This is a genomic window from Pseudomonas sp. BT-42-2, assembly GCF_025847435.2.
GTDB classification, from domain to species: domain Bacteria; phylum Pseudomonadota; class Gammaproteobacteria; order Pseudomonadales; family Pseudomonadaceae; genus Aquipseudomonas; species Aquipseudomonas urmiensis.
The window spans coordinates 170,405-391,321 of the sequence record NZ_JAOYTM010000008.1 but is presented as its reverse complement, the minus strand read 5'-3'; the positions used below and the strand labels follow the sequence as shown (position 1 = coordinate 391,321).

The following is a 220,917-nucleotide window of genomic DNA, read 5'->3' as shown; positions in this document are numbered from 1 at the left end:
ACCAAAGGGTGCCAGCAGCAACGAAGCAAAACCGGTCGCCGAGATCAGCGGCGAGGCCGGCCTGTGGGAGCGGGCTTGCCCGCGAAGAGGCCGGAACAAACAACACAAAATAGAAAAATCAAAATTTGGCTTTGGCTTTGGCTTTGGCTTTGGCTTTGCTTCTGCGAGAGCGTAGCGATTCGCCTGCTCTTGATCTTCCTGCGCGCAAGTTCAGGCGACGCCGATTCGCGACTTCAGGAGGCTGAGCAGAGGTGCCTGGAGGGCCAGGTGCGCAGCACCCTTCGGCGCAGCCGAAGGCGCGAGATGTAGATTTGCGCAGCAAATCGTAGGCCGCGCGGGCCCGGAAGGCGCCGGCGCGAAGGGACCCGAAGCGCAGCGTAGGGCCGGATGGTGGAGCGCACGGCTTTTGGTTACTTTTGGCCACGACCAAAAGTGACCCGCCGTAAGGGCGGAAAGGTGATTCAGCGTCTCCATCGCAAATGGATATACACACCAACCCCAAAACCGACCAAACCAAACACCAAACCCCAAACCCCAAACACCAAACACCAAACACCAAAATTATTTTTACGCGATCCCCCCTCAACGCCCGTCTCGTTATAGCCAATGCAACTGATTCTTGTTTTTACCAAGAACCAGCCAGCACCTATAACAGCCCGCGCGTCAGGGAGCGCCTCCGATGTCCACAGGTCCAACTCGCCCATCTCCATCTTCCCGCCGCATGGGGCAACTGTCCCTGCTCAGCTTGGCCCTCCTCGCCAGCGGCACCTGCAGCCTGCCAGCCCTGGCCGCAGAACCCACCCAGGCCAGCACCCCACGCATGGGCGACTACCGCTTCGCCATCACCCAGCAACCGCTGGTCGCCGCGATCAATGCCTTCAGCGAAGTCACCGGCTGGCAGGTCGGCTTCACCGCCGAAGTCGCCGAGGGCGTATCCTCGCCTGGCGTTCAGGGCTCGCTGCCACCCGAAGCCGCCCTCAAGCGCCTGCTGCACGGCACCGGTCTGAGCTATCGCAAAATCAGCAACGGCAATGTGGTGCTCGAACGCCAGTCGACCGGTAACGCTATCGCCCTGCAGCAGCTGACCGTCAGTGCCACCCGCAGCGCCCAGGACGTTAGCCAGGTGCCAAGCACCGTCAGCGTGCAGACCCGCGAGCAACTGGACCGGCAGAACGTCAATGACATCCAGCAACTGGTCCGCTACGAGCCCGGCGTTTCCGTCGGTGGCACCGGTCAACGCAGTGGCCTGAACGGCTACAACATTCGCGGTATCGATGGCGAACGCGTCCTGACCCAGGTCGACGGCGTGTCGATCCCCGACAGCTTCTTCTACGGGCCCTACGCCCAGACCCAACGCAACTATGTCGACCCGGAGATCGTCAAACGCGTCGAGATCCTGCGCGGTCCGGCCTCGGTGCTGTACGGCAGCAATGCCATCGGCGGTGCAGTCAGCTACTTCACCCTCGACCCACAAGACATCATCAAGCCCGGCAAGGACGTCGGCGCTCGCCTCAAGACCGGCTACAGCTCGGCCGACGAGAGCTGGCTGACCTCCGCCACCGTCGCTGGCCGGCACGGCGACTTCGATGGCCTGCTGCACCTGAGCCAGCGCAATGGCCACGAGACCGAATCCTACGGCGGGCATGGCGGCAGCGGCCTGTCGCGTACCGAGGCCAACCCTGAAGACGTACGTACCACCAACGTGCTGGCCAAGCTCGGCTGGAATTACGCCGACGATGCCCGGCTGGGGTTCACCTACGAGCGCTACAAGGATGATCGCGACCAGAATGTCCTCAGCGCAGTCGGCGGCCCCTTCGGCAACGGCGTTGGCATCGGCATGTACGAGAGCCGCCTGGGCAATGACACCGTCACCCGTGAACGTTTCGGCATCAACCACGAGTTCGCCCTGGATTCGCTGCTGGCCGATCACGTGAAGTGGAGCCTCAACTACCAGATCGCCAAGACCGACCAGCAGACCGAAGAAATCTATGCACCATTCGTGCGGCGCGTGCTGCGTACTCGCGAGACCACCTACAAAGATCGCCAATGGGTAGTCGATGCCCAACTGGACAAAGCCTTCAGCATCGGCGCCACTGAGCATCTGCTGACCTACGGCGCCACCTTCAAGCGCGAGCAAGTCACCGGCATGCGCACAGGCTACGGCACTTGCCTGGCATTTGGCCGCAACTGCGCCGGCGCCGGCGCAGACAGCCCGGACGATCGACTGAACGTCAGCGACTTCCCCGACCCGACCGTCAAGACCTACAGCGTGTTCGCCCAGGACGAGATCCGTTGGAACAACTGGACCTTCCTGCCCGGCGCCCGTTACGACTACACGCGCATGGAGCCGAAGATCACCCAAGCGTTCCTCGCCGGGCTGGACAGCGACAACTCGGGTGCGCCCGCCAGCATCGACGACTCGCCGAAGAAATGGCACCGCGTATCGCCCAAGTTGGGGGTGACCTATGCCTTCAACGACCACTACACCTGGTACGGCCAATACGCCGAAGGCTTCCGCACACCGACCGCCAAGTCGATGTACGGCCGCTTCGACAACCCGACCCTGGGTTATCGCGTAGAAGGCAACCCCAACCTTGAGCCCGAAAAAAGCAAAAGCTACGAGACTGGCCTGCGGGGCAACTTCGATGCCGGCAACTTCGACGTGGCGGTGTTCTACAACAAGTACCGCGATTTCATCGACGAGGATGCGGTGCAGGCCGCCGACCTCGGCCCGACCTTCAGCGCTGGCAACATCAAGCACGCGACCATCAAGGGCGCCGAGTTCAAAGGCCGCCTGAACCTCGATCACTTTGGCGCGCCGCAAGGTCTCTATACCCAGACCTCGATCGCTTACGCCCACGGTCGCAACGATGACAACGGCCAGCCGCTGAACAGTGTCAACCCGCTGACCGGTGTGTTCGGCCTGGGTTATGAGCAAGCCAACTATGGCGGCCTGCTGAGCTGGACGCTGGTCAAGCGCAAGAGCCGGGTCGACGACAGTGCCTTCTTCGCACCCGACGGCACCAGCAAGCAGTTCCGCACTCCCGGCTATGGCGTGCTGGACCTGAGCGGTTTCTACAAAGTGACCGACGACATTACCGTCAATGCCGGGCTGTACAACCTGACCGACAAGAAATACTGGCAGTGGGATTCGGTACGCGGCTATGACGGCCAGGGTGAAGCCGGCGCGACCCAGCCAGCCAATCTGGACCGCCTGACCATGCCTGGGCGCAACTTCGCCATCAACGTGGTCTGGGATATCTGACCCAATCCAGCAGCGACTTATCACGCGATACACCCGCCCCCACCTTCTTCGCGCTTCTGGTGGGCGCGGGGTCGCCCCACGCTGAGGCCACTACCGGCACAACGCAGGTGAGGTTTTTTTACTGTTCTGCGTCTTCTTGTTCGTCTTGTCATTAGACACCCTATTTCCCAAGGATCGACCATGACCACCGCCACCACCGCCGAGCGCCCGAGCCTGCGCTCGCAACGCCTGAACCAGATCACCCACGCGCCCCACAGCGAGCTGGACGTGCTGGTCAAATCCCACGCGCCGTTCGACAGCCGAGAGAGCTTTGCGCGCTTCGTGGTCGCCCAGTACCTGTTCCAATCCGAACTGCAGGCGCTGTACACCGACCCGCAGCTGATCGCCATCGTCCCTGACCTGGCCGAGCGCTGCCGCGCCGAGCAAGCCCGCCTGGACCTGGCTGACCTCGACACCGAAGTCCCAGCGCCGGTAGCCGGTGCCCTGAGCAAACCGAGCCTGGGCGAGGCGATGGGCTGGATCTTCGTCTCTGAAGGCTCCAAACTGGGCGCCGCGTTCCTGATCAAACGCGCGGTGGCCCTGGAGCTGTCGGACAGCTTTGGCGCGCGGCACCTGGGCGAGCCGGCCGGCGGTCGCGCCGAGGGCTGGAAGCAGTTCACCCGCATCCTCGATGGCCTGGAGCTGTCGGCCGAAGAAGAAGCTGCTGCCGAGCGTGGCGCAGTCGCCGCCTTCGAGCGCTTCACTCAGCTGCTCAAGCACGCCTACGCTGCAGACGCGGCGCTGGCCTGATACGCTTTACCCGGCCACAGATCTTGTGGCCGGCCGTTTTTGCAGTGAGACCATGACCCGACCTGCCCGCTCGAAACTTGCCCGCCTGCTGTATGGAATCCTGGCCTACGTGAGCCTGGGGATCGGCCTGGTCGCTATCGTCATTCCTGGCCTGCCGACCACCGAGTTCATTCTCCTCGCCGCCTGGGCGGCAACTCGCAGCTCGCCGCGCTTGAGTGCTTGGCTGGAAAATCACCGGCTGTTCGGGCCGATCCTGTACAACTGGCGCAACGGCAAGGTCATCCAGCGTCGGGCCAAGATCAGCGCGACGATCAGCATGCTGCTCTGCGCCGGGGTGATGCTGACCTTCCTTGAACACCATTGGCCGGTGTTCCTGGCGATCGCCGGCATGACCCTGGGCAATCTGTGGATCTGGTCGCGGCCTGAGCGAGCAACGCCACCTGCAACGAGCTGCAACGCCCGCTGAGATTTGCGTCTGGGCGCCGGATGTACTGCAATGGGATCGATCAAGGAGGATCCTGCATGCAGCCGTTGCTCGACACCATCAGCCAAGCACTGACCCTTAACCCCGCCACTTTGCGCTGGCAGGGCGTCGGCAGTTTGCCCTCGACCTACGCTGTCAGCGAGCTTGCCGCCGCCAGCATTGGCGCCGCCGGCCTGGCCTTGGCGCGCTTGCTTGAACAACAAACCGACAATTATTGCCCATTGGTGCGCGTCGACCGACGCCTAGCCTCGTTCTGGTTCGCCACCAGCCTGCGTCCACGAGGCTGGCAGCCGCCAGGGCTGTGGGATGCGATCGCCGGTGACTACGCCTGCGGCGACGGCTGGATCCGCCTGCATACCAATGCCCCTCATCACCGCGCCGCCGTCGAGCGGGTACTGGGCAGCTGCGCCAATCGCAACGAGGTAGCCAGCAAGGTAGCGAGCTGGAGCGCCGACCAGCTGGAGTCTGCGCTGGTCGCTGCTGGCGGTTGCGCGGCGCGGATGCGCAGTTGGCTCGACTGGTGCGCGCATCCTCAAGGCCAGGCGGTCAATGCGCAGCCGCTGATCCTGCGCGAAACCTTCGCCAGCGATACCCCGCTGAAATGGCGTGGCACTACCCAGCGGCCATTGGCGGGGATCAAGGTACTCGACCTTACGCGCATCCTCGCCGGCCCCATCGCCACCCGCCTGCTGGCCGGCTTTGGCGCCCAGGTACTGCGAATCGATCCCCCGGGCTGGGAAGAGCCGGCAGTGGTTGCCGAAGTCACCCTGGGCAAGCGCTGCGCGCGCCTGGATCTGCGCGATCGAGCCGATCGCCTGGTGTTCGAGCGGCTGTTGGGCGATGCCGACATCCTCGTTCACGGCTATCGCGCAGATGCACTCGAGCGACTGGGCCTTGGTCATGAACGACGGCGCCAGCTCAACCCCGGGCTGATCGATGTCAGCCTCAACGCCTATGGCTGGAGTGGCCCCTGGAAAGAGCGGCGCGGCTTCGACAGCCTGGTGCAGATGAGCACTGGGATTGCCCGCGAAGGCATGCGCTGGCAGCAGGCGAACCAGCCTGTGCCGCTGCCGGTACAGGCGCTGGACCATGCCACTGGCTACCTGATGGCGGCCGAGGCGATTCGCGCCCTGGGCGATCGCCTGCAGACTGCAGCAGGGAGCCGCGCACGTTTGTCACTGGCGCGTACGGCGAAACTGCTGGTCGAGCATGGGACAGTGGGGGATGACCTGCCATTGGCGGCGCAGACAGTGGATGACCTGGATCGGCATCTGGAGCAAACGCCGTGGGGACTGGCGCAGCGGCTCAAGGGGCCGTTGGCGGTGGGCGATGCCGTTTTGCGTTGGGATATCGGCGCCTGCGAACTGGGATCGGCAGCACCACACTGGTGACCTCTACAGCGCATCACGGGCCAAGCCCGCTACAGGGTCAGCGCGGCAATTGACGATTGCATTGTTCCTGAGCGGGCTTGCCCTGCGATGCGATAACAGCAGCACCCAATGGAGTCAAAGACTCAGCAACCCCGAATACAGCGCATAGGCCGCCAACCCCGCGCCCACCAGTACCGCTGCAAAAATCAATTTCTCCCAGCGGGTAAACAGGGCCTGCCCCTGCTCATGCTTGGCCCGGGCGAACAGAATCACCCCCGGCGCATAGAGCAAGGCCGACAACAGCAGGTACTTCAGCCCCCCGGCATACAGCAGCCAGATGGCGTAAATCAGCGCCACCCCCGCAATCAACAAATCCTTGCGCCGCAGATTGGCCTGGCCTTCATAGCCCTCCCCGCGCACCGCCAGCAGCACCGCATAGGCCGCCGACCACAGGTACGGCACCAGGATCATCGACGAGGCCAGGTAAATCAGGCTGGTGTAAGTTCCTGCTGAAAACAGCGTGATCAGCAGGAACCCCTGGATCATGCAGTTGGTCAGCCACAAGGCATTGGCCGGTACCTGGTTGGCATTCTCCCGGGTCAGAAAGCGTGGCATAGTCTTGTCGCGGGCGGTGGCGAAGAGGATCTCCGCGCACAGCAGCGCCCACGACAGCAGCGCACCGAGCAGCGACACCGCCAGGCCGATGCTGATCAGCAAGGCCCCCCATGGGCCGACGATGTGTTCGAGCACCGAGGCCAACGATGGATTCTGCAACCCCGCCAGCTCAGGCTGGGTCATGACCCCCAGCGACAGCACGTTGACCAGCACCAGCAAGGCCAACACCCCAAGAAAACCGATCACCGTCGCCTTGCCCACGTCCGAGCGGCGCTGCGCTCGCCCCGAATAAACGCTGGCGCCCTCGATGCCGATGAACACGAACACCGTCACCAGCATCATGTTGCGCACCTGCTCCATCACGCTGCCGAACTGGGGGTTGCTCAGGCCCCAGATATCGCGGGTGAAGATATCGGCGCGAAAGGCAAAGGCAGCAATCACGATGAACACCAGCAGCGGCAACACCTTGGCCACCGTGGTCACCTGGTTGATGAACGCCGCTTCCTTGATCCCGCGCAGTACCAAAAAGTGCACCGCCCACAGCAGCAACGAGGCGCAAGCGATGGCGATCGGCGTATTGCCCTCGCCGAACACCGGAAAGTAAAAACCCAAGGTACTGAACAGCAGGACGAAGTAACCGACGTTGCCCAACCACGCGCTGATCCAGTAGCCCCACGCTGAGGAAAAGCCCATGTACTCGCCAAACCCCGCCTTGGCGTAGGCATACACCCCCGAATCCAGCTCCGGCTTGCGATTGGCCAGCGTTTGGAACACGAAGGCCAAGGCCAGCATGCCCACGGCGGTAATGCCCCAGCCGATCAGCACGGCGCCGACATCGGCGCGCGCTGCCATGTTCTGCGGCAACGAGAAAATCCCACCGCCGATCATCGAGCCGACCACCAAGGCGATCAACGCGCCGAGCCGCAGTTTTTGTCCCGGCTCGCTCATGGCGCCTCCCGATCAGTACCCAGAAAAAGGCGCGCCCAGCGGCCCCGGCGGCGCAGTGTCATACCCATGTAACACTCCTTGCATTCATATATAGCGGCGGCGCTTTTATAGTAGACCACGTGATGAAATCTGCCGGGCTCATAACTAGCCCGTCTATGCAGCAGGCAACTAACCCTGCGGGATATGTGGATATACCCATGCCGTTAAGGATACCACCGTCTTTTTCCTGAAAAATTTGCTTCTTACTCAAAAGCGGCTAGCTTCAAAGTTCGCAGGCGAAACAGAGCGTTTGCTCTAGATGTACATGGAGGTGCCAGCGCATAAGGCCTGCGGCAGAGCTGTCGGCACTCTCCAGGAGACGCGTGAAGGATTTTTCTCACTTTACGTCGTCATGAACTGATCTACATCAGCGAATGACCCCGGCGTCAGTTTTATTCTGTCGTCAACTTTCTCCTGGTACGGAGTTGTTAAATGTCTGATTCTCCCGGAAAACTAAAACTCGGTGCACTTGTTGCACTTGTCGTCGGCTCCATGATTGGCGGCGGGATCTTCTCCTTGCCGCAAAACATGGCTGCCAGTGCCGGTGTTGGTGCCGTGCTGATCGGCTGGGCCATCACCGCGGTGGGCATGCTCACCTTGGCCTTCGTGTTCCAGACGCTGGCCAACCGTAAACCGGACCTCGATGGCGGGGTGTACGCCTACGCCAAGGCCGGGTTTGGCGACTACATGGGCTTCTCTTCGGCATGGGGTTACTGGATCAGCGCCTGGTTGGGCAACGTCGGTTACTTCGTCTTGCTGTTCAGTACCCTGGGTTACTTCTTCCCGATCTTCGGTGAGGGCAATACCCCGGCGGCGGTGATCGGCGCGTCGATCCTGCTCTGGGCCGTGCACTTTCTGGTACTGCGCGGGATCAAGGAAGCGGCGTTCATCAACCTGGTCACCACCGTGGCCAAGGTCGTGCCGCTGGCGCTGTTCGCCCTGATCTGCCTGTTCGCCTTCAAGCTCGACGTGTTCACCGCCGACATCTGGGGCCTGGGCTCGCCAGATCTGGGCAGCGTGATGAACCAGGTGCGCAACATGATGCTGGTCACCGTCTGGGTGTTCATTGGCATCGAGGGTGCGAGCATCTTCTCCTCACGGGCAGAAAAACGCTCGGACGTGGGTAAAGCCACGGTCATCGGCTTCATCACCGTGCTGCTGTTCCTGGTGCTGGTCAACGTGCTGTCGATGGGCGTGATGACTCAACCTGAGCTGGCCAAGCTGCAGAACCCGTCGATGGCGGCCGTGCTTGAGCACGTGGTCGGCCACTGGGGTGCGGTGCTGATCAGCGTCGGCCTGATCATCTCGCTGCTGGGTGCCCTGCTGTCGTGGGTACTGCTGTGTGCGGAGATCATGTTCGCCGCCGCCAAGGACCACACCATGCCGGAGTTCCTGCGCCGCGAGAACACCAACCATGTGCCGGCCAATGCCCTGTGGCTGACCAACGCCATGGTGCAGATCTTCCTGGTCATTACGCTGTTCTCGGCCAGTACCTATCTGTCGCTGATCTACCTCGCCACCTCGATGATCCTGGTGCCTTACCTGTGGTCGGCGGCCTATGGCTTCCTCATGGCCCTGCGCGGCGAGACCTATGAACAAGCCCCCGGCGAGCGCAACAAAGACCTGATCATCGGCGCCATCGCCCTGCTCTACGCGATCTGGCTGCTGTATGCCGGCGGGGTCAAGTACCTGCTGCTGTCGGCCCTGCTGTATGCCCCTGGCGCGATCCTGTTCGCCAAGGCCAAGCGCGAACTGGGCCAACCGATTTTTACCAACGTGGAGAAGCTGATCTTCGCCGCCGTAGTCGTGGGCGCGCTGGTTGCGGCCTATGGCCTGTACGACGGATTCCTGACTCTGTAATCACTGAATTTGCATGATGGAGGCAATGAACCATGTCCACCGATAAAGTTAAGTACGGCGTCCATTCCGAAGCCGGCAAACTGCGCAAAGTGATGGTTTGCTCCCCGGGCCTTGCCCACCAGCGCCTGACCCCGAGCAACTGCGACGACCTGTTGTTCGATGACGTCATCTGGGTCAACCAGGCCAAGCGCGACCACTTCGACTTCGTCACCAAAATGCGTGAGCGCGGTATCGAAGTGCTGGAAATGCACAACCTGCTGACCGAGACCATCCAGAATCCTGAAGCGCTGAAATGGATCCTCGATCGCAAGATCACCCCAGACACCGTTGGCGTTGGCCTGACCAACGAGGTGCGCAGCTGGCTCGAAGGGCTGGAGCCACGCAAGCTGGCCGAGTTCCTGATCGGCGGCGTGGCCGGTGAAGACCTGCCCGACAGCGAAGGCGCCAGCGTGATCAAGATGTACCGCGACTACCTGGGCCACTCCAGCTTCCTCCTCGACCCGCTGCCCAACACCCAGTTCACCCGTGACACCACCTGCTGGATCTACGGTGGCGTGACCCTGAACCCGATGTACTGGCCAGCGCGCCGTCAGGAAACCCTGCTGACCAGCGCGATCTACAAGTTCCACCCCGAGTTCACCGGCGCCGACTTCGAAGTCTGGTACGGCGACCCGGACAAAGACCACGGCAAGGCCACCCTGGAAGGCGGCGACGTCATGCCGATCGGCAATGGCGTGGTGTTGATCGGCATGGGCGAGCGCACCTCGCGCCAAGCCATCGGCCAACTGGCTCAATCGCTGTTCGCCAAGGGCGCGGTGGAAAAAGTGGTGGTCGCCGGCCTGCCGAAATCTCGTGCTGCGATGCACCTGGATACGGTGTTCAGCTTCTGCGACCGCGACCTGGTCACGGTCTTCCCGGAAGTGGTCAAAGAGATCGTGCCGTTCGTCATCCGCCCAGACAGCAGCAAGCCGTATGGCATGGATGTACGTCGCGAGAACAAGTCGTTCATCGAGGTGGTGGCCGAGTCGCTCAACCTTAAGCAACTGCGCGTAGTCGAAACCGGCGGCAACAGCTTCGCCGCCGAACGCGAACAGTGGGATGACGGTAACAACGTAGTGGCCGTGGAGCCTGGCGTTGTCATCGGCTACGACCGCAACACCTACACCAACACCCTGCTGCGCAAGGCCGGAGTGGAAGTCATCACCATCAGCGCCGGTGAGCTGGGCCGCGGCCGTGGCGGTGGCCACTGCATGACCTGCCCAATCATTCGCGACCCAATCGACTACTAAACGACCATCAACCCGGCGGCGCTTACAAAGCGCCGGCCGGGCCGATTACCGAACTCAAGGAGAATCATCATGGCGTTCAACATTCATAACCGTAACTTGCTCAGCCTGGAACACCACACCACGCGCGAGTTGCGTTACCTGCTCGACCTGTCCCGCGATCTGAAACGCGCCAAGTACACCGGTACCGAGCAGCAACACCTGAAGGGCAACAACATCGCCCTGATCTTCGAAAAGACCTCGACCCGCACCCGCTGTGCATTCGAAGTCGCCGCTTACGACCAGGGCGCCAACGTTACCTACATCGACCCCAACTCCTCGCAGATTGGCCACAAAGAGAGCATGAAGGACACCGCCCGCGTGCTCGGGCGCATGTACGACGCGATCGAGTACCGTGGCTTCAAGCAGGAAATCGTCGAGGAGCTGGCCAAGTTCGCTGGCGTACCGGTATTCAACGGCCTGACCGATGAATATCACCCGACCCAAATGATCGCCGACGTGCTGACCATGCGCGAACACAGTGACAAGCCGATCCACGACATCAGCTACGCCTACCTGGGCGACGCCCGTAACAACATGGGCAACTCGCTGCTGCTGATCGGCGCCAAGCTCGGCATGGACGTACGTATCGCCGCGCCCAAGGCACTGTGGCCACATGATGACCTGGTCGAGCGCTGCAAGAAGTACGCAGAAGAAAGCGGTGCGCGCATCACCCTCACCGAAGACCCGAAAGCAGCGGTCAAAGGCGTGGACTTCGTGCATACCGACGTTTGGGTATCGATGGGTGAGCCGGTCGAAGCCTGGGGCGAACGTATCCAGCAACTGCTGCCCTACCAGGTCAATGCCGAGTTGATGAAAGCCACCGGCAACCCACGGGCCAAGTTCATGCACTGCCTGCCGGCGTTTCACAACTCCGACACCAAGGTCGGCAAACAGATCGCCGAGCAGTATCCGAACCTGAAGAACGGCATCGAAGTGACCGAGGACGTGTTCGAGTCGCCAGCGTGCATCGCCTTCGAGCAGGCGGAAAACCGCATGCATACGATCAAAGCGATTCTGGTCTCGACCCTGGCTGACCTGTAACCCCCGAGCAGGGGGCTTTTGTGGGAGCGGGCTGGCCCCGCGATTGCGCCAGCCGCAACGACGCCATCGCGGGGCAAGCCCGCTCCCACGGGCCCGTCCCATATTCTCTCTGAAGGACACTTCATCATGCGTATCGTTGTTGCATTGGGCGGCAACGCCCTGCTACGCCGCGGCGAGCCGATGACCGCTGACAACCAGCGCGCCAATATCCGCACCGCCACCGAGCAAATCGCCAAGATCCACCCTGGTAACGAACTGGTCATCGCTCACGGTAACGGCCCGCAGGTCGGCCTGCTGTCGCTTCAGGCGCTGTCCTACAAACCCGACGAAGCCTACCCGCTGGATGTGCTCGGCGCTGAAACCGAAGGCATGATCGGCTACATGATCGAACAGGAGCTGGGCAACCTGCTGGACTTCGAAGTGCCGTTCGCCACCCTGCTGACCCAGGTCGAAGTCGACGCCAATGACCCGGCCTTCAAAGACCCGACCAAGTTCATTGGTCCGGTCTACTCCAAGGAAGACGCCGAGCGCCTGGCCAAGGAAAAAGGCTGGGTGGTCAAGGCCGACGGCGACAAGTACCGGCGAGTGGTTGCCAGCCCCAAGCCCAAGCGCATTTTCGAAATCCGCCCGATCAAGTGGCTGCTGGAAAAAAGCAGCATTGTCATCTGTGCCGGCGGCGGCGGCATTCCGACCATGTACGACGAAAATCGCAAGCTCAAGGGCATCGAAGCGGTGATCGACAAAGACCTGTGTTCGGCGCTGCTCGCCGAACAGCTGGAGGCCGACCTTCTGATCATCGCCACCGACGTGGATGCGGCCTATATTGATTGGGGCAAGCCGACGCAGAAAGCCATTGCCCAGGCGCACCCCGACGAACTCGAGCGCCTAGGCTTCGCCGCCGGTTCCATGGGGCCGAAGGTGCAGGCCGCCAGTGACTTTGCCCGTAACACCGGCAAGGTCGCGGTGATCAGCTCGCTGGAAAACATCGAGGACATCGTCAAAGGCACTGCCGGCACCCGTGTTTCCACGGCCCAGCCAGGTATCAGCTACCGTTGAATGCAGTTGGCGGGTGCTCGGCACCCGCCGTTTCAACCTTCCGGAGGATTGCACTGTGGCTCAGTTCCAACCTGGTCATGTACACATCGAACGTACCGCGCTCAACACCAATGATCACAGCTACGATCTGAACATCAACTACGAGGTAGCCCAGGACCCCAGGGAAGGCCGCGGTATCCAGTTCCACATGCATGGCAGCATCGAGGGCAAGCCGGTGGACGAGAAGTTCTTTCTCGCCAAGGACCAGGTCTTGCCGAGTTTTCTCAGCCTGGCCACGCGCAAGGCCCAGAGCTACCTGCCAGCGCCGAAGAAATTCGAGTCGCTAGGATCGACGCACAAGATCTACGACCTGATGTTCGAAGACATCCGCGTCCAACTGGATGTGAAGTCTGGCGATCCGATCAAGCCTGAGCATCTGGAGTAACCCGCATCAGGGCTGCTGCGCAGCCCATCCAGGCTCTGCCACCTGGTACCCCTGCTCCTCCCGCAGGACCAAACACATCCCTTGAAGACACAAGCTGACGCAGCCTGCGATGGGCCGCGAAGCGGCCCCAGATAAGGCATACTTGCGCATCTGCTCGCCCAAAGCCCGAAACTCCCATGCGCATCCACGTCAGCTTCATCGACCGCGTCGGCATCACCCAGGAAGTCCTGGCCCTGCTCGGTGCCCGCAACCTCAACCTGGACGCCGTGGAAATGGTCCCGCCGAACGTCTACATCGACGCCCCGACCCTCAGCCCCGCAGTGCTCGAAGAGCTCCACGACGCCCTGTTCGAAGTGCACGGCGTGCAGTCGGTGGAAGTGGTCGACATCCTCCCCGGCCAGCGTCGCCATTTGCAGCTCGATGCCCTGCTCGCGGCCATGAGCGACCCAGTGCTGGCGGTGGACAGCGCCGGCAAGGTGCTGCTGGCCAACCCGGCCCTGATCGCCCTGTGCGGGCGGGAGTCGGCTGGGCGTTCGGTCGGTGAATTGTTCAAAGACCCCGACCTGCTCCAGGCGCTGCTGGACAACAACTTCCACCTGCCGATGCGCGAGATGCAGCTCGACGGCCAGAGCCTGCTGCTCGATGCCACGCCCATTACCAACGCCGGTGGCCTGCTCACCTTGTATCCGCCCAACCGCATGGGCGAACGCTTGTCAGCGCTGCACCACGATCACGCCGAAGGCTTTGACGCACTGCTCGGCGACTCCCCGGCCATCCGCACCCTCAAGGCTCGCGCCCTGCGCGTAGCGGTGCTCGATGCGCCGTTGCTGGTGCACGGCGAAACCGGCACCGGCAAGGAGCTGGTAGCCCGCGCCAGCCATGCCCTGAGCAGCCGCCATGCCGCGCCCTTCCTGGCACTGAACTGCGCGGCACTGCCCGAGAGCCTGGCCGAGAGCGAGCTATTTGGCTACGCCCCCGGCGCGTTTACCGGCGCCCAGCGTGGTGGCAAGCCAGGGCTGATGGAACTGGCCAACCAAGGCACGGTGTTTCTCGACGAGATTGGCGAGATGTCGCCCTATCTGCAGGCCAAGCTGTTGCGTTTTCTCAGCGATGGTAGCTTCCGCCGGGTAGGTGGCGATCGCGAGGTCAAGGTCGACGTGCGCATCATCAGCGCCACCCATCGCGACCTGGAACGGATGGTCGCCGAGGGCAGCTTTCGCGAAGACCTGTTCTACCGCCTCAATGTACTCAACCTGCAAGTGCCGCCGCTGCGTGAACGCGGTCAGGACATCCTGCTGCTGGCGCACTACTTCATGCAGCAAGCCTGCACCCAGATCCAGCGCCCGCCTTGCAGGCTGACACCGGGCACCCATGCTGCCCTGCTGGCCAACCCTTGGCCGGGCAATGTGCGCCAGTTGCAGAACGTGATTTTCCGCGCGGCGGCGATTTGCGAAAGCGATCTGGTGGATATTGGCGATCTGGATATCGCCGGCACTTCAGTGGCGCGCGGGCAAGAGGCCGAGGTGGGCAGCCTGGAGCAGGCGGTGGGGGAATTTGAGCGCGAGCTGTTGCAGCGCCTGTATGCCAGCTACCCCTCGACCCGGCAACTGGCTGGGCGCTTGCAGACTTCGCATACCGCGATTGCCCAGCGGCTGCGCAAGTATGGGATTCCCGGCAAGGCCTGAATCGATTGTACTGGGCTGCTTCGCAGCCCTTCGCGGGCAACCCCGCTCCCACAGGTACGGCGCCGCTCTGAAGATAAGCGCTGTACCTGTGGGAGCGGGCTTGCCCGCGAAGGGCCGCAAAGCGGCCCCATGCTTACCCATTCGTATCGATTTCGAAACATTGTATTGATTTCATTACAGGCACGCTGCATCCACCTCTACCAAGGGTTTGATCCTAAATATCATTTGCCCAAATAAAGCTTCGTAACGATTTCATTCCAAAAAGTGCCCACACCCCTTCTTTTTTATTTATAAACAATTGATTTTTAACAACTTTTATTAGATGGCCACAATATTGCTTAGGGAATTCCCACCCAAGAGCGCGGCCCACCGCGCCTACGCCCCAGCTTCCCTGAGGAATTCCCATGAGCGAGTTGCGTTTCACCGAAGATCACGAATGGCTGCGTACTGAAGCCGATGGCAGCGTCACCGTAGGCATCACCGCCTTCGCCCAGAACGCCCTGGGTGACGTGGTCTATGTGCAACTGCCGGAGCTGCAAAGCTACGAGCAAGGTGCAGAAGCCTCTACCGTCGAATCGGTCAAAGCCGCCAGCGGCGTGTACATGCCACTGACCGGTGAAGTAGTCGCGGTCAACCAGCAGCTTGCCGATAAGCCCGAACTGGTCAACGAAGATCCGCTGGGCGAAGGCTGGTTCTTCCGCTTCATCCCCGCCGATGCCAACGCCGTGGCTGCCCTGCTCGACCAGGACGCCTACGACCGCCTGATCAAAGCCAATGCCGACGCCTGAGGAACTGCCATGACCATCAACCTCGGCACCGCCAACGAATTCATCGCCCGCCATATCGGCCCACGCAGCGCTGACGAGCACGCCATGCTCGCCACCCTGGGCTTCGACTCGCTCGAGGCGATGAGCGCCGCCGTCATCCCCGACAGCATCAAGGGCACCAGCGTCCTGGGCAGCAGCGACGGCCAGAGCGAAGCTGATGCGCTCGCCGCGCTTAAAGCCATCGCCGGCAAGAACCAACTGTTCAAGAGCCTGATCGGCCAGGGTTACTACAACACCCACACCCCGGCACCGATCCTGCGCAACCTGCTGGAAAATCCGGCCTGGTACACCGCCTACACCCCGTACCAGCCAGAAATCTCTCAAGGTCGCCTGGAAGCGCTACTCAACTTCCAGACCCTGATCAGCGACCTGACCGGCCTGCCGATCGCCAACGCCTCCCTGCTCGACGAAGCCACCGCGGCTGCCGAGGCCATGACCTTCTGCAAACGCCTGTCGAAGAACAAGGGCAGCCATGCCTTCTTCGCTTCGGCCCATTGCCACCCGCAAACCCTCGACGTACTGCGCACCCGCGCCGAACCGCTGGGCATCGACGTGGTGGTTGGCGATGAGCGTGAACTGACCGACGTCAGCGCCTTCTTCGGCGCGCTGCTGCAATACCCGGCGAGCAATGGCGACGTGTTCGATTACCGCGAACTGGTGCAGCGTTTCCATGCGGCCAACGCCCTGGTCGCAGTCGCTGCCGACCTGCTGGCCCTGACCCTGTTGACCCCACCGGGTGAGTTCGAAGCCGACGTGGCCATCGGCAGCGCCCAGCGTTTCGGCGTGCCGCTAGGCTTCGGTGGCCCGCACGCGGCCTACTTCGCCACCCGCGACGCGTTCAAGCGCGACATGCCGGGGCGTCTGGTCGGCGTGTCGATCGACCGCTTCGGCAAGACCGCCCTGCGCCTGGCCATGCAGACCCGCGAGCAACATATCCGCCGCGAGAAGGCCACCAGCAACATCTGCACCGCGCAGGTCCTGCTGGCCAACATCGCCAGCATGTTCGCCGTGTACCACGGCCCGGCCGGCCTCAAGCGCATCGCCGAACGCACTCATGCACTGACCGCGATCCTGGCCGCAGGCCTTGAGCAACTAGGCGCCAAGGTCGTCACCCAAGCCTATTTCGATACCCTGACCCTGGCCACCGGCCAAGCGACCGCCGCCCTGCACGACAAGGCGCGCGCCCAGCGCATCAACCTGCGCCAGATCGACGCCGAGCATCTGGGCCTTTCGCTCGACGAAACCAGCACCCAGGCCGATGTCGAAACCCTCTGGCAGCTGTTCGCAGGCAACCAGCCTGTGCCTGAGTTCGCCGCCGTTGCCGCGGCCAGCGCCTCGCGCCTGCCAGCCGCGCTGCTGCGCCAATCGGCAATTCTCGAACACCCGGTATTCAACCGCTATCACAGCGAAACCGAGCTGATGCGCTACCTGCGCCGCCTGGCCGACAAGGACCTGGCGCTGGATCGCAGCATGATCCCGCTGGGCTCGTGCACCATGAAGCTCAACGCCGCCAGCGAAATGATCCCTGTGACCTGGGCCGAGTTCGGCAATCTGCACCCGTTCGCGCCTGCCGAACAGAGCCAGGGCTACCTGCAGATGACCACTGAGCTGGAAGCCATGCTCTGCGCCGCCACCGGCTACGACGCCGTGTCGCTGCAACCCAACGCCGGCTCCCAGGGCGAATACGCAGGCCTGTTGGCGATCCGTGCCTACCACCGCAGCCGCGGCGAGGCGCATCGCAATATCTGCCTGATTCCCTCCTCGGCCCACGGCACCAACCCCGCTACCGCGCACATGGCCGGTATGCGCGTGGTGGTCACCGCGTGTGACGCGCGTGGCAACGTCGACATCGACGATCTGCGCGCCAAGGCCCTCGAGCACCGCGAGCAGCTCGCGGCGATCATGATCACCTACCCATCGACCCATGGCGTGTTCGAAGAAGCAATCGGCGAGATCTGCGCGATCATCCACGACAACGGCGGCCAGGTGTACATCGATGGCGCCAACATGAACGCCATGGTCGGCCTGTGTGCCCCCGGCAAGTTCGGTGGCGACGTGTCGCATCTGAACCTGCACAAAACCTTCTGCATCCCCCACGGGGGTGGTGGCCCGGGCGTCGGCCCGATCGGCGTCAAATCGCACCTGGCGCCGTTCCTGCCAGGCCACGCCGCACTGGAAAACACTAGCGGCGCCGTTTGCGCAGCACCGTTCGGCAGCGCCAGCATTCTGCCGATCACCTGGATGTACATTCGAATGATGGGTGGTGCGGGGCTTACCCGGGCTTCGCAGATGGCCATCCTCAACGCCAACTACATCGCCCGTCGCCTGGAAGAGCACTATCCTGTGTTGTACACCGGCGGCAATGGCCTGGTAGCGCACGAATGCATCCTCGACCTGCGCCCGCTCAAGGACACCAGCGGCATCAGCGTCGATGACGTGGCCAAGCGCCTGATCGACTTCGGCTTCCACGCCCCGACCATGTCCTTCCCGGTCGCCGGCACACTGATGATCGAACCGACCGAAAGTGAGTCCAAGGAAGAACTGGACCGTTTCTGCGAGGCGATGATCAAGATTCGTGAAGAGATTCGCGCAGTCGAGACCGGCAGCCTGGACAAGGACGACAACCCGCTGAAGAACGCGCCGCACACCGCCGCTGAGCTGGTCGGCGAGTGGAACCATGGCTATAGCCGTGAGCAGGCGGTGTACCCGCTGGCGAGCCTGATCGAAGCCAAGTACTGGCCACCGGTGGGCCGCGTCGACAACGTGTTTGGTGATCGCAACCTGGTGTGCGCTTGCCCGTCGATCGAGAGCTATCAGGACGTCTGAGCCCAGGCCCATGCGGGGGCTGCGCTGCAGCCCATCGCAGGCTCCGCCAGCTCCCACACCAGCAACACTCATAGCCCTGTAGGAGCGGACGTTGCCTGCGAGTGGCCGCCAAGCGGTCCTGCTGCTGCGCCAAGCCCACCGAACCGAGGAGCAAGCTAATGTCACTGAGCGTCTTTGACCTGTTCAAGATCGGCATCGGCCCCTCCAGTTCTCACACCGTTGGCCCGATGCGCGCCGCTGCGCGCTTCGCCGAAGGGCTGCGGCGCGATCACCTGTTGAGCCTAACCGTCAGTGTCAAAGCCGAGCTGTACGGTTCGCTGGGCGCCACCGGCAAAGGCCACGGCAGTGACAAGGCGGTGTTGCTCGGCCTGGAAGGCGAGCAGCCCGACACGGTCGACACCGAATCCATCCCCGCCCGCCTGCAGACAATCCGCGAAAGCGGCCAGTTGCGCCTGCTCGGCGAACAGCCGATTGGCTTCGTCGAAAAGCAGCATCTGGCGATGATCCGCAAACCGCTGGACTACCACCCCAACGGCATGATCTTTCGCGCTTTCGACGCAGCCGGATTACAAATCCGCAGCCGCGAGTACTACTCGGTCGGTGGCGGTTTCGTGGTCGACGAAGAGGCGGCTGGGCACGATCGCATCGTCGAGGACCGCACGCCACTGACCTACCCCTTCACCACCGGCAAGGAACTGCTCGCCCATTGCAGCGCCCAGCAACTGTCGTTCAGCCAGGTGATGCTGGCCAACGAAGCCGCCTGGCGCCCGGAAAGCGAGACCCGTGCTGGCCTGCTGCGAATCTGGCAAGTGATGCAGGACTGTGTCGCGGCCGGCTGTCGCCATGAGGGCATCTTGCCGGGCGGGCTGAAGGTCAAGCGCCGGGCGCCGGCGTTGTACCGGCAACTCAGCCAGCACCCGGAGGCGAGCCTGCGCGACGCCTTGTCGGTGCTCGACTGGGTCAACCTCTATGCCCTGGCGGTCAACGAAGAAAATGCCAACGGCGGGCGCGTAGTCACCGCACCGACCAATGGCGCGGCCGGGATCATCCCGGCGGTTCTGCACTACTACATGCGCTTCGTGCCCGGTGCCAGCGACGATGGCGTAGTGCGTTTTCTGCTGACCGCCGCGGCTATCGGCATCCTGTACAAAGAAAACGCCTCGATCTCCGGCGCCGAAGTGGGCTGCCAGGGCGAGGTCGGCGTAGCGTGCTCAATGGCCGCTGGGGCGCTGTGCGAAGTGATGGGCGGCACCCCGCAGCAAGTCGAGAACGCTGCCGAAATCGGCATGGAACACAACCTGGGCCTGACCTGCGATCCCATCGGCGGCTTGGTTCAGGTGCCCTGCATCGAGCGCAACGCCATGGGCTCGGTGAAGGCGATCAACGCCGTGCGCATGGCCTTGCGCGGTGACGGCCAGCACTTCGTCTCGCTCGACAAGGTGATCCGCACCATGCGCCAGACCGGCGCCGACATGAAAAGCAAATACAAGGAGACCGCCCGCGGCGGTCTTGCCGTCAACATCATCGAATGTTGAGCCAACAACAAATCAAGGAGTAGCTGATGTCCGAAACACTGCACAAGACCCCACTGCACGCCCTGCACGTGGAACTGGGCGCACGCATGGTGCCGTTCGCCGGCTTTGAAATGCCCGTGCAGTATCCGCTCGGGGTGATGAAGGAACACCTGCACACCCGCGAACAGGCCGGCCTGTTCGATGTTTCGCACATGGGTCAGATCCGCCTGCTCGGCGCCGACGCCGCCCGTGCCCTGGAAACCTTGGTGCCGGTGGATATCGTCGACCTGCCGGTGGGTATGCAGCGCTATGCCATGTTCACCAATGCAAGCGGCGGCATCCTCGATGACCTGATGGTCGCCAACCTGGGTAACGATGAGCTGTTCCTGGTGGCCAACGCCGCCTGCAAAGAGCAGGACCTGGCCCACCTGCAACAGCACATCGGCAACCGCTGCGACGTCCAGCCGCTGTTCGAAGAGCGCGCCCTGCTCGCCCTGCAAGGCCCAGCGGCGGTCACGGTGCTGGAGCGCCTGGCACCCGAAGTGGCTGGGATGACCTTCATGCAGTTCCGTCCCATCACATTGCTCGGCCAGGACTGCTACATCAGCCGCTCGGGCTACACCGGCGAAGACGGCTACGAGATTTCCGTGCCTGCGGCCGGTGCCGAGGCCCTGGCCCGTCGCCTGCTGGCTGAACCTGAAGTCCAGGCCATCGGCCTGGGCGCGCGCGACTCGCTGCGCCTGGAGGCCGGGCTGTGCTTGTATGGCCACGATATGAACAGCGCCACCACACCGAACGAGGCCAGCTTGCTCTGGGCCATTTCCAAAGTGCGTCGGGCCGATGGTGCGCGCGCAGGTGGCTTCCCCGGCGCCGCTGCGATCTTCGCCCAGCAGCAGCAAGGCGTGGCCCGCAAGCGTGTCGGCCTGTTGCCGCAAGAACGGACTCCGGTGCGTGAGGGCGCCGAAATTGTCGACGAGGCCGGCAACATTGTGGGCGCAGTGTGCAGCGGCGGCTTTGGCCCGACACTCGGTGCACCGCTGGCAATGGGTTATGTCGATAGCGAACATGCCGCACTCGATACCTCGCTGTATGCCCTGGTCAGGGGCAAACGAGTTGCCTTGAAAGTCAGCAAAATGCCTTTTGTCGCGCAACGTTACTATCGCGGTTGAAAGTCGTTTCGAGCAGGTGGGCAATATTCGTTTTCGAACCTGCCCAATAACTTTTGAACATGGCGCCAGCCCAGGCGCCATGCCGCCTGCAGACAAACGGGGCGGTTATCGGAAAAAGGCCGAAATCGGCGAATCGGCAGGGCTTGTTTTTGTCTTGGGAGTTGGCGTACATTCAGCTCACTGTGTTTGCATGGGTCGCAACAGTTCGTGACCTGGGCCAGTAGCTGCAATCTGCTACAACCCGTTCGACGTCTCTTACTTTCCTGCAACCCAGCCCAGTACGCTTTCGTCTATTCGATACGAAAGAAACTGTTATTACTCTCTAAAGATTCATAGGAAATAAGACAATGGCTGAGCGTCAGAACGGTACCGTCAAGTGGTTCAATGACGAAAAAGGTTACGGTTTCATCACCCCAGAGAGCGGTGCTGACCTGTTCGTTCACTTCCGTGCCATTCAAGGCAACGGTTTCAAGAGCCTGAAAGAAGGCCAGAAGGTGACTTTCGTTGCCGTCCAGGGCCAGAAAGGCATGCAGGCTGACGAAGTTCAAGCCGAAGGCTGATCTGCGTTAAAAAAGCCCCTGCATTGATCCGCAGGGGCTTTTTTATGCCTGCAATTCCATAGAATGGGCCTTTGCCATCTGGAGTTGCCCTGCATGCCCAAGCATTCCCTTTCTCCCCAGGGTGATTTCCCGCCTGTTGGCCTGGGCCGTCGCCTGGCGGCGATGTTCTATGACTTCCTGCTGTGCACCGCCCTGCTGATCGTCACTGCCGGGGTGTACAAGATGATCCAGATGGCGATCATCGGCGAGGCGCGCATGCGCGAGCTGACCGATGCCGGTGCGTTGGATGGTGATCCGCTGCTATCGACGATCCTAGTGTTTGCGTTGTTTGGTTTTTTTGCCAAGTTCTGGACCCATGGCGGCCAGACCCTGGGCATGCAGGTGTGGGGCGTGCGCGTGCAGAACGCCGATGGCAGCGCGATCAGCCTGTGGCAGGCGCTGCTGCGTTTTGTGGTATCGATCGCTTCGTGGCTGTGCTTGGGGATGGGGTTTGTCTGGTCGTTGATCGACAAGCGCAAGCGCAGCTGGCATGACATCTACTCCGAGACCCAACTGGTGCGGGTTCCGAAACAGAAGAAATAACCTGCCCAGTGGATCAGCCCCTGTAGGAGCTGGCTTGCCTGCGATGGGCTGCGAAGCAGCCCCAATAAATCTGGATAAGACACCAAGTCTGCGCGAGGCCTGTAATTTTTGGGGCTGCCTTGCAGCCCATCGCAGGCAAGCCAGCTCCTACAGAAAATTGGCCATGAAAAAGCCGACCCTAAGGTCGGCTTTTTTACATCGCCCAGGCCATCAGCCCGCTCGACGCAACAACCACACCCCAGCCAGCGCACAAACGCCTGCCGGTATCACCACCGCCAACAGCGGCGGGAAGCCAAACACCTGGCTGGATGGGCCAAGCAGGTCTTGGGCAATCCGGAACACAAAGCCCACCAATACACCAGTGAACACACGTTGCCCCAGGGTCACCGAACGCAGGGGGCCGAAGATGAACGAAATCGCCATCAACACCAACGCCGCGGTCACCGCCGGCTGCAGCACCTTGGTCCAGAACGCCAGCCAGTAGCGGGCATTGTTCAGGCCTTGGTCAGACAGGTAATGGATGTAGTCCCACAGCCCGGTAATCGACAGCGACTCAGGCGCCAGCACTACGGTATTGAGCAACTGCGGGGTTACCGATACATCCCAGCGCTCTTGCGGGGCCTTGACCACTTCGGTGTGGTCGCCACGGAAGTGGGTGGTGGTGACATCGTTGAGCACCCAGTGGTCTTCGTTGTACTTGGCCCGGCGGGCAAAGCTGGAGGTGACGATCTTGCGCTCATCGTCGAAGCGATAGCGGGTCACCCCCAACAGCAGGCCGTTAGGCTGCACCGAGTTGATGTGCACGAACTCTTCGCCCTGGCGGTGCCACATGCCGCGCTTGGAGCTCTGCGCCTCGCCACCACCCTGTGCCAGCGAGCGCTCGGCCTGACCCTTGTTTTCGGTAACCGGGGCGACGTACTCGCCGATCAGCAGACCGACCAGCATCAGCACCAGCATCGGTTTCATGACCGCCCAGACGATCCGCCCGATCGACACGCCGGCAGCCCGCATGATGGTCAGTTCGCTGCTGCTGGCCAGGCTACCCAGGCCGATCAGGCAGCCGATCAAGGCCGCCATCGGCAGCATCTCGTAGAGCCGGCGAGGCGCGGTCATCAAGACGAAGTAACCGGCGTCGAGCACGGTGTAGGTATCGCTCAGGTCGCCCATCTCATCGATGAAGGCGAATAGCGAGGCCAGGCCAAGAATGATGCCGAGCACAGCCAGGATGGCCAGCAGCACGCTCATGCCGATATAGCGATCCAGCTTAACCATGAGCCACCCCCGCACGCCGCGCAGCACGTTTGAGGCGCATTGGCTCCCAGTACATCAGGCCCAGGCCGATCAGCAGGAACAGCCCGTGCACCCACCACATGCCCAGGGCGATCGGGAGCTTGCCCTTCTCCAGGGCGCCGCGTACGGAAATCAGCATTGTCAGGTAAGCCATGTAGAGGAGGATCGCCGGCAGCAGCTTGAGGAAGCGGCCCTGGCGAGGATTGACCCGTGACAGCGGGACTGCCAGCAAGGTCACGACAAACACCAGCAACGGCAGCGACAGCCGCCATTGCAGCTCGGCACGCTCACGCAGGCCTTTATGGCCGATTAGCTCGGACGTGGGGATCGCTTCACGCTCGGTGACTTCTTCACTGACTTCAGGCTTGGGCAGCAGCACGCCGTAGGTGTCGTACTTGATCGCCCGGTAGTCGGCCTGGCCAGGGTTGCCGTCGTAGCGGTAGCCGTTTTCCAGGATCAGGTAACGGTTGCCGTCGGCCTGCACTTCCTGGTGGCCTTTTTCGGCAACCAGTACCGAAGGCGCGCGGTCCTTGGTCTTGTCGGCGTTAAAGCGCTTCTCGGAAATGAACACGCCAGCCAGATTGACCCGGTCATCGGACAGCTGCTCGGTGTAGGTCACCCGTGAGCCATCGCGCAGGGTCTGGAAACGCCCAGGCACCAGGGTGTCGAACTCGGTCAGGGCATCTTGCTGATTGATGATCTGCTGTACCTGCGACACACCTTGTGGCGCCAGGCTCAAGCTCAGCCAAGCGACCAGCAGGGCGACCAGGGCCGCTGGGGCCATGGTCATCGCCAGCAGGCGTTGCTGGCTCATGCCGGTGGCCGAGAGCACGGTCATCTCGCTCTCCAGGTACAACCGGCCATAAGCCAGCAGAATGCCCAGGAACAAGCCCAACGGCAGGATCAACTGCAAGAAACCCGGCAGCCGGAAGCCCATGATCAGGAACAGCACGCTCGGGTCGAGCACGCCCTGGGCGGCCTGTGCCAGGTATTTGATGAAACGCCCGCTCATGATGATCACCAGCAGCACAGCGCTGACGGCGCTCAAGGTCAGCAGGACCTCGCGGGACAGATAACGAAAGACGATCAAACCAGACACTCCTGGGTTGTCAGGGGCGAACAGCCAATTAATGGCTTCGGACAGCCAAGACCTATGCCGGTTCGCCAACGGCGAACCTCCATGTAAAGTGCGCGCATTATCCTGTGATTGACCTCGCCTGTCACTTGGCCGCGCATGACAGTACATATCGGGGTTGTCAGCGGCCTTGCCCCAGGCTCAAACTGGCAGCTTTTCCGCTGGCACGCGACCACGCGGCCAAGCCCGCTTCGAGCGCGCACCCATTGCGCCAACTCACAGATCTACGGGGTCCTGACATGGAACTGGTTGTAAAAAGCGTAGCTGCTGCATCGTTGAAAACCGCCACGCTGGTAGTGGCCGTCGGCGAGGGGCGCAAGCTCGGCAACATCGCCAAGGCCGTCGATGAAGCGTCCAATGGCGCCATCTCCGCCGTGCTCAAGCGTGGCGACCTGGCTGGCAAGCCTGGCCAGACCCTGCTGCTGCACAGCCTGCCGGGCCTGAAGGCCGAGCGCGTGCTGCTGGTTGGCAGCGGCAAGGACGCCCTGGGCGATCGCAGCTGGCGCAAACTGGCCGTGAGCGTGGCCAGCGTGCTGAAGAGCCTGGGTGGCAGCGACGCGGTACTGGCCCTGGACGATATCGCCGTCACTGGCCGCGACGCGCATTACGGCAAATACCGCCTGCTGGCCGAAACCCTGCTTGACGGTGACTACCTGTTCGACCGCTTCAAGAGCCAGAAGGCCGAGCCGCGCGTACTCAAGAAAATCACCCTGCTGGCCGACAAGGCCGGCCTGGCCGAGGTCGAGCGTGCCGTCAAGCACGCCAGCGCGATCGCCAGCGGCATGTCCTTGACCCGCGACCTGGGCAACCTGCCGCCGAACATCTGCCACCCAAGCTACCTGGCCGAACAAGCCAAGGAACTGGGCAAGGCCAACAAAGGCCTGAAGGTCGAAGTGTTCGACGAGAAGAAGATCAAAGACCTGGGCATGGGCGCGTTCTACGCCGTTGGCCAAGGCAGCGAACAGCCACCACGCTTGATCGTCATGCAATACCAGGGCGGCAAGAAGAGCGAAAAACCGTTCGTACTGGTGGGTAAAGGCATCACCTTCGACACCGGCGGCATCAGCCTCAAGCCAGGCGCCGGCATGGATGAAATGAAGTACGACATGTGCGGCGCGGCCAGCGTGTTCGGCACCCTGCGTGCGGTGCTCGAGCTCAAGCTGCCGATCAACCTGGTGTGCATCCTGGCCTGCGCCGAGAACATGCCAAGTGGCAACGCCACCCGTCCTGGCGACATCGTCACTACCATGAGCGGGCAAACCGTGGAAATCCTCAACACTGACGCCGAAGGCCGTCTGGTGCTGTGCGATGCCCTGACCTACGCCGAACGCTTCAAGCCGCAGGCGGTGATCGACATCGCCACCCTGACCGGCGCCTGCATCGTCGCCCTGGGCAGCCACACCACCGGCCTGCTGGGCAACAACGACGATCTGCTCGAGCAACTGCTCAGCGCTGGCAAGCGGGCCGACGACCGCGCCTGGCAGCTGCCGCTGTTCGACGAGTACCAGGAGCAGCTGGACAGCCCGTTCGCCGACATCGCCAACATCGGCGGGCCGAAGGCCGGCACCATCACCGCGGCATGCTTCCTGTCGCGCTTTGCCAAGGCCTACAACTGGGCGCACCTGGACATCGCCGGCACCGCCTGGATCAGCGGCGGCAAGGATAAAGGCGCCACTGGCCGCCCCGTGCCCCTGCTGACCCAATACCTGCTCGACCGCGCCAACGCTTGACCCCGCACGGCGGGTGCGCCGCTCGCGGCCACCCGCCAACGGACTGAACCATGAGCCAAGTAGATTTCTATATCCTGCCCACCGACTCGCTGTCGGCGCGGCTGGATTTCGCCTGCAAGCTGTGTGAGAAAGCCTGGCGCCTCGGCCACCGGGTCTACCTGCATTGCCAGGACGGCGAACAGCGTGAACAACTCAACCAACGCCTGTGGCACTTCAAGGGCGAGGCCTTCATCCCCCACGACCTGGCCGAGGCCCACGCCGACGCTGCAGTGGTCCTGGGTTTGGGGAGTGACGCCGGTGACCATCGCGACTTGCTGATCAACCTGGGCGGCGACGTTCCGGGGTTTGTCGAGCAGTTCGCCCGGGTGGCCGAGATCGTCGTCGAGGAGCCCAGCATCCGCCTTGCCGCACGAGAGCGGTTCCGTTTCTACCGTGAACGGGGCTATGCTCTGCAAGATCACCGCCTACAGCGACTTTAACGACGATGGACAAGCACTCTCCCCTGCCCGATTCTGCCCATCTGCTCGACGACCTGGAGTCGATCCGCGAGCTGTTGGGTGATGCCGACCTGCAACCACCGCTGCTGACCGATACGGTCGAACAGATTCCCCTGCTGCTGGACGAACCCGCCGGCAATGCACCGGCTGTAGCGCAGCCGGTAGCCCCTCCCACTGCCGAAGAAGAAGACCCGCAGACTCGCCGCCAGGACACCCTGCTGCGCCTGGACGCCGAACTGCGTGCCGCTGCCCAGTTGATCATGCAAGACGTGATCAACGACTTCACCCCGCATATCGAAACCGAGATCAAGCGCCGCCTCGATGCGCGTATGGAGCGCCTGCTCAAGCGCCCCGAGTAAGCCTCGAACCTGAATGTGTCCGTTGTGACCCTATCGCGGGGCAAGCCCGCTCCCACGCCTTGTCAAAGCCAAGCCTGCGTGGGAGGAGCATCTGCTCACGCGCCTTGTCAAAGCCAAGCCTGCGTGGGAGGAGCACCTCACGCGCCTTGTCAATGGGCAAGCCTGCGTGGGAGCGGGCTTGCCCCGCGATAGGGCCAGACCTGCATAACAACACCCCAGCAGCTTGTCGCTTGAAACCTACGGCTCCGTTATACTTCTCGGCTTTCCCGAATTAATGCCTAAGGGTCCCGCCGCGCATGGATAAGACCTACCAGCCGCACGCCATCGAAACTTCCTGGTACAACACCTGGGAGTCCGAGAACTATTTCGCCCCACAAGGTGCAGGCGAGTCCTACACCATCATGATCCCGCCGCCGAACGTGACCGGCAGCCTGCACATGGGCCACGGTTTCAACAACGCGATCATGGACGCCCTGATCCGCTTCCGCCGCATGCAGGGTCGCGACACCCTGTGGCAGCCCGGCACCGACCACGCCGGTATCGCCACCCAGATGCTGGTCGAGCGCCAGCTCGAGGCCAAGGGCCAGAACCGTCATGACCTGGGCCGCGAGCAGTTCCTGGAGAAGGTCTGGGAGTGGAAGGAGCAGTCCGGTGGCAACATCAGCCGGCAGATCCGCCGCCTGGGTTCGTCGGTCGACTGGAGCCGCGAGCGTTTCACCATGGACGACGGCCTGTCCGACGCGGTCAAGGAAGCCTTCGTCCGCCTGCACGAAGACGGCCTGATCTACCGCGGCAAGCGCCTGGTCAACTGGGACACCAAGCTGCACACCGCCATCTCTGACCTGGAAGTGGAAAACCACGACGAGAAAGGTCACCTGTGGAACCTGCGCTACCCGCTGGCCGACGGCGCCAAGACCGCCGATGGCAAGGACTACCTGGTCGTCGCCACCACCCGTCCGGAAACCCTGCTGGGTGACGCTGCGGTCGCGGTCAACCCGAATGACGAGCGCTACCAGGCCCTGATCGGCAAGTTCGTCAAGCTGCCGCTGGTCGGCCGCCTGATCCCGATCATCGGCGACGATTACTGCGACCCGGAATTCGGCACCGGCTGCGTGAAGATCACCCCAGCCCACGACTTCAACGACTACGAAGTCGGCAAGCGCCATAACCTGCCGCTGCTGAACATCTTCGACAAGAACGCCCTGGTACTGGCCAGTGCCCAGGCCTTCAACCTCGACGGCAGCGTCAACGAGCAGATCGACACCAGCCTGCCGGCGCAATACGCCGGCCTCGACCGCTTCGTTGCCCGCAAGCAGATCGTTGCCGATCTCGATGCCCAGGGCCTGCTGGTCAGCGTCGATGACCACGCGCTGAAAGTGCCGAAAGGCGATCGCTCCGGCACCGTCATCGAGCCGTGGCTGACCGACCAATGGTATGTCTCCACCAAGCCGCTGGCAGAACCTGCCATCGCCGCTGTGGAAGACGGTCGCATCCAGTTCGTGCCCAAGCAGTACGAAAACATGTACTTCTCGTGGATGCGTGACATCCAGGACTGGTGCATCAGCCGTCAGCTGTGGTGGGGCCACCGGATCCCGGCGTGGTACGACGAGGCCGGCCAGGTCTACGTTGGCCGCAACGAGGAAGAAGTGCGCGCCAAGCACAACCTGGGCAGCGACGTAGTCCTGCGCCAGGACGACGACGTGCTCGACACCTGGTTCAGTTCCGGCCTGTGGACCTTCTCCACCCTCGGCTGGCCAGAGCAGACCGAGTTCCTGAAGAAATTCCACTCCACCGACGTGCTGGTCACCGGTTTCGACATCATCTTCTTCTGGGTCGCCCGGATGATCATGCTGACCATGCACCTGGTGAAGAACGAAGACGGCACCCCGCAGGTTCCGTTCAAGACCGTCTACGTCCACGGCCTGGTGCGCGACGGCCAAGGCCAGAAGATGTCCAAGTCCAAGGGCAACGTGCTTGACCCGCTGGACATCGTCGATGGCATCACCCTCGAGGCCCTACTGGAAAAACGCACCAGCGGCATGATGCAGCCCAAGCTTGCCGAGAAGATCGCCAAGCAGACCAAGGCCGAGTTCCCCGAAGGCATCGCCAGCTACGGCACCGACGCCCTGCGCTTCACCTTCTGCTCGCTGGCGTCCACCGGTCGCGACATCAAGTTCGACATGGGCCGCGTCGAAGGCTACCGCAACTTCTGCAACAAGATCTGGAACGCCGCCCGCTACGTGCTGGACAAAGGCGAAGACTGCGGGCAGAACGGCGAGGCCTACGAGCTGTCGCTGGCCGACCGCTGGATCATCTCGCAGTTGCAGCGCACTGAAGCCGAAGTCACCCGGCAGCTCGAGCAGTTCCGCTTCGACCTGGCCAGCCAGGCGCTGTACGAGTTCATCTGGAACCAGTACTGCGACTGGTACCTGGAGCTGTCCAAGCCGGTACTATGGGACGAAAACGCTCCGGTCGAGCGCGCCCGCGGCACCCGTCGCACCCTGGTACGCGTGCTTGAAGTGGCCCTGCGCCTGGCACACCCGTTCATGCCGTTCATCACCGAAGAGATCTGGCAGCGCATCGCGCCGCTGGCAGGCATCGACGGCAAGACCATCATGCTGCAACCGTGGCCCGTGGCCAATGACAGCCGCATCGACGTAGCGGCCGAAGGTGACATCGAGTGGCTGCAACAGCTGATGGTCGGTCTGCGTAACATTCGCGCCGAGATGAACATTGGCCCAGGCAAACCGCTGCCGCTGTTCCTCAAGAACGCCAATGCCGACGACCAGCGTCGCTTGCAAGAAAACGAAGCGCTGCTCAAGAAGCTGGCCAAGGTCGAGTCGTTCACCGTGCTCGGCGAACAGGACGAAGCGCCACTGTCGGCCACCGCACTGGTTGGCGATCTGCAGGTGCTGGTGCCAATGGCCGGGCTGATCGACAAGGACGCCGAGCTGGCTCGCCTGAACAAGGAAATCCAGCGTCTGCAAGGTGAAGTGCAACGGGTTGGCGGCAAGCTGTCCAACGCCGCCTTCGTCGACAAGGCACCGCCTGCGGTAATCGACAAGGAACGCGCCAAGCTGGCTGAAGCCGAGCAGGCGCTGGCCAACTTCACCGAGCAGCATGCGCGGATTGCCGCGCTCTAAACCTCAGTGAAGCCATCGCGGGGCAAGCCTGCCCCCACGCCCCCGCTCCGGTATTGGAGTGCAGGCGTGGGTGCGGGCTTGCCCCGCGATGCTTTACACAGGACACCCCTATGACCGACAAACCCACCCTGCACCCGCGCAACCGCCACCAGGGCCGCTATGACTTCCCCAGCCTGATCAAGGCACACCCGGACCTGGCCCGCTTCACCATCACCAACCCCTACGGCAAGCCCAGCATCGACTTCGCCAACCCTGAAGCGGTACGGGTGTTCAACCGCGCCCTGCTCAAGGCCCAGTACGGCATCCAGCACTGGGACATCCCGGCCGACTACCTGTGCCCACCGATTCCAGGCCGCGCCGACTACATCCACGTATTGGCCGACCTGCTTGCCGAAGACAATGCCGGCGAGATCCCGCGTGGCGCCCAGGTACGTGCCCTGGACGTTGGCGTAGGTGCCAACTGCATCTACCCGCTGCTCGGCCACAGCGACTACCGCTGGCGCTTCCTCGGCTCGGACATCGACCCCAAAGCCCTGGCCTCGGCCAAAGCCATTGTCCAGGCCAACGGTCTCAATAAAGCCATCAGCCTGCGCCAGCAGAGCAACAGCAAGTACATTCTCAGCGGCTTGCTGCAGGCCGACGAACGCTTCGATATCACCCTGAGCAACCCACCCTTCCACAGCTCGCGCGACGAAGCCACCCGCGGCAGTCAACGCAAGTGGAAAAACCTCGGCAAGCAGGACCCCAAGCGCAAGTTGCCGGTGCTCAATTTTGGTGGGCAGAACAATGAGCTATGGTGCGAAGGCGGCGAGATTCGCTTCGTCACGCAGTTGATCGCCGAGAGCGCTGCCTGCGGCCAACAAGTGCTGTGGTTCACCAGCCTGGTGTCCAAGGCGAGCAATCTGCCAGGCATCGAAGTGGCCCTGAAGAAAGCTGCCGCCAAAGCGGTGCGGGTCATCGACATGGGCCAAGGCCAGAAGCAGAGCCGCATGGTGGCCTGGAGCTTTCACGACGATGCCGCGCGCCAGGCCTGGCATGCCCAGCGCCAGGGTAAAACGCAGGCGTAAAAAAACCGCGTCCGGGCAAGCCGGGCGCGGTTTTACGCAAGCGTCGACAATTACTTGTTGACGGCGTCGGTCAGGACCTTGGCAGGTACGAACTTGACGACTTTCTTGGCAGCGATTTCGATGGCAGCGCCAGTCGAAGGGTTGCGGCCGGTACGGGCAGGACGCTCGGTGACTTTCAGCTTGCCGATGCCTGGCAGGGTGATCTCAGCGCCGTTTTCCAGCTGGTCAGCAACGATCTGGCCCAGTTGCTCCAGAGCATTGCGAGCGGTGGTTTTTGGCGCGTCGATTGCTTCGGCGATGTCGGCAATCAGTTGGTCTTTGGTCAGTGCCATTGTGGTGTTCCTTCCCTAAAAATTCAGAGGTTATGCAGCGTGCTACGTCGTTATCGGGCCAGCCCGAAACTGTCCGGCGGGCCGCGCCAATCGCGTATGTAGATACGAAAATCGGCGTTTGGTTCGACACGACGCAAGCGATCTGCCAGCAATGCGCCATTCAAGGGGCGCAAGACCGCGCAAAGCTACCACAGGAATAGATAAATATCCGCTGCCAGCTTGGTTTTTATGCAGGTTTTTCGGGGGTTTACCCCGAAAACGCAAAAAATCGAACAAAAAACGCACAACCGCCATTTACGCCAACTTCTGGCCACTGCATCACCCAATCTCTGGGTTAAACTGATCGACTTTGCACAGCGCACCCTTGGCCATCGCCACGCGTGCTCCAACCTCCGAGATTTCCATGCCAATCCGTCATTGCATCGTTCACCTGATCGACAAGAAGCCTGATGGCAGCCCCGCCGTGCTGCATGCACGGGATAACGAGCTGGGCGCATCGGACGCCATCGAAAACCTGCTGGCCGACCTCAACGACAGCTACAACGCCAAGCAAGGCAAGGCGTGGGGCTTGTTCCACGGCGAATCCGGCGCCTACCCGTTCAGTGGCTGGCTCAAGCAGTACCTGAGTGAAGAAAAAGACTTTACCGCCTTCAGCCGGATCGCGGTCGAGCACCTGCAAAAACTGATGGAAGAGTCCAACCTCTCCACCGGTGGCCATGTGCTGTTCGCGCACTACCAGCAAGGCATGACCGAGTACCTGGCCATCGCCCTGCTGCACCACAGCGACGGCGTGGCGGTCAACGCCGAGCTCGACGTGACCCCCTCTCGCCATCTGGACCTGGGCCAACTGCACCTGGCGGCGCGGATCAACCTGTCCGAATGGCAGAACAACCAGGCTTCCAAACAGTACATCTCGTTCATCAAGGGCAAGAACGGCAAGAAGGTCTCGGAATACTTCCGCGACTTCATCGGCTGCCAGGAGGGCGTCGATGGCCCCGGCGAGACCCGCACCCTGCTCAAGGCATTCAGCGACTTCGTCGAAAGCGAAGACCTGCCTGAGGAGTCGGCGCGCGAGAAGACCCAGACCCTGGTCGACTACGCCACCAGCCAGACCAAAATGGGCGAGCCGGTCACCCTGGAAGAGCTTTCCAGCCTGATCGACGAAGACCGCCCCAAGGCGTTCTACGATCACATCCGCAACAAGGACTACGGCCTGTCGCCGGAAATTCCAGCCGATAAACGCACGCTCAACCAATTCCGCCGCTTCACCGGGCGCGCCGAGGGTCTGTCGATCAGCTTCGAGGCTCACCTGCTGGGTTCGAAAGTGGAATATGACGAAGAAGCGGGCACGCTGATCATCAAGGGCCTGCCGACCCAGCTGATCGATCAGCTCAAGCGTCGCACCGACTAAGACCTGGCCAGGAGGCCACCAGGGCCTCCTTGGCAGATTTGCGCAGCTTCTTCACCAGGCGCTCCTGGCGCAGTGCTTCGGCCTTGTCTGGCCATTGCTCGACATACACCAGCGCCTGCGCCGGGCTGGTCTTGAAGTAGCGCGCGCCCTGGCCTTTCTGGTGCTTGAGAAAACGTCGCTGTGGATCATCGCTGATACCGCAGTACAGCGAACCATTGGCGGCGCGCACCAGGTAGACGTACCAGGGCTTGGCGGACGGGGGGATGCCGGGCTGGGGGATAGCAGTCTCGCTCACGGTTGTATTCAAGCCAACGGGAAGGCGTCAAGCTTACCCGCTCAACGCGCCTGCTGAAACGCCCGCAAACCCTTGAACGCCTGTTGGCGAACCTTGTTCTGCAACATCGGCGACCAGCCCAGCAGCACCCCTGGCATGCCCAGGGCCTGGCGCGACCAACGCCACAGGTCGAAGCTGTCGTGGTGCTGGCTGATCAAGCCGTCGCGAATGACGAAGCGGGCCTGGATATCGTTGATCACCACCCGGCCGGTCTGGCTGAACAGGTAGGTAGCCACCCAATGCGCGCAGCCGCTGTCCTGGTTGGCACGCACGTGATCGAAGGTCAGGCTGAAATCCTTGGCGCGCGTGGTGAGCAGACGCCACATGTCGCCGGCATCCTGGCCGCGCAAGGTGCCGAAGACCGGGTCGCTGAACTCGACATCAGCGCTGTAGCAGGCCACCATCGCTTCGGCATCGAGGCGCTGGAAGGCCTGGTAGAAGCGGGTGATCAGGGCTTGGTTGGCGTCGCTCATGGGTGTGTCCGTCCTGGGGCTCAAGAGCTGAACGATAATCTGCGTTGCGGCGCAATGCCATGCCCATTTGTGTCATGAATGGATGCTGCGTCGAGCGATCGCCGGACAAGCACGCCCTACGTGGGAGCGGGCTTGTCCCGCGATAAAGCCGGTACCGACAACCGCTAAACCCGCTCGCTGACCACTTGCACATGCTGCGCACGCCCGGCTTTCAGGCCAAATACAATCGCCCCGGTACCCAGTACGGCAAAGATCCACCCCACCGCCGCCCAGCCGCCGGTCAGATCATGCACCAGGCCCACCGCGAACGGCCCCATCGAGGCCAAGGTGTAACCCACGCCTTGGGCCATGCTCGACAGGTTGGCGGCAACGTGCGCATCTTTCGAGCGCAGCACGATCAGCGTCAGCGCCAAGGCAAAAGTACCGCCCTGCCCCAGGCCCAGCAGCACCGCCCAGCCCCACAGCCCTGACAGCGGCGCATACAGGCAGCCGAACAGGCCCGCCAAGGTCACCAACATGACGATCACGATGGCCAGCCGCTGATCCTTGCCACGCGTTGCCAGCCACGGCGCACTCAGTGAACTGATCAGCTGCACGATCACCGATCCCGACAGCACCAACCCGGCCTCGGTAGGGCTCAGGCCACGACCGATCAGGATCGATGGCAACCAACCGAAGACGATGTACGCCAGCGACGATTGCAGGCCCATGTACAGCGTGACCTGCCAGGCCAGCGGGTCGCGCCACAGGCCGCGCACCTTGTAGGCCACCTTGTGGGCGCCATGGCCCTGGCGTGCCTGCGGTAACCAGACCAGCATGGCCAACAACGCCGGGACCATCCAGAAGCCCAGGCCCATTGCCCAGCTCCCGGAAAAATGCTGGCTCAACGGCACCGTGGCACCGGCGGCCATGGCCGCGCCCAGGCACAGCGCCATGGTGTAGACGCCGGTCAGTGTCCCGGCCTGCTGAGGGAAATCGCGCTTGACGATGCCAGGCAGCAATACCCCGATAATGCCGATGCTGGCGCCGGCCATCAGGCTGCCGAGGAACACCCCGATCGCGCCAAAAGCGCTGCGTACTACAATCCCCAACGCCAAGGTCAGGAGAATGCCAAGGATCACCCGCTCGCTGCCAAAGCGGCGTGCCAGCACAGGTGCCAGCGGCGCGAACAGGCCCAGGCACAGCACCGGTAAGGTGGTCAGCAAACCTGCTGCCGAAGCACTCAGACCGAGCCCCTCGGACACCTGCCCTAGCACCGGCGCCATGCTCGACAAGGCCGGGCGCAGGTTCAGGGCCACCAGGACCAGGCCCAACAGCAGGAGCCAGGGGCGCCGCAGCACCACCGGTTGCTGTTGAACCTGCTCATCATCGGCCTCGGCGTCGATCAGCAGTTCATCGAGTTCCGGCTCATGGGCAGGGGAAGTGCGCGTCAGTTGTTCGGCCATGGGGCTTCTCGTTTTCAGGATTCGATAAGGGTCCGGCTCAGGCGCTTGGCCCGCTCCGGATCACGTTGCTCGATGGCGTCGAGGATCTGCTCATGCAGGTCGAACACCGACTGGCAGCGGGGGACGGCGCTCATGTTGCGCTGCAACGCTGCCGCGACCACGCCAGAGAAATAGCGGTACAGCTCACTCAGCGCTGGGTTGTGCGCAGCGTCGACCAGCCGCTGGTGGAACACCAGGTCACAGGCGATGTAGGCGTCGAGGTCGGCATGAAAATGCGCCTCGCTGCCCTTGAGCGCCTCGCGCAGACCTTGCAAATCCGCTTCGCTGCGGCGCAGGGCCGCCAGGCCAATGGCTTCGGCCTCCAGAATATGCCGCGTCTCACGGGCCTGCTCCGGCGTGCAGCGGGACATCGCCTGCACGGCCTGCAATGGGTCTTGGGCGGTGCGCAGGTAGCTGCCATCGCCCTGGCGAATTTCCACCAAGCCACTGAATGCCAACACCCGCATCGCCTCGCGCACGGTATTGCGGCTGATGCCCAGCTCGGCGGCCAACTCAGGTTCGGTCGGCAGACGTTGACCCACCGTCCATACGCCGTCGAGGATGCGTTCACGCAGCTGCTCCACGGCCATTTCCACCAAGGAGCGACGGACTAATTCAGTTGCCATGCCCACTCACCCAATCATCCTACGAATTTTTACAGTCTACTCCAGCACGCTAACCACTGAAAACCACCTGGTAATTTTGCTAGTTGCGCGACCGGAAGGGCTTTGTGACGCTTCGCCTACCGTTCGTCAGCGAGAAATGAGTGATGCGTGACCACAGAGGCCTGGCCATAGTGATTGCTTTGGTGGCCGTGACCGCGCTGGTGTTCAGCGTGGTGATCCAAGGCCAACCCGCACAGACAAGGTCGCCGAAAACGCTATTCATCGGCATGGATGGCGCTGAGCTTGAGCGATGAAAAGAAGGCGGGACATAGGCAGTAACAACCCTACCGGCCGTTAACAGGCCGGTAGGTAGAGCGGGCGCGCGATCAGCTCAAGGCATCGATCAGCGCCTGGTTCATTTCCGGCGTGCCGATGGTGATCCGCAGGAACTGGGCGATGCGCGCTTGCTTGAAGTGCCGCACGATCACGCCTTGCTCGCGCAAACGTGCCGCAAGTTCTGCTGCGTCCTGCTGCGGATGACGGGCGAAAATGAAGTTGGCCGCCGATGGCAACACTTCGAAGCCTTTGCCCTGCAATTGCTCGACCAGCTGTTCGCGGCTGTCGATCACCTTGCGGCAGGTTTGTTCGAAATAAGCACGGTCTTCGAACGCTGCCGCCGCACCGACAATCGCCATGCGATCGAGCGGATAGGAGTTGAAGCTGTTCTTGATCCGCTCCAGCGCATCGATCAGGTCCGGGTGGCCAACCGCCAGGCCAACCCGCAGGCCTGCCAGCGAACGCGACTTGGACAGGGTCTGGGTGACCAGCAGGTTGTCGTAGCGGTCGACCAGGCTAATGGCAGTCTCGCCGCCAAAATCGATGTAGGCCTCATCGACCACCACTACCGAGTCGGGATTGGCCTGCAGCAGCTGCTCAACCACTGCCAGCGGCATCAAGCAGCCGGTTGGCGCGTTGGGGTTGGGGAAGATGATTCCGGCGTTGGGCTTTTTGTAGTCCTCAATGCGGATCTGGAACTGCTCATCCAGTGGCACCTGCTCGAAGGGGATGCCATACAAGCCGCAGTAAACTGGATAGAAGCTATAGCTGACATCGGGGAACAACAGCGGCGCGCCGTGCTGGAACAGGCCGTGGAAGATGTGCGCGAGCACCTCGTCCGAACCGTTACCGACGAACACCTGCTGCGGCTTGACCCCATAGTACTCGGCGACCGCCTGCTTGAGCCGGTCGCCATTAGGGTCCGGGTACAGGCGCAGGTTGTCGTTCAACTCACCACGCATGGCCTCCAGCGCCTTGGGCGATGGGCCGTACGGATTCTCGTTGGTGTTGAGCTTGACCAGCTTGGTCAGCTTCGGCTGCTCGCCCGGCACGTAAGGCACCAGGTCCTTGACGAAGGGGCTCCAGAATTTACTCATGCTCAGTTCCCCTTCTTGTCGGCAAGGATGCGGTATTCGGCGCTACGGGCGTGGGCAGTCAGCGACTCGCCACGGGCCAGCACCGAAGCCGTCTGGCCAAGCTCGGATGCGCCCTGCTCGGAGCAGAAGATGATCGATGAACGCTTCTGGAAGTCATACACCCCCAGCGGCGAGGAAAAGCGCGCAGTGCCGGAAGTTGGCAGGACGTGGTTGGGGCCTGCGCAGTAGTCGCCCAGGGCTTCGCTGGTGTGACGGCCCATGAAGATCGCGCCGGCATGGCGGATCTGCGGCAGCCAGGCCTGCGGGTCGGCCACCGACAGCTCCAGGTGCTCAGGCGCGATGCGGTTGGCCACTTCAATCGCCTGCTGCATGTCGCGCACTTGAATCAGCGCGCCACGGCCGTTGATCGATTTCTCGATGATCTCGGCGCGCTCCATGGTCGGCATCAGTTTGTCGATGCTCGCCGCCACGCGGTCAAGGAACTCGCCATCGGGGCTAACCAGAATGGCCTGGGCGTCTTCATCGTGCTCGGCCTGGGAGAACAGGTCCATGGCGATCCAGTCCGGATCGGTCTGGCCATCGCAGACCACGAGAATTTCCGACGGGCCGGCAATCATGTCGATACCGACCTGGCCGAACACATGCCGTTTGGCGGTGGCGACATAGATGTTACCGGGGCCAACGATCTTGTCGACCTGCGGCACGCTCTCGGTGCCATAGGCCAGCGCCGCTACCGCTTGGGCGCCGCCCACGGTGAACACTCTGTCGACGCCGGCGATGCAGGCCGCAGCCAGCACCAGCTCATTGAGCTCACCGCGCGGGGTCGGCACCACCATCACCACTTCGGCAACGCCTGCAACCTTGGCCGGGATGGCGTTCATCAGCACCGACGAGGGGTACGAAGCCTTGCCACCTGGCACGTACAAGCCTGCGCGGTCCAGCGGCGTGACTTTCTGGCCGAGCACAGTGCCGTCAGCTTCGGTGTACTGCCAGGAGTCCTGCTTCTGCCGCTCGTGGTACATACGCACGCGATCGGCGGCCTTTTCCAGCGCTTGGCGCTGGGCCGGGGTAATGCGGGTCAGGGCCAGCTCCAGGCGCTCACGGCCAAGGATCAGGTCATCGATGGAGGAGGCATCGACCCCGTCGAAACGCTGGGTGAACTCCACCAGCGCGGCGTCACCGCGTTCGCGCACCGCCTTGATGATGTCGAGCACACGCTGGTTGACCGCGTCATCGGACACACTCTCCCAGCTCAGCAGATGATCCAGATGTCGGGCGAAATCCGGATCAGCGGCGTTGAGACGGGCAATAGCAGTGGACACGGTCATGGCGAGGGCCTCGATTATTAGCGAATGCTCAGGCGCCCTAGGCTACCAGTCGATCCGCGCGGGCACCTGAGAAAAATTGGCTATGACGCGGATAGACGGGCGCGACAGCGAAGGTCGCGCGCAGGAATCAGCCGCGGTGTCGCGATTCGACCGCTTTGCGCAGCGTGTCGATCAGTGCCTGGATGCGTGCGTGCTGCATCTTCATGGAGGCTTTGTTGACGACCAGGCGCGAGCTTACCGTGGCGATCAGGTCCTGGGGCTCCAGGCCGTTGGCACGCAGGGTATTACCGGTGTCGACCACGTCGATGATCTTGTCGGCGAGGTTGATCAGCGGGGCCAGCTCCATCGAACCGTACAGCTTGATGATATCGACCTGCCGGCCCTGCTCGGCGTAGTAGCGCTTGGCTACGTTGACGAACTTGGTGGCCACACGCAGACGGCCCTTGGGCTCGGGCGCACCGACCACGCCAGCGGTCATCAGCTTGCAGCGGGCGATTTGCAGGTCCAGCGGCTCGTACAGACCCTGGCCACCGTACTCCATGAGCACGTCCTTACCGGCCACCCCGAGGTCGGCGGCACCATGCTCGACATAGGTCGGCACGTCGGTGGCGCGCACGATCAGCAGGCGCACGTCGTCCTGGGTCGTGGGGATGATCAGCTTGCGGCTCTTGTCCGGATTCTCGGTCGGCACGATACCGGCCTCAGCCAGCAATGGCAGGGTATCGTCGAGGATTCGGCCTTTGGATAGCGCGATGGTCAACATGGAAAACGTCGGTCCTTAAGCGGCTATAGCCAGCCAGGTCGGTGACCTGGCTGCTTGAAATTCGGTAGGCGCATCCCTGCGCCTGTCACAGATTAACCCGGAACGCGGCGGATCTTGGCGCCGAGCATCTGCAGTTTTTCCTCGATGCACTCATAACCACGGTCGATGTGGTAGATGCGATCGATCAGGGTATCGCCTTCGGCGACCAGGGCCGACAGTACCAGGCTGGCAGAAGCGCGCAGGTCGGTAGCCATCACCGGTGCACCCTTGAGCGCTGGCACGCCAGTGACGATGGCGGTGTTGCCCTCGACCTGGATGTGGGCGCCCATGCGGTGCATTTCATAGACGTGCATGAAGCGGTTTTCGAAGATCGTCTCGATCACTGCGCCCGTGCCTTCGGCAATGGCGTTGAGCGAGATGAACTGCGCCTGCATGTCGGTTGGGAACGCAGGGTACGGCGCGGTGCGCAGGTTGACGGCTTTCGGCCGCTTGCCGTGCATGTTCAGCTCGATCCAGTCTTCACCGGTGGTGATGTCGGCGCCAGCTTCCTTGAGTTTCTCAAGGACCGCTTCGAGGATGGTCGGATCGGTGTCCTTGACCTTGACCCGGCCGCCAGTGACCGCAGCGGCTACCAGGTAGGTGCCGGTTTCAATACGGTCAGGCATGACCCGGTAGGTGGCCGGGTGCAGGCGCTCGACGCCATCGATGGTGATGGTGTCGGTGCCAGCGCCCTGGACGTTGGCGCCCATGGCGATCAGGAAGTTGGCCAGGTCGACCACTTCCGGCTCGCGCGCGGCGTTCTGCAGCACGCTGCGCCCCTTGGCCAGGGCGGCGGCCATCATGATGTTCTCGGTACCGGTGACGCTGACAGTATCGAAGAAGAAGTGCGCGCCACGCAGGCCGCCTTCAGGCGCCTTGGCCTTGATATAGCCGCCTTCGACTTCGATCTTCGCGCCCATGGCTTCCAGGCCGCGGATGTGCAGGTCGACCGGACGCGAGCCAATCGCGCAACCGCCAGGCAGGGCCACTTCGGCCTCGCCGAAACGGGCGACCATCGGGCCCAGCACCAGGATCGAGGCGCGCATGGTCTTCACCAGTTCATACGGTGCGACCAGGGTCTTGATGGTGCGTGGATCGATTTCCACCGCCAGCTTCTCGTCGATCACCGGCTCAATGCCCATGCGACCGAACAGCTCGATCATGGTGGTGATGTCGTGCAGGTGCGGCAGGTTGGCGACGGTGACCGGGCCATCGGCCAGCAGAGTCGCTGCAAGAATCGGCAGGGCGGCGTTCTTCGCCCCGGAAATACGGATCTCGCCATCAAGACGAGCGCCGCCAGTAATAATCAGTTTGTCCATAGGAATCTCGCCGCCAAGTAGGCTCAGGTGCGCTCAGCCCAGGCTGCGCTGCTGAAAAATTTCATGGTTACCGCGTGGATACTGCCATCGGCAATCCACGGATTCAGGTGAGCATAGATCGCCTGCTGACGCTTTACCGGGCTCTGGCCGGCCAGCTCGTCGCTGATCACGTTCAACTGGAAGTTGCAGCCTTCACCCTCAACTTCGACTCGGGTTCCCGGCAATTTCTCTTCAAGAAAACTCTTAACTTCTACGGCCTGCATGCTCAACCTCAATCGGCGCCCTGTGCGCGCGGGTCGGCCATCATACAAAAAAGCCCCTCGCCTGCGAAGCCCATGAACGGACACGCTGACCGAGGGGCCTTTCACCTTGTCGGGCAATCAGCCCGCCAATACTTCATCCAGGTCATAGACCTCGGCGATTTCGCGCATGTCATCGGGCATGCCGCGCAGCTCCCAGGACTTGCCAGCCGCCTGGGCGTCACGCATGAACGCCAGTAGCAGGGACAAGCCAACGCTGCTGGACTTGACCACTTGCGAGCAGTCCAGGACCAGGCGTTGCTCGCCACTGGCGACGATCAGCGCCTTGCCTTCCTTGCGCAGGGCCGGGCCGCTGCGATAGTCCAGCACCCCGGCCAGGCGCAGAACGCCTGGTTCGGTCATGCTCACGCCGGCTTCACTCATTTGACCGTCTTCTCCGGCGAGCTGTCGGCAGTTTCCTTGGCCTTGGCGACTTCGCCGGCCCAGCCGTCGATGGTCTTGTCCAGATTGTTGCCGTTGCGCGACATGGCATCGGCGAACTGGTCACGGAACAGCTTGCCAATGTTGATGCCATTGACGATGACGTTACGCACTTTCCATTCGCCGCCCAGTTTGACCATGGTGTACTGCACGGGATAGACCGCGCCATTGTTGCCAGTGACCTTCATGCCAACGCTGGTGCGGTCACCCTCTTCACTCTTGGCCGGGTCGACGGTGATGCCCTGGTTGTTGTATTCGAGCAAGGCGTTGCCATAGAACTGCATCAGGCTGCGCTTGAAGTTTTCCTGGAAGCGCTGCATCTGCTCAGGCGTGGCCTTGCGCGAGTACTTGACGGTCATGATGCTCTTGGAGATGCCGTCAGCATCGACTACCGGGCCAAGGTTGCTGTTGAGCGCATCGTAGAAGGCCTGGGGGCTGGCCTTGTACTGCTCCTTGTTGGCCTTCAGATCGCTCAGCAGTTGATTGGTGGTGGTCTGGATCACCTCACGGGCAGACTGCCCGGGGGCAGCCAGGGCCAGCAGGGGGAAGGCCGCCAGCAGGACCAACAGGCCGCGTCGCAGGATCGAGATCATGGAAACTCCTTAATTAGCTGGATTAGCTGGGGTGGCTTCTTTCGGTTCTTTGCCAACCGTATTGAGCAGGAACTTGCCAATCAGATCTTCCAGGACCAGCGCCGACTGGGTGTCATGGATAGTGCTGTCGTCTTTGAGCACCTCTTCTTCACCGCCCACGCTGATACCGATGTACTTCTCACCGAGCAAACCTGCGGTCAGGATCGAGGCAGTGGAGTCGACTGGCAGGTTGTCGACATTCTTGTCCAGCTGCAGGGTCACCCGACCGGTATAGGAATCACGGTCCAGATCGATGGCCGTGACCTTGCCGATGGTCACACCGGCCATGGTCACTTTAGCTCTGACCGTCAAACCGGCGATATTGTCGAAGTAGGCATAAACTTTATAGGTATCGCTGCTCGGGCTGGCGGACAGCCCGCTGACACGCAGGGCCAGCAGCAGCAACGCCAGGATCCCGGCCAGGAGGAACAGGCCGACACCGATTTCCAGGGTGCGGTTTTGCATCAGAAATCTCCAAACATCAAGGCGGTCAGAATAAAGTCCAGACCCAGGACTGCCAACGAGGCATAGACCACGGTCTTGGTGGTGGCACGGCTGATCCCTTCTGAGGTGGGCTCGCAGTCATACCCCTGGAATACGGCAATCCAGGTCACGACGAAGGCGAACACCAGGCTTTTCACCAGGCCGTTGAGCACGTCGTCGGTAAAGGAAACGCTGTTTTGCATGTTGGCCCAGAACGAACCCTCGTAGACGCCCAGCCAGTCGACCGCGACCCACGAACCACCCCAGATGCCGACCACGCTGAACAGCAGCGCCAGCAACGGCAGCGAGATGAAGCCAGCCCACAGGCGTGGCGCAACGATGTACTTGAGCGGGTCGACGCCAATCATTTCAAGGCTCGACAGCTGCTCGGTGGACTTCATGTTGCCGATTTCGGCAGTCAGCGCAGAACCAGCACGCCCGGCGAACAGCAAGGCGGTGACCACCGGCCCCAGCTCGCGCAGCAAGGTCAGCGCAACCATCTGCCCTACCGCTTGCTCGGAGCCGTACTTGGTCAGGATGCTGTAGCCCTGCAGCGCCAGCACCATGCCGATGAACACGCCGGATACGACGATGATCGCCAGCGACAGCACGCCCACCGAATACAGCTGCTTGACCAGCAGTTGGAAGCCGCCGCCAATGCCGCCACGACCAATCAGCGAATGAAACAGGAACAGGCAAGAGCGCCCCAGCACCGCCACCACATCGATGGCCGAGCGCCCGAGCAGGCGGATTCGTTCGAGTAAGGATCTTCTGCGCATCAACGCGTCCCCAGCAGATCGGCGCGGTAGTCAGGCGCAGGAAAGTGGAAAGGTACCGGCCCGTCAGGGTCGCCCTTCATGAATTGACGGATGCGCGGATTGTCCGAGCCCATCAGTTCGTCCGGCGTGCCCTGCCCCAGCACCTGGCCATCACCGACCACGTAGATATAGTCGGCAATGCTCGCGGTCTCGGCCAAGTCATGGGAAACGACGATGCTGGTGATGCCCAGGGCATCGTTGAGCAGGCGGATCAGGCGCACCAATACGCCCATGGCGATCGGGTCCTGGCCGACGAACGGCTCGTCGTACATGAGAATCTGCGGATCCAGGGCAATGGCCCGGGCCAGGGCCACCCGGCGCTTCATGCCACCGGACAGTTCATCGGGCATCAGGTCGATGGCGCCGCGCAAGCCCACGGCCTGCAGCTTCATCAGGACGATATCGCGGATCATCTCTTCCGACAGCTGGGTATGCACCCGCAGCGGGAAGGCGACGTTCTCGAACACATCGAGGTCAGTGAACAGCGCACCGCTCTGGAACAGCACGCCCATCTGCTTGCGCGCATCGAACAGATCGCCGCGCGACAGGCTCGGCAGGTTCTGCCCGGCCACCCAGACTTCGCCACTCGAAGGCCGCAGCTGCGCGCCCATCAGGCGCAACAGGGTGGTCTTGCCGCACCCCGATGGCCCCATGATGCCAGTGACCTTGCCGCGCGGGATGCGGATGTCGACATTGCTGAAAATGCTGCGCGAACCGCGCTTGAAGGTAAGGCCCTTCAACTCGACCGCGTAGGCGCTATCCACACTCATCTAGACTCCTTGCAAAACAGCCTCGTCTTAATGGACGCCTGCCTTCATCGTGAAGGCACACGCGCCCCCCGCGGGCCGAATAGCGGCGAACTATAGCACCGCAGACAGGCCCGCCCCAAGGCCATCCACGCAGTGGTTCAGGCCAGCGACAGGCTTGTGCAACATCCGTATGACAATCGAAGGATGAGCCTTTCGCACATTACCGCTATAATCGCCGCCTTTTCATCAGGCATTGCTTCCCGAACATGAGCCAATCCAGCGAGCTGATCCAATCCGCCCAGCGCACCTTGCGCCTGGAACTCGAGGCCGTCGAGGGCCTGCTGGCCCGCATCGACGCCAATTTCGTCAAGGCCTGCGAGCTGATCCTGGCCAGCAAAGGCCGGGTCGTGGTGGTCGGCATGGGCAAGTCCGGGCATATCGGCAACAAAATTGCTGCCACCCTTGCCAGTACCGGCACGCCGTCGTTCTTCGTCCACCCGGCCGAAGCCAGCCATGGCGACATGGGCATGATCACCCGCGACGATGTCATCTTGGCCCTGTCCAATTCCGGCAGCACTGCTGAAATCGTCACCCTGCTGCCGTTGATCAAGCGCCTGGGCATCCAGCTGATCAGCCTCACCGGCAATCCTGACTCGCCGCTGGCCCAGGCCGCCGAGGTCAACCTCGACGCCCGAGTCGAGCAGGAAGCCTGCCCGTTGAACCTGGCGCCAACCTCATCGACCACCGCTGCCCTGGTGCTGGGCGATGCGCTGGCGATCGCCCTGCTTGAGGCGCGTGGCTTCTCCGCCGAGGACTTCGCCTTCTCGCACCCTGGTGGCGCGCTTGGCCGGCGCCTGCTGCTGAAGGTCGAGAACGTCATGCACTCGGGCGACGAACTGCCCCAGGTGCAACGCGGCACCCTGCTCAAGGAAGCGCTCCTCGAAATGTCCCGCAAAGGTTTGGGCATGACCGTGGTCGTCGAAAGTGACGGCACACTGGCCGGGGTCTTCACTGACGGTGACCTGCGCCGCAGCCTGGACCGCAACATTGACGTGCACACCACGCTGATCGACGACGTCATGACCGTGCACGGCAAGACCGCCCGTGCCGAGATGCTCGCCGCCGAGGCCTTGAAAATCATGGAAGACCACAAGATCGGCGCGCTGGTCGTGGTCGATCAGGATGACCGCCCAACCGGTGCCCTGAACATGCACGACCTGCTGCGCGCTGGAGTAATGTGAATGAGCCAAGATCTACTGCAACGCGGCAAAACCATCAAGCTGGCGGTGTTTGACGTCGATGGCGTATTGACCGACGGGCGCCTGTACTTCCTCGAAGACGGCAGCGAATTCAAGACTTTCAACACCCTCGACGGCCAGGGCATCAAGATGCTCATGAACTCGGGCGTGACCACCGCGATCATCAGTGGCCGCAAGACCCCAGTGGTCGAGCGCCGCGCCAAGAACCTGGGTATCCCCCACCTGTATCAGGGCCGAGAAGATAAACTGGTGGTTCTCGACGGCCTTCTGGCGGAACTGGGCCTAAGCTATGAACAGGTCGCGTATTTGGGCGATGACCTGCCTGACCTGCCGGTGATCCGTCGGGTAGCCTTGGGCATGGCCGTGGCCAACGCCGCACCGTTCGTTCGCCAGCACGCCCATGGCGTGACCCAGGCGCGCGGTGGCGAAGGCGCCGCCCGCGAGTTCTGTGAACTGATCATGCAGGCCCAGGGCACCCTGGACGCTGCCAACGCCAATTACCTGTAAGGCCGCACATGTTCAGCAAGAAAGCCAAAAACATCGCACTGTTCAGCGTGATCGCCGCGCTGCTGGTGGCGGTCGGCTACTGGAACATCAGCCCCGAGAGCTTTCTCGACAAGCCGGTGACCCAGGTCGATGAAAACGCCATCGACTATTACGCGATCAACGCCCATAGCGTGCAGTTCCTGCCTGACGGCAAGATGCAGTACGAAATGACTGCCGACAAGGTCGAGCACCTCAAGGCCAGCGAAGTCACCTTGGTGACCACGCCAGACCTGCACATGTACCGTGGCACCGCCTACCCGTGGCACGTGCAGAGCGTGCGCGCCGAGGTCAATCCAGATGGCAGCGAGGTCGAACTGATCGACCAGGTTCGAGTGGCCCGCACTGACGAAAAGCAGCGCGAGACCATCATCACCACCACCCGCATGACGGTGTTCCCGCAGAAGCAATATGCGCAGACCGAGCAAGCCGTTAGAATCGACGGCGCCGGTGGCACAACTACGGGCAAAGGAATGAAAGCGTATTTGAAAGACGGCAGGATGGACCTGCTGTCCAACGTAAGAGGACAGTATGAGGCTCGTTAAAACCCTCCCCTTTTTGCTCAGCCTGAGCGCAGCACTGGGAAGCGCGAGCGCCTTGGCCCTGCCGAACGATCGTGACCAGCCAATTCGTATCCAGGCCGACGACGCTCACCTGGATGACAAGCAAGGCGTAGCTACCTACAAGGGCGATGTGATCATCACCCAAGGCTCGATGATGATCAAAGGCAACACCGTGACCATGACCCGTGCCGCCAATGGCGACATCGACGTGGTGACCTCGGTGGGCAACCTGGCCTACTTCGAACAGCAGCAGAGCGCCGCCAAGCCCGACAAGATGAAAGGCTGGGCTGTGACCATCCAGTACCAGGCGCAGAAAGACACGGTGATCCTCACCGACCGCGCCAAGGTCGAGAACGAAGGCAACACCACCGAAGGCGAGAAGATCGTCTACAACACCAAGTCCCAGGTGGCGACCGCTGGCCGTGGCGGCAACGTGTCCACGCCACGTCAGCGTATCGACATGGTGATCCAGCCGAAGAAGAAGGCCGAGTAAATGGCAACCCTCAAAGCCCAGCACCTGGCCAAGAGCTACAAGGGCCGCCAGGTGGTTCGCGATGTCAGTCTGTCGATCGACAGCGGCCAGATCGTCGGTCTGCTGGGGCCTAACGGCGCCGGCAAGACCACCTGCTTCTACATGATCGTCGGCCTGGTCCAGGCCGACCAGGGCCGCGTGCTGATCGACAGCAACGATGTCAGCCATCAACCCATGCACGGTCGCGCACGCGCCGGCATTGGCTACCTGCCGCAGGAAGCCTCGATCTTCCGCAAGCTGTCGGTGGCCGACAACATCATGGCCATTCTCGAGACCCGTAAGGAACTCGACCGTGATGGCCGGCGCAAGGAGCTGGAAAGCCTGCTGCAGGAATTCCACATCAGCCACATCCGCGACAACCTCGGCATGAGCCTTTCCGGTGGCGAACGTCGCCGGGTCGAGATTGCTCGCGCCTTGGCCACCGCGCCGAAGTTCATCCTGCTCGATGAACCCTTCGCCGGTGTCGACCCGATTTCCGTGGGCGACATCAAGCAGATCATCCACCACCTCAAGGCTAAGGGTATCGGTGTACTGATCACCGACCACAACGTCCGCGAGACCTTGGATATCTGTGAAACCGCGTACATCGTCAACGATGGCCAACTGATCGCCGAAGGCGATGCCGAGACCATCCTGGCCAACGATCTGGTCAAGGAAGTTTACCTGGGTCACGAGTTCCGACTCTGACGCCCAGGCTTGCCTGAGCACTGTCAGACGGCCAGTAAAACGGCCTCTGCCCGGCTTAAGTGCTACAGTGCTCTAGGCAAACGCTACAAATTAAGGCATATAACTTGCTTGAAATTGGCGCCGCGGCGCCCTTCGTGTAGTGGATGGCGCATGCGCGCCGGCGAACAAGGTATTAAGCCCCAGCCATGAAACCATCGCTCGTCCTAAAAATGGGCCAGCAACTGACGATGACCCCTCAGTTGCAACAGGCCATTCGTCTGCTTCAGCTCTCCACCCTGGACCTTCAACAGGAAATCCAGGAGGCGCTGGAATCCAACCCGATGCTCGAACGTCAGGAAGACGGCGAGGACTTCGACAACAGCGACCCGATGGCCGATAACGCCGAGAGCAAGCCGGCTGCCGAAGCTCAGGACAACAGTTTCCAGGAAAGCACCGTCTCCACTGAAAATCTCGAGGACGGCGAATGGAGCGAGCGCATCCCCAACGAATTACCGGTCGACACCGCCTGGGAAGATATCTACCAGACCAGTGCCAGCAGCCTGCCCAGCAACGATGACGACGAGTGGGATTTCACCACCCGTACCTCTGCTGGCGAAAGCTTGCAAAGCCACCTGCTGTGGCAACTGAACCTGGCGCCGATGTCCGACACCGACCGCCTGATCGCGGTCACCCTGATCGACAGCATCAACCAGCAGGGCTACCTGGAAGACACCCTCGAGGAAATTTGCGCAGGGTTCGACCCGGAGCTGGATATCGAGCTCGATGAGGTCGAGGCAGTTCTGCACCGCATCCAACAGTTCGAGCCAGCCGGCGTCGCCGCGCGCACCCTGGGCGAATGTCTGCTGCTGCAACTGCGCCAACTGCCCGGCAACACGCCGTGGATGGCCGAGGCCCAGCGCCTGGTCAGCGACTTCATCGACCTGCTCGGCAGCCGCGACTACAGCCAGCTGATGCGCCGCATGAAGCTCAAGGAAGACGAGCTGCGCCAGGTCATCGAACTGGTACAGACCCTCAACCCACGCCCAGGCTCGCAGATCGAATCCAGCGAACCTGAGTACGTGGTGCCCGACGTGATCGTGCGCAAGGACAGCGAGCGCTGGCTGGTCGAACTGAACCAGGAAGCCATCCCACGCCTGCGGGTCAACCCGCAGTACGCAGGCTTTGTGCGCCGCGCCGACACCAGCGCCGACAACACCTTCATGCGCAATCAGCTGCAGGAAGCGCGCTGGTTCATCAAGAGCCTGCAAAGCCGCAACGAGACCCTGATGAAGGTCGCCACGCAGATCGTCGAGCACCAGCGCGGTTTCCTCGACCATGGCGACGAGGCAATGAAGCCGTTGGTTCTGCATGACATCGCCGAAGCGGTGGGCATGCACGAATCGACGATTTCCCGGGTTACCACGCAGAAATACATGCACACCCCGCGTGGCATCTACGAACTGAAATACTTTTTCTCAAGCCACGTGAGCACCGCCGAAGGCGGCGAATGCTCGTCTACGGCGATCCGCGCGATCATCAAGAAATTGGTTGCGGCGGAAAATCAGAAAAAGCCATTGAGTGACAGCAAGATCGCTGGTTTACTGGAGGCACAAGGCATCCAGGTAGCCCGTCGCACCGTCGCCAAGTACCGCGAGTCGCTCGGCATCGCACCGTCGAGTGAACGCAAGCGACTGATGTAGCCCCGGGATGTGCCACAGCGTTTGTGTGGCAGGTGCAATACCTGCCTCTTTATGCACGGGCAACAAAGGAGAAGCTGTATGCAAGTCAACATCAGTGGACAGCATGTAGAAGTTACCCAACCTCTTCGCGAGTATGTGCTTGAAAAGCTCGCCCGCGTGGAGGGTCACTTCGACAAGATCACCAACGTGACGGTGATCATGAAGGTTGAAAAGCTTCAGCAGAAAATTGAAGCGACCCTGCAGATTCCCGGCGGCGAAGTGGTTGCCAATGCCGAACACCAAGACATGTATGCAGCGATCGATGCTCTGGCTGACAAGCTCGACCGCCAATTGAAAAAACATAAGGAAAAACAGCAAAGCCTGCTGCAAGGTGCAGCCGCCCGCTGATCCCCCTCATCCATGATCCGACTTGAAACCATCCTGACCCCCGGCCGTTCCCTCGTGAACGTGCCGGGCGGCAGTAAAAAGCGCGCCCTGGAAAAGGTCGCCAACGTGATTGCCGAGCAAATCCCCGAGCTGGAGATGCAGGACGTCTTCGAGAAGCTTATCGCCCGCGAAAAGCTTGGCTCCACCGGATTTGGCAATGGCATCGCCATTCCTCACTGCCGCCTCGAAGGCTGCACGGCGCCGGTCAGTGCGCTGCTGCACCTGGATGCTCCTATCGACTACGATGCCATCGATGGTGCGCCAGTGGACTTGCTGTTCGTCCTGCTGGTACCCGAAGCTGCCACCGATGCCCACCTTGAGCTGCTGCGCCAGATTGCCAGCATGCTTGATCGCGAGGACGTTCGTAAGCGCCTGCGTGCTGCTAAGAGCAACGAGGCCCTCTACCAGGTCGTCCTGGACGTACAAAACGGGAGCTGAACATGCGCCTGATCATCGTCAGCGGCCGTTCCGGTTCCGGCAAGAGCACTGCCCTTGCCGTGCTGGAAGACAACGGCTATTACTGCATCGACAACCTCCCCGCCGGGTTGCTGCCGCAGCTGGCGGAAAATGCGCTGATCAATACCGAACTGATGCAACCCAAGGTTGCCGTGTCGATCGACGCGCGTAACCTGCCTAGCCATCTGTCGCGCTTCCCAGAATTGCTCGAAGAGGCGCGCGCGCGGCACATCCAGTGCGACGTACTGTATCTGGATGCCGACGAAGACACGCTGCTCAAGCGCTTCTCCGAGACCCGCAGACGCCACCCGCTGACCAACGCCGATCGCTCCCTGGCTGAAGCGATCCGGGTTGAAAGCGAACTGCTCGGGCCGATCGCCGACCTGGCCGACCTGAAGATCGACACCACCAATCTCAACCTTTACCAACTGCGTGACTCGATCAAGCTGCGCCTGCTCAACCAACCCGAGCCTGGCACGGCTTTTTTGGTTGAATCCTTTGGCTTCAAGCGGGGCATGCCGGTCGATGCCGACCTGGTATTCGATGTGCGCTGCCTGCCTAATCCCTACTGGAAGCCAGAGCTGCGTGAGCATTCCGGTCTTGAACAGCCGGTGATCGATTATCTGGCCGCGCAGCCCGATGTCGAGGAGATGTACCAGGATATCTCCAGCTACTTGCTCAAATGGCTGCCACGCTTCGCCGCCAGCAACCGCGCCTATGTCACTATCGCTATCGGCTGCACGGGTGGTCATCACCGCTCGGTGTACCTGACCGAACGCCTCGGCCAGTCGCTGCAGCAAACCCTGAAAAACGTCCAGGTCCGCCACCGCGACCTCTAGCCCACAGGATCCACCCAACGATGCCCGCCCGCGAAATCACCATCATCAACAAGCTGGGGCTCCATGCCCGGGCGGCGGCAAAGTTCGTCGGCGTGGCCGGGCGCTACCCGTGCCAGGTGAGGGTTGGCCGCGCGCCAGACAAACTGGTCGATGGCAAAAGCATCATGGCCGTGATGATGCTCGCCGCAGGTAAAGGCACCCAGGTGCACCTGCACACCGAGGGTGAGCAAGACCACGATGCCCTGGAAGCGCTGGTGGCGCTGATCAACAACTATTTCGACGAAGGTGAGTAGTCGCTGAAGAACCTCGGGGCCGCAAAGCGGCCCCGAAAACCAAATCACGCCATCGCCGTATCCATCACCATCATCAGGCAGAAGCCAATACACAGCCCCAAACTGGCCAGACGATGATGGCCATTGCTGCGCGATTCCGGAATGATCTCCTGGGTCACCACCAGCAACATCGCCCCCGCCGCGCAGGCCAGCCCCAACGGCAACAGCAGTTCAGCGACATTGACCAGCCAGGCGCAAATCACTGCGGCCAATGGCTCGACCAGCCCAGAAGCGGCGCCGATCAAGAACGCCTTGAACCGCGACATCCCCGCCCCCGCCAAGACCAAGGCGATCACCAACCCTTCAGGCACATCCTGCAAGGCGATGCCCATGGCCAGGCTGTCGGCATCGGCCATACCGCCGCCCGCCGACACACCAATGGCCATGCCTTCGGGAATGTTGTGGGCAATGATGGCGATGACGAACAGCCAGATCCGCGCGGCGATCACCGGTTGATTGTCGCTGCCGACCAAGGCTTCCGGCGACGCGCCGGAGACTTTCAGGTCGACCAGAAACAGGCACAAGGCACCGAACAACAGGCCAAAACTGATCACGCCACCGGCGCCCCAAGGGCTGAAACCGATGGCCTGGGCCGCATCCAGGCCGGGGATGATCAGCGAGAATGCAGTGGCCGCCAGCATCACCCCGGCGCCAAAACCAAGCAATGTGTCAGCCAGGGCAACCGGCATGTTGCGGATGACCAACACCGGTACTGCGCCCAGCGCCGTGCCCAATGCACACAATGCGCCGCCCTCCAGGGCCCGCAGCATGCGCGGCTCCAGGTCCAGCCAGTCGATGCCACGCGCAACCAGCAGCGCGGTGCCGACCAGCAACAGCAAAGTCCCTAGCGCCAGTCGAAACAGACGCACACTGCTGACAGACATCACCTCCGAGCGCATACCGGGTCAACTCACTTCAAGGCTTCAAGGTAACGGCGTTCCACTTCAACCCAATCGACGACGTTGTAAAACGCACCGATGTATTCCGGGCGGCGGTTCTGGTACTTGAGGTAGTAAGCGTGCTCCCAGACGTCCAGGCCCAGAATCGGCGTGTTGCCGTACATCAGCGGGCTGTCCTGGTTGCCACTGCTTTCCACTACCAGCGTGTTCTCTGGGGTCACGCTCAACCAGGCCCAGCCGCTGCCGAAGCGGGTCAGGGCAGCCTTGGTGAAGGCGTCTTTGAATGCCTCGAAGCCACCCAGCTGCTCATCGATGGCCTTGGCCACCTGACCCTGTGGCAAGCCGCCGCCCTTGGGCGACATCACCGTCCAGAACAAGCTGTGGTTGGCATGACCGCCGCCCTGGTTGATCACTACGCCCTGCAGCTTTTCCGGCAGTTGCTTGACCGCACCCACCAGTTGCTCGACCGGCCATTCGGCCCACTCGGTGCCTTCGATGGCGGCATTGAGGTTGTTGATGTAGGTCTGGTGATGCTTGCTGTGGTGAATCTCCATGGTCTGGGTATCGATGTGCGGCTCCAGCGCATCGTAGGCATAAGGCAAGGCAGGCAAGGTATGCGGCATGTCAGTGGATTCCGTAGGCTAATGGGCGATGAGTGACGTCCACCTGGGCAGCCAGCTCGCTCGCCTCAGGTGCGTGGCGATTGAGCAGGCGCTCGGTGCGCGGGTACTGGCCGTACTCGGCAATGAAGTTCAGCAGCTCGGTGTAGGTACGCCCGCTGTGACGCAGCGCTGCGTCACGCAGGGCCTGGGGCAGGCGCGCCTCCTGGCTGGCCTGGAGCAGCCGCTGATGCGCGGAGCACAAGTAATCGGCGCTCTCGTGCGGCTGGTTCAGGCGCAGGTGCAAATCGGCCAGGTTGTGGTGGGCAATGACGAAAGCGGCGACCGCTTCGTCGACGTCATGCCAGCGCTCGAGCAGCACCTGGGCCAGGGCCAGGGCTTGTAGGTAATGTTCCCGGGCATCGACCAGCTCGCCTTGTTCGAACAAGCGATTGGCGTAATCCGTGGTGCGTTTCCAGTGCTGCATGACGTGCCTCCAGGGCGACTCTGATCAGATGCCGCCAGCAGTGAGTTTTTCCGGATCGAGTAGCGCTTGGAGCTGATCGCGGGACAGGTCGGTGTGCTCCAGCGCCACATCGATGATCGGCCGACCTTGCTTGTAGGCGGTCTTGGCAATCTCGGCGGCCTTCAGGTAACCGATGATCGGGTTCAGCGCGGTAACCAGGATCGGGTTGCGCGACAGCGCTTGCTTGAGCTTGGCGTCGTTGACCTTGAAGCTGGCAATGGCCTTGTCGGCCAGCAGGCGGCTGGCGTTGGCCATCAGCTCGATGCTTTCCAACAGGTTGTAGGCGATGACCGGCAGCATCACGTTCAGCTCGAAGTTGCCTGACTGGCCGGCGACGGCGATGGTGGCGTCGTTGCCGATCACTTGCGCGGCGACCATGGCGGTGGCTTCCGGAATCACCGGATTGACCTTGCCCGGCATGATCGAGGAGCCTGGCTGCAGCGCCTCCAGCTCGATCTCACCGAGGCCAGCCAGGGGGCCGGAGTTCATCCAACGCAGGTCATTGGCGATCTTCATCAGCGCCACGGCAGTGGTCTTGAGCTGGCCAGACAGGGCGACGGCAGTGTCCTGCGAGCCGATCAGGGCGAACAGGTTGTCACCTGGGGTGAATTCGACGTGGGTCAGGCCGCTGAGCTGGCGGGCGAAACCTGCCGCGAACTGCGGGTGGGCGTTGATCCCGGTGCCCACGGCGGTGCCGCCTTGCGCCAGCGCTTGCAGGCTCGGCAGGGTGGCTTCGATATGCGCCTGGGCCGCCTTGACTTGCGCGCCCCAACCACCGAGCACCTGGCTCATGCGTACCGGCATGGCGTCCATCAGGTGGGTCCGGCCGGTCTTGACGTACTGGTGTACCTCAGCGGCCTTGGCGTCGATCACCTGGACCAGGTGGCGCAAGGCTGGCAACAGCTGTTCATGCAGGGCCAGTGCCGCGCTGACGTGGATGGTGGTGGGGATGATGTCGTTGCTGCTCTGCCCGCAGTTGACGTGGTCGTTGGCATTGACCTGCTCGCCCAGCACACGGCTGGCCAAGGTGGCGATCACCTCGTTGGCGTTCATGTTCGAACTGGTGCCGGAGCCGGTCTGGTAGACGTCGACCGGGAAGTGCTGGATGAAGTCCTCGGCCAGCAGTTGCTCGACGGCCTTGACGATGGCCTGGCCTTGCGCCGGGGAGATCTGCTCCAGCTCGACGTTGGCCTTGGCCGCCGCGGCCTTGGCCAGCAGCAGAGCGCGGATGAACTGAGTCGGCATGCGCTGGCCGCTGATCGGGAAGTTGTCGACCGCGCGCTGGGTTTGGGCGCCGTACAGGGCCTGAACCGGCACCTGCAGCTCACCCATGCTGTCACGCTCGATACGGGTATCACTCATCATCAAATCCTTGCATCAGTTCATCGGGAGAAATCGAAGGTAGCAACACACAATTGGCCAATTGCAGGGCGTAAGGTTGCCACCTGAGGTTTTGCTCGCGGCGGTCGAGGTTGCGCAGGTCGAGCAATGGTCGCCAGGCCTGGTCCAGGCACTGGCAGCGCCAATGCCATGGCAGCATGCGATCGCAGGCGGTATCGAGCAGCAAGCGAAATGAGGTCAGGGCGACCGTCCATGGCGAGGTATCGGTGCAGCACACCAGATAGCGACCTTCGGCCAAGTAGTGCTCGATCAGACGCGGCTCGTCGGGTTCGAGGGCGCAGCGAATACGCCGGCTGAGCCAGCGCCAGTTTTCCAGGTAGGGCAACTCGTGGAGGACGGTTTTCATGAACATCATCGCCGGGTTTTTGGATAATGATATTCATTATTAAGTGATAAATAGAATCACTTCAAGTGCAGAGCGATAAACAAAAAACCCGGCGCGATGGCCGGGTTTGGTCTGACAGTCAGGGAAAGTGCGCGATTGAGCTTACCCTGCGATAGTGAACGCTCTGCTGACGCGCTCGTTTGAGCGGACGCTATCGCGGGGCAAGCCCGCTCCCACGAGCTAGATTCAGCTGCCTGCTACTGTCATGCGCTCGATCAGTACCGAGCCGCTGTGGATATTGCTGCGTGTTTCGATATCGCTGCCAATCGCTACGATTTGCTGGAACATGTCTTTCATATTGCCGGCGATAGTCACCTCCTGCACCGGGAACTGGATCTTGCCATGCTCGACCCAGAAGCCCGCCGCACCGCGAGAGTAGTCACCGGTGACCATGTTCAGGCCATGGCCCATCAGCTCAGTCACCAACAAGCCACGGCCCATGCGCCGGATCAACGCCGTCTGGTCTTCCTCGCCATGGGTAACGAACAGGTTGTGCACCCCTCCCGAGTTGGCGGTGCTGGGCAAGCCCAGCTTGCGCCCTGAGTACGTGCCCAGCAGGTAGGACACCAGCTCGCCGTTTTCGACGAACGGTTTGGCATAGGTCGCCAGACCGTCCCCATCGAAGGCAGCACTGCCCAACGCGCGCGGCAGGTGCGGGCGCTCGTCGAGGGTCAGCCAGGAAGGGAACAAGCGCTGACCAATTGCGCCTTCCAGGAACGACGACTTGCGATAAAGATTGCCGCCGGAAATCGCCCCCAGGAAACTGCCGAACAAGCCACCGGCAAGCTCTGCCGAGAACAGCACCGGCACTTCACACGTCGGCACCGGCCGCGCGCCCAGACGACTGGCCGCACGCTGCGCGGCACGCAGGCCGATGCTGCGGGGGTCGGCCAACAGCTCGCCCTGGCGGTTGACGTCGTACCAGTAATCGCGCTGCATCTGCCCGTCGCTTTCGGCGATCATCACGCAACTGAGGCTGTGCCGCGTGGAGGCATAGCCACCGATGAAGCCATGGCTGTTGCCATAGACCCGGCAACCCTGGTGGGTATTGAGGGTAGTGCCATCGGCGTTCTTGATCCGCGCATCGGCCTCGAACGCAGCCGCTTCACACTCCAGGGCCTTTTCAATGGCTTGCTCAGGATCGATGTCCCAGTCGTGGTACAGATCAAGCTCGGGGATCTCCCGCGCCATCAGCGCGGCATCGGCCAAACCTGCGCACTCGTCCTCGGACGTGTGCTTGGCAATCGCCAGGGCCGCTGCAACCGTTTCGCGAATCGCCTCCGGGCCACTCGCCGAGGTGCTGGCCGAGCCCTTGCGCTGGCCAACATAGAGGGTGATGCCAAAGCCTTGGTCACGGTTGAACTCGACCGTTTCCACTTCGCGCTGGCGCACCGTGGTGGACAACCCCTGCTCCAGCGACACCGCGACCTCGCAAGCGCTGGCGCCTTGGCGACGCGCCTCGGCAACGATCGCTTCGACTTGCTCCTGCAATGCCGGCAGGTCCTTGGGGCCTATGCTCTGGACTGCACTCATGGTCTTCTCCACTCAAATTCTGCTTACGGCGAGGGTCATTCTACGACCGGGCCGGACAAGCGGCCCCCGACTGGTTATCATGGCGGCGTTTTCCAGCGGACTGCCACCATGGTTGATTCATACGACGACGCCTTCGACGGCGAAAAAAGCAAAACCCAGATCAAGCGCGAGCTGCATGCGCTGGTCGAACTGGGCGAGCGCCTGACCACGCTCAAGCCCGATACCCTGGCTCTACTGCCCCTGACCGATGGCCTGCGCAAAGCGCTGGCCGAATCGAGCAAGCACACCGCGCACGGCGCCCGCAAACGTCACATGTCGTTTGTCGGCAAGCTGATGCGCGACCAGGACCTTGACGCGATCCTCGCCCTGCTCGATCAGATCGACAGTTCGACCCGCCAGTACAACGAGCGTTTCCATGGCCTGGAGCGCTGGCGTGATCGCCTGGTCGACGGCACTGACGAAGACCTGGAGCGTTTCATCAACGAGTACCCCGAGGCCGACCGTCAGCACCTGCGTTCGCTGATCCGTCATGCCCAGCACGAAAAGGCCCGGAACAAACCGCCGGCCGCTGCGCGCAAGGTGTTCAAATACATCCGCGAGCTCGACGAAACCCAGCGCGGCCTGCGCTGAACAACGTCATTTGGGGCTGCAGCGCAGCCCCAGAAATCACCCGCCGGTTCCGCCTACGGTAATCGCATCCAGTTTCAGCGTCGGCTGCCCAACCCCTACCGGCACTGACTGACCATCCTTGCCACAGGTCCCGACACCACTGTCCAGGGCCAGGTCATTGCCGACCATCGACACCCGGCTCATCGCCTCCGGACCATTGCCAATCAACGTCGCACCTTTGACGGGCGCGGTAATCTTGCCGTCTTCGATCAAGTACGCCTCGCTGGTGGAGAAGACGAACTTGCCGCTGGTGATATCGACCTGACCGCCGCCCAGGTTGGCGCAGTAGATGCCCTTCTTGACCGAAGCGATGATCTCCGCCGGATCACTCTCGCCCGCACGCATGTAGGTATTGGTCATGCGCGGCATCGGCAGGTGGGCGTAGGACTCACGCCGACCATTACCGGTGACGGCCATGCCCATCAGGCGTGCGTTGAGCTTGTCCTGCATATAGCCTTTGAGAATGCCGTTCTCGATCAACGTGGTGCACTCGGTCGGCGTGCCTTCGTCGTCGACGCTGAGCGAGCCACGGCGATCTTGCAGGGTGCCGTCATCGACGATGGTGCACAGGCTGGAGGCGACCTGCTGGCCAATCTTGCCGCTGTAGGCCGAGCTGCCCTTACGGTTGAAGTCGCCTTCCAGGCCATGCCCTACGGCTTCGTGCAGCAATACCCCGGACCAGCCCGGCCCCAGCACCACAGGCAAGGTGCCTGCTGGCGCAGGCTGCGCTTCAAGGTTGACCAACGCCTGGCGAAGGGCCTCGCGGGCATACCCCATGACTCGCTCGTCAGTGAAGAAGCGGTAGTCGGTACGCCCGCCACCGCCCTGCCCGCCGCGCTCGCGACGGCCATTGTGCTCGACGATCACGCTGACATTGAAACGCACCAATGGGCGCACGTCGGCGGCCAGGCTGCCGTCAGCGGCAGCGACCAGGATGCGCTCCCAGACCCCAGCCATGCTCACGCTGACCTGCTGGATACGTGGATCGAGCGCACGCGTGGCGACATCGACGCGCTTGAGCAGCTCGACTTTCTCCGCCCGGCTAAGTACATCCAGTGGGTTGTTCGGCGCATACAGCGCAGCCACGTCCTGGCTGCGGAAGGCCTGCACCGTGCCGTTCTGGCCGGCGCGGGAGATCGAGCGGGCGGCACGGGCAGCCGAGGTCAGCGCTTCAAGGTTGATCGCGTTGCTGTAGGCGAAGCCGGTCTTCTCACCGGACAGGGCACGCACGCCCACGCCTTGGTCAAGGTTGAAGCTGCCTTCCTTGACGATACCGTCTTCAAGGGCCCAGGTTTCCGAGATCTGCCCTTGGAAGTACAGGTCGGCGGCATCGATGCCTGGCCCGGCCAGCTCGCCCAGCACTGATTGCAGGCTGTCGAGGGTCAGACCGCCCGGCGCCAGCAGATGATCGCTGACAGTGGTTAACATCTCGCTCATAGTCACTCCGAGGTGTGCGCAGGCCGCAAGGCGTCCTGCGAGAAAAAGCGCCGGTGCTTGATCACCGGCATCCGCGCCCGTATGGACGCTTGTTCATCGCTGTCACGTTCTGCCAGCAGGACGGCTTCGCCGCTCGCCTGCTGCGCGACGATTCGCCCCCAGGGGTCGACGATCGCCGCGTGACCGTGGGTTTCCCGGGGGCCGGGATGCGTGCCACCTTGCGCCGCAGCGAGCAGGTAGCACTGGGTTTCGATCGCCCGCGCGCGAATCAGCACCTCCCAGTGCGCCGTACCGGTCACGGCGGTAAAAGCCGCCGGCGCGGTAATCAGCTCCGCCCCGGCTGCGCGCAAGGCGCTGTACAGCTCGGGAAACCGCAGGTCGTAGCACACCGACAGGCCAACGCGTCCCACCGGCGTATCGGCAACCACCACCTGGCTGCCGTGGGCATAGTCATCGGACTCGCGATAGCGGCCGCGATTGTCCGCCACATCGACATCGAACAGGTGCAGCTTGTCATAGCGAGCGGCCACCTCACCCTGTTCGTCGATCAGCAGCGAGCAGGCATGCGACTTGGCATCAGGCTGGCCGACCGGCGGCAACGGCAAAGTACCGGCGACAATCCATAACTTGAGGTCGCGGGCGGTGCGTTTCAACCAGGGCAGGATAGGCCCTTGCCCCAATGCCTCGGCGCGACCGATGGCTGCGGCGTCACGTCGGCCCATGGCGGCGAAGTTCTCCGGCAACACGGCCAGCCGTGCCCCGCCCTCAGCGGCTTGTTCGAGCAGGGCCTGGGCACGCTGCAGGTTGGCCAGAACGTCATCCTGGCTGACCATCTGAATCACCGCTGACTTCATCCCAGCTCCTAGCGCGACTTTTCGAAAGGTTTCACAAAGGTGATTTTAGGCTCTTTCCACGGCCCCTCGACGCGATAATGCACGCTGGCAAACCGCGCTACCCGGTCACCGATCAACCGATCGACCAGGAATAATGCACCACCAATGGCCGGTGCCCCGACAATCAGCGCCGCCAGTGGCAAGTTATTGGTCACCGGCAGGGTCACTCGCAAGTTAGCGTCGACCCGATCGCGGACCATGTCCAGGGTGCCATCGAGCTCGAAGTTGCTCGACGGCCCGGTAACGGTGATCGGCTCACGGGTCACGTAGACCCCCTCGCTGCCCACCAGCAGGCCTTTGACCCGATCATAGGCCAAGCCCTTGTCGAACAGGTCGGAAAAGTCCAGGCGCAGGCGCCGGCCGATCGAGTTGAAGTTCAACAAGCCAAATACCCGCAAGGCCTGGGCACTGCCCTCGACTTCGACGAACTGGCCGGTGCGCAGCGCGGCATCGAGGCTGCCGGAGTAGTTTTTCAGCCCCACTGCAGCCGGCGAGCCGGGCCAGCGCCCGTCGACATCTAGGCGAAAATCTCGGCTGGTCACCGTTGGCGCGAAGCCGAAGGCCTTGAGCACATCCGCCAGGTTCTTGCCGTCCAACCGGCCCTTGTACCAACTACCGGTAGCACCTGGATCGCCTTCCCAGCCGCCGCTGCCATCGATGTGCAGGCCTTTGATCTCGATATCGATATCATCGAAAGAAACCCCGCGCGTGGTCGGGCGCAGTTTCAACGCCCAGTTGCCGAACAGATCGTCGCCGCGGTACAGCTTGTCGATGGTCAGGTCCAGCGCGGGCACCTTACGCGGGTTGAACGTGGCCAGCGGATCGGGGCCATCCTCGCTCTGGCTTTCGGCAGGATCGGCAGGCGGTAGACGCAACGTCTGCAACTTGACCACCATCGGTTGCGCCTTGGCGTCGGGGATGCGTGCGTTGCCCATCACTTCGCGGCTGTCCAGGCGCAGGTCCCAGGCATTGGCAGCGCGGGCCAGGCGCACTACGGCCTGGTTCAAGTCCATACCGAAGGCCTTGAGCTTGCCGATGCTCAGGTCAACCCCTTGCAAGTTCTGCCGGGCACTGCCGCCAGGGTCTTGCCCGGCAAAGCGTTGCGCCTGCTGCTGCCAGGGCTCCAGGTCCAACGTGTCCAGCCGGCCGCGCACGCGCAGGCCCTGACCAGAAGGCACTTGCGCCTCGCCCGTGCCCAATAGCAGCTCACCGCGCCCCTGATCCAGCTTGTCGCCCGGCGCGGCATACGCAAAGCGGGCAAGATCGCTGTAAGCAGCATCGAATCGTCGTTCGGCGCCCTGCAGGGTCATGCTGAAGCGGCTATCACGCGTCTGCTGGGCAGTCTTGCCAAACGGCGCCGGCAAATCGATGGCCAGCCCCTTCAGTGACGAATTGACGCTCAGGCGATTGTCCCGGCTGCCCAGGCTCAACTGCAGCTGATAAGGCAGCTCACCACTGGCTGGCAAGGTCTGTTTGAACTGCAGCCAGTCGGTCAGGGCCTTGAGCGCCACCTGGCCGGAGGCATTGATCCGGGTCTGCATCTGGCCAGGCTGACCTTCGGCGCTGATTTGCGCGCTGACCGGCTTGCCGAAGGCCTGCAAGGTGATGTCCTTGCCGCTCAGGCCTTTGTCGAAGTCGAAGCTGAAATCGCCTTTGAGCTTGTTCAGTTCCAGGGTTGGCGGTGCGACTTTCAAGCGTGCATCAGCGGTGGTGAAATCCACCCGCACTTTCGGCCGTTCGCCGCGTGCCAAGGGAATATCCAGTTTGACCTTGCCCTTGAGCGGCCCTTCGCCTTCCCAGCCCGCAAAGATCTCGCCAGTGCCGATCGGCGCTTGCTGGAGGATCTTCAGGCCGTCGCCGAGGCCGCCATCGAAGTCGCCCTCCAGATACAGATGACTGTGCTGGCCTTCGTCGACATGAGGAATGTCGACGCTGACATCGCTGACTTGGGTATCGAGCAACTGACCGCGCTGGGCCTTGATGCGCACGCCGCTGTCCTCGATCAGCACATCACCGGCAACGTGCTGCACCTGCGGCCAGCCAGGCTGGAAATCCAGCGCTGCATCGCGCACCTTGAAGAACAGGCTGATGCTACGCGCCTCAGGCGTCGCGCCGTGGTTCAGCGAACCTTGATACTGGAAATAACCCTCATCGACCGTGCCTTTGACGATGGCGCTGCGCAGCCATTCATCGAGCGCCGGGCTGAGCACTTCAGGCAGGTACTTGGCGGTGTAGCGCCCATCGCCTTCAGTCAAGCCGACGCGCAGGTCCATGTAGTCTTCGCGCCCTTCTTCGAACAGCAGGCGGATGAGGAAGTCGCCAGCGATCTTGCCCTCCTCGCCGAGCACCTTCAGATACGGCGCGATCAAGGTGAAGCCTTCTTTGTCCAGGCGCCAGTTCAGCTGGGCGTTGGCCTTCTGGTAATGCCAGGGTTTGGCGAAGATCGGGTACAGGTGCAGCATGAAGGCATCGGTGTCCAGGCGCAGTTCGCCTTGGCCCAGGTCGCCGGCGATGCTGCCACTGACATTCCCGGCCGCTGGAGCACCATGATAGGCATCGAAACCGACTCGCTCCAGGTTGGCGGCAAACTGCAAACGCTGATCACCTTCGGCCTTGGGCCGGATATCCAAATGCACATTGCGCAAGGCACCTGTCACGTTCAGGCCATCGACTACCGCCATGACTTTTTCCGGTAGCGGTGCCAGGGCATTGATCAGCGGCGTCAGTGGGGTCAGGTTGAGGCGGTCGGCCTGGACGGACCAGGTTTCATCGGCAGGCGTCTGGCCCAACTGCTGGCGTGCTTGCAGGTGAGTTTCCCAGCGGGTCTTGCCGATGCTCGCCGCCAGCGAGTCGAGGACGACTGCATAACCCTCTTTATCGCGCTGGACCCACGCCGAAAGCGCCAGGTCTTCCAGGCTTACCGCTTTGCGCTGGCCATAGGCGCCGCGTAACTGCGGGGCATTGAGGCGAACCGCCGCCTGCTGCAATTGGCCCTTGCGCCAGTCGATCCACAGTTCGCCGCCGGCCTTGAGGGCGTTGGCCTGCCACTGGCCGAGCAAGCGTGGCGGCAACCAGCGCGCCCAATCGCTCTGCGGCAAGCTCAGGTAACCTTGCAACGAGCCCTCACGCCAAGCACTGGCGCTGGCGCGACTGCGCAGATTGACTGCCAGCGGCTGGCCGTCCGGCAAGGTGGCACGCAGGTCGACGGCCTGGCGCGAAGCGCCGGCCTGCAGACCAAGGCTTACATAGGTGAGGGTCAGCGGGTGGCGCTGCCAGGGGTGCAGGGTCACCTGGCTGTCGAACACATCGATACGGCCCAGCTGCTGCAAGCGTTGCAGCGCTTGCGCAGGATCGAGCGGGCTATCGTCTTTTTTCGGCAGGCCTTCGAGCACCCAGGCGCCTTGCTCGTCCTCGCGCAGAATCAGCTGCAGGCCGCCCAGTTGAATCCGTGCCAGGCGAACTTCACGCGCCTTGAGGCTGGCCCACAGATCAGGTACCACCCGCACATCGTCCAGACGCAGGGCATCAGCGCCCTCGCCCACTTGCAGATCACGCACGCGCAACACCGGTGCCAGGCCGCTCCAGCGCCCTTCCAGGGCACCTACGTGCACAGCCAAGCCCAAGGCCTGCTCGGCCTTGCTCTCTACATCAGCGCGGTATTCGGCTACTAGCGGTACCAGTTGCCGACCGAGGCTGACATACAGCGCCACCAGCACCGCCAACAGGGCGCACAGGCCCAGCCCCCAGCGGGTCAAGGCGCTCAGAACGCGGGTCAGACGTCCCATGGCCATGGCCCTCCAAGTCGTGCCTTAACTATGGCCCCAAGCGTGGTTTTCGCCAGCGGGCGAAGGGTTTCAGAACGCGTCAGAGGAGCACCACATCGTATTGTTCCTGGGAGTACATGGACTCGACCTGGAAGCGAATGGTTCGACCGATGAAGGCTTCAAGCTCGGCGACATTGCCCGATTCTTCATCGAGCAGGCGGTCGACCACCTTCTGATTGGCCAGCACTCGATAGCCCTCGGCCTGGTAAGCGCGCGCCTCTCGGAGGATCTCGCGGAAGATCTCGTAGCAGATGGTTTCAGGGGTTTTCAGCTTGCCGCGCCCCTGGCAGCCGGCGCATGGCTCGCACAGGACCTGCTCAAGGCTTTCACGAGTGCGCTTGCGGGTCATCTGCACCAGGCCCAACTCGGTGATGCCGATGATGTTGGTCTTGGCGTGATCACGTTCGAGCTGCTTTTCCAGGGTGCGCAGGACCTGGCGCTGATGCTCTTCGTCTTCCATGTCGATGAAGTCGATGATGATGATCCCGCCGATATTGCGCAGCCGCAGTTGCCGGGCAATGGCGGTGGCCGCCTCCAGGTTGGTCTTGAAGATGGTTTCCTCAAGGTTGCGATGACCGACGAAGGCGCCGGTATTGACGTCTATGGTAGTCATCGCCTCGGCCGGATCGACCACCAGGTAACCACCGGATTTGAGCGGTACCTTGCGCTCCAGGGCACGCTGGATTTCGTCCTCGACGCCGTACAGGTCGAAGATCGGTCGCTCACCAGGATAATGCTCCAGACGGTCGGCGATCTCAGGCATCAGCTCGCCGACGAACTGGGTGGTCTTCTGGAAGGTTTCCCGCGAGTCGATGCGAATTTTCTCGATCTTGTGATTGACCAGGTCGCGCAGGGTCCGCAGGGCCAGGCCGAGATCTTCGTAGATGACAGTCGGCGCGCCGCAGGTCTGGATCTGGCTGCCGATCTGCTCCCACAGGCGGCGCAGGTAGCGGATGTCCTGGAGAATGTCTTCCTGGCGCGCGCCTTCGGCGGCGGTACGCAGGATGAAGCCACCGGCGTCCTTGATGTTCTCCTGCTCGACGCAGTTGCTGACCACCTGCTTGAGGCGCTCGCGCTCGGCTTCGTCTTCGATCTTCAGGGAAATACCGACATGGCTGCTACGTGGCATGTACACCAGGTAGCGCGAGGGAATCGACAGCTGGGTGGTCAGGCGAGCGCCCTTGGTGCCGATGGGGTCCTTGGTCACCTGCACCACCAAGGCCTGCCCTTCATGCACCAGCGCCGTGATGGTTTCCACCGCCGAGCCTTCGCGCTGGGAGATCTCCGAGGCATGGATGAACGCTGCGCGCTCCAGGCCTATGTCGACGAAGGCGGCCTGCATGCCTGGCAACACCCGCACCACCTTGCCCTTGTAGATGTTGCCGACGATGCCGCGGCGCTGGGTGCGCTCGACATGCACCTCTTGCAGGACACCGTTTTCCACCACTGCCACGCGCGATTCCATCGGGGTGATGTTGATCAGGATCTCTTCACTCATGGCAGGCTCTCGTCAAAGGTCTTGGATAATGATGGATCGCTGACCGATCCCTGGCTAGCGAAGCGTTCAATCCTCTGGCTGAGCCGCCGGCAGTTGCCAGCAGGCAATGGCGAATTGACCGAGCAGATCGGCGGTTTCGCTCAGGGGCAAGCCGACCACTGCCGAGTAGCTGCCGACCAGGCCGGTGACGAACACCGCGCCCAGCCCCTGGATGGCATAGCCACCGGCTTTGTCCAGCGGTTCGCCGCTGGCCCAGTAGCGGGCCGCTTCGTCGCTACTGATCGGGCGAAAGTGCACAGTGCTGCTGACACACAGGCTCAAGCATCGCTGACCATCGTTCAGCGCTACCGCAGTGAGCACTTGATGCTCACGACCTGCAAGGTCGGCGAGCATGGCCAGGGCATGTTCACGGCTCTCAGGCTTGCCCAGGATGCGCCCATCGAGTACCACCGCTGTATCTGCACCGAGCACTACCGCCGGGCCTGACACCTGGCCAAGACCTGCGGCGGCCTTGGCCCGCGCCAAGCGCTCGACATAGGCCGGAGCAGTTTCACCAGGCAACGGGGTTTCATCGATGGGGGCACTGATCGTGGTGAACGGCACGCCGATCTGGGTCAGCAGTTCACGACGGCGCGGCGAGCCGGAGGCTAGGTACAGCGGGGTCATGGGACAGCTCCCTGTCAGTCGCGGCGTTGCCGGTCAGTGGATGTGCAAGCGGCGGCGAATATCGCGCAGGGCAAAGCTGATCCACGGCCAGAGCAAGGCACTGATGACCGCCGACCAAACCAGCGCCAGGGTCGGCAGGCGATTGCCAGTCAGTGCGCTCAACCACAGCTGGATCAGCTGGGCGATGCCGAAGATCACCAGGATCACCAGGCTCTGTTGCCACATAGGGAACATGCGCAGGCGCTGTTGCAACGACAGCACCAGGAAGGTGATCAGGGTCAGGATCAATGCGTTCTGCCCCAACAGGGTGCCATACAGCACGTCCTCGGCCAGGCCGAGGATGAATGCCGTGGTCATGCCGACCTTGTTCGGCACTGCCAGCGCCCAGAACGACACCAGCATGGCCAGCCACATCGGACGGAAGACTTCCATGAACTGCGGCATCGGCGAAACGCTGAGCAGCAGGCCAATGACGAAGGTCAGCCAGATGAACCAACCGTTCTTACTGCGCGAACTGGCCATCAATGCCTCCCAGGTTGGCTCGGCGCCACAGGCGCCGCTGCCGGATTGACGGGGGCTGCGCCCTGGGTAGCAGGTGCGGCCGGAGTTGCCGGCGCGACACCTGTCGGCGCAGCGGGGGCCGGGGCGGCGGCGGGCGCAGTAGATGGGCTACCGCTCAGCGGAGCCGGTGTCACACCTTTACGGTCGGCTTCCTCCTGGGCGATCGCCGCCTCGGTGGCGCGCTCTTCCGGTGTGCGCCGGTCACTGAACACCAGCAGCATGTAGCGGCTGCGGTTCAGCGCGGCGGTAGGGATGGCGCGGACAATGGCAAACGGCTGGCCAGAGTCGTGGATCACTTCGTTGACCGTCGCCACCGGGTAGCCTGCCGGGAAGCGCTGGCCCATGCCCGAGCTCACCAGCAGGTCGCCTTCCTTGATGTCGGCGGTATCGGCGACATGCCGCAGCTCCAGACGCTCCGGGTTACCGGTGCCACTGGCGATGGCGCGCAGACCGTTGCGGTTGACCTGCACCGGAATGCTATGGGTCGTGTCGGTCAGCAGCAGGACCCGCGAGGTATACGGCATCAACTCGACCACCTGGCCCATCAGGCCACGGGCATCGAGCACCGGCTGGCCGAGGAACACGCCGTCGCGCTCGCCCTTGTTGATCAGGATGCGGTGGGTGAAGGGATTAGGGTCGACCCCGATCAACTCGGCGACCTCGACCTTCTCGTTGACCAGTGCCGAGGAGTTGAGCAGCTCACGCAGGCGCACGTTCTGCTCGGTCAGCGCGGCCAGCTTCTGCAGCCGCCCTTGCAGCAGCAGGGCCTCGGTCTTGAGCTTCTCGTTCTCGGCGGCCAACTCGGTACGGCTGCCAAACTGACTGGCGACGCCTTGCCACACGCGCTGCGGCAGGTCGGTCAGCCAATAGGATTCCATCAGCACCAGCCCCATCTGGCTGCGTACCGGTTTGAGCAAGGCAAAGCGCGAGTCGACCACCATCAGCGCGACCGACAGGACCACCAGCACCAGCAGACGAACGCCCAGCGAAGGGCCCTTGGAGAAAAGCGGTTTAATGGGCCGTTCCTCGTGGACGACGATTCAGGAGGTCATTGGACATGGAACAATGCACCGGCCTGCTGCAGGTTGACGTAAACAGCGCCCAACGGACGCCAGCCCAGCGCATACAGGTAGCACTGCACGTGCCACCTGTAAACCGGGCGATCATTACCGAACGTTGGACAACACCGTGGATCACTCGCTGGAGAGCAGGTCCATGGCGTGTTTGTCCATCATTTCCAACGCGCGGCCGCCGCCACGGGCGACGCAGGTCAGTGGGTCTTCGGCGACGATCACCGGCAGGCCGGTTTCCTGCGCCAGCAGCTTGTCCAGGTCGCGCAGCAGGGCGCCACCACCGGTCAGCACCAGGCCGCGCTCGGCGATGTCCGAGGCCAGCTCAGGCGGCGACTGCTCCAGGGCGCTCTTGACCGCCTGAACGATGGTCGCCAGCGACTCTTGCAGGGCTTCGAGCACTTCGTTGGAGTTGAGGGTGAAGGCACGTGGCACGCCCTCGGCCAGGTTACGGCCGCGCACGTCGACTTCACGCACTTCGCCACCTGGGTAGGCGGTGCCGATTTCCTGCTTGATGCGCTCGGCAGTGGATTCGCCGATCAGGCTGCCGTAGTTACGGCGCACGTAGGTCACGATCGCTTCGTCGAAGCGGTCGCCGCCAACACGAACGGACTCGGCATAGACCACGCCATTGAGCGAGATCAGGGCGATTTCAGTGGTACCACCACCGATATCGACGACCATCGAACCACGCGCCTCTTCGACCGGCAGGCCCGCACCGATAGCGGCAGCCATGGGTTCTTCGATCAGGAACACTTCACGTGCCCCGGCGCCAAGGGCCGACTCACGGATGGCGCGACGCTCGACCTGGGTCGATTTGCACGGCACGCAGATCAGCACACGTGGGCTGGGCTGCAGGAAGCTGTTTTCGTGGACCTTGTTGATGAAGTACTGCAACATTTTTTCACAAACGCTGAAGTCGGCGATCACGCCGTCCTTCATCGGACGAATGGCAGCAATGTTGCCAGGCGTACGGCCCAGCATGCGTTTGGCTTCGGTACCGACGGCGACGACGCTTTTCTGGTTGCCGTGGGTACGGATGGCAACAACCGAGGGCTCATTCAGGACGATACCGCGCTCACGCACGTAAATAAGGGTGTTGGCAGTACCCAGGTCGATGGAAAGATCGCTGGAAAACATGCCACGCAGTTTCTTGAACATGGGAAAGTGACCCTGGGGAAAGCGTGGGTAAAAAAGTGCGGCAAACTCTAACAATGGCAGGGATTTTGGGCAAGGAGCCAATATGTTAAATTGGCAGTTTTTCCGAGCAAGCCTGCAGATGATCGCGGCCCTTTGACCGCCAAAATGCTGGCATGTTCCTGATCGCGGACCTAATCCGTTTTGTTTCCCTGGAGATCCCCAATGGCGCTTCAACGCTCCGACGTGGAAAAGATCGCCCATCTGGCCCGATTGGGCCTGAATGAAGGCGAACTGCCACGCATCACCGATGCCTTGAACAGTATTCTCGGGCTGGTCGACCAGATGCAAGCCGTCGACACCAGCGGTATCGAGCCTCTGGCCCACCCCCTGGAGGCCAGCCAACGCCTGCGCCCCGACCAGGTCACTGAAAGCAATCAGCGCGATAGCTATCAGGCCATCGCCCCATCGACCGAAAACGGTCTGTACCTGGTTCCGAAAGTCATCGAGTAAGGGATAGCACCTGCCATGCATCAATTGACCCTGGCCGAGATCGCCCGCGGACTCGCCGACAAGTCGTTTTCCTCCGAAGAGCTGACCGGCGCCCTGCTGGCGCGGATCAAGCAACTCGACCCGCAACTGAACAGCTTCATCAGCGTCACCGAAGACCTGGCCCTGGGCCAGGCGCGTGCCGCCGACGCCCGCCGCGCTGCGGGTGAAGCCGGTGCGCTGTTGGGCGCACCAATCGCCCACAAGGACCTGTTCTGCACCAACGGCGTACGCACCAGCTGCGGCTCGAAGATGCTCGACAACTTCAAGGCGCCGTACGACGCCACCGTGGTCGCCAAGCTGGCCGAAGCCGGCATGGTCACCCTGGGCAAGACCAACATGGACGAGTTCGCCATGGGTTCGGCCAACGAATCCAGCCACTATGGCCCAGTGAAGAACCCGTGGAACCTCGAGCACGTGCCTGGCGGCTCGTCGGGTGGCTCCGCCGCTGCCGTGGCTGCACGCCTGCTGCCGGTGACTACCGGCACCGACACCGGTGGCTCGATCCGCCAGCCGGCAGCGCTGACCAACCTCACCGGCCTCAAGCCGACCTACGGCCGCGTCTCGCGCTGGGGCATGATCGCCTACGCCTCGAGCCTCGACCAGGGCGGCCCGCTGGCGCGCACCGCCGAAGACTGCGCACTGCTGCTGCAAGGCATGGCCGGCTTCGACGCCAAGGACTCGACCAGCATCGATGAGCCGGTGCCGGACTACAGCGCCAACCTCAATGCACCGCTCGAGGGCCTGCGCATCGGCCTGCCGAAAGAATATTTCGGTGCCGGCCTCGACCCACGCATCGCCGACCTGGTCCTGGCCAGCGTCAAGGAGCTGGAGAGGCTCGGCGCAGTGGTCAAGGAAATCAGCCTGCCGAACATGCAGCACGCGATCCCCGCGTACTACGTGATCGCCCCGGCGGAAGCTTCCTCCAACCTGTCGCGTTTCGATGGCGTACGCTTCGGCTACCGCTGTGAAGACCCGAAGGACCTCACCGACCTGTACAAGCGCTCGCGTGGCGAAGGCTTCGGCACCGAGGTGCAACGGCGGATCATGGTGGGTACCTACGCGCTGTCGGCCGGTTACTATGACGCCTACTACCTGAAGGCGCAGAAGATCCGCCGCCTGATCAAGAACGACTTCATGACGGCTTTCGAGCAGGTCGACCTGATCCTTGGCCCAACCACGCCGAACCCGGCCTGGAAGCTTGGCGCCAAGAGCAGCGACCCGGTCGCCGCCTACCTGGAAGACGTCTACACCATCACTGCCAACCTGGCGGGCCTGCCGGGCCTGTCGATGCCAGCCGGCTTCGTCGAAGGCCTGCCAGTGGGCGTGCAGCTGCTGGCGCCGTATTTCCAGGAAGGCCGCCTGCTCAACGTCGCGCACCGCTACCAGCAAGTCACCGACTGGCACACCCGCGCCCCCAACGGCTTCTGAGGAATTCACACATGCAATGGGAAGTTGTGATCGGGCTGGAGATTCATACCCAGCTCGCCACCCAGTCGAAGATTTTCTCCGGCAGCGCCACCACCTTCGGTTCCGAGCCGAACACCCAGGCCAGCCTGGTCGACCTGGGCATGCCTGGCGTACTGCCGGTGCTCAACCAGGAAGCCGTGCGCATGGCCTGCATGTTCGGCCTGGCCATCGATGCCGAAATCGGCCAGCGCAACGTCTTCGCGCGCAAGAACTACTTCTACCCTGACCTGCCCAAGGGCTATCAGATCAGCCAGATGGAGCTGCCGATCGTCGGCAAGGGCCACCTGGACATCGCTCTGGAAGACGGCACCCTCAAGCGCGTCGGCATCACCCGTGCGCACCTTGAAGAAGATGCTGGCAAAAGCCTGCACGAAGACTTCAATGGCGCCACCGGGATCGACCTGAACCGCGCCGGCACGCCGCTGCTGGAGATCGTCTCCGAACCGGACATGCGCAGCGCCAAGGAAGCCGTAGCCTACGTCAAGGCGATCCATGCGCTGGTGCGCTACCTGGGCATCTGCGACGGCAACATGGCCGAAGGCTCGCTGCGTTGCGACTGCAACGTCTCGATCCGGCCGAAAGGTCAGGCCGAGTTCGGCACCCGCTGCGAGATCAAGAACGTCAACTCGTTCCGCTTCATCGAGCGCGCGATCAACAGCGAGATCCAGCGCCAGATCGACCTGATCGAAGACGGCGGCAAGGTTGTCCAGGAAACCCGCCTGTACGACCCGAACAAAGACGAAACCCGCTCCATGCGCAGCAAGGAAGAAGCTAACGACTACCGTTACTTCCCCGATCCTGACCTGCTGCCGGTGGTCATCGAGAACAGCTTCCTCGAAACCGTCCGCGCCGGCCTGCCGGAGTTGCCGCCACAAAAGGTCGAGCGCTTCCAGAGCCAGTATGGCCTGTCGGCCTACGACGCCAACGTGCTGGCCTCCAGCCGTGAACAAGCGGACTACTTCGAGCAAGTGGTGAAGATTGGTGGCGACGCCAAGCTTGCCGCCAACTGGGTCATGGTCGAGCTGGGCAGCCTGCTGAACAAGCTGGGCGTGGAGATCGACCAGGCGCCGGTCAGCGCCGAACAGCTCGGTGGCATGTTGCTGCGCATTCGTGACAACACCATCAGCGGCAAGATCGCCAAGACCGTGTTCGAGGCCATGGCGGCCGGTGAAGGCGATGCTGACAGCATCATCGAGAGCAAAGGCCTCAAGCAGGTCACCGACACCGGCGCGATCGACAAGATGCTCGACGAAGTGCTGGCGGCCAACGCCGAGCAGGTCGAACAGTACCGCGCCGCAGACGAGGCCAAGCGCGGCAAGATGTTCGGCTTCTTTGTCGGTCAGGCGATGAAAGCGTCCAAAGGCAAGGCCAACCCGGGGCAAGTGAACCAATTGCTCAAGGCCAAGCTCGAAGGGTAAGCCCAATCACGGGGCAAGCCCGCTCCCAGGTGAGCTCTACGCTCATGCGGGAGCGGGCTTGCCCCGCGATGACTCACTCAGGAGCACCACCCAGAATGCGGCGTAGCCTCAGCGCCCTGGCGCTTTTCTCCCTGCTGGCCGGCTGTGCCAGCCACGATATCGACCCTCGCGGATACGACACCAGCGGCACCGCCTCCTATTACGGCTCACGCCACCACGGCAAACGTACCGCCAGCGGCGAACCGTTCAACCAACATGGCCTGACCGCCGCCCACCGCAGCCTACCCTTCGGCAGCCGGGTACTGGTCACCAACCTGGCCAACCAGCGCAGCGTCGTGGTACGCATCAACGACCGCGGCCCACACACCCGCGGCCGATTGATCGACCTCTCCCGCGCCGCCGCAGAAAAAATCGGCATGATCCGTAGCGGAACTGCGCGAGTCCGGGTACAAGGTCTGAGCGACTGATCCGACTGGAGCCCTGACCATTTTCGACCTGGCCACCCTTCCCACTTTCAGCCTTCTGCAACTGGGCTTCGGCTTGCTATTGCTGGTGCTCGGCGCCGAACTGCTGGTGCGCGCCGCCCTGCGCCTGGCAACTCGTTTGCACGTGCGGCCACTGATCATCGGCCTGAGCCTGGTGGCGTTCGGCAGCACCGCACCGCAACTGACCGTGAGCCTGCAGGCGGCCTACCAGGGCGCGCCGGATGTGGCGGTCGGCAGCGTGATCGGCAGCAACATCTTCAACGTGCTGGTGATCCTTGGCCTCGCCGCGCTGATCATCCCTCTGCGCGTCTCGCGCCAGTTGGTGCGGCTGGATATCCCGCTGATGGTTGCCGCCAGCGCCTTGGTCTACCTGCTAGCAGCCAACGGCCAATTGGGGCGACTGGAGGGGCTGCTGTTGGTGATTGGCCTGGTCGGCTATCTGGCGATGCTCTGGCATCAATCCCGCCATTATGCCCGCACCTATCCCGCACCCGGTCCACTGCCAAGCAGTTCTGGGCGCTTCTGGACCGGCGCCGTGCTGCAGATTCTGCTCGGCCTGGGGCTGTTGAGTGTGGCTGGCCACCTGCTGCTGGAGGCTGCCGTCGAAGTCGCGACCGACCTGGGGCTGTCGGAGCGGATCATTGGCCTGACCGTGGTCGCCGTCTGCACCTCACTGCCGGAGCTGGCTGCCGCACTGATCGCCGCCCTGCGCGGCGAGCGCGAGATCGCCGTAGGTACGGTGATCGGCAGCAACCTGTTCAACCTGTTGGCGGTGCTGGGCCTCACAGCCCTGGTCACCCCCGCCCCGCTGTCGATATCGCCCAACGCGCTGGATTTCGACTTGCCGGTGATGCTCGGCGTCGCCGCCCTGAGCCTGCCAGTGTTCTATTCAGGCTACCGCGTCACCCGCGCCGAAGGGCTGGTGTTCCTCTGCCTGTACCTGGCCTACGGCCTGCACGTGGTGACCTTCACCACCGGCATGCCGCTGGCCGGGCGGCTGGAAAACCTCATGCTGTTCTATGTCCTGCCAGTGCTTGGGGTGATTCTGCTGTACACCACCCTACGTGCCTGGCGCCGCCAACACTAAGGAAAACAACATGGCCGATGCAGCAAAGACTGGCGAGCAGGTCCGCCGCCAAGTAATGGGCGACGCGTTCGTCGACCGCGCACTGAACAACGCCACCGATTTCACCCAGCCGTTGCAGGATTTCGTCAATGAACATGCCTGGGGCAGTGTCTGGTCGCGTGACGGCTTGCCGTTGAAGACCCGCAGCCTGATCACCCTGGCGGCCCTGACTGCACTGAAGTGCCCGCAAGAGCTCAAGGGGCATGTGCGTGGGGCGCTGAACAATGGCTGTACGGTGGAAGAGATTCGCGAGGCGTTGCTGCATTGCGCCGTGTATGCGGGGGTGCCTGCGGCGATTGATGCCTTCCGTGCTGCGCAGGAAGTGATCGACAGCTACGAAGGTTAAGGTGTCAGGGCCGGCCCTATCGCGGGGCAAGCCCGCTCCCACGGTACTTCTATGGGTTCACATAGGTTGCGTGGGAGCGGGCTTGCCCCGCGATAGGGCCGACGCGCTCTTCAGCCCTTGGCGGCTTGACGTTTTTTCTTCAGGTGGAACGCTGCACCCAGCACCGCAATCCACACCGGAATCAGCATCACCGAAATACGAATCGGCGGAGTCAGGTACATCACCACCAGAATCAGCACGATGAACGCCAGGCACAGGTAGTTGGTCACCGGATGCCCCCAGCTACGGTAGAACGGCGTCTCACCCGACTCGATCTTGGCCTTGCGGAACTTCAAGTGGGTAATGCTGATACTGGCCCAGTTGATCACCAGCGCCGACACCGCCAGCGCCATCAGCAGGCCGAAGGCCTCGCCTGGCATCAGGTAGTTGATCAGCACGCATAAGCCGGTGGCCGCAGCCGACACGCCCAGTGCCGTCAACGGCACACCGCGGCGGCTGACCTTGAGCAGCTGGCGTGGCGCATCGCCCTGGCTGGCCAGACCGAACAGCATACGGCTGTTGGCATACACGCAGCTGTTGTACACCGACAGCGCGGCAGTCAGTACCACCACGTTAAGGATCGTCGCCACCAGGTCGCTGTCCAGTTCATGGAAGATCATCACGAACGGACTACCGCCCTGCACCACTTTTTGCCAGGGGTACAGCGACAGCAGAATCGCCAACGCGCCGATGTAGAAAATCAGGATGCGATAGACCACCTGGTTGGTAGCCTTGGGGATGCTCACCCGTGGGTTGTCCGCTTCGGCTGCGGTAATACCGACCAGCTCCAGGCCGCCGAAGGAGAACATGATCACCGCCAGGGCCATGATCAAACCGGTGACGCCATTGGGGAAGAAACCGCCGTACTGCCACAGGTTGGCCACGCTGGCATCCGGGCCGCCATGGCCACTGGTCAGCAGCCAGGCGCCAAAGCCAATCATGCTGACAATGGCAATCACCTTGACCAGCGCGAACCAGAACTCCAGCTCGCCGTAGACCTTCACCTGGGTCAGGTTGATCAGGTTGATTGCGACGAAGAAGATCGCGGCCGTGGCCCAGGTGGGGAAATCTGGCCACCAATACTGCACGTAGATGCCCACGGCAGTCAGCTCGGCCATGCCCACCAGCACATACACCACCCAGTAGTTCCAGCCTGAGACAAAGCCGGCGAACTCGCTCCAGTACTTGTGGGCAAAATGGCTGAAGCTGCCGGCAACCGGCTCTTCGACCACCATCTCGCCGAGTTGGCGCATGATGAAGAAGGCCATCAGGCCAGCGATGGCATAGCCCAGCAAAACGGACGGACCGGCCAGCTGGATGGTCTGGGCGATGCCCAGGAACAGCCCGGTACCGATCGCCCCGCCCAGCGCGATCAGCTGGATATGGCGGTTTTTCAGCCCGCGCTGTAACCGCTCAGGCGTGTTCTGGTCTTGCATGAAGTGTCCTTTGGTCAGGAGGCAGTGTTATTGGAGTTGTTTGCAGTCAGGATCTAGATCCATCCGCCCCACTGCAAGATAAAGATGCCGATATTGGTGGTGATCGCTGCCATTAGCGTGGTGATCACGATGATCGACGCCGCCAACTCATGGTTGCCATTGGCCGCGCGCGCCATGACATAACTGGCCGCAGCCGTGGGGCTGCCGATGTACAGGAACAGGATGCCCAGCTCGGCACCGCGGAAGCCACACAGCCAGGCGCCCAAGGTGCCCACCAGCGGTAGCCAGACCATCTTCACCAGGCTGGCGTCGATGGCCAGCTTGCCACTGTCGCGCAGCGCCGCCAGCGACAAGGTGCCGCCAATGCAGATCAGCGCCAGCGGCAGGGTCATCTGCGCCAGATAGTCGCCGGAGGTCAGCAGCCAGTTGGGCAGTGGCACCTGGGCGTAGGCCATCGGAGTGGCCAGCAACACGCTGATGATCAGCGGGTTGCTGAAGATATTCTTGCAGATGCTCCATGGATCGGACTTGAGGTCCGGGCTGTACACCGCCAGCACCACCGCCGACAGCGAGTTGTACATGAGGATCACAAGGCCCGCGAGCACCGCGCCCAGCGAGATGCCGTAGTCGCCATAGAGGCTGGCGGCCAAGGCCAGCCCGATCACGCCGTTGTTGCCGCGAAATGCGCCTTGGGTATAGATACCGCGCTCAGCCAGCGGCGCCCGCCAGATAGCCAGGCCCCAGGCCATGGCGAAGCCGACCAGGGTAACGGCGATGAAATAGAGGATGACGCCGGGTTTGATCGCTGCTTGCAGGTCGGCGTGGTAGATACCGAGAAACAGCAAGGCAGGCATGCAGACGTTGAACACCAGCGAAGAGGCGACTTTGTTGAAGTTGTCGTCGATCAGGCGAATACGCTTGAGGAGTACGCCCATGAACAGCATGGCGAACACCGGTGCGGTGATGTTCAGCGTCTGGATGAGAAGGGCGAGCATTCGCGAGCGGTCCTAGGGTTGTCGTTAGGGCGCTAATGATACGCGAGCTGCGCAAGGTGCGGGCATTTGCCTGCAATAAAAGGAAATACCCTTCAGACTCAGCTGGTTTTTGTGGCGCCTGGATCGGCTTGCAGGCGGGACAAGGCCCTCTGCCAACCGATCCAAGCGCTCCACACTCAGCGGCGAACGGGGCGCTTTTGCAGCTTGCGCTGCAGCGTACGCCGGTGCATGCCCAGCGCTCGTGCGGTGGCAGAGATATTGCCCTCGTGCTCACCTAGCACGCGCTGGATGTGCTCCCACTGCAGGCGATCCACCGACATCGGGTTCTCCGGCACCAGCGAATCCAGGTCGGCATGCTCAGACAGCAACGCCGCCAGCACATCATCGGCATCGGCCGGCTTGCACAGGTAGTTGCAGGCGCCGCGCTTGATCGCCTCGACTGCCGTGGCGATGCTCGAGTAACCGGTGAGGATCACCACGCGCATTTCCGGATCCATCTCCAGCAGCTTGGGCAGCAGCACCAGCCCTGAGTCGCCGTCCATCTTCAGGTCCAGGGCGGCGTAGTCCGGCAGGTCGTTCTGGGCCAGGAGCAAGCCCTCCTCAGCGGAGGATGCGGTGCTCACGCGGAACCCGCGGCGGCTCATGGCACGGGACATGACCCGAGTGAAGGTGGCGTCATCGTCTACCAGCAACAAATGCGGCAGCTCTTCGCCTTCAACCTGAATTTCATCGCTCATCGTTCATCTCCTCGCTTGCCATAGGGCAGGCGCAGCTCGGTAAGGGTGCCGCCCTGCTCATGACTATAGAGTTTCACCGAGCCGCCCGCACGGGTAACGCTGGCCTTGCTCAGGAACAGGCCAAGGCCGAAGCCCTTGCCCTTGGTGGTAAAGAAGGGTTTGCCGATTGCCTCGGCAATGGCCGGGGGAATCCCCGGGCCATGGTCGCGGATGCTGATAATGATGTCCTGGTCGTCCCAGTCCAGACGCACTTCCAGGTCATCCGGGCAGGCATCGGCAGCATTGTTCAACAGGTTCAACAGGGCCTGGGTGAGGTCCGGCGGCGGCGTCAGCTGCGGGACCTGGCCATCTTGCAAGCGCTGGAAGCGGTAGCTGGCTTCCGGACGCATCAGGTGCCAGCGGTTGAGTGCTTCGTCCAGCCAGGCAGTGACATCTTGCTTGACGATGGCCATGCGCCGATTGGCCTCGGCGGCGCGCACCAGTTGTTGCAGGGTCTGCTTGCACAGCTTGACCTGGTCCTGCAGCACGGCGAGGTCTTCCTGCAACTGGGCGTCGTGGTGATCCTGGCGCATCTCGTTGAGCAGCACGCTCATGGTCGACAGCGGCGTACCCAACTCGTGGGCAGCACCGGCCGCCTGGGTGGCGACCGCCAGCAGTTGCTCGTCTCGCAGGCTTTCTTCGCGGCGCTCACTGCGCAGTTGCTCCTGGCGGCGCAGCTCCTCGGCCATGCGCGCGGCAAAGAAGGTGATCACCGCGGCGGCCAGGGCGATGCTCAGCCACATGCCATAGACCTGCATCTTGTCGCGCGCCAGCGGCAAGGTTTCCAGCGGGTAGAACTGCACCAGCAACAGGCTGTAGGCCGCCAGGGCGAGGCCGGAAAGCACCAGCGAGTAGATCCACGGCAAGGTCACCGCAGCGATCGCCAGCGGCACCAGGTAATAGGACACGAACGGGTTGGTCGAGCCACCGGAGTAGTACAACAAGACACTGTGGATAAATAAGTCGCAGGCCAGCTGGAAGGCGTACTCAAGCTCGGTGACCGGCAACGACAGGCGCAAGCGCAAGGCGGTGAAGGCACACAGCAGCGAAGACAGGGCGAGCGTTACCACCAGCGACAGCCAGGGCAGCGGTAGCAGTTCGGTCCAGTAGGCAACGCCTACCGAGCCTGCTTGAGCGGCCAGGACCAGTACGCGAATGACGGTCAGGCGCCAGAGGTTCTGACGGGTAGCGGACAGCGGTTGTGCGGCAGCGAGCATGAGCTCTCCTGATGAGTGCTCCAGGAAAATCGGCTGGAGTATACCGAAGCCGGGCCCCTCGCTGCAGTGATGCGGCAAAGCGCCACACTTTGTCACAGGTTGATGATGGCATTTGTGAACCCACTACACTGTTGCCGGTCTGATGGGCCATGCGTGGAATGGAACGCCAATCCCCACGCCTTCAATTCGCCAAGGAGTCACTCATGCAAATCCCTCGTCGCGGCACTGCCCTGATTCTGTCCTGCGGCCTGCTGGCCAGTCTGCCTGCATTGGCAGCCGATGAGCCACGTTACAACCAGGTGTCGCTGCGCGCTGAAGTGAGCAAGGAGGTTGCCCGCGACCTGATGGTCGTGACCCTGTACAGCGAAGCCCAGAACAGCGACCCGGGCAAGCTGGCCAAGGAGATCACCGAGACCATGAACAAGGCCGTGCAACAGGCCCGCCAGGTCAAGGAAGTGAAGATCAGCCAGGGCAGCCGCAACAGCTACCCGGTGTATGACAGCAAAGGCCAGAAGATCACCGGCTGGCGCGAACGCGCCGAGCTGCGCCTGGAAAGCGCCGACTTCCCAGCCCTGTCCAAACTCACCGGCGAGTTGCTGCAAGAGCTGAAGATGGGCGGCATGGACTTCTCCATTGCGCCGAACACCCGCAAGACCAGCGAGGACGAGCTGCTCAAGGATGCAGTCAACGCTTTCAAGGCTCGCGCACAACTGGCCACCGAAGCGCTTGGCGGCAAGGGCTATAAAGTGGTCAACCTGAACCTCAATAGCAGCGGCTATCCCCGCCCTTACCTGCGCAGCGCACCGATGGCGATGAAAGCGATGGGAGCTGACGAGGCGGCGCCGGCACCGGATATTGAAGCCGGTACCAGTGAAGTCAGCATGAATGCCGATGGCTTGATCGAAGTGCAGATGCCTTGATCGGCTGAGTCTTGGGTATTTTTTGGGCTGCTGTGCAGCCCTTCGCGGGTAAACCCGCTCCCACAAGGTTAGCGCTGTTCTGAAGAGAAGTGCTGAACCCTGGGGGAGCGGCTTGTTAAGGCACCTTCCCTAAAGCAATGGTCGCAAAGGGCCTGCTTACAGAGTTTTAAGATCCTTCCTACGCACCTTTAGGGTGCATCCCTATTGCATTCTGCCCTCGAAATATTCGGCAAAATGCCAGCATTTCCCCCTCGCAAACGATCAACTTCGGCGAAACTTACATCAATGCGACATTGATGTACGCCCGTACCACTTTTTTGACGCCAGCTATCCTTCATGGTGTTGCATTGGGAACACCCCCTGCATAAGTATCCGCAGGTCGGCTCACGAGGCCACCTCAAATCCAAAAATGACAACAATGAGGCCACCATGCTCAAACACGCAGTCATTCCGTTCCTGGTCGGCGCAGGCTTGCTTGCCAGCGCACCGTCCGCCCTCGCTGCAAGCAACCTGGTGTTCTGCTCCGAAGGCAGCCCAGCCGGTTTCGACCCAGGGCAGTACACCACCGGAACCGACTTCGACGCCTCGGCCGAGACCGTGTTCAACCGCTTGACTCAGTTCGAACGCGGTGGCACTGCGGTGATCCCGGGGTTGGCCACTAAGTGGGATGTCTCCGACGACGGCAAGACCTACACCTTCCACCTGCGTGAAGGGGTCAAGTTCCACACTACCGATTACTTCAAGCCCAGCCGGCCATTCAATGCCGACGACGTGCTATTCACCTTCAATCGCATGCTCGACAAGAACGACCCGTTCCGCAAAGCCTACCCCACCGAATTCCCGTACTTCACCGACATGGGCATGGACAGCAACATCGCCAAGGTCGAGAAAGTCGATGAGCACACCGTGCGTTTCAACCTCAATCAGGTTGACGCAGCGTTCATTCAGAACCTGGCCATGAGCTTCGCCTCGATCCAGTCGGCCGAGTATGCCGCCCAGTTGCTCAAGGAAGGCAAGGCCGCCGAGATCAACCAGAAGCCGATCGGCACCGGCCCGTTCGTGTTCAGCAAGTACCAGAAAGACGCGCAGATTCGCTTCAAGGGCAACAAGGACTACTGGAAGCCTGAGGACGTGAAGATCGACAACCTGATCTTCGCCATCACCACCGACGCCTCGGTGCGCATGCAAAAACTCAAGAAGAACGAGTGCCAGGTCACCCTGTTCCCGCGCCCTGCCGATATCGAGCCGCTCAAGGCCGACAAAAAGCTGCAAATGCCGCAACAGGCCGGCTTTAACCTCGGCTACATCGCCTACAACGTGATGGACCAGATCAAGGGCAGCAACCAGCCCAACCCGATGGCCCAGCTCAAGGTGCGTGAAGCGCTGGACATGGCGGTCAACAAACAGCAGATCATCGATTCGGTCTACCAGGGCGCCGGCCAGTTGGCAGTCAACGCCATGCCGCCGACCCAGTGGTCCTACGACACCAGCATCAAGGACGCCAAGTACGACCCGGAAAAAGCCAAGCAGCTGCTCAAGGAGGCTGGGGTCAAGGAAGGCACCGAGATCACCCTGTGGGCCATGCCAGTCCAGCGCCCATACAACCCCAACGCCAAGTTGATGGCCGAGATGCTGCAATCGGACTGGGCCAAGATCGGCATCAAGGCCAAGATCGTCAGCTATGAGTGGGGCGAGTACATCAAGCGCTCCAAGGGTGGCGAGCAAGGCGCCATGCTGATCGGCTGGAGCGGTGACAACGGTGACCCGGACAACTGGCTGGGCACCCTCTACGGCTGCGATGCGATCGACGGCAACAACTTCTCCAAGTGGTGCTACAAACCCTACGACGACCTGATCAAGCAGGCCAAGGCCACCTCCGACCAGGCCAAGCGCACCGAGCTGTACAAGCAAGCGCAGCACATCCTCAAGGAGCAGGTGCCGATCACCCCGATCGCCCACTCCACCGTGTACCAGCCCATGAGCGCCAAGGTTAAGGACTTCAAGATCAGCCCCTTCGCCTTGAACGCCTTCTACGGCGTGAGCGTGGAGAAATAGACCCGCCTGCCCATCTTGCCTGAACGGCGTGATGGGCTCGGGCTGCCGATAGTTCATCAGACGCTTCGTCGCGAGCTATCGGAAATTTCCCGCAGTACTAAGCGAATTCGCAACCTGTCATCCCCTTCCTGACGGCCGTACCGTCAGGAACGGGTTTCTGTTGCCGTCATTCATCGCTGCTGCAGCTGACATCGATCAGGAAAAGGACTTGCCATGCGCCAGATTCTGCTGTGTTCCGTTGTGCTTGGCCTGGGCTTACTGACCCAGGCCCCAATCAGCCAGGCCAACAACCTGGTGTTCTGCTCCGAAGGTAGCCCGGCCGGTTTCGACACCGCCCAATACACCAGCGCCACCGACAACGATGCCGCCGAGCCGATCTATAACCGCCTGGTCGAATTCGAGCGCGGCGCCACTGCGGTGCAGCCAGCCCTTGCCGAGAAATGGCAGGTCTCGGCTGACGGCCTGCAATACACCTTCCACCTGCGCCCTGGGGTGAAATTCCACAGCAACCAGACATTCACGCCGACGCGCGACTTCAATGCCGACGACGTGCTATTCACCTTCCAGCGCATGCTCGACAAGCAGCAACCCTTGCGCAAAGCCTACCCCACCGAGTTTCCGTACTTCGTCAGCATGGGGCTGGACAAGACCATCGCCAAGGTCGAAAAAACCGATCCAATGACCGTGGTATTCACCCTCAACAACGTCGACGCCGCGTTCATCCAGAACCTGGCAATGAGCTTCGCCGCGATTCTCTCCGCCGAGTACGCCGACCATCTGCTGGCGGCGGGCAAACCCAGCGACATCAATCAAAAACCGATTGGCACCGGCCCCTTCGTATTCCAGCGTTACCAGAAGGACTCGCAGATCCGCTACAAGGGCAACCAGGACTACTGGAAGCCCGAGGACGTAAAGATCGACAACCTGATCTTCTCGATCAACATCGACCCATCGGTGCGCATCCAGAAGCTGCGGCGCAATGAATGCCAGGTGACCCTGCACCCGCGCCCCGCTGATCTGCCCAAGCTCAAGACAGACAAGCAACTGCAGGTGCTGAGCAAGCCAGGCTTCAACCTCGGCTACATCGCCTACAACACCCGCCATGCGCCGTTCGACCAGCTGCAGGTGCGCCAGGCGATGGACATGGCAGTGAACAAGCCAGCGATCATCCAGGCGGTGTACCAGGACGCCGGGCAACTGGCGGTCAATGCCATGCCGCCGACCCAGTGGTCCTATGACGACACCCTCAGGGACCAACCCTACGACCCCGAGAAAGCCAAGGCGCTGCTCAAACAGGCTGGGGTCAAGGAAGGCACCGAGATCACCCTCTGGGCGATGCCGGTACAACGCCCCTACAACCCCAACGCCAAGCTGATGGCCGAGATGCTCCAGGCCGACTGGAGCAAGCTCGGCTTCAAGGTGCGCATCGTCAGCTACGAGTGGGGCGAGTACCTCAAGCGCATGAAAAGTGGCGAGCACGACATCGCCCTGATCGGCTGGACCGGTGACAACGGCGACCCGGACAACTGGCTGGGCACCCTCTATAGCTGCGGCGCGATTGGCAGCAACAACTACTCGCTGTGGTGCGATCAGCAGTACGACCAGTTGGTCCAGCAGGCCAAGCAGGTCACCGACCGCGAACAGCGCAGCGCGCTTTACCAGCAGGCCCAGCAGCGGCTCAAGCAACAGGTACCGATTACCCCGGTGGCGCATTCCACGGTCAACCAGCCGATCAGCGCCAAGGTGCACGACTTCAAGGTCAGCCCGTTTGGACGCAATGCGTTTTCCGGTGTGAGCGTCGACTGATTTGGCAGTCGGTGCCGGCCTCATCGCGGGGCAAGCCCGCTCCCACGCACCTCGCGTGCTGCGTGGGAGCGGGCTTGCCCCGCGATGAGGCCGGCACCGAATCCTTGCCCCCCGAACTTGCCCGGCCACCCCGCGGCAACCCCTGCACCACCGCAACAGCGCCTGCTCACAAGGCAGGTCGATAACTAAAAAAATGAAAGGGAGCTTTCACCTTGAGACCCATTATCCCCACCGCACTAGCCCTGGCGGTCAGCGCCTTCAGCGCCCTCACCCAGGCCGAACCGGCCAGCCAGGCGTTCTTCCCGCTGAGCCTCAAAGCGTCCAGCGAACAAGCCGAGGCAAGCGGCTTCTTCGAGGGCCAGAGCCTGACCGGCAGCACCCGCAACTGGTACGCCCGCGAACGCGCCACCCGCGCACCGCTGTGGCAGTACAGCAAGAGCGACGGCAGCCGCCACGACACCCACAGCCGCGACAACTGGGTGCAGGGCACCATCCTCAACTACAGCTCGGGCTTCACCCAAGGCACCGTGGGCTTCGCCACTGAAGTCGCGGCCTACAACGCCATCGCCCTGGAACGCGGCCGCGCCGCCATCGCCGGGCCCAACAACCGTACCCTGACCCACAGCGACGGCGACCCGGTGGGCCAATGGAGCAAGGCGGGCCTGGCCAATATCAAGGCACGCATTTCCAATACCACCCTGACCGTCGGCCGCCAGTCGCTCGACACGCCGATGATCGCCTACATCGGCAACCGCGCCCTGCCCTCGAGCTTCCAAGGTGTGAGCCTGCACAGTGCCGAATTCGACAACCTGTCGTTCGACCTGGGCAGCTTCGACCGGGTCTCGCCGCGCACCGAGCAGAGCCTGAGCAAATTCCGCACCGAGTACGGCGCCGCCGGGGTAGAGACCGACCGCGCCAGCACGGCCGGGGTCAACTACCAACCGTTCAAGAGCCTGACCACCAGCCTGTATGCCACCAAGGTCGACGACTTCTGGAACCAGTACTACTTCGGCGCCAACCACGTGCTTGGCGACAGCGCGGTACTGAGCCTGACCACGGGTCTTAACTACTACAAGACCGTGGATGAAGGCAGCAAGAAGATGGGCGAAATCGACAACGACACCTACAGTCTGTCGTTCGGTCTGACCCACCAGGCGCACACCCTCACCGCCTCCTGGCAGCAAGTGAACGGCAACGAGTATTTCGATTACCTGCACGAGACCAACGGCATCTACCTGGCCAACTCGCTGCTGTCGGACTTCAACGGCCCCAACGAGAAATCGCTGCAGCTCTCCTACGTGCTGAACATGGCGCCTTACGGCGTGCCAGGGCTCAAGTTCAACCTGTACAACGCTCGTGGCTGGGGCATCGACGGCACTCACTACCGCGGCAATGCCTACAATGTGCGCGGCATGGACGGCGAGACCCACTATGAGTGGGGCATCGGCACCAGCTACGCGGTGCAGAGTGGGCCGCTGAAAGACACCAGCATCCGCGCCACCTACACCGCGCACCGGGCGAGCAAGGCCCAGGCCGACGGTAGCCTGGACGAGCTGCGTATCGTCACCACCATTCCGTTCAACATCCTCTGACCGTTGACGCCATGGCTCGCAACAGGCGGGCCGTGGCGGCTACGCTGGAATCATCACTGCAGGGAGGTTCCATGAGATCTCTACCGCTACGCGCTGCCCTGGCAGCGGTCATTCTCGGCGCCGCCAGTAACCTGGCCGCCAAGCCACTGGTGGTGTGCACCGAGGCCAGCCCGGAAGGCTTTGACATCGTCCAGTACACCACCGCGGTCACCGCCGATGCCTCGGCCGAGACCGTGTTCAACCGTCTGGTCGATTTCAAGCCGGGCACTACCGATATCCAGCCGGCCCTGGCCGAACGCTGGGAGGTCAGCGACGACGGCCTGACCTATACCTTCCACCTGCGCCAAGGGGTGAAATTCCACACCACCGACTACTTCAAGCCAACTCGCGACTTCAATGCCGACGACGTGCTGTGGAGCATTCGCCGCCAGCTCGATCCAAACCATCCGTGGCACGACAAGACCAGCGTCGGCTACCCGTATTTTGAAAGCATGGCCTTCAAGGACCTGCTCAAGTCGGTGGAAAAGACCGACGCGCACACCGTGGTGTTCACCCTTAACCGCCCCGAGGCGCCGTTCCTGCGCGACATGGCCATGGCCTTCACCTCGATCTACTCCGCCGAATATGGCGACCAGTTGCTCAAGGCCGACAGAACCGGCGAGCTCAACAGCAAGCCGATCGGTACCGGCCCGTTCATCTTCCAACGCTACAACAAGGACGCCCAGGTACGCTTCAAGCCCAACCCTGAGTACTTTCGCGGCAAGCCCCCGGCCGATGCACTGATCTTCGCCATCGCCACTGACAGCAACGTGCGCCTGCAAAAGCTGCGCGCCAACGAATGCCAGGTGGCGCTCTATCCCAAGCCTGACGATGTGCCTTCGATCAAGACCGACCCGAAACTCAAGGTCGCCGAAATGGAAGCCCTGGTGACCGGCTACATCGCCCTCAATACCGAGCACAAGTACCTGCGCGATGTGCGCGTGCGCAAGGCCATCGACATGGCCTTCGACCGCCAGACCCATGTCGATCAGTTGTTTGGCAAAGGCAATGCGCTGGTCGGGGTCAATCCCTACCCACCGACCATGATCGGCTTCAATAGCGACAACAAGAATCCACCCCGCGACCTGGATAAAGCCCGCGCCCTGCTCAAGGAGGCTGGCGTTCCAGAAGGCACGGTGCTGACCCTGTTCACCCGCAATGGCGGCGGCCCGACCAACCCCAACCCACGGCTGTCGGCCGAGATGCTCCAGGCCGACCTGGCCAAGATCGGTATCAAGCTCGACATCCGCGTGATGGAGTGGGCCGAGATGCTGCGCCGGGCCAAGAATGGCGAGGCGGACATGGTTTCCACCGGTTGGGCCGGCGACAACGGCGACCCGGACAACTTCCTCAGCCCCCTGCTCAGCTGCGATGCGGCCAAAAGCGGCGAGAACTATGCGCGCTGGTGCAACCCTAAGTTTCAACAGCTGATTACCCGCGCCCGTGAAGTGATCGACAACGATGAGCGCGCAAGCCTCTATTTCAAGGCCTTGGCGGTGTACGATGAGGACCAGCCTTGGATCAGCATGGCTCATCCGAAGATGTTCACCGCCATGCGTGAGAACGTGGAGGGTTATCACATCAACCCTCTGACCAATAACAACTTCGCCACTACCCGGGTGAAGTAGAACAATAACGACCGCCGGCAACCCACACGGGCACCGGCGGCATGCTCTAACCGGCTGGCAATCCCAGTCTGATGAGGTAACCCAGACAATGTTGAGTTTTATTGCCCGGCGCCTAGGCCTGCTGATTCCGACGTTTTTCGGCATCACCTTGCTGACCTTTGCGCTCATACGCCTGATCCCCGGCGACCCGGTGGAAGTGATGATGGGCGAGCGCAGGGTCGACCCCGAGATGCATGCCCAGGCCATGGAGCGCCTGGGCCTGAACAAGCCGCTGCCAGCCCAGTACCTGGACTACGTCGGCAAGCTGGCCCAGGGCGACCTGGGCGAGTCGCTGCGCACCCGTGAAAGCGTGTGGAACGAGTTCACCACGCTGTTCCCCGCCACCCTCGAACTGGCTTTCGCCGCCCTGCTGTTCGCCGGCATCGTCGGCCTGCTGGCCGGGGTGATCGCCGCGCTCAAGCGCGGCTCGCTGTTCGACCATGGGGTGATGGGCATTTCGCTGGCCGGCTACTCGATGCCGATCTTCTGGTGGGGCCTGATCCTGATCATGTTCTTCTCCGTGAGCCTGGGCTGGACGCCCGTGTCGGGGCGGATCGACCTGCTCTACGACATCGAGCCGAAGACCGGCTTCATGCTCATCGACACCCTGCTCAGCGATGAGCAAGGCGCGTTCAAGGACGCGGTGATGCACCTGATCCTGCCGGCCATCGTGCTCGGCACCATTCCGCTGGCGGTGATCGCCCGCATGACCCGCTCGTCGATGCTCGAAGTGCTGCGCGAGGATTACATCCGCACCGCGCGCGCCAAAGGCCTGTCGCCAGCCCGCGTGGTGTTCGTGCATGGCCTGCGCAACGCATTGATCCCGGTACTCACCGTATTCGGCCTGCAAGTCGGCACCTTGCTGGCCGGCGCGGTACTCACCGAAACCATCTTCTCCTGGCCGGGCATCGGTAAATGGCTGATCGAAGCCATCGGCGCCCGTGACTACCCCGTGGTCCAGAACGGCATCCTGTTGATCGCCTGCCTGGTAATCCTGGTCAACTTCGTCGTGGATATCCTCTACGGCCTGGCCAACCCACGCATCCGTCATCAGCGCTGAGGCCTCGTCATGACTAGCCCGATTCCAAACTCCGTGACCCCGCCCAGCCCGGTCGACCAGAGCCTGCTCTACCCCTCGCCGTACAAAGAATTCTGGCAGGCGTTCTCGCGCAACAAAGGCGCGGTGGCGGGCCTGGCGTTCATGTGCCTGGTGGTGTTCTGCGCACTGTTTGCGCCATGGGTGGCTCCGCACAATCCCAGCGAGCAGTACCGCGACTTCTTGCTGACCCCGCCGGTATGGCTCGAAGGCGGCACCTGGCAATTTATCCTCGGCACCGACGAGCTGGGCCGCGACCTGCTTTCACGGTTGATCCAGGGCGCACGGCTGTCGCTGCTGATCGGCCTGTCGTCGGTGGTGATGTCGTTGATTCCGGGGATCTTCCTCGGCCTGCTTGGCGGGTTCTTCCCGCGTATCCTCGGCCCGTCGATCATGCGCCTGATGGACGTCATGCTGGCGCTGCCGTCGCTGCTGCTGGCAGTGGCGATCGTCGCCATCCTCGGCCCTGGGCTGATCAACACGGTGATCGCCATCGCCATCGTCTCGCTGCCGTCCTACGTGCGCCTGACCCGCGCCGCGGTGATGGGTGAGCTCAACCGCGACTATGTCACCGCCGCCCGCCTGGCCGGCGCCAGCTTGCCGCGCCTGATGTTCATCACCGTGCTGCCCAACTGCATGGCGCCGCTGATCGTACAGGCGACCTTGAGCTTCTCCTCGGCGATTCTCGACGCCGCCGCGCTGGGCTTCCTTGGCCTTGGCGTGCAACCGCCTACCCCTGAGTGGGGCACCATGCTGGCCTCGGCCCGCGACTACATCGAACGCGCCTGGTGGGTGGTGAGCCTGCCAGGCCTGACCATTTTGCTCAGTGTGCTGGCAATCAACCTGATGGGCGACGGGCTGCGCGATGCGCTGGACCCGAAACTCAAGAACGCCGCCTGAGGAGAACGCCATGTCACTGTTGCAGATCAACAATCTCAATGTGCGCTTCGGCGACGCCGATGCCGTACCGGTCGTGGACGGCCTGGACCTGGCGGTGGACGCTGGCGAGATCGTCGCCATCGTCGGCGAATCCGGCTCAGGCAAATCGGTGACCATGATGGCCCTAATGGGCCTGATCGACGCCCCGGGGCGGATCACCGCCGATGCCATGACCTTCGCTGGCATCGACATGCTCAAGCTCAGCGGCCGTCAGCGGCGCAAAGTGGTCGGCAAGGACATCGCCATGGTTTTCCAAGACCCGATGACCGCGCTCAACCCTAGCTACACCGTAGGCTTCCAGATCGAAGAAGTGCTGCGCCAACACCTGGGCCTGAAGGGCAAGGCGGCGCGCCAACGGGCTCTCGAATTGCTCAAGAAAGTCGAGATCCCTGCCGCCGAAAGCCGCCTGGACGCCTATCCGCATCAGCTCTCCGGCGGCATGAGCCAGCGCGTGGCAATCGCCATGGCCATCGCTGGCGAGCCTAAGCTGCTGATCGCCGACGAACCGACCACCGCGCTGGATGTGACCATCCAGGCGCAGATCATGGAGCTGCTGGTCAACCTGCAGAAAGAACGCAACATGGCCCTGATCCTGATCACCCACGACCTCGCCGTGGTCGCCGAAACGGCCAGGCGCGTGTGCGTGATGTACGCCGGCCAAGCGGTAGAGGTCGGTCAGGTACCGGAGCTGTTCGACATCCCTGCCCACCCCTACAGCGAGGCGTTGCTGGCGGCCATTCCCGAGCACAGTATCGGCGCCGAGCGTCTGGCCACCTTGCCCGGTATCGTCCCCGGCCGTTATGACCGCCCGCAAGGTTGCCTGCTGTCGCCGCGCTGCCCTTATGTGCAGGACAACTGCCGACGCCAACGCCCGCCCCTTGCCCCGCAAGCGCATAGCCTGGCGCGTTGCTTCTATCCGCTGAACCAGGAGGTGGCGTGATGACCGCCGTGCTTACCGCCCGTGACCTGACCCGCCATTACGAAGTGTCCCGCGGCCTGTTCAAAGGCCACGCCCTGGTACGCGCGCTCAATGGCGTGTCGTTCGAGCTGGAGGCTGGCAAGACCCTCGCCGTAGTGGGCGAGTCCGGTTGTGGCAAGTCGACCTTGGCCCGCGCACTGACCTTGATCGAAGAGCCCACCGCAGGTTCGCTGCAGATCGCCGGCACCGAAGTCAACGGCGCCAGCAAGGCCGAGCGCAAGCAACTGCGCCGCGACGTGCAGATGGTCTTCCAGAGCCCATACGCCTCGCTCAACCCGCGGCAGAAGATCGGCGACCAGTTGGCCGAGCCGCTGCTGATCAACACGTCGCTGAGCAAGGCCGAGCGCCGTGAACGGGTGCAGGCGATGATGCAGCAGGTGGGTCTGCGTCCTGAGCATTACCAGCGTTATCCGCATATGTTCTCCGGTGGCCAGCGCCAGCGGATCGCCCTGGCGCGGGCGATGATGTTGCAGCCCAAGGTGCTGGTGGCCGATGAGCCGACCTCGGCGCTGGATGTGTCGATCCAGGCGCAAGTGCTAAACCTGTTCATGGACCTGCAAAAACAGTTCAACACCGCCTACGTGTTCATCTCGCACAACTTGGCGGTGGTGCGGCATGTGGCCGATCAGGTGTTGGTGATGTACTTAGGAAGGCCAGCGGAGATGGGGCCGAAGGAAGATATCTATGAGAAACCGCTGCATCCGTATACCCAGGCCTTGCTGTCGGCGACGCCGGCGATTCATCCCGATCCGTTGAAGCCGAAGATTCGCATCACCGGGGAGCTGCCTAACCCGCTCAATCCGCCGGATGGCTGTGCGTTTCACAAGCGTTGCCCGTATGCCACGGAGCGCTGTGGCAAGGAAGTGCCGGCGTTTCGCCAGGTAGGGACGCGGCAGGTGGCGTGTCATTATGCAGAGCAGTTTCTTTAGATTGGCGTGATGCTGTTTGGGGCCGCAAGGCGGCCCCAAAATCTTCAATGCATAAAGATCGCGATCAGAATGATCACCGGAATCGGTACCCCAAGCATCCACAGCAATATAGAGCGCATGATGTTTCTCCTCGAACGTTAACCCTTAGCGAATCGGCGCAGTCCCAGCAGTAACCGCACGTCGTTCGCCATACCCCAGCCCATCCTCGTCGATCCAGCGCGCTTGATCGCGCTGACGACCACCGAACAGTGCAGCGAAGCTTGCGAAAAACGCACCGCACAGCAGCGCAATGAAGGTCCACAGGGCCGTCCACGCCGCCACCTTGGCCGCCGTGTCAGCCGCTTGCTGAGCGGCAACCTTGGCTTTTTGTGCATCCTCCTGAACCTGGGCATAGACCTGATCGACCCGTGCCTCGGCCTCGGCCTGGGTCAAGCGGGTACGCTGCGCCACCAACTGCGCCAGATAGGTCCGGTCAGCCGGATCCATCGCCCCGCCATTGCTCAGGGCGCGGGTGACAATTCGCCCTGCCACCGCATTGGCCGCATCTTCGCTGACGGCCGCAGGGCCCTCGCTGCGGAACAGGCCATCGACGTAGTAACCCATCGGATCGACATCCGGCCCGTCGGCATCCTTGGCAACCGCCGCAGTCGACGCGCCAGCCACTCCACCCACCGCAGCGGCACCCGCCTGGGCACCGGCACTGGCAACATTGCCAGCGGTGGCCACGATCAACGTGGCAGCGACTAAGGTAGCGACCGCCCAGGCCAACAGCCCATGGGCGGTATCGCGGAAATACACCTCGTCACCGTGCAAGTTCGCCCACCTCACCCGCAGCCGCCCAGCGATGTAGCCACCGGCACCCGAGGCGATAATCTGTGTGACCAGCAGCCAGACGATGGTGGAAATACCCAGCGCCTTGGCACTGGCACCCTCATGGGCCCAGGGGGAAGACGCAGCGAACCCCAGGCCTGCGCCGAGGATCATCAGGATCAATGACAAGGCAGCCGCCGCAGCGGCACCCGCGAAGATCGCCGCCCAGGACACACCCGAGCGGTTCGGGCCCTCGGCGACGGTGGTTGGCAGATCGGCAGTGGTAATCATGATTCAGCGCCTTTTGTGGTGAGCAACGATTCCATGTGCTTTGCACTTAGGGCGGTGCAGGCGCTGTGCCAACTGTGTCAAAAAATTACACTCCAACAAATCAATGGGTTAGCCGGATCGGGCTGGTCAGGATCGTGCAAAACACCCGGATTGGCGCTTTGAGCTCAGGGTTTTATGCAAGGTCCAGCGCACGCATCGCGGGGCAAGCCCGCTCCCACCAGGCCCCTGATACAGTGACAAAATGTGCGGGAGCGGGCTTGCCCCGCGATGATCCCACCGGCACCATCACTTGCATGATCCCGAGCCCAATCCCCGACGGCCCTGAGCAAACGCCGATCACCGCCGCAACGGTCCTGCGCTACCACCTCTGCTGGAAGCACCGCGATCTCGATGGGGTGATGGCGCTGTACCACCCAGACGTCGAGTACCATGACTTTTTCCAGAATCGCGTGCTCAACTACCAGGCGCTACGCGACTACGTGCGCGTGTGCCTGCCCCACGAAGCCGGCGAGGACATCGTCCATAGCGATCGCATCCGCGTCGATGGCTGTACCGCGTTCATCCAGTACCAGGTCACCGTGCAAGGCGGCGATGGCCCGGCCGCGTTCCAGTCCAGCGAAGCGATCACGGTCAAGGACGGCTTGATCTGGCGGGTCAACGAGTACGCTACCCTGGTGCGCCAGAGCACGCAGGGGCTCAGCGGCGCCAGCTCGCGGCCGGCTACCAGCCGCCTGGGCTTGTCGCCCAGGCAACTGAGCACCATGGCTCAGGACCTTGAGCACTATTTCCAGCGCCAGCGCCCCTATCTGGACCCCGAACTGGACTTGCAGCGAGTTGCCAAAGAGAGCGGCTACAGCCGCAACCAGATCTCCTACCTGCTCAACCAAGTACTCGGCCAGAGCTTCTATCGCTACGTCAACCAAGCCCGCCTGCAACACCTGCTGGCCGGGCTGGACGATGACAGCGTCGCCTCGACCATGGACGAGCTGGCCTTCAGCGCCGGTTTCAACTCGCTGTCGGCCTTCTACAAAGCCTTTCGCGAACACACCGGTCTTTCGCCCAAGGCCTATGTGAAGCAAGTTTCCCTGCGTGCACGCACGTAAGACAGCCACCGCCACAGGCCCCTAGGATCGGTCACAGACCTTACCGATGTGGAGCCGCACCTGATGCAACCCTGGCGCACGATCAGCCTTTGGATGGACCAGCTCGACGAGCCCCTCAGCGCACGCCCCGCCCTGCGCGAAGACCTCGACCTCGACGTGTGCATCATCGGTGCTGGCTACACCGGGCTGTGGACCGCCTATTACCTCAAGCGCCAGGCACCGCAACTGAAGACCGCCATCGTCGAAGCCAATATCGCCGGCTTCGGCGCCTCCGGGCGCAACGGCGGCTGGCTGATGGGCAACCTGCTGGGGGAAGATCGCCTGCTGGCCACCCTTTCGCCGCAACAACGGCGCGCCAGCATCGACTTGCTGCATGGCATTCCCGATGAAGTCGACAGCGTGCTCCAGCGCGAAGGCATCGACTGCGACTATCGCAAAGGCGGCGTGCTGTATTGCGCCGCGCGCTACCCCGAGCAGGAGCGCAGCCTGCGCGCCTACCTCGACGACCTCTATCGCCAAGGCATGACCGAAGATGACTACCGCTGGCTGCGCCCCGAGCAGCTGGATGGGCAGCTGCGCGTGAGCAACGCCTACGGCGCGATCTTCAGCCCGCATACCGCCACCATTCAGCCAGCCAAGCTGGTGCGCGGCCTGGCCCGGGTAGTCGAGAGCATGGGTGTGACAATCTACGAGAACACCCCCGCCAATGACTTTCAGCCCGGCGAAGTGCGCACGCCGCTGGCCAAGGTGCGCGCCCACTGGGTGGTGCCGGCTGTGGAAGGCTACGCCGCCAGCCTACCGCCGCTGGGTAAGCATCAATTGCCGGTGCAGAGCCTGCTGGTGGCCACCGAGCCGCTGCCTGAATCGACTTGGGAACAGATCGGCCTGGCTCAAGGGCAAGCCTTCAGCGAGAGCAGCCGCCAGGTCACCTACGGCCAGCGCACCGCCGATAACCGCCTGGTGTTCGGCGCACGCGGCGGTTATCGCTTCGGCGGTCGCCTGCGCGAGAACTTCAACCTTGAAGACAACGAGGTCGAGCTGCGCCGTTATCTGTTCGGCGAACTGTTCCCGCAACTCAAGCACGTGCGCATCACCCACTCCTGGGGCGGCAATCTCGGCATGGCACGGCGGTTCCGCCCGCACATGCTTTGCGACCGTCAGCGCGGCATTGCCCTGGCCGGCGGCTATGGCGGTGAAGGCGTCGGCGCTACCAACCTCGGCGGGCGCACCCTGGCGGCGTTGATTCTCGGCCAACACAACGCACTCACCGCCCAGCCCTGGGTGCACGACAACCGCCCAGTGTCGAGCCTGGCCAGCTGGCCGCCCGAACCGTGCCGCTGGCTGGGCTACAACGCGATCATCAAGAGTTTCGTCCACGAGGACAGGACCCTCGCCAACCCTGCCAGCGCGCCGTGGAGGCGGCGCCTGGCCAGTGGCCTGGCGGACTTCATGGAAGGCTTCATGCACTGACTTGCCTTTATCACCACACAGGATCCACCGGTCATGAGCATTACCCAGTTCAAGCACACCGACAGCGCCATCCTCGAGCACGCCAACCCGGTCGCCGTCCCCCTTGGCGAGCCCGTCGCGGTGACGTCGGTCACCAGCGTCGAGCGCAGCGACGGCGTCGAAACCGGCATTTGGGAGTGCAGCCCAGGACGCTGGCGGCGGCAGATCGTGCAACAGGAGTTCTGCCACTTCATCAAGGGCCGCTGCACGTTCACCCCCGACGGTGGCGAGCCCCTGCTCATAGAAGCCGGAGACGCACTGATGCTACCGGCCAACAGCACCGGCACCTGGGATATCCAGGAGACCGTGCGCAAGACTTACGTTCTGATTTTCTGATCCGCTGATCGCCTCTGCCGCCTTTCGATACCCCTTCGATAACAACAGACCAAGCAAGGTATACCGGACATGCGCACGCTTCTTATCGCCCCACTGATGCTGGCCGCCTGCGTGGCCAATGCCGCCGACTCGGTGAAGATCTACAACTGGTCCAGCTACATCGCCCCCGACACCCTGAAGAACTTCCAGCAGGCCAGCGGCATCGTGCCGACCTACGACGTGTTCGACAGCAACGAGACGCTCGACGGCAAACTGATGACCGGTAACTCCGGCTACGACGTGGTATTCCCTTCCAACCATTTCATGGCCCGGCAAATTCAAGGCAAGGCCTTGAAGAAGCTGGACAAGAGCCAGCTGCCCAACTGGCACAACCTCAACCCAGTGCTGCTCAAGGCGCTGGAGGTCAATGACCCGGGCAACCAGTACGGTTTCCCCTACCTGTGGGGCAGTACCGGCATCGGCTACAACATCGACAAGGTCAAGGCGGTGCTTGGCGATAATGCCCCGGTCGACTCCTGGGACTTGATCTTCAAACCCGAGTACATGGCCAAGCTCAAGAGCTGCGGGGTGGCGGTGCTCGACAATGGTCCGGAGCTGCTGCCAATCGCCCTGCACTACCTGGGCTTGCCGCACCACAGCCAGGATCCGAAGGACTACGACAAGGCCAAAGCGCTGTTGATGAAGGTGCGCCCGTACATCAGCTACTTCCACTCGTCCAAGTACACCGGCGATCTGGCCAACGGCGATGTCTGCGTGGTGGTCGGTTTTTCGGGGGATGTGCTGCAGGCGAAGAACCGCGCCGAGGAGGCCAACAATGGCGTGAAAGTGGGCTATTCGATTCCCAAGGAAGGCGCGCCGATGTGGTTCGACATGGTCGCCATGCCCGCCGATGCGCCCAACGAGAAGGCCGGCTACGCCTACATGAATTACTTGCTGCAGCCGGATGTGATGGCCAACATCAGTAACCATGTGCAGTACGCCAACGGCAACCTCAAGGCGGATGCGCTGGTTGACCCGGCGATGAAGGGCAACACGATGATTTATCCGAGTGAGGATGTGATGGGCAAGCTGTATGCGCTTGAGGCGATGCCGGCGAAGATCGACCGGATTCGCACCAGAGTCTGGACAAGCATCAAAGCTGGCAATTGAGGATTGGGGCCGCTGCGCGGCCCTTCGCGGGCAAGCCCGCTCCCACAGGTACAGCGCTGCCCTCAATTTCAGCGCTGCACCTGTGCTAACTCACAGGGACCGCGCTGTTTTTTGGCTCAACACAGTCCCTGTGGGAGCGGGCTTGCCCGCGAAGGGCTGCGCAGCAGCCCAAATACGCGGATCAGTGGTGTTCGCGAGTCGCGCGGAATTTCACATCCGGCCAGCGCTCTTCCATCAGCGCCAGGTTGACCCGCGTCGGCGCCAGGTAGGTCAGGTGACCACCGCCATCCACTGCAAGGTTTTCCACCGCCTTGTTCTCGAACTCCTCGAATTTCTTCTTGTCATCGCAGCTGATCCAACGCGCCGACCAAACCGTGATCGGCTCATAGGCGCATTCGACCTTGTACTCTTCCTTCAAACGGCTGGCGACCACATCGAACTGCAGCACACCAACCGCGCCGAGGATGATGTCGTTGCTGCGCAGCGGGAAGAACACCTGGGTGGCGCCCTCTTCGGCCAACTGTTGCAGACCCTGACGCAGCTGCTTGGACTTGAGCGGATCCTTCAGGCGTACCCGGCGGAACAGCTCTGGGGCGAAGTGCGGAATACCGGTGAAGCCCAGGTTCTCGCCTTCGCTGAAGGTATCGCCGATCTGGATCGTGCCGTGGTTGTGCAGGCCGATGATGTCACCGGCATAGGCTTCTTCCAGCTGCTCACGCTCGGAGGAGAAGAAGGTCAGGGCGTCGCCGATGCGCACGTCCTTGCCGGTGCGCACATGGCGCATCTTCATGCCCTTCTCGTACTTACCAGAGCAGATCCGCATGAAGGCGATGCGGTCGCGGTGTTTCGGGTCCATGTTCGCCTGGATCTTGAACACGAAACCGCTGAACTTCTCTTCCACGGGCTCAACGGTCCGCTCATGAGCGACACGGGCCAGCGGACGCGGCGCCCAATCGACCACGGCGTCGAGCACATGGTCGACGCCGAAGTTGCCCAAGGCGGTACCGAAGAACACCGGCGTCAGCTGACCGTTGATGAACTCGTCCTGGTCGAACTCATGGCAGGCGCCCTGCACCAGCTCCAGTTGTTCGAGGAAGCGCTCGTACTCATCGCCCAGATGCGCGCGGGCTTCGTCGGAGTCGAGCTTCTGGATGATCTTGACCTCTGTACGCTCGTGGCCATGGCCTGGGGTGTAGACGATGATGTAGTCGCCTGCCAGGTGATAGACACCCTTGAAGTCGCGGTAGCAACCAATCGGCCAGGTGATCGGCGCGGCCTTGATCTTGAGTACCGCTTCGATCTCGTCGAGCAGCTCGATCGGGTCGCGAATATCGCGGTCGAGTTTGTTGATGAAGCTGACGATCGGAGTATCCCGCAGACGGCAGACGTCCATCAGGGCGATGGTCCGCGGCTCTACACCTTTACCACCATCGAGCACCATCAGCGCCGAGTCGACCGCGGTCAGGGTGCGGTAGGTGTCTTCGGAGAAGTCTTCGTGGCCGGGGGTGTCGAGCAGGTTGATCATGTGCTCGCGGTAGGGGAACTGCATCACCGAGGTGGTGATGGAGATGCCGCGTTGCTTCTCCATTTCCATCCAGTCGGAGGTGGCGTGGCGGTCGGACTTACGCGACTTCACGGTACCGGCGACGGCAATGGCCTTGCCCATCAGCAGGAGCTTCTCGGTGATGGTGGTCTTACCGGCGTCGGGGTGGGAAATGATTGCGAAAGTGCGGCGCTTCGCGACTTCGGCGGCCTGGTTGGTCATGGGAAATCGCCTGACTGGGGATTGAAAAAAGGGGCGATATCATACCTGAAGTCGGCCAAGGACCAAAGCCGGGGTGTCGGGCGTTCCGGCAAAAATGATGGGTGGTCTACTCCAGCCTCTGCGCGAGTCATCCTGCTCTTACCGGGATTACCACCAAACCTGTGGGAGCGGGCTTGCCCGCGAAGAGGCCGCAACAGGCAGAACCCCAATGTCTGCGACACAAAATAATTTAACTGCCCAGGCTTTTCATGACAAATGGCTGCAGCGCAGTTATTTCAACGCCTGTAACGCACAAAGTCGCTGCTTTATCCTGCTAATAAGCACGCTACCCAGTGATTAACGCTGGCCAAATGCCGCTGTAGATGGGAACCTTTACGGCTACGGAGACGTCCACTCCCCTGTAACCGCCGCTGGTTGGGGACTGGTTTCATCAGCATTTTCGGGCCCGACGGGGTCCGGCTCATGGCCTGATCGCAGCCTTCGGTTGCTTCACGCTGCTACTCGCGAACACACCACTCGCTGCCAGGTATGGTCGGCCAAAAAAAGAGTGTGCTCGCCGACAACACAAGGAGTCCGCCTGTGGCTACACGCTACGGAAAAGGGCTGTTGGGATGCGCCACTGTGCTCGTCATCCTGGCCCTGCTGATCCACTGGATCGGCCTCGATACGATCGCGCGCTATCGCGACGATCTGTGGTTTTACCTGCAAGCGCACCTGGTGCTGGTGCTGGCTTCGATGGCGGCGGCGTTGGCCGTGGGCATCCCCGCTGGCATTGCGTTGAGTCGACCGCACCGGGTCGACAAAGCCGAGCGCTTCATGCAGTTCTTCAACGTTGGCAACACCATTCCCCCCCTGGCCGTTCTGGCCATTGCCCTGAGTATCCTGGGCATCGGCGCAGGTCCTGCGATCTTCGCGCTGTTCCTCGCCTCCCTCCTGCCTATCGTGCGCAACACCTACGAGGGTCTGAAAAACGTCCCCGCCTCGCTCAAGGAAGCCGCCACCGGCATCGGCATGACCCCGCGCCAGCAACTCTGGCAGGTCGAATTGCCCAATGCCGTGCCGATCATCGTCGGCGGTGTGCGCGTGGCCCTGGCGCTGAACGTCGGCACCGCCCCCCTGGCCTTCCTGATCGGCGCCAACAGCCTGGGCAGCCTGATCTTCCCCGGCATCGCCCTGAACAACCAGCCACAACTGTTGCTCGGCGCTGCCTGTACCGCGTTGCTGGCACTGGTGCTGGATGCCGCGGTGAGTTTCTCCAGCAAGCGCTGGCTGGAACGTGGCCTGGCCCAATAACAAGAGGGAACGTATGAACAAGACAATCGCCTTGCTGCTGGGCGCGGCCCTGCTGTTCGCAGGATTTGCCCAGGCGGCGGACAAACCGCTGGTACGCATCGGCGCGCGGGTGTTCACCGAACAGACCGTGCTCGCTGAAATCACCGCCCAATACCTGCGCGCCAACGGCTTCGATGTGCGCGTGACCACTGGCCTTGGCAGCAGCATCGCCCGCCAGGCGCAGGAAACTGGCCAGCTCGACCTGATGTGGGAATACACCGGGGTGTCGCTGGTGTCCTACAACCACATCGACGAGCGCATGCCCAGCGCCGAGGCCACCTATGCCAAGGTCAAGGAGCTGGACGCAAAGAAAGACCTGATCTGGCTGACCCCGTCGAAATTCAGCAACACCTATGCCCTGGGCTTGCCCAAGCAGGTCGCCGAGGCCTACCCGCAGATCAACTCGATCAGCGACCTCAACCAGGTGCTGCGTGACGAACAGCAGCGTAATCACCTTGTGGCCCTGGACACCGAGTTCGCCAACCGCCCAGACGGCCTGGTCGGCCTCAAAGAGATGTACGACCTGCAAGTTGGCCGCGCCAACATCCGCCAGATGGACGCCGGCCTGGTCTACACCGCTATGCACAACAACCAGGTGTTCGCCGGCCTCGTCTACACCACCGACGGGCGCCTGAGCGCGTTCAACCTCAAGCTGCTCGAAGACGACAAGCACTACTTCCCCGACTACACCGCAGCACCGGTGGTGCGCAAGGCAGTGCTCGACGCCAACCCGCAACTGGTCGCCCTGCTCAAGCCGCTGGCCGAACAGCTCGACGACGAGACCATGCGCCAGCTCAACGCCAAGGTCGACGTCGACCACCAGAACCCCACCGCCGTCGCCGCCGCCTTTCTGCGTGAGCACCCCCTCAAGGAGGTCCAGCCATGAGCTTGCTCGACACGTTCGCCCACCTCGACTGGGCCCAGGTGCTGCAGCTGACCTGGCAGCACATCATGCTGGTCGGCATCGCGGTCAGCCTGGCCATTCTCGTCGGCGTGCCGCTGGGCATCCTGATGACCCGCTTCCCGGTCGTTGCCGGCCCGCTGCAAGCCAGCGCCACTGTGCTGCTGACCATCCCCTCGATCGCCCTGTTCGGCCTGCTGCTGCCGTTCTACTCCAAGTTCGGCCAGGGACTCGGCCCGCTGCCAGCGATCACCGCGGTGTTCCTTTATTCACTGCTGCCGATCCTGCGCAACACCTACCTGGCGCTGACCAACGTCGAGCCGGGCATCCGTGAAGCCGCACGCGGCATCGGCATGACCTTCGGCCAACGCCTGCGCATGGTCGAGCTGCCCATCGCGGTGCCGGTGATCCTCGCTGGCGTGCGGACCGCCGTGGTGATGAACATCGGCGTCATGACCATCGCCGCAACCATCGGCGCTGGCGGCCTGGGCGTACTCATCCTCACTTCCATCAGTCGCAGCGACATGTCGATGCTGCTGGTCGGCGCCGTGCTGGTCAGCCTGCTGGCGATCATCGCCGACCTGCTCCTGCAAACCCTGCAACGTGCCCTGACTCCAGAAGGACTGCGCTCATGATCGAACTCAAGAACCTCAGCAAGACCTTCAACGTCAACGGCAAGGACGTCAAAGCCGTCGACTCGGTAAGCCTGACCGTCAACGAAGGCGAAATCTGCGTATTCCTCGGCCCCTCGGGCTGCGGCAAGAGCACCACCCTGAAGATGATCAACCGCTTGATCACGCCGACCTCCGGCCAGGTGTTCATCAATGGCGAAGACACCACTGGCCTGGACGAAGTGACCTTGCGCCGGCACATCGGCTACGTAATCCAGCAGATCGGTCTGTTTCCCAACATGACCATCGAGGAGAACATCACCGTGGTGCCGCGCTTGCTCGGCTGGGACAAGCAAAGATGTCACGAGCGCGCCCGCGAGCTGATGAGCATGATCAAGCTCGAGCCCAAGCAGTACCTGCAGCGCTATCCGCGGGAACTGTCCGGCGGCCAGCAGCAGCGTATTGGTGTGATTCGCGCACTGGCTGCCGAAGCGCCAGTGCTGCTGATGGACGAACCGTTCGGCGCGGTCGACCCGATCAACCGGGAGATGATCCAGAACGAATTCTTCGAGATGCAGCGCGCGCTGAACAAGACCGTGATCATGGTCAGCCACGACATCGACGAGGCCATCAAGCTGGGCGACAAGATCGCCATCTTCCGCGCCGGCAAGCTGCTGCAGCTGGATCATCCAGACACCCTGCTGGCCCATCCGGTGGATGATTTCGTCAGCAACTTCGTAGGCCAGGACAGCACGCTCAAGCGCCTGCTGCTGGTGCGGGCAGAAGACGCGGCGGACAACGCGCCCTCGGTCAGCCCCGAGACGCCGGTCAGCGATGCGCTGGAGCTGTTGGACGAGCATGACCGGCGCTATGTGGTGGTCACCGATGGGGGTAACAAAGCGCTGGGCTATGTGCGCCGGCGTGACATGCATCGCCAGCAAGGCACCTGTGGCGACTTCCTGCGCCAGTTCAATGCTACCGCCTCGCATGATGAGCACCTGCGCATCCTGTTGTCGCGGATGTACGAATTCAACCGGGCCTGGCTGCCGGTGCTGGATGCCGAGCAGGTATTCCTCGGCGAGGTCACCCAGGAGTCGATTGCTGCCTACTTGAGCTCGGGACGCTCGCGCGGGGCCAAGACCAGCATTGTTTCACCCGCAGAAGCGGTGGTTTCTTAAGACCGTTCGCGCAATAACCTAGGAGCAGGCTGACTTATATAGGCCCTACGTCCGGGCATCATTGGCGATCACCGATGTTACCCGGACCGCGCCATGAGAAAGTCGATCACTGCTTGTTGCATCTTCGCCTGCATGACAGTCGAAGCGGAATTCAACGTGCAATCCGAGCAGGCCTCAAGCCTGCAGTGGCAGGCGCAGGACTGCCGGAAACTGAAGGGCATGGAGCAAAGTCTGTGTCTGAAAAGCGGGGCCGTTGCATCCGATTGCCAGTCTCTGGGCAATGCCCATGATCGCAATCAGTGTCTGCTTGGCATTACTGACCAGCAGGCTCCGCAAAAACGCAGCTTTGATGGGCAACCAAGGCCGCGATAATCAGTAGAGAGGCGCCCTGCTGAGCGGCCTTTTCGCGGGCAAGTCGCAGCGGTGCGCCGCTGCGACTTGCCCGCGAAAAGAGCGCCGCCTAGGTCAGAACCCGACGCTAGCCTGCACATAGAATGTGCGCGGCTCGCCCAGGTACAACCCCGAGTTGTTGTCGCTGGAGCGGGTGTAGTACTGCTTGTCGAACAGGTTCTTGACCCCGGCTGCCAACTTCAAATTGGACATCTGCGGCCCAAAGTCATAACCACCGCGGGCATGCCAGGTTACGTAGCCAGGAATGTCACCATACTGTCCATCGGCACTCGGCTCGGTGATGTAGTCGCCATTGAAGCTACCGTCGTTGTTGATGCCGGTGCCCGGCGCACGCTGCTTGGATTGGGCGAAAGCGTCCAGATTCCAGGTCCAGCGATTGACCTGGTAACGCAGTCCGGCAGTAGCCACCTGGCGCGAGTAGAACGGCAAGTCGCGCCCCTTGAATCCGGGAATCTCGCCTTCATACGTGGCGCGGGTATAGGTGAAGCCAGCATTGGCCGACAGGCCTTCCAGGCGTGGATCAAGCCCGGCCAGATCATAGCGCAGCGAGGCCTCGATACCCTGGTGCTTGGTCGCGCCGAGGTTGGTCCAACCCACGTCATTGCTGATGTACTGCAGCTCATCGTCGAAGTCGATGTAGAACGCGGTCAGCTCACCGGCAAAGTTGCCGTTGTCATAGCGCGTACCGATTTCGTAGGTCTTGGCCTTCTCGGGTTCCAGTCCATTGGCGGTGCTGTTACCAGTGCCACCCTGGCCGAGCTGGAAGTACTGCAGGCTGCCGAACGAGGTCTCGTAGTTGGCGAACACTTTCCACGCATCGGAGAGGTGGTACATCACGCTCAATGCCGGCAGCGGCTCGTTACTGGTAATACTGCGATTCTTCTCTGGCACCGGTTTGCCGTTGGCGCCGAGCACCGGGCGATCACGCCAGTCGGTGTTGATGTGCTCGAAGCGGATGCCAGGGGTGATGGTCCAGTTGCCCACATCGATCTTGTCGTCGATGTAGTAGGCGCTGGCCTCGGTGCCACCGCTACGGTCCTGGAATACATGGCCATCGGAGGTAGGCGTTGGGGTCGGCACATTGTCGATCAGTTCCAGACGGGTCGACTGCTCACGCATGGCTTCTTTCAGGTAGCGATAACCGACGCTGACTTCCTGGGTAGTGGGGCCGGCGAAGAAGATCCGCGACACACGCGGCTCGATCGCGAAGGTGTGGTAGTTGCGCGGATACGACGACAAGGTTTTCTGGTCACGCGAAGCGATGGCGCTGCCGCGGAAGCTGTCGGTGTAGTAGGTCAGCACTTCGAACTGGGTGGCGTCATCGATCTGCCGCTGCCATTTGAAGGAGACATCTTTGCGCCGACCTGCAAAATAGTCGTAGTCCCGCACCGACTGGTACGGGTCACTGTCGAACTGCGCCTGGGTCAAACCACCGGGCATATCGGCGCGGCCGTCGTAGTAGTGAAAGTTGAGCCAGAACTCGTCGCTGTCGGTCGGCGCCCAATGGGTCTTGAGGATGACGTCGTCGATATCGTTGCCGTTGTTGCTGCTGCGATAGCCATTGCCGTTGACCCCGGTGTACAACAAGGCCACCCCCATGCCGTTGTCGGCGGTGCCCCCGGCGAACGCCGATTCGGTGTGTTTCCAGCCGCCATGGCGGGAGGTTTCCAGGGTGGTGGACAACTCGGCACTGGCCTTCTGGGGGATTGCCCGGGTAACGAAGTTGATCACCCCGCCGACGTTCTGCGGCCCGTAGCGCACCGAGCCTGCACCGCGCACCACGTCAATGCTGTCGAGGTTGCCCGAGGAAATCGGCGCCATCGACAGCTGCGGCTGACCATAGGGGGCGAAGGCTGCGGGGATGCCGTCGATCAACACGGTCGAGCGCGGCGACAGGCGCGAGGTCAGGCCGCGCACGCCGACGTTCAGCGACAGGTCGCTGCCGCCCGTGCCGTTGGAATCCTGCACCTGCACCCCGGGGATGCCGCGCAGTACATCGCGCACGTTCATCGCGCCCTCTTCGACCATCGCTTCACGGCGTACCACGGTGCGCGCGCCGGGGTGGTTCTGCACAACGCTTTGCTGCGCATCGCCCAGCCAGTCGCCGACCACCTTCACATCAGTAGGCGCCAGCTCCAGGCTGCCGGTGGTCAGGGTGCCGGCGCTCTGCGCCGGTTTGACCACCACGGTGTCCTGGGAAATCTCGTAGGTCAGGCCACTGCCCTGCAGCAATTGTTGCAACGCCTGCTCGGGCGCCAGGCTGCCGGACACGGCGGGTGCCTGCTTGCCAGCTACCAGCTCCGGGCTGAAGAATAACTGCAGGTTGGTCTGCTGGCCCAGCTGGGCCAGGGCCGAAGACAGCGGCTGGGCTTGGATCTGGATGGCAGCAGGCGCCTGTTCGGCATTGGTGTGGGCAGAGGCGGCACTGACCGCCAGGGCCAAGGCCAGAGAGCGAAGCTTGGGCTTATTGTTTTTCACGTCGTCGAATGATCCTGAATGTCGGGACAAACGCCAACTGCACGCAAATGTAAATGCTTGGCAGTTGCAGCTGGCGGGGAAGACGAACGAGCGAAAAAAAACCTGAATCTATTTCGCGATTATTTCACTGGAGCCATCGTCATGGGTCTTGATGGCCACCGGCAATATACTCGGCAAGGCGCGCAGCAGGGCGTCTGGATCATCAATGCTGAAGGTACTGGAAAGACGCAGATTGGCCACTTTGCCAGGGGTTACCCGCAGCGGCTGGGCGCGATATCGGGACACCTCGCTAACCACTTGCGCCAAGGTAGCGTTGTCGAACACCAGCTTGCCTTGGCGCCAGGCGGTCAGTGCGCCAGCATCGATCGCATAAGGCGCGGCGACCGAACCCTGGGCATCGATGTGCGAACCTTGGCCGGCCGTCAGCTGGGCCATTGACTGGCCTGTACCCTGCACGCGTACCGAGCCCTGCTCCACCGCGACCCTTGTGCGCTGTGGATCCAGGCGTACGTCGAAGCGGGTGCCGGTGACGGTGACGCGGCCTTGGCTGGTCTGCACCACGAACGGTCGGGCAGTGTCATGAGCTACGGTGAACATGGCCTCACCAGCGTCCAGTACCACGTGGCGCTCAGCTGGGCTGAACTCGACCTTCAAGTGCGTGCCGCCATTGAGCTCCACGCGCGAACCATCCGGCAGCTCGAGCTGGCGCCGCTCACCCAATGCGGTCTGGTAATGCTCGTGGGTATTGAGCCGTTGGTAGTGCCAGCCGCTCCAGCCCAGTCCCAGCGCCACCACCGCCACGCTGGCAGCCAACGCCTGGCGCACCAAGCGCCGCCGCGGCAGCTGGCGAACCGGGTCGGGCTGGCACAGGGCCTCCAAGCGTTGACCGGGAATCAGGTCAGCGGCCAGCCACAACTGACCAAGCAACTGGTACTCGGCACGGTGACGCGGGTCAGCCTCGAGCCACTGGCGCAGTTGCGCCTGCAGGCCAGCATCGTGCTGCGCATCCTGCACGCGGGCGAACCATTGCGCCGCCTGCTCGGCTACGGGATCAGCGCCGTGCTGTTTCATCGAAAGGGCCTCTTGACTCATCTGGTCGACACATCCAGGTGCTCACGCAGATGTCGGAGCGTGCGGATCATATACTTTTCGACCATGTTCTTGGTCAACCCCATGCGCTCGGCAATCTCCGCCTGGCTCAGCCCCTCGATTTTCTGCCAGATGAATACTTGCCGGCAATTGAGCGGCAGTTCAGCCAACGCACGCTCGACGCTGGCGGCCAGCTCCAAGGCATGCACGTAGGCCTCGGGGTCGCCGCTGGCAGCGACGCCGTCGTCGAACACTTCATGCGCCATGGCCTGGCGTCGATCCTCGCGGCGAAAGCCGTCCACGGCAATGTTGCGCGCGGTCTGGTGCAAATAGGCGCGCGGCTGCTCGACCTGCTCGCGCGGGTTTTCAAGAACCCGCACAAAGGCGTCATGGGTGAGATCTTCGGCCTGCTGGCGATTGCGCAGCTTGCGCGTCCAGGTGCCGATCAGCTCATGGTAATGGTCGAGAAAGCCTTTATGTCCAGACACGATCTAGGTCGTCAGGGAGGCAAGATGAGGTCGCGAATAGTAATGTTTCTCATCAAAGCCGGCAATCGACGTTTAGCCAGGCCGACCAAGCGTCTACCCGAGGCCTCGGTAACAAAAAATTTATGGGGAATTTCATCGCTAAAGCCGCGCGCTTTATGTGGCCATAAATATGAACACTTGGCCCTTGCCTACACCTGATCAAGCGGAGATCGCCGAGAGACCGGCTGGATCTTTTCGTGGCTAAGCCCACTCTTCCATTCCCCTGCCATGGGCACATTGGCAGATCGCCGCGAGCCCGATGGGAGCGGGCTCGCCTGCGAACAAGCCAACGCGCTATTCCACAATATTTAACGCTGCAAAGCCCTCAGGGAACATCTGCCGGTCATACGAGTCGGTTATTCAAGTGACTGCTCGTCGATCCACGACGAACACGTCGGGATTGCCTGTTGATCTTGCCGGGTTCACGCCCTAAAGTGCGCGCCGAACGTCCATGCTGGAAACGATCCATCCGGCTCAAGTACTGACGACGAGACAGCAAGGTCATCCGCAGCTCCCTACCTGGGCACGGTTGACCTTTTTGCTTTCGGCGACATGCCTTGGGAAGTAGGCGAACCAAAGTGGGGATACGGAGGGCGTTCAGTTTGCAGCCACTTTCTTTTTCAGTTTGCCCATGGAGTCCCTGAGCATGTCGATCCAGGTCGAAGACTATTTCGCACGCGACACCTTCCAGAAAATGAAGGCGTTCGCCGACAAGCAAGAAACCCCGTTCGTACTCATCGACACCCAGATGATCAGCCAGGCCTATGACGACCTGCGCGCCGGTTTCGAGTTCGCCAAGGTCTACTACGCGGTCAAGGCCAACCCAGCCGTGGAGATCATCGACCTGCTCAAAGACAAGGGCTCGAACTTCGACATCGCCTCGATCTACGAGCTGGACAAGGTCATGGGCCAGGGTGTCAGCGCCGATCGCATCAGCTACGGCAACACCATCAAGAAATCCAAGGACATCCGCTATTTCTTCGAGAAGGGCGTGCGCCTGTTCGCCACCGATTCCGAAGCCGACCTGCGCAACATCGCCAAGGCCGCCCCGGGTTCGAAGGTTTACGTGCGTATCCTCACCGAGGGTTCGACCACTGCCGACTGGCCGCTGTCGCGCAAATTCGGCTGCCAGACCGACATGGCCATGGACCTGCTGATCCTCGCCCGCGACCTGGGCCTGGTGCCATACGGCATCTCCTTCCACGTCGGCTCCCAGCAGCGCGACATCAGCGTGTGGGACGCCGCCATCGCCAAGGTCAAAGTGATCTTCGAGCGCTTGAAGGAAGAAGACGGCATCGTCCTCAAGCTGATCAACATGGGTGGCGGCTTCCCGGCCAACTACATCACCCGTACCAACAGCCTGGAAACCTACGCCGAAGAGATTATCCGCTTCCTCAAGGAAGACTTCGGTGACGACCTGCCGGAAATCATCCTCGAGCCGGGCCGTTCGCTGATCGCCAACGCCGGCATCCTGGTCAGCGAAGTGGTGCTGGTCGCGCGTAAATCGCGCACCGCCGTCGAGCGCTGGGTATACACCGATGTGGGCAAATTCTCAGGCCTGATCGAAACCATGGACGAGTCGATCAAGTTCCCGATCTGGACCGAGAAGAAGGGCGAGATGGAAGAAGTGGTCATCGCCGGCCCGACCTGCGATAGCGCCGACATCATGTATGAGCACTACAAGTATGGCCTGCCGCTGAACCTGGCCATTGGTGATCGCATGTACTGGCTGTCGACCGGTGCCTACACCACCAGCTACAGCGCTGTGGAATTCAATGGATTCCCGCCGCTGAAGGCCTACTACCTCTGAAACGAACCTGGGCGCGGGTGAAGACCCGCGCCCAGGCAGTTACCGGACCGTGCGCACCTCAAACCGAGGCCGAAGGAAACTGCAAGGCCACTCATTGCTACCTTAGCGATACTTTACGTCTTTGATAGCCTTGAACATAAAGTGCGAGGCGTTTTCACTCGCCGTTAACTGCAAGTACGTAAAGGGCGAGTAATGAACAAGCCTGACAAACTTAGCCTGGGCTACATTCCACAGCTTGAATACTGCACGGGGTTCGCCTTCATATTCCCTCACCTCGCCGGTATAGATCAAATCCCATTGGGCGCTTTTACCAAAGTCCTCAGACTTTTCCCAGAAGTCTGAAGCGAGATAGGGATAATCACGTTCGTCATAAAGAAGTATGTCGTCTTTAAAACCCGCGAAATCAGTCGCACAGGTAATATAAGTCCGCATCTTCTCCCGATAGGGGCTGATCACCTGAAAACTAAATTCCAGGGTATTGACTTGAAACGCACGCGTTCCACCCTCCGTTACCAGGCGACCATTATATCCCGGCAGCCAATGGTCATTCCTGGTGATAACCTTGACCGGGCGAACCTCTTCACCCACCTGGTATAGCACTGCGACAAACGAGCGAACAAGGTTGTTATCCGACATGACAATGCTCCTGACCCTGAACTGGTAATCGCACTTCTCGTAGGAACCAACTCAGGCAATGATCGTGGGGGACGAGAAGTGAGTTCAAGCATGAGACGAAGCACTAAGGCATTTAATCCTGAACAATTTCCCTACTGCACCGCGCGCTGAATAAGACGCGCCGAGACAGTTATCAAACCTGCTATTTTTTAACTGACTGCAAAACAAAAAAGCACACACCGAACAGGTCGGTGTGTGCTTACCGCGCAGCGAGCGATCTCGTTACATCGCCGACGCATCAGTCACAACTTACAGAGGCGCATCGACGCCCATCCGGATGATCTCAACCTCAAATACTGCAGCCGGCGCCACGTCAACACAGAGATAGCTGGCCATACGTCCGGTGCTCCAGGCAGCCCTGTCCCAGTAAATACCAATCGCTTTGTCAGCCAGCGTAGTAATACGAACTTGCGATCCACCTACTTGTTGCAGGCGCCACAGCGGACCCGCAGTAGCTTTGTGCTCATAGAGACCCAGGTATCCATTGGTACTGACATCTACCCGGCGGTTGAACAGCGGATGGGCGTTGTTACCGGTCCACAGACGGATCTCATACGCATCCTCGCCGCCAGCCTGCTGCACTGCGCCGAACCACAGGGTCAGCGGCTCTCGATCCTGGCGCGATGTGGTCAGCCACTCGCTGGAGTGCCAGAAGGTATTACCGTTGTAACCTGGGCTGTATTCCCAGCGCCCGACCGGCCCCGGGTACTGGGTGTTCACTACATTCAGGCGAGCGATGAAGGACTTCTCGGTGATATAGGACTTGGCCATGGTGCAACTCCGTTGGATGAGTCAGCACAGCATGGCTATTGTCCCTGGCCCCTTTAAGACTGTAGGTTTTCCCCGGCAGACTCTCGGCGCCGGATCTCATCGGCATAGGCCAAGGCATCGGTGGCGAGCAACGCACCAGCACCCTGCAAACTCTGCAAGGCTGTGCGCAGAAACTTCATATTGCCCTGCGCGCGTGCTCGCTCAAGCCAGGGCGCCGCCGCCAGTACATCGCCGCGTTCGACCAGCACCATCGCCAGGCTGAACATCCCGCGAAAATCTCCCGCCTCGGCCGAGCGCCGATACCAACGCAGGGCGCGCGCGGGGCTGGCAGGTGTGGCAATGCCCTGTTCCAGGTAACGACCCAGCAGGTTCATCGACTTGGCATGGCCCAGGTGCGCCGCCTTTTCGTAGCACGCCAAGGCCAACGCCTGGTCCTGCTCGACACCGCGTCCGGTCGCGAGCAGATTACCCAGGTTGTACATCCCCCAGTCCAGGCCGGCATAGGCCGCAGCCTGATATGCCAGCGCCGCGCGCGGCAAATCCACCTCGCCGCCCCAACCCTGCTCCAGGCAGCGCCCGAGCATGTTGTGCGCCATGGAGCTGCCAGCTTGCGCAGCAATCGCAAACCACTGCCGGGCAAGCGGGACATCACGTTCAATACCGCGCCCATCGAGCAGAATCTGACCGAGCAGCAATTGCGCTTCAACCACGCCCTGCCCCGCCGCGGCCAGAATCGCCTGGGCGGCTTGGCTAGGGCTGTGCACGAGCATTGCTTGCAGGCCCGCCACATCCACCACGTCTTCGCGCCGCAGCTGGTAGGTCATGCTCAAACCTCCGCCCAGCGTCGCAGCAGGTTGTGATAAGTGCCGGTCAGTTGCAGAAGTGAGGGGTGCTCGGGCACGTCGGCGGTCAGCTGGCGAATGGCGTTGTCCATCTCGAACAACAATGCCCGCTGGCTATCTTCGCGCACCAGGCTCTGGGTCCAGAAAAACGCCGCCAGGCGCTGCCCCCGGGTAACCGGGTTGACCTTGTGCAGACTGGTGCCGGGGTACAGCACCAAGTCACCGGCTGCCAGTTTGATCTGCTGCACACCGTAGGTGTCGTGGATCACCAGCTCACCACCGTCGTAGCTGTCGGGGTCGCTGAGGAACAATGTCGAGGACAGGTCGGTGCGTATTCGCTCGGCACTGCCTTGCGGCTGACGCAGGGCGTTATCGATGTGCAAGCCGAAATTGTCCCCCTCGCGGTAACAGTTGATCAGCGGGGGAAACACCTTGTGCGGCAACGCCGCTGACATGAACTGCGAATTGCGCCAAAGACGTTCGATCAACGCCGCGCCGATTTCCTTGGTCAAAGGGTGCGCCTCAGGCAGCTGCAGATTGTGCTTGGCCTTGGCCGACTGGTATCCCGCGGTGATCCTGCCGTCCGCCCAATCGGCGTGCGCCAGCGCTTCACGAATACGCGACAGCTCATCAGCTTCGAAAAGGCCAGGGATGTGAAGCAACATGGTGGCGGCACCGTAGGCTGGAGGGGCAGCAATGATATTGATTCCCTTTTACTCGCCACAAGCCCCGTTTGCCGGACATGACGTACGAGACCGGAAAATCCGTAAGGATAAATTGTAAAGATTGTAAATTTGTAGCGAATGGAAACGCTTCTCAATTGTTACTTACATTTGCTTACACTACCATCCGCGGCCTTCATACCTTGGGGAAGGCCCATCACAATGCGTCCTGTGCCATCTGCTGTGAGCTCACCACGTCTGCTGACTTGCGCCATCGGCGTTGCCATCAGCGCTACCTCCGCCTATGCCGCCGACCCTGCCGGCAGCCATGCCGTCACCCTGGATGCGACCAGCATCAACGGCAAGGTCGAGCAAGCCAATACCGACTACAAGGCAGACAAAGTCTCCTCGCAGAAGTACACCGCACCGTTGGTGGACATCCCACGCTCAGTCACCGTGGTCCCGCAACAGGTCATCAAAGACACCAATGCCCTGAACCTGCAAGACGCCTTGCGCACCGTACCGGGGATCACCATGGGCGCTGGCGAAGGCGGCAACCCTTCGGGTGACCGGCCGTTCATTCGCGGCTTCGACAGCCAGAGCTCGATGTATCTCGATGGCGTGCGCGACACCGGCTCGCAGACCCGCGAGATCTTCGCCGTAGAATCGGTAGAAGTCGCCAAAGGCCCCAACTCGGCGATTGGCGGACGCGGCGCGGCTGGCGGCACCATCAACCTGGTGAGCAAGCGCGCCCACCTGGGCAACTCGACCGAAGGCGCCTTCACCTGGGGTTCGGACCAGACCAAACGCTACACCTTCGATGGCAACTATCAGTTCCTCGACAGCGCCGCGTTTCGCCTGAACCTGATGAGTCACGAAAGCAATGTGGCCGGTCGCGACGAGGTCAACTACGACCGTTGGGGGGTAGCCCCTTCGCTGGTATTCGGGCTGGGCACCGACACCCGCCTGAACCTGGATTACTACCACGTCGAAAGCGACGACTTGCCCGACTCGGGCGTGCCTTACAGCCTGCGCTCCGGCAGCTCGGCCAATCGCACCTCGGCCAACCCCGACAAGCCGACCCATGGCGGCGGTCACAGCAGCAACTACTACGGCCTGGTCGACCGCGACTTCTACAAGACCCGCGCCGACATCGCCACCATTGCCATCGAGCACGACCTGAGCGACGCGCTGACCCTCAAGAACACCCTGCGCCATGGCAACACCCTGCAGGACTACATCTACAGCCAGCCGGATGACAGCAAGGGCAACATCCTCAACGGTGAAGTCTGGCGTCGCCCGAACAACCGCGTGGCCAATACCCGCACCACCACCAACCAGACCGATCTGTTTGGTGAGGTCTACATCGGCGGTTTCAAGAACACCTTCTCCACCGGTATCGAGTTCAGCCGCGAGGCTTCGGTCAAGACCGGTTATGACGTCACCGGCTTCGCGTCGGGCCAGTGCTCCACTGCCACCGGGCAGATTTCCGGTGTCTGCACCTCGTTCCCCAATCCCAATCCCAATGAGCCTTGGGATGGCAGCGTGGCGCGCAACGACCTGGGCGCCGACACCACCGGCAACACCCGTGCGCTGTACCTGACCGATACCCTGGAGCTGACGCCAGAGTGGCTGCTGACCATGGGCCTGCGTTACGACCACTTCGACACCAAGGTCAAGAGCCGTGCGCTGACCAAGGGCAAGCTGACCTACTTCAAGACCGAAGACACCAGCGAGTTCGTCACGGGCCAACTCGGCCTGACCTGGAAGCCAGCCGAGAACGGCAGCGTCTATGTGTCCTACGCCACCTCCGCCACCCCGGCGGGCGCCTCGCTCGGCGAAGGCTCGGACGGCAACCCACTGCTGACCGCCACCACCAGCAGCGAGCTGAAGGCCGAAGAGACCACCAACTACGAAATCGGCACCAAGTGGGACTTGCTGCAAGAGCGTCTGTCGCTGACCGCGGCGATCTTCCGCACCGAAAAAGACAACGCGCGGGTGCTGGTTGATGCCGACACCTACCAGAACGTCGGTAAAACCCGCGTCGACGGTCTGGAGCTGAGCGCCACCGGTAAACTCACCAACGACTGGCAAGTGTTCGCTGGCTACACCTACATGGACGCCAAGCTGGTCGATGGCGGCGCGCAAAAAGTCGGCACGGCGATTATCGACGGCTACAACGATGGTAATCAGTTGCCCAACACGCCGAACAACAGCCTGACCCTGTGGACCACCTACAGCCTCACGCCCAAGCTGACCATCGGCGGTGGCGCCTTCTATGTCGATGACGTGTTCGGCAACACCACCAACAGCGTGATGGTCGATTCCTACTGGCGCTATGACGCGATGGCCAGCTACAAGCTGACCAAGAACATCGACCTGCAACTGAACGTGCAGAACCTCACCAACGAGGTCTACTACGACAAAGCCTACGGTGCGCACTATGCCAACCAGGCTGCCGGTCGTACGGCGTTGCTGACCACCAGCGTGCACTTCTGATAATGAAGTAAGCCCAAGCCCCGTTCATTGCAGTTGAGCGGGGCTTTTGCGTAGCAAGGCATAATGCACGCCGTGCGGACTTGAGCGGCAAGACAAGGTGATCGATGTGGTGAAGAAGTCGCTGTTCCAATTGCACTGGTTCTTTGGCATCACCGCTGGCCTGGTGCTGGCACTGATGGGCACCACCGGTGCCATCTGGTCGTTCCAGGAAGAACTGCTGCGCCTATTCAACGCCGAGGTGCTCAAGGTTCAGGTACGCCAAGAAGGCGTATTACCGCCCGCCGAGCTGGTGCGCCGGGTCGAGGCCGCGCAGGGCGACAAAGTGTCGATGCTGTGGGTCGATACTCGCGAAGGCAACGCCGCGCGGGTCTTCTTTACCCCGCCGCCCGGCCAACGCCGCGGTGAACTGCACTATGCCGATCCTTACACCGGCGAGCTCAAAGGTGAAGTTGCCGGACAGGACTTCTTCAACCTGATGCTCAACCTGCACAGGTTCCTGACCATTGGCGACACCGGTCGGCAGATTACCGGTGCCTGTACCCTACTGCTGATTTTCTTCTGCCTTTCCGGCCTGTACCTGCGCTGGCCGCGCAAGGCACTAAATTGGCGGACCTGGCTGACCCTCGACAGGGCCAAGAAAGGCCGCGCCTTCAACTGGGACCTGCACGCCGTCGCTGGCACTTGGTGCCTGCTGTTCTACCTGCTGTTCGCCCTGACGGGCTTGTTCTGGTCCTACGAGTGGTATCGCGACGGCCTGAACAAACTGCTGGCCGACGCCCCCGCTACCGGCGAGCCACACAAGCGCGGCGAAGGCCGTGGCCGCCATGGCCCGCAGAAAGTCGACCACAACGCACCTCCCCTGGTAGTCGACTACGATGCCATCTGGAGCAACCTCAAGAATGCCGCCGGCCCAGGCCTGACCACCTACAACCTGCGCCTGCCGCCAGCCGGTGGCCAGCCAGCGACGCTGTTCTACCTGCTCGAAAACGCCGCGCATGAGCGCGCCTTGAACACCATTACCCTTGACCCCGCCACTGGCCAGATCAAGCGCCTGGAGCGCTACGCCGACAAGTCGTTCAAGGCACAGTTGCTGCAAAGCGTGTATGCCTTGCACGTGGGCAGCTACTTCGGCTTGCCGGGGCGCATCATCGTCACCCTCGCCAGCCTGAGCATGCCGCTGTTCTTCGTCACCGGCTGGCTGCTGTACCTGGACCGCCGCCGCAAGAAGCGCCAGGTCCGTGCTGCCCGTGGCACTGTCGACAACGCTTCGAACGCGGCTGACAGCTGGTTGATCAGCTTTGCCAGCCAGAGCGGCTTTGCCGAGCAATTGGCCTGGCAGAGCGCAGGCCAATTGCAGGCCGCCGGCTTGTCCGTGCAAGTACGTGCCCTGGGTGAATTGGGCGAACAAGACCTGCGCCAGGCGCGCCGGGCCTTGTTCGTGGTCAGCACCTTCGGCGACGGCGAGGCGCCCGACAGCGCCCGCGCCTTCGAACGCAAAGTGCTCGGCCAAGCCTGGCCACTGGAGCACCTCGACTACGCCCTGCTCGCCCTCGGCGATCGCCAGTACCCGCACTTCTGCGGTTTTGCCCGGCGGCTGCAAGCCTGGCTAGGCGAACGTGGCGCCAGCAGCGCCTTCAGCCCAATCGAAGTCGACAACGCCGATCAGTCCGCCTTGCAGCAATGGCAGCAAGCGCTGGGGCAATTGACCGGTGCGCAGCCGGTCAGCGCCTGGCAGCCGCCGAGCTTCGCTAACTGGACGCTGGTCCGTCGCCAGCTGCTCAACCCGGGCAGCCAAGGCCTACCGGTCTATCTGATTGGCCTGCAACCTGAGGCCCCGGCCAGCTGGCAAGCCGGTGACCTGGTAGACATCCTGCCGCGCAACGGCCAGCCACGGGTCGAGGCCTTCCTCAGCGGCTTGGGGCTGGACTGCGAAACGCGGGTGCAGCGCGATGGCCTGAGCGAGACCCTCGCTCAGGCGCTTGCCAGCCGGCAACTGCCGGTCAGCCGCGAACACCTGGTGGGCCTGCATGCACAGGCGCTGATCGATGCCTTGGTACCCATCGGCAGCCGTGAATACTCGATTGCCTCGATTGCCAGCGATGGCGTGCTGGAGCTGATCGTGCGCCAGGAGCGCCATGCCGATGGCAATCTTGGGCTGGGTTCGGGTTGGCTGACCGAGTACCTGCCGGTGCAGGGCAGCGTCAGTCTGCGTCTGCGCCGTAACAGTGGCTTCCATCTCCCTGAAGGACCGGCGCCGCTGATCCTGATTGGTAACGGCACCGGCTTGGCGGGCCTGCGCAGCTTGCTCAAGGCGCGGATCAGCGAGGGCGAACAGCGTAACTGGCTGCTGTTTGGTGAGCGCAATCGAGCTCAGGATCTGCTCTGTGGCGATGAGCTACAAGGCTGGCTGGACAGCGGCGATCTGCAACGGCTGGACCTGGCATTTTCGCGGGATCAGGCAGAAAAAGTCTATGTCCAGGATGTGTTGCTGCAGCAGGCTCAAGCGCTGCGCCAGTGGTTGGCTGACGGCGCTTGTGTGTATGTCTGCGGCAGTTTGCAGGGGATGGCTGCGGGGGTGGATGCGGCGCTCAAGGGCATTCTGGGCGATGAGGCGGTGCAGCGGCTGGTGGAGGATGGGCGGTATCGGCGGGATGTGTATTGATCAAGGTATGAGGTAGCGCCCTCTGGCCCTATCGCGGGACAAGCCCGCTCCCACGATCGAGCAGGTCGTGCCGGAGCGGCGGTTCGCCGCTCCGGCATGCCCGTGATAGTGCCGGCGCTGTCGAAACATACGTTCAATCAATGCAATTCGAAGGTATCGGCATCCAGGTTCGCCGGAAAACGCGTGCGATAGGCCGCCAGATCCGCCGCGCGCAGGACCACGGGAAACACCCCATCCGCCTCCCCGGCGTTCATCAGGCTCTCACCCTGGAAGTCGAGCACCTGGCTGTCCCCGGAATAGGCAAAGCCCTTGCCATCGGTGCCTACCCGGTTCACCGCCGCCACATAGCACAGGTTCTCGATCCCGCGCGCCGGCAACAATCGGTTCCAATGCTGGCGCCGCGCTGCCGGCCAGTTCGCGGTGTACAGCAACAGGTCGGTATCCTGGGCATCGCGGCTCCACACCGGGAAGCGTAGGTCGTAGCAGATCAGCGGGCGAATCCTCCAGCCCTTGAGCTCGAACTGCACCTGACGTTCACCCGGGGTGTAGTACTTGTGCTCCCCCGCCATACGGAACAGATGGCGCTTGTCGTAATGCAGGATCTCGCCATCCGGGCGCGCCCACAACAGTCGGTTGCGGTGGCTGCCATCGGCAGCCTGGATGATCACACTGCCGGTGATCACCGCCTCGATTTTCTTCGCTTGGGCCTTGAGCCACTTATAGGTCGGGCCGTGTTCAGGCTCGGCCAGGGCCTCGGACTCCATGGAAAAACCCGTGGTGAACATCTCCGGCAGGATCACCAGGTCGGCGCCACGCGCCTGCTCCAGCAACACCTCGAAATGTGCATAGTTGGCTTCGCGGTCGTGCCAGGCCAGGCTGGTCTGCACCAGGGCGATGTTCAGATTGGGCAATGCAGTCAGATCGCGCATAGTTTCTCCGCCGCCTGTCGCAGCGTCTCCTCACGTTTGGCAAAGCACAGGCGCACCAGGCGTTGCTCGGGGATAGGTCGCTGGTAGAACACCGACACCGGAATGGTCGCAACGCCGTGCTCACGGGTCAGCCACAGAGCCATGTCGACGTCGTTCAGGTCCGGGCGGATCTGCGAATAGTCCACCAGCTGGAAGTAGGTGCCGGGGGTGCGGGTAAAGCTGAAACGCGAGCCCTGCAACAGGTCGCAGAACACGTCGCGTTTGCCTTGGTAGAAGCCCGGCAGCTCATCGATGTGCTCAGGGTGCTCGGCCATGAAGTCAGCCAGCGCGCACTGCAGCGGCGTTACCCCGCAGAAGTTTACGTATTGATGGACCTTGCGCAGCTCGGCGCTCAATGCGGGTGGGGCGATCACGTAGCCGGTCTTCCAACCGGTGACATGGTAGGTCTTGCCGAACGAGCTTATGACGAACGCGCGCGCGTAGAGCTGCTCGTGGGCCAGGACACTGGCATGGCGTACGCCATCGTAGACCAGGTGCTCATACACCTCATCGCTGACCAGGTAGATGTCGCGTTCGGCAATCAGCTGGGCCAGCTGGTCGAGGTCTTCGCGGCTGATCAGCGCGCCGCTCGGGTTGTGCGGTGAGTTGAGGATGACCATCCGCGTGCGCGGGGTCAGTGCGTCGCTGAACTTCTGCCAGTCGATACGAAAATCGCCATCGCTAAGCTGGACGTGCACGCAACGTCCGCCAGCCAGCTCCACAGAAGGTTCGTAGCTGTCGTAGGCAGGGTCGAACACGATCACTTCGTCACCGGCCTGGATCACCGCCTGGATAGCACAGAAGATCGCCTCGGTGGCGCCGGGGGTGATGGTCACCTCGTGATCAGCATCGACCTTCACTCCGTACAGCCGGGCAACCTTGGCTGCTACCTGCTGGCGCAAAGCTGGCAGACCAGTCATCGGCGCGTACTGGTTGTGGCCGGCGGCCACGTGCCGGCCAACGGCATCAAGCAGCGCCTGCGGGCCGTTGAAGTCAGGGAAACCTTGGGAAAGGTTCAGCGCACCGGTCTGGACTGCCAGTTGCGACATGGTGGTGAAGATGGTCGTGCCGACGTTCGGCAGTTTGCTGCGGATCATGGAGCCCTCTTTCCTGGGGTGTATCCGGCACGGGATGGAGTCCGAGCATAGCGGATCGAGCAGTCAGGAAAAAGGTTGAAACAATAAGGGAATGTATTGGCGCCGCTGCGCAGGCAAGCCCGCGCTCACAAGGGCCGCGCGAACTTCAGATCTACGCTGTTGCTGTGGGAGCGGGCTTGCCCGCGATGGGCCGCAAAGCGGCCCCAATTACGCGAAACGAGCTTACTTACGCTTGTCCTTGCGCTTCTTCTCGGCCTTCTTGTGGTGCGACATCAAGCGGCGCTTCTTGTTGACCTGACGGTCGGTGAGGGTGTTCTTGTTACCCTCGTACGGGTTCTCGCCCCCCTTGTACTCGATGCGAATTGGCGTACCGACCAACTTGAGCACCCGGCGATAGGTGTTTTCCAGGTAACGCGAGTACGAGCGCGGGATCTTGTCGGTCTGGTTGCCGTGGATGACGATCAACGGCGGGTTGGCACCACCGAGGTGGGCATAACGCAGCTTGATCCGACGACCATTGACCAGCGGCGGCTGGTGCTCGCTGACCGCGTCTTCAAGGATCTGGGTCAGGCGGCTGGTCGGCCAGCGGGTGACCGCCGACTTGAACGCGGCCTGCACCGACTTGTACAGGTTGCCCACGCCCGTGCCATGCAGCGCGGAGATGAAGTGAATGTCGGCGAAGTCAACGAAGAACAGCCGGCGCTCAAGCTCAGTCTTGACGTAGTCACGCTCGCCCGGCTGCATGCCATCCCATTTGTTCAGGGCGATGACGATGGCGCGGCCAGCTTCCAGGGCAAAGCCCAGCAGGTTCAGGTCGTGGTCGACCACCCCTTCGCGGGCGTCCATGACGAAGATCACCACGTTGGCGTCCTTGATCGCCTGCAGCGTCTTGACCACCGAGAACTTCTCGACTTCTTCATGAATCTTGCCGCGCTTACGCACCCCGGCAGTATCGATGAAGGTGTACTTCTCGCCATCGCGCTCGAACGGGATGTAGATACTGTCGCGGGTGGTGCCCGGCTGGTCGTAGACCACCACGCGCTCCTCGCCGAGCATGCGGTTGACCAGGGTCGACTTGCCGACGTTAGGGCGGCCGATGATGGCGATCTTGATGCCATCCTTCTCGCTTGGGCCAGGGATGCGCACGGCCTCTTCGCCTTGCGCCACTTCCTGGTCGAGCGCTTCCTCTTCCTGGTTACGCGGAATATGGCCGAGCACAGATTCCATCAGGGCGTTGATGCCACGGCCCTGGGAGCCGGCCACCGGAATCGCATTGCCCATGCCCAGCGGCGAGAACTCGGCGCGGGCCACATCGGCATCGATGTTGTCGATCTTGTTGGCAACCAGGATGGCCGACTTGTTGCGCTTGCGCAGGTGCTCGGCAATCATCTGGTCAGCGGCGGTCATGCCCGCGCGGGCGTCGACCAGGAACAGCACATAATCGGCTTCTTCGATGGCCATCAGCGACTGCTCGGCCATCTTCTCGTCCATGCCGACTTCATCACCGGTGATACCACCGGTGTCGATCAGGATGTACGAACGACCCTGCCACATGGCGTCGCCATACTGGCGGTCACGGGTCAGGCCCGACAGGTCGCCAACGATGGCGTCACGGGTTTTGGTCAAACGGTTGAACATGGTGGACTTGCCGACGTTCGGCCGCCCCACCAGGGCGATTACGGGAACCATACGGCTCTCCACTCGTGAATTCTTGAAAATGCAAAGGCCGCTGCGAAGCAGCGGCCGGAGTTCGTGCGGCGCTTCGTGCGCCGCGGCTCGAGGCCGCAAGGCCTCAAGCATAGCTTCAGCGGATGGTCAGTGCCTGGAGCTTGCCGCTGTTGCCGAAGACATAGATGGTGTCACCGACCACCAGAGGGCGGGCACGCAGACCATCACTGTCGATACGCTCACGGCCAACGAAGCGACCATCGACCTGGCTGAGCAGGTGCAGGTAGCCTTCGAAGTCACCGACAGCGACGTAGCTGGAGAACACTTCCGGCGCCGACAGCTGACGGCGAGCCATGGAATCGTTGCTCCACAGAGCGCTGGAGGAGCGCTCGTCAACGCCTTCTACGGTACCCGAGGCCTCGCTGACATAGACGTTGCCAAAGCCCTGGGCGACACCCACATAGCTGGAGGCATCACGCTGCCACAGTACCCGGCCGCTTTCCAGATCCAGGCCCGCAACGCGACCCTGGTAGGTGCTGACGTACAGGGTACCACCAGACAGCAGCAGACCGCCGTCGATATCCACTACCCGGTCCAGCTCCGAACGGCCTTGCGGGATAGCTACGCGGCTTTCCCACACGGGCACGCCGTTCTGGGTATCCACGGCAATGACCTTACCGGTCGACAGGCCAGCGATGGCCAGGCGATTGGTCACGATCGGTGCACCGGTACCGCGCAGGGTCAGTACCGCCGGGGTGCTTTCGTAGATCCAGCGACGATCACCCGTGGCGGCATCGAGGCCGATCAGGCGGTCGTCCTGGGTCTGCACCACCACAACGTCACCGTTGTTGGCAGGCGGCGCCAGCACTTCACTGGTGACGCGGGAGCGCCAGCGCTCCTCACCGGTGCTGCTGTCCAGGGCAATCACTTCACCTTTGAGGGTGCCGAGCATAACCAAGCCGTAGCCTACGCCGACGGCGCCGGAAACCGGCAGCTCCAGATCCTTCTTCCACACAACGTCGCCGTTGACGCGGTCCAGGGCCATCACCAAGCCGTTGACGTCAGAGGCGTAGATACGGTCGTTCTCGATGGCCGGGACCAGGGTGTTGTAGGTCTCACCCTGACCGTCACCGATCGAACGGCTCCACTGCTTCTTGAGCACCACTTCTTCGGTGAACTTGGTCAGCTCGGCCGGAGGCAGTTCCTTCTTGCTGTTGCTGCTGCAACCCGCGGCCAGTACGGCCAGGGTCAGCACTGCTGCTTGTTTCCAACCGATCACGTCAAGCGTCCCCTTTGGCCAGGTCGTCCAGCTTCAGTTGCAGGCCTCCGACCGCTGCTTCATCAGACAGCGCGGCCTTGGCTTTTTCGTATGCATTGTGGGCATCACCGGCACGACCGAGCTGTACCAGCAGGTCGCCCTTGAGTTCTTCGCGGCTGGCCTGGAAGGCTTTGTCAGCATCGCCGTCAAGCAGCTTGAGGGCGTCTTCGGCCTTGTCCTGGGCAGCCAGGACCCGCGCCAGACGCTGGCGCGCTATTTCGCCCAGGGTGGCATCGGCCGGCTTGTCCAGCACACTCTTGAGTTCGCTGGCGGCATCGTCGAGCTTACCGCTATCGACCGCCACTTTAGCCACGAACAGGCTGCCGTATTGGGCATAGGCGGTGCCGGCGAATTCGCTCTTGAGCTTGCCAGCCAGTTCCGCGACCTTGGCCGCATCAGGTTGGCCAGTAGGCGTCAGGCTGGTTTCCAGCAGGTTCTGGTACAACACAGACGCGCCCTGCGACTGATTATTCTGGTACTTGTGCCAGGCCTGCCAGCCCATCACCAGGGCAGCAGCCAGCAGGGCGCCGGTCAGCAGCGGCTTGCCGTTGCGGTCCCACCAGTCCTTGACCGCAACCAGGCCATCATCATCGGTACTCGACACCCCAATACTCCTATTCAGCAATTCGGCTGTTTGACTGCTTACGCTTGCGCGAGAGCAGCTTGCAGGTGCTCGGCCAGAGCATCCCAGGCAATGTTCTGTTGTTCGCCCTGGCCACGCAGGGGCTTGAAACCTACCACTTGTTGCGCCAGTTCGTCGTCACCCATGATCAGGGCGAACAGCGCGCCGCTCTTGTCGGCTTTCTTGAACTGGCTCTTGAAGCTGCCGCCACCGGCGTTGACCGCCAGGCGCAGGCCGGGCACTTGGTCACGCAGGGTTTCGGAGAGCTTCAGGCCCGCCAGCTCCGCCTGCTCGCCAAAGGCGCACAGGTACAGGTCGATCTGGCGGCTGATCGACTCGGGCACCTTGCCCAGTGTCTCGAGCAGTAGGATCAAGCGTTCGATACCCATGGCAAAGCCCACACCCGGGGTCGGCTTGCCGCCCATCTGCTCAACCAGGCCATCGTAGCGACCACCGGCACAGACAGTGCCCTGGGCGCCGAGCTTGTCGGTGACCCACTCGAACACGGTCTTGCTGTAGTAGTCCAGGCCACGCACCAGCTTGGTGTTGATCACGAACGGAATACCGGCAGCGTCCAGGCGGGCCTTGAGGCCCTCGAAGTGCAGGCGCGATTCTTCGTCCAGGTAATCTTCCAGCTTCGGCGCACCGACCAGCACCGCTTGGGTGCCTTGGTCCTTGCTGTCGAGGATGCGCAGTGGGTTGCTTTTAAGGCGGCGCTGGCTGTCTTCGTCGAGCTGCTCCAGGCGCGCCGAGAGGAACTCGACCAGCGCGTCACGGTAGCGGGCACGGGCTTCGCTGGTACCCAGGCTATTGAGTTCAAGCTTGACCGCGTCCTGGATGCCCAACTGGCCCCACAGGCGCCAGGTGAGCATGATCAGCTCGGCGTCGATGTCCGGACCGTCGAGGTTGAACACTTCCACGCCGATCTGGTGGAACTGACGGTAGCGGCCTTTCTGCGGGCGCTCGTGGCGGAACATCTGGCCGATGTACCAAAGCTTCTGCACTTGGCCATTGCCCGTGATGCCATGCTCGAGCACTGCACGTACGCAGGCGGCGGTGCCTTCGGGACGCAGGGTCAGCGAATCGCCGTTGCGGTCCTCGAAGGTGTACATCTCTTTTTCGACGATGTCGGTGACTTCACCGATCGAGCGCTTGAACAGCTCGGTGAACTCGACGATCGGCGTGCGGATCTGGCTGTAGCCGTAACCGTCCAGCAGGCCGGCCACGGTGCCCTCGAAGTAGCGCCACAGCGGCGACTGCTCAGGCAGGATGTCGTTCATGCCACGGATGGCTTGCAGCGATTTGCTCACGAAAAGTCCTTACCAATCTGTGTTTCAGCCACGGGCGATCAGCGCCGCATCGGCCTCGACCTTTTCGGCCGCTTTCTGGCGGATGAGCTTTTCCAGTTCATCGACCAGGTTGTCATTGTTCAGCTTCTGCGCGGGCTTGCCGTCGATGTAGACCAGGTTCGGTGTACCGCCGGTCAGGCCCACATGCGACTCCTTGGCTTCACCCGGGCCGTTGACCACGCAGCCGATCACCGCCACATCCAACGGCACCAGCAGGTCTTCCAGGCGCGTTTCCAGCTCGTTCATGGTCTTGACCACGTCAAAGTTCTGCCGCGAACAGCTCGGGCAGGCGATGAAGTTGATGCCACGCGAACGCAGGTGCAGCGACTTGAGGATGTCGTAGCCGACCTTCACTTCTTCAACAGGGTCTGCGGCCAGGGAAATACGAATCGTATCGCCAATGCCTTCGGCCAGCAGCATACCGATGCCGACGGCGGATTTCACTGTCCCCGAACGCAGGCCGCCGGCTTCGGTGATGCCCAGGTGCAGCGGCTGGACGATCTGCCGGGCCAATTGGCGGTAGGCTTCGACGGCCATGAACACGTCGGACGCCTTGACGCTGACCTTGTAGTCCTGGAAATCCAGGCGGTCGAGGTGCTCGACATGGCGCAGCGCCGACTCGACCAGCGCGGCTGGGGTCGGTTCGCCGTACTTCTTCTGCAGGTCCTTTTCCAGGGAGCCGGCGTTGACACCGATGCGGATCGGGATACCACGATCACGCGCGGCATCGACCACCGCGCGTACGCGGTCTTCGCGGCCGATGTTGCCGGGGTTGATGCGCAGGCAGTCGACACCCAGTTCAGCCACGCGCAGGGCGATCTTGTAGTCGAAGTGGATGTCGGCCACCAGCGGCACGCTGACCAGCTGCTTGATACGGCCGAAGGCTTCGGCGGCGTCCATGTCCGGTACCGAGACACGGACGATGTCGACGCCAGCATCGACCAGGCGCTGGATCTGCCCGACCGTGGCGGCGACGTCATTGGTATCGGTGTTGGTCATGCTCTGCACCGCGATGGGCGCATCGCCGCCCACCGGCACATTGCCGACCCAGATTTTCCGGGATTCGCGACGTTTGATCGGAGATTCGCCGTGCATGACTTACTGTCCCAACTTCAGGCGAGCGGTTTCGCCACTGGTGAACGGTGCAACGTCGACGGCCTGGCCGTTGTAGCTGACCTGGGCGCCACGGGCAAAGCCCAGGCGTACCGCGAACGGCGGCTTGCCGGTCAGTTCCAGGCTGTCACCTTTGCGCTTGATGGCACTGAACAGCACCTTGCCGTTGCCGTCGGAGACTTGAGTCCAGCAATCGGCGGTGAATTGAATTGCAACCTTGGCGCTGCCGGCTGGGGCCGGGGCGGCAGGTTCGGCGGCGCTCGCCGGCACGCTGGCGGGCGGGGTAGCAGCTGCTGCTACTGGCGGCACTGGCGCGACCGGTGCCACTGGCGCAGCCGCAGCTGCGGGAGCCTGTGCCGCAGCGGCCGGGGCTGCCGGCGCTGGGGTGCTAGCAGTAGCTGCGGGCGTGGCCGGCGCAGTAGCTTCTTCATTGGCGGAGCCGCTGGTCTCGCCGGCAGGTGCCTGCTCGAGCGCCAATGGCTCGGTTTGTGGCTGCTGACCTTCGCTGACGGCCTGGTCTTCTGGCTCGTCCAGCGGGTGAATCTGCGTGGTGCCGTCGGCGCTTTCGACTTCGACGTGCTCCAGGGCGATCTTGGCCAGGTCCTTGCCGCGCAGGCTGGTCTGGTCTTGCCACCAGAAGAAGCCACCGCCGACCACGGCCACCAGCAACAGCAAGCTGACACCGCGCAGGATGTTGTGCGACAGGCGCACCGGCTCTTCAATACGGCCCAGCGCATGCACTTGGCTGCCTTGGGCATGGGTACCGGTGATCTGGTCGAAGGCGGCCACCAGCGGGGCTTGGTCCATGTCCATCAGCTTGGCATAGGCACGGATGTAACCACGGGCGAAGGTGTGCCCTGGCAGCTTGTCGAAGGCGCCGGATTCCAGGTTGTTCAGCGAACTCAAGGTCAGGTTGAGCTTGCGGGCTACCTCGGCTTGCGACCAATCGCGGTTTTCGCGGGCCTGGCGCAAGATCTCACCGGGGTGCTGGCGAGACGCTGCTGCTACTTCGGGATGAGCGGCTTTCATCGTTGCTCCGACAGGTATTGCTGATATTCCGGCGTACCGGGATAAAGTCGTTGTAATTGCTGGCCCAGTTCAGCCACCACGGCCGGTTCAGCGAACACCCGCGCCAGGCGGCTACCCAGCAGCAGGCTGCGGGCTTGCGGGTCGCTCAGCTGGCTGAAACGATCGTAGTAATCACGGGCCGGCACATAATGCCTGTTTTCGTAGGACAACTCAGCCATTTCAAGCAACGCCCTGGGTTGCCGTGGGTTGAGTTGCAGGGCTTTTTCCAAATACTCGCGCGCTTGCTCTGGACGCCCTAGCTTCATGGCGGTCAGTCCAAGGTTTTCAAAGACTCGCGAGCGCTCAGGATACAGGGTATCGGCGCCGGCCTGGCGAAAGACCTGCTCGGCCTGACTAAAACGCCCCTGAGCATATAGGAAACTGCCGTAGTTGTTGCGAATCCGCGTGTCATTGGCGCGCTGCGCCAGGGCCTGGCGAAAATGCTCCTCGGCCAGGGCCGGTTCGCCTTGCGCCTGGAACACCAAGGCCAGGGCGGCATGGGCGTCGGCATCGCGGTCATTCAGGGCCAGGGCTTTGGCCAGCGGCGCCTTGGCCTGCTCGGTCAAACCTTGTTGCAAATAACCCAGGCCCAACTGTACATAAGCCCGCCCCGCCTCGACCCGACCTTGACGGCTGGCCAGCGGATCGCCGGCGCCGCCGGACACGCAGCCGGCCAGCAGCAACAGCGTCAGGATCGACAGCGCGGCGCGCAGGGTCATTGGCAGGTTCTCGGTCAGTGGCGCGCGGCGCTATCTTGCATCTGCACGTCGTCGTTGAGCTGACGCACGGCAATGTAGCGCTCACTGCGGCGGGTGCGGTCCATCACCTGGCCAACCAGCTGACCACAGGCGGCGTCGATATCTTCGCCACGGGTGGTGCGGGTGGTGACGTTGAAACCACCGTGATGGAGCATGTCCTGGAAGCGGCGGATGGCGTTGTTGCTCGGCCGCTCGTAACCGGAATGCGGGAACGGGTTGAACGGGATCAGGTTGATCTTGCACGGCACATCGCGCAGCAGTTCGATCATCTGTGCCGCGTGTTCCGGCTGGTCGTTGACGTCCTTGAGCAAGGTGTACTCGACGGTCAGCACGCGCTTGCCCCCCAGGGTGGCCATGTAGCCCATGCACGACTCCAGCAGCACCTTGAGCGGGTACTTCTTGTTGATCGGTACCAGCTTGTTACGCAGTTCGTCGTTCGGCGCGTGCAGCGACAGCGCCAGGGAAACGTCGATGTGCTTGGCCAGTTCGTCGATCATCGGCACCACGCCGGAAGTGGACAAGGTGACGCGACGCTTGGAAATGCCATAGCCCAGATCATCCATCATGATCTTCATGGCGGCGATGACATTGTCGAAATTGAGCAACGGCTCGCCCATGCCCATCATCACCACGTTGGTAATGGCGCGGTCGACTTTGGCCGGGACGGTGCCGAAGGATTTGTTCGCAAGCCACACCTGGCCAATGACTTCGGCGGCGGTGAGGTTGCTATTGAAGCCTTGCTTGCCGGTGGAGCAGAAACTGCAGTCCAGGGCGCAGCCGGCTTGGGACGAAACGCAGAGGGTACCGCGGTCGTCGGTGGGGATGTAGACGGTCTCGACGCAGCTGCCGGAGGCAACGCGGATCACCCATTTACGGGTGCCGTCGGCGGAAATGTCTTCACTGACCACCTCCGGAGGCCGAATCTCGGCAACAGCCTCGAGCTTTTCGCGCAAGGCCTTGCCGACATTGGTCATGGCGGCGAAATCATCGACGCCAAAATGGTGAATCCATTTCATTACTTGACCGGCACGGAAGCGCTTCTCCCCAATCGAGTCGAAGAACTGTTCCATTTCCGGCTGGGTCAGACCCAACAGGTTGATTTTGCCAGTAGATGTCGTCATGGATTCACCCTCACCCGTAAGCTTTCGCTTAGCGAGTGGTTACCTCGGTAGCAGCGAAGAAGTAAGCGATTTCGCGAGCAGCGGCAGCTTCGGAGTCCGAACCGTGAACGGCGTTGGCGTCGATCGACTCAGCGAAGTCAGCACGGATGGTGCCGGGAGCAGCTTCTTTAGGATTGGTAGCGCCCATCAGCTCACGGTTCAGAGCGATGGCGTTTTCGCCTTCCAGAACCTGAACGACAACTGGACCGGAAGTCATGAAGGCAACCAGGTCACCGAAGAAACCGCGCTCGCTGTGCTCAGCGTAGAAGCCTTCAGCTTCGGCTTTGGACAGTTGCTTGATTTTCGAAGCAACGATTTTCAGACCAGCGTCTTCGAAGCGAGTGGTGATCTTGCCGATGACATTCTTGGCAACTGCGTCAGGCTTGATGATCGAGAAAGTACGTTGAACAGCCATGGTAACTCCAGAAAATTGAGTGTTGCGAAAAATTAAACCCGCGAATTATACGCGGGTTCCAGGGGATTGCCTAACCTGCAGATAACGCTCAGTCGGCTTCTTCGATCCAAGCCGCCTGGATGGCCTCGAGCACTTTCTCACCGCCGCGTGACGGATCGTCGCTAAATTCTGGCAGGGCCAGTACCCAGCGGTGCAGATCGACGAAATTTACATAACGAGGATCGACCTCAGGCTTGCTTTCTGCAAGCTGGATGGCGATCTCAAGTACATCAACCCATTTCAGACTCATGCCAGCCTCCAGACTCAGTGCGGCGCTTCAGCGGCGTGGTTGAGCGAATATTTGGGGATTTCGATGGTCAGGTCTTGATCACCGACCACCACCTGGCAACCCAGGCGCGACTGGGCTTCCAGGCCCCAGGCCTTGTCCAGCATGTCTTCTTCGAGCTCGTCGGCTTCTTCCAGCGAGTCGAAGCCCTGGCGCACGATGCAGTGGCAGGTGGTGCAGGCCTTGACGCCGCCGCAGGCGCTTTCCATTTCGATATGGTGCTCGTGAGCCAGCTCGAGGATGTTGGTGCCAGCCGGCACCTCGACCACCAGGCCCTCCGGGCAGAACTTCTCGTGCGGCAGGAATTTCACCTGGGGCATCGGTTACTCCTCGATCTCATTCAGGTTGCGCCCGGCCAGTGCGGCTTTGACCGTCGAATCAAGGCGACGGGCGGCAAATGCATCGGTCACCTGCGACAGAATCTTGGTCTGTTGCTCGATGGCAGGGCCATCGGTGCCGGCCAGCAAATCACGTAGTTGTTGCATCTGGAAGGCAATAGCCTCGCGCTCTTCGGCGCTTAGCAGGCGCTCGCCATCGGCGTCCAATGCGCCCTGCACCGCTTCGAGCAGGCGTTCGCCGTCGACCTGGTGCTCACGCAGCTGACGGGCCTGCTTGTCGGAACCTGCGTGCTCGAAGGAGTCCTTGAGCATGCGGGCGATCTCACCGTCGGTCAGGCCGTACGACGGCTTGACTTGAATGCTCGATTCCACGCCCGAGCCCAGCTCGCGTGCGGCGACGCTGAGCAGCCCGTCGGCGTCGACCTGGAAGGTCACGCGGATTTTCGCCGCACCCGCCACCATCGCCGGAATGCCGCGCAACTCGAAGCGGGCCAGGGAGCGGCAGTCGCTGATCAGCTCGCGCTCACCCTGCAGGACGTGGATCATCATGGCCGACTGGCCGTCTTTATAAGTGGTGAACTCTTGCGCGCGGGCCACAGGGATCGTGGTATTGCGCGGGATCACCTTCTCCATCAGTCCGCCCATGGTCTCAAGACCGAGCGACAGCGGGATAACGTCCAGCAGCAACAGCTCGCCGCCTTCGCGACGGTTACCCGCCAGCGTATCGGCCTGGATCGCGGCGCCGATGGCGACCACCTGATCGGGGTCGATCGACGTTAGCGGGGTACGGCCAAACAGCGTGCCGACCGCTTCGCGTACACGCGGAACGCGGGTCGAACCACCCACCATGACCACCGCCCCGACCTCTTCGAGCTCGATGCCGCTGTCGCGCACCGCGCGCCGGCAAGCCTTGAGGCTGCGGGCGATCATCGGCTCGATCATCGTTTCGAAGGCCACCCGGCTCAGCTCGCCCTGCCAGGCGCCGTGCTGAACGCTGACTACGTCGGCGTCGGTCAGGGCTTCCTTGGCGGCGCAGGCAGTTTGCAGCAGCAGGCGCTGGGTAGCGGGGTCGAGGTCAGCGGACAAACCCGCTTGCTCGATGATCCAGCCAGCGATCGCATGATCGAAATCGTCACCACCCAAGGCCGTGTCGCCCCCAGTGGCCAGCACTTCGAAGACGCCAGCGGTAAGACGCAGGATGGAGATATCGAACGTACCGCCACCCAGATCGAAGATCGCCACCACGCCTTCGGCGTTCTGGTCCAGACCATAAGCCACGGCAGCAGCGGTCGGCTCATTGAGCAGGCGCAGAACGTTGAGGCCGGCCAGTTTGGCGGCATCTTTGGTGGCTTGGCGCTGGGCGTCGTCGAAGTAGGCCGGGACAGTAATCACCGCCCCTACCAGGTCGCCACCCAAGGTCTGCTCAGCACGCTGGCGCAGCACCTTGAGGATGTCGGCAGACACTTCCACCGGGCTCTTCGGCCCTTGGACGGTGTCGATGAACGGCATGTGCGACTCGCCGCCCACAAAGCGGTAAGGCAGCTGTTCGCCGAGTTGCTTGACGTCTGCCAGGCCACGGCCCATCAGGCGCTTGACCGACAAGATGGTATTGAGCGGGTCGCTGGAGGCAGCGTCGCGCGCAGCCTGGCCGACTTCAACGCGGCCATCGAGGTAGCGCACGGCGGACGGCAGGATGACGCTGCCCTGCGCGTCGGGCAGCGGCTCGCTCAGGCCACTGCGCAAGGCGGCAACCAGAGAATTGGTGGTACCCAGGTCGATCCCCACCGCCAGGCGGCGCTGGTGCGGTTGTGGGCTCTGACCGGGTTCGGCGATCTGCAGTAGGGCCATGCTTATCTAGATACCTTAGGCGTCGTCACGGCAACGCCGGGTTAATCGTCGAGGCGCTCTTCCAACTGGCGCACTTCTTGGGCGAGCTTGTCGAGGAACTGCATGCGGCGCATCAGGCGCTCGGCCTGTTCACGCTGCGCAGCATCATCCCAGCAGGCGGCGAAATCCTCGTTGAGCGTGTCTTGGGCAGCCTTGAGGCGCTTCTTGAACACCGCGACACCGTCCAGATCGTCCAGCTCTTCGAGCTCCTCACGCAGCTCCATCTGCTGCAACAGGAAGTCCGGGTCATGCACGGTGACTTCCTGCGGCACTTCATGGCCACTGATGGCCAGCAGATAGCGGGCACGCCGCGGGGCGCTGCGCAGGGTCTGGTAGGCGTCGTTCAACGCTGCCGAGTTTTCCAGGGCAATGCGCTGTTCACGTTCGGAGGCATCGGCGAAACGGTCCGGATGGACCTCGCGGGCCAGCTCGCGGTAGCGAACGGCCAGCTTGTCGAGGTCCAGACGAAAGCCCGGCTTGAGGTCAAACAGAGCGAAATGGCAAGGAGTACCCACGTCAAGCCTCAGACATTGAAGCTTTCGCCGCAGCCACACTCACCGCGCACGTTGGGGTTGTTGAACTTGAAGCCTTCGTTCAACCCTTCCTTGACGAAGTCGAGCTCAGTACCGTCGAGGTAAACCAGGCTTTTCGGGTCGATGATGACCTTCACGCCGTGGTTCTCGAACACCTGATCTTCAGACGCCACTTCGTCGACGAACTCCAGCACGTAGGCCAGGCCCGAGCAACCGGTGGTGCGCACGGCCAGGCGAATGCCCTCACCCTTGCCGCGCCCGTCGAGGGAACGCCGCACGTGGTTGGCGGCGGCTTCTGTCATGCTGATAGCCATCGGAGCTCCTTTGCTTAGCTGTGCTTACCGTTGAGTCTTGCGACTCAGATCAAGCCTTTCTTCTGCTTGTAGTCGCGTACGGCCGCCTTGATGGCGTCTTCGGCGAGTACCGAGCAGTGGATCTTGACCGGCGGCAGCGCGAGTTCCTCAGCCAGCTGGGTGTTCTTGATGGTTTCGGCTTCGTCCAGGGTCTTGCCCTTCATCCACTCGGTGGCGAGGGAGCTGGAGGCGATGGCCGAACCGCAGCCATAGGTCTTGAACTTGGCGTCTTCGATGACGCCCTGCTCGTTGACCTTGATCTGCAGACGCATCACGTCACCGCAGGCCGGGGCGCCGACCATGCCGGTGCCGACATCCGGATCGTCGGCGTTCATCTTGCCGACGTTACGCGGGTTTTCGTAGTGGTCGATGACCTTTTCACTGTATGCCATGGTGCAATTCCTTCCTCATCAGGGAGCCGCTCTTGCCGGCGACTGCTTAGTGGGCGGCCCACTCGATCTTGGAGATGTCGACGCCGTCTTTGTACATGTCCCACAGCGGCGAGAGCTCACGCAGCTTGTTGACTGCCTTGCAGACTTCCTGCGCGGCGTAGTCGACTTCTTCTTCAGTGGTGAAGCGGCCGAAGGAGAAGCGGATCGAGCTGTGTGCCAGCTCGTCGTTACGGCCCAGAGCGCGCAGTACATAGGACGGCTCGAGCGAAGCGGAGGTGCAGGCCGAACCCGACGATACCGCGATGTCCTTGAGCGACATCAGCAGCGACTCGCCTTCAACGTAGTTGAAGCTCAGGTTCAGGTTGTGCGGCACGCGGGCAGTCTGGCTGCCGTTGACGTAGAGCTCTTCGAGGTCCGAGACCTGCTTGAAGAAGCGGTCGCTCAGGGCCTTGATGCGGACGTTCTCGCTGGCCATTTCCTGCTTGGCAATGGCGAACGCCTCGCCCATGCCGACGATCTGGTGGGTTGGCAGGGTGCCCGAACGCATGCCGCGCTCATGGCCACCGCCGTGAATGATGGCTTCCAGGCGAACCCGTGGCTTGCGGCTGACGTACAGCGCGCCGATGCCTTTCGGGCCGTAGACCTTGTGCGCCGAGAACGACATCAGGTCGACCTTGAGTTTCTGCAGGTCGATTTCGACCTTGCCAGCCGACTGGGCGGCGTCGACATGGAACAGCACGCCGCGCGAACGGGTCAGTTCACCGATGGCGGCGATGTCGTTGATCGAGCCGACTTCGTTGTTGACGTGCATCAGCGAGACCAGGATGGTGTCGTCGCGCAGCGCCGCCTCGACCTGGGCCGGGGTGACGATACCGTCTTCGCCTGGCTCGAGGTAGGTGACTTCGAAACCTTCACGCTCGAGCTGGCGAGCGGTATCCAGGACCGCCTTGTGCTCGATCTTGGAGGTGATGATGTGCTTGCCCTTGGTCTGATAGAAGTGCGCAACACCCTTGAGCGCCAGGTTGTCGGACTCGGTAGCACCGCTGGTCCAGACGATCTCGCGCGGGTCGGCGTTGATCAGCTCGGCTACTTGGCGACGGCCGTTCTCGACCGCTTCCTCGGCGCGCCAGCCGAACACGTGGGAGCGCGAAGCCGGGTTACCGAAGTTTCCGTCGACCAGCAGGCAATCGGCCATCTTCTGGGCCACACGTGGGTCGACCGGGGTGGTCGCGGAGTAATCGAGGTAGATCGGCAACTTCATTGGGTATCTCCTATCAGGCGTTGGCGTCGCTCGTCGTCACGGTTCAGTCGACGGCGGACGTCTCAATCTTGTCCAGCTGGGCGGATCGGCCTGCGACACGGCGCAGGTCCTGGCGCTGGGCGACTTCTTGCACCTCACGGCGCATCACGAGGTCGGCCAGGCTGATGCCACTGAGGAATTCATGAATCTGCTGGCTGAGGTCGCACCACAAGTGGTGAGTCAGGCAGGTGTCACCGGCATGGCAATCCCCCAGGCCCTGGCAGCGGGTGGCATCGACCGATTCATTGACCGCGTCGATGACCTGGGCCACCTGGATGGTTTCCATGCCCCGCGACAGCTGGTAGCCACCGCCTGGACCGCGCACGCTGGAAACCAGACTGCTACGGCGCAGCTTGGCGAACAGCTGTTCCAGATAAGAGAGGGAAATGCCCTGGCGCTCGGAAATGTCGGCCAAAGACACCGGCCCATGCTGCGCGTGCAGTGCCAGGTCAAGCATGGCGGTCACGGCGTATCGGCCTTTGGTAGTCAGTCGCATGGCGTATGGGTACCACGGGAGTTACAAGATGTGAGCGAGTATGCGATTCCCGAGCATTTAAGTCAACTATAAGACCTACTGCTTTAGTCGGGTTTGCATCTGGGAGGCGGGCGCGAGTGTAGCAGACATGGGGCGTGATCACACGCCCCAGATGACGAACTGATGTCAATGCGGCTGGGTGTCGCCCTGCGCGGCTTGCTTGGCGTCGGCCGGCTTGGGCTCGCCCTGAGTCAGCTCGACGAAGTCTTCTTCAGGCAAAGCCGGCAGTTCCTTGCCACAGTAGTCGCTACCCAGGTTGGTCAGGGCGCCACACATGCCCTCCAGGCGCTCGTCGACGGCCTGCAGATGATCGAGCATCTGGCCAATCGCCCGCGCCACCGGATCGGGCATGTCGCCACTGACGCCATAGGCGTCAAAGCCGATTTTCTCGGCCATGGCCTTGCGCTTGGCCTCGACTTCGCTGTCTTCGGTCTTGACGATGATGCGCCCCGGGATACCCACCGCCGTGGCACCTGGCGGCACTTCCTTGGTGACCACGGCGTTGGAGCCGATCTTGGCCCCGGCACCGACGGTAAACGGGCCCAGCACCTTGGCGCCGGCACCGACTACCACGCCGTTCTCCAAGGTGGGGTGGCGCTTGCCTTTATTCCAGCTGGTGCCGCCCAGGGTCACGCCTTGGTAGAGGGTGACGTCATCACCGATCTCAGCGGTCTCGCCAATGACGATACCCATGCCGTGGTCGATGAAGAAGCGCCTACCGATGGTCGCGCCGGGATGGATCTCGATACCGGTCATCCAGCGACCGAAGTTCGACACCAGCCGAGCCAGCCACTTGAAGTCTCGAACCCACAGGGCATGACCGAGACGGTGCAGCCAGATGGCGTGCATCCCCGGGTAGCAGGTCAGCACCTCGAAGGCGTTGCGCGCTGCCGGGTCACGATGAAATACGCTTTGGATATCTTCACGCAGACGTTCAAACATCTTTCAGTCCTTCCGCTTATGCGGCTCGCCTCGGGCGACCTTCTGGGTCTCGGTGAGGATGCCGCGCAAAATGCTCATTTCCGAACGGTCGACCGCGCTACGCCCATACAACCGGCGCAGACGCGCCATCAGGTGCTTGGGCTTCTCGGGATCGAGGAACGCGATATCCACCAGGGTTTTTTCCAGGTGGTCGTAGAAGCGCTCCATTTCGTCCAGGGTCGCCAGCTCGCCGGCGTCCGCTTTCTCGACTTTCGCCGGTGCGCCCTGCTCGACCAGCCAGGCCATGCGCACCTCATAGGCGAGCACCTGGACAGCGGCAGCAAGGTTCAGCGAGCTGAAGTCGGGGTTCGAGGGAATGTGCACGTGGAAGTGACATCGCTGCAGTTCGTCGTTGGTCAGGCCGGCATGCTCGCGCCCGAACACCAGGGCGATTTCCTCACCGCTGGCGGCGCGTTCAACGGCCTTGGCGCCGCACTCACGCGGGTCGAGCATGGGCCAGGGCAGGCTGCGGTCACGGGCACTGGTGCCGATCGCCAGGCTGCAACCGACCAGCGCCTCTTCCAGCGAGCCAACCACTTGGGCGCCATCGAGCACATCGTCGGCGCCGGAGGCACGGGCGCTGGCGTCGGCAGCGGGAAAGTCCAGTGGCTGAACCAGCACCAGGCGCGACAAGCCCATGTTTTTCATGGCACGAGCAGCGCCGCCGATGTTGCCGGGGTGGCTGGTATTGACCAGAACAACACGAATATTCTGCAGCAAGGTGTGTGCTCATTAGATGCGATTGAAGGGGGTATCGATCTTACAGAACCGACCAGCGTAACGCCACGAAAGCAAATGTCACACTTCTGCCGCGGGAGTTTTCTGCTAGAATGTGCGGCTTTCTTCTTTAACATCCCCAGGTGAAACGCCCATGCAGCCTATGCTGAATATCGCCCTGCGCGCTGCTCGCAGCGCCAGTGAACTGATTTTCCGCTCCATCGAACGCCTGGATAGCATCAAGGTCGACGAAAAGGAAGCCAAGGACTACGTCTCCGAGGTTGACCGCGCTGCGGAGCAGAGCATCGTCAACGCCTTGCGCAAGGCTTACCCGAACCACTCCATCCAAGGCGAAGAGACCGGCCTGCACGCTGGCTCCGGCGAAGAAGGCAAGGACTACCTGTGGATCATCGATCCGCTGGATGGCACCACCAACTTCCTGCGTGGCGTTCCTCACTTTGCGGTCAGCATCGCCTGCAAATACCGTGGCCGCCTGGAACACGCCGTGGTCCTCGATCCAGTGCGCCAGGAAGAATTCACCGCCAGCCGTGGCCGTGGCGCCCAAGTCAACGGTCGCCGCCTGCGCGTCAGCTCGCGCACCAGCCTGGAAGGCGCGCTGCTGGGTACCGGCTATCCGTTCCGCGACAACCAGATGGAAGACCTGGACAACTACCTGGGCATGTTCCGCGCCCTGACTGGCCAGACCGCCGGCATCCGCCGCGCCGGCTCCGCCAGCCTGGACCTGGCGTACGTCGCCGCTGGCCGTTTCGACGCCTACTGGGAGTCGGGCCTGTCCGAATGGGACATGGCTGCCGGTGTGCTGCTGGTACAAGAAGCCGGTGGCCTGGTGAGCGACTTCAACGGTGGCCATGACTTCCTCGAGAAGGGCCATATCGTTGCGGGCAATATCAAGTGCTTCAAAGCCGTGCTGACTGCCATCCAGCCGCACGTGCCGCACTCGCTGAAACGCTGAGGCGGATTTCAGCCACAAAAAAAGCACCCTTCGGGGTGCTTTTTTTTGGCTATTGCCCTGGTGAGATGCGTGGAGCGGGCTTGCCCCGCGATAGCATGCGCCTATCTACGTAGAAAGCGAGCCTGACGCTATCGCGGGGCAAGCCCGCTCCCACGATGGACTACTCCCACGATGCACTGCGTCAGTCAGACAACTTGCCTTACTGCCCCGGCTGCGCCTGGCTCAGCACCAGCTTGCCATTCTCATCTAGCGGAATGGTCGAGCCCGGCTCGTGATCCATCTTCACCTTGCCGACCTTGTCGCCAATCGAATAGGTCACGTTGTAGCCAACCACCTTCTCGCTGAGGTCGTTGACCGTATTGCAGCGGGTTTGCGTGGTGGTGTAGGTGTCACGCTCCTGCATGCCCTCCTGCACCTTGTTACCGGCATAACCGCCACCGACCGCACCAGCCACGGTGGCGATCTTCTTGCCGGTACCACCGCCAATCTGGTTACCCAGCAAGCCGCCGGCCAGCGCACCGACCACGGTGCCGGCAATCTGGTGCTGGTCCTTGACCGGCGCCTGACGGGTCACGGTGACGTCCTTGCACACTTCGCGCGGGGTCTTGACCTGCTGTTTAATCGGCTGCACGTCTGTCACCTGAGCAACCTCAGGGCCTTTGTTCACCAAGCTGTAGGTCGCCACAGCACCTCCGGCAGTGACACCGACAGCACCCAGCACCGCACCCACTAGCATTGATTTATTCACGTGAACCTCCTGATCGTACCTGCGGGTCCGAACCCGCGCTTCTCCCAGCCTTGGAGTAAAAAAAAAGCCGCGAGTTCAACACTCGCGGCTCTCTTTGCGCCAAACGGCGTAGGACAAGTCCTTACGGACGGTCGTCCACACCCTCTGCCTTGACCGGTGGAATCAGGTCTTCGCTGTTCAGGTTCAGCCAGATCAGTACCACGTTGGCGATGTAGATCGACGAGTAGGTACCGGCCATGACCCCGATGAACAGAGCCAGGGAGAAGCCGAACAGGTTGTCGCCGCCGAAGAACAGCAGCGCCGCGATGGCCAGCAAGGTCGACACCGAGGTGGCGATGGTACGTAGCAGGGTCTGGGTGGTCGAGACGTTGATGTTCTCGATCAGCGAAGCCTTGCGCATGACCCGGAAGTTCTCACGCACCCGGTCGAACACGACGATGGTGTCGTTGAGCGAGTAACCGATGATCGCCAGGACCGCTGCCAGCACGGTCAGGTCGAAGGTGATCTGGAAGAACGACAGGATACCTACGGTCACCACCACGTCGTGGATCAGCGAGATGATCGCGCCCACGGCGAACTTCCACTGGAAGCGGAAGGCCAGGTAGATCAACACCCCGCCCAGCGCCAGGAGCATACCCAGGCCGCCCTGGTCACGCAGCTCCTCACCCACCTGCGGGCCGACGAACTCGACGCGCTTGAGGGTTGCCGGGTTGTCGCCACCGGCCTTCTGCAAGGCCGCCGCGACTTTGCTACCCAGTTGCGGGTCGTCGCCAGGCATACGCACCAGCAGGTCGGTGGTCGCGCCGAAGCTCTGCACCACGGCATCGCCAAAGCCCGACTCGACCAGCTCGGCACGCACGGTTTTCAGGTCTGCCGGACGCTCGTAGGTCAGCTCGATGAGCGTACCGCCGGTGAAGTCCAGACCGAAGTTCAGGCCCTTCTGCCACCAGCTGAACAGTGCCAGCACGGTAAGCAGTACGGTGACGGCGAACGCGACATTGCGCACGCCCATGAAGTTGATGGTTTTCATGGTTATTCCCTCAAACCCACAGCTTCTTGATGTCACGCCCGCCGCAGGTCAGGTTGACCATTGCGCGGGTCACCATGACGGCGGTGAACATCGAGGTGAAAATCCCGAGGGACATGGTAACCGCGAAGCCTTTGACCGGACCGGTACCCATGGCGAACAGGATGCCGCCGACCAACAGGCTGGTCAGGTTGGCGTCGATGATCGCGGTGTAGGCACGGCTGAAGCCTTCGTGGATGGCGCGCTGTACCGTCATGCCGTTTTTCAGCTCCTCGCGAATCCGCGAGAAGATCAGCACGTTGGCGTCAACCGCCATACCCATGGTCAACACGATACCGGCGATACCTGGCAGGGTCAGGGTCGCGCCGAGCAGCGACATCAGCGCCAGCAGCAGGATCATGTTGCCGGTCAGGGCGATGGTCGCGATCACACCGAAGCCACGGTAGATGGCGATGATGAACAGCGAGACGAACAGCATCCCCCACAGCGATGCATCGACACCCTTGGTGATGTTGTCAGCACCCAGGCTTGGACCGATGGTACGTTCTTCAGCGAAGTACATCGGTGCGGCCAGACCACCGGCACGCAGCAGCAGGGCCAGCTCGGACGATTCGCCCTGGCCGTTCAGACCGGTGATCCGGAACTGGCTGCCCAGTGGCGACTGAATGGTCGCCAGGCTGATGATCTTCTTGTCTTCCTGGAAGCTCTGAACTGGCACTTCCTTCTCGACACCGTCGACCGTCTGCTTGACGTAGCGGGTCACCGGCTTTTGCTCGATGAAGATCACCGCCATGCTGCGCCCGACGTTGCTGCGGGTAGCGCGGCTCATCAGCTCGCCGCCATGGCCATCGAGGCGAATGTTGACCTGCGGACGGCCCTGCTCGTCGAAGCTGGCCTGGGCATCGGTGACCTGGTCACCGGTGATGATCAGGCCGCGCTCGACGGGCGCCGAGCGACCACCGTCACGGAACTCGAAGACCTCAGTGGTGGCCTTGGACGCGCCCGGCTCGGCACCGAAGCGGAACTCGAGGTTGGCGGTCTTGCCGAGGATACGCTTGGCTTCGGCAGTGTCCTGCACGCCTGGCAGCTCGACCACGATGCGGTTGGCGCCTTGGCGCTGCACCAGTGGCTCAGCCACGCCCAACTCGTTGACACGGTTACGGACGGTGGTCAGGTTCTGCTTGATCGAGTATTCGCGGATCTCGGCAACTTTGGCCGGGGTCAGCGCCAGACGCAGCACGGCGAGCTCGTTGCGCTCGGTGGTGGTCAGGTCGAAATCAGTGAAATTCTTGCGGATCAGGGCACGGGCCTGTTCGCGGGTGGCGTCGTCGGAGAAGCCCAGCATGATGCCGCCGTCCTGCTGAGGCAGGCTGCGATAGCGGATCCGCTCTTTGCGCAGCAGGGTCTTCACTTCGCCTTCGTAGACTTTCATCCGGGCGCTCATGGCCTTGTCCATGTCCACTTCGAGCAGGAAGTGCACACCACCGGACAGGTCCAGACCCAGTTTCATCGGGCTTGCACCCAGGTTACGCAGCCACTGCGGGGTGGTCTGGGCCAGGTTCAGGGCCACGACGTAATCATCGCCCAGTGCCTTGCGCACCACATCCTTGGCAGGGAGCTGGTCTTCCTGGTTGGTCAGGCGCACCAGCGCACTGCCCTTCTCGCCCAGGCTACCGCCCTTCACGGCGATACCGGCATCGCTCAGCGCCTTGGTGACGCGATCGAGGTCGGCTTGGTTGACCTGCAGTGCGGAGCTCGCACCACTGATCTGCACCGCCGGATCATCCGGGTAAAGGTTGGGAGCGGAATAAATGAAACCGATCGCCAGTACCAGCACGATCAGTGCGTATTTCCACAGAGGGTATTTGTTCAGCATCACGCCGCCCGTTCAAGACGCGGGGCGCGTTGCGCGCCCCGACTGGAAAAGAAAACCGGTAACTCAGATAGCCTTGAGCGTACCTTTTGGCAGGGTCGCAGCCACGGCGCCCTTCTGGAACTTCAGCTCGACGGTGTCGGACACTTCCAGAACCACGAAATCATCGGAAACCTTGACGATTTTGCCGGCGATGCCGCCGTTGGTGACAACTTCGTCACCTTTTTGCAAGTTGCCCAGCAGGTTCTTCTGCTCTTTGGCACGCTTGGCCTGTGGACGCCAGATCATCAGGTAGAAGATGACCAGGAAGCCAACCAGGAAAATCCACTCAAAGCCAGTACCAGCAGGGCCGGCGGCCGGGGCAGCTGCGTCCGCGTAAGCGGCGGGGATCAAAAAGCTCATGTGACACTCCAGTTGTTAAGTTGCACGTGTTGAGTTGGCAATACGTGAGAGACAGTCAGTCCAAAGGCGGCACAGGCAGCCCGCGTTTGGCATAGAAGGCGTCGACAAAGGCGGCCAATTTACCTTGTTGAATAGCCTCGCGTAAACCGGCCATCAGACGCTGGTAATGACGCAAGTTATGGATCGTATTCAACATGCTGCTCAACATTTCGCCGCATTTGTCCAGGTGATGGAGATAGGCGCGGGAGAAGTTAGTGCAGGTGTAGCAATCGCAGGTCGGATCCAGCGGCGAATCATCGTGGCGATGGAACGCGTTGCGGATCTTGATCACCCCGGTATCGATGAACAGATGGCCGTTGCGCGCGTTGCGCGTCGGCATCACGCAGTCGAACATGTCGACGCCGCGGCGCACACCCTCTACAAGATCCTCGGGTTTGCCTACACCCATAAGGTAACGAGGTTTGTCAGCCGGCATCTGCGCAGGCAGATAATCCAGCACCTTGATCATCTCGTGCTTGGGCTCACCGACCGACAGGCCGCCGATGGCCAGGCCATCGAAGTCGATGTTGACCAACGCTTCGAGCGAGCGCATGCGCAGGTCCTGGTACATGCCACCCTGGACGATACCGAACAGCGCCGCCGTGTTGTCACCATGGGCATTCTTCGAGCGCTGGGCCCAACGCAGCGACAACTCCATCGAGGTACGGGCGACATCATGCTCGGCCGGGTACGGCGTGCACTCGTCGAAGATCATCACGATGTCCGAGCCCAGGTCGCGCTGGACCTGCATCGACTCTTCCGGGCCCATGAACACCTTGGAGCCATCGACGGGCGAGGCGAAGGTAACGCCCTCCTCCTTGATCTTGCGCATGGCGCCCAGGCTGAACACCTGGAAACCACCCGAGTCGGTGAGGATCGGGCCTTTCCACTGCATGAAATCGTGCAGGCCATTGTGCTTCTTGATCACCTCGGTGCCCGGGCGCAGCCACAGGTGGAAGGTGTTGCCCAGGATGATCTCGGCGCCAATGGCCTCGATGTCCCGCGGCAGCATGCCCTTGACCGTGCCATAGGTACCGACCGGCATGAACGCCGGAGTCTCGACCGTGCCACGGGGGAAGGTCAGGCGACCACGACGGGCCTTGCCGTCGGTGGCCAGCAGTTCGAAGGACATTCGACAGGTGCGACTCATGCTAGATCCTCGGGGCCGCGTGGCGCCGGATTGCGGGTGATGAACATCGCATCACCGTAACTGAAGAAGCGGTACCCCTGCTCGACTGCTGCCGCGTAGGCAGCCATGGTCTCGGGATAACCGGCGAAGGCCGAGACCAGCATCAGCAGCGTGGACTCCGGCAGGTGGAAGTTGGTGACCAGGGCGTCGACCACATGGAACGGCCGGCCAGGGAAGATAAAGATGTCGGTGTCGCCACTGAACGCCTTGAGCTGCCCGTCACGCGCAGCGCTCTCAAGCGAGCGCACGCTGGTCGTGCCGACGGCCACTACCCGACCACCGCGGGCGCGGCAGGCGGCAACGGCATCGACCACCTCCTGGCTGACCTCGAGCCACTCTTTATGCATGTGGTGGTCTTCGATCTTGTCGACCCGCACCGGCTGGAAGGTGCCCGCGCCCACATGCAGGGTGACGAAGGCGCGCTCAACGCCCTTGGCTGCGATCTTCTCGAGCAGCGCTTCATCGAAGTGCAGACCTGCGGTTGGCGCAGCAACGGCGCCAGCACGTTCGGCATAGACCGTCTGGTAACGCTCGCGGTCGGCACCTTCGTCTGGGCGATCGATATACGGCGGCAGCGGCATATGCCCGACCCGCTCCAGCAGCGGCAATACCTCTTCGGTGAAGCGCAGCTCGAACAGCGTGTCATGGCGCGCGACCATCTCGGCCTCGCCGCCGCCATCGATGAGGATCTGCGTCCCGGCCTTGGGCGCCTTGCTGGCGCGCACATGGGCCAGCACCCGGTGGCTGTCGAGCACCCGCTCGACCAGCACTTCGAGCTTGCCGCCGGAGGCTTTCTGGCCGAACAGCCGCGCTGGGATCACCCGGGTGTTGTTGAACACCATCAGGTCGCCCGGACGCAGGTAGTCGAGCAAATCGGTGAATTGCTGATGCACCAGCGCCCCGCTCGGTCCATCAAGAACCAGCAGTCGGCTGCCATGGCGCTCGGCCAGTGGGTGGCGGGCGATCAGGGAATCGGGGAGTTCGAAGGAAAAATCGGCGACGCGCATGATGGTGTTCGGTTCGACAGGGCCGCAAAGTTTAGCCCAACGAATGAAAATTCTCCATGAAAGCCGATTGACCGACCGAAGGACCCTCTCTATACTGCGGCGCCACAAGCCCTGATGGCGGAATTGGTAGACGCGGCGGATTCAAAATCCGTTTTCGAAAGGAGTGGGAGTTCGAGTCTCCCTCGGGGCACCAAAATCCGGAAAAAACCGACCTTAATAGGTCGGTTTTTTTTTGCCCTGATTCTGCTGCAAAACGCCACTCCTGTGAGAGCAGGCTCGCCCCGCGATGAGGCCAGCCGCCGCCCAGCCAAGCCCACACCTGCGCCGCAAAACCCCGCCAAACTTTAAGAATTTCCCCATTCCCTGTAGTCCATTTCCCAAACATACTCCGCCCGCCTTACAAGCCATTGCGGTGCTTTGGGTCGCCCTCTAGTCTCGCCCCGTCGTTGCCAATTCAACGACCGGTTTTGACAGACTGACTCAACAGAAAACCTTATGGCTTGCCTCTAATGGCAGCTGTGCGTGGGGCACCTCGTGTGCGCCGGGTTTCCTTTGTTGACCGGTCTGTCAACCCGCGTACAGCTGCCACCCATCCTGTTTGACAGCAGCGGGTGTCGGCTCCAACCAACAGAGGTTTGACCATGCTGAAGATCGTCCCCGATCCGCCCCACTCCCCTGAAACCTGCCACACACTCGAAGAGCTTCTGATCCAGACTGCCGAGTACCTGGTCTGCGCCCTTTCCATTGCCAACCAAAGCACGCTGTTCACCTTCAACACCCCAGCCCATCCGCTCAATCTCGCCACCCTTCACGAAATCGAAGCTGCCCGTGGGTTGGTCGAAATGGCCTTGGGAAAACTACAGATACGTCACTGACATGGAGAGTCGAATGATGGGCGCAAAGACTGTTGGCAAAACCGGCTTTGGCTACGGGGATGGCGATCAACCGCTGTTCCGCGTCAACGCAGGCCACGATGCAGGCCGGGCAATGGAACAGGCCTCGGCGATGATGGCCTGCGTGCGGCGCATGACCTTGCTGGCGGCCACCGACGGGGAAGCGGACCTGGGTTGGGCCGCGCATCTGCTCAGCGATATGGTCAAGGCGGTGATGGATGATGTGGAGCTGGGCCAGGCTGAGAAGGCTGGCCACTAGCATCCGCAGCCGCTATACGCCGATGCGGCCTTACCCGCTCCACAGCAGAACTTGCAGGGAGAGACTGGCTTGGTCTGCCTGTGCTGGCCTCTTCGCGGGCAAGCCCGCTCCTACAGGGGTCGAGTTGACCACAGTTTTTGCGCTACGCACCGTTCGGGTAGGAGCGAGCTTGTCCCGCGGTGAGGCCAGAACTGGCAGTATTGCGGCTCGACAGACAACAACGAGAACAGTCTTTCAAGCCATACTTTTAGAGCGCGAAGGGGGACGGTTGCCACGCTTCTTTACCTCAGTCCGGTCCTGCTTAGGCAACTCTACACTTGCCCGTACAGAACCGAGCACCATCTGCATACCAAACATTCGCAAAATCCCATTCAGCGTATTGAGCGTGGGATTGCCCTTGTCACTTTCCAGCTGATACAGCGCTTTCGTCGAAATCTTGCACATGCGGGCGAAGGTTTGCTGATCAAGCCCTGTCACCTCAATTCGCAGGCGTCGAATCGCCGTACCCAGTGTTTCTTGTCCGGCAAGATTGCGCTGCAGGATGTCTTCAATCAGGCGCTGCCTTTCTTCAATTGAAATCCGATTCATCGCAGCCCCCATTCAGCCAGCCGTGCATCAAGATTGTTCAGCGGGATCGATTGGGCTGCCCTCACCTCTTCTGGCAGTTCACGGAGCAAGCCAGGCAATGCGCGAAACTCCTCAGCCGCCTGCTTCAACCTGCCTGCAAGCTGACCAGGGTCGAGCAAATCAGCGAAGCTTGCACAAACCGCCTCCCACCCAGGAGCGCCCTTGCGCTCGCTGTCCCACTTGGTCACTCGGGTAACCCCCTCCGGATCCAGCACCATCGGCGCCAGATCGTAGATCGGCGCCAACTGCAAGCGCCCATGCTCGCGGAAAATCGACATGTTGCGTCCGTGGTTGTCGGAGTTGCCCAAGATCCGGTTAAGTAGATCTCGACGGATGTATTCGAAGATCAGGTCGGCGACTTGCGCATCCTGGCCGTTGGCCTTCCACAGTGAGACCAAGCGGCGCAGTACATCCTCATGTCGCATCAATGATCCCGGCACGGTATTGCCACAGACCGAGTAAATTGACTCCATCGGCACCCGCTCTACTCGCCCATCTACGACCCGCCTGTCAAAGCGCGGCATCCATAGACTGGGTTTGCTAGCCTCCTCAAGCATCAATCCGTCAGTCGGTACTGTGTCCATGCCAAGCTGGGCGACAGCCTTGTAATAGTGATACTCGGCTCGCAGGATGTTCTTATCGCGCTCAGTTACCTTGTTGCGTGCAAATTTCACCAGCCAATGGCGGTGTACGTGTTCGTCGGGCAATACCGCGTCTGCATGCAAACCACCTTGCCTATCTTGGGTCATCAACAGCTTGGGTGCTTCGCCTTGAGCCCCCGTTGCGCCACCGATAGCGGCCCCGAGCTCATAGGCGTATTCGAGAAAGTCGCTGGTCCTGTCCACGACTTCCTGACGCTGGAATGCAATATCTCGGGTGCTATCCAACTGCTCGAACGACTCCTTGATCCGCAAGTGTCCAACCGGTGCGGGCGTGCAACGCTTGAGCAGGAACAACTCCATTTCCATGCCATCGGGCTTTTCCTGGGCAAAACGACGCTCCAGTGAACGACGCGCCGCACCCGCCGGGATGATGTCGTAGATAAAAGCGGGATAGCCTTGAGCCGTTTCCAAGGTCCATTCAAGGGGCTGATTGATGCTCACAGCCGGCTCGAACCCAGAACCTATGCATTCGAGATGCTCGATCAAGTAGGCGTGTTCATAGGCAGTAGTACATGCGCCTGCCGCTACGTTGTTAACGTTCTCTACCGTCAGCGTCAGCGCGTCTTGCCAGGCGCCTTCGATGAATACCTGTAATGTGAGCTGATCTGCCATTTCCGACACCCTGCGCAACCGGCACTTTAATACTGATAACTATAGCTATCGGCAGCTCAAGCAGCAATATAATGCTTGTTATCAGATAGCTCACAAAATAATCAGTATTTAAGTCCCGATTATAGGTAGGTGAGCTAGTAAATCGCCCAGGGTCCAGACTCTTCATTCAAAGCCTCAACAGTTATCCCAGCTCCCCGCCCACTTGCCCCAACCCAACGTTCCAGCCAACAATAGATAGAATCATTCTCAGGTACAGTCCGCCATGCCTCCAGCCGACGCCTCTGCCCTGCACGATCTCTATCACACCCACAACGGCTGGCTGAAAACCTGGCTGCGGGCGCGCCTGGGCAATTCCAGCGATGCGGCGGACCTGGCCCAGGACACCTTCCTGCGGGTACTGACCGCGCGCAATGTCGACGCCATCCGCGAGCCGCGCACCTACCTCAGCTCGATTGCCAGGGCGTTGATGATCGACCGCTTCCGCCGCCGAGCGGTGGAGCAGGCCTACCTGGATGTGTTGGCGTTGCGCCCGGAGGCGCTGGATATCTCGCCAGAAACCCGGCTATTGATTCTGGAAACCCTGACAGCCGTGGATGCCATGCTCGATGAAATGGGGCCGCGCACGCGCACGATCTTCCTTGCCGTGCAGCTGGAGGGGCTGAGCTATGTGGCCACGGCCGAGCGCTTGGCGGTGTCGGTGACGACGGTGAAAAAACACATGATCCGCGCCATGACCCAGTGCCTGATGCTGGTCGAGGACTGAGCCGTGCTCGAGCGCAAGATTCTCCAGGCGGCAGCCACTTGGTATGTGCAGTTGCACGCTGCGCCGCCGAGCGAGGCCGAGCGCCTCGGCTGGCAGGCTTGGCTTGCCCAGGATGCGCGTCACGCCCAGGCCTGGGCGCGGGTGGAGAAGCTGCAACGCCAACTGGGTCATTTGCCTGAAGAGGTCGCATTACCCACCCTCGCCGGAGTACGGGCGCGGCGACGGGCTGTGGCCAAGGTGCTGGGCTTGCTGCTGGCCGCTGGGGCGACAGGCTGGGGCCTGCACATCATCGAGCCGATTAGCTCGCGCATGGCCCAGCAGCGCACGGCCAAGGGTGAGCGGCGCCATCTGCGCCTGGCCGATGGCGGGGTGTTGGATATCAATACAGACAGTGCTGTGGATATCCGCTATGGCGCTGGCTTGCGGGAAATCCAAGTGCATCGTGGGGAGGTGCTGATCCAGACAGCGGCCGATCCGCAAGGCCGGCCGTTTGTCGTGCATACACCGCAGGGCAGCGTTCGTGCACTGGGTACGCGGTTCAGCGTGCGCAGTGAGGGTCAGCAGAGTGTGGTTCAGGTGCTGGAGCATGCGGTCGAAGTCAGGCCTGCGGCGGCGGCCAATCGGCTGATGCGGCTTGAGGCCGGGCAGCGGGTCGCGTTTAACCGTGAGCGGGTCGATGCGCCGGAGCCGGGGGCACGGGATAGCGATGCCTGGGTGCGGGGCATGCTGATGGCGGTGGAGTGGCGCTTGGTGGACCTGGTGGCTGAGCTGCAGCGCTATCGGTCCGGGCGGTTGCTGTGCAGCGATGCGGTTGCCGGGTTGCGGGTCTCTGGTGGTTTTCGCTTGGATGATACCGATACGGTGCTGGAAAACCTGGCGGCGTCTTTGCCTGTCCGTGTGCATTACCTGACGCGCTACTGGGTACGGATCGATGCGGTCTGAAAGCGTGTGCGATGGCAGGTCTGGCCTCTTCGCGGCGGTTCGGCGCCCCGACAAGCCCGCTCCTGTCAGCACCGGCCTCTTCGCGCTTTAGCTCGCTGCCTCCGGCGCCGCTGCGCTATGCGCAAAAAAATCAATTAGGGGTTGCCGATTTTCATTCTCATTCGGCCAAGCACTGAAGCGGCGATAACTGCCGCACTGTGCCCTGCCAACCCCAAGGAACTTTCGATGTCTCGTCTTCCCCTGGCCCGCGCCGTCCAGCTGGCCCTCTTCGGCGTGCCCCTGATCGCTTTCACCCCTGCCAGCGTTGCGGCGCAAGTCCAGCAGTCGACCCGTTTCGAGATTGCACCCGGGCCGCTGGGCACAGCCTTGAGCGAGTTCGCCAGCGCCGCCGGGGTAACCCTGTCATTCGCCAGCGAGCAGACCTACGGGCTCAGCTCGCCAGGCCTGCAAGGCACCTTCAGCGTGGAGGAAGGCCTGGCGCGCTTGCTCGGCGGCAGTGGCCTGCAAGCCAGCCAGCAGAGTAATGGCGGTTATGTGTTGCTGCCGGCGGCCTCTGCGGCCAACGGCGCGATGGAGCTGATGCCACTGAGCATTTCCGGCAAGGCCCCGGGGTCGACCACCGAGGGCTCTGGCTCGTACACCACCGAGTCCTCGAGCAGCTCGACGCGGCTCAACCTGTCGATCAAGGAGACCCCACAGTCGGTCACCGTGCTGACCCGCCAGCGCATGGAAGACCAGAAGCTCGACACCCTCACCGACGCGCTGGACGCCACCGCCGGCATCACCGTCATCCGCGAGAGCATCGGCGCCGACAGCACGCCTTACCTGTCCCGTGGCTTTGCCATCAGCAACTACGAGATCGACGGGGTGCCGACCTCCTCGCGCATGGACAACTACACCCAGAACACCGCGATGTACGACCGGGTCGAAGTAGTGCGCGGCGCCACTGGCCTGATCAGCGGCCTGGGCAACCCGTCGGCAACCATCAACCTGATCCGCAAGCGGCCCACCCAAGCGCCACAAGTGCTGCTGTCGGCCGAGGCCGGTAGCTGGGACCGCTACGGCCTGAGCGTGGATGTTGGCGGCGCGCTTAACGAGGCGGGCAACGTGCGCGGGCGCTTCGTCGCCGATCAGAAGGACCAGCATGCCTGGATCGACCGCTTCAATCAGGAAATCTCCACCCTGTACGGCATCAGTGAATTGGACCTGAGTGAGTCGACCTTGCTGACCCTCGGCTTCAGCCATCAGGTGACCCATGCCAACGCCCCCATGCGCACCGGCTTTCCGCTGTTCACCACCACTGGCGCGCTGACCGACATCAAGCGCTCGTTCAACAGCTCGCCGGATTGGTCCTACTACGATCGCAAGCAGAGCAGCCTATTCACCTCGATCGAACAGCACTTCGCCAACGGTTGGAGCGGCAAGCTCGAATACAGCCACGCGCGTAACGACTACGACACCGTGGCCACCTACATGACCGGCGCTATCGACGCCGCCACCGGCGCTGGGGCCTTTCTCATGCCGACCCGCTGGCAGGCCAGCCCCGAGCAGGACAACCTGGATGCCTACCTGACCGGCGCGTTTCCCTTTCTGGGGCGCGAGCATGAGCTGATCACTGGCGTAACCCTGTCGCGCATCGAAGAACGGGGCACCGCCGACTACGGCGGCTGGCAGCGGCGCGGCACCTACGATGGCGACATCGACAACATCTACACCTGGAACGGCCAAGCGCCCAAGCCACGCTTTACCAAGATCGGCGAGAGCGACCTGACCGAAACCCAGTACGCCGCCTACCTGACCTCACGCTGGCACCTGACCGACGCGGCCAGCCTGATTCTCGGCACCCGCGTGGTGGACTGGAACCGCGAAACCACCAACCGCATCTACGGTGGCGCGACCACCAAGACCGAGCGCACCGAAACCGGCATCGTCATCCCCTATGCAGGCTTGGTCTACGACCTGGACGATACCTGGACCGCCTATGCCAGCTACACCCAGATCTTCAACCCGCAGAATGCCAACATCCGCGATGTCAGCGGCTCGCCACTCGATCCCCAGGAAGGCACCGGCTATGAGATTGGCCTTAAGGCCGGCTTCTATGAAGGTCGGCTCAATGCCAGCCTGGCGCTGTTCCGGGTCGAGCAGGACAACCTCGCCGTGGCCGATGGCGACAATCGCCAGCCCAATGGCTTCCAGGCCTACCGTGCCGAGAGCGGCACCACCAGCGAAGGGGTCGAGCTGGAACTCAACGGCGAAATCCGCGAGGGCTGGCAGCTCACCGGCGGTTACTCCTACAGCGTCAGTTTCGATGACGACGACAAGCGTATCGTCACCGAAATCCCGCGTAACAGCGTCAAGCTGTTCACCACTTACCGCCTGCCAGGCGCGCTCGACAAGCTGACCGTCGGCGGCGGCGTCAACTGGCAGAGCGAAGCCGGCTACAACACCAGCTATGCCACTACCCAGAGCAGCTACGCCCTGACTAGCCTGATGGCGCGCTACCAGATCAGCCCGTCGTTGTCGGCAACCTTGAACGTCAACAACCTGTTCGACAAGGAGTACTACTCGACCACCGCAGCCGGGCTATACGGCGCCCCGCGCAACTTCATGACCACCCTGCGCTACGCCTATTGAGTGAGCCCGATCCTTTAGCGATGCCGCAACTGGTGACCGTGCCTTGGCGATGTACGCCAGGGCGCGGATGCAAAAACGATCTTCGCTTCTCGCACACTTCTGGAAACACCGCGCGACGAACAGCAGCGAACCTTGCCCGCCAGCCGGCGTCCGAACCTGCATCCGCTTCGTTTCGAGGTTCGCCGTTTGAAAGAGATCATCGCGCGCAAGATCCGCCTGGTGGTGAAGACCTTCGGCTATATCGGCTGGTCGCTGTTCTGGCTGCTGATCTGGGATGTATTGGTCACCATCGATTTCATGCTGTTCTTCAACAGCAAGTTCACCCTGCCACTGATGCCGCTGACCTTGCTCGGTTCGGCGCTGGTGGTGCTGGTGAGCTTTCGCAACAGCAGTGCCTACAACCGCTGGTGGGAGGCGCGCACGCTGTGGGGGGCGCTGGTCAACAGTTCGCGCAGTTTCGCCCGCCAGGTGCTGACGCTGATCGACGACGGCGACGAGGGCTTGAACCCGGTCAAGGCCACCTTGTTACGCCGGCATGTGGCTTACGTGAACTGCCTGGCGGCGCACCTGAAGGGGGAGAAATGCCCGGACGAACTGATGGCGTTCATCCCGCCGCAGGAGTTCGAGCGGCGCAATCGTTCGAATAATTTCGCCAACGATATCCTCAGCGGCTCAGCCGCGCTGCTGGCGCGCGAATACAAGGCCGGGCGGCTGGACAGCATTCGCCTGGCACGGCTGGAGTCGACCCTGGTGGACCTGTCCAATGCCCAGGGCGGCATGGAGCGCATCGCCAATACGCCGCTGCCCTACCCTTACGTGTACTTTCCGCGGTTGTTCATTTCGTTGTTCTGCCTGATCGTGCCGATTGGCCTGGTGGAGTCGCTGGGTTGGTTCACGCCACTGGCCTCGACCGTGGTCGGTTTCATGCTGCTGGCGATCGAGCGGATTGGTACCGACCTGCAGAGCCCGTTTCGTTTCAGTGAGCACCAGATTCAGATGGACACCATCTGCGAGACCATCGAGCGCAATCTGGAGTCGATGCAGCGGGAGGCGCAGTGCGACGAACGGGTGCAATGAAGCCGCTCACACGCGCACGTAACGCTGACGCAGCAGGTCGCTCAGCGCGTCGACCAGCAACACCAGCACCAGCATGCCGATGATCACCGTGCTGGCCTGGGCTTCCTGGAACAGGCTCAGGGTGGTGTAGAGCATCTGCCCCAGGCCACCCGCACCGACAAAGCCGAGCACGCTGGCCATGCGGATGTTGTTTTCCCAGCGGTACAAGCTGTAGGCGAGCATCTGTGGCCAGAGATTGGGCAGGGTGCCGTAGCAAAACGCCGCAATTTGGCTGGCGCCCTGCAAGCGGATCGCCTCGGCAGGTTCGCTGGGGGTGTTTTCCAGCGCTTCGGCGAACAGCCTGCCGAGCACGCCGGTTGTATGCAGCGCCAGCGCCAGGGTGCCGGCATTGGGCCCCAGGCCTGCGGCCAGTACGGTCAAGGCGGCCCAGACCAGCTCGGGGATCGCCCGCAAGGCATTGAGCAGCAGGCGCGCGAGGCCTTGCAGCGGCCAGCCGAAACGCCCTGCGGCAGGTAACGCCAAGAGCAAACCAAGAACCATCGCCAGCAAGGTGCCCAGACCAGACATGGCCAAGGTTTCCAGCGCCCCACGCATGACCGCGCGCAGGTGCTCGGCAGAGACGTCCGGGCTGAGAAAGCGCGTCGCATACTCGCCCATCTGCGCCAGTCCACCACTGCCCATGACTGCGGCCAGGTCCAGCTCCAGATAGCCAAACGAGGCGACCACCGCCAGCACAATCGCCAGTAACACCAGCAGGTTGATCGCCCGGCTCATGCCAGCCTCCCGCGCAGAAAGCGGCTCAAAAGGTCTGCCAGCATCACCAACAGCAGGAAGGTCAGCAGCATGCTCGCGACCTCGGCGCCGGCGAACATGCGCATCGATAGATCGATCTGCTGCCCCAGGCCTCCGGCGCCAACGAAGCCCATCACCACCGAGGCGCGTATCGCACACTCCCAGCGGTACACGGTGTACGACACCAGCTCGCTCGCCGCCCCCGGCACGATGCCGTAGAAGAACGCCAGCAACCGACCGCTGCCCGCCTGCAGCAACGCGTGCGCCGGGCGCTGGTCGACCGACTCGTAAATTTCCGCGTAGACCTTGCCGAGCATGCCGCTGTAGGTGATGGCGATCGCCAGCACCCCAGCGGTCGGCCCCAGCCCGACCGCGCGCACGAACAGCAAGGCCCAGACGATTTCCGGCACGCTGCGCAAAAAGATCAACACACCGCGCACTGGCAGGCGCAACAGACGCGCGCCAGCCGTCAGCCGCCCGGCGTTGGAGGCGGCGCGCAGCGACAGCGCACGGCTGGCCAGCAGGCTCGCCGGCAGCGCCAGGATCAATGCCAACGCCAGGCCGGCAGTGGCCACGGCCAGGGTCTGTACAGTGGCTTCGAACAACAACGACAGGAACGCCGGATCGTGCGCAGGCGGCCAGAACGCGCTGAGGAAATTGGCCATCTGCCGACGGTTTTCTGCCTGCAGCAGAACGCCGGGGTTCAGCTCGCTCAGCTGCAACCCCGGCCACAGTAGCGCCAGGCACAACAAGGTAAACAGCAGCCGAGGCAGCGCGGCCGGGTCGCGGCGCTCGACGCTCAGCATCGTGGCAACTGCACCAATTTGCTCGGCGCCGTTATCGTCGGCGCCAGCAACTGCTCGTTGGCGTACAGCGCATCGAGCATGCCTACGCTGACCTCATTGGCCGGGCGGTCGAACACCACTTGCCCCTCACGGATGCCAACGATGCGTGGAAAGTGCGCCAACGCCAACTCCACCGCGTGCAGGCTGGTGACCAAGGTAACGCCGTGCGCCTGGGCATGGCGATTGAGCAGGCTCAAGCTGTGCTCTGCGAGTACCGGATCCATGGCCGACACCGGCTCATCGGTAAGCAGCACCTCGGGCCGCTGATACAACGCCCGAGCGATGCCCACGCGTTGCAACTGGCCGCCAGAGAGTTGCCCACATTGCACGAACATCTTGTCTGCCATACCCAGCGCCGCCAACGCCTGCCGCGCACCCGGCACGTCGGTGGGACAGATCAGATTGAGCAGCCCACGCAGCATGCCCCACTGCCCCAGACGGCCAGCCAGTACCGCGGTGATGACACGCTGGCGCGAAGGCAACGGTGGCGCCTGGTGCACCAGGCCGACCCGCGCCCGCAAGCGCTGACGAGCGCGTGCCGAGAGTGCCCAGGGCTGCTCACCGAGCACCTCCAGGTGACCGGCGCTAGGCCGAACGGCCGTGGCGATCAGGTGCAGCAAGCTGGACTTGCCCGCCCCCGAGGGCCCAATGATCGCCACCCGTTCGCCGCGCTCGATCAGCAGATCGAGCGCCTCCAGGGCACGCACCTGGCCGTGGCGCAAGCTCGCCCCGTGCAGGCTAATAGTCACTTGAGCAGCCCGGCCTCGCGTGCGGCTTCCTCGGTGCCCTTGTAGTTATCGGGGCTGGTTTCGATGAAGCGGCTGGCAGCCTGCAGATCGAGAATCGCCTTGTGCTCAGGGTTGGCCGGATCCAGATCGAGGAAGGCTTGCTTGATCTTGGTTTTCAAGCCGGCGTCCATGTTGCCGCGCACGGTCCAGTTGTAGTCGTAGTAGGTCGGTGTGGTGGCGAACACTTTGACCTTGTCGGTATCGACCTTGCCGGCGTCGACCAGCTTCTGCCAGACACTGGCATTGAGCACACCGGCATCGGCCTTGCCGGCCTGGACCCAGGCCACGGTGGCATCGTGGGCGCCGGAATAGGCCACGCGGCTGAAGTAGGTTTCAGGCTTGATGTTGTCGTTCTTGAGCATGAAATAACGCGGCATCAGGCTGCCGGAGGTCGATGAGACAGAGCCGAAGGCGAAGGTCTTGCCTTTGAGGTCGGCCAGGCTCTTCACATTGGGGTCGGCGGTGATGAATTTGCTGGTGAACGTGGCGTCTTGTTCACGCTGCACCAGCGGGGTGGCGCTGGGGTCTTTGAGGTGCACCTGAACGAAGGTGAAGCCGCCCAGCCAGGCCAGGTCGAGCTTGTCGCTGGACAGGGCCTCGACCACTGCCGGGTAGTCGGCCACTGGCACGAACTTCACCTCCATGCCCAACTGCTTGTGCAGGTATTCGCCCAGCGGCTTGAACTTGCGTAGCAGTTCGGTGGGGGCTTCGTCGGGGATGGCGCTGACCCTAAGGGTTTCGGCAGCCTGGATGAGGACAGCACAGCACGAGAACACAAGGCCTGCGGCGAGCGCCAGTGGACGTTTGAGCATGGGCTTTCTCCGGTTCGAGGACGGGGAAGACTGGGTGTTGCCAGTTTGGCGGTAGTGCCGGCCTCATCGCGGGGCGAGCCCGCTCCCACGCAGATGGCTGAGAACTCAAAGGCGTGGGAGCGGGCTTGCCCCGCGATGAGGCCAACCCTGACACCTCGCAACACCCGTCGAAGTATAGTGCCCATGGCCCAAACGCCAGGTTTGCTAGACTCGCCCAACACACAATGCGAGGTGCTTATGAGCGAGCCGATTCGTCTTACCCAGTACAGCCACGGCGCCGGTTGCGGCTGCAAGATCTCGCCCAAGGTGCTGGATGTGATCCTCGCCGAGAGCGGCACTCAGGCCCTAGATCCGAACCTGTGGGTCGGCAACGCCTCGCGTGACGACGCTGCCGTCTATGCCCTGGATGATGAACGCGGGGTGGTCTCGACCACCGACTTCTTTATGCCGATCGTCGACGACCCATACGATTTCGGCCGCATCGCCGCCACCAACGCCATCAGCGACATCTACGCCATGGGCGGTGACCCGCTGATGGCCATCGCCATCCTCGGCTGGCCGATCAACGTGTTGCCGCCCGAAGTTGCACGCGAAGTCATCCGGGGTGGGCGCGCAGTCTGCGCCGAAGCCGGTATCCCCTTGGCCGGCGGACATTCCATCGATGCCCCTGAGCCGATCTTCGGCCTGGCCGTGACCGGCGTTGTCAACAAACGCCATCTCAAGCGCAACGACACCGCCACGGCCGGTTGCCGCCTGTACCTGACCAAACCACTGGGCATCGGCATCCTTACCACGGCAGAAAAAAAGGCCAAGCTGCGCGAGCAAGACCAGGGCCTGGCACGAGACTGGATGTGCACCCTGAATACCCCAGGCAGCCACTTTGGCAAGCTCGATGGAGTCAAGGCGATGACCGACGTGACCGGCTTTGGCCTGCTGGGCCACCTGGTGGAACTGGCTGAAGGCAGCGGCCTGACGGCGCGCCTGGATTATCGAGCCGTGCCGCGTCTGCCGAGCGTCGAGCACTACCTGGCCGAGGGCTGCATCCCTGGCGGAACCTTGCGCAACTACGACAGCTATGGGCACAAGATCGGCGTGCTGAGCGAGCAGCAGCAACAGCTATTGTGTGACCCACAGACCAGTGGTGGCCTGCTGGTGGCGGTCAGCCCTGAGGGTGAGGCGCAGTTTCTGGCGGTGGCCACTGAACTTGGCCTGCAGCTTTCGCCGATTGGCGAGCTGGTCGAACGACAGCGCCACGCGGTCGAGGTGATTTGATGCGCCCTGACTGCACCGACTACCGCCAGCTGTTTCTCGATGATGCGCCAATGATGGACATGCGTGCGCCCATCGAGTTTGCCAAGGGTGCGTTCCCCGGCGTGGTCAACCTGCCGCTGATGAACGATCAGGAGCGGCAGAAAGTCGGTACTTGCTACAAACAGCACGGCCAGGCCGCGGCCATTAGCCTCGGCCATCAACTGGTCAGCGGCGCGATCAAGGACGAGCGGCTATACGCATGGGCGTCCTTTGCCAAGGCTCATCCCAATGGTTACCTGTACTGCTTTCGCGGCGGCCTGCGTTCGCTGATCGTGCAGCAGTGGCTGCGTGAAGAAGTGGGCATCGCCTACCCCAGGGTCAGGGGCGGCTATAAGGCCATGCGTACGTTTTTACTGCAGACCACTCAACAGGCCGCAGCCCAATGCGACTTCGTCCTGCTCGGCGGTTTGACTGGCACTGGCAAGACTGAGGTGCTCCACCAACTGAACAATGTGCTGGATCTGGAAGGCCACGCCAATCATCGCGGCTCGAGCTTCGGCAAGCGCGCGAGCGCCCAGCCGGTGCAGATCGACTTCGAAAACCGCCTGGCCATCGATGTGCTGAAAAAGCGCGCGCGCGGCATCGAGCAATTCGTGCTGGAGGATGAAGGGCGGATCATTGGCAGCTGCACCCTGCCGCTGGAGCTCTACCAAGGCATGCAGCACTATCCATTGGTGTGGTTGGAAGACAGTTTTGCCAACCGGGTCGAGCGCATCCTGCGCGATTATGTCATCCATCTGTCTGCCGAGTTCGTTGACCTGCACGGGCCTGAGCATGGCCCTCGGCTGTATGCCGAACGCATGCTGCAGAGCATGGCCAATATCCACAAGCGGCTGGGTGGCGAGCGATTCCAGCGGCTGGCTGAATGGCTCAAGCAGGCCCTTGATGAGCAGCTGCGCAGTGGTGCAGTGGACCTGCATCGAGGGTGGATCGAGGGGTTGCTCAAGGAGTATTACGATCCGATGTATGCCTACCAGCGCTCGGCCAAGGCCGAACGCATCGAGTTTACTGGGGATGCAATAGAGGTGCAGGCCTATCTGAAGGCTCGCCACCAGCGCCAGGCTCGTGGATAACGTCAGACAAGGGTGACTTGGCCGTTGGCAGTCACCTCGATTTCCCTCACTGCCCCGGGCTGAGCACCCGCTCCAGCTCCGCCGCCCGGTCACGGCTCATGTCCATTTCGCACATGGCCCCTTCGATGCGGTAGATACTGCCGCTGCTCAAACGGCCGTGGAAGGCGCAGTTGCCGTCGCGGTACTTGATCCATGTGCGTTGCACATCGCGCAGGTTGGTTTTCTGGTCTTTATCGAGCTTGGCCATCAGTTGCTTGTACACCCGGTTCAGCCGCTCGTCCTGCAAGCGGGTCTCGGCCTGGATACAAGCGCCCATGGCCAATGTGCTGGACGCCTTGTCCATGCACTGGGTGTAAGTCTGCGAGTAGTCCTCGGCCTGGGCGTGGCAAGCGAAACACGTCAGTAGGGCGGCACTGGCGATAGTGGATCGGCTGAGCATGGCGGGTCCTTGCATTCAAAGTTGGCAACCAGCCTAGCATTCTCTGGCGACTGGCCAACCACGCCGAACAAACATCAGCATCAGCTCGCCCCGGCACTGCACTCACTCAGAACCCGCACTCGTTCACGCAGCCAGGCATGCCCAGCATCGCCTTCGCGCCGCGAATGCCAAACCTGGGCAAAGGCAAACGGCGCAATCGGCAGCGGCGGCGCGAAGCTGCGCAGGGCGGGGTCGAGGCGGGTGCCGAGCAGGCTGCGGCGGGCCACGGTAAGAATCAGGTCGGTGCCCGCGATCAGCTTCTGGGCAACGCCCCAGTGCGGCAGCGTCAGGGCAATCCGGCGCTGCTCAGCCAGCGCCTCGAGGGCCAGGTCGATCTCGTTGTCGATACCCGGACGGACCGCCACCAGCACATGCGGGCGCGCCAGCCATTGCGCCAGGGTCAGCCCACCCCGCGACGGCAGGCCACGCCGGTCAGCCAGACAGACGAACGACTCTTCGAACAGTACCTGGCACTGCACCTCAGAAGGCAGCTCGGGAAACACCCCCAGGGCCAGATCCACTTCGCCATCGATCAGTTGCCCCAGCATCGCCTCGCGACTGCCCTGGGAAACCACCAAGTCCACCCCTGGGGCGTCCTGGCGCAGTTCGCGAATCAACGCCGGCAATACCACCCGCGCGCCATAGTCGGACATCGCCAGGCGAAACGTTCGCCGCGCCCTGCCCGGCTCGAACCCTGGGCTGCCGAGCAGACCATCGAGTTGCTGCAAGGCGTGTTGCAGAGGCTCACGCAAGGCTTGCGCACGGGCACTCAAGTGCAGCCGCCCGCCGCGCCGGACCAGCAGCGGGTCGGCGAAGATCTCGCGCAATTGCGCTAACGCATGGCTCACCGCCGGCTGGCTGCGATGCAAACGCAAGGCCGCGCGCGAGACGTGCTGCTCGCTGAGCAAGGCATGCAGGGTCAACAACAGGTTGAGGTCGATGCGGCGCAGATCATCCATGGTACGAATACAGCCTGTGCAGAGTTCGAATTTCCATCATTGAAATGGATAACCGAGACTGAAACCAGCCCTTTTACTGGAGAACATCATGCCGCAAGCACTAGCTCTATCTGCCCTGTTGCCATTGCTCGTTGCCGTGCTGGCTGGCGCCGCCGTGCCATTCCAGGCCGGCAGCAATGCCGCCCTGGGTCGGTTGTTGGGCCATCCGCTGTGGGCCGCGGGGGTGTCGCTGCTGGTCAGTTTGTTGATGCTGGTGCCAGCGCTGCTGGTGATGCGCGCACCGCTGCCGCAGTTGCAGAGCCTAGCCCAGGCGCCTTGGTGGGCGTGGTTTGGCGGCGTGGCCGGGGTGCTGTACATCACCGCTGCATTGGTCCTGACGCCCCGGCTGGGGGCGGCGGGATTCATCGTCTGCGTGATTGCCGGGCAGGTGCTGTCGTCGCTGCTGATCGATCAGTGGGGGCTGATGGGTCTACCGGAGCGGCCGGTGAATGTCTGGCGGCTGGTTGGGGTGGGGATGATTGTGCTGGGAATGCTGGTGGTGCAGTGGGGCACCTCGCGCTAAGGCCCCAGTGTGCTGTTGGCAGTGCTGACCTCATCGCGGGACAGGCCCGCGCCTAGCACTGATGCAGTTCAAAACGCCTGCGGCTGCTCGGGCGGCATCAATACCTTATCGACCTGGAAACGCAGCGAGGGCATCTGCGTGCCGGCATACACCGCCACTCCCAGCGCCGCGATCAGCGCCACATCGAGCCAGCGCCAGCCGGGCATGTCAGCGCTGCTGCGAGCCTTCCAGCACCACCAACCCTGGCCCAGGCAAAACAGCGCAATCGCCCCCAGCCACAGATAAAAACCTGCACCAAAGCCAATCAGATCCTGGAATGCATAGCTGCGGTTATCCGGCAGCCGATCGATGCCAAGGCTGCTGGCCGCCAGGTACAACGCCGCCAACCCCAGTACCAGCGCCAGCCGGCGAAAACGTCGGTGGGCCAGCACCGCCAGCGCCAGCAACGGATTGGCGAACCACTGGTACAAGCCGAACGGCACGCCCCACGGCCCGTACAGCAGCATCTGCAAGGCCGGCATGTGGCGCCCGGCGCTCATTACGGCACCCTCGAAGTACAAGCTGACGAGGTACAACAGCAGGCTGAAAGTCAGGTAGAAAGCGGGCAAGGTCGCACCAGGAGCAGACGGGACAAGCTGCGACCATACCCCAGGGCTGTGCCTGGCTCAAACCACTCAGAGTCCTGGATGGGCACGGTGTTGCCCTGGGTGATGAGCGTGGGCGCAGCCTTCATGGCCTGGTCGATGTCAGTCAGTTGCTGGTCTTCGAGCAACGGACTGATCACCAGCGACACGAAAACTGTCCCCCGAAAAGTAGCTATTCGCCTATGCAACAGGCGGTTCCAGCAACAGCCCGTAGAGCCCTGAGTCGGACAGCTCGCCCGCCACGCACCAGCGTGCGCGCAAGGTGCCTTCAAGGACGAAGCCCTGGCGCTCCAGGGTGCGCGCCGAGCCCTGGTTACGCGGGTCGATCTCGCCTTCCAGGCGGCGCATGTGCAGGGTGTGGGCGAGGTAGTCGATGAAGCAGGTCAGCGCTTCGTCCATGTAGCCGCGGCCCTGCACGCTACTGGCCAGGCAGTAGCCGATCTCGCCGCGGCGGGAAATATCATCGATGTTGAACAGCTGGACCATGCCGATCAGCTCGCCGTTGTCGCGGCGGTACATGCCCAGTTTGAGCAGCTCGCCATTGGCGTAGGCTTGGCGGTCGGCGGCCAGTGCGCTTTCGGCCTCGGCGAGGTTTTGCCAGGGTGCGTGGTGCCAGTAACGCATGACCTGCGGATCGGCCATGATCGCCAGCCACTGCGCAGCGTCTGCATGGCGCATGGGGCGCAGTTGCAGGCGCGGGCTTTCAAGGCACAGGTCACTGGGGAAACTGCGGGGTTGGGTCACGCCGGACCTCCTGTCCATTGCTGGAAAGGACACAGTCTAGCGTTACTGAGGGGGTGCTGGGCAGCCTGGTTTTTTCTGCAGCAGTACCGGCCTCATCGCGGGGCAAGCCCGCTCCTACAGGATCAGCAGCGCAGCCAGTCCTGTGGGAGCGGGCTTGCCCGCGAAGGGCCGCAGAGCGGCCCCGAGGCCAGTGCAGCAAAACGATCAGAAGCCCATGCTGAAACTCAGCACCACACCATGGTCGCGGTTTTCGCTGGAGAGCTGCCCCGAGTAACCCAAGCCAAGCTTGCCGCTCTGGCCCACCGAGTAGTCGATCCCAGCCTCGACCACCGCGGCATCGCGGGCAATCGGCACCCCTTCGACGCTAAAGCCCGCACCGCCCTGAACGAAGTTCATGTCGGCATCCGGCTTGGTGTCGCCGAAGGCGTGCCGCCAGCCGACCGACAGCCGTGGGGTGACCTCACTGCCGTTGTCGAGGGTGATGCGTTTACCCGCACGCACGCCTACGGTGGAGAAGGTCACGTCCTGATCGACACTGGCTTCAAGCCGCCCTACCCCACCTTTCTCACGCCCGGTGTCGCTGTCGTAATTGACGTATGCCAGGCCTGCGAAAGGCTCCAGGGCGACACCGCCAACATCGAAGGCGTAGCCCACTTCACCAAACACCTGGGCACTGCGCGCCTTGTAACTGGACTTCAGACGGTCGTCGTAGGCGCCCACCTGGACATCACGCTTGGTGTCGATGTCATGCCAGCTGTAACCGGCACCCAGTCGCGCGGCGAAGGCGTCGAGCTGGTAGTTGAGGTAGGTTGCCAGGTGGTAGCTGTCGACAGAAGCATCCGAGTTGCGCCGACTGGCGTCGATGCTGGTGCGGGTGTAACCGGCGGCGACACCGACTTTCCACTGGTCATCCAGCGCGCGGTCAACGCCGAGAATGAAGCCCGACAGCTCGCGGTCGACACTGGCGTGGTTGCTATTGCCATCGTAATCACCCCAGCCACCGAGGGCGCGCATCCAACCCACGGCCTGACCTTGGCAACCCTCGCTGCTCATTTGCTGGTTGGCGGTCGGCGCCAGGGTGCGCCGTGGGTCGTTCTGCGCAGTGCAGTCGGCCTGGCGCATGCGGTCGTTGACGGCCTCGCGGATGTAACGCGAATCCTCGATCAGCACCGTAGCGGTACTGGCGTGGATCTCGCCGGAGAGGCTATCGAAGGCTGCGCGGGCCTGCTGCTGATCCATGGTCAGGATGGTGTTCTGCAGCGCCGTTGGTGCCGCCGTGGTGTCCAGAGCACTGGCCACCGCGTGCTGGTTGCGGGTAGCTGCGACGTCGGCGAAATCGTTGTCGTTGCGGCTGACAGTAATGGTGACGTCGTTGTCGCCATAATCGATATCGCTGTCGATGAACGCGCTGTTGCTCAGGTTGGTGGTGGCGAAGGTGCCCTCCACGCCGTCGTCAGCAGTGACCACCGTGTACTGACCGTTACCGTCGGCCAGGCTGGTGACTTGCAAGCTACCACCCAGGTTGGCGGTACCGCCGACGTTCAAGGCACTCACGGTTGGCTGGTCGAGGGCCACTACCAAGGTGCCGTCGGCGGCGTTGGTGAAATCACCAGTGACGCTCAGGTTGCCATCGCTGCCCGGCAGCACGGTACCGTGGTTGGTCAGGCTGGCGAGGGTGCCGTTACCGGTCAGGCCGGCGCCGCTGCCCACGGTAACTTGCGCATCGAGGCTGGCATTGGGGTTGGCGGCGTTGCCGACCTGCAGCACGCCCTGGTTGACGTTGAAGGCGCCGCTGAACGGGTTGTCGCCCGTCAGCAACAAGGTGCCAGCGCCAGTCTTGGTGGTGGTGCCGGTGCCGCTGAGAGCGCCTGCGTAGGTGCCGTTGGCCGCCTGCTGGAAGACCAGGCTGGCGTTGTTGAGGATGTTGCCTTGCAAGCTGCTGGTGTTACCCACCAGGGTACCGCCGCTGACTGTGGTGCCACCGCTGTAGGTGTTGGCGCCCGCCAGCACCAGGGTGCCGGAATCGAGCTTCTCGATGCCGCCGCTACCGGTCAGTGCAGCGCTGATCAGGGTGGTGGCGCCAGCGTTGACCCGCACTGCGGCCAGGCTGCCATCGGCGCCGTTGACCGGGGTCAGGCTGCCACCTGTGCCAGGCACCACTTGGTAGCCGTCAGTGAGGAACTGCAGGCCAGTGAAGCCTTGGTTGCCGACCACCGTGACAGTGCCCGCCTGGCCCCCGAACACGGCGAACTGATTGGCCCAGGTGTCGCTGCTGGTCCCGGCGGCATTGGTCCAGTTAGTGCCGCTACCCCAGGTGCCGCTGCCACCGGTGATGGTGCCATCGGCGCTGGTCTTGCTGCCGTTCCAGAACAACAGCGAGCCATCGTCGCCGCCCACCACCAGGTTGATCTGGTTGGCGATCGCGGTCTGCAGGGTCAGGTCAGCCAGGGCCACGCTGCCGGGGATGGCGCCGAATACCAGGCCGTTGTTGGTCAGCGTGCCGCCATAGCTGAACAGTTGATAGACGCCGGTCCCAAAGCCACCGGCATCGGTGATGTTGAGGGTGCCGTCGAGGGTCAGGTTGCCCGCGACCTTGACCGCGGTGGTGGACGCCGTTGGTGCGCCAAGGTCAAGGTTCAAGGCGCTACCCGACGACAGCGCGAGGCTGCCGACCGACAGCGCGGTGCTGCCAGCGCCAGCGCTGAGCGAGGCGCCGTCTTGTACCTGCACCGCGCCCGCCAGGGTACCGCTGCCACCCAGGTTGGCGCCGCCTGCAACCACCACGTTGGCGCTGTCGAGGCGACCGTTGACCAAGAGGCTGCCGCTATTGACCTGGGTGTTGCCGGTCAGGCCGTTGGTGCCGGTCAGCAGCAGTTCGCCAGTGCCGTTCTTGGTCAGCGTACCGCTGCCGGTGAGGTTGCCGGTGTAGCTGCCATTGGCGTTCTGCTCGAAGGTCAGGGCAGCGTTGTTGAGGATCGCACCTTGCAGGCTGCTGCTGTTGCCGACCACGCTGCCGGCGTTGATCTGGGTGCCACCGGTGTAGCTGTTGCTGCCGCCCAGGGTGAGCTGGCTGGCGCCATTCTTGATCAGGCCACCGGCGCCGCTGATCGCACCGTTGAGGGTCAGCGCGTTGCTGCCGGCGATGGCCAGAGCACCGTTGAGCACGCTGGTGTTGGCTAGGGTGACGGCCTTGTTGCTGTCCAGGGTGGTGCCTGCGGCGGCGGTCAGGGTGCCACTGCCCAGGGCGCTATCGTTACCCACCACCAAGGTTCCGCCATTAAGTGCGGTACCGCCGCTGTAGCCGTTGGCTGCGTTGAGCACCAGGGTGCCGTTGTCGAGCTTGGCCAGCTTGCCGGTGCCGTTGATGGCGACGTTGAGGGTGGCGCTGACGCCACTATCGACGCGCACGTTGGTCTGGCCGCTACCACCGTTGGCGGCGATCAGCTCGCCAGCGGTGCCAGCATCGAGCACATAGCCGTCGGTGACGAACTGCAGGCCGCTGATCGACTGACTGCCATTGACGGTGACGGTGCCCGCTGCGCCCTGGAAGATGGCGAAGGTGTTGTTCCAGGTGCTGTTGACGGTGGCGTTGGCGTCGGTCCAGTTAGTCGTGGTGCTGTCCCACGTACCGCTGCCACCGTCGATCTGGCCGTTGGCGGCTGTCTGGCTACCGTCCCAGAACAGCAGGTTGCTGCTACCACCGACCACCAGGTTGACCTCGTTGGCGACGCTGGTCTGCACGGTCACTTCGCTCGCCGGAACCGGCGTAGTGCCAATGGTCAGGCCGTTGTTCTGCAGGGTCCCACCATAGTCGATGAGGCTGTAGACGCCGGAGCCGAAGCCGCCCAGGTCAGTGATATCGAGGGTGCCGTCGAGGGTCAGGTTGCCAGCGACGTCGATCAGCGCCGCGCCGCCCAGTGGCGCGCCGAGGCCGGCATCGAGGATCGAGTTGGCCCCCATGTTCAACGCGCCGACGCTCAAGGTCGAGCCGCTGTTGACCGCCAGGCTGGCGCCATCCGCCAAGGTCACTGCGCCGCTCAGAGTACCGCTGCCGCCCAGGGTGGCGCCGTTGTTGACCGCCACGTTGGCGCTGGACAGGCTGCCGTCGACAGTCAGGGTGCCGCCGTTGACGTTGGTGGCGCCAGTCAGGCTGCTGACGCCGTTGAGCGTCAGGGTGCCGGCGCTGACCTTGGCGAGGGTCCCGGCACCGGTGATAGCCCCGTCGAAGACCCCGCCAGTCACGCTCAGGCTATTGCCAGCGGCGATGTCGATGACGCCGTTGCCGCCGATATCGCCCAGGCTGGTGTTGCCATCCAGGTTGAGGGTGGCGCCACTGCTGACGTTGAGCTCGCTCTGGGTGCCGAGGGCGGTGGTGCCGAGGGTGCTGAGGCTACCCGAGAGGATGTTGAGGATGCCGTTGAAGGTGTTGTTGCCGCTCAGGGTCAGGTCGGCCAGGCCGTTTTTATTGAGTACGCCATTGCCGCCGAGCACCCCAGCAAGGTGCAGGTCGCTGCTGCCCAGCACATCGACTGTTCCCGTAACGTTCAACGCGTTGGCAATAGTGACCGGGCTATTGGTATCCAGCGCGGCGCTGCCAGTGACGTTGAGGCTGCCGCTACCCAGGGCACTGTTGTTGCCCAACACCAAGGTGCCATCCTGCAGCTCGGTACCGCCGCTGTAGGTGTTGGCGCCGAGCAGCGTCAGGCGGGCGTTGCCCGACTTGAGCAGGCTGCCGCTACCGGCGACGATGCCAGTGAGGGTCAGGTCATTGCTGCCCAGCACCTGCAGCTCACCGGCGAGATTGACGTTGTTGCCCAGGCTGACGGCCTGACTGCTGTCCAGTTGCGTGCCACCTGCGGCGTTCAGTGTGCCATTGCCCAGGGCAGTGTCGGACGCCAACAGCAACTGGCCGGCATTGAGCGCAGTGTTGCCCAGGTAGCTGTTATTGCCACCCAGACGCAGGGTGCTGCTGCCGAACTTGACCAAACCTCCGTTGCCACTGATGTCGCCATCCAGGGCAAGGTTGTTGTTGCCGCTGAGGTTCAACGGGCCGGCCACGCTGATGTCGTTGGCCAAGGCCACGGTCTTGTTGCTGTCCAGGGTGGTGCCGGCGTTTGCTGCAAGCACTCCACTACCCAGGGCAGTGTTGCTACCGACCACAATAGTGCCACCACTCAAGGTGGTGCCGCCGCTGTAGCTGTTGTTGCCGTTGAGCACCAGAATGCCGCTGTCGAGCTTGTTCAACGTGCCGCTGCCGTTGAGTGGCAGGTCGAGGGTCGCGGTCACGCCGGGATCGACCCGCACTGAGGTGTCGCCGCTGCTGCCGTTGATCAGGTTGAGTGCGCCGCCAGTGCCGGCCAGCAGGCGATAGCCATTGTCGACGAATTGCATGCCGTTAACGGTCTGGCTGCCTTGCACGGTGACATCGCCACCGGGTGCCTGGAACACCGCGAAGGTGCCACCCCAGGCGCTGTTGACGAGGCCGTTGATATCGGTCCAGTTGGTTCCGGCGCTGTTCCACACGCCGCTGCCACCATCGACCAGGCCGTTGGCAATGCTCTGGCTGCCGTCCCAGAACTGGATGACCAGGTTCGGTGAACTGACCAGCAGGTTGACCTGGTTGGCCAGGGCGGTTTGCAGGGTCAGGTCGGCGCTGGTCACCCCACTGGGCAAGCTGCCGTAGACCAGGCCGTTGTCAGTGAGGCCACCGGCGTAGTCGAAGATCCGGTAGATACCATTGCCCATGCCTCCGATGTTGCTGACATTGAGGGTACCGTCGAGCGTCAGGTTGCCGCCGACATCGAACAATGCAGTGCCACCGGTGAGCGGCGAAGCCAGGCCAATGTCGATGATCGAGCTGCCGTTGAGCACCAGTGAACCCAGGCCCAGGGTGCTGCCACTCTGGCCGACCAGATGGCCGCCGTTGGCGATAGTCACAGGACCTGCGACAGTGCCTGAGCCGCTCAGGCTGGCCCCATTGGCGACAGTGAGCGCTGAACTGTTGAGGCTGCCATCGACTTGCAAGGTACCTGCGCTGACCTGAGTGCTGCCGCCCAGGTTGCTGGTACCGGTCAGGGTCAGGGTGCCAGTACCGAGTTTGTCCAGGTTGCCCGCGCCACTCAGGGCGCCGGCGAAGGTGCTGCTGGTGTTGTTGCTGCCCAGGCTCAGGGTACTGCCGATACCGATGTCGGCCACGCCCGAGCCGGTCAGGCTACCGAGGCTGGCATCGCCATTGAGGTTCAGTTGGCCGGTCGCGCCGATGTTGAGATTGTCGACATTGGCCAGCACGCCACTGCCCAGGGTAGTCACCGATCCGGCCTGGATGTCCAGGTCACCGGTAAAGGTCTTGGTACCGACCAGGGTGACATCGTCAACCCCGGTCTTGACCAGGTTGCCGGTGCCGGCGATATCGCCGCTGAGGGTCAACGCACTGCCAGTCTCCAGGGTCAGCTCGGCGCCATTGCCCAGGGTTATGTCGTTGCCCAAGACCATGGCCGCACTATTGCTGAGGGTCGAATCGCCGGTGACGCTCAGATCGCCCGTGCCCAGGGAGCCGGAAGTGCCCAGGGTCAGGGTACCGGCTGCCAGTTGGGTACCACCTTGGTAACCGTTGTTGCCGTTCAGGGTCAGGTTGCCACTGCCTTGCTTGATCAGGCCACCGGTGCCGTTGACTACCCCGTTCAGGCTCAGGTCGTTGCTGCCATCGACGGTCAGGCCGGCATTGAGGGTAACGTTATTGCCCAGACTGACCGGAGCATTACTGCTCAGGGTCGAAGCGCCAGCCACTGTCAAACCGCCCAGGCCGAGTGCTGAATTATTGCCGACCACCAGCGCACCAGCGTTCAGCGTGGTGCCGCCCAGATAGTTATTGGCGCCATTGAGGGTCAGCGTCGAAGCACCGCTCTTGACCAGGCTGCCTGGGCCGTTGACCACGCCGTCGAGGGTCAGGTCGTTACTGCCCAGCACAGTCAGCGCGCCGGCCAGGTTTAGCGCATTGGCCAGGCTGACCGCGGCGCTGGAATCAAGGCTGGTGTTAGCTGCAGCGTTCAGGCTGCCAGTGCCCAGGGCGCTGTTGCTGCCGACCACCAAGGTGCCTGCATTGAGGGCGGTGCCGCCACTGTAGGTGTTGTTGCCATTGAGGGTGAGCGTCGCTGCACCGTTCTTGATCAGCCCATCGCTGCCAGCGATGACGCCGTTGAGGGTCAGGGCCTGATTACCCGCCAGGGTGAGGAAGCCGTCGGTAAGGTTGACTGCGTTGGCCAGGGTCAGGGCTTGGGTGCTGTCCAGGGTGGCGGCACCATCCACGGTCAGCGCGCCACTGCCCAATGCGTTATTGTTGCCTAGCAGCAAGCTGCCATTGCGCAGCGTGGTGCCGCCGCTGTAGTTGTTGTTGCCATTGAGCACCAGTTGCCCTGCACCTTGTTTGTTCAGAGCGCCAGCACCGCTGATGACGCCATCCAAGGTCAGCGCCTGGCTGTTATTGACAGTGAGGGTGGTCGCCGCGCCGAGGCCGATTGCATTGGCCAGTTGCAGCGGGCCGGTTGTCAGCAGCGAGCTATTGCCAGTGACCGAAAGGTTGCCTGTGCCGAGCGCGGCATTGTTGCCCAAGGTCAGGCTGCCAGCGGCCAGGGTGGTGGTGCCCTGGTAGGTGTTGCTCCCACTGAGGGTCAGGTTGCCAGTACCGGTCTTGTTCAAGCCGCCCGCACCGCTAATCACGCCGGACAGGGTCAGGTCGTTGCTGCTGATGAAGCTAAGATCACCACCGAGGGCGATCTGGTTGGCGACGCTCAGCGGGCCCAGCGTATCAAGATTGGCGTCGCCGCCGAGGGTCAGGCTGCCCGTGCCCAGGGCCTGATTGTTGCCCAGGGTCAGGGTCCCGGCATTGAGGGTGGTGCCGCCACTGAAGGTGTTGGCGCCCGCCAAGGTTAGTTCGCCAGCGCCGTTCTTGGTCAGGCTGCCAGCACCGCTGACCAGGCCGTTCAAGGCCAGGTCGTTGCTGCCAGCAACGTTGAGGTTGCCGAGCACGTTGACGGTGTTGCCGACGCTCACCGCCGTATTGCTATCGAGCGTTGTGCCATTGGCCGCATTGAGCTGGCCTAGGCCGAGCGCAGTATCACTGCCCAGCACCAAGCTCCCGGCGGTGAGGCTGGTATTGCCCAGGTAAATGTTGCTGCCGTTGAGCACCAAGGTACCTGCGCCGGCCTTGGTCAGACCGCCAACGCCGGCAATGTTGCCATTGAGCGTCAGGTCCTGTGCGGCGGCGATATTCAGGCTGCCGGCAAGGTTGATCTGGTTGCCGAGGGTCACGGCCGCTGTACTGCTCAGTGTGGTTCCGCTACCAGTGTTGAGCGCCCCGCTACCCAGGGCTGAGTTGCTGCCGACCACCAGGGTACCGGCGTTGAGTGCAGTGCTGCCCTGATAGCTGTTGTTACCGTTGAGCGTCAGGCTGCCCGCGCCGGTCTTGATCAGGCCACCGCTACCACCAATCACCCCGCCCAGGGTGATGTTGTTGCTCGCCTGGGTGGTCAGGTTGGCGTTCAGGGCAATGGCATTGGCCAAGTTCAGGGCGCTGCTGCCGGTCAGGGTCGCGGGGCCGGAAACGGTCAATGCGCCGCTGCCCATGGCATTGCTATTGCCCAGCGTCAGCGTGCCGGCGTTCAACGTGGTGCCGCCGGCGTAGGTATTGACGCCATTGAGGGTGAGGTTGGCGGCACCGTTCTTAACCAGGCTGCCTGCGCCACTGACAACCCCATTGAGTGTCAACGCGTTGCTACCGCCAATGTTCACGGCGCCGAGCAGGCTCACCGCATTGGCAAGATTTAGCACCGTATTGCTATCGAGCGTGGTGCCTGCAGCCGCTGTGAGGGCGCCCGTACCGAGCGCGCTATTGCTGCCCAGCACCAGGGTGCCGCCACCCAGACGGGTGCCACCGGTATAAGTATTGGCGCCATTGAGCACCAAAGTGCCGGTGTCGAGCTTGCTCAGCAGGCCGCTACCGGTCAGCAAGGTATTCACTGTGGCCGTGACATTGGGGTCGACGCGAATCGTAGTCGCACCATTGCTGGCATTGGTCAAATTGAGCGAGCCAGTACCACTGAGCTTATAGCCATCGGTGACGAATTGCATGCCGGTGGTGTCACGCGTACCGACCACATCGACAGTGCCTGCGCTGCCCTGGAACACCGCGAAGGTGTTGGCCCAGGATTGATTGATTACACCGTTGGCGTCGGTCCAGTTGGTGTTAGTGCCGTTCCAGGTGCCGGTGCCGCCATCAATGGTGCCGTTGGGGATGTTCTGGGCGCCGTCCCAGAACAGGACATCACCTGCCGCACCCACCAGCAGGTTGACCTGGCTGCCGATCGAGGTCTGCAAGGTCAGATCGCCAGGCTGGACACTGCCGGGCACGGTGCCGATGTTCAAGACGTTGTCGATCAATGCACCGCTGTAGTCGAACAGACGGTAGACACCCAGGCCAAAGCCGCCGATGTCGCTGACATTGAGGGTGCCATCCAGGGTCAGGTTGCCATTGACGTTGACCAGCGCAGTGTTGCCGGTGGAGGGTGAGGCCAGGCCAAAGTCGAGGATCGAGCCGCTGTTCAAGGTCAGCGCGCCGGTGTTGAGCGTAGCGCCGCTGTTGGCGATCAGGTGCCCGCCATTGCCGATGGTGACCGGGCCGGAGACGCTGCCACCGCCACCCAGAGCGGCGCCGGTATTGACCTGAACGCTGCCAGTACTGAGCGAGCCACTGACATCGAGGGTGCCGCCAGTGACCGTGGTGTTGCCGCCGATAACGTTGACGCCAGCCAGTTCGAGGCTGCCACTGCCCTCCTTGATCAGGTCGCCATTACCCGCCAAGGCACCATTGAACACACTGTCGAGGTTGTTGCCGCCAACGCTCAGGTCGCTGCCAGCACCGATGTTCACTGCGCCGTCGCCGGTCAGGCCACCGACGCTGGTGCTCGCGCCGAGATTGAGGCTGGCGCCAGCCCCCACGTTGACTGACGAGGCATTGCCCAAGGCCGCGCCACCAATCGTGGTAAGGCTGCCGCCAAGCAGGTCGACAGCGCCGCTGAAGCTGTTGTCGCCGCTCAGGGTCAGGTCGGCCAAACCGGTCTTGATCAGCCCGCCATTCCCGCTGATGTCGCCACTGAGGGTCAGGTCATTGCTGCCCGCCACGCTGAGGTTGGCGTTCAGATCGATGTCATTGGCCAGGTTGGCCACTGAGCTGTTGTCCAGGCTGGCGGCGCCTGCCACGGTCAGGGTGCCGGTGCCCAAAGCATTGTTATTGCCGATCACCACGCCGCCAGCATTGAGGGTGGTGCCGCCGCTGTAGGTGTTGTTGCCGTCCAGCGTTAACGTCGTGTTGCCATTCTTGATCAGTTGCCCTGCCCCGCTGACGATACCGCCGAGGGTCAGCTCGTCGCTGCCCACCAAGGTCAAGTCGGCATTGAGGTTGATGTCGTTGCCCAGGTTGATGGCGGCGCTGTTGTCCAGGCTGGCGGCAGCACCGACGGTGAGATCACCAGTGCCGATGGCACTGGCATTGCCCAGGACCAGTTCGCCGGCATTGAGCAAGGTGCCGCCAGCATAGGTGTTCAGGCCATCGAGGGTCAGCGAGCCGGCGCCGTTCTTGATCAGTTGGCCACTGCCGTCGATCACGCCGGTGAGGATCAGGTCGTTGCTGCCAACCAGGGTCAGCGCGTCGTTCAGGGTGATGGCATTGCCGACGCTGATATCGGCGCTGCTGTCGAGGCTGGCGGCGCCGCCGACGGTCAGTTTGCCGCTGCCCAGCGAGGTACCGGTACCTAGCACCAGTTCACCGGCGTTGAGCACGGTACCACCGGTATAGGTGTTCGGCCCGCCCAGGGTCAGGCTGGCGGCGCCATTCTTGATCAGGCTGCCGTTGCCACTGATCAGGCCAGCCAGGCCGAGGTCCGCGCCGCCGTCGATGGTCAAGGCTCCGCTCAGATTGACCGCGTTACCCAGATTGACCGCAGTGCTGGCATCCAGGCGGGTTCCGCCAGCGGCATTCAGCACACCAGTGCCCAGGGCGCTGTCGCTGCCAACTACGATGCGCCCGGCAACGAGGTTGGTGGCACCGGTATAGGTGTTGGCGCCGGTCAGGGTCAGGGTGGTGGCGCCGTTCTTGGTCAGGCCGCCCACGCCCGCGATGACGCCGGCCAAGGTCAGATCATTGCTGCCAGTGAGGTTGAGGTTGCCAGCCAGGTTCAGCGCATTGGCCAGGGTCAAGCCAGCCACAGAGCTGTCCAGGGTGGTGTTGGCGGCGGCGTTCAATGCGCCGCTGCCCAGCGCGCTGGCACTGCCGACGATCAAGCTGCCGGCGTTCAGGGTGGTGTCGCCGGAGTAGCTGTTGTTGCCGGTCAAGGTCAGGCTGGCGGCGCCGTTCTTGATCAAGCCGCCGGTACCGCTGAGGGTGCCGTTCAGGGTCAGGTTGCTGGTGCCAGCCACTGTCAGATCATCCCCGAGAGCGACGGCGTTGGAGAGCACCAAAGCGCCAGTGCTGGCCAGGGTCGACGCGCCACCGACCGTCAACGCACCGGTGCCCAGTGCGGCGGCATTGCCCAGGGTCAGCGTGCCGGCATTGAGCGTGAGGCCGCCAGTGAACGTGTTGGCGCCGGACAGGGTCAGGTTGGCTGCGCCGTTTTTGACCAGCGCGCCGCTGCCGCTGATGACTCCGCCCAGAGTGGTGGCATTGCTGCCCAGTACGCTCAGGGTGTTGGCACCCAGATTGACCGCATTGCCGAGGTTGACTGCGGTATTGGCATCCAGGCTGGCATTGCCGCCCAAGGTCAACGCCCCCGTACCCAAGGCATTGTTGTTACCTACGGTGAGTGTGCCGGCATTGAGCGTCAGCCCGCCACTGAAGGTGTTGTTGCCGTTCAGGGTCAGGCCAGCTGCACCGCTTTTGAGCAGTGCGCCTGTGCCGCTGATCACCCCGCCGAGGGTAGTGGCGCTGGTGCCCAGCAGGTTGAGGGTATTGGCGCCCAGGTTGATCGCGTTGGCCAAGCTGACGGCAGTGCTGGCATCCAGGCTGGCGTTGCCGCCCAGGGTCAGGGCACCGCCACCCAGGGCATTGTCGTTGCCCACGATCAACTTGCCGGCGTTGAGGGTCAGGCCACCGCTGAAGGTGTTGTTGCCGTTCAAGCTCAGGTCGCCCGCGCCATTCTTGACCAGCGCTCCGGTGCCACTGATCACCCCGCCCAGGGTGGTAGCGCTGGTACCGAGCAAGTTGAGGGTGTTGGCGCCAAGGTTGATGGCGTTGGCCAGGCTGACCGCGCTGCTGGCATCGAGGTTGGCGTTGGCACCGAGGGTCAATGCGCCGGTGCCCAATGCAGCGCTATTGCCGACGGTCAGTTGCCCGCCATTGAGCGTAGTGCCGCCTGTATAGGTATTGACTCCATTGAGGGTCAAGGTGGTGCTGCCATTTTTGCTCAGCCCGCCAGCGCCGGCGATCACCCCGGCCAAGGTTAGGTTGTTGCTACCGGTGAGGTTGAGAGTGCCCGTCAGGTTCAGCGCATTGCTCACGCTCAAGTTGGCGACGGTGGAATCCAGGGTGGTATTAGCCGCGGCATTCAGCGTGCCGCTGCCCAGCGCGCTTGCGCTGCCGACAATCAACGTGCCGGCATTGAGCGCAGTCGCGCCAGTTTGGCTGTTGTTACCGCTCAGGGTCAGGCTGGCGCTGCCATTCTTGACCAGGCCGCCAGTACCACTGAGGTTGCCCGCCAGGGTCAGGTCGTTGGTGCCGTTGACTGCGAGGTTGGCGCCAAGATTGACCGCGTTGTTGAGCGTCATGGCGGCATTGTTGGCCAGCGTGGCCGCGCCGCCCACAGTCAAGGCGCCAGTGCCTAGGGCCGCGGCACTGTTCAGGGTCAGGGTGCCGGCATTGAGCGTCAGGCCGCCGCTGAAGGTATTAGCGCCTGCCAAGGTCAGGTTGTCGCTGCCGTTCTTGATCAGGGCGCCCGTGCCGCTGATCACTCCGCTCAGCGTGGTGGCACTGGAGCCCAGCACGCTCAGGGCATTGGCACCAAGGTTGATGGCGTTGCCAAGGTTGACCGTGGCGTTGGCGTCCAGACTGGCGTTACCGCCGAGGGTCAACGCCCCCGTGCCAAGGGCCGTATTGTTACCCACGATCAGTTTGCCGGTGTTGAGCGTGGTGCCGCCGCTGAAGGTATTGGCGCCGTTGAGAGTCAAGTCGGCCGCGCCGCTCTTGACCAGCGCTCCGGTACCGCTGATCACCCCATCCAGGGTGGTCGCGCTGGTGCCGAGCAGGCTCAGGGTGTTGGCCCCAAGGTTGACGGCGTTGGCCAGGCTGACGCCGGTATTGGCATCGAGGCTGGCGTTGCCGCCGAGGGTCAGCGCGCCACCGCCCAGGGCATTGTTATTGCCCACGGTCAGCTTGCCAGTGTTTAGGGTCAGACCGCCGCTGAAGGTGTTGGCGCCATTGAGGGTCAGGTCGGCTGCGCCGCTTTTGACCAGTGCGCCGGTGCCGCTGATCACGCCACTCAAAGTAGTGGCGTTGGTCCCCACCAGGCTTAGGGTATTGGCACCGAGGTTGACCGCATTGGCCAAGCTGACCGCCGTGCTGGCGCCCAGGCTGGTGCTGGCGCCGAGGGTCAGTGCGCCGGTACCCAAGGCCGTGTTGCTGCCTACGGTCAGGGCTCCGCCGTTGATGGTGGTGCCACCGCTGTAGGTATTGGCACCATTGAGGGTCAGACCGCTGGCGCCATTCTTGACCAGTGCGCCGCTGCCGCTGATCACCCCGCCAAGGGTCAGAGCGTTGCTACCGGGTAGCGTCAGGGTATTGCCGGCCAGGCCAATGGCGTTGCCCAGGGTCAGCGCGGTGCTGGTATCGAGGCTGGCATTGCCGCCCAGGGTGAGTGCCCCGCTGCCCAGCGCACTGGCATTGCCCAAGGTGAGCGTGCCGCTACTCAGAGTCGTGCCGCCAGAATAGGTATTGGCCCCGTTGAGGGTCAGGCTGCCACTACCGCTTTTGACCAGCGAGCCTGTGCCGCTGAGAATGCCTCCCAAGGTCAGGGCGTTGCTTGAAGGCAGGCTAAGTGCCGCATTGAGCTGCACGGCATTGCTCAGCACCAGTGGCACGCTGCCTTGCAGACTAGCGGCGCCATTGACCGTCAATGAACCGCTGCCAAGGCCAGCTGCGCTGGTCAGGTTGAGGCCGCCAGCGCTAAGCACGGTGCCGCCGCTGTAGGTGTTGCTGCCCGCCAGGGTGAGCAGGCCGCTGCCGGACTTGGTCAGTGCGCCAGCGCCCGACAGCACGCCGCTCAAGCCCAGGTCGTTGCTACCACTGACGGTCAGGCCTCCTGCGTTGAGGGTCACGGCGTTGGCCAGGGTCAACCCGGCAATACTGCCCTGCAGCGTTCCGCCATTGCTGGTGATGCCGCCACTGCCCAGCGCGGCAGCGTTATCGAAACTTAGGATGCCGCCATTGAGCGTGGTTTGAGTAGTGCCATTGAGTACCTGGCCGACCAGGCTCCAGGTACCGCTGTCGACGATCAGGCGGTTGAAGTTGATGTAGTTGGAGGCATTGATCGTACCGCTACCGCCGGTGCCGCTGCCGCCACCGATGGCGTTCTGCAGTGCCAGGGTGTTGGTGCCGCCGGCACCGCCATCGATCTTGCCCGCCGCCGCGAATGCGAGGTTGGGGTTGCTGGTGACCAGCAAGGCAAGGCTGACACCCAGCCCCGCGCCGACACTCGAACCAGTGATGGCGTTGAAGCGGTTGCTGCTGTTGGCCCCCATCGACAGGCTGCCGGTGAGGGTCCCGGCGTTGGTGAAGGTGTTGCCCGTCGCCGAGGCCTCGAAGGCTGCCCGGCCCAGTATGGTGCCGGTGTTGGTGAAATTCACCGTGCTGCCGCCGGTCACGGCGATGACCGGAGTGTCCTCGCTCACTATCGTCAGGCTGGCCAGCGGCGTGGAGCCGATACTGCCGGCGTTGGTGATGGTGGTGGTGCCCGTAGGACCGTTACGCGCGTCCAGCGCCATGCCGGTGAGGTTCAGCAGGCTCGCGCCCAGCAGCGCACCGGTGCCCTTGATCACGCCGCTGGCGTTGTTGTTGATGGTGAGGGTGCTGGAGGTGCCGGTGTTGCCGATCTGCACGGCGGAGGACTGGATGCTCAGCAGCCCCAGCAACGTCGGGTCGATGGTTCCGGAGTTGTTCAAGGTGTTGTTGTTGCCGGCCAGCGACAGGGACGTCCCGCCTATGCCGAGCAAGGTGCCCAGAGTGGCACCGGCGTTGACATTGACCGTAAGGCCACTGCCGCCGTTGGTATAGCTCGGTGCCAGTGGGTTGGCCGCGCCGTTGCAGGTGATTATCGACCCCGCCGCGCTGCAGGCGGCCAGCGCCTGTTCACTGCTCAAACCAAAGGCCATGCCCCCCACTGCCAGGCTGATAGCCAATGACAGCTGTGAAATACGTGCAGGCGAACGCTTGGCAACTCTTCTGTCCACGGATAGCTCCTTCGTGGATCAGGCCATTCAGTCCTTGAATGCGTGTGGCAAGTTGCACTGCCGGGAGAACCAAAACACGCGACGAGTCGAATAGCCTGACCTTGGCGACTACTGATTTCCTTTGAGGGAATATGTAGTCGCTGCCGGCGCGGCAATCGGAAATCACGCGGATAAAATGGTGTTAATACTTTGTGCTTCAAGCACGTGGTTCGCGGGGTACAGGCCAGAGGTCGTTGGATCCAACCGACGAACGGTGGCTCTGCAGCGTTCGCCGTTTGTGTGCTTTAACGTTCCAGCCGTCAGGCGACTTCAGCACCCTCGTCAGGCCAATGTGGCTCGTTGGCTTCCAGTGGTGGCAGGCCATAAGCAGCGCGCGCAGCATCGCAGCTAGGGTTGTGCACACCGTCGACCCAGGACGCTTCGAACTCTCGGCATGGGGTCGAGCGATTAGCGTAGAGGGTGCAGCCGACCTGCTTGCCAATCTCACCCTCCAGACCGATGCAGCGGCAGGGTTTGGCGTCGGTGCCAATCATCGCGACCCGGGTCGGGTTGATCTGCACCACCAGGTCATCGGGCACGACTCCGCCAGCAGACTGGCATTCGCCCCAGAAGAAGGACACACGGAAGTACCCGCAGCAAGCGCCGCAGTCAAGGCAAGGGTTGTATTCGGACATGATGACCAGGAGGGAAGGATTGTTGTTATCGGGGCTTGGCCCGCGGCGCCATTTGTAATCCAAGCAAAGGCGGCTGAGAAGAGGGGATGAGTAAAAAAACATTGCCGCTGATCGGGGCATCCAATGCATCGCGGGGCAAGCCCGCTCCCACGCAGATCAGCGTTGAATCCCCGAGCAGTTCAGGGCCCAAGCTGGCGTTGGAGCGGGCTTGCCCCGCGATAGACGTAAAGCCTTACTTGAGGGTCAAGCCATCAGCCCGGAACATCTGGCGGATACCCCGAATGGCCTGGCGAATACGGTCCTGGTTCTCGATCAGGGCGAAGCGCACATGGTCATCTCCGTAGTCACCAAAGCCGATGCCCGGCGACACGCAGACCTTGGCTTCAGCCAGCAGCTTCTTGGCGAACTCGAGCGAGCCCAGGTGCGCATAAGCCTCGGGAATCTTCGCCCAGATGTACATCGAGGCCTTGGGGTTCTCGACCATCCAGCCCAACTCGTGCAGCCCCTTGACCAGCAAGTTGCGCCGCTGCCGATACTGCTCGGCGATGTCGCGCACGCATTGCTGGTCGCCTTCCAGTGCGGCGATGGCCGCGACTTGCAGCGGGGTGAAGGTGCCGTAGTCGTGGTAGCTCTTGATCCGCCCCAGGGCACTGACCAGCTCAGGGTTGCCAACCATGAAGCCAATGCGCCAGCCGGCCATGTTGTAGCTTTTGGACAGGGTGAAGAACTCCACGGCAATGTCCTTGGCCCCCGGCACCTGCATGATCGAAGGCGCCTTCCAGCCGTCATAGACGATGTCGGCGTAGGCCAGGTCGTGCACCAACAGCACATCGTACTGTTTGGCCAAAGCGACCACGCGCTCGAAGAAATCCAACTCGACGCACTGGGCGGTCGGGTTGGACGGAAAGCCCAGGATCATCATCTTCGGCTTGGGGATCGACTCGCGGATCGCCCGCTCCAGCTCGTTGAAGAAATCCACCCCAGGTACCAGCGGCACCGAACGGACCTGGGCGCCGGCGATCACTGCGCCGTAGATATGAATCGGGTAGCTGGGGTTAGGCACCAGTACCGTATCGCCATGATCGAGGGTGGCGAGCATCAGGTGCGCCAGGCCCTCTTTGGAGCCGATGGTGACGATGGCTTCGCTTTCCGGGTCGATCTCGACCTCGTAGCGATCCTGATACCAACGCGAAATCGCCCGACGCAGGCGCGGGATGCCGCGGGAGGTGGAATAGCCGTGGGTGTCTTCGCGCTGGGCGACTTGCACCAGCTTCTCGACGATGTGCGGCGGCGTGGCGCCATCGGGGTTCCCCATGCTCAGGTCGATGATGTCCTCGCCACGGCGGCGAGCAGCCATCTTCAGTTCGGCAGTGATGTTGAACACGTACGGGGGGAGACGATCGATGCGCGCGAAGCGGCGCGGCGAACCTTGGTCGGCCATGATTTCCTCGAGAGACGTTAGCGCCCGGAACCGTCCGAGCGACGCTGGCCGCTGTGGCGGCCTGATTCAGAAGATAATGCCGAAACACTATTAATGCAAAAGATAATTTCCTGTTTTTTATATATTTTTCAGGAATATTTTTTGAAAATTTTAGATCCATATTTGCAATATCGGCCTCTTCGCGGGCAAGCCCGCTCCCACAGGTACTGTGCAAGCTTCAAAGGCTGTGGGAGTCCTGTGGGAGCGGGCTTGCCCGCGAAGAGGCCGGTACAGGAAAAACAGGCAAAAAAAACCCCGGCACATGGCCGGGGTTTTTTCGTGGAGCAGGCGGCTATCAGCGTGCGTAAGTCATCAGCACGTCAGCTGCGGTCTGGCTATCCACCGACATCATCACGCTCAAGGCGGTGACGGTGAGGATGGAGAAACCAAATACCTTGCGCGCCCACTTGCTGTCGTCTTCAGCCTTGTAACCACCCCAGGCCATGTACAACCAGTACAGGCCCATGGCAGCCGCCACGGCCAGATAGCCCAGACCGGCGTAACCGCCGAGGGTGAGCATCAGGGTCGCCAGGACAAAGGCCAGGACATACAGCACGATCTGCTTCTTCGCCGCCAGGACTCCGCGCGCCACCGGCAGAACCGGAATCTTGGCTGCCGCGTAATCGTTGAAGCGGAAGATCGCGATGGCAAAGCTGTGCGGCATCTGCCACAGGCTGAACATCACCAGCAAGGTCACTGCAGCCAGGTCGAAGCTGTTGCTCACGGCGCAGTAGCCGATCACCGGAGGCATGGCACCCGAAAGGCTGCCAACCAAGGTGCCGTGCACCGATTTGCGCTTCAGCCAGAGGCTGTAGAAACCGACGTAGACGATGAAGCCAATCAGCGCGCAGAACGCCGACAGCGGATTAGCCTGGACATACAGCAAGCTGAAGCCGGCCACCCCCAGGAGGGTGGCGTAGATCAGCGCGAGGGGCAGCGACATGCCGCCCTGAACCATGACGCGGTTCTTGGTACGTTCCATCTTCACGTCGATGTCGCGGTCGATGCAGTTGTTGAACACGCAACCGGACGCTACCACCAACGAAGTACCAACAACCACCGCCAGGAACAGGGCGAAGTCCACATGCCCCTTAGCGGCAAGGAAGAAACCGCCTGCCACGGAAAGCACGTTACCGAAAATGATCCCCGGTTTGGTGATTTGGATAAAGTGCTTCACGGACATGCAGTCTTACCTCACTTGGCCATCATTTCGAAGTGGATGCTGAACATGATCCACAGCGACAGGCCGACCAGCAGTGCAATTACCAGAACGGTGAACAGGAACGTCGAGACATTGGAACGCTGCTCTTTCGAGCGGTCCATGTGCAGGAAGTAAACCAGGTGCACCACTACCTGAATGACGGCCATGGCCACCACGATCAGGACAGTCAGGTTCTTCGGCAGGGTCGGATACATCACCAGGCCGAACGGAATCGCGGTCAGGATGATCGACAGTACGAAGCCGATCATGTACGACTTCACGCTGCCGTGGTTGCCTTCATGATGAGTGTCGTGTGCATTGGCCATTACAGAACCCCCAGCAGGTAGACGACGGTGAACACGCAGATCCAGACCACGTCCAGGAAGTGCCAGAACAGGCTCAGGCAGCTCATGCGGGTCTTGGCGGTCGGCGTGATGCCGTGCTTGTTGATCTGATACATCATGATCGCCATCCAGATCAGACCGGCAGTCACGTGCAGACCGTGGGTACCGACCAGCGCAAAGAACGCCGACAGGAAGCCACTGCGCTGCGGGCCGTAGCCTTCAGCGATCAGGTGATGGAACTCATAGATTTCCATCGCGATAAACGCAGCACCGAACAGGAAGGTGATAGCCAACCAGCCCAGTACACCGGCTTTCTTGCCATCGAACATCTTCAGCATGGCGAAGCCGAAGGTGATCGAGGACAGCAGCAGGAACGCGGTTTCAACCAGCACGAAGTCGAGCTGGAAGATGTCGTGACCCGACGGGCCGCCGGCGAAACTGCCGGACAGCACCGCGTAGGTGGCGAAGAGCGACGCAAACAGGATGCAGTCGGTCATCAGGTACAGCCAGAAACCAAGTACGGTCATCTGGCCCGAGTCGTGGTGGTGATCGTCGTGCCCATGGTCATGACCATGAGCGTCACCGTGGATTACTTGACTGGACATTGATTACACCCGTTCAAACGATTCGACACGTGCGCCGGCAGGCAGAGCACCTGCTTGGGCCAGCGCTTTCATGCGCTCGCCTTCGATGCGCGCCACTTCTTCAGCCGGAACCATGTAGCCCTGGTCGTCACGTGCAGCATGGCGAACGAAGACTGCGATGGTTGCTACCAGGCTCACGCCTACCAGCCACCAGATGTGCCAGATGAAGGCGAAGCCGAAGACGGTCAGCAGCAGGCCCATGAACAAACCGGTAGAGGTGTTGCTCGGCATGTGGATCGCTTCGTACTTGGCCGCAGGCTTGTAGGCCACACCGGCTTCCTTGGCTTCGTGCCAGGCGTCCAGACCAACTTTCTCAGGCATGTGAGCGAAGTTGTAGAACGGAGGTGGCGAAGAAGTCGACCATTCCAGGGTACGGCCGCCCCATGGGTCGCCAGTGACGTCCATGTTCTGCTTGCGATCGCGAACCGATACATAGATCTGGATCAGCTGGCATGCGATACCGAACAGGATCAGCACGGCGCCGACGACGGCAACGTACAGGTAGGGTTCCCACAGCGGGTTGTCGGAGTGGTTCAGACGACGGGTCATGCCCATGAAGCCCAGGGCGTACAGCGGCATGAACGCAACGTAGAAGCCAGAGATCCAGAACCAGAAGGCAGCCTTGCCCCACTTCTCGTTCAGGGTGAAGCCGAAGGCTTTCGGGAACCAGAAGGAGAAGCCAGCGATGTAGCCGAAGACCGCACCACCGATGATCACGTTGTGGAAGTGGGCAATTACGAACAGGCTGTTGTGCAGAACGAAGTCAGCACCTGGAACAGCCAGCAGAACGCCAGTCATACCACCGATCGAGAAGGTAACCATGAAGCCCAGGGTCCACATGATCGGCGCGGTGAAGCGCAGACGGCCCTGGTAGATCGTGAACAGCCAGTTGAACAACTTCACACCGGTCGGGATGGAGATCAGCATCGTCGCCAGGCCGAAGAAGGTGTTGACGCTCGCGCCGGCACCCATGGTGAAGAAGTGGTGCAGCCAAACGGCAAAGCCGAGGATGGCGATCGCGCCCGATGCGTAGATCATCGAGTGGTGGCCAAACAGACGCTTGCCGGCGAAGGTCGAGGTGACTTCCGAGAACACGCCGAAGGCCGGCAGAATCAGAATGTAAACCTCAGGGTGACCCCACGCCCAGAACAGGTTGACGTACATCATCGGGTTCCCACCAAGCTCGTTGGTGAAAATGTGGAAGTCCAGATAACGGTCAACGGTCAGCAGAGCGAGTGCAGCGGTCAGGATCGGGAACGAAGCTACGATCAGCACGTTGGCCCAGGTGCAGGTCCAGGTGAAGATCGGCATGTCCATCAGCTTCATGCCAGGGGCGCGCATTTTCATCACGGTGACCAGGAAGTTAACGCCGGTCAGCGTTGTCCCCAGACCCGATAGCTGTAGCGCCCAGATGTAGTAGTCGACACCTACCCCAGGACTGTACTGAATACCCGCAAGCGGCGGATAGGCAACCCAGCCGGTCTTGGCGAACTCACCAACACCCAGGGAGATGTTGACCAGCAGCACGCCTGCCAGCAGCAGGTAGAAGCTCAGGGAGTTGAGGAACGGGAAGGCCACGTCACGTGCACCGATCTGCAGAGGAACCGCAAGGTTCATCAGACCAGTGAAGAACGGCATCGCCATGAAGATGATCATGATCACACCGTGAGCGGTGAAGATCTGGTCATAGTGTTCAGGCGGCAGGTAGCCTTCGGAGCCACCGGTGGCGGCAGCCAGCTGGGTCCGCATCATGATGGCGTCGGCAAAGCCACGCAGCAGCATGATCATGGCGACGATGATGTACATCACGCCGATTTTCTTGTGGTCGACCGTGGTCAGCCACTCGGTCCACAAGTAGGTCCACTTGCGGAAGTAGGTGATCAGACCTACTACAGCGATACCACCGAGCGCGATCATGGCAAGTGTCACCATGACTATCGGCTCGTGATACGGGATCGCCTCCAGACTTAATTTACCGAACATCTCTTACTCCTCTGCCCCGGCAGCTGGTTGCTTACTCGACTCCACACCCTGGGTTGTGGCCAGATCCTTGCTGCCTTCTTCTTCGTGGCTCGGACGACCGCGGTTCATACCTTCGTACTTGTCGACGATGATCTGGAACTGGTCAGCCGAAGCCTCGCTGTACAGCGCGACTGGGTTGTATTCGCTTGGTTTGGCCAAGGCTTCGTATTCGGCCTTGTCCAGCTTCTTCGGCGACTGCTTGACTTCAGCGACCCACTTCTCGAAGTCAGCTTGGGAGGTTGCAGTGGCCTTGAACTTCATACCGGTGAAACCGGCGCCGCTGTAGTTGGCGCTGATACCGTCGAACTCACCGTTCTCGTTAGCGATCAGGTGCAGTTTGGTGGTCATGCCGGCCATGGCGTAGATCTGACCGCCCAGGCCTGGGATGAAGAAGGAGTTCATCACAGCGTCGGAGGTGACGCGGAAGTTGACCGGGGTGTTAGCTGGGAAGACGATCTTGTTGACCGTGGCAATGCCCTGCTCCGGGTAGATGAACAGCCATTTCCAGTCCAGCGCGACCACGTCGATCTGCACCGGCTTCACATCGGAATCCAGTGGACGGTACGGGTCCAGCTTGTGGGTGGACAGGTAGGTGAAGTAGCCCAGGGCGCAGATGATGATCACCGGGATGATCCAGATCGCCAGCTCGATCTTGGTCGAGTGCGACCAGTCGGGGGTGTAGGTGGCTGCCTTGTTGGAAGCACGGTACTTCCAGGCGAACGCCAGGGTCATGATGATGACCGGCACGACCACCAGCAGCATCAAGCCGGTAGCGATCAGGATAAGGTTCTTTTGCTCAATGCCGACCTGGCCCTTCGGGTCGAGCAGGGTCCAGTTGCACCCACTGAGTAAAAGCATGCCTAAAAAGGGCAATATGCCAAACAGTCTGGGGTAACGCTTTTTACTCATCTCACGACCTCTAGATCAGCTTGCTTCAATGCAATAGTGTTTTGTTCGCCAACACTTCGTCCTGCCAAGCGTTAGCAATTTGGGCTCGAATTCGCTCCTGCCTGGGGTCCGACTGCAGGACCTGGCGTTGAGCGGGCTTTACGGTGCTTGTGGTTTCGTAGGCAAACGGCCTGTACTTCAGACCAAGTCCATTTGGTGCGGGAAAACGCGGAGGGGTGTCCGCCCGGTATCGCCGTTGGGCGAAACTTGACGAAGTCAGCAAAAAGGAGCCGTGGCTTCCTTCAATCCTGCGACTTGCAAGCAGTGCCGAACGGAAATTGGGGGCGATTGTAGATAGGTCGCCCCCCCTTTACTATGACTTATTGAGCAACAGTCTTTTACAGAATGCGTAACAATCCTGCTCAAAAAATCAACTTCGCGACAGTTTGTCGCACCCCTCCCAGTAGGCCTGAAACCCGCATTCTGCAAGGCTTTGTGTTTGATCTGGATCAACTGGGAGGCGAGATCAGGTGATTCTCTCGCGGTGCAACAGACTTGCGCGAATTCGGGACTTTGGTCTAAGCCCCGCGGCGGTTGCGATAGATGCCTAGCGGCACCAGGATGGCGGTCAGGATGAACGCAACCAGCGCCCATTGCGCCAGCGACAGACCCAGGATCGGCGGATACGGGGTGCTGCAGAAACCCTCGACCTGGAACGCCAGTGGCCAGACCTTGGCCAGGGGCAAGTCGTCGACGATCGGTTGCAGGGTATCGATGCCGCAACTGACCGCAGGGTTGGCGAGTATATACACATGGCGGCCAGCCGCAACGATTCCGCCGATGGCGCTGAGCATGACCAAGCCTTCGAACAGCGTCAGGCTGCGCTTGCCCGGCATGGCCGCTGCGATGAACGCGAACACCGCGATCAGTAGCAAGGCGTAGCGCTGCAGGATGCACAACGGGCATGGCGCCTCGCCGAGCACGATCTGCATGTAGAGCGCCCCGCCGATCAAGGCGAGACAGATCACCCCCAGCAGCACCAGGAAGCGCCGTTCACGATTGAGGCGCGATGTTTGTTCGTTCATTGCCGATTCCTTCGATGGAGAGTGGCAGCGCTGAGGCCGACCTGGGCGCCAGTCTACACGCTGAACATGACCTTGAATGTCGAAGGAGTGGCGTGACGGCACTATCCGCAGAGCTCTAGGACCAGACGGATCGACGTCAGTTCAACGTCGGCCATGCACAAATGGCGGCGCGGATGCCGGACAGGCGCTAGCCCCTCGACACCCGCGAGTGAAGGATACAGTGATTAAAGCGCGATTAAGGATGAAACATCTGCAGCAGCCATCGCCGGGCAAGCCCGCTCCTACGCTATCGCGTGGGAGCGGGCTTGCCAGGCGATGGTGGCGCATCAGCCTGGAGGATTACTCCAGCGCAGCCGCCGGCCCAAAGAACTCGTAGCGGCTCTGCGCCTCTGGCACACCTAGCCCTTTGAGCTGACGCTTGATCGCCGCCATGAAGGCCTTGGGCCCCAGGAAGTAGGCATCGACGTCGCGTTCCTGCGGCAGCCACTGCGCCAACAGTTCCTCGTTCAACAAGCCCACCGCATCGGCATCACCGCCCTCCTCGGCATGGCAATAGAAACGCTTGAGCTGCGGATGGCGCGCAGCCAGGCCGTCGATCCAGTCACGGAAGGCATGCACCGCGCCATTACGCGCACAGTGGATGAAGTGCACCGGACGCTCGGTAGCAAGCGCCGCTTGCAGCATCGCCAAGGTCGGGGTGATGCCCACCCCACCGCTGATCAACACCAGCGGCTTGTCGCTCTGCGCCAGGGTGAAGTCGCCTGCAGGCGGGAACAGGGCGATGGTATCGCCTACCATGAACCCGTCATGCAGGTAGTTGGACACCTTGCCACCGGCCTCACGCTTGACGCTGATGCGGTATTGCTCGCCATCGCACAAAGCCGAGAGGGAATAGTTGCGACGCTGCTCGGCACCGTCGATAAACAGTTGCAGACCGATGTACTGACCCGGTTCGGCCTTGAGCACCGGCTTGCCATCGACCGGGGCGAAATAGAAGGAGACGATCTCACTGCTCTCTTGCTCGCGGCGCACCAGGCGGAACTCGCGCGTGCCGCGCCAGCCGCCTGCGGCTTCCTCCTTCTGTTTGTAGAGGTTTTCCTCGGCGCCGATCAGGATATCGGCCAACTGACCATAGGCCGCGGCCCAGGCATCGATCACCTCAGGGGTGGCGATCTCTTTGCCAAGCACTTCTTCAATGGCGCGCAGCAGGCAGCGCCCCACGATCGGGTAGTGCTCGGGCAGAATCTGCAGCGCCACGTGCTTGTTGATGATCTGCCCGACCAGCCCGCCAAGCTGCTCGAGCTGATCGATGTGGCGGGCGTACATCAATACACCGTTGGCCAGGGCGCGCGGCTGGTCGCCGCTGGCCTGGTGGGCCTGGTTGAACAGCGGGCGTACCTCGGGGTACTCGCTGAGCATCATTTTATAGAAGTGGGTGGTCAGCGCCTCACCACCGCTTTCCAGCAGAGGGACAGTGGCTTTGATGATTGCACGTTGTTCGGCATTGAGCATTGCGACAACTCCTGAGCCTGTGGCTTCGAATGGATGCCTTGGCTAGTTCAGCAATCGTGCCAACTTTCAAACCCAGTGTATTCGGGGCTTCGCGGGACACAGTGTCAAAACGACAACCACAAGCGTATAGTCATAACGACCAACAGGAGTCTTTATGACCGCTAAGCCTTTGCTCACCGCCCTCCTCCCACTAGTCAGCGACCTATCGCGCGATCTGCCCGATCAAGAGCGCTATCGCCGCCTGTTGCAGGCCATGCGCGATTTGCTGCCGTGCGACGCCGCCGCCTTGCTGCGCCTGGATGGCGAGTGGTTGGTGCCGTTGGCCGTCGACGGTCTCGCCCCTGACACCCTGGGCAGGCGCTTTCGGGTCAGTGAGCACCCGCGCTTCAAGATCCTGCTCAGCCGCAGCGGGCCAACGCGCTTTGCCAGCGACAGCCAACTGCCCGATCCCTATGACGGCTTGGTCAATGCACCCGACGCCGACCTGGAAGTGCACGATTGCATGGGCTGCCCGCTGATGGTCGATGAACAGCCCTGGGGCCTGCTGACCCTGGATGCCTTGACCCCCGGTCAGTTCCAGAGCCTGGAGCTGGATGCCCTGCAAGCATTCGCCAGCCTGGCAGCGGCCACGGTCACCGTGGCCGAGCGCATCGAGCATCTGGCTCTGCGCGTGGAAGACGAACAGCAACGCGCCGAGGTCTACCGCCAGGCCAGCGGCCAGGACAAGGAGTTGATTGGCCAGAGCAAGGCGCACAAACGCTTGGTAGAAGAAATCCGCCTGGTAGGCGGCAGTGACCTGACCGTGTTGATTACCGGAGAGACCGGCGTCGGCAAGGAGCTGGTGGCCCAGGCCCTGCACCAGGCCAGCAGCCGCGCCGACAAGCCACTGATCAGCCTCAACTGCGCGGCCCTGCCCGACACCCTGGTCGAAAGCGAGCTGTTTGGCCATGTCCGCGGGGCGTTCACCGGTGCCCATGGCGAACGACGTGGCAAGTTCGAACTGGCCAATGGCGGCACGTTGTTTCTCGATGAGGTGGGCGAGTTGTCGCTGACGGTACAGGCCAAGCTGCTACGCGTGTTGCAAAGTGGCCAGCTACAGCGCTTGGGTTCGGATCGTGAGCACCAGGTCGATGTAAGGGTGATCGCCGCGACTAACCGCGACCTGGCCGATGAGGTGCGCAACGGCCGCTATCGCGCCGATTTCTATCACCGGCTCAGCGTGTATCCGTTGCAGGTTCCACCGCTGCGCGAGCGCGGCCGTGATGTGCTGCTGATTGCGGGGTACTTCCTGGAGCAGAACCGTTCGCGCCTGGGCCTGAATAGTTTGCGTCTGAGCCATGAAGCCCAGGCGGCGCTGCTGGCGTATGACTGGCCGGGCAATGTGCGTGAATTGGAGCACCTGATCGGCCGCTCGGCACTCAAGGCCCTCGGGCAGCACCCGCAGCGGCCACGGATTCTTACCTTGGAGGCTGCGGACCTGGATCTGCGTAGTGTGCTGCCCACCAATGCCGCGCCGGTTGAAAGCGCGCAAGTCTTGGCCAGCCTGCCCGAGGGTGGCCTGCGGGAAGCGCTGGATGATTATCAGCGGCAAGTGATCGAAGCGTGCCTGGCGCGCCACGACGGTAACTGGGCGGCAGCGGCACGTGAGTTGGGGCTGGATCGGGCCAATTTGAGCCGGGTGGCCAAGCGCTTGGGGCTGCGCTGAATTGGGGTGGGCCTGCTTTGCAGCCCATCGCAGCGGACCGAAAAACCCCTAAAGCCAAGCCAGCACAGGCCGATAACCCGGCATCCTCTCTTTTCCTGACACACCCAAAGGTTGCCCATGGCCACGCAAAATGCCCGCGCGGACTCGTTGTCCCTGCTGCTGTTCACCCTGCGCAGCGGCAAGCTGATGGCTATCAACCTGCTCAAGGTCAGCGAAATCATCACCTGCCCGCCGCTGACCAAGCTGCCGGAATCCCACCCTCACGTAAAAGGCGTGGCGACCCTGCGCGGCAATTCGTTGTCGGTGATCGACCTGTCGCGCGCCATCGGCGAGCGACCGCTGGCCGACCCGGACGGCGGTTGCCTGATCGTCACCGAGATCAGCCGCTCGCGCCAGGGCCTGCACGTGCAGGCGGTGAGCCGCATCGTGCATTGCCTGAGCACCGACATCAAACCGCCGCCCTACGGCTCGGGCAACCGCTCGTTCATCACCGGCGTGACCCGGGTCGATAACACCCTGGTACAGGTGCTGGACATTGAAAAGGTCATCCATGCCATCGCCCCCCCTCAGCCCGAGCCGCATCCCGGCGAGCTGAGCGAGGAAGATGCCAGCCTGTTGGCCGCCGCCAATATCCTGGTCGTCGACGACAGCCAAGTAGCCCTGCAGCAATCGGTGCACACCCTGCGCAACCTGGGGATCGAGTGCCACACCGCGCGCAGTGCCAAGGACGCGATCAATGTGCTGTTGGAGCTGCAAGGCACCGAACGCGAGATCAACATCATCGTTTCCGACATCGAGATGTCGGAGATGGACGGCTACGCCTTTACCCGCACCCTGCGCGAGACGCCGGACTTCCAGCACCTCTATATATTGCTGCACACCTCGCTGGACAGCGCCATGAGCAGCGAAAAGGCCAAGACCGCCGGCGCCAATGCGATCCTCACCAAGTTCTCCTCGCCGGACCTGACCGACTGCCTGGTGACCGCCGCACGCACCGTGGTGTTCGCTGAGCACTGACAGTTATGCCAGTAGGCAAGCTGGGCCACCCTGATATATTCAGCGACAAACTCCCAGGCTTGATGCCTGGGGAGACTGGGGCATAATTCGCGCCCCTCGGATGTTTTATGCCGGTATCGCGTATGAAGTATTTCAGCTTTCTCCTGATCGCCTGCGCCCTTTCCACAGGTGTCGCCCAGGCCTCCAGCAGCCAGGCCTGGAACGAGTATCGCCAACAGATGCTCAAGGACTGCCTGTCCGCCAGCCAACTCAAGGACGCCCACGCCCGCGGCAAGCCAGCCGAGTTCGACGACCAGGTCGGTTTCAGCGCCCTGCTGATCGAAGGCGTCTATCCGCAAAAGCACATGCAGCAACGCACTGGCACTGAGCTGTGCCTGTACGATCGTCAGCACAAGAAGGCGTTCGTCAGCGAGTGGAACCCAGGCGCCAAGTGAACGACAGCATTCGTTTTTCCTGCACCGGTTGCGGCAAGTGCTGCACCGGCCATCATGTTCCGTTGACCTTGGCCGAGTCGCGCCAATGGGCGGCGGCTGGTGGCCAAGTAGTGGTATTGATCGAGGGTTTCGTCACCGATGGCCCGGGCATGCCGGCCGAGCAGCGCGAGCACGTGCTGGGGCGTTCGCACCCGGTCAGTTGCGGCACTGGGCAAATGCGCGTGTCAGTGACTTTCGCTGCATTCAATCCCGGGCGCTGTCGCAATCTCGATGCGCAGGACCTGTGCACTATTTATGAGACGCGGCCTCTGGTTTGTCGCATCTACCCGGCAGAGATCAACCCGCACCTGCCACTGCGCCCGGAAAACAAGGACTGCCCGCCCGAAGCCTGGGAGCAGGGGCCGGAATTGATCCATGGCCAGGTACTGGCTGATCCGCAGCTGGTCGCGCTGATTACCGCGTCGCGCCAGGCGGATAGGGACGATATCGCGGCCAAGGTGGCGATTTGTCAGGCGCTGGGCATGACCACCAGCGCGCTGAAGGGCAATGGCTTTACCGCCTATTTGCCGGAAATGGCGGCTTTCGCTAATGCGCTGGAGCAGGTCATCAGCGATGATCGTGCGCCTTGGACTGTGCATGTAGCGGACTCAGAGCTCGCCAGTACCCTTGTGAGTCACGGCCTGCAAATCACCGCCGAGCCGCCTGTCTATTACGCCTTCATAGGTTTCTGAGGCAGCGCCGGCCTCATCGCGGGGCAAGCCCGCTCCCACGCAGTTGCTCCTGGATTCAACAACATGCGTGGGAGCGGGCTTGCCCCGCGATGAGGCCGGCACGGGCACAGCCAGGATCACTGACAGCGCCGCCAGAACTCATCGGCCAAGCGCCGCAGATCCTGCGCCAAATCCGCCACATCACTGGCCCGGGTATGACTGCGCTGGCCCACATCGACGGTCGCCTCACTGGCCTGGCGAATGCTGACGATGTTGCGGTTGATGCTCTCGCTGACCTGACTCTGCTGCTCTACCGCCGCCGCAATCTGCAAGCTCATCTCGTTGATCTGGTTGACCCGCACGCTGATGCTATCCAGCGCGCCGCTGGCCAACTGCGCCTGGCTCACGCTGTGTCCTGCGTGGGCGCTGCTCTGCTGCATCACCTGCACGGCAGCACGCGCGCCTTCCTGCAGGGCGCCAATCATGCGTTGGATTTCATGGGTCGACTGCGCCGTGCGCTGGGCCAAGCCACGAACCTCGTCGGCAACCACGGCAAAGCCGCGCCCCTGATCGCCGGCGCGCGCCGCTTCGATCGCAGCGTTCAAGGCCAGCAGGTTGGTCTGCTCGGCAATCCCGCGAATGACATCCAGCACTCCGGAAATCTCGCTGCTGTGGCCCTCCAACTGCTGCACCACTTCACTGGCCTCTACCAACGAGCCTGCCAGATCCTGGATCGCGCAGCGATTGCGGTCGACCAACTGGTGGCCGGCCTGGGTCTCGTCCTCAGCCTGGTCAGCGGCCATCGAGGCCAACTGGGCGCTACTGGCAACCTGGGCGACGCTGGCGCTCATCTGGTGGATCGCGGTGGCGACTTGATCGGCTTCGTTCTGCTGATCCAGGCTGTTGGCGTGACTGGCCTGCAGGGCATTGACCAAGGCCCCGGAATGGCCAGCCAGACGCGCCGAGGTATCGCCGATACGCCCAACTACCGCGCCCAGCTGCGCCTTGAGCATACGCATGGCGAACTCGATCTGGCCGATGCCGTCGCGCCGTCCGGTATACAGCTGCTGGCTCAGCGGATTGTCGGCAATGCTCAGCGCCTGGCGGCGCAAGCGCTCGAACGGGCGCAACACCAGCACAATCGCCAGACTGCTCAGGCCAGCGGCCAACAGCAACTCCAGCAGTGCAGCCTGCCAAGGCGTGCCCAGCCACCAATGCCCAGCGCCGAGCACCACCACCAAGGCGGCCGCCACCGCCACGCATGCGCGCAGGCCCAAGCCCACCACCGGCAAGCGCTCGCGCCAATCTCGCCGCCCCGCGCGCAAGCGTGCATAACAGTGCTCGGCGGCGGCGACCTGCTCTGCAGTCGGCCGGGTGCGCACCGACTGATACTCGACGGTATTACCGCCGCTACTGATCGGCGAAACGAAGGCGCTGACCCAATAGTGATCGCCATTCTTGCAGCGGTTCTTGACCAATCCCATCCATGAACTGCCGGCCTTCAGCGCCCGCCACATCTGCTCGAACGCCTGCGGCGGCATGTCGGGGTGGCGCACCAGGTGATGCGCTTGGCCGAGCAATTCGTCGCGGGCAAAGCCACTGATGCGCACGAAATCGTCATTGGCATAGGTGATAAGGCTGTCCAGGTCGGTGGTGGACAGGATGTTGGCATCGCCGGGGAACTCCACTTGGCGACCGGTAACAGGCACATTGCACTTCATCGGCGGCTCTCGTTCTTGTCGGGAAGATCGGCAGGGCGTTCGACTCTATGGCCAACTAGCAGAGAAACATTGATCTGGGGCAGCATATTGGCATTTCGCCACTAACCTGCCGAAACTGTCAGCGCCGTCAGCTTGGCGTCACGCTGGCGACCCGATCCCAGCGCTATAAGCTTGAGTACAGACATTAGTTTTCTCACCCCCCCGGCTACGGTGCCCGACCCGATGCGACGTCCGTCCCGCTCTGTGTTTCTTGCCGCCTTGGCGCTCATTGCCCTGATTGGCGCAGGCGGCTGGCTGAGCCAACGCCAATCGGCGCCGGCCGTCCGTGCGCAAACGGCGATTCCAGTGCGGGTGGTCAGCGTCGCCCAGCAAGATGTGCCGCGCTATGCCAGCGCCATTGGCTCGGTGTTGTCATTGCACAGTGTCGAGATTCGGCCACAGGTCGAAGGCGTGCTGACCCAGGTACTGGTCAAGGAAGGCCAGTGGGTCAAACAGGGGGACCTGCTCGCCACCCTCGACGATCGGGCCATCCGCGCCAGCCTCGACCAGGCGCGCGCCCAGCTCGGCCAGAGCCAGGCGCAGCTGCAAGTGGCCGGGGTCGATCTTAAGCGCTACAAGCTGCTCAGCAGCGACGATGGCGTCTCCAAACAGACCCTCGACCAGCAACAGGCGCTGGTCAATCAGTTGCAAGCCACCGGCAAGGGCAACCAGGCGGCCATCGCCAATGCCCAGGTGCAGCTTTCTTATACGCAGATCCGCTCCCCGGTAACCGGGCGAGTTGGCATACGCAATGTCGACCCCGGCAACCTGGTGCGCACCAGCGATACCCAGAGCCTGTTCAGCGTGACCCAGATCGACCCGATCGGCATCGAGTTCGCCCTGCCCCAGCAGATGCTGCCGACCCTGCAAAGCCTGCTCAAGGCGCCAACCCCGGCCGTGGTCCAGGCCTACCTGGATGCCGACGGCGAAAGCAAACTGCTCGCTGAGGGGCATCTGGCCCTGATCGACAACCAGATCTCGGCCACCACCGGCACGCTGCGGGTCAAGGCCGAATTCGACAACCAGGATGGGCTGCTCTGGCCCGGCCAACTGGTGACGATAAAGCTGCGCACCGCGGTCGACGAAAGCGCGCTGGTGGTGCCGCCACCGGTGGTCCAGCGCGGCGTCGACGGCCATTTCGTCTACCGCCTGGACGGCGACAAGGTCACCAGTGTGCCGGTCAAGGTGCTGTTCCAGGACAGCACGCTGAACATCATTGCCGGGGTCAAAGCCGGTGATCGGCTGGTACTCGATGGTCAGTCGCGGCTCAAGCCGGGGGCTCACGTCGAAGTGCTGAGCGACGCGCCCAACAGCACTGAGATGGCCGATCGCAGGGCGCAGCCATGACTACCCGCAACGGTCTTAGCGCCTGGTGCATCGACCACCCAGTCGCCACCCTGCTGCTGACCTTCGCCCTGGTCCTGCTTGGCGCCATCGCTTTCCCACGCTTGCCCGTGGCGCCCTTGCCAGAGGCAGATTTCCCGACCATCCAGGTTACCGCGCAGCTGCCCGGCGCCAGCCCGGAAACCATGGCCTCGTCGGTGGCCACGCCACTGGAAGTCCAGTTCAGCGCCATCCCCGGCATGACCCAGATGACCAGCAGCAGCGCGCTGGGCTCGACCAACCTGATCCTGCAATTCACCCTCGACAAGAACATCGACACCGCCGCCCAGGAAGTTCAGGCGGCGATCAACACCGCCACCGCACGCCTGCCCCAGGACCTGCCCAACCCGCCGACCTGGCGCAAGGTCAACCCGGCCGACAGCCCCGTGCTGGTACTCACCGTCAGCTCCGCGCAGATGCCCGGCAACGAGCTGAGCGACTACACCGAGACCTTGCTGGCGCGACAGTTGAGCCAGATCGACGGGGTCGGCCTGATCAACATTACCGGCCAACTGCGCCCGGCGATCCGCGTCCAGGCCCAGCCGGAGAAACTCGCCGCCATCGGCCTGACCCTGGCCGACCTGCGCCTGGCTATCCAGCAGACCAGCCTGAACCTGGCCAAGGGCGCGCTGTACGGCGAGCACAGCGTGTCGACCCTGGCCGCCAACGACCAGCTGTTCCATCCCGAGGACTACGCAAAGCTGATCGTCTCCTACCGCGACGGCGCACCGGTACACCTGTCGGATGTGGCCAAGGTGATCCAGGGCGCGGAAAACGCCTACGTCAAATCCTGGTCTGGCGATCAGCCTGGGCTGAACCTGGTGGTGTTCCGCCAGCCTGGGGCGAACATCGTCGATACCGTCGACCGGGTGCTGGAGGCGCTACCCCGTCTGCAGGAAATGCTCCCGGCCTCGGTCGAGGTGTCGGTGCTGCAAGACCGCACCCAGACCATCCGCGCCTCGCTGCATGAGGTGGAGCTGACCTTGATGATCGCGGTGATCCTGGTGATCGGCGTGATGGCGTTGTTCCTGCGCCAGTGGTCGGCGACCTTGGTGGTGTCGAGTGTGCTTGGCGTGTCGCTGATCACCAGCTGCGCGCTGATGTATATCTTTGGTTTCAGCTTGAACAACCTGACCCTGGTGGCCATCGTCATCTCGGTAGGCTTCGTGGTCGACGATGCGATCGTGGTGGTAGAGAACATCCACCGCCACCTGGAGGCTGGCGACGACAGCCGCACCGCGGCAATAAAAGGCGCCGGCGAGATCGGCTTTACCGTGATATCGATCAGCTTCTCGCTGATCGCCGCATTCATCCCTCTGTTGTTCATGGGCGGCGTGGTTGGACGGCTGTTCAAGGAGTTCGCCCTCACCGCGACCTCGACCATCCTGATTTCGGTGGTGGTATCGCTGACCCTGGCGCCGACCCTGTGCGCGCTGTTCATGCGCCGGCCACCCAAGGAGCATCACGACGGCTTCGGCGAGCGCCTGGTGCGCTGGTACGAAAAAGGCCTGAACCGCGCCCTCGCCCATCAACGCCTGACCCTCGGCGTGTTCGGCCTGACCCTGGCGCTGGCGGTGGTCGGCTACGTGGCCATCCCCAAAGGCTTCTTCCCGCTGCAAGACACCGGTTTCATCCTCGGCACCAGCGAGGCAGCGGCCGACGTCTCTTATCCGGCGATGATCGAAAAGCATCAGGCGCTGGCCAGGATCATCGAGGCTGACCCTGCGGTGCGCGCCTTCTCCCACGCGGTGGGGGTCACCGGCAACAACCAGACCATCGCCAATGGCCGCTTTTGGATCGCCCTCAAGCCCCGCGGCGAGCGCGATGTGTCGGCCAGCGAGCTGATCGACCGGCTGCGCCCGCAACTGGCGAAAGTCCCCGGGGTGGTGCTGTACATGCGTGCCGGGCAGGATATCAACCTCAGCTCCGGGCCCTCGCGCACCCAGTACCAGTACGTGCTCAAGAGCAATGACGGCGTCGCCCTGAACCTCTGGACCCAGCGCTTGACCGAGCGCCTGCGCGAGATCCCGGCGTTTCGCGACCTGTCCAACGATCTGCAGTTGGGCGCCAGCGTCACCCGCATCGAGATCGACCGCCAGGCCGCAGCGCGCTTCGGCCTGACCACCACCGATGTCGACCAGGCGTTGTATGACGCCTTCGGCCAGCGGCAGATCAGTGAGTTCCAGACCGAGACCAACCAGTACAAAGTGATTCTCGAACTGGACGCCCGCCAGCGTGGCAAGGCCGAGAGCCTCAATTACTTCTACCTGCGCTCACCGCTGACCAACCAAATGGTGCCACTGTCGGCCCTCGCGCACGTCGCCGCGCCAAGCACCGGGCCACTGTCGATCGCCCATGACGGCCTGTTCCCGGCCGCCAACCTGTCGTTCAACCTGGCGCCCGGGGTAGCCCTGGGCGATGCGGTGCGCATCCTCGACCAGACCCAGCGCGAACTGGGCATGCCCGACTCGATTGCCGGCAACTTCCAGGGCGCCGCCCAGGCCTTCCAGAGTTCGCTGTCGAGCCAGCCGTGGCTGATCCTCGCTGCGCTGGTGGCGGTGTACATCATTCTCGGCGTGCTCTACGAGAGCTTCGTCCACCCGCTGACTATCATCTCCACCCTGCCCTCGGCCGGCCTGGGGGCGTTGATCCTGCTGTGGGCGATGGGTCAGGACTTCAGCATCATGGGCTTGATCGGCGTGGTGCTGCTGATCGGCATCGTCAAGAAGAACGGCATCCTGTTGATCGACTTCGCCCTGGAGGCGCAGCGCAAGCAGGGCCTTACTCCGGAGCAGGCGATCCATCAAGCGTGCTTGACGCGCTTTCGGCCGATCATCATGACCACCCTGGCCGCCTTGCTCGGCGCAGTCCCGCTGATGTTCGGCTTTGGCACTGGCGCTGAGCTGCGCCAGCCGCTAGGCATTGCGGTAGTCGGTGGGCTGGTGGTGAGCCAGGCGCTGACGCTGTTCACCACCCCGGTCATATACTTGGCCCTGGAGCGTCTGCTCCATCGCCGCCAGGCCGCCACCGCAGCCGCGCCGAACGCCAGTTGAGACAAGAGAGCATGCGTGTACTGATCATCGAAGACGAAGAGAAAACCGCCGACTACCTGCATCGCGGCTTGAGCGAACAGGGCTTTACCGTCGACCTGGCCCGTGACGGCATCGACGGCCTGCACCTGGCCCTGGAAGGCGACTACGCGGTGATCGTCCTCGACGTCATGCTGCCCGGCCTGGATGGCTACGGCGTGCTACGCGCATTGCGTGCACGCAAGCAGACGCCGGTGATCATGCTGACCGCCCGCGAGCGCGTCGAAGACCGCATCCACGGCCTGCGCGAAGGCGCCGACGACTACCTGGGCAAGCCGTTTTCGTTCCTTGAGCTGGTCGCGCGCCTGCAAGCACTGACGCGCCGCAGCAGCAACCATGAGCCCTTGCAGGTGCAGGTCGGCGACTTGTGGATCGACCTGATCAGTCGCAAGGCCAGCCGCGCCGGGCAACGTCTGGAGCTGACCGCCAAGGAGTTCTCGCTGCTCAGCGTGCTGGCCCGCCGCCAGGGCGAAATCCTTTCCAAGACCGCCATCGCCGAGCTGGTCTGGGACATCAATTTCGACAGCGACGCGAATGTCGTCGAGGTGGCCATCAAACGCCTACGGGCCAAGCTCGACGGGCCGTTCGACAACAAGCTGCTGCATACCATTCGAGGCATGGGCTATGTCCTGGAAAACCGTGCCGGCTAACTCCATCGCCCTGCGCCTGGCGGCGCTGTTTCTGCTGGTGGCGATGGGCGTGTTCCTGCTGATCGGCACTGCCCTGTATCGTCAGGTCGACCGCAGCCTGGACATGCTCCCGGCGGCCGAGCTGGATGCGCGCTTCAGCGTGCTGGAGTCGACCCTCAATCGCTTCGGCACCCGCGAGCATTGGGTGAAGATTCACAACAAGCTCAACCTGCTGAGCGAAGAAGACCGGCGCATTCGCTTCTGGGTGGTGAGCAGCGATCCGGCCTACGAGTATGGCAAACCGACCGAGCAGGTCCGCGCCTTCGCCGAAGGCGCGCAGGGCATGCGCGATCTGCGCCTGGCCGACAGCCCCTATCCGTACAAAGTGCTGGTCAGCGAACTGCCGGCCCTGGGTGAGCGGCCAGCCCTGCGCTTCATGATCGGCATCGATACCGAAACCTTCTGGCAGGCCCAACACAGCCTGCTGGTGGCCATCGTCGGGTTGGCCGTGCTTGGCGTGCTGCTGGCTGCGGTGCTCGGCTACTGGGTGGCGCGGATCGGCCTGCGGCCGTTACTGGCGCTGTCCAATGAAGCGCAAGCCTTGGCCCCACCGCGCCTGGACGGACGCCTGCAAACCCACGATCTGGCACCTGAGCTGGCGCAGTTCGCTGGCGCCTTCAACGCAGCGCTGGACCGGGTCAGCCTGGCCTACTCGCGCCTGGAAGCATTTAACGCCGATGTCGCCCACGAACTGCGCTCGCCGCTGACCAACCTGATCGGCCAGACCCAGGTGGCGCTGACCCGCGGACGCAGCGCCGAACACTACTTCGAGGTTCTGCAATCGAACCTTGAAGAGCTCGAACGGCTGCGCAGCATCATCAACGACATGCTGTTTTTGGCCAGCGCCGACCAGGGCAGCAAGGCCACCTCGCTGACCCAGGCGTCACTGGCCGAAGAAGTCGCCACCACCCTCGACTACCTGGACTACATCCTCGAAGACGCCCAGGTGAAGGTCAGTGTCAGCGGCGATGCGCTGGCGCCGATCGAGAAAGCCCAACTGCGCCGGGCACTGATCAACCTGCTCAACAATGCCGTGCAGCACACCGCCCCCCAGCAAATCATCGCAGTGCACATCGAGGCGGGGCCGGAGCATGTCAGCATCGCTGTGAGCAACCCGGGCCCCGCCATTGCCGACGAGCACCTGGCGCTGTTGTTCGAACGCTTCTACCGGGTCGATGCTGCCCGCACCAATACCGGCAGTGGCAATCATGGCTTGGGCCTGGCAATCGTCAAGGCCATCGCCTTGATGCATGGCGGGAGTGTTTTCGTGCGCAGCGAAGGCGGCGCCAACACCTTTGGTATTCGCCTGCCGGGTAGTGAACCGCATCGTATGGAACCATCGTGTGCCCAATAAAAGGATGAAACCTTCGACGCAGAATAGCGTTTAATGATGGCCGGTCGGATAATGAGCATTCACTCATGTATAAGTCCGGCACAGCCTATCTGTTAGGCTCTGTACGAAAAGCCTTGATACTCAGTGATGCTACGTTGGAAACAGCCTCGGAATGCTCATTTACAACCCGTAAACTCCGCTTCCTCGGCTGTTTTCGCCTTGCCTGACCTTCGTCTCAAGACTTTCCGTACAGACCCTAGGCAATACGTCCTGTAACCCTAGCCTTGTATCGAGGTGGATCGTCGGGCTCAGCATCGGGATCGGGGTCCAGTTGGCGCGTAAAGGTCACTGTGGCACCGACCTCAAGGTCGATAAGATTATCGTATAAGAAATACATGTGCGGTTCACCGTTATCGGGTTTTAACTTCAACCATCCAAACCCACCTTTCACATTTACCGAAACCACTTCACCATTTAAATCTGCCATGACTTCACCTCATTAGTAGAATCATTGCAACTCGCTTGGCTACTCCTACAGCATTTTCCTAAAGGCGCGCTGCCGTACAATTTTATTGCATCCGCCATAAGCGCGGTACTAGCAAATTTATCAGGTGTCACTCATCACACCACGCTGAATAAACTATTGAAATGCCCAGTACATCGACCCGCCAGGCTTATCCTCAGCAACATTCCTGTTAGCCACTCAACCCAAGTACCTGCCAGAGATCGTAGCGAGGACTGACCGCGGGCTCCTTGTAGGGGTTATTAACAGGACGCCTGCCAGAAAAACGCGGGCTTATCGATGAGGTGTTATCGTCATTTACTAACCTTATCGAGGACTCTACTGTTCCTCGCAGGGTATTGACAGTCAATACCCCAACTTCGACCTCTGCGATCGTGGACACGAAGCGCGAACGGTTTGCCCACGCGTAGAACTGGGCCGGTTTCCCGGTCAGTTTGAGAGGGTCCGGCCCATCCCAAAAACTTCGCAACTTGCCCAGCCACCTTGAGTTTTCATAGCTAGGCATTGGTTTAAGCGGTCCAGCAGGAGCGCTGAAAAAGTCGAGGTTCGCCTTGCATATGTATTTTTGTGCAGTGGACCTGATGTTAGCCGGAAGATTAAGGACGCTTTGCTTGATGCTCAGCCACAGCGACTGGCGAGCGATCCTGCTGCTCAAGATGCGCTTGAGCCAACGCCCCAGGCCTTTCACACCATCGCCTAGGATACGCGAGGTCTTCCCCAGGAGGTCGATTGTGCCTTTGAGTAAACTACCCGCCATCTTCACCCCCCCCCAAGCTATCGACAAGACCCCCGTAGCCATAGAAAGGATACCCAGCGTTCTTGCCAGCTTTGGATGACTTTCAACGACCAACTCCGAGACAACTTCCATCGTGAAGGAAGACGCACTTATTGCCGTCAACAGTCTAAACACCCACATTGACGCCGTGCCCGCTGAAACTATAGAGGCCCCGATGCCCACTACCGTTAACGCAAACGACATGGCCAACCCACGCCAGGTGGTACCGGCCACCATCGACTGGGTTTGTTGTAGATCCTTGTCGAGGTCGCGCAATTCATGCCCCTGCCCCCAGCGACTAAGCATGATCGCCCCACTAGGGTCATGCAGGTTTACCGGGTCCGGGCAATGCTGGTAGGGGTTGTGCCCGCCCTCCCCGCAGGGGGCCAGCCAATCTGGCTGGGCGTAGCGGCAGAGCGTCGGGGCGTAGCTACGCTTACCATTGCCAGCGTGGTAGTGGCCTGTTACCGGATCGCAGCGCATACCGTTGTAACCGCTGACCACCTCTGCAAGCAGTGCCCCCTCACCAAACGGTAACCGGGGTGCCAGCGATAATTCGCCTCCCTGGACCTGTCCAGCGACACCGACCTGCACGTCGTCGATCAGCCAACGCACTTGCTCGCCGTCATACTCCGCAAGGCCTGCGGAGATACTGGTGCGCCGCGTAACCTTGCGCCCGTTGTCGAACCAGACTTCACCAATCAGCTCCTCACCGTCATAACGCAGCTCGCGGGTGCTTTCGTCTTGCTTGACGAACTGCGCCGCCAGGCGCTGATAACCATCGTACTGATAGCTCGACAGCAGACCCCCGCTGGCATCGCTGACCCTGTTTATCTGACCGCAGATGTTGTAGCCAAACTTGCGACCTTGAGTGTCGTTCTGCAGGTAGCCATTGTCACTCCAAGACAGGGCCACGGCCTCGCTACCCCGCTGCACGGAGGTCATTTGAGTGGGGTCGGTGCCCGCATCATAGGTAAATGCTCGACGCTTGGTGGTGCCATCAAAACAGGTGGTTACACAACTGACGAGGTTATCCAGTGCGTCCCAAGTGAACGTCTGCTCTTTGACTACATTGCCTTCGGCATCTATCGGGCAGTGCAGGGCATTGTCGGTATCACAGGTATAGCGCTGCAGCCGGTCGAGCAGATCGTAGGAGAACCGCTCGAAGCGCTGAAGCTGGTTATTTTCGTAACTTATTTTGCTTGCCAGCCTACCGTCGCCTTGCCAGGTCATACGCTGCTCAAAGCATGCAGCCCCATTGTGCAGGAAACTACGCCTGGTCTCCTGGCCTAGGCCATTGTGCTCGCTGAACACCTGCCACTGCTCCCCAGCCTGGAGCGCGTGGACCTTACGCGATGCTAGCTGACCCAAAGCGTCGTAGCGGTAGGCTACGTCTTCATGGTCCTGACAGGTGCGTAGCAACCGCCCGTCGTTATCGGTAAAGCCTCGCTGCCAGTGGCCGTCAGCGCGCAGGCAGGCCACGGTGGTGCCGCGCAAGGTCTGCCACTCGACACTACGCACAACGCTGTGGGGGGTAGTTTGTGTGCTCTGCACGCGACCGGGCAGGCTTCCTTGGCTGAAGCTTTGACCCCAAGCGTCGTCTGCGTTACTGCCTGCCGCAACAGTGGTTACACTGTTTTTACGGGTTAGACTGGCAACGGTACTATCGTTTGCGCCCCAGAACACCCCGCTGGGATGGACTCGTGTATGTAAGCGTGTCTTATCGGGCAGGGTTATGAGATCTTGATTGTCGTCAAAGCGGTACGTACGACTGCCAACCGTGCGCGACTCTAGAGTAGAGCCGTTGCACACATTCTGTGTAGCGACCACTTTGCCACCCACTTTGAGCTGGGTGACCTGGTTGCTGAGGCCGTGATAAATGCGCTCGATAAGCGTTGCGTCCGGACGGGTCACTGTAGTCACTCGTCCAAGGGCATCGTACTCAAAGCTATAAGTACGCGTTTCATCGCCCACGATACGCTCGCTTTCAACCACATGCCCATTCGCATCAAGGCGCTGAATCAATTCCAGCTGGGGCTGGCCAGCGCCGTTCGACAGTAGCTCCGTACGTTTGAAAGTACCGTCGTCTTTAGTCAAGTATTCGAGAGTGCGTTGCGTGAAACATTGTCCTGCCAGGCCATGCTCAACAGTGAAGCGAGTTGTACCCTCGTGAGCCTCCGGTATTGAGAAAAGTGAGGAGGACGATACGTAAAGACCAGGTGCCTCGCCCTCCACAACTCCGGTGAGCCGTGAGAAAAAGGTCAAGACGTTGACATCGTCTTCGTCAGGCGTGGATTTCATCTTGTTAAAATCCACAGACAGCTGTGGAAGCGTCAGCCCCGCGCGAAGTTCGCCGTTAATTAAAACACTGCATTCAACATCTCGTTTTTCATAACGGGTTGTACTCCCTACTCCTGGAGCGCTGAAAACGGAGGTCTCGACCCTATCAGTCCAGTAATCATCCAGATGCTCACAGTAGCCACCCCCTTTGTACCCGGCCATCCCTTGCAGCAACTTCATCAACTTCAAGGGGTCGTAGCTGCCCCATTCAAAGATCCCCAACGCCAATTTGAAACCTTGGTCCATGAGGTTTAGTATTTTTTTAGCATCCTGGGCAAGCGCGGTATTTTTGAACTTATACAATTGCTGCAAAAGGCTAAAGAACTGTGCAGCGCTCACGCTGTTTGCCGCACCGAAGCCCTGATAAGAAATTTCGCGAACGTCTTCTTCATCCTCGATTCGCAGTGTTTCGGCTGCACTCGACTCACCCTTAACAACTTCCCCTCGCTCCTTCACCCAAAGTTGAGGCCGCAACGGCGTCTGCACCTGCGCTCGCTCGACCACTGCCTGACCTCCCGGCAGATAGTCCCATTGGTAACGCCCGAGCACGTGCGAATCATTCAGCCCTGCGAAGCACATCTCGAACCATGGCACAGCAGCAGCCGTACCGGCCAGCTGCCTCTCGGTGCGCCACACCCTCTGAAAGCCATCCAGGTAGGTGCGGCTCTGTTCCTTGTTCGCCTGTGTATGGGTCGCCACCTTGCCATCACTTGAGTAATGGGTGCAGATGTGCACATCTGCCTTTTGCTTGTCGGTATGGCGCTGTTGTCCAGACTTGAGCCGATACTGAGTCTGTTCGACCACGCGCCCGGCGGCGTCATACGCCCAATACGTCTCAGTATCTCGTTCGACCCGCCATAGGCAGCGCTGGCTGTACCGTGAGCACTGCTCTTCGCGTATTAGTTGGGTACCCGCCAGGGTTTCACAGGTTGTGCGCACTGTGATGTACGGTTCATTGGGGTTGTCGTTAAACCACTGGATGTTTTCCAGCTTGAAGGTTTCAGTGCCCAGGTGAGATAGCTGTGTGTCCTTGCTAGTCCACACCCTCACCTTGCTGGCACCACTCGGAGTTTTCTTAGGGTTGATTGCCGACACGCTTTTAATCCGCTGATGCCACAGCACATCGCCCTCACCGTCTTGGACCCAGCGGGTGTCGTCAGTGAACTGCCCGTTGAACTCGCCCGCTACCGCTACCCCCTCGATAACTACCTGTTGAGCTGGCTCCAGCATATTCCGGCCGGCGCGCTCCAGTACGCTATAGCCAAATAACTTCAAATCCTTGGGGTTGCCGAACTCATCACATTGATACTCGGCCATCAGAGGCCGCTGTGCATATTCAGGCAGTTCAGGGCAGCCCAGCCGCGGCACGTCGGACAACCCCAGGCGCTTGGCAACCTGTGCTGCAACGGCGTTGTCGCCACCACTTTGCGGGTAGTACGCACGGTACAAGGTGTACTGACCTTGCATGATCATCTTCACCATCAGGCCGCTATCGTTGTTCTCCGTCAGCAGTATATCCACCGCCTTGCCCTGCTCCTGGCGCTGCGAAGCTGGTGTGACGCTTATCAATGTGTGGATCGCGCTGATCAATTTCTTGTGGTTGTCTTGCCCATAGTTCCAAAGGATCTCAAGGGTTGCAGCCTGATGTTCAACCCGGCGTGGACCCGTGATCAATACGGCTTCACCGTCTTTGTCAATGGCTACCTTGATCTGCTCGATCGCTTTGACCAGATCATCGCCAAATCCCGTATAGCGAATAATCTGGGTTGTCTTCTTGTTCTGGGCCTTGAACTCGATACACTGCCGCTCTGCGGATGCCGATCCAACAATGAGCTCCTGCCGTTGCGAGTTCGCATCCCTACCGAACACTTGCAGATAACGCTCTCGGACCCCATGCGCGCCGCGTTCGCCAGCAACGATGTACAAAGCATGGTTGGTGTTCAGCAGTCGGCCTTTATAGCGCAAGGTATTTATCTGATTTTCCTGGCCATCACCCGGGACTAATGCATGCAGCACAACCCGTGGCCACAGAGGCCGATCCTGTTCTAGGCGGATACCCGGTCGATATTTCACGTATTCCACTGAGCCATCGCGCTCCTGCAATCTGCACAACACCCGATCCAACGTCGGGTCGTCGTCATAGCCACAGTCGACCTGCTGCACTATCACGCCGCTTTGTTCTCGGGTGAGGGTGCGCAGCAAGTGTTGGTTAAGTTGCAGCTTGACTTCGTAGGCCTCATCACTTTGGGGCCAGATCTGCATCTTGACCTCGGCATCAGGACTATCAGGACTGCTGTACTCAGCCGTGAACAGCGCCTCTTCTGCACTTTTAATGCAGATGAGTTGGAATTGCCCCTGCAGGCGCTTCCACCGAAGGTCTAGCGCTTCGCCATACGCAGATTCGATACGTGAAGGCAGCAGTTGCACAAAGGGACGTTTGTATTTCGCAATACGCTCATCAAGATGCTTGGTCTTACCGTGCTTCGCCCAAGCATTGCGGGCTTTGGTGTAATCCAACACAGCGCTGCCATAATAGCCAACCGGCCAAATCCTCCAGAGTACCCATTGTGTCCAGTGCTCTCCGTGTACCGGTAGCCAAGGGAACTTAGGCTGATGCTTCTCCTTGATGGCTTCGAGCGCCGCGATAACCTTCTGACGGAATTCGTCATTGGGTTCGAAATCGTCACTATCGGCGGGCTGACTCAATATTTCCCGGCGACCCGTGGGCATGTCGATCGTAAACGTGCTGAAATCTGCAGTGCAGTGAACTCGAACCGTTTCTTTCTGCAGCGCTTGCCCTTTGCCTAGTTGCTCCCACTCCAGCTCGGTAAAGGTGACCCGTACACCATTGGCTAGGGTCAAGCGACGCTCACGCACATCCAAACTGGAAAAGCGCCAGGCCCAACCATCACCCAGGCCGGCTTCATTGCCGCGCAAGGCTGAGTAATGCAAGGTCAAGTCACATAGCGGCCCCAAACCGCTCAATCCTTGCAGGGTGGCGACCGGGTAGTGTGCATGGAAAAGGCCCGTGCGTTGATCCACACCGGTTTCAGTTTGGCCGAGGGTGTCGAATAGCTCCGACTGTTCGGTACTACCATAGTCTTCACACAAGTGACTGCTTGGCTGATAGGGCGCCAAGGCAGGGGACGGTGTGTATTTGACCTCTTGGGGAGCGTGCCAGAATCGCGTTTGGTCGAAAGCACCGATATGACCAACTGACTCTTCACCCTCGCCGCGGATGCTATCCGGGTGACTCAGGGTGACCTGGTAGGTGCATTGCCGGATTGGCCCACTCCAAGTAATTCGGTTGGCCGTTACCGATTCAGGCCATATCGCATCCTCGCCTTTAGCCGTCGGCACACAGGCCGCCACCCGATAGCCCTTGTCGAAAGCCGCCTTAGCCATGCGAAACTCCAGCTCACCCGCTAGCGAATCGACAGTAACCTGTAATGAACCGCCGACTGAAGCGAGGGTGACTATCGGGGTCGCGCCAGTGGCCTGTTCAGCATCATCAGTCACTGACTCTTCCTCGCTCAGGCACTCGAGTTCGACCTCCAGTTCAGAGAAGCGCGGCATCCACAGCTGCATTTCAGCTGCTGTCGTGCTGCCCGCTTCCATTTGAAGCTCGGGCCAGGCCTTGTCGTTGACAAACTGAGCCAACGCGACGCGCCAGGTATAGTTATCGAGCGTGGCTCCCTCTTTATCCTGCGCTGGTGTGAACACAGCATTGTGCAGCGGCTTACCGTTGATTGCATGACGCAATGTCACTTGCACCCTGGCTGCGCTGGTAACGCCTGCCGGTAGCTCAAGCGCAGGCCCCGGCATCCGGTTGCCTGCATCCGATAGCGAGGTAAAGATGCGTAACGCATCGCCTCGATGCCAAAGCCCGAGGTCGCTGGTATCAGTGATGATGAGACCGTCCGAGTCTGGACGGGTAGCTCCCGCGCGCAGGTAAGCAGACACATCCGAAGCGTTCAGCGCGGTGGCCCAGGCAGCCAGCCATTGGCCACTGGCTCTTTGATCGCTGGTGGGGGTCCATTCATGGTGGCCGAGCATGCGTTGAGAGAACGCATCGTATACCCAGGCATGCAGTGTTGTTCCCGCAGGCAAATCCAGCGCTCCGTCAACCTTGCGAGCTTCCCACCACGTGCTTACGGTCAGGGTCACGCTCAACTCTGCACATTGCGGAGCCCAGAATGCATTACCGGTGTCAGCGGGTATTACATTGCTGTCATCATTCAATACACCAGCACGCAGCAGTTGGCTATCACGAATGATCTGCTTGCATAGGTGTTTGGACCATTGTGCTGCAACTTGCTTTTTACTCGGCGTGAAGAAATGCTGCTCGAACAGCGCTTGGGTCTTCAGGTCTCGGACTTGCAGGCAAAGTGTTTGCTCAGCGGCCAATTGAAAGCTGTCATTACAGGCCAAGGCCTGTACCAAGTTGCTGGCGAAGGGGGCGTTGCTGAATGCCCGGTATTGGGCATGGCTCCAAAGGCGCAATGGTGCTTCAGTAGTAGAGAAGCTGTTGTCCTCAGCCCACCGTCCAGCAGTGATCCCCGCTTCTTGGTTGGCGATGTGCTTGGCGAACGCTTGCGGCCATTGGCTCGGATTGGATTCATTATCCTGGGCGGTGAAGCCGAACCGAGTAATTTCGCCGTCACGCCGATTGACCAGAAACGCGCTGAGTGTCTCCCCGCTAGTCAACGCCCTACCCGCTTTGACAGGAACAGTGCTGTACCAGCCATTATCGACGCTGCCCACGCGCTCCAGAGTGAAGTCCTCCATATCGGGGAGGTAGCCGTCGGGCTGGGTGGTGATCAGATAAGGTACAGCGAAAGGTTCAAACTCGGTTGTGACCCCGTAAGGGCCTGCGAAGGGTTCGATGTCGCCAGCGATACCGCGCAGCAGGTAGAGGTTGCCGACAAACTCCCAAAGCTGATGCTGGTTGTTATACACACCACTTTTCAATAGCACCGGGTGATCAACTTTTAGCCGATCGTAGGTCTCTCGAACGCTGTCATCGACTAAGAAAACAAATTGCGGATACTGCCCGGGAAAATTCTGTACCTTCACGCAACCATAAAATGAGTGATAGTTTCCGACGCCTGTTGGAACCTCGACCAACACCGGCCCAGATGCGGGTGTAAGGTCTCCCCACTCCTCAGGGGCGAGCCGCACCGCGCCAGCCTCTAGCAACGCCTCGATCTGCTCAGCCTCTTCTTCGATTTTCAAGTCAAGCTCAGGCACCTTACTGATGCTTGAGTAGGCGAGCCTTTGTCGCTCAGAGGTGATGATTTCCAGTCCATCACCATACGCGAACTGATAAACAGCGTTGACGCCGTCCACGGTAAGCGCATCGCCGGTTTGGAAATACTTCGAGAATTGGTAATGGGTGTACGTCATGGCGTGCCCCTCCAAGCGGTGCATAGGGGGGATTGCACCAGGTGGCGCAGCTAGTAACAACTGGCAGAAATAATAGGTTGTGCAATCCTCCAGGAATCCACCCTATACCTGAGCGCTAGTCATGACTGGCTACCGTGGGTCTGCGAGATCTCTATCACGGGGCTTTGCTGAACAAGACAACACATCCGCCGACGATCCTTACCTTTTGCGCAACAGTTCTTATCGGTATGCGCTCTTATTCTCTGGTGATTCAGGGGGTTAAATTACCCCTGTCTCCACTACTACTTGCCCCGCAAGAAGGTTGCTCCAAATGTCCAACAGTATGGGTGTTGCCAGCGTATTCGTTCTGTCTTCCCTGTTGTTGTCGCCCCTGGCCATGGCTGAAGAATCGCCGGCCTTCGTCGCCCGAAACGCAGAACTTGCCGCCGTTCATCAAGAAGCTCGCCAGAGCTACGCCGCGCAACAGCAAGACGCTGCGAAAGACGCTCAGCAGACCGCTTCCAAAGTCGTCAACGACGACAATGCCGATAGCTGATCAATCCTGCCACAACGCTCCTTTTTCCCTGGGCTAGTGCATGGCCGCCCAGCGCGCCAATATGTTAGCCTCTTAAAGCCGCTGCCAATCAGCGGCTTTTTTTATGTGTCGAATAATTCAGCCTGACTGTTACGTATATCAATAAGAAGACTTGCAATTGCGACAATAAAAACTGCCCACCGTCAGACCAAAGGAGCTCTTACCGGTGACTTCCGCGTTCCGTTTTACCCCGCTGTTCATTGCATTCACCGCAACGATGCCACTCATGGCACAGGCCGACGAACAAGCCAAGGCTGAAGGCTTTATCGAAGGCTCGTCGCTGAACCTGCACTTTCGCAACGCCTACTTCAATCGCAATAACCTCAATACCGGCGTGCGTGACAACCGCGAATGGGGCCAGGGCTTCGTCGCCCGCTTCGAGTCCGGTTACACCCCCGGCACTGTAGGCTTCGGCCTCGATGCCCACGCCATGCTGGGCTTGAAACTCGATGGCGGTGGCGGCCATGCTGGCACCAGCATTCTCCCGTCGCACTTCAAGAACGAAGACGAACTGGGCGCCGCGCCGCACTCGTTTTCCACCGCAGGGGCGGCGGTCAAGCTCAAGGCATTCGACACCGAGCTCAAGGCCGGTGACCTGTTCCTCACCAACCCAGTAATTGCCGGCGGTGAGACGCGCATGCTGCCGCAGACCTTCCGCGGCGTCAGCCTGACCAACACCAGTGTCGACGGCCTGCTGCTCGAAGGCGGCCAGGTGAGCTTCACCAAGCCGTACAACCAGAGCGGCCATCGGCGTATCGACACCTACTACGGTGCTCTGCAAGACAACCGCGACAGCGATCACCTGAGCTGGGCGGGTGCATCGTGGAGCGGCAGCGAGAACATCACCACCAACCTGTATGCCGCCGAGCTGAAGGACATCTGGAACCAGTACTACGTCGACTTCGACTACACCTACGTGGTCAATGACCTGGTCAGCCTCAACCCCGGTGTGCACTTCTATCACACCCAGGACACCGGCCAGGCGCTGCTGGGCGACATCGACAACAACACCTTCAGCCTGCACTTCACGGTCAATGCCGGTTACCACAGCATCACGGCCGCCTATCAGCGGGTCAATGGCGACACGCCGTTCGACTACATCAACCTGGGCGACAGCGTGTACCTGGACAACTCGCGGATGTACTCGGACTTCAATGCGCCGAACGAGCGTTCGTGGAAGCTGCAGTACGACTATGACTTCGCCGGTATTGGCATTGCTGGCCTGAGCTCGTCGCTGTCGTATTCGCGCGGTGAGGCCGACCTGACCAAGGCTGACCAGAACCGCACCTACTACGACTACTACAACCCGGCCGGCAAGCACGCCACCCACTGGGAACGTGACCTGGACGTGAAGTATGTGTTCCAGGAAGGCAACCTGAAGGACCTCTCGGTGCTGCTGCGCTATGCCAGCCATCGGGCCAACCAGGCCTATGCGTCCGAGCAGGACAATGACGAGATTCGGCTGATCGTCGATTATCCGTTGAACGTATTCTGATCCTGTAATCGCGCGGCAAGCCCGCTCTCACGCCAGCCATTCAGGGGGGCGCGTGGGCGTGGGCTTTCCCGCGACGAAGAGAAGTTGCCCCTCATTCCGTCGGACAGCCAGATAAAATCTTGTCCGACAATATCCACTTGCCTAAACTACCGCCGCCGCTTAATGGCCCTACCCTCAAGGACGTGAGGGGCTTATGCAGTTGCGAGTATGACGTTACCCACCCGATCACCGCGCGCCGCCCTGTACAAGACCCACCCCGAACTGATCCTCAATCTGGGCAGTTGCCTCGCCGTGCTCGCCATTGTGGCCATCGTCAGCTATCTGCTGGCGCGCGAGCGAGACAGCGTCGAGCAATCGGCGATTCGCGCATCGAGCAACATCGTCCAGCTGATCGAGAGCGATATCCTGCGCAATGTCGAGCTCTACGATCAGTCGCTACAAGGGCTGATCTGGGCAGTCGGGCGCAAGGAACTGCCACAAGTCCCCGGCCAACTACGTCAACGCCTGCTGTTCAATGAAGCCTTCGTCGATCGTCGCCGCGGCGATGTACTGTGGCTCGACGCCCAAGGCAATGTGGTCGGTGACTCCACCAGCATGCTGCCACGCAAGGCCAATTTCGCCGATACCGGGGTGTTCAAGGCGCATTTGAACGACGCCAATTTGGGCCTGCTGGTCGGCCCGCCTTTCAAGGCGAAGCTGGGCGACCTGGACTGGTGTATCAGCTTCAGTCGCCGGATCAATGGCCCGCAGGGTGAATTTCTCGGACTGGCTGCAGGCGCGTTGCGCCTGTCCTACTTCAACGAGCTGTTCCAACGTCTGGACATTGGCAAGGACAGCAGCATCAACCTGTTCAACACCCAGGGGCAGTTATTGGCTCGCCAGCCATCCCGGCCGCAAGATCCTATGATCGGCGCCGATTACAGCAAGCGGGCCAACTTCCAACGTATTCTCAATGAGCGCAGCGGTAGCTTCAGCGCCAGGTCAGCCTTGTCTGACAAGCAACGCATGTACACCTTCGCCAGGGTTGCCGACCTGCCACTGATCGTGCTGGTCGCGCACGCCTCCGATGAAGTCTTCGAATCGTGGCGGCGCACGGCAATCGTGGTCAGCGTGGCCACCGGCGTGCTGTGCATAGGCATTCTCTGGCTGACCCTGCTGCTGGGCCGCGAGCTCCGTCGCCGGCATGATGCCGAGCGAAGCCTGGCCACCCTGGCCGCGACCGACAGCCTCACCGGCTTGGCCAACCGCCGCCGTCTGGATCAGGTGTTGCGTCTGGAATGGGCACGGGCGCAGCGTAACCGCCGGCCACTGGCGATCCTGATGGTCGATATCGATCACTTCAAGGCGTTCAACCAGCGTCACGGCCATGCCGGTGGCGATCATGCCTTGCGCGAAGTGGCCAAGACCATCGAACACGCTATCCGCCGCCCGGCAGACCTGGCAGCGCGCTATGGGGGAGAGGAATTTCAGGTGGTGCTGCCGGAGACCGAGCTGGCCGGCGCACTGATGCTGGCCGAGCGGATTCGCGCCGACGTTCAAGCGCTGCCGCTATTTGGCGAGGATAGCCTGCCAATAACCGTCAGTATCGGCATCGGCCTGTACATCCCCGGCACCCAGCAAGACCTGGCAAGGCTGCTGGGTGCGGCGGACGAAGCCCTGTACCGAGCCAAGGCCGGTGGCCGTAACCGGGTAGCAGGGCCGCTCGATTAAGAGCGAGCGCGCGCGGCGTTACGCAGTGCCTTTACCTGGTCGTGGTTACGCTGCACACCCTGCAGCTGTTTCTCCACCAGGCTATAGGTGGGATCGCTGACGCTGCGGCCATGCTTGACCAGCTTCTCACGGGCTTCCTTGTAGGCTTTGAGCGCATGGTCTTCGCCGCGCTCCACCTCATTGAGCACCGCTTCCTCATCCTTACCGGTCACCAGCGACTTGAGGTTGACCCAGCCACGGTGCAGATCACCGCTGATGCTGGCCGAGGTTTCCGGATCGCCACCCAGGCGACGCACTTCGCTCTGCAGTTCGGCGGCAGCGCTGGCGCACTCACTGGCGCGCTGGACGAAGAATGACTTCAGCTCGGGGTTCTTGACGTCTTCAGCGGAGGTCTTGAAGCCCTTCTCGCCATCCTTGCTGTATTCGATCAGGTCGTTAAGAACGTCGATCACGTCTTTGTTTGGATTGCTCATGACTCAAACTCCTTGGCAGATGGAAGTCCCTAGATACAGAGCAGCCTTCGTGCCAAGCCTAAATTTTTAAATAAATCTAATAAAATCAGTACCTTATAAAGTAGATAGGAAGGCATGCAATCGGCTTTCTGCATGATCGGCGCTTGGGCGCTCGTGCAGATTGCAGTATGGTCGGCGCTTTGTTATCGACGGGCGTGACGATGAAACCTGAATCGCTGCAACTGCTGGTCACCCGGACCATGCCCTTTGGCAAGTACCAGGGCCGACTGCTCGCCGACCTGCCCGGCGACTACCTGGGCTGGTTTGCGCGCAAGGGTTTTCCGCCAGGGGAATTGGGCTCGCTATTGGCGCTGATGCATGAGATCGATCATAACGGCCTGGGTGAGTTGCTGGTGCCGTTGCGGCGCAAGCAAGGACGCTAACCTGCGCCTGTACTGACGCCATCGCGGGGCAAGCCCGCTCCCACGAGTCACCGCCAGCCGCAAGAGCAGCGCGGTATCTGTGGGAGCGGGCTTGCCCCGCGATGGCGCCAGCACATTCAGCCCTTGACCGGCGCCACAGCCAATTCAACCTGCTCACTGCGCTTGATCAGCGCATACACCACCGCAGTCAGTACGCTGCCAGCGACAATCGCCAGCAGGTACAACAGCGCGTGGTTGATCGCATTGGGGATCAACAACACAAACAGCCCACCATGCGGGGCCATCAGCTTGCAGCCGAAATACATCGACAACGCCCCGGTCAGCGCACCGCCGGCAATACTTGCCGGAATCACCCGCAGCGGGTCTTTGGCGGCAAACGGAATCGCCCCTTCGGAAATGAAGCACAGCCCCAGCGCCAACGCCGCCTTGCCCGCCTCGCGCTCACTCTGGGCGAACTTGCTGCGGGCGATCAAGCTGGCCAGGCCCAAGCCAATCGGCGGCACCATGCCAGCGGCCATGGTCGCCGCCATCGGCGCGTAGCTGTGGGTCGACAGCAAGCCGACCGAGAAGGCATACGCGGCCTTGTTGATCGGCCCGCCCAAGTCCACGCACATCATCCCGCCGAGCAGTAGCCCGAGCAAAATCGCGTTGGTCGTACCCATGGTGTCGAGGAACTGGGTCAGGGCAGCGAGCATGGCGGCCACCGGCTGGCCGACCACGTAGATCATCACCAGGCCTGTGAACAGGCTGGCCAACAGCGGGATGATCAAGATCGGCTTGAGCGCATCCAGGCTGCTGGGCAGGCGTACCCAACGGCTGATCGCCTTGGCGCTGTAGCCGGCCAGGAAACCGGCGACGATGCCGCCGATGAAGCCAGCGCCGAGCAGGGTCGCGAGCATGCCGCCGATCATCCCGGGGGCCAGGCCTGGGCGGTCAGCGATAGACCAGGCGATATAGCCGGCCAGCAGCGGCACCATCAATTTGAAGGCCGCTTCGCCACCGATCTGCATCAGTGCTGCGGGCAGGGTGCCGGGCACTTCGTGGGCGTTGATCCCCCACACGTAAGACAGCGCGATCAACAAACCGCCCGCCACCACCATCGGCAACATGAATGACACACCGGTCAGCAGGTGCTTGTAGACGCCGGCCTTCTCGGTTTTTTTCGACGCCTCGCTGGCAGCATCGGCGGTACTCTCGACCTTGCCTTCGAGCAAGGCCTTGTCGAGCGTCGCTTGCGCCTGCTTGAGGGCAATCCCTGTGCCGCAGCGATAGATCCGCTTGCCAGCAAAGCGGGCCGTCGGCACTTCGATATCTGCGGCCAGCAACACTACGTCTGCCTCGGCAATCGCCGCTGCTGGCAGTGGATTGCGCGCACCAACCGAGCCCTGGGTTTCTACAGTGATCTGGTAGCCCAGTTGCTGTGCGGCCTTATGCAACGCCTCGGCAGCCATGAAGGTATGCGCGACCCCGGTCGGACAGGCGGTAACCGCGACGATACGCGGCACGCCAATGGACGCTGACGCCGCGACTGGCACGGGCGATGTCTGCGCCTGTACTTGAGCCTGGGCCGCAGCCTCATCAAGAAAACTTTCTCGGTCAGCCAGGGCCTGGGCGGGTGTGCTCTGGTACAGACGTTTGCCGACAAAACGCGACAAGTCGACCGGCCCCGTGCTGATCACCAGCACCCAGTCGGCCTCGGCAATCTGCGCCGCGCTCAGGCTGCGCTCAGGGTGCTCGTCATCTTGGACCTCGACGCTAGTGCTCCAACCCCGACGCTGGGCAGCAGCCGCCAGCAGGCGTGCGCTGAGCACGCTGGACACCTGGCCGTTTGGGCAGGCGGTGACAATGGCGATGTTCATCGGCAACCCTCTTGTTGTTCTGTCAGTTGCACGGCGGCTTCAAGGCGCGCCAATTGCTCGCGATCAGCAATACCGAAGCCGACCTGGGTCACCGCCTGGGCGGCGATGGCGGTGGCGCGGCGCAGGGTCAGGGCGGGGGCCTCTGCCTGCAGTAAACCATGCACCATGCCAGCTACCAGCGAGTCACCCGCGCCAACCGTACTGGCCACGCGCACCTTGGGCGGTTGGGCGTGCAGGGCCAGGCCATGGCTGAACCAGCTCACGCCCTGCTCGCCCTGGGATACCACTACATACTCGATACCACTGGCCAGCAGCCGCTCGGCGGCGGCCCGCTGTTCGGCTTGGGTGTGCACGGCAACGCCGAGCACTTCGCCCAGCTCTTCGGTGTTGGGCTTGACCAGCCAAGGGCCGGCCTGAAGGCCAACACGCAGGGCTTCGCCGCTGGTGTCCAGGGCCACTTTCAAACCTTGCGCTTTAAGCAGCACCAGCAACTCGTGCAGCCACTGCGGGTCGATGCCGCGCGGCAGGCTGCCGGCTACCACCACTGCATCATGGCCGGCCGCGACCTGTTCCAGCCGCCGCAACAGGGCCGTGCGCGACGCCTCGTCGACCTGCGGCCCCTGGCCATTGATATCGGTCACCCGACCATCGGCCTCGACCAGTTTGATGTTGCTGCGCGTCTCGCCCGCTACCCGCACGAAGCAGTCGGCAAAACCACGCCAGTCGATCAGCGCTTCGAACGGCTGCAGGTTGTCCCGTCCGAGAAAGCCGCCGACGGTAACCGTGTGGCCCAGGTCAGCCAGTACCTGGGCCACGTTCAGGCCCTTGCCGGCGGCGTGGCTGTGCTGGGCCTGGCTGCGATTGACATGCCCTGGGCACAGGCTGTCGAGACTGACGGTGATATCCAGCGCGGGGTTGAGGGTCAGGGTGAGGATCTTGGCCATCAGTAACGCTCCACCAGCGCCCGCACGGCGGCGGCGCTGTCTTGTTGCAGGGCCTCGCACGCCAAGGCGCGGGCCGTCTGGTAATCGGCCTGGCGCACCAGTGCCTTGACTTCGGCGACGCTGCGACTGGCCACGCTCAGCTCATCGACCTCTAGGCCGAGCAACAGCGCCACCGCCTGCGGGTCAGCGGCCAACTCGCCACACACGCCCACCCACTTGCCCTCGGCATGGGCAGCGCGCACGGTCATGTCGATCAACCGCAGCACCGCCGGGTGCAGGCCATCGGCCTGGGCCGAGAGGCTTGGATGACCGCGGTCGATGGCCAAGGTGTACTGGGTCAGGTCGTTGGTGCCGATGCTGAAGAAATCCACCTCGCGCGCCAGCTGGGGCGCCAACAATGCCGCCGACGGCACCTCGACCATGATCCCCAGTTGCAGGTCTCTGACCGGGATCTCCTCCAGCAAGCGCTCGACCATCGCCTTGGCCTCGCGCCATTCATGGATCTGCCCAACCATCGGGAACATGATCCGCAGCGGCCGACCCTCGGCCGAGCGCAGCAGCGCGCGCAGCTGGTCTTCCATCACCTGCGGCCGCTGCAGGGTCAAACGTACCCCGCGCACACCGAGGAAGGGGTTCTCCTCGGCCGCGATCGGCCAGTACGGCAGGGGTTTGTCGCCGCCCACATCGAGGGTACGCACCACCAAGGGGCGCCCACCCAGGCCATCGAGCACGCGTCGGTACTCAGCCTCCTGGGTCGCGACATCGGGTGCCTGGGAGTGCGCCATGAAGATCAATTCGGTGCGCAGCAGGCCGATACCTTCGGCGCCCTGTTCGACCACTTTGTCGATGCCGGTGCTTTCACCGATGTTGGCAAACACTTCGATGGCATGGCCATCATGGGTGATCGCCGGTTCATGGCGATTGGCCCAGGCAGCCTGCAGACGTTGCTCGCGCAGATCGCGTTCGGCCAAGGCGCGTTGTAGCTCAGCGGCGGGCGGCGCGACAGTGACCCGGCCACGCTGGCCATCGAGCAGCAGTGGCGTACCGGCTTCGAGCAAGAGAATCGCCGCACCAGCACCAACCACCGCCGGGATACCCAACGCCCGCGCAACGATGGCGCTGTGGGCGGTAGCGCCACCGTGGGCGGTGACGATCCCTGCGACCCGGGCCGGGTCAAGGCGGGCAACGTCGGACGGGCCGACCTCGGCCATGACCAATACGTAGGGCTGCTCAGGCTCTGCGGTTTGTTGCACGCCACACAATTGCGCCAGCACCCGTCGGCCAATGTCGCGCAGATCGGCCGCGCGCTCGGCGAGCAAAGCATCGTGCAAGGCCTCCTGCTGCCGTGCAGCGGCCTCGATCACCGCCATCCAGGCTGCTGCCGCGCTTTCGCCCTGGGCCAGCCGCTGATCGACGTCATCGCTCAAGGCGGGGTCAGCGAGCATTTCCTGATGGGTAACGAAGATCTCGCCGATGGCCTTGTCGCTTCGCTGCACCAGGGTGTGCAAATCCGCGTTGACCGCCTCCAGCGCCTGGCGCAGTTTGCTGCGCTCCTGCGCCGGCGACTCACCGCGCAACGGGTAGTCGATTTCGCGCTCGACGCAGACATGAGCCGGGCCGCAGGCGATCCCAGGTGCCGCTGCCACACCCTGAACCAGGCTGCCCGGCTGCGGCGCGACCAGGGCTCGTTGGTTTACCGCAGCGGCTGGCTGGGCAATTTCCGGCAACGGCTCGACCTCTTCGCCCAAGCCTTGCTCGATGGCCCCCAGCAGTGCCGGCAAGGCATCAGCGGCAATGCTCGGCTCGGCGATCAGTTCCAGCGTCTGCCCGCGCCGCGCACCCAGGCCGAGCAACTTGCTCAGGCTCTTGACCGATACCGCTGGCTGGGGGTTGTCGAGCAGGCGGATGCGTACTTCACCGTCAAAACCCTTGGCCATCTGCGCCAGCACCTTGGCCGGGCGCGCGTGCAAACCATGCGGGTTGGCCAGCACGATGCGGGCGCTGGGCCAGTCCACTGGCGCCTCGCCGCCGAGCACTTCAAGCACCGCTCTGCTGCTGGTGGCCTGGTACAGCGTTTGCCCGCGGCCTTCGATCAACACCTCGCACAACCGCTCAAGCAATGCCTGATGGGCCGCGCCAAGGCTGGCCAGGCAGAACAGACCATTGAGCGGTTGCTCGCGATAGCGCAGTGGCTGCTGCGGGGTAATGAAGGCCAGGCCGGGCTGACGCACCTGACGCTCGCTGTGCAACCACCACAGACCTTCGCCCAACGGCAGCGGCTCGGCCTGCTGCAGCACGGCGGCAAAGCCGCTATCGACGCAACCGGCGCGTTGCAACAGGCGTGCGCCGCGCCAGGCCAGCTCATCGAAATCTTCGGCGGGCAGGTTCAGCCCGACCAGTTGCGCATCCAGCGCCAGCTCCTGCGGCGCACCCTGCAACAACTTGAGCAGGGCTTCGGCGGAGCTGGCCCGGCGCAACGCTTCGGCGAGGTCGGTTTCGCCCAGTGCGCGGGTCAGCAACTGAAGCAGGCGCAGGTGTTCATCGGAACGCGCGGCGATGGCAATGGCCAGGTAGACCATCTGCCCATCGCCCCAGTCGACGCCCTCGGGAAACTGCATCAGGCGCACACCCGTGGCGAACACCTGGTCGCGGGTCTGCGGCGTGCCATGGGGGATGGCGATGCCCTGGCCGAGGAAGGTCGAGCCTTGCGCCTCGCGCGCCTGCAAGCCCTCAAGGTATCCCTCGGCGACCAAGCCATCCTCGACCAGACAACGGGCCAGCAGGCGCAGCGCCTCGCCCTTGTCGGCAGCCGACTGGCCCATGGCTATCTGCTCTTTGGCGAGCTCGAGCATGACCTTCTCCTTTTGCAGCCCCGCAATGGGTACTGAGGTATTGTTGTGAGATTCACGTTATCAACCGGTTCACGGGTCAGGCGCAGGCGGTAACCACGGCAGTCAAATTGCCTGCTGAAACGATTAATCTGACCATGTGGCCACGTTACTCGATAATCTGCCGACTAAAAAGCCCCATCCTGTCGGACAATTGCGACAATGGTCGTCTGCGCGCGAGCCTGGCCATGGGGGAAACTATCCGGTCAAGCTCCACAGCCAGTCCCGGTAATAACAAGGAAAATTCGGTGAAACTCAGCGATATCGCCCGTCTGGCCGGTGTGTCAGTGACCACCGCCAGCTACGTCATCAATGGCAAGGCCGAACAGCAGCGCATCAGCAACAGCACGGTCGAGCGTGTGCGTGCGGTGGTCGAGGCCCATGGCTTCACGCCCAACCCCCAGGCCGCTGGCCTGCGCAGCCGGCACACACGCACCCTGGGCTTCATTCTCCCGGATCTGGAGAACCCCAGCTACGCCCGCATCGCCAAACAGCTCGAACAAGGCGCGCGCGCCCGTGGCTATCAACTGTTGATTGCCAGCAGCGATGACCAACCCGACAGCGAGCGGCAGTTGCAGCAGCTGTTCCGCGCCCGGCGTTGTGATGCGCTGTTCGTCGCCAGCTGCCTGCCGCCGGAAGATGACAGCTATCGCGAACTGCAAGACAAAGGCCTGCCCGTGATCGCCATCGACCGGCGCCTGGACCCAGCGCATTTCTGCTCGGTGATCAGCGACGACCGTGATGCCAGCCAGCAGTTGGCGCACAGCCTGCTGGCCACCCGCCCACGCAGCATCGCCCTGATCGGTGCTCGCCCTGAACTGTCGGTCAGCCAGGCGCGCGCGGGCGGCTTCGACCAGGCGCTGGAGCAGTTCGATGGCGACGTGCGGCGCTACCAGGGCGAGGCGTTCAGCCGTGACTGTGGCCAGCGCCTGATGCAGCAGCTGATCAGTGACCTGGGCGGTCTGCCGGATGCCCTGGTAACCACCTCGTACGTGCTCCTGCAAGGGGTGTTCGACACCTTGCAAGCGCGCCCGGCCGACTCGCGTCAGCTGCAGTTGGGCACCTTTGGCGACAACCAGTTGCTGGACTTCCTGCCGCTGCCGGTCAACGCCATGGCCCAGCAACATGGCCTGATCGCCGCCACGGCCCTGGAACTGGCCCTGGCCGCGATCGAAGAAAAACGCTACGAACCCGGCGTACACGCGGTGGCGCGTACCTTCAAGCAACGTATCCAACCGGCCTGAACATGCGCCTGATCGACACCCACACCCACCTGGACTTCGCCGACTTCGACGACGACCGCCAGCAACTGCTGGACAGTGCCCAGGCCCGAGGGGTCGAGCGCATGGTGGTGCTGGGGGTGTATCAGGACAATCTGCAACGCGTTTGGGATCTGGCCTGTGCCGATTCCCGCGTGGTTGCCGCGCTCGGCCTGCATCCGGTGTACCTGGAGCAGCATCGGCCAGAGCACCTGAAGCAACTGCGCGATTGGCTCGAACGCCTGCGCGGTGATCCGCGGTTGTGCGCTGTTGGCGAGTTCGGCCTGGATTACTACCTGCCTGAACTGGACCAGGCGCGCCAGCAAGCGCTGTTCGAGGCCCAGCTGCAAATGGCCTGCGACTTCGCACTGCCCTCGCTGCTGCATGTGCGCCGCAGCCACGCGCAGGTGATCGCTACCCTCAAACGTTACAAGCCAGCGCGGGCCGGGATCATCCATGCGTTTGCGGGTAGCTATGAAGAGGCGCGCGAGTACATCAAGCTTGGCTTCAAGCTGGGGCTTGGCGGCGCCGCTACCTGGCCGCAGGCATTGCGCCTGCGTAAAACAGTGGCGCGCTTGCCGCTGGAGAGCGTGGTACTGGAAACCGATTCGCCGGATATGGCGCCCGCGATGTTTGCCGGGCAGCGCAACAGCCCGGAGCATCTGCCCCAGATTGCCCAAGTGCTGGCGGGGCTGATGGGGGTTGAGCCTGAGCGCTTGGCTGAGGTCAGTAGCCGCAATGCCTGCGAGTTGTTTGGTTGGTAGTACTGGCCTCCTCGCGGGGCAGGCCCACGTTGCAGCGGCGAGGAGGCCTGCCGGTCAAACCCTGAAGGCGCCGATCAAGCGCTTGAGTTCGGTCACCTGCCCGGACAACGCCCGGCTGGCATCCTCGGTCTGACAAGCGCCTTGCGTGGTGTCCTGGGCTGCGCGGTTGATCGCCACGATGTTCTGGTCGATGTCATGCGCCACGGCAGTCTGCTGCTCGACCGCCGCCGCGATTTGCTGGTTCTGCTCGACGATCCCGCCCACCGCGGCGAGGATATTGCCCAATGCCTGCTGCACTTGGCGGGCTTCGTCGACCGTGCCGGCGGCCATCTGATGGCTGCTGCCCATGGCCTTGACCGCCGCACCGACACCCTCCTGCAAGCGCTGGATCATCTGGGCGATTTCTTCGGTTGAGTCTTGGGTGCGCTTGGCCAAGGTGCGCACTTCATCGGCCACCACCGCAAAACCCCTGCCCTGCTCACCCGCCCGCGCCGCCTCGATTGCAGCGTTGAGCGCCAGCAGGTTGGTCTGCTCGGCAATGCTGCGAATCACAGCCAGCACGCCGCCAATCGCCTGGCTGTCGCCGGCCAGCTGATTGACCGTCACCACGCTTTGGTCGATCTCCCCGGCCAGACGGGCGATGCTGTCTTGTTGGTGCTCGACCAGGCCACGGCCGGTGGCGCTTTCACGGTTGACCTTTTGTGCTCCCTCGGCAGCCAACGCCGCGCTGCGGGCGACTTCCAGGGCGGTGGCGCTCATTTGATTCATGGCCGTGGCAACCTGCTCGATCTGCTCGCGCTGGCCACTCACCGCCTGGTTGCTGCGCACCGACACCGCCAGTACCTGCCCGGCCTGCGCCTCGACTGTAGTGACGGTATGGCCGACCTGGCCAATCAGCTCGCGAATCCTGCGCACGGTCTCATTGAAGGCACTGCCCAGCTCGCCCAGCTCATCGCGGCTGCGCGCCTGGTAGCTCACGGTCATGTCGCCGGCGGCGACTTTATCCATGGCCGCGCCCAACCCGCGCAGGGTCTGACGGGTGGATACGTAAAAGCCGCTGTAGAGGTAGATGATCAATGCGAACACCGTGGCCAGGGCGGCGATCAGGGCGATCATGCGCAGGCGGTGTTCGGCCAGGCGCTCTTGCAATTGCACCCGTAGCTGGGCCAGCACCGCATCATTGAGGCGATAGGTCTGGCCCATCAGCTCGCTGACCTGCTGATAGAACGCCGGCCACGGCGCATCCAGGGTTTCGGCCACCACCACCTGGTCTTCGAACAGCGTCGCCGCCTGCTTGACGGTCGCCTGACTCGCCTGGGCAGTTGCACTGAGCATGGCCTTGGCCTGGGAATCACTGGCCAGGGCATCGTCCAGGCGGATGGCATAGTCAGCGCCCAGCCGCTCCAGGCGTTGCAGCAAGTCTTCAAAACGCGCACTGCCTGCCGAGTCGATGAACCCTCGACCTAACGCAACGGCGCCCATCGCCCGCCCCTCACCCAGGGTTTGCGTGACCTGGGCCGTCGCGGTGCCAAGCACTTCGGTCAACTGGCGCACCGAGGCCTGGCTGTCCTGGCTCAGGCCCGCCTGGGCAGCCAGCAACTTGGCCAGGACCTGGGCTTGGCCCAACAGCTTGTCGAACAACGCCACCTTGTTCTGCAACGAAGATTCATCGCGCGCACGGGTAAACGCCTCACTCAACTCCGCACGCTTGTCTTCCAACAGCGGATCACTGGACTGCAAGGCCTGCAACTGGGCCGCGAGCTTGTCCTCCAGTGCGTTAATGCGTTGCTCGACATCGCCGGCCTGCCCCGACTGGCCAAGCACAGCGTTGATTTGCAGAAGGTTGCCAAGGGTTTCCAGATCGGCTCGCAGCACCAGGCTACCGGCCAGCGGGCCCAGGCCTTGCAGTTCTACGTGGGTGGCGTGGTATTGGCGGTAGGCGTCGCGCACCAGATAGAAACTGGTGACCAGCATGGGCAGGAAGAACAGGACGCTGATCAGGCTGAACTTCAGGCCGAAGCTCAGCCGATTCATGAGTGCGATGGCCGGATAGAGCAAGCGCTGCACAGGTCACCTCCTTGGATTATTGTTGTTCTGCGGTGTGGCACGTGGCCATTAATAGCGCAGATCCAATCCAAGGTTTG

The 220,917-nt window shown here is 62.1% G+C and carries 186 protein-coding genes, 1 tRNA gene and 2 pseudogenes; 86 read left to right on the top strand and 103 right to left on the bottom strand.

The features are described from left to right. The first annotated feature begins 679 nt into the window (after window positions 1-679). The 4 genes from OIU19_RS10205 to OIU19_RS10190 all read left to right on the top strand — a co-directional run bounded on the left by OIU19_RS10205 (window position 680) and on the right by OIU19_RS10190 (window position 5,929). Window positions 680-3,265, top strand: a complete 2,586-nt coding sequence (locus tag OIU19_RS10205; RefSeq protein WP_264234893.1) for a TonB-dependent receptor — start codon at window positions 680-682, stop codon at window positions 3,263-3,265. 180 nt (window positions 3,266-3,445) lie between these two features. Then, window positions 3,446-4,054, top strand: a complete 609-nt coding sequence (locus tag OIU19_RS10200) for a biliverdin-producing heme oxygenase (protein ID WP_264234892.1) — start codon at window positions 3,446-3,448, stop codon at window positions 4,052-4,054. A gap of 52 nt (window positions 4,055-4,106) precedes the next feature. Next, window positions 4,107-4,520 carry a YbaN family protein gene (locus OIU19_RS10195; RefSeq protein ID WP_264234891.1) on the top strand — a complete coding sequence of 138 codons (414 nt, stop codon included), beginning with the start codon at window positions 4,107-4,109 and terminating at the stop codon, window positions 4,518-4,520. 56 nt (window positions 4,521-4,576) lie between these two features. Further along, window positions 4,577-5,929, top strand: coding sequence for a CoA transferase (locus OIU19_RS10190; protein WP_264234890.1), 1,353 nt, complete (start codon window positions 4,577-4,579; stop codon window positions 5,927-5,929). A 114-nt stretch (window positions 5,930-6,043) separates the two neighbouring features. Here the strand turns inward: OIU19_RS10190 and arcD (OIU19_RS10185) are convergent, their stop codons facing one another. Next, window positions 6,044-7,471, bottom strand: a complete 1,428-nt coding sequence (arcD, locus tag OIU19_RS10185) for an arginine-ornithine antiporter (protein ID WP_264234889.1) — start codon at window positions 7,469-7,471, stop codon at window positions 6,044-6,046. A gap of 471 nt (window positions 7,472-7,942) precedes the next feature. On the opposite strand from arcD (OIU19_RS10185), the gene arcD (OIU19_RS10180) reads away from it, so the two are divergent. The 12 genes from arcD (OIU19_RS10180) (at window position 7,943) to OIU19_RS10125 (ending at window position 22,382) form a co-directional block, all read left to right on the top strand. Then, a complete protein-coding gene (gene arcD / locus OIU19_RS10180) occupies window positions 7,943-9,370 on the top strand; it encodes an arginine-ornithine antiporter (protein ID WP_264234888.1) in 1,428 nt (475 codons plus the stop codon). Window positions 9,371-9,402: 32 nt separating this feature from the next. Beyond that, window positions 9,403-10,659 carry an arginine deiminase gene (gene arcA, locus OIU19_RS10175; RefSeq protein ID WP_264234887.1) on the top strand — a complete coding sequence of 419 codons (1,257 nt, stop codon included), beginning with the start codon at window positions 9,403-9,405 and terminating at the stop codon, window positions 10,657-10,659. Between the two features lie 69 nt (window positions 10,660-10,728). Next, window positions 10,729-11,739 carry an ornithine carbamoyltransferase gene (locus OIU19_RS10170; RefSeq protein ID WP_264234886.1) on the top strand — a complete coding sequence of 337 codons (1,011 nt, stop codon included), beginning with the start codon at window positions 10,729-10,731 and terminating at the stop codon, window positions 11,737-11,739. A gap of 126 nt (window positions 11,740-11,865) precedes the next feature. Continuing rightward, window positions 11,866-12,795, top strand: coding sequence for a carbamate kinase (gene arcC / locus OIU19_RS10165; protein WP_264234885.1), 930 nt, complete (start codon window positions 11,866-11,868; stop codon window positions 12,793-12,795). A gap of 55 nt (window positions 12,796-12,850) precedes the next feature. Next, the gene (locus OIU19_RS10160) at window positions 12,851-13,219 is read left to right on the top strand and encodes a DUF5064 family protein (protein WP_264234884.1); all 369 of its coding nucleotides are present in this window, start codon (window positions 12,851-12,853) and stop codon (window positions 13,217-13,219) included. Between the two features lie 176 nt (window positions 13,220-13,395). Then, window positions 13,396-14,904, top strand: coding sequence for a sigma-54-dependent transcriptional regulator (locus tag OIU19_RS10155; RefSeq protein ID WP_264234883.1), 1,509 nt, complete (start codon window positions 13,396-13,398; stop codon window positions 14,902-14,904). Between the two features lie 404 nt (window positions 14,905-15,308). Beyond that, complete coding sequence (gene gcvH / locus OIU19_RS10150; protein ID WP_264234882.1) at window positions 15,309-15,692, top strand: glycine cleavage system protein GcvH; 384 nt, start codon at window positions 15,309-15,311, stop codon at window positions 15,690-15,692. 9 nt (window positions 15,693-15,701) lie between these two features. Then, the gene (gcvP, locus tag OIU19_RS10145; protein WP_264234881.1) at window positions 15,702-18,557 is read left to right on the top strand and encodes an aminomethyl-transferring glycine dehydrogenase; all 2,856 of its coding nucleotides are present in this window, start codon (window positions 15,702-15,704) and stop codon (window positions 18,555-18,557) included. Window positions 18,558-18,715: 158 nt separating this feature from the next. Then, window positions 18,716-20,092, top strand: a complete 1,377-nt coding sequence (locus tag OIU19_RS10140) for an L-serine ammonia-lyase (RefSeq protein WP_264234880.1) — start codon at window positions 18,716-18,718, stop codon at window positions 20,090-20,092. A gap of 23 nt (window positions 20,093-20,115) precedes the next feature. Continuing rightward, window positions 20,116-21,240, top strand: coding sequence for a glycine cleavage system aminomethyltransferase GcvT (gene gcvT, locus OIU19_RS10135; RefSeq protein ID WP_264234901.1), 1,125 nt, complete (start codon window positions 20,116-20,118; stop codon window positions 21,238-21,240). 347 nt (window positions 21,241-21,587) lie between these two features. After that, complete coding sequence (locus tag OIU19_RS10130) at window positions 21,588-21,800, top strand: cold-shock protein (protein ID WP_186556447.1); 213 nt, start codon at window positions 21,588-21,590, stop codon at window positions 21,798-21,800. A gap of 93 nt (window positions 21,801-21,893) precedes the next feature. Further along, window positions 21,894-22,382 (top strand): RDD family protein, encoded by a 489-nt coding sequence (locus OIU19_RS10125; RefSeq protein WP_186556448.1) that lies wholly within the window; start codon window positions 21,894-21,896, stop codon window positions 22,380-22,382. A gap of 210 nt (window positions 22,383-22,592) precedes the next feature. Here the strand turns inward: OIU19_RS10125 and lptG are convergent, their stop codons facing one another. Together lptG and lptF are read right to left on the bottom strand one after the other, a co-directional pair. Beyond that, complete coding sequence (gene lptG, locus OIU19_RS10120) at window positions 22,593-23,654, bottom strand: LPS export ABC transporter permease LptG (RefSeq protein ID WP_264234879.1); 1,062 nt, start codon at window positions 23,652-23,654, stop codon at window positions 22,593-22,595. Beyond that, the gene (gene lptF, locus OIU19_RS10115; protein ID WP_264234878.1) at window positions 23,647-24,762 is read right to left on the bottom strand and encodes an LPS export ABC transporter permease LptF; all 1,116 of its coding nucleotides are present in this window, start codon (window positions 24,760-24,762) and stop codon (window positions 23,647-23,649) included. The genes lptG and lptF overlap by 8 nt, the downstream gene beginning before the upstream one ends. A 284-nt stretch (window positions 24,763-25,046) precedes the next feature. Between lptF and OIU19_RS10110 the strand changes: the two genes are divergently transcribed. The 5 genes from OIU19_RS10110 (at window position 25,047) to rlmF (ending at window position 31,603) form a co-directional block, all read left to right on the top strand. Further along, on the top strand, window positions 25,047-26,537 hold the full coding sequence (locus OIU19_RS10110; protein WP_264234877.1) for a leucyl aminopeptidase: 1,491 nt from the start codon (window positions 25,047-25,049) through the stop codon (window positions 26,535-26,537). Window positions 26,538-26,587: 50 nt separating this feature from the next. Beyond that, window positions 26,588-27,016, top strand: a complete 429-nt coding sequence (locus OIU19_RS10105; protein WP_264234876.1) for a DNA polymerase III subunit chi — start codon at window positions 26,588-26,590, stop codon at window positions 27,014-27,016. A 5-nt stretch (window positions 27,017-27,021) separates the two neighbouring features. Continuing rightward, the gene (locus tag OIU19_RS10100) at window positions 27,022-27,393 is read left to right on the top strand and encodes a DNA polymerase III subunit chi (RefSeq protein ID WP_264234875.1); all 372 of its coding nucleotides are present in this window, start codon (window positions 27,022-27,024) and stop codon (window positions 27,391-27,393) included. Between the two features lie 296 nt (window positions 27,394-27,689). Next, window positions 27,690-30,536, top strand: a complete 2,847-nt coding sequence (locus OIU19_RS10095) for a valine--tRNA ligase (RefSeq protein ID WP_264234874.1) — start codon at window positions 27,690-27,692, stop codon at window positions 30,534-30,536. Window positions 30,537-30,646: 110 nt separating this feature from the next. Beyond that, entirely contained in the window at window positions 30,647-31,603 is a 957-nt protein-coding gene (rlmF, locus tag OIU19_RS10090) for a 23S rRNA (adenine(1618)-N(6))-methyltransferase RlmF (RefSeq protein ID WP_264234873.1), read from the top strand. 50 nt (window positions 31,604-31,653) lie between these two features. Here the strand turns inward: rlmF and OIU19_RS10085 are convergent, their stop codons facing one another. Continuing rightward, window positions 31,654-31,935, bottom strand: a complete 282-nt coding sequence (locus OIU19_RS10085) for an HU family DNA-binding protein (RefSeq protein ID WP_186554000.1) — start codon at window positions 31,933-31,935, stop codon at window positions 31,654-31,656. Between the two features lie 403 nt (window positions 31,936-32,338). Here OIU19_RS10085 and yejK point away from each other — a divergent pair, with 403 nt between their 5' ends. Continuing rightward, a complete protein-coding gene (gene yejK / locus OIU19_RS10080) occupies window positions 32,339-33,346 on the top strand; it encodes a nucleoid-associated protein YejK (RefSeq protein WP_186554001.1) in 1,008 nt (335 codons plus the stop codon). On the opposite strand, the gene OIU19_RS10075 is transcribed toward yejK, so the two are convergent. The 4 genes from OIU19_RS10075 to OIU19_RS10060 form a co-directional block, all read right to left on the bottom strand. Then, the gene (locus OIU19_RS10075) at window positions 33,327-33,641 is read right to left on the bottom strand and encodes a GIY-YIG nuclease family protein (protein ID WP_264234872.1); all 315 of its coding nucleotides are present in this window, start codon (window positions 33,639-33,641) and stop codon (window positions 33,327-33,329) included. The two genes, yejK and OIU19_RS10075, sit on opposite strands and share 20 nt — an antisense overlap. Before the next feature lie 41 nt (window positions 33,642-33,682). Next, on the bottom strand, window positions 33,683-34,153 hold the full coding sequence (locus tag OIU19_RS10070; protein ID WP_264234871.1) for a nuclear transport factor 2 family protein: 471 nt from the start codon (window positions 34,151-34,153) through the stop codon (window positions 33,683-33,685). 164 nt (window positions 34,154-34,317) lie between these two features. Continuing rightward, complete coding sequence (locus OIU19_RS10065; RefSeq protein ID WP_264234870.1) at window positions 34,318-35,598, bottom strand: MFS transporter; 1,281 nt, start codon at window positions 35,596-35,598, stop codon at window positions 34,318-34,320. Between the two features lie 14 nt (window positions 35,599-35,612). Beyond that, on the bottom strand, window positions 35,613-36,263 hold the full coding sequence (locus tag OIU19_RS10060) for a FadR/GntR family transcriptional regulator (protein WP_186554004.1): 651 nt from the start codon (window positions 36,261-36,263) through the stop codon (window positions 35,613-35,615). Window positions 36,264-36,406: 143 nt separating this feature from the next. Between OIU19_RS10060 and OIU19_RS10055 the strand changes: the two genes are divergently transcribed. Beyond that, window positions 36,407-36,556, top strand: coding sequence for a hypothetical protein (locus tag OIU19_RS10055; protein ID WP_264234869.1), 150 nt, complete (start codon window positions 36,407-36,409; stop codon window positions 36,554-36,556). Between the two features lie 72 nt (window positions 36,557-36,628). Here OIU19_RS10055 and hisC read toward each other — a convergent pair whose 3' ends face one another. The 10 genes from hisC to OIU19_RS10005 form a co-directional block, all read right to left on the bottom strand. Beyond that, window positions 36,629-37,675: a histidinol-phosphate transaminase gene (hisC, locus tag OIU19_RS10050; RefSeq protein WP_264234868.1), complete on the bottom strand. Its 1,047-nt coding sequence runs from the start codon at window positions 37,673-37,675 to the stop codon at window positions 36,629-36,631. 2 nt (window positions 37,676-37,677) lie between these two features. Next, the gene (gene hisD / locus OIU19_RS10045) at window positions 37,678-39,003 is read right to left on the bottom strand and encodes a histidinol dehydrogenase (protein ID WP_264234867.1); all 1,326 of its coding nucleotides are present in this window, start codon (window positions 39,001-39,003) and stop codon (window positions 37,678-37,680) included. 127 nt (window positions 39,004-39,130) lie between these two features. After that, entirely contained in the window at window positions 39,131-39,766 is a 636-nt protein-coding gene (gene hisG / locus OIU19_RS10040) for an ATP phosphoribosyltransferase (RefSeq protein WP_264234866.1), read from the bottom strand. A 92-nt stretch (window positions 39,767-39,858) separates the two neighbouring features. Further along, the gene (gene murA / locus OIU19_RS10035) at window positions 39,859-41,124 is read right to left on the bottom strand and encodes a UDP-N-acetylglucosamine 1-carboxyvinyltransferase (protein WP_264234865.1); all 1,266 of its coding nucleotides are present in this window, start codon (window positions 41,122-41,124) and stop codon (window positions 39,859-39,861) included. A gap of 23 nt (window positions 41,125-41,147) precedes the next feature. After that, on the bottom strand, window positions 41,148-41,387 hold the full coding sequence (locus OIU19_RS10030) for a BolA family protein (protein ID WP_029613593.1): 240 nt from the start codon (window positions 41,385-41,387) through the stop codon (window positions 41,148-41,150). A gap of 117 nt (window positions 41,388-41,504) precedes the next feature. Then, window positions 41,505-41,807, bottom strand: coding sequence for a lipid asymmetry maintenance protein MlaB (locus OIU19_RS10025; protein WP_186554011.1), 303 nt, complete (start codon window positions 41,805-41,807; stop codon window positions 41,505-41,507). Continuing rightward, window positions 41,804-42,457 carry a phospholipid-binding protein MlaC gene (locus OIU19_RS10020; RefSeq protein ID WP_264234864.1) on the bottom strand — a complete coding sequence of 218 codons (654 nt, stop codon included), beginning with the start codon at window positions 42,455-42,457 and terminating at the stop codon, window positions 41,804-41,806. The genes OIU19_RS10025 and OIU19_RS10020 overlap by 4 nt, the downstream gene beginning before the upstream one ends. A 9-nt stretch (window positions 42,458-42,466) precedes the next feature. Beyond that, window positions 42,467-42,961, bottom strand: a complete 495-nt coding sequence (mlaD, locus tag OIU19_RS10015) for an outer membrane lipid asymmetry maintenance protein MlaD (RefSeq protein ID WP_186554013.1) — start codon at window positions 42,959-42,961, stop codon at window positions 42,467-42,469. Continuing rightward, complete coding sequence (gene mlaE, locus OIU19_RS10010) at window positions 42,961-43,758, bottom strand: lipid asymmetry maintenance ABC transporter permease subunit MlaE (RefSeq protein WP_186554014.1); 798 nt, start codon at window positions 43,756-43,758, stop codon at window positions 42,961-42,963. The genes mlaD and mlaE overlap by 1 nt, the downstream gene beginning before the upstream one ends. After that, the gene (locus OIU19_RS10005) at window positions 43,758-44,567 is read right to left on the bottom strand and encodes an ATP-binding cassette domain-containing protein (RefSeq protein ID WP_186554015.1); all 810 of its coding nucleotides are present in this window, start codon (window positions 44,565-44,567) and stop codon (window positions 43,758-43,760) included. The genes mlaE and OIU19_RS10005 overlap by 1 nt, the downstream gene beginning before the upstream one ends. Before the next feature lie 245 nt (window positions 44,568-44,812). Between OIU19_RS10005 and OIU19_RS10000 the strand changes: the two genes are divergently transcribed. From OIU19_RS10000 to OIU19_RS09955, 10 genes are all read left to right on the top strand, one after another. Continuing rightward, window positions 44,813-45,787 carry an SIS domain-containing protein gene (locus tag OIU19_RS10000; RefSeq protein WP_264234863.1) on the top strand — a complete coding sequence of 325 codons (975 nt, stop codon included), beginning with the start codon at window positions 44,813-44,815 and terminating at the stop codon, window positions 45,785-45,787. Further along, a complete protein-coding gene (locus OIU19_RS09995) occupies window positions 45,788-46,312 on the top strand; it encodes an HAD family hydrolase (protein WP_264234862.1) in 525 nt (174 codons plus the stop codon). Between the two features lie 8 nt (window positions 46,313-46,320). Next, window positions 46,321-46,893 carry an LPS export ABC transporter periplasmic protein LptC gene (gene lptC / locus OIU19_RS09990; RefSeq protein WP_186554018.1) on the top strand — a complete coding sequence of 191 codons (573 nt, stop codon included), beginning with the start codon at window positions 46,321-46,323 and terminating at the stop codon, window positions 46,891-46,893. Then, a complete protein-coding gene (lptA, locus tag OIU19_RS09985; RefSeq protein WP_186554019.1) occupies window positions 46,880-47,404 on the top strand; it encodes a lipopolysaccharide transport periplasmic protein LptA in 525 nt (174 codons plus the stop codon). Before lptC ends, lptA begins: the two co-directional genes overlap by 14 nt. Then, the gene (gene lptB / locus OIU19_RS09980; RefSeq protein WP_186554020.1) at window positions 47,405-48,130 is read left to right on the top strand and encodes an LPS export ABC transporter ATP-binding protein; all 726 of its coding nucleotides are present in this window, start codon (window positions 47,405-47,407) and stop codon (window positions 48,128-48,130) included. Window positions 48,131-48,315: 185 nt separating this feature from the next. Further along, entirely contained in the window at window positions 48,316-49,809 is a 1,494-nt protein-coding gene (locus OIU19_RS09975) for an RNA polymerase factor sigma-54 (protein ID WP_264234861.1), read from the top strand. A gap of 78 nt (window positions 49,810-49,887) precedes the next feature. Beyond that, window positions 49,888-50,196, top strand: coding sequence for a ribosome hibernation-promoting factor, HPF/YfiA family (gene hpf / locus OIU19_RS09970; RefSeq protein WP_264234860.1), 309 nt, complete (start codon window positions 49,888-49,890; stop codon window positions 50,194-50,196). Window positions 50,197-50,208: 12 nt separating this feature from the next. After that, window positions 50,209-50,673, top strand: a complete 465-nt coding sequence (gene ptsN, locus OIU19_RS09965) for a PTS IIA-like nitrogen regulatory protein PtsN (RefSeq protein WP_264234859.1) — start codon at window positions 50,209-50,211, stop codon at window positions 50,671-50,673. 2 nt (window positions 50,674-50,675) lie between these two features. Then, a complete protein-coding gene (rapZ, locus tag OIU19_RS09960; RefSeq protein ID WP_186554023.1) occupies window positions 50,676-51,530 on the top strand; it encodes an RNase adapter RapZ in 855 nt (284 codons plus the stop codon). Window positions 51,531-51,550: 20 nt separating this feature from the next. Further along, entirely contained in the window at window positions 51,551-51,823 is a 273-nt protein-coding gene (locus tag OIU19_RS09955) for an HPr family phosphocarrier protein (protein WP_186554024.1), read from the top strand. A gap of 44 nt (window positions 51,824-51,867) precedes the next feature. Here OIU19_RS09955 and OIU19_RS09950 read toward each other — a convergent pair whose 3' ends face one another. The 6 genes from OIU19_RS09950 to pmbA form a co-directional block, all read right to left on the bottom strand. After that, window positions 51,868-52,761 carry a ZIP family metal transporter gene (locus OIU19_RS09950; protein WP_186554025.1) on the bottom strand — a complete coding sequence of 298 codons (894 nt, stop codon included), beginning with the start codon at window positions 52,759-52,761 and terminating at the stop codon, window positions 51,868-51,870. Between the two features lie 11 nt (window positions 52,762-52,772). Beyond that, complete coding sequence (locus OIU19_RS09945; RefSeq protein WP_264234858.1) at window positions 52,773-53,384, bottom strand: superoxide dismutase; 612 nt, start codon at window positions 53,382-53,384, stop codon at window positions 52,773-52,775. Between the two features lies 1 nt (window position 53,385). After that, window positions 53,386-53,847, bottom strand: coding sequence for a DUF2753 domain-containing protein (locus OIU19_RS09940; RefSeq protein ID WP_264234857.1), 462 nt, complete (start codon window positions 53,845-53,847; stop codon window positions 53,386-53,388). 24 nt (window positions 53,848-53,871) lie between these two features. Then, window positions 53,872-55,248: a lyase family protein gene (locus tag OIU19_RS09935; RefSeq protein ID WP_264234856.1), complete on the bottom strand. Its 1,377-nt coding sequence runs from the start codon at window positions 55,246-55,248 to the stop codon at window positions 53,872-53,874. Then, on the bottom strand, window positions 55,241-55,642 hold the full coding sequence (locus OIU19_RS09930) for a FagA protein (protein ID WP_264234855.1): 402 nt from the start codon (window positions 55,640-55,642) through the stop codon (window positions 55,241-55,243). The genes OIU19_RS09935 and OIU19_RS09930 overlap by 8 nt, the downstream gene beginning before the upstream one ends. A gap of 216 nt (window positions 55,643-55,858) precedes the next feature. Next, window positions 55,859-57,205, bottom strand: a complete 1,347-nt coding sequence (gene pmbA, locus OIU19_RS09925; protein ID WP_264234854.1) for a metalloprotease PmbA — start codon at window positions 57,203-57,205, stop codon at window positions 55,859-55,861. 108 nt (window positions 57,206-57,313) lie between these two features. Here pmbA and yjgA point away from each other — a divergent pair, with 108 nt between their 5' ends. Then, window positions 57,314-57,835: a ribosome biogenesis factor YjgA gene (gene yjgA / locus OIU19_RS09920; protein ID WP_186554031.1), complete on the top strand. Its 522-nt coding sequence runs from the start codon at window positions 57,314-57,316 to the stop codon at window positions 57,833-57,835. Between the two features lie 36 nt (window positions 57,836-57,871). Here yjgA and tldD read toward each other — a convergent pair whose 3' ends face one another. From tldD to mreB, 8 genes are all read right to left on the bottom strand, one after another. After that, window positions 57,872-59,311, bottom strand: coding sequence for a metalloprotease TldD (tldD, locus tag OIU19_RS09915; protein WP_264234853.1), 1,440 nt, complete (start codon window positions 59,309-59,311; stop codon window positions 57,872-57,874). Window positions 59,312-59,313: 2 nt separating this feature from the next. Next, window positions 59,314-60,165: a carbon-nitrogen hydrolase family protein gene (locus OIU19_RS09910; protein ID WP_264234852.1), complete on the bottom strand. Its 852-nt coding sequence runs from the start codon at window positions 60,163-60,165 to the stop codon at window positions 59,314-59,316. Window positions 60,166-60,173: 8 nt separating this feature from the next. Further along, window positions 60,174-63,995, bottom strand: coding sequence for a YhdP family protein (locus OIU19_RS09905; RefSeq protein WP_264234851.1), 3,822 nt, complete (start codon window positions 63,993-63,995; stop codon window positions 60,174-60,176). Window positions 63,996-64,068: 73 nt separating this feature from the next. Then, entirely contained in the window at window positions 64,069-65,526 is a 1,458-nt protein-coding gene (gene rng, locus OIU19_RS09900; protein ID WP_186554035.1) for a ribonuclease G, read from the bottom strand. A 66-nt stretch (window positions 65,527-65,592) separates the two neighbouring features. Continuing rightward, complete coding sequence (locus OIU19_RS09895; protein WP_264234850.1) at window positions 65,593-66,192, bottom strand: nucleoside triphosphate pyrophosphatase; 600 nt, start codon at window positions 66,190-66,192, stop codon at window positions 65,593-65,595. A gap of 33 nt (window positions 66,193-66,225) precedes the next feature. Continuing rightward, window positions 66,226-66,714, bottom strand: coding sequence for a rod shape-determining protein MreD (mreD, locus tag OIU19_RS09890; RefSeq protein ID WP_186554037.1), 489 nt, complete (start codon window positions 66,712-66,714; stop codon window positions 66,226-66,228). After that, the gene (gene mreC / locus OIU19_RS09885) at window positions 66,714-67,769 is read right to left on the bottom strand and encodes a rod shape-determining protein MreC (protein ID WP_372353304.1); all 1,056 of its coding nucleotides are present in this window, start codon (window positions 67,767-67,769) and stop codon (window positions 66,714-66,716) included. Before mreC ends, mreD begins: the two co-directional genes overlap by 1 nt. Window positions 67,770-67,946: 177 nt before the next feature. Next, window positions 67,947-68,984 carry a rod shape-determining protein MreB gene (gene mreB / locus OIU19_RS09880; protein WP_003255163.1) on the bottom strand — a complete coding sequence of 346 codons (1,038 nt, stop codon included), beginning with the start codon at window positions 68,982-68,984 and terminating at the stop codon, window positions 67,947-67,949. Window positions 68,985-69,185: 201 nt separating this feature from the next. Here mreB and gatC point away from each other — a divergent pair, with 201 nt between their 5' ends. The 6 genes from gatC (at window position 69,186) to OIU19_RS09850 (ending at window position 74,354) form a co-directional block, all read left to right on the top strand. Continuing rightward, on the top strand, window positions 69,186-69,473 hold the full coding sequence (gatC, locus tag OIU19_RS09875) for an Asp-tRNA(Asn)/Glu-tRNA(Gln) amidotransferase subunit GatC (protein WP_186554038.1): 288 nt from the start codon (window positions 69,186-69,188) through the stop codon (window positions 69,471-69,473). Between the two features lie 15 nt (window positions 69,474-69,488). Then, a complete protein-coding gene (gene gatA, locus OIU19_RS09870; RefSeq protein WP_264234849.1) occupies window positions 69,489-70,940 on the top strand; it encodes an Asp-tRNA(Asn)/Glu-tRNA(Gln) amidotransferase subunit GatA in 1,452 nt (483 codons plus the stop codon). A gap of 11 nt (window positions 70,941-70,951) precedes the next feature. Continuing rightward, a complete protein-coding gene (gene gatB, locus OIU19_RS09865; RefSeq protein ID WP_264234848.1) occupies window positions 70,952-72,397 on the top strand; it encodes an Asp-tRNA(Asn)/Glu-tRNA(Gln) amidotransferase subunit GatB in 1,446 nt (481 codons plus the stop codon). A gap of 95 nt (window positions 72,398-72,492) precedes the next feature. Continuing rightward, on the top strand, window positions 72,493-72,864 hold the full coding sequence (locus tag OIU19_RS09860) for a septal ring lytic transglycosylase RlpA family protein (protein ID WP_186554041.1): 372 nt from the start codon (window positions 72,493-72,495) through the stop codon (window positions 72,862-72,864). Window positions 72,865-72,925: 61 nt separating this feature from the next. Further along, entirely contained in the window at window positions 72,926-73,969 is a 1,044-nt protein-coding gene (locus OIU19_RS09855; protein WP_264234899.1) for a calcium/sodium antiporter, read from the top strand. 10 nt (window positions 73,970-73,979) lie between these two features. Then, the gene (locus OIU19_RS09850) at window positions 73,980-74,354 is read left to right on the top strand and encodes a carboxymuconolactone decarboxylase family protein (RefSeq protein WP_264234847.1); all 375 of its coding nucleotides are present in this window, start codon (window positions 73,980-73,982) and stop codon (window positions 74,352-74,354) included. Window positions 74,355-74,464: 110 nt separating this feature from the next. Here OIU19_RS09850 and OIU19_RS09845 read toward each other — a convergent pair whose 3' ends face one another. From OIU19_RS09845 to OIU19_RS09830, 4 genes are all read right to left on the bottom strand, one after another. Beyond that, window positions 74,465-75,829 carry an amino acid permease gene (locus OIU19_RS09845; RefSeq protein ID WP_264234846.1) on the bottom strand — a complete coding sequence of 455 codons (1,365 nt, stop codon included), beginning with the start codon at window positions 75,827-75,829 and terminating at the stop codon, window positions 74,465-74,467. Window positions 75,830-75,882: 53 nt separating this feature from the next. Further along, window positions 75,883-76,824 (bottom strand): AEC family transporter, encoded by a 942-nt coding sequence (locus OIU19_RS09840; RefSeq protein ID WP_264234845.1) that lies wholly within the window; start codon window positions 76,822-76,824, stop codon window positions 75,883-75,885. A 176-nt stretch (window positions 76,825-77,000) separates the two neighbouring features. Continuing rightward, complete coding sequence (locus tag OIU19_RS09835; protein ID WP_264234844.1) at window positions 77,001-77,561, bottom strand: response regulator transcription factor; 561 nt, start codon at window positions 77,559-77,561, stop codon at window positions 77,001-77,003. Further along, a complete protein-coding gene (locus tag OIU19_RS09830) occupies window positions 77,558-78,817 on the bottom strand; it encodes an ATP-binding protein (RefSeq protein ID WP_264234843.1) in 1,260 nt (419 codons plus the stop codon). The genes OIU19_RS09835 and OIU19_RS09830 overlap by 4 nt, the downstream gene beginning before the upstream one ends. Window positions 78,818-79,020: 203 nt before the next feature. Between OIU19_RS09830 and OIU19_RS09825 the strand changes: the two genes are divergently transcribed. From OIU19_RS09825 to OIU19_RS09785, 9 genes are all read left to right on the top strand, one after another. Next, the gene (locus OIU19_RS09825) at window positions 79,021-79,737 is read left to right on the top strand and encodes an SIMPL domain-containing protein (protein WP_264234842.1); all 717 of its coding nucleotides are present in this window, start codon (window positions 79,021-79,023) and stop codon (window positions 79,735-79,737) included. Window positions 79,738-80,166: 429 nt separating this feature from the next. Next, the gene (locus OIU19_RS09820; protein ID WP_264234841.1) at window positions 80,167-81,792 is read left to right on the top strand and encodes an ABC transporter substrate-binding protein; all 1,626 of its coding nucleotides are present in this window, start codon (window positions 80,167-80,169) and stop codon (window positions 81,790-81,792) included. A 213-nt stretch (window positions 81,793-82,005) separates the two neighbouring features. Further along, window positions 82,006-83,598 carry an ABC transporter substrate-binding protein gene (locus tag OIU19_RS09815; RefSeq protein ID WP_264234840.1) on the top strand — a complete coding sequence of 531 codons (1,593 nt, stop codon included), beginning with the start codon at window positions 82,006-82,008 and terminating at the stop codon, window positions 83,596-83,598. Between the two features lie 212 nt (window positions 83,599-83,810). Beyond that, window positions 83,811-85,190, top strand: coding sequence for an OprD family porin (locus OIU19_RS09810; RefSeq protein WP_264234839.1), 1,380 nt, complete (start codon window positions 83,811-83,813; stop codon window positions 85,188-85,190). A 71-nt stretch (window positions 85,191-85,261) separates the two neighbouring features. After that, a complete protein-coding gene (locus OIU19_RS09805) occupies window positions 85,262-86,857 on the top strand; it encodes an ABC transporter substrate-binding protein (RefSeq protein WP_264234838.1) in 1,596 nt (531 codons plus the stop codon). An 88-nt stretch (window positions 86,858-86,945) separates the two neighbouring features. After that, a complete protein-coding gene (locus tag OIU19_RS09800) occupies window positions 86,946-87,956 on the top strand; it encodes an ABC transporter permease subunit (protein ID WP_186554052.1) in 1,011 nt (336 codons plus the stop codon). 9 nt (window positions 87,957-87,965) lie between these two features. Further along, window positions 87,966-88,892, top strand: coding sequence for an ABC transporter permease subunit (locus OIU19_RS09795; protein WP_186554053.1), 927 nt, complete (start codon window positions 87,966-87,968; stop codon window positions 88,890-88,892). 10 nt (window positions 88,893-88,902) lie between these two features. Further along, a complete protein-coding gene (locus tag OIU19_RS09790) occupies window positions 88,903-89,871 on the top strand; it encodes an ABC transporter ATP-binding protein (RefSeq protein ID WP_264234837.1) in 969 nt (322 codons plus the stop codon). Further along, on the top strand, window positions 89,871-90,839 hold the full coding sequence (locus OIU19_RS09785; RefSeq protein WP_186554055.1) for a peptide ABC transporter ATP-binding protein: 969 nt from the start codon (window positions 89,871-89,873) through the stop codon (window positions 90,837-90,839). Before OIU19_RS09790 ends, OIU19_RS09785 begins: the two co-directional genes overlap by 1 nt. Window positions 90,840-90,983: 144 nt before the next feature. On the opposite strand, the gene OIU19_RS09780 is transcribed toward OIU19_RS09785, so the two are convergent. Then, window positions 90,984-91,940 (bottom strand): hypothetical protein, encoded by a 957-nt coding sequence (locus OIU19_RS09780; RefSeq protein WP_264234836.1) that lies wholly within the window; start codon window positions 91,938-91,940, stop codon window positions 90,984-90,986. A gap of 293 nt (window positions 91,941-92,233) precedes the next feature. On the opposite strand from OIU19_RS09780, the gene OIU19_RS09775 reads away from it, so the two are divergent. The 4 genes from OIU19_RS09775 to OIU19_RS09760 all read left to right on the top strand — a co-directional run bounded on the left by OIU19_RS09775 (window position 92,234) and on the right by OIU19_RS09760 (window position 96,037). Beyond that, window positions 92,234-93,043, top strand: a complete 810-nt coding sequence (locus tag OIU19_RS09775; RefSeq protein ID WP_264234898.1) for a nuclear transport factor 2 family protein — start codon at window positions 92,234-92,236, stop codon at window positions 93,041-93,043. A 63-nt stretch (window positions 93,044-93,106) separates the two neighbouring features. Next, window positions 93,107-94,513, top strand: coding sequence for an FAD-binding oxidoreductase (locus tag OIU19_RS09770; RefSeq protein WP_264234835.1), 1,407 nt, complete (start codon window positions 93,107-93,109; stop codon window positions 94,511-94,513). Between the two features lie 33 nt (window positions 94,514-94,546). Beyond that, a complete protein-coding gene (locus OIU19_RS09765) occupies window positions 94,547-94,888 on the top strand; it encodes a cupin domain-containing protein (protein ID WP_186554058.1) in 342 nt (113 codons plus the stop codon). Between the two features lie 69 nt (window positions 94,889-94,957). Then, window positions 94,958-96,037, top strand: a complete 1,080-nt coding sequence (locus OIU19_RS09760; protein WP_264234834.1) for a polyamine ABC transporter substrate-binding protein — start codon at window positions 94,958-94,960, stop codon at window positions 96,035-96,037. Window positions 96,038-96,218: 181 nt separating this feature from the next. Here OIU19_RS09760 and OIU19_RS09755 read toward each other — a convergent pair whose 3' ends face one another. After that, complete coding sequence (locus OIU19_RS09755) at window positions 96,219-97,802, bottom strand: peptide chain release factor 3 (protein ID WP_264234833.1); 1,584 nt, start codon at window positions 97,800-97,802, stop codon at window positions 96,219-96,221. Window positions 97,803-98,381: 579 nt separating this feature from the next. Between OIU19_RS09755 and OIU19_RS09750 the strand changes: the two genes are divergently transcribed. The 5 genes from OIU19_RS09750 to OIU19_RS09730 all read left to right on the top strand — a co-directional run bounded on the left by OIU19_RS09750 (window position 98,382) and on the right by OIU19_RS09730 (window position 102,196). Beyond that, entirely contained in the window at window positions 98,382-99,095 is a 714-nt protein-coding gene (locus OIU19_RS09750; RefSeq protein WP_186554061.1) for an ABC transporter permease, read from the top strand. A 13-nt stretch (window positions 99,096-99,108) separates the two neighbouring features. Then, on the top strand, window positions 99,109-100,020 hold the full coding sequence (locus tag OIU19_RS09745; protein WP_264234832.1) for a glycine betaine ABC transporter substrate-binding protein: 912 nt from the start codon (window positions 99,109-99,111) through the stop codon (window positions 100,018-100,020). After that, window positions 100,017-100,670: an ABC transporter permease gene (locus tag OIU19_RS09740; RefSeq protein WP_186554063.1), complete on the top strand. Its 654-nt coding sequence runs from the start codon at window positions 100,017-100,019 to the stop codon at window positions 100,668-100,670. Before OIU19_RS09745 ends, OIU19_RS09740 begins: the two co-directional genes overlap by 4 nt. Further along, window positions 100,667-101,824 carry a betaine/proline/choline family ABC transporter ATP-binding protein gene (locus tag OIU19_RS09735; protein ID WP_264234831.1) on the top strand — a complete coding sequence of 386 codons (1,158 nt, stop codon included), beginning with the start codon at window positions 100,667-100,669 and terminating at the stop codon, window positions 101,822-101,824. The genes OIU19_RS09740 and OIU19_RS09735 overlap by 4 nt, the downstream gene beginning before the upstream one ends. Before the next feature lie 93 nt (window positions 101,825-101,917). Continuing rightward, window positions 101,918-102,196: a hypothetical protein gene (locus tag OIU19_RS09730; RefSeq protein WP_264234830.1), complete on the top strand. Its 279-nt coding sequence runs from the start codon at window positions 101,918-101,920 to the stop codon at window positions 102,194-102,196. A gap of 93 nt (window positions 102,197-102,289) precedes the next feature. Here OIU19_RS09730 and OIU19_RS09725 read toward each other — a convergent pair whose 3' ends face one another. From OIU19_RS09725 to OIU19_RS09715, 3 genes are all read right to left on the bottom strand, one after another. Beyond that, a complete protein-coding gene (locus OIU19_RS09725) occupies window positions 102,290-104,713 on the bottom strand; it encodes a TonB-dependent receptor (protein ID WP_264234829.1) in 2,424 nt (807 codons plus the stop codon). Window positions 104,714-104,821: 108 nt separating this feature from the next. Further along, the gene (locus tag OIU19_RS09720; RefSeq protein WP_264234828.1) at window positions 104,822-105,784 is read right to left on the bottom strand and encodes a FecR family protein; all 963 of its coding nucleotides are present in this window, start codon (window positions 105,782-105,784) and stop codon (window positions 104,822-104,824) included. 17 nt (window positions 105,785-105,801) lie between these two features. Beyond that, entirely contained in the window at window positions 105,802-106,290 is a 489-nt protein-coding gene (locus OIU19_RS09715) for a sigma-70 family RNA polymerase sigma factor (protein WP_264234827.1), read from the bottom strand. A gap of 685 nt (window positions 106,291-106,975) precedes the next feature. Between OIU19_RS09715 and OIU19_RS09710 the strand changes: the two genes are divergently transcribed. Next, the gene (locus tag OIU19_RS09710; RefSeq protein WP_186554069.1) at window positions 106,976-108,139 is read left to right on the top strand and encodes a type III PLP-dependent enzyme; all 1,164 of its coding nucleotides are present in this window, start codon (window positions 106,976-106,978) and stop codon (window positions 108,137-108,139) included. A gap of 102 nt (window positions 108,140-108,241) precedes the next feature. On the opposite strand, the gene OIU19_RS09705 is transcribed toward OIU19_RS09710, so the two are convergent. The 4 genes from OIU19_RS09705 to OIU19_RS09690 form a co-directional block, all read right to left on the bottom strand. Continuing rightward, window positions 108,242-108,775, bottom strand: coding sequence for a hypothetical protein (locus OIU19_RS09705; RefSeq protein WP_264234826.1), 534 nt, complete (start codon window positions 108,773-108,775; stop codon window positions 108,242-108,244). A gap of 288 nt (window positions 108,776-109,063) precedes the next feature. Further along, window positions 109,064-109,585, bottom strand: coding sequence for a hypothetical protein (locus tag OIU19_RS09700; protein WP_264234825.1), 522 nt, complete (start codon window positions 109,583-109,585; stop codon window positions 109,064-109,066). 53 nt (window positions 109,586-109,638) lie between these two features. Further along, a complete protein-coding gene (locus OIU19_RS09695; RefSeq protein WP_264234824.1) occupies window positions 109,639-110,409 on the bottom strand; it encodes a tetratricopeptide repeat protein in 771 nt (256 codons plus the stop codon). A gap of 2 nt (window positions 110,410-110,411) precedes the next feature. Further along, window positions 110,412-111,092 (bottom strand): Fe2+-dependent dioxygenase, encoded by a 681-nt coding sequence (locus OIU19_RS09690; protein ID WP_264234823.1) that lies wholly within the window; start codon window positions 111,090-111,092, stop codon window positions 110,412-110,414. Between the two features lie 219 nt (window positions 111,093-111,311). Here OIU19_RS09690 and OIU19_RS09685 point away from each other — a divergent pair, with 219 nt between their 5' ends. Both OIU19_RS09685 and OIU19_RS09680 read left to right on the top strand, forming a co-directional pair. After that, complete coding sequence (locus tag OIU19_RS09685) at window positions 111,312-113,588, top strand: TonB-dependent siderophore receptor (RefSeq protein ID WP_264234822.1); 2,277 nt, start codon at window positions 111,312-111,314, stop codon at window positions 113,586-113,588. A gap of 106 nt (window positions 113,589-113,694) precedes the next feature. Further along, window positions 113,695-116,250 carry a sulfite reductase flavoprotein subunit alpha gene (locus OIU19_RS09680; RefSeq protein ID WP_264234897.1) on the top strand — a complete coding sequence of 852 codons (2,556 nt, stop codon included), beginning with the start codon at window positions 113,695-113,697 and terminating at the stop codon, window positions 116,248-116,250. Between the two features lie 137 nt (window positions 116,251-116,387). Here OIU19_RS09680 and OIU19_RS09675 read toward each other — a convergent pair whose 3' ends face one another. From OIU19_RS09675 to trmJ, 21 genes are all read right to left on the bottom strand, one after another. After that, complete coding sequence (locus OIU19_RS09675; RefSeq protein WP_264234821.1) at window positions 116,388-117,179, bottom strand: amidohydrolase; 792 nt, start codon at window positions 117,177-117,179, stop codon at window positions 116,388-116,390. Continuing rightward, a complete protein-coding gene (locus OIU19_RS09670) occupies window positions 117,167-118,315 on the bottom strand; it encodes a pyridoxal phosphate-dependent aminotransferase (protein WP_264234820.1) in 1,149 nt (382 codons plus the stop codon). The genes OIU19_RS09675 and OIU19_RS09670 overlap by 13 nt, the downstream gene beginning before the upstream one ends. A gap of 222 nt (window positions 118,316-118,537) precedes the next feature. Further along, entirely contained in the window at window positions 118,538-120,004 is a 1,467-nt protein-coding gene (gene der, locus OIU19_RS09665; RefSeq protein WP_264234819.1) for a ribosome biogenesis GTPase Der, read from the bottom strand. Between the two features lie 115 nt (window positions 120,005-120,119). Next, the gene (gene bamB / locus OIU19_RS09660) at window positions 120,120-121,262 is read right to left on the bottom strand and encodes an outer membrane protein assembly factor BamB (RefSeq protein WP_186554079.1); all 1,143 of its coding nucleotides are present in this window, start codon (window positions 121,260-121,262) and stop codon (window positions 120,120-120,122) included. A gap of 1 nt (window position 121,263) precedes the next feature. Then, window positions 121,264-121,905, bottom strand: coding sequence for a tetratricopeptide repeat protein (locus OIU19_RS09655; protein ID WP_186554080.1), 642 nt, complete (start codon window positions 121,903-121,905; stop codon window positions 121,264-121,266). A 38-nt stretch (window positions 121,906-121,943) separates the two neighbouring features. Continuing rightward, the gene (gene hisS, locus OIU19_RS09650; RefSeq protein WP_186554081.1) at window positions 121,944-123,233 is read right to left on the bottom strand and encodes a histidine--tRNA ligase; all 1,290 of its coding nucleotides are present in this window, start codon (window positions 123,231-123,233) and stop codon (window positions 121,944-121,946) included. 24 nt (window positions 123,234-123,257) lie between these two features. After that, window positions 123,258-124,367: a flavodoxin-dependent (E)-4-hydroxy-3-methylbut-2-enyl-diphosphate synthase gene (gene ispG / locus OIU19_RS09645; RefSeq protein WP_186554082.1), complete on the bottom strand. Its 1,110-nt coding sequence runs from the start codon at window positions 124,365-124,367 to the stop codon at window positions 123,258-123,260. Between the two features lie 3 nt (window positions 124,368-124,370). Next, window positions 124,371-125,414, bottom strand: a complete 1,044-nt coding sequence (locus OIU19_RS09640) for a RodZ domain-containing protein (RefSeq protein WP_264234818.1) — start codon at window positions 125,412-125,414, stop codon at window positions 124,371-124,373. Continuing rightward, entirely contained in the window at window positions 125,411-126,172 is a 762-nt protein-coding gene (gene pilW, locus OIU19_RS09635) for a type IV pilus biogenesis/stability protein PilW (protein WP_264234817.1), read from the bottom strand. The genes OIU19_RS09640 and pilW overlap by 4 nt, the downstream gene beginning before the upstream one ends. A gap of 14 nt (window positions 126,173-126,186) precedes the next feature. Next, a complete protein-coding gene (gene rlmN, locus OIU19_RS09630) occupies window positions 126,187-127,332 on the bottom strand; it encodes a 23S rRNA (adenine(2503)-C(2))-methyltransferase RlmN (RefSeq protein ID WP_264234816.1) in 1,146 nt (381 codons plus the stop codon). Window positions 127,333-127,360: 28 nt separating this feature from the next. Continuing rightward, a complete protein-coding gene (ndk, locus tag OIU19_RS09625; protein WP_045184618.1) occupies window positions 127,361-127,786 on the bottom strand; it encodes a nucleoside-diphosphate kinase in 426 nt (141 codons plus the stop codon). An 88-nt stretch (window positions 127,787-127,874) separates the two neighbouring features. Further along, window positions 127,875-128,075 (bottom strand): Fe-S cluster assembly protein IscX, encoded by a 201-nt coding sequence (gene iscX / locus OIU19_RS09620; RefSeq protein ID WP_136916531.1) that lies wholly within the window; start codon window positions 128,073-128,075, stop codon window positions 127,875-127,877. A 14-nt stretch (window positions 128,076-128,089) separates the two neighbouring features. Further along, window positions 128,090-128,431 carry an ISC system 2Fe-2S type ferredoxin gene (gene fdx / locus OIU19_RS09615; RefSeq protein ID WP_264234815.1) on the bottom strand — a complete coding sequence of 114 codons (342 nt, stop codon included), beginning with the start codon at window positions 128,429-128,431 and terminating at the stop codon, window positions 128,090-128,092. A 3-nt stretch (window positions 128,432-128,434) separates the two neighbouring features. Then, entirely contained in the window at window positions 128,435-130,297 is a 1,863-nt protein-coding gene (hscA, locus tag OIU19_RS09610) for a Fe-S protein assembly chaperone HscA (RefSeq protein WP_264234814.1), read from the bottom strand. 41 nt (window positions 130,298-130,338) lie between these two features. Continuing rightward, the gene (hscB, locus tag OIU19_RS09605; RefSeq protein WP_186554088.1) at window positions 130,339-130,851 is read right to left on the bottom strand and encodes a co-chaperone HscB; all 513 of its coding nucleotides are present in this window, start codon (window positions 130,849-130,851) and stop codon (window positions 130,339-130,341) included. Between the two features lie 8 nt (window positions 130,852-130,859). Further along, window positions 130,860-131,183 (bottom strand): iron-sulfur cluster assembly protein IscA, encoded by a 324-nt coding sequence (gene iscA / locus OIU19_RS09600; protein ID WP_186554089.1) that lies wholly within the window; start codon window positions 131,181-131,183, stop codon window positions 130,860-130,862. Window positions 131,184-131,227: 44 nt separating this feature from the next. Further along, window positions 131,228-131,614, bottom strand: coding sequence for a Fe-S cluster assembly scaffold IscU (gene iscU, locus OIU19_RS09595; protein WP_011532337.1), 387 nt, complete (start codon window positions 131,612-131,614; stop codon window positions 131,228-131,230). 46 nt (window positions 131,615-131,660) lie between these two features. Beyond that, complete coding sequence (locus OIU19_RS09590; RefSeq protein WP_264234813.1) at window positions 131,661-132,875, bottom strand: IscS subfamily cysteine desulfurase; 1,215 nt, start codon at window positions 132,873-132,875, stop codon at window positions 131,661-131,663. 43 nt (window positions 132,876-132,918) lie between these two features. Beyond that, on the bottom strand, window positions 132,919-133,410 hold the full coding sequence (gene iscR, locus OIU19_RS09585; RefSeq protein WP_042111731.1) for a Fe-S cluster assembly transcriptional regulator IscR: 492 nt from the start codon (window positions 133,408-133,410) through the stop codon (window positions 132,919-132,921). Between the two features lie 165 nt (window positions 133,411-133,575). Beyond that, complete coding sequence (cysE, locus tag OIU19_RS09580; protein ID WP_264234812.1) at window positions 133,576-134,391, bottom strand: serine O-acetyltransferase; 816 nt, start codon at window positions 134,389-134,391, stop codon at window positions 133,576-133,578. 3 nt (window positions 134,392-134,394) lie between these two features. Beyond that, window positions 134,395-135,150, bottom strand: coding sequence for a tRNA (cytosine(32)/uridine(32)-2'-O)-methyltransferase TrmJ (trmJ, locus tag OIU19_RS09575; RefSeq protein ID WP_264234811.1), 756 nt, complete (start codon window positions 135,148-135,150; stop codon window positions 134,395-134,397). 151 nt (window positions 135,151-135,301) lie between these two features. On the opposite strand from trmJ, the gene suhB reads away from it, so the two are divergent. After that, window positions 135,302-136,120, top strand: a complete 819-nt coding sequence (suhB, locus tag OIU19_RS09570) for an inositol-phosphate phosphatase (protein ID WP_186554093.1) — start codon at window positions 135,302-135,304, stop codon at window positions 136,118-136,120. 199 nt (window positions 136,121-136,319) lie between these two features. Here the strand turns inward: suhB and OIU19_RS09565 are convergent, their stop codons facing one another. From OIU19_RS09565 to queA, 6 genes are all read right to left on the bottom strand, one after another. Further along, the gene (locus OIU19_RS09565) at window positions 136,320-136,868 is read right to left on the bottom strand and encodes a glycine zipper 2TM domain-containing protein (RefSeq protein WP_186554094.1); all 549 of its coding nucleotides are present in this window, start codon (window positions 136,866-136,868) and stop codon (window positions 136,320-136,322) included. Between the two features lie 121 nt (window positions 136,869-136,989). Then, complete coding sequence (gene secF / locus OIU19_RS09560; protein WP_264234810.1) at window positions 136,990-137,898, bottom strand: protein translocase subunit SecF; 909 nt, start codon at window positions 137,896-137,898, stop codon at window positions 136,990-136,992. Window positions 137,899-137,908: 10 nt separating this feature from the next. Next, a complete protein-coding gene (gene secD, locus OIU19_RS09555) occupies window positions 137,909-139,771 on the bottom strand; it encodes a protein translocase subunit SecD (protein WP_264234809.1) in 1,863 nt (620 codons plus the stop codon). 63 nt (window positions 139,772-139,834) lie between these two features. Continuing rightward, complete coding sequence (gene yajC, locus OIU19_RS09550; protein WP_186554097.1) at window positions 139,835-140,170, bottom strand: preprotein translocase subunit YajC; 336 nt, start codon at window positions 140,168-140,170, stop codon at window positions 139,835-139,837. 55 nt (window positions 140,171-140,225) lie between these two features. Then, a complete protein-coding gene (gene tgt / locus OIU19_RS09545) occupies window positions 140,226-141,341 on the bottom strand; it encodes a tRNA guanosine(34) transglycosylase Tgt (RefSeq protein ID WP_186554297.1) in 1,116 nt (371 codons plus the stop codon). A gap of 14 nt (window positions 141,342-141,355) precedes the next feature. Next, window positions 141,356-142,405, bottom strand: coding sequence for a tRNA preQ1(34) S-adenosylmethionine ribosyltransferase-isomerase QueA (gene queA, locus OIU19_RS09540; RefSeq protein ID WP_264234808.1), 1,050 nt, complete (start codon window positions 142,403-142,405; stop codon window positions 141,356-141,358). 108 nt (window positions 142,406-142,513) lie between these two features. On the opposite strand from queA, the gene OIU19_RS09535 reads away from it, so the two are divergent. The 3 genes from OIU19_RS09535 to OIU19_RS09525 all read left to right on the top strand — a co-directional run bounded on the left by OIU19_RS09535 (window position 142,514) and on the right by OIU19_RS09525 (window position 143,557). Continuing rightward, window positions 142,514-142,598 (top strand) — tRNA-Leu (locus tag OIU19_RS09535). Between the two features lie 448 nt (window positions 142,599-143,046). After that, complete coding sequence (locus OIU19_RS09530) at window positions 143,047-143,280, top strand: hypothetical protein (RefSeq protein ID WP_186554099.1); 234 nt, start codon at window positions 143,047-143,049, stop codon at window positions 143,278-143,280. A gap of 13 nt (window positions 143,281-143,293) precedes the next feature. After that, window positions 143,294-143,557, top strand: coding sequence for a DUF3077 domain-containing protein (locus OIU19_RS09525; RefSeq protein WP_186554100.1), 264 nt, complete (start codon window positions 143,294-143,296; stop codon window positions 143,555-143,557). 234 nt (window positions 143,558-143,791) lie between these two features. Here OIU19_RS09525 and OIU19_RS09520 read toward each other — a convergent pair whose 3' ends face one another. Both OIU19_RS09520 and OIU19_RS09515 read right to left on the bottom strand, forming a co-directional pair. Continuing rightward, complete coding sequence (locus tag OIU19_RS09520; protein ID WP_264234807.1) at window positions 143,792-144,145, bottom strand: helix-turn-helix domain-containing protein; 354 nt, start codon at window positions 144,143-144,145, stop codon at window positions 143,792-143,794. Next, the gene (locus tag OIU19_RS09515) at window positions 144,142-145,458 is read right to left on the bottom strand and encodes a type II toxin-antitoxin system HipA family toxin (protein ID WP_264234806.1); all 1,317 of its coding nucleotides are present in this window, start codon (window positions 145,456-145,458) and stop codon (window positions 144,142-144,144) included. The genes OIU19_RS09520 and OIU19_RS09515 overlap by 4 nt, the downstream gene beginning before the upstream one ends. Window positions 145,459-145,720: 262 nt before the next feature. On the opposite strand from OIU19_RS09515, the gene OIU19_RS09510 reads away from it, so the two are divergent. The 4 genes from OIU19_RS09510 to OIU19_RS09495 all read left to right on the top strand — a co-directional run bounded on the left by OIU19_RS09510 (window position 145,721) and on the right by OIU19_RS09495 (window position 150,874). Beyond that, a complete protein-coding gene (locus OIU19_RS09510; protein ID WP_264234805.1) occupies window positions 145,721-146,221 on the top strand; it encodes a sigma-70 family RNA polymerase sigma factor in 501 nt (166 codons plus the stop codon). Between the two features lie 3 nt (window positions 146,222-146,224). Then, complete coding sequence (locus tag OIU19_RS09505) at window positions 146,225-147,163, top strand: FecR domain-containing protein (RefSeq protein WP_264234804.1); 939 nt, start codon at window positions 146,225-146,227, stop codon at window positions 147,161-147,163. 225 nt (window positions 147,164-147,388) lie between these two features. Beyond that, a complete protein-coding gene (locus tag OIU19_RS09500) occupies window positions 147,389-149,797 on the top strand; it encodes a TonB-dependent receptor (RefSeq protein WP_264234803.1) in 2,409 nt (802 codons plus the stop codon). Between the two features lie 186 nt (window positions 149,798-149,983). Then, window positions 149,984-150,874 carry a bestrophin family protein gene (locus tag OIU19_RS09495; RefSeq protein ID WP_264234802.1) on the top strand — a complete coding sequence of 297 codons (891 nt, stop codon included), beginning with the start codon at window positions 149,984-149,986 and terminating at the stop codon, window positions 150,872-150,874. 6 nt (window positions 150,875-150,880) lie between these two features. On the opposite strand, the gene phnE is transcribed toward OIU19_RS09495, so the two are convergent. From phnE to OIU19_RS09475, 4 genes are read right to left on the bottom strand one after another with little or no spacing between them, the layout of a single operon-like run. Then, complete coding sequence (gene phnE, locus OIU19_RS09490; RefSeq protein ID WP_264234801.1) at window positions 150,881-151,648, bottom strand: phosphonate ABC transporter, permease protein PhnE; 768 nt, start codon at window positions 151,646-151,648, stop codon at window positions 150,881-150,883. Further along, window positions 151,645-152,472 (bottom strand): ABC transporter permease, encoded by an 828-nt coding sequence (locus OIU19_RS09485; protein ID WP_264234800.1) that lies wholly within the window; start codon window positions 152,470-152,472, stop codon window positions 151,645-151,647. The genes phnE and OIU19_RS09485 overlap by 4 nt, the downstream gene beginning before the upstream one ends. Continuing rightward, window positions 152,466-153,260, bottom strand: coding sequence for a phosphonate ABC transporter ATP-binding protein (locus OIU19_RS09480; RefSeq protein ID WP_264234799.1), 795 nt, complete (start codon window positions 153,258-153,260; stop codon window positions 152,466-152,468). The genes OIU19_RS09485 and OIU19_RS09480 overlap by 7 nt, the downstream gene beginning before the upstream one ends. Next, window positions 153,257-154,111, bottom strand: a complete 855-nt coding sequence (locus OIU19_RS09475) for a putative selenate ABC transporter substrate-binding protein (RefSeq protein WP_264234798.1) — start codon at window positions 154,109-154,111, stop codon at window positions 153,257-153,259. The genes OIU19_RS09480 and OIU19_RS09475 overlap by 4 nt, the downstream gene beginning before the upstream one ends. A 237-nt stretch (window positions 154,112-154,348) precedes the next feature. Here OIU19_RS09475 and selD point away from each other — a divergent pair, with 237 nt between their 5' ends. Both selD and mnmH read left to right on the top strand, forming a co-directional pair. Then, window positions 154,349-155,383, top strand: a complete 1,035-nt coding sequence (selD, locus tag OIU19_RS09470) for a selenide, water dikinase SelD (RefSeq protein WP_264234797.1) — start codon at window positions 154,349-154,351, stop codon at window positions 155,381-155,383. Next, window positions 155,383-156,495 carry a tRNA 2-selenouridine(34) synthase MnmH gene (gene mnmH / locus OIU19_RS09465; RefSeq protein ID WP_264234796.1) on the top strand — a complete coding sequence of 371 codons (1,113 nt, stop codon included), beginning with the start codon at window positions 155,383-155,385 and terminating at the stop codon, window positions 156,493-156,495. Before selD ends, mnmH begins: the two co-directional genes overlap by 1 nt. A gap of 46 nt (window positions 156,496-156,541) precedes the next feature. Here the strand turns inward: mnmH and OIU19_RS09460 are convergent, their stop codons facing one another. Then, window positions 156,542-156,934 (bottom strand): lysozyme inhibitor LprI family protein, encoded by a 393-nt coding sequence (locus OIU19_RS09460; RefSeq protein WP_264234795.1) that lies wholly within the window; start codon window positions 156,932-156,934, stop codon window positions 156,542-156,544. Between the two features lie 80 nt (window positions 156,935-157,014). After that, entirely contained in the window at window positions 157,015-157,932 is a 918-nt protein-coding gene (locus OIU19_RS09455) for a LysR family transcriptional regulator (protein WP_264234794.1), read from the bottom strand. Window positions 157,933-158,020: 88 nt separating this feature from the next. Between OIU19_RS09455 and OIU19_RS09450 the strand changes: the two genes are divergently transcribed. Beyond that, a complete protein-coding gene (locus OIU19_RS09450; protein WP_186554113.1) occupies window positions 158,021-158,494 on the top strand; it encodes a DMT family transporter in 474 nt (157 codons plus the stop codon). A gap of 68 nt (window positions 158,495-158,562) precedes the next feature. Here the strand turns inward: OIU19_RS09450 and OIU19_RS09445 are convergent, their stop codons facing one another. The 13 genes from OIU19_RS09445 to hmpA form a co-directional block, all read right to left on the bottom strand. After that, window positions 158,563-159,102 (bottom strand): hypothetical protein, encoded by a 540-nt coding sequence (locus OIU19_RS09445; RefSeq protein WP_264234793.1) that lies wholly within the window; start codon window positions 159,100-159,102, stop codon window positions 158,563-158,565. Next, on the bottom strand, window positions 159,084-159,287 hold the full coding sequence (locus OIU19_RS09440; RefSeq protein WP_264234792.1) for a hypothetical protein: 204 nt from the start codon (window positions 159,285-159,287) through the stop codon (window positions 159,084-159,086). The genes OIU19_RS09445 and OIU19_RS09440 overlap by 19 nt, the downstream gene beginning before the upstream one ends. Before the next feature lie 31 nt (window positions 159,288-159,318). Then, a complete protein-coding gene (locus OIU19_RS09435; protein WP_186554116.1) occupies window positions 159,319-159,882 on the bottom strand; it encodes a GNAT family N-acetyltransferase in 564 nt (187 codons plus the stop codon). Window positions 159,883-160,086: 204 nt separating this feature from the next. Further along, window positions 160,087-175,371 carry an autotransporter-associated beta strand repeat-containing protein gene (locus OIU19_RS09430; RefSeq protein ID WP_264234791.1) on the bottom strand — a complete coding sequence of 5,095 codons (15,285 nt, stop codon included), beginning with the start codon at window positions 175,369-175,371 and terminating at the stop codon, window positions 160,087-160,089. 299 nt (window positions 175,372-175,670) lie between these two features. Further along, on the bottom strand, window positions 175,671-176,045 hold the full coding sequence (locus tag OIU19_RS09425; protein WP_186554117.1) for a YkgJ family cysteine cluster protein: 375 nt from the start codon (window positions 176,043-176,045) through the stop codon (window positions 175,671-175,673). Window positions 176,046-176,277: 232 nt separating this feature from the next. Further along, window positions 176,278-177,486 (bottom strand): alanine transaminase, encoded by a 1,209-nt coding sequence (gene alaC / locus OIU19_RS09420; RefSeq protein WP_264234790.1) that lies wholly within the window; start codon window positions 177,484-177,486, stop codon window positions 176,278-176,280. A gap of 334 nt (window positions 177,487-177,820) precedes the next feature. Continuing rightward, window positions 177,821-178,708: a heme o synthase gene (cyoE, locus tag OIU19_RS09415; protein WP_264234789.1), complete on the bottom strand. Its 888-nt coding sequence runs from the start codon at window positions 178,706-178,708 to the stop codon at window positions 177,821-177,823. Between the two features lie 11 nt (window positions 178,709-178,719). Beyond that, entirely contained in the window at window positions 178,720-179,052 is a 333-nt protein-coding gene (gene cyoD / locus OIU19_RS09410; protein WP_186554120.1) for a cytochrome o ubiquinol oxidase subunit IV, read from the bottom strand. After that, window positions 179,052-179,675 (bottom strand): cytochrome o ubiquinol oxidase subunit III, encoded by a 624-nt coding sequence (gene cyoC / locus OIU19_RS09405; protein WP_264234788.1) that lies wholly within the window; start codon window positions 179,673-179,675, stop codon window positions 179,052-179,054. Before cyoC ends, cyoD begins: the two co-directional genes overlap by 1 nt. A 3-nt stretch (window positions 179,676-179,678) precedes the next feature. After that, the gene (gene cyoB, locus OIU19_RS09400) at window positions 179,679-181,697 is read right to left on the bottom strand and encodes a cytochrome o ubiquinol oxidase subunit I (protein ID WP_264234787.1); all 2,019 of its coding nucleotides are present in this window, start codon (window positions 181,695-181,697) and stop codon (window positions 179,679-179,681) included. A 3-nt stretch (window positions 181,698-181,700) separates the two neighbouring features. Next, window positions 181,701-182,645 carry a ubiquinol oxidase subunit II gene (cyoA, locus tag OIU19_RS09395; protein ID WP_186554123.1) on the bottom strand — a complete coding sequence of 315 codons (945 nt, stop codon included), beginning with the start codon at window positions 182,643-182,645 and terminating at the stop codon, window positions 181,701-181,703. Between the two features lie 557 nt (window positions 182,646-183,202). Then, the gene (locus tag OIU19_RS09390) at window positions 183,203-183,709 is read right to left on the bottom strand and encodes a disulfide bond formation protein B (RefSeq protein ID WP_186554124.1); all 507 of its coding nucleotides are present in this window, start codon (window positions 183,707-183,709) and stop codon (window positions 183,203-183,205) included. Window positions 183,710-184,048: 339 nt separating this feature from the next. Next, on the bottom strand, window positions 184,049-185,221 hold the full coding sequence (gene hmpA, locus OIU19_RS09385; protein ID WP_264234786.1) for an NO-inducible flavohemoprotein: 1,173 nt from the start codon (window positions 185,219-185,221) through the stop codon (window positions 184,049-184,051). A 154-nt stretch (window positions 185,222-185,375) separates the two neighbouring features. Here hmpA and norR point away from each other — a divergent pair, with 154 nt between their 5' ends. The 4 genes from norR (at window position 185,376) to OIU19_RS09365 (ending at window position 189,108) form a co-directional block, all read left to right on the top strand. Then, window positions 185,376-186,926, top strand: a complete 1,551-nt coding sequence (norR, locus tag OIU19_RS09380; protein WP_264234785.1) for a nitric oxide reductase transcriptional regulator NorR — start codon at window positions 185,376-185,378, stop codon at window positions 186,924-186,926. Between the two features lie 117 nt (window positions 186,927-187,043). After that, window positions 187,044-187,943: a chemotaxis protein gene (locus OIU19_RS09375; protein ID WP_264234784.1), complete on the top strand. Its 900-nt coding sequence runs from the start codon at window positions 187,044-187,046 to the stop codon at window positions 187,941-187,943. A 122-nt stretch (window positions 187,944-188,065) separates the two neighbouring features. Beyond that, a complete protein-coding gene (locus OIU19_RS09370) occupies window positions 188,066-188,377 on the top strand; it encodes a hypothetical protein (RefSeq protein ID WP_264234783.1) in 312 nt (103 codons plus the stop codon). Further along, complete coding sequence (locus OIU19_RS09365) at window positions 188,374-189,108, top strand: YkgJ family cysteine cluster protein (RefSeq protein ID WP_264234782.1); 735 nt, start codon at window positions 188,374-188,376, stop codon at window positions 189,106-189,108. Before OIU19_RS09370 ends, OIU19_RS09365 begins: the two co-directional genes overlap by 4 nt. 116 nt (window positions 189,109-189,224) lie before the next feature. On the opposite strand, the gene OIU19_RS09360 is transcribed toward OIU19_RS09365, so the two are convergent. Beyond that, the gene (locus OIU19_RS09360; RefSeq protein WP_372353303.1) at window positions 189,225-190,346 is read right to left on the bottom strand and encodes a methyl-accepting chemotaxis protein; all 1,122 of its coding nucleotides are present in this window, start codon (window positions 190,344-190,346) and stop codon (window positions 189,225-189,227) included. Between the two features lie 180 nt (window positions 190,347-190,526). Further along, window positions 190,527-190,808, bottom strand: a pseudogene (locus OIU19_RS09355) (PAS domain-containing protein); the annotation flags it as partial. A 222-nt stretch (window positions 190,809-191,030) separates the two neighbouring features. On the opposite strand from OIU19_RS09355, the gene OIU19_RS09350 reads away from it, so the two are divergent. The 4 genes from OIU19_RS09350 to OIU19_RS09335 are packed head-to-tail and all read left to right on the top strand — an operon-like array spanning window position 191,031 to window position 197,362. Beyond that, window positions 191,031-192,194, top strand: a complete 1,164-nt coding sequence (locus OIU19_RS09350; protein ID WP_264234780.1) for an efflux RND transporter periplasmic adaptor subunit — start codon at window positions 191,031-191,033, stop codon at window positions 192,192-192,194. Further along, the gene (locus OIU19_RS09345) at window positions 192,191-195,283 is read left to right on the top strand and encodes a multidrug efflux RND transporter permease subunit (protein WP_264234779.1); all 3,093 of its coding nucleotides are present in this window, start codon (window positions 192,191-192,193) and stop codon (window positions 195,281-195,283) included. The genes OIU19_RS09350 and OIU19_RS09345 overlap by 4 nt, the downstream gene beginning before the upstream one ends. 11 nt (window positions 195,284-195,294) lie before the next feature. Continuing rightward, window positions 195,295-195,969: a heavy metal response regulator transcription factor gene (locus tag OIU19_RS09340; protein ID WP_186554133.1), complete on the top strand. Its 675-nt coding sequence runs from the start codon at window positions 195,295-195,297 to the stop codon at window positions 195,967-195,969. Continuing rightward, window positions 195,944-197,362, top strand: coding sequence for a heavy metal sensor histidine kinase (locus OIU19_RS09335; RefSeq protein WP_264234778.1), 1,419 nt, complete (start codon window positions 195,944-195,946; stop codon window positions 197,360-197,362). The genes OIU19_RS09340 and OIU19_RS09335 overlap by 26 nt, the downstream gene beginning before the upstream one ends. 235 nt (window positions 197,363-197,597) lie before the next feature. On the opposite strand, the gene OIU19_RS09330 is transcribed toward OIU19_RS09335, so the two are convergent. Next, complete coding sequence (locus OIU19_RS09330) at window positions 197,598-197,828, bottom strand: hypothetical protein (RefSeq protein ID WP_264234777.1); 231 nt, start codon at window positions 197,826-197,828, stop codon at window positions 197,598-197,600. Window positions 197,829-198,036: 208 nt separating this feature from the next. After that, window positions 198,037-206,385, bottom strand: coding sequence for an RHS repeat-associated core domain-containing protein (locus OIU19_RS09325; protein ID WP_264234776.1), 8,349 nt, complete (start codon window positions 206,383-206,385; stop codon window positions 198,037-198,039). A 310-nt stretch (window positions 206,386-206,695) separates the two neighbouring features. Between OIU19_RS09325 and OIU19_RS09320 the strand changes: the two genes are divergently transcribed. From OIU19_RS09320 to OIU19_RS09310, 3 genes are all read left to right on the top strand, one after another. Beyond that, the gene (locus tag OIU19_RS09320; RefSeq protein ID WP_264234775.1) at window positions 206,696-206,920 is read left to right on the top strand and encodes a hypothetical protein; all 225 of its coding nucleotides are present in this window, start codon (window positions 206,696-206,698) and stop codon (window positions 206,918-206,920) included. A 205-nt stretch (window positions 206,921-207,125) separates the two neighbouring features. Beyond that, window positions 207,126-208,454: an OprD family porin gene (locus OIU19_RS09315; protein ID WP_264234774.1), complete on the top strand. Its 1,329-nt coding sequence runs from the start codon at window positions 207,126-207,128 to the stop codon at window positions 208,452-208,454. Window positions 208,455-208,661: 207 nt separating this feature from the next. Next, window positions 208,662-210,164, top strand: a complete 1,503-nt coding sequence (locus OIU19_RS09310; RefSeq protein ID WP_264234773.1) for a sensor domain-containing diguanylate cyclase — start codon at window positions 208,662-208,664, stop codon at window positions 210,162-210,164. Here OIU19_RS09310 and OIU19_RS09305 read toward each other — a convergent pair. Further along, window positions 210,161-210,637, bottom strand: coding sequence for a PA2169 family four-helix-bundle protein (locus OIU19_RS09305; protein ID WP_264234772.1), 477 nt, complete (start codon window positions 210,635-210,637; stop codon window positions 210,161-210,163). The genes OIU19_RS09310 and OIU19_RS09305 overlap by 4 nt on opposite strands. Before the next feature lie 200 nt (window positions 210,638-210,837). On the opposite strand from OIU19_RS09305, the gene OIU19_RS09300 reads away from it, so the two are divergent. Then, the gene (locus tag OIU19_RS09300) at window positions 210,838-211,059 is read left to right on the top strand and encodes a DUF3820 family protein (RefSeq protein WP_264234771.1); all 222 of its coding nucleotides are present in this window, start codon (window positions 210,838-210,840) and stop codon (window positions 211,057-211,059) included. Window positions 211,060-211,175: 116 nt separating this feature from the next. On the opposite strand, the gene OIU19_RS09295 is transcribed toward OIU19_RS09300, so the two are convergent. Genes OIU19_RS09295 through ptsP form a run of 3 tightly spaced genes read right to left on the bottom strand, consistent with a single transcriptional unit; the run spans window position 211,176 to window position 216,714 of the window. After that, a complete protein-coding gene (locus tag OIU19_RS09295; protein WP_264234770.1) occupies window positions 211,176-212,918 on the bottom strand; it encodes a PTS fructose-like transporter subunit IIB in 1,743 nt (580 codons plus the stop codon). Beyond that, window positions 212,915-213,862, bottom strand: a complete 948-nt coding sequence (gene pfkB / locus OIU19_RS09290; RefSeq protein WP_264234769.1) for a 1-phosphofructokinase — start codon at window positions 213,860-213,862, stop codon at window positions 212,915-212,917. Before pfkB ends, OIU19_RS09295 begins: the two co-directional genes overlap by 4 nt. Continuing rightward, a complete protein-coding gene (gene ptsP / locus OIU19_RS09285) occupies window positions 213,862-216,714 on the bottom strand; it encodes a phosphoenolpyruvate--protein phosphotransferase (RefSeq protein ID WP_264234768.1) in 2,853 nt (950 codons plus the stop codon). The genes pfkB and ptsP overlap by 1 nt, the downstream gene beginning before the upstream one ends. A gap of 284 nt (window positions 216,715-216,998) precedes the next feature. On the opposite strand from ptsP, the gene cra reads away from it, so the two are divergent. Then, window positions 216,999-217,994, top strand: a complete 996-nt coding sequence (cra, locus tag OIU19_RS09280; protein ID WP_264234767.1) for a catabolite repressor/activator — start codon at window positions 216,999-217,001, stop codon at window positions 217,992-217,994. A gap of 2 nt (window positions 217,995-217,996) precedes the next feature. Continuing rightward, window positions 217,997-218,773 carry a TatD family hydrolase gene (locus OIU19_RS09275; protein WP_264234766.1) on the top strand — a complete coding sequence of 259 codons (777 nt, stop codon included), beginning with the start codon at window positions 217,997-217,999 and terminating at the stop codon, window positions 218,771-218,773. A 54-nt stretch (window positions 218,774-218,827) separates the two neighbouring features. Here OIU19_RS09275 and OIU19_RS09270 read toward each other — a convergent pair whose 3' ends face one another. Further along, a complete protein-coding gene (locus tag OIU19_RS09270) occupies window positions 218,828-219,532 on the bottom strand; it encodes a methyl-accepting chemotaxis protein (RefSeq protein ID WP_372353302.1) in 705 nt (234 codons plus the stop codon). 150 nt (window positions 219,533-219,682) lie between these two features. Further along, a pseudogene (locus OIU19_RS09265) lies at window positions 219,683-219,889 on the bottom strand (HAMP domain-containing protein); the annotation flags it as partial. Between the last annotated feature and the right edge of the window lie 1,028 nt (window positions 219,890-220,917).

Excerpts from the sequence above, each read along its gene's own strand:
- OIU19_RS09710 (WP_186554069.1), top strand. The coding sequence starts at position 106,976 with ATGTCGATCCAGGTCGAAGACTATTTCGCACGCGACACCTTCCAGAAA.
- OIU19_RS09835 (WP_264234844.1), bottom strand. The coding sequence starts at position 77,561 with ATGAGCGATGAAATTCAGGTTGAAGGCGAAGAGCTGCCGCATTTGTTG.
- mlaE (WP_186554014.1), bottom strand. The coding sequence starts at position 43,758 with ATGCGCAGAAGATCCTTACTCGAACGAATCCGCCTGCTCGGGCGCTCG.
- OIU19_RS09850 (WP_264234847.1), top strand. The coding sequence starts at position 73,980 with ATGGCCGATGCAGCAAAGACTGGCGAGCAGGTCCGCCGCCAAGTAATG.
- tgt (WP_186554297.1), bottom strand. The coding sequence starts at position 141,341 with ATGTCCTTCGAACTGCTGGCCACCGACGGCAAGGCCCGTCGTGGTCGC.
- OIU19_RS09350 (WP_264234780.1), top strand. The coding sequence starts at position 191,031 with ATGCGACGTCCGTCCCGCTCTGTGTTTCTTGCCGCCTTGGCGCTCATT.
- selD (WP_264234797.1), top strand. The coding sequence starts at position 154,349 with ATGAGCGAGCCGATTCGTCTTACCCAGTACAGCCACGGCGCCGGTTGC.
- OIU19_RS09640 (WP_264234818.1), bottom strand. The coding sequence starts at position 125,414 with ATGAAAGCCGCTCATCCCGAAGTAGCAGCAGCGTCTCGCCAGCACCCC.
- arcC (WP_264234885.1), top strand. The coding sequence starts at position 11,866 with ATGCGTATCGTTGTTGCATTGGGCGGCAACGCCCTGCTACGCCGCGGC.
- OIU19_RS09690 (WP_264234823.1), bottom strand. The coding sequence starts at position 111,092 with ATGTTGCTTCACATCCCTGGCCTTTTCGAAGCTGATGAGCTGTCGCGT.
- rlmF (WP_264234873.1), top strand. The coding sequence starts at position 30,647 with ATGACCGACAAACCCACCCTGCACCCGCGCAACCGCCACCAGGGCCGC.
- OIU19_RS10060 (WP_186554004.1), bottom strand. The coding sequence starts at position 36,263 with ATGGCAACTGAATTAGTCCGTCGCTCCTTGGTGGAAATGGCCGTGGAG.
- ptsN (WP_264234859.1), top strand. The coding sequence starts at position 50,209 with ATGATCCGACTTGAAACCATCCTGACCCCCGGCCGTTCCCTCGTGAAC.
- cyoC (WP_264234788.1), bottom strand. The coding sequence starts at position 179,675 with ATGTCCAGTCAAGTAATCCACGGTGACGCTCATGGTCATGACCATGGG.
- hisC (WP_264234868.1), bottom strand. The coding sequence starts at position 37,675 with ATGAGTAAATTCTGGAGCCCCTTCGTCAAGGACCTGGTGCCTTACGTG.
- pfkB (WP_264234769.1), bottom strand. The coding sequence starts at position 213,862 with ATGGCCAAGATCCTCACCCTGACCCTCAACCCCGCGCTGGATATCACC.
- OIU19_RS09790 (WP_264234837.1), top strand. The coding sequence starts at position 88,903 with ATGTCACTGTTGCAGATCAACAATCTCAATGTGCGCTTCGGCGACGCC.
- OIU19_RS10195 (WP_264234891.1), top strand. The coding sequence starts at position 4,107 with ATGACCCGACCTGCCCGCTCGAAACTTGCCCGCCTGCTGTATGGAATC.
- OIU19_RS09520 (WP_264234807.1), bottom strand. The coding sequence starts at position 144,145 with ATGAATCGGATTTCAATTGAAGAAAGGCAGCGCCTGATTGAAGACATC.
- OIU19_RS09670 (WP_264234820.1), bottom strand. The coding sequence starts at position 118,315 with ATGATCCGCAGCAAACTGCCGAACGTCGGCACGACCATCTTCACCACC.
- OIU19_RS10085 (WP_186554000.1), bottom strand. The coding sequence starts at position 31,935 with ATGGCACTGACCAAAGACCAACTGATTGCCGACATCGCCGAAGCAATC.
- OIU19_RS09340 (WP_186554133.1), top strand. The coding sequence starts at position 195,295 with ATGCGTGTACTGATCATCGAAGACGAAGAGAAAACCGCCGACTACCTG.
- mlaD (WP_186554013.1), bottom strand. The coding sequence starts at position 42,961 with ATGCAAAACCGCACCCTGGAAATCGGTGTCGGCCTGTTCCTCCTGGCC.
- OIU19_RS09370 (WP_264234783.1), top strand. The coding sequence starts at position 188,066 with ATGAAGTATTTCAGCTTTCTCCTGATCGCCTGCGCCCTTTCCACAGGT.
- yjgA (WP_186554031.1), top strand. The coding sequence starts at position 57,314 with ATGGTTGATTCATACGACGACGCCTTCGACGGCGAAAAAAGCAAAACC.
- fdx (WP_264234815.1), bottom strand. The coding sequence starts at position 128,431 with ATGCCCCAGGTGAAATTCCTGCCGCACGAGAAGTTCTGCCCGGAGGGC.
- tldD (WP_264234853.1), bottom strand. The coding sequence starts at position 59,311 with ATGAGCGAGATGTTAACCACTGTCAGCGATCATCTGCTGGCGCCGGGC.
- OIU19_RS09695 (WP_264234824.1), bottom strand. The coding sequence starts at position 110,409 with ATGACCTACCAGCTGCGGCGCGAAGACGTGGTGGATGTGGCGGGCCTG.
- OIU19_RS09765 (WP_186554058.1), top strand. The coding sequence starts at position 94,547 with ATGAGCATTACCCAGTTCAAGCACACCGACAGCGCCATCCTCGAGCAC.
- OIU19_RS09820 (WP_264234841.1), top strand. The coding sequence starts at position 80,167 with ATGCTCAAACACGCAGTCATTCCGTTCCTGGTCGGCGCAGGCTTGCTT.
- norR (WP_264234785.1), top strand. The coding sequence starts at position 185,376 with ATGACCGCTAAGCCTTTGCTCACCGCCCTCCTCCCACTAGTCAGCGAC.
- gcvP (WP_264234881.1), top strand. The coding sequence starts at position 15,702 with ATGACCATCAACCTCGGCACCGCCAACGAATTCATCGCCCGCCATATC.
- OIU19_RS09300 (WP_264234771.1), top strand. The coding sequence starts at position 210,838 with ATGAAACCTGAATCGCTGCAACTGCTGGTCACCCGGACCATGCCCTTT.
- lptA (WP_186554019.1), top strand. The coding sequence starts at position 46,880 with ATGAGGCTCGTTAAAACCCTCCCCTTTTTGCTCAGCCTGAGCGCAGCA.
- lptC (WP_186554018.1), top strand. The coding sequence starts at position 46,321 with ATGTTCAGCAAGAAAGCCAAAAACATCGCACTGTTCAGCGTGATCGCC.
- hpf (WP_264234860.1), top strand. The coding sequence starts at position 49,888 with ATGCAAGTCAACATCAGTGGACAGCATGTAGAAGTTACCCAACCTCTT.
- OIU19_RS09460 (WP_264234795.1), bottom strand. The coding sequence starts at position 156,934 with ATGCTCAGCCGATCCACTATCGCCAGTGCCGCCCTACTGACGTGTTTC.
- OIU19_RS09905 (WP_264234851.1), bottom strand. The coding sequence starts at position 63,995 with ATGGCCATGGGACGTCTGACCCGCGTTCTGAGCGCCTTGACCCGCTGG.
- OIU19_RS10055 (WP_264234869.1), top strand. The coding sequence starts at position 36,407 with ATGCGTGACCACAGAGGCCTGGCCATAGTGATTGCTTTGGTGGCCGTG.
- OIU19_RS09685 (WP_264234822.1), top strand. The coding sequence starts at position 111,312 with ATGCGTCCTGTGCCATCTGCTGTGAGCTCACCACGTCTGCTGACTTGC.
- OIU19_RS09305 (WP_264234772.1), bottom strand. The coding sequence starts at position 210,637 with ATGAGCAATCCAAACAAAGACGTGATCGACGTTCTTAACGACCTGATC.
- OIU19_RS09705 (WP_264234826.1), bottom strand. The coding sequence starts at position 108,775 with ATGTCGGATAACAACCTTGTTCGCTCGTTTGTCGCAGTGCTATACCAG.
- OIU19_RS09950 (WP_186554025.1), bottom strand. The coding sequence starts at position 52,761 with ATGCGCTCGGAGGTGATGTCTGTCAGCAGTGTGCGTCTGTTTCGACTG.
- OIU19_RS09390 (WP_186554124.1), bottom strand. The coding sequence starts at position 183,709 with ATGAACGAACAAACATCGCGCCTCAATCGTGAACGGCGCTTCCTGGTG.
- OIU19_RS10205 (WP_264234893.1), top strand. The coding sequence starts at position 680 with ATGTCCACAGGTCCAACTCGCCCATCTCCATCTTCCCGCCGCATGGGG.
- OIU19_RS09830 (WP_264234843.1), bottom strand. The coding sequence starts at position 78,817 with ATGCTCGCTGCCGCACAACCGCTGTCCGCTACCCGTCAGAACCTCTGG.
- rlmN (WP_264234816.1), bottom strand. The coding sequence starts at position 127,332 with ATGACGACATCTACTGGCAAAATCAACCTGTTGGGTCTGACCCAGCCG.
- OIU19_RS09800 (WP_186554052.1), top strand. The coding sequence starts at position 86,946 with ATGTTGAGTTTTATTGCCCGGCGCCTAGGCCTGCTGATTCCGACGTTT.
- arcA (WP_264234887.1), top strand. The coding sequence starts at position 9,403 with ATGTCCACCGATAAAGTTAAGTACGGCGTCCATTCCGAAGCCGGCAAA.
- queA (WP_264234808.1), bottom strand. The coding sequence starts at position 142,405 with ATGCGCGTCGCCGATTTTTCCTTCGAACTCCCCGATTCCCTGATCGCC.
- OIU19_RS09895 (WP_264234850.1), bottom strand. The coding sequence starts at position 66,192 with ATGACCCCGCTGTACCTAGCCTCCGGCTCGCCGCGCCGTCGTGAACTG.
- pilW (WP_264234817.1), bottom strand. The coding sequence starts at position 126,172 with ATGACCCTGCGCGCCGCGCTGTCGATCCTGACGCTGTTGCTGCTGGCC.
- OIU19_RS09275 (WP_264234766.1), top strand. The coding sequence starts at position 217,997 with ATGCGCCTGATCGACACCCACACCCACCTGGACTTCGCCGACTTCGAC.
- hscA (WP_264234814.1), bottom strand. The coding sequence starts at position 130,297 with ATGGCCCTACTGCAGATCGCCGAACCCGGTCAGAGCCCACAACCGCAC.
- ndk (WP_045184618.1), bottom strand. The coding sequence starts at position 127,786 with ATGGCTGTTCAACGTACTTTCTCGATCATCAAGCCTGACGCAGTTGCC.
- OIU19_RS09530 (WP_186554099.1), top strand. The coding sequence starts at position 143,047 with ATGCTGAAGATCGTCCCCGATCCGCCCCACTCCCCTGAAACCTGCCAC.
- OIU19_RS10105 (WP_264234876.1), top strand. The coding sequence starts at position 26,588 with ATGAGCCAAGTAGATTTCTATATCCTGCCCACCGACTCGCTGTCGGCG.
- yejK (WP_186554001.1), top strand. The coding sequence starts at position 32,339 with ATGCCAATCCGTCATTGCATCGTTCACCTGATCGACAAGAAGCCTGAT.
- OIU19_RS09500 (WP_264234803.1), top strand. The coding sequence starts at position 147,389 with ATGTCTCGTCTTCCCCTGGCCCGCGCCGTCCAGCTGGCCCTCTTCGGC.
- gatB (WP_264234848.1), top strand. The coding sequence starts at position 70,952 with ATGCAATGGGAAGTTGTGATCGGGCTGGAGATTCATACCCAGCTCGCC.
- OIU19_RS10100 (WP_264234875.1), top strand. The coding sequence starts at position 27,022 with ATGGACAAGCACTCTCCCCTGCCCGATTCTGCCCATCTGCTCGACGAC.
- OIU19_RS09930 (WP_264234855.1), bottom strand. The coding sequence starts at position 55,642 with ATGATGTTCATGAAAACCGTCCTCCACGAGTTGCCCTACCTGGAAAAC.
- OIU19_RS10155 (WP_264234883.1), top strand. The coding sequence starts at position 13,396 with ATGCGCATCCACGTCAGCTTCATCGACCGCGTCGGCATCACCCAGGAA.
- OIU19_RS09510 (WP_264234805.1), top strand. The coding sequence starts at position 145,721 with ATGCCTCCAGCCGACGCCTCTGCCCTGCACGATCTCTATCACACCCAC.
- gatA (WP_264234849.1), top strand. The coding sequence starts at position 69,489 with ATGCATCAATTGACCCTGGCCGAGATCGCCCGCGGACTCGCCGACAAG.
- OIU19_RS10130 (WP_186556447.1), top strand. The coding sequence starts at position 21,588 with ATGGCTGAGCGTCAGAACGGTACCGTCAAGTGGTTCAATGACGAAAAA.
- OIU19_RS10200 (WP_264234892.1), top strand. The coding sequence starts at position 3,446 with ATGACCACCGCCACCACCGCCGAGCGCCCGAGCCTGCGCTCGCAACGC.
- der (WP_264234819.1), bottom strand. The coding sequence starts at position 120,004 with ATGGTTCCCGTAATCGCCCTGGTGGGGCGGCCGAACGTCGGCAAGTCC.
- OIU19_RS09795 (WP_186554053.1), top strand. The coding sequence starts at position 87,966 with ATGACTAGCCCGATTCCAAACTCCGTGACCCCGCCCAGCCCGGTCGAC.
- OIU19_RS09730 (WP_264234830.1), top strand. The coding sequence starts at position 101,918 with ATGAGAAAGTCGATCACTGCTTGTTGCATCTTCGCCTGCATGACAGTC.
- mnmH (WP_264234796.1), top strand. The coding sequence starts at position 155,383 with ATGCGCCCTGACTGCACCGACTACCGCCAGCTGTTTCTCGATGATGCG.
- arcD (WP_264234888.1), top strand. The coding sequence starts at position 7,943 with ATGTCTGATTCTCCCGGAAAACTAAAACTCGGTGCACTTGTTGCACTT.
- iscR (WP_042111731.1), bottom strand. The coding sequence starts at position 133,410 with ATGCGACTGACTACCAAAGGCCGATACGCCGTGACCGCCATGCTTGAC.
- OIU19_RS10000 (WP_264234863.1), top strand. The coding sequence starts at position 44,813 with ATGAGCCAATCCAGCGAGCTGATCCAATCCGCCCAGCGCACCTTGCGC.
- arcD (WP_264234889.1), bottom strand. The coding sequence starts at position 7,471 with ATGAGCGAGCCGGGACAAAAACTGCGGCTCGGCGCGTTGATCGCCTTG.
- OIU19_RS09745 (WP_264234832.1), top strand. The coding sequence starts at position 99,109 with ATGAACAAGACAATCGCCTTGCTGCTGGGCGCGGCCCTGCTGTTCGCA.
- OIU19_RS09975 (WP_264234861.1), top strand. The coding sequence starts at position 48,316 with ATGAAACCATCGCTCGTCCTAAAAATGGGCCAGCAACTGACGATGACC.
- OIU19_RS10020 (WP_264234864.1), bottom strand. The coding sequence starts at position 42,457 with ATGATCTCGATCCTGCGACGCGGCCTGTTGGTCCTGCTGGCGGCCTTC.
- OIU19_RS09455 (WP_264234794.1), bottom strand. The coding sequence starts at position 157,932 with ATGGATGATCTGCGCCGCATCGACCTCAACCTGTTGTTGACCCTGCAT.
- OIU19_RS09955 (WP_186554024.1), top strand. The coding sequence starts at position 51,551 with ATGCCCGCCCGCGAAATCACCATCATCAACAAGCTGGGGCTCCATGCC.
- OIU19_RS09310 (WP_264234773.1), top strand. The coding sequence starts at position 208,662 with ATGACGTTACCCACCCGATCACCGCGCGCCGCCCTGTACAAGACCCAC.
- OIU19_RS09995 (WP_264234862.1), top strand. The coding sequence starts at position 45,788 with ATGAGCCAAGATCTACTGCAACGCGGCAAAACCATCAAGCTGGCGGTG.
- OIU19_RS09840 (WP_264234845.1), bottom strand. The coding sequence starts at position 76,824 with ATGCTCGCCCTTCTCATCCAGACGCTGAACATCACCGCACCGGTGTTC.
- mreB (WP_003255163.1), bottom strand. The coding sequence starts at position 68,984 with ATGTTCAAGAAACTGCGTGGCATGTTTTCCAGCGATCTTTCCATCGAC.
- OIU19_RS09700 (WP_264234825.1), bottom strand. The coding sequence starts at position 109,585 with ATGGCCAAGTCCTATATCACCGAGAAGTCCTTCATCGCTCGCCTGAAT.
- OIU19_RS10025 (WP_186554011.1), bottom strand. The coding sequence starts at position 41,807 with ATGAGTGAAGCCGGCGTGAGCATGACCGAACCAGGCGTTCTGCGCCTG.
- OIU19_RS09755 (WP_264234833.1), bottom strand. The coding sequence starts at position 97,802 with ATGACCAACCAGGCCGCCGAAGTCGCGAAGCGCCGCACTTTCGCAATC.
- OIU19_RS09740 (WP_186554063.1), top strand. The coding sequence starts at position 100,017 with ATGAGCTTGCTCGACACGTTCGCCCACCTCGACTGGGCCCAGGTGCTG.
- OIU19_RS10070 (WP_264234871.1), bottom strand. The coding sequence starts at position 34,153 with ATGAGCGACGCCAACCAAGCCCTGATCACCCGCTTCTACCAGGCCTTC.
- OIU19_RS09805 (WP_264234838.1), top strand. The coding sequence starts at position 85,262 with ATGAGATCTCTACCGCTACGCGCTGCCCTGGCAGCGGTCATTCTCGGC.
- cyoA (WP_186554123.1), bottom strand. The coding sequence starts at position 182,645 with ATGAGTAAAAAGCGTTACCCCAGACTGTTTGGCATATTGCCCTTTTTA.
- OIU19_RS09450 (WP_186554113.1), top strand. The coding sequence starts at position 158,021 with ATGCCGCAAGCACTAGCTCTATCTGCCCTGTTGCCATTGCTCGTTGCC.
- iscU (WP_011532337.1), bottom strand. The coding sequence starts at position 131,614 with ATGGCATACAGTGAAAAGGTCATCGACCACTACGAAAACCCGCGTAAC.
- OIU19_RS10030 (WP_029613593.1), bottom strand. The coding sequence starts at position 41,387 with ATGCAGGCCGTAGAAGTTAAGAGTTTTCTTGAAGAGAAATTGCCGGGA.
- murA (WP_264234865.1), bottom strand. The coding sequence starts at position 41,124 with ATGGACAAACTGATTATTACTGGCGGCGCTCGTCTTGATGGCGAGATC.
- cyoE (WP_264234789.1), bottom strand. The coding sequence starts at position 178,708 with ATGTCCGTGAAGCACTTTATCCAAATCACCAAACCGGGGATCATTTTC.
- lptG (WP_264234879.1), bottom strand. The coding sequence starts at position 23,654 with ATGGTTAAGCTGGATCGCTATATCGGCATGAGCGTGCTGCTGGCCATC.
- mreD (WP_186554037.1), bottom strand. The coding sequence starts at position 66,714 with ATGGCCAGTTCGCGCAGTAAGAACGGTTGGTTCATCTGGCTGACCTTC.
- OIU19_RS09935 (WP_264234856.1), bottom strand. The coding sequence starts at position 55,248 with ATGAGTGATACCCGTATCGAGCGTGACAGCATGGGTGAGCTGCAGGTG.
- OIU19_RS09525 (WP_186554100.1), top strand. The coding sequence starts at position 143,294 with ATGATGGGCGCAAAGACTGTTGGCAAAACCGGCTTTGGCTACGGGGAT.
- OIU19_RS09590 (WP_264234813.1), bottom strand. The coding sequence starts at position 132,875 with ATGAAGTTGCCGATCTACCTCGATTACTCCGCGACCACCCCGGTCGAC.
- OIU19_RS09940 (WP_264234857.1), bottom strand. The coding sequence starts at position 53,847 with ATGCAGCACTGGAAACGCACCACGGATTACGCCAATCGCTTGTTCGAA.
- OIU19_RS09770 (WP_264234835.1), top strand. The coding sequence starts at position 93,107 with ATGCAACCCTGGCGCACGATCAGCCTTTGGATGGACCAGCTCGACGAG.
- rng (WP_186554035.1), bottom strand. The coding sequence starts at position 65,526 with ATGAGTGAAGAGATCCTGATCAACATCACCCCGATGGAATCGCGCGTG.
- OIU19_RS10065 (WP_264234870.1), bottom strand. The coding sequence starts at position 35,598 with ATGGCCGAACAACTGACGCGCACTTCCCCTGCCCATGAGCCGGAACTC.
- OIU19_RS09515 (WP_264234806.1), bottom strand. The coding sequence starts at position 145,458 with ATGGCAGATCAGCTCACATTACAGGTATTCATCGAAGGCGCCTGGCAA.
- OIU19_RS10110 (WP_264234877.1), top strand. The coding sequence starts at position 25,047 with ATGGAACTGGTTGTAAAAAGCGTAGCTGCTGCATCGTTGAAAACCGCC.
- OIU19_RS09330 (WP_264234777.1), bottom strand. The coding sequence starts at position 197,828 with ATGGCAGATTTAAATGGTGAAGTGGTTTCGGTAAATGTGAAAGGTGGG.
- alaC (WP_264234790.1), bottom strand. The coding sequence starts at position 177,486 with ATGGCCGACCAAGGTTCGCCGCGCCGCTTCGCGCGCATCGATCGTCTC.
- OIU19_RS09270 (WP_372353302.1), bottom strand. The coding sequence starts at position 219,532 with ATGAGCGCCACCGCCCTGGAAGTCGCCCGCAGCGCGGCGTTGGCTGCC.
- OIU19_RS09825 (WP_264234842.1), top strand. The coding sequence starts at position 79,021 with ATGCAAATCCCTCGTCGCGGCACTGCCCTGATTCTGTCCTGCGGCCTG.
- OIU19_RS09910 (WP_264234852.1), bottom strand. The coding sequence starts at position 60,165 with ATGAAGTCAGCGGTGATTCAGATGGTCAGCCAGGATGACGTTCTGGCC.
- cyoB (WP_264234787.1), bottom strand. The coding sequence starts at position 181,697 with ATGTTCGGTAAATTAAGTCTGGAGGCGATCCCGTATCACGAGCCGATA.
- OIU19_RS09675 (WP_264234821.1), bottom strand. The coding sequence starts at position 117,179 with ATGCGCGATCTGACTGCATTGCCCAATCTGAACATCGCCCTGGTGCAG.
- OIU19_RS10190 (WP_264234890.1), top strand. The coding sequence starts at position 4,577 with ATGCAGCCGTTGCTCGACACCATCAGCCAAGCACTGACCCTTAACCCC.
- OIU19_RS09775 (WP_264234898.1), top strand. The coding sequence starts at position 92,234 with ATGATCCCGAGCCCAATCCCCGACGGCCCTGAGCAAACGCCGATCACC.
- OIU19_RS09345 (WP_264234779.1), top strand. The coding sequence starts at position 192,191 with ATGACTACCCGCAACGGTCTTAGCGCCTGGTGCATCGACCACCCAGTC.
- OIU19_RS09720 (WP_264234828.1), bottom strand. The coding sequence starts at position 105,784 with ATGAAACAGCACGGCGCTGATCCCGTAGCCGAGCAGGCGGCGCAATGG.
- ispG (WP_186554082.1), bottom strand. The coding sequence starts at position 124,367 with ATGCACGGCGAATCTCCGATCAAACGTCGCGAATCCCGGAAAATCTGG.
- OIU19_RS10170 (WP_264234886.1), top strand. The coding sequence starts at position 10,729 with ATGGCGTTCAACATTCATAACCGTAACTTGCTCAGCCTGGAACACCAC.
- ptsP (WP_264234768.1), bottom strand. The coding sequence starts at position 216,714 with ATGCTCGAGCTCGCCAAAGAGCAGATAGCCATGGGCCAGTCGGCTGCC.
- OIU19_RS09760 (WP_264234834.1), top strand. The coding sequence starts at position 94,958 with ATGCGCACGCTTCTTATCGCCCCACTGATGCTGGCCGCCTGCGTGGCC.
- iscA (WP_186554089.1), bottom strand. The coding sequence starts at position 131,183 with ATGGCTATCAGCATGACAGAAGCCGCCGCCAACCACGTGCGGCGTTCC.
- OIU19_RS10140 (WP_264234880.1), top strand. The coding sequence starts at position 18,716 with ATGTCACTGAGCGTCTTTGACCTGTTCAAGATCGGCATCGGCCCCTCC.
- hisG (WP_264234866.1), bottom strand. The coding sequence starts at position 39,766 with ATGTTGACCATCGCGCTATCCAAAGGCCGAATCCTCGACGATACCCTG.
- rapZ (WP_186554023.1), top strand. The coding sequence starts at position 50,676 with ATGCGCCTGATCATCGTCAGCGGCCGTTCCGGTTCCGGCAAGAGCACT.
- OIU19_RS10095 (WP_264234874.1), top strand. The coding sequence starts at position 27,690 with ATGGATAAGACCTACCAGCCGCACGCCATCGAAACTTCCTGGTACAAC.
- OIU19_RS09860 (WP_186554041.1), top strand. The coding sequence starts at position 72,493 with ATGCGGCGTAGCCTCAGCGCCCTGGCGCTTTTCTCCCTGCTGGCCGGC.
- OIU19_RS09335 (WP_264234778.1), top strand. The coding sequence starts at position 195,944 with ATGTCCTGGAAAACCGTGCCGGCTAACTCCATCGCCCTGCGCCTGGCG.
- OIU19_RS09295 (WP_264234770.1), bottom strand. The coding sequence starts at position 212,918 with ATGAACATCGCCATTGTCACCGCCTGCCCAAACGGCCAGGTGTCCAGC.
- OIU19_RS09325 (WP_264234776.1), bottom strand. The coding sequence starts at position 206,385 with ATGACGTACACCCATTACCAATTCTCGAAGTATTTCCAAACCGGCGAT.
- hmpA (WP_264234786.1), bottom strand. The coding sequence starts at position 185,221 with ATGCTCAATGCCGAACAACGTGCAATCATCAAAGCCACTGTCCCTCTG.
- OIU19_RS09320 (WP_264234775.1), top strand. The coding sequence starts at position 206,696 with ATGTCCAACAGTATGGGTGTTGCCAGCGTATTCGTTCTGTCTTCCCTG.
- secD (WP_264234809.1), bottom strand. The coding sequence starts at position 139,771 with ATGCTGAACAAATACCCTCTGTGGAAATACGCACTGATCGTGCTGGTA.
- lptB (WP_186554020.1), top strand. The coding sequence starts at position 47,405 with ATGGCAACCCTCAAAGCCCAGCACCTGGCCAAGAGCTACAAGGGCCGC.
- gatC (WP_186554038.1), top strand. The coding sequence starts at position 69,186 with ATGGCGCTTCAACGCTCCGACGTGGAAAAGATCGCCCATCTGGCCCGA.
- pmbA (WP_264234854.1), bottom strand. The coding sequence starts at position 57,205 with ATGAGTGCAGTCCAGAGCATAGGCCCCAAGGACCTGCCGGCATTGCAG.
- OIU19_RS09475 (WP_264234798.1), bottom strand. The coding sequence starts at position 154,111 with ATGCTCAAACGTCCACTGGCGCTCGCCGCAGGCCTTGTGTTCTCGTGC.
- OIU19_RS09945 (WP_264234858.1), bottom strand. The coding sequence starts at position 53,384 with ATGCCGCATACCTTGCCTGCCTTGCCTTATGCCTACGATGCGCTGGAG.
- phnE (WP_264234801.1), bottom strand. The coding sequence starts at position 151,648 with ATGAGCCGGGCGATCAACCTGCTGGTGTTACTGGCGATTGTGCTGGCG.
- OIU19_RS09735 (WP_264234831.1), top strand. The coding sequence starts at position 100,667 with ATGATCGAACTCAAGAACCTCAGCAAGACCTTCAACGTCAACGGCAAG.
- iscX (WP_136916531.1), bottom strand. The coding sequence starts at position 128,075 with ATGAGTCTGAAATGGGTTGATGTACTTGAGATCGCCATCCAGCTTGCA.
- OIU19_RS09785 (WP_186554055.1), top strand. The coding sequence starts at position 89,871 with ATGACCGCCGTGCTTACCGCCCGTGACCTGACCCGCCATTACGAAGTG.
- suhB (WP_186554093.1), top strand. The coding sequence starts at position 135,302 with ATGCAGCCTATGCTGAATATCGCCCTGCGCGCTGCTCGCAGCGCCAGT.
- OIU19_RS09375 (WP_264234784.1), top strand. The coding sequence starts at position 187,044 with ATGGCCACGCAAAATGCCCGCGCGGACTCGTTGTCCCTGCTGCTGTTC.
- hisD (WP_264234867.1), bottom strand. The coding sequence starts at position 39,003 with ATGACCGTGTCCACTGCTATTGCCCGTCTCAACGCCGCTGATCCGGAT.
- yajC (WP_186554097.1), bottom strand. The coding sequence starts at position 140,170 with ATGAGCTTTTTGATCCCCGCCGCTTACGCGGACGCAGCTGCCCCGGCC.
- secF (WP_264234810.1), bottom strand. The coding sequence starts at position 137,898 with ATGAAAACCATCAACTTCATGGGCGTGCGCAATGTCGCGTTCGCCGTC.
- OIU19_RS10125 (WP_186556448.1), top strand. The coding sequence starts at position 21,894 with ATGCCCAAGCATTCCCTTTCTCCCCAGGGTGATTTCCCGCCTGTTGGC.
- OIU19_RS09815 (WP_264234840.1), top strand. The coding sequence starts at position 82,006 with ATGCGCCAGATTCTGCTGTGTTCCGTTGTGCTTGGCCTGGGCTTACTG.
- cyoD (WP_186554120.1), bottom strand. The coding sequence starts at position 179,052 with ATGGCCAATGCACACGACACTCATCATGAAGGCAACCACGGCAGCGTG.
- OIU19_RS09780 (WP_264234836.1), bottom strand. The coding sequence starts at position 91,940 with ATGATTACCACTGCCGATCTGCCAACCACCGTCGCCGAGGGCCCGAAC.
- OIU19_RS09485 (WP_264234800.1), bottom strand. The coding sequence starts at position 152,472 with ATGCTGAGCGTCGAGCGCCGCGACCCGGCCGCGCTGCCTCGGCTGCTG.
- OIU19_RS09845 (WP_264234846.1), bottom strand. The coding sequence starts at position 75,829 with ATGCAAGACCAGAACACGCCTGAGCGGTTACAGCGCGGGCTGAAAAAC.
- cysE (WP_264234812.1), bottom strand. The coding sequence starts at position 134,391 with ATGTTTGAACGTCTGCGTGAAGATATCCAAAGCGTATTTCATCGTGAC.
- OIU19_RS09425 (WP_186554117.1), bottom strand. The coding sequence starts at position 176,045 with ATGTCCGAATACAACCCTTGCCTTGACTGCGGCGCTTGCTGCGGGTAC.
- gcvH (WP_264234882.1), top strand. The coding sequence starts at position 15,309 with ATGAGCGAGTTGCGTTTCACCGAAGATCACGAATGGCTGCGTACTGAA.
- OIU19_RS10005 (WP_186554015.1), bottom strand. The coding sequence starts at position 44,567 with ATGAGTGTGGATAGCGCCTACGCGGTCGAGTTGAAGGGCCTTACCTTC.